The following is a 168,263-nucleotide window of genomic DNA, read 5'->3' on the forward strand; positions in this document are numbered from 1 at the left end:
ACCGGCGGGGTGTGGATCTCGCCGTCGAGGACGACGAAGACGTTGGACCCGGTGCCCTCGCAGAGCTGTCCGACGGTGTTGGCGAACAGGGCCTCGGAGGCACCGTGTTGGGTGGCGCGGGCCAGGGCGACGACGTTCTCGGCGTACGAGGTGGTCTTGAGGCCGGTGAGCGCGCCGCGCTCGTTACGGGTCCAGGGGACCGTGATCACGGCGGTGGAGTCGGCGCGGCGGCCGGTCTCGCCGAGGGCGACCACGAGGGTCGGGCCGTGGTCACCGCGGTCGGAGCCGAGAGGGCCGTGGCCGCCGGTGTAGGTGATGCGCAGCCGGCCCAACGGCATCGGGTTGGCGCCCAGGACCGCCTCACAGGCCCGGCGGACCTCGTCGTGGTCGGGGTCGGGCAGGCCGAGGCCCCGGGCCGAGCGGGTCAGCCGGTCCAGGTGGCGGGTGAGCGCGAAGAGCCGCCCGTCGGTCGCCTTCACCGTCTCGAAGATGCCGTCCCCCACGGTCAGCCCGTGGTCGAAGACGGAGACACGCGCGGACTCGACGTCCTGCAACCCGCCGTCCAGCCAGATCTTCACGCTCTCTACCTCACAAGTCAGTGCCGGACGCGTCGGCTGCGTCGGACCGGCCGTGCACGTCATACGTACCCGACGCTACCGCGAGCAGCCGGGCGGCCTTCAGCTCGGTCTCCCGCCATTCACCCTCCGGGTCGGAACCCCAGGTGATCCCGGCGCCGGTGCCGAACCGCAGCGCACCCGCGCCCCGGTCGATCCAGAAGGTACGGATGCCCACGGCCAGCTCGCCGACGCCCCGGTCCGCGTCCACCCAGCCGATGCCGCCGCAGTACGGGCCGCGCGGCGCGGTCTCCAGGGCCTCGATGATCCGCAGGGCGCTCGACTTCGGCGCGCCGGTGACCGAGCCGGGCGGGAAGGCGGCGGCGAGCAGCTCGGGCCAGCCGGCGTCCGGGCCCAGCTCGCCCCGGACCGTGGAGACGAGGTGGACCAGCCCCGGGTGCTTCTCCACGGCGCACAGGTCGGGAACGGTCACCGTGCCGGTGGCGCAGACCCGCCCGATGTCGTTGCGGACGAGGTCCACGATCATCACGTTCTCGGCGTAGTCCTTCTCCAGGAGGTCCGCCTCGGTGCGGCCGGTGCCCTTGATGGGTCCGCTCTCGACGGTCCGCCCCGTCCGGCGCAGGAAGAGTTCGGGCGAGGCGGTGGCTATCTCCACCCCGTGCTCCGGGAGGCGAAACGTTCCGGCGTACGGCGCCGGGTTGCCGCGGGCCAGCAGCGCGGTCAGGGCGTCCACGTCGGCGTCCGGGGCGACCGGCGCGGACAGCACGCGGCAGAGGTTGGCCTGGTACACCTCACCGGCCGCGATGTGCGTGCGGATCCGCCGCACCGCCGCCGTGTACGCGGCGCGGTCGAGGGACGACTTCCAGTCACCGACCGCCGGGCCGTGCCACGCCCCCGGCACCGGCGCGGGCACCGGTTCCTCCCGTACGTCGCCGAACCGGGCGCAGGTCAGCCGGCCCTCGAAATCCGCGCAGACGGCCCAGAAACCGGACGACTCAAGGGCCGCCGGATCGGTCGTGACGTCGATCAGACCGGTGGCGACGCGGTCGCCGAACCGGGCGAGAGGAGGGAGATGAGGAGGGAGATGGAGCACGTCGTCGAGTCTATGGCGGGTGTCATGGGGGTGACCCGGGCATGTCGTCAAGGGGGCCCTGACCACCTCATCCGTCGGGTGAGGCGCAGCACGCTGCGCAAACGCGTTTTTGTGCTGGCCCGGGAATCCGCTAGAGTTCAACACGTCGCCGGGACGCGAGAGCGGACCGAAACGACAGGCGGACGTAGCTCAGTTGGTAGAGCGCAACCTTGCCAAGGTTGAGGTCGCGAGTTCGAGCCTCGTCGTCCGCTCGAAGGAATGAGGGGTCTTCCCGATCCCCTACACTCCTGGTGGAGTGGCCGAGAGGCGAGGCAACGGCCTGCAAAGCCGTCTACACGGGTTCAAATCCCGTCTCCACCTCCAAGGACGATTAGCTCAGCGGGAGAGCGCTTCCCTGACACGGAAGAGGTCACTGGTTCAATCCCAGTATCGTCCACTGGATCCCGGCCGGAAGGCCATGGGTCTGCCCCGCGCGATTAGCTCAGCGGGAGAGCGCTTCCCTGACACGGAAGAGGTCACTGGTTCAATCCCAGTATCGCGCACGCAGTACACGTGATCTTCGGATCGCGGTCCCGAGGACGATTAGCTCAGCGGGAGAGCGCTTCCCTGACACGGAAGAGGTCACTGGTTCAATCCCAGTATCGTTCACACAGCAAAGAGCCCCGGCCGTCTCGAACGGCCGGGGCTTCTTCGTGCGGTCAGCTGGAGAAGAGCATGTGAGCCCAGCTCTTGTGGCCGTGGTGCCCGTGGCCGCCGTAGGGCTGCCCGTGGTGGCCGCCACCGTGGTGACCGCCACCGTGCGGGGCACCCCAGGCAGGCGCGGGCGGAGCCGGGTACGCCTGCGGAGCCGGCGGCGGGACCGGCTTGGACCACTGTGCCTCCAGCTGGGTCAGCGCCTCCAGCTCGCCGTAGTCGAGGAAGATGCCCCGGCAGCCGCTGCACTGCTCGATCTGGACGCCGTTGCGGTTGTAGGTGTGCATCGGCGCATGACACTTCGGACACTGCATGGTCGGCTCAACTCCTCGCCGGTAAAAACTGCTTCACGTTCTTCCAGGACAGACTCCGTCCGACCCTGGTCGGTTGCAGCCTACTTCGGGAAATCGCGCGTCAACCGGGCGGGGACCAAGGTCGTTCCGGAGTCACGCGGGGGAGCATTCCGGGACTATTCCGGAGCCATCCGGGCACACGCGTCGATCAGCGCCTGCTCCACCTCGTCGAGGGGCCGGTCCGCCAGGATCGCCTTGGCGAGGTAGCGCGCACCCGTCTGGACGGTGAGGGAGCGGGCCGGGACGTCCAGGGCGGGCCAGGGGTCGCCGTCCTCCGGTACGGCCGGACCGCCGGCCGCGCGGTAGGCGGTGAGGAAGCGGGTCCACTCGTCGGGCGGGAGGAGACCGCAGGCGTACCAGGACGCGGGGCGGGCGAGGTCCCAGGCGGGGACGCCGACGCCGAGATCGTCGACGTCGATCAGCCGCCACGGGCCGTCCGGCGCCGGGTGCCGGACCAGCTGGCCGAGGTGCAGGTCGCCGTGGCAGAGAGTACGGGGGCCGGGCATCGGGGCCTCGGCGCGGGCCCAGGCGGGCAGCGCGGCCCAGGCCCGGAGGACGGGCGGGGCGGCGGGGTGGGTGCCTGCGCCGGCGAGCGCCGCATGGAGCCGGGTCATCGCCTGGGCCGCCTTGGCGGGGCCGCGCATCGGGGGTGCGGCGGGGGTGGGCGGGGTGCGGTGCAGCAGGGCGAGGAGGGTGGCGGCGGCCTCCCAGGGGGCGGAGGCCGGGGCGTCGGGGTCCACGGGGGCGCCGTACGGCCACAGGGTGACCGGGCGGTCGTCGACGAAGGCGGCGGGGGCCGGGGCGAGCGGCGGGAGGAAGACGCCGGGGAGACGGGCGGCGGTGGCCAGCCGGAGGGTGAGGTCGATGGGGTCCGTGTCCGGGGCGTGGGCCTTGGCGACGGTTTCCGCGTGGCGAAGGACCGTGGTGTCGGGGCGGTGGGCGAGGGTGGTGGTACCGCAGGCGCAGTGGCAGGGGGCCGCGTCGGGGTGGGCGACGGCTCTGATCTCGGCGGTCAGCTGGGGCAGTACGTCTGCGGTCATGGGGTCCCCCGGGAGGTGGTGCGGCTGTGCTGCGGTGAGGGTACGTGGGTGCGGTGGGCCGGGGTGGGGGCTGGGGTACCGGGGTTTCGCTCGCCCGCGCTTGCGGGGTGCCGCCGCGCCCACCCGTGCCGCCCCAGCGGCACGATTGCCCGCGGCTATGTCTTTAGGGGCGCGGGGAACTGCGCGACCAGCCACGACGAAGCCGCAGACGAAAGGCGACCGCCGCCCGGGAAAAAGCAATGCCGGCGCAGCTCCCCAGCTGCGCCGGCATTTTGCCGTCCGCCGCACCCCCGTCCCCACGGGGTTTCATGGGTGGATGTCCCCGCCCGGACCGCTCTTCCGGGCCTGGGGTCGCCGCTCAGCGCCCCAGCATCACTCCCACGGACGACGCCTGTGTGGCCACTGTCTCCCAGCCGTCGAAGACGACGAGGAGCAGGACCGCCAGGGGAAGGGCCATCAGCGTCGCCACCAGCGGGTGGCGGCGGCCCTGCCGGCGGGGGCGGGTGGTGTGTGTCCGCTGTGCCGTAAGGGCCATGGTCCCTCTCCTGACCGTGCTCAGTTGTCGTTGGCAGCGGCGGGTGTCTGACCTCGGGGGACGAGTGCTGCACCCGCCGCTTGACCTCAAATCTAGGCGCGTGCCAGCTCGCGGACGTCATGCCCTCGTATCGAATCCCGGGCCTCCGAGAGGATGAGCCACGACCGGTGGTCTACTCCCCTGGGTGGAGACGGGTCCTAGGTCTTGTCCTACCCCTCGGGGTCTTCCCGGAGGGGGTGCCCGGTCCTTCCCGGTTTTTCCGAGCTGTCCTCGCGGGGCACCGGCTGCTCGACGAGAGCCAGGACCCGGGTCGCCATGAAGCGGGCGGTGCGGACGACGGAGCCGTTTCGCGTGACTTCGCTCACTTCCACCACCCCTCGTCGTACCGCTGTCTCCACCCGGCGGCCCGCCCTGCTCGCCACCACCTCGTAGGTGCGGGTCGTGTCGCCGGCGTCGACGACTATCTCCACGCGGTCACCCTTCACAGCATCAATCCCCCTTCTGTGACGGCTTGTTGGAGCAGACAAGTGCTCAAAGGAGCCGATAACGGCGCCTTCCTGACCACTCCTCAAGTCTCGCACCCGGCACTGACAATCCATCGGGCCGAGAGGGCGCGGCCTCTGCGCACGGGCGGCCCGGTAAACGTAAGCTGTGCCACGTCAAACGGACCGGGCAGCGGGGATGAACATGGCGATGATGCGCCTGAGGCGCGAGGACCCGCGCGTCGTCGGCTCGTTCAGGCTTCACAGAAGGCTCGGCGCCGGCGGAATGGGCGTGGTCTACCTCGGCTCCGACAAGAAGGGGCAGCGGGTCGCACTGAAGGTGATCCGGCCCGATCTGGCGGAGGACCAGGAGTTCCGGTCGCGGTTCGCCCGTGAGGTCTCGGCGGCCCGGCGGATCAGGGGCGGTTGCACGGCACGGCTGGTCGCGGCGGATCTGGACGCCGAGCGGCCGTGGTTCGCCACCCAGTACGTGCCCGGGCCCTCGCTGCACGACAAGGTCGCCGACGACGGCCCGCTGGGCGCGGCGGACGCGGCGGCGGTCGGCGCGGCGCTGTCCGAGGGCCTGGTCGCCGTGCACGAGGCCGGGGTCGTACACCGGGATCTCAAGCCGTCCAACATCCTGCTGTCCCCGAAGGGGCCGCGGATCATCGACTTCGGCATCGCCTGGGCCACCGGGGCCTCCACCCTCACCCACGTCGGTACGGCGGTCGGCTCCCCCGGGTTCCTCGCCCCCGAACAGGTGCGCGGGGCTGCCGTCACCCCGGCCACGGACGTCTTCTCGCTCGGTGCCACCCTCGCCTACGCCTCGACCGGTGACTCGCCCTTCGGGCACGGCAGTTCCGAGGTGATGCTCTACCGGGTCGTCCACGAGGAGCCGGCGCTGCACGGGGTGCCGGACGCGCTCGCTCCGCTGGTGCGGGCCTGCCTGGCCAAGGACCCCGAGGAACGGCCGAGCACGCTGCAGCTCTCGCTCCGGCTGAAGGAGATCGCGGCGCGCGAGGCGCACGGGCTGGCCGACGTACGGCCGCCCGTGCCGCGTGCCGCGGAGGCGGACCGGCCGACCGGGCGGCTCACCGAGACCTACCCGGAGCCGCAGCGCACCCAGCGCCGCCCGCAGTCCTCGTCGGGCACGCCGGTGCGGGGCAACGCCCCCTCGCGCGGCGGCAGCGGCCCGCGCCCGACCGGCGGTGTGCCGTCGCGGCCGAACGGTGCGCGCCCGACGCCCGCCCCGCGCGGCAACGGCACCCGGCCCGGAAACGGGACCGGGACCGGGAACCGGCCCGTGTCGCGCGGTGGCGCCGGGCGTCCGGGGCCGCGTCCCACGGGTACCGGACGGCGGCCGGCCAATCCGCGGCTGCTGCGGCAGCGGCTGTTCGTGTTCGTCGTGGTGACCCTGCTGGTGGCGCTCGGGATCGCGCTGGCGCAGGGCTGTTCCGGCCCGGCGCACGGGATGAGTGTGCCGGGCGGCGGTGTCGTACCCGCGAAGGCCATGGCCCTCAGGGAGTAGCCGGACCTACGGGTGGCGAGACCTACGGGTGGCCGGACCTACGCCTCGGGGCGGCCCGCTGTCACCGCGTAGAAGGCGACCGCGGCCGCCGCGCCCACGTTGAGGGAGTCGACGCCGTGGGACATCGGGATGCGCACCCATTCGTCGGCGGCGACCAGCGCCTGGGTGGAGAGGCCGTCACCCTCCGCGCCGAGCATGAGCGCGACCCTGTCCATCCGGTGCGGGGCGGCCTCGTCCAGGCTGCGGGCCTTCTCGTCCGGGGTGAGGGCGAGCAGCGTGAACCCGGCCTCGCGGACCGAGTCCAGCCCCTTGGGCCAGGTGTCGAGCCGGGCGTACGGCACGGAGAAGACCGCGCCCATGGAGACCTTCACGCTGCGGCGGTAGAGCGGGTCGGCGCAGTCCGGGGAGAGCAGCACCGCGTCCATGCCGAGGGCGGCCGCCGAGCGGAAGATCGCGCCGATGTTGGTGTGGTCGTTGACGGACTCCATGACGACGACCCGGCGGGTGGTGCGCAGCAGTTCGGTCGCCGTCGGCAGCGGTTTGCGCTGCATGGAGGCGAGCGCGCCGCGGTGCACGTGGTAGCCGGTGACCTTCTCGGCGAGCTCCGGGCTGACCGCGTAGACGGGGGCCGGGAGTTCGTCTATGACATCGCGCATGACGTCGACCCACTTGGCGGACAGCAGCATCGAACGCATCTCGTAGCCCGCGTCCTTCGCCCTGCGGATGACCTTCTCGCCCTCGGCGATGAACAGGCCCTCGGCCGGTTCGCGCTTGCGGCGCAACTCGACGTCGGTCAGGCCCGTGTAGTCACGGAGGCGCGGGTCGTCGGGATCCTCAACGGTGATGAGATCGGCCACAGGGTGATACTGCCTTGTCCTGGGTGGGGTGCCAATGGTCTGGGACGGGTTGTGTTACCGGGGGTTACGTCAGTGCCCGCGCGGGTGCCCTTTCAGGCCGCCGGGTGCGGTCCTACGTTCACGACCTCGCCGATCACGATGACCGCCGGGGGTTTCACTTCCTCCGTGCGGACGACCTCCGCGACCGTGGCGAGGGTCGCGTCGACCCGGCGTTGAGCGGCCGTCGTGCCTTCCTGGACCAGGGCCACAGGGGTTTCCGGGGACTTGCCGTGCGCGACCAGGGTCTCGGCGATCTTCCCGATCTTGTCGACGCCCATGAGGACGACGAGGGTCCCGGTCAGTTTCGCGAGGGACGGCCAGTCGGCCAGCGAGCGCTCGTCGTCCGGCGCGACGTGGCCGCTGACCACCGTGAACTCGTGTGCGACGCCCCGGTGGGTGACCGGGATGCCCGCGGCGGACGGTACGGAGATCGAGCTGGAGATGCCGGGTACGACCGTGCAGGGGATGCCGGCCTCGGCGAGCGCCTGGACCTCCTCCATGCCGCGGCCGAAGACGTAGGGGTCGCCGCCCTTGAGCCGGACGACCGACTTGCCCTGCTTGGCGTGTTCGATCAGGGCGTTGTTGATGGCCTCCTGGGCCATGTAGCGGCCGTACGGGATCTTCGCCGCGTCGATCACCTCTACGTGCGGCGGGAGTTCGGCGAGGAGGTCGCGGGGGCCGAGGCGGTCGGCGATGACGACGTCGGCGGCTGCCAGCAGGCGGCGGCCGCGGACCGTGATGAGGTCGGGGTCGCCGGGGCCGCCGCCGACCAGGGCGACGCCGGGAGTCCGGGTGCGGTGGTGGGGGGCGACGAGGGTGCCGTCGCGCAGGCCCTCGACGACCGCGTCCCGGATGGCGGCGGTGTGGCGGGGGTCGCGGCCGCGCGCGTCGGTGGTGAGGACGGCGACCGTGACGCCCTCGCTGTGGCCGGTGGCCGGGGTCCAGGCGGTGGCCTGGTCGGCGTCGTCGGACCGCACGCACCAGACGCGGTGGCGCTCGGCTTCCGCTGAGGCGGCGGAGTTGGCGGCGGCGTCACTGGTGGCGATCAGGGCGTACCAGGCGTCGGCGAGGTCGCCGTCCTGGTAGGGGCGCCTGGTCCAGGTGAGCTCGCCGGCGTCGGCCATCGCCTCGACGGAGGGGGTGGCTTCGGGCGATACGAGGGTGATGTCGGCGCCGGCCGCGATGAGGGCGGGGAGGCGGCGCTGGGCCACCTGGCCGCCACCGAGGACGACCACGCGGCGGCCGGAGAGGCGGAGGCCTACGGGGTAGGCGGGGTGTTCGGCCATGAGGTGCGGCTCCTCCGAGGCGTTGCTATTGCCCTGACGTGCAGATTTTACGGGGCGGGGGTTTTGGGCGGCTCAGGTGTCCGGGGGCTGGGCTGCGTGGCCGGGTGCGGGGCGGTGGGTGGTTGTGCCCACCCGTTCCGCCCTGCGGAACGCCTGCCCACAACCACCGGTCGGTCGGGGGGAACCCGGTGCTGCCGTCCCGCAGCCCGCAGCCATCGGCCATGGGTGGCGCTCGGCGCCCCTCCAGGGGCGCGGGGAACTGCGCGCTCGGCCCCCACGCACCCGGCCCACAGTCACAGCCACAGCCACAGCCACAGCCACAGCCACAGCCACAGCCACAGCCACAGCCACAGCCACAGCCACCAACGACCGGCCGGCCGCTGGAGGAACGCGGGACCGCAGTCTCCTCTACTTCTCCGTCACGCCCGCCGAGTCGAACGTCGCCACCTCGTGCATGGCCCTTGCCGTGCTCTGGACCAGCGGAAGCGCGAGCAGGGCGCCCGTGCCCTCCCCCAGGCGCAGATCGAGGTCGACCAGGGGGCGCAGGCCCAGCTTGTTCAGGGCTGCGACGTGGCCCGGTTCCGCGCTGCGGTGGCCCGCGATGCATGCGGCGAGGACCTCGGGGGCGATCGCGCGGGCCACCAGGGCGGCGGCACCGGCGCTGACGCCGTCCAGGATCACCGGCGTGCGCAGGGACGCGCCGCCCAGCAACAGGCCCACCATCGCCGCGTGTTCGAAGCCACCGATCGCGGCCAGGACGCCGATCGGGTCGGCCGGGTCCGGCTGGTGGAGTTCCAGGGCGCGGCGGACCACCTCGGTCTTGCGGGCGAGGGTCTCGTCGTTGATGCCGGTGCCGCGGCCGGTGACCTCGGCGGGGTCGGCGCCCGTGAAGACGGAGATCAGGGCCGCGGACGCGGTCGTGTTCGCGATGCCCATCTCGCCGGTGAGGAGCGCCTTGTTGCCCGCGGCCACCAGGTCCCTGGCCGTCTCGATGCCCACCTCGATGGCCTGCTTGGCCTCCTCGCGGGTCATCGCGGGGCCGGTCGTCATGTCGGACGTGCCGGCCCGGACCTTGCGCGGGAGGAGACCCGGCGTGGCGGGCAGCTCGGTCGCGACGCCGACGTCGACCACGCACACCTCTGCGCCCACCTGGCCGGCGAACGCGTTGCAGACCGCTCCCCCGCCGAGGAAGTTGGCCACCATCTGGGCGGTGACCTCCTGCGGCCACGGCGTGACGCCCTGGGCGTGCACCCCGTGGTCGCCGGCGAAGATCGCGACGGCCGCGGGCTCCGGGATCGGCGGCGGGCACTGCCGGGACAGGCCGGACAGCTGGGCGGAGATGATCTCCAGCATGCCGAGCGCACCGGCCGGCTTGGTCATCCGCTTCTGTCGCTCCCAGGCCTCGCCGAGCGCCTTGGCGTCCAGCGGGCGGACGCTGGCGACGGTCTCGGCGAGCAGGTCGTGCGGGTCCTCGCCGGGCAGCGCGCGGCGGCCGTACGTCTCCTCGTGGACCACCCAGGACAGCGGGCGGCGCTTGGACCAGCCGGCCTGCATCAGCTCGGGCTCGTCCGGGAACTCGTCGACGTAGCCGACGCACAGGTAGGCGATGACCTCCAGGTGCTCGGGCAGGCCGAGGGCGCGGACCATCTCGCGCTCGTCGAAGAAGCTGACCCAGCCGACGCCGAGGCCCTCGGCGCGGGCGGCGAGCCAGAGGTTCTCGACGGCGAGGGCGGCGGAGTAGGGCGCCATCTGCGGCTGGGTGTGCCGGCCGAGGGTGTGGCGGCCGCCGCGGGTCGGGTCGGCGGTGACGACGATGTTCACCGGGGTGTCGAGGATGGCCTCGATCTTCAGTTCCTTGAACTGCTTCGCGCGGCCCTTGGGGAGGGACTTGGCGTAGGCGTCGCGCTGGCGCATGGCCAGTTCGTGCATCGAGCGGCGGGTGTCGGCCGAGCGGATGACGACGAAGTCCCAGGGCTGGGAGTGGCCGACGGACGGCGCGGTGTGGGCGGCCTCCAGGACGCGCAGCAGCACCTCGTGCGGGATGGGGTCGCTGCGGAAGCCGTTGCGGATGTCACGGCGTTCGCGCATGACCTTGAGGACGGCCTCGCGCTCGGCGTCGTCGTAGGCGGGCGCGGCCGGGCCGGTGGACTGACGTGCTTCTGCCACGGGGGCCGTGCTCTCTTCCTGGTCGGCGACCCTGGTGTCCAGGTCCTCCGCTTGCTGTACGACATCGGGGTGCTCCGGCAGCGGAGCGGGTTCGGCCTCGCGGGGCGCGGGGACCGTCACGGCCTGCTCGGGCGGCGACTCGCCGCCCTGGTCCTGCGCGGGGAGGATCAGCGGGTGGGGCGGGGTGGGGGCGAGGTGCGGGGTGGTCGGCACCTGGCCGTCGACGGGGACGAACTCGCCCAGCGTCTGCTCCGGTGCCGGTTCCGCCGGGACCGCGGCGGCCAGGGGCTCCGGGGCCGCCGGGGTCTCCTCGGTGGCGGGCGCGGGGCCCTGGGTCTGCGGGCCGGCGAGGGGGATCCCGACCGGCTGGGCGGGCCGCGCCTCGGGGATCTCGGCCGACGGTACGACGGCGGCCACGGGGACCTCGGCCGGGGCCGACGGGGCGACCCGTCCGGCTTCCGGGGCGGCCGACGCGAGGGGCTCCGGCGTCCCGAGCGGCTGCGGGGCCTCGGCGACGACGGCGGCGGCGAGGGCGGATGCGGGGGCTGCCGGGGCGGGCTCCTCGACGGCAGCCTCCTCCGGCTCCACCGGCACGGACGGCGCGGCGGCCACCGGCTGGGCGGGCTCGGCCACGACCGCCTCCGGGGCCGGGACGGACTCGGGCACGACGGCTTCCAGTACGACGGCTTCCGGCGCGACGGCTTCCGGCGTCGGCCCGGGCTCGGGGGCCACGGTCTCCGTGACCTGCTCGGCCACGGCCGGTGCCACAGGCTGCTGCTCCGGCACCTCCGCCTGCACGGCCTGCTCCGGCTCGGTCACCACGGCCTCGGCGGGCATCTCCGTGACCGCCACCGGCTCCGCGAACTGCAGACCGGCCGCCTCCGGCGCAGGTGCGGTCTCGGGCCCGGCAGGCCCACCAGGTGCCGTGTCGGTACGGGGAGCCGGTACCGCCTCCGGAATCACCACGGCCGCCGGAACCGCCTGCATCGGCACCTCGTCCGGCCCCTGCGGAGTCTGTGACGCCTCCGGGAACTGCGGAGCCTGTGGTGCCTGCGGTGCCGGAGCGGCCTCCGGCACCTGCGCGACGTGCGGCGCCACCGGCTCGGATCCCAGGTGGCCCGCCGGTTCGGCCATCGGCACCGGAACGCCTCCGGCCGCCGGCTGGGCCGCGCCCTGCGGTCCGTACGCGTTCTCCGGCTGCACGCCGAGACCCATGGCCGTCGGCTGCGGATCGGTCGCGAGGCCCGTGGCCACCGCCGCCGTGGCGAGCCGGGCGACGGCCGCCTGGGCGGCCCCGGACGGATCGGGAGCGTGGAGCTCGTGGGCGACCGCGGACTGCTGCTCCGACACAGCGGCAGCGGCAGCGACGGCGGGAGCCGCAACGGCAACCGTCTCCGAAGCCGGAACAACCGTTTCGGCAGCCGGCCCCTGCGCGGCGACCTGGGCCACCGGAGACACCTGCGGCACGGGCTGCGGCACCGTCTGCGGCGCACCCCAGGGCGCGGCGGACTGCGGTACGGCCTCGCGCAGCGGCTGACCGTCGAGGTACTCGGGAGCGGCCGCCGGCAGGCCCGGCTGCCGTACCGGCGCGCCGGCCGGGCCGCGGTCGGCGAGGGAGCGGACCGGGCTGGTGGAGGCGTCGGGGATCGGCGGGCCGAGGTGCAGCGGGCGGCGCGGGGCCGGGGCGGCCGCCGGGTCGTGCGGCACGGAGAGGATCGGGGACGCCGGAACCGAGCTGGGCAGCCGGACGGCGGTGAGGTCGACCGAGCCGCTGTCCCGGCCGCCCGTCTCGTGCGGGCCGGGCTCGTGGACGGTCTCGACGACCGGCTCCGGGGCCGGCGGCGGCACCTCGTTGCCCCAGGCCCCCTGGGCGCCGGGGAGCAGCAGGTCTTCGTCCTCGGCAGGCGACTCGGAGAGGTAGGTGTACGCGCCGTGCGCGGGAACGCCCGGCTGTTCCACCATGCCTGCGCTCTCCGGCAGTCCCTCGCCCGGGACCTGGCCGGTGTCCGTCATGCGTACCCCTCGCCCATCGGTTAGTGCCTTCTACGACCAGCTCACCCGGGACGGCGCACCGACCGTCCCGCAGTGAAGAACGAGCGTGCGTGCCCAGCGGCACGAACGACCCGCCGGAAAAGGCGACAAAGCCATTCAGTGGCATTGTCCCGGCCGTTCGACCGTCGCGACAGCGTGATCCGCGACAGCCCGCTGTGGACTGCGCCACGTTGCGCGTCCCCGGTTCTGCCGTACCACACCCGCCCCAAAAGGGGCGCGTTTTCCGGACATTGACGAACGAACTTCCGGGCCACCGGTGCAGTGCAGCGATCGGCCAGCCTACCGCGCGCAGTATGACAACAGGATCACGGGGCGCGCGCGGGCAGAACACCGCTGAGCAGGAACGCGACGTTCCGTTCGGTCTCCGTCCAGGCCCTGGTGTCGAGTTCGACGGACTGCAGCAGGGCGCACTCGACCTGGTATCCGTGCTCGGTCAGGTCGCGGCCGACGAGTTCGGCGGCGTCCCGGGTGGCGGCGTGCGTGACGATGCGCTGCGGCCTGCGGTCGGCGACCGCGTTGACCACCGCCGCTCCGCCGCCTCCGACCCGGACCACGTCGGGCTCCGGCAGGTTCTCCAGCACGTGCGGGGCGCTGCCGTGCACGATCTGGAGCTGGACCCCGAACCGGCGGGCGGCCGCCTCGCTGCGGACGCAGGCCGCGAGGTCCCGGTCGACGGCGATGACGGCGGCGCCGGCGCGCCCGGCCTCGGTGGCGAACGCGCCGCTGCCGCAGCCGATGTCCCAGACCAGGTCGCCCACCCGGGGCCCCAGCCGGGCGAGTTGGGCGGCCCGCAGCAGCTCAGTCTCCCCTTCGCCGAGCGCGGCTCCCTCGCCGTACTCCGCGTCGGGCCGCACCCAGCCGCGCGGGCCGGCCGCCGGGTCCCGGCCGGCGATCCAGCCGCCGCCCTCCCCCACCGCAACCGGTCCGGCCGGTCCGCCGATGACGATGACGACGTTGGGGTCGCGCCAGGAGTGGTCGGCGGCCTTGTCGGAGGTGACGACGGAGACCTGCTCGCGTTCGGTGCCGAGCTCCTCGCAGATGACGAAGGTGCGGTGCACGCCCTCCATGAGCAGGCCGAGTTCGGCCGGTCCGGCGCCGGGTGAGGTGAGGACGGCCACCTTGGTGTGGGCGCGGCACACATTCACCGCGCGTCGCAGGGTGCGCCGGTGTGCCACGACCACCTGTGCGTCGTCCCAGGCCATGCCGGCGCGGGCGAAGGCGGCGGCCACCGAGGAGACGGCGGGGACGACCTCGACCTCCAGGCCGAACTCGGGTGCGCGCAGGGTCCGTACGACGCCGAAGAAGCCGGGGTCGCCGTCGGCGAGCACCACGGCGGTGCCGCGGTGGCCGGTGATGCGGCGGGCGGCGAGGGCGACGCTGCCGAGGCGGATGCGTTCGGCGCGGGGCGGCACCTCGGGGAGCGCCAGATGGTGGGCCGCGCCCGCGACGAGCGTGGCGGCGCCGAGCGCGCCGCGTGCCGCGGCGGTCAGGGGCGAGCCGTCCCAGCCGATCACCGTGACCCGGTCGGCCATCGTCGTCAGTCTCCAGAGTCTTCGCAGGTCGTCAGGGTCGGGGCCCAGGGGTCGGGCTCCGTGAGAGTACCTGGTGGAGTTGTCCGGCGGGTGCCGGGGCGAGCCCCGTCGCCGTCAGTTCCAGGAGGTGAAGCCGTCGCTTCCGGTGAGTTCCTCGCCCGCGCCCTCCAGGTCCTCCGGGAGCAGGCTCCACACGATGTAGTCGGTGCGCAGGTCCGCCCAGGTGCCGTCCTCGGTGCGGACGTGGACTATGCAGGCGTTGCGCAGCACGCCCTCGCTGATACAGCCGATCTTCTGGGCCACCTGCTGGGCGGCGGTGTTGTCGGCGGCGGTGCGCAGCTCGATGCGCTCGAACTTCTGGTCGCCGAACAGCCATTGGGCGGTGGCGAGCGCGGCCTCGGCGGCGTAGCCCTCGCCGCGCGCCCAGGGGGCGATGAGGTACGACAACTCGGCGGACCGGATGCGCCAGTCGGCCTTGGCGAGCCGGATGACGCCGACCAGGCGCTGGGTGAGGAACTCGGTGACCGCGAGGTCGAGGCCCCGGCCGGCGAGCCGCGCGGTCGGCGCGTACTCGGTGATCCAGCGCCGGGCGCTGTCCTCGCCGTACGGCTGGGGGACGCCGGTCCAGGCCCCCACCTGCTCGTCGTTCATCATCTCGGTCAGCGCGGGCACGTCGTCCTCGTCGAGGGGCCGCAGCACCAACCGCTCCGTGCTGATGGAGATGTTGGGGAAGGTGCTAGTCATGCGCCGCTCCGTAACCTTCGGAAACCTTCAGGGCCTGCGAACTGCCCAGCATGCAGCATGAAACCACCGAACCGCACGACGGGGTCCACCCGTGGTGAGCGAGTGGACCCCGTGCGTGGCGATACGCCGTATACGTGCCGCCGGAAGGGCGGGACGGCTCAGAAGGACGGAATGACCGAGCCCTGGTACTTGTCCTCGATGAACTTCTTGACCTCGGGCGAGGTGAGGAGCTTCGCGAGCTTCTTGACCCGCGGGTCCTTCTCGTTGCCCTTCTTCACCGCGAGGAAGTTGCCGTACGGGCTGTTCTTCGCGGACTCCAGGACGAGGGCGTCCTTGGCGGGCTTGATGCCGGCCGAGATGGCGTAGTTGCCGTTGATCACCGCGGCGTCCACGTCGTCCAGGGAGCGCGCGGTCTGGGCCGCCTCGACCTCCTTGAACTGGAGGTTCTTCGGGTTCTTCGCGATGTCCTGCGGGGTCGCCTCGCTGCCGGCGCCGTCCTTGAGGGTGATGAGCCCGTTGGCGGCGAGCAGCTTGAGGGCGCGGGCCTCGTTCACGGCGTCGTTGGGGACGGCGACGGTCGCGCCGCTCTTCAGCGCGTCGACGCTCTTGACCTTGTGGGAGTAGAGGCCGAGCGGCTCCAGGTGCACCGTGACGACGGGCACGATGTGGGTGCCGCGCTTCTTGTTGAAGTCGTCGAGGTACGGCTGGTTCTGGAAGTAGTTGGCGTCCACCGAGCCGTCCTCGGTCGCCGTGTTCGGCGTGATGTAGTCGGTGAACTCCTTGACCTGCAGGTCGAGTCCGGCCTTCTGCGCCAGGTTGTCCTTGATGTAGTCGAGGATCTCGGCGTGCGGGGTCGGGCTCGCGGCGACGACCAGCGGTCCGCTGTAGTCGGAGGAGCCGGAGGCGGAGTCCTTGTCCGAGCCGCAGGCGGTGAGCCCGAAGGTGAGGGCTCCGGCGGCGAGGACGGCGGCGGTGAGCTTTACGGTGTTACGCACGAAAAGTGCCTTTCCTTAAGGGTGGAGCAGCCCCGCGGTGGGTGGTGCGGGGAGTTCTGGGGAGGGTGGTTCAGACGGTCTCGCCGGTCGCGGCGGACGCTTTGAGCAGCCGCAGCTTCGGCACCGGTCCTGACCGGCCGCCGCGGCGGTGCAGCGAGCGGGCCGCGTAGTCGCCGGCGAACTGGATGACCGAGATGACGACGGCGAGGATCGCGACGGTGATCCACATCAGTTCGGTCTCGAACCGCTGGTAGCCGTAGCGGATGGCGATGTCGCCGAGGCCGCCGGCGCCGACCGTGCCGGCCATGGCGGAGTAGCCGATGAGGGCGACGATCGTGGTCGTGGTGGAGGAGATGAGCGAGGGCAGCGACTCCGGTACGAGGACCTTGCGGACCACGGTCCAGGTGTTGCCGCCCATCGACTGCACGGCCTCCACGAGCCCGCCGTCCACTTCGCGGACAGCCGTCTCGACGAGGCGGGCGAAGAAGGGGATGGCGCCGATCGCGAGCGGCACGATGGCGGCCTCGCGGCCGATGGTCGTGCCGGTGATCCAGCGGGTGAAGTTCATCAGCGCGACCATCAGGATGATGAACGGCATCGAGCGGGCGACGTTCACGACCTGCCCGATGACCTTGTTGGCCAGCACGTTCTGGAGCAGGCCGCCCCGGTCGGTGAGGACGAGCAGGACGCCGAGCGGAAGGCCGCCGACGACGGCGATCAGCGTGGACCAGCCGACCATGTAGAGCGTGTCCCAACACGCCTGGGACAGCAGCGGCTGCATCGCAGACCAATCAGTCCAGGTCACCGGGCACCGTCCTTCACCAGCAGGGCCTCCTGGCCCACTACGTCGATCTGCAGGCCCTGTTCGCGCAGGAAACCGATGGGCACCACGTTGTCCTCGTAACGGCCGGGCAGTTCGATGCGCATCCGGCCGACCTGGAGGCCGCCGACGGTGTCGATGGCGGCACCGAGGATCGAGATGTCGATGTTGTAGGTGCGCGACAGCTGGGAGATGACCGGCTGGGTCGCGGCCTCGCCGTGGAAGGTGACGTCGAGGACGGTGCGGTCGTCGCCGGAGGCCTCGCCGCCGACCGGGAAGAGCGCGGCGGCCAGTTCGGAGCCCGGGGTCGCGAGCAGCTCGCTGACGGTGCCGGACTCGACGATGCGGCCGTTCTCCATCAAAGCGGCCGAGTCGCAGATCGTCTTCACGACGTCCATCTCGTGCGTGATGAGCAGGACGGTCAGGCCCAGCTGCCGGTTCAGGTCGCGCAGCAGCTGGAGGATGGAGCGGGTGGTCTCCGGGTCGAGAGCGCTGGTGGCCTCGTCGGAGAGCAGCACCTTCGGGTCGCCGGCCAGGGCGCGGGCGATGCCGACGCGCTGCTTCTGACCGCCGGAGAGCTGGGCCGGGTAGGCCTTCGCCTTGTCGGCGAGCCCGACGAGGTCGAGCAGCTCAAGTGCCTTGCGGGAACGTTCCTTCCCCGACGTGCCGAGGATTTCCAGCGGCAGCTCGACGTTGTCCTGGACGGTCCGGGTGGACAGCAGGTTGAAGTGCTGGAAGACCATGCCGATACGGCTGCGCGCCTGCCGCAGCTCCTTGCAGGCCCGCGGTCCGCGCCCGGCGAAGGCGGTGAGGTCCCGGCCGTCGACGGTCACGGTGCCGGCGGTGGGGCGTTCGAGGAGGTTGACGCAGCGGATGAGCGAGGACTTGCCGGCGCCGGACTGGCCGATGACGCCGTACACCTCGCCTTCGCGGACGTGCAGATCGACGCCGTCCAGGGCGGTGACCTCGCGGCCGCGCGAGCGGTAGACCTTGGTGAGGCCCGTTGTGGTGATCACGTGGGTTTCCGTCACTGTCGAGTGCGCGGGCGTGGGTGTGCCCGGGCGCACGGGTGCGTTCGTTCAGGGACGCGGCACGGTTCTCGCAGAGGCGCTGAACCGGGGAGAACATGTGCGCGGGGGGGGCGGCTTGCGTCACGCACGCGCGTCGTCGCGTCGTACGGACATGCCACCTGTCTCGCTTCGGGGCGCGAGCTCGGGGGTGGTGCGGGGGCCCTCTAGAAGGCGCACATTCGACACATACAACGAGCACCGGGCGTCATGGTCGCCTCGGTCGCAGGGGTGCGGTCGCTCGTCGTGGTCATGCGAGCAGTAAACCAGACCTACGGTCCTGACAGACCGCCGCTGTCCGCATGCTGGACAGCGGCGGACACCTTTCAGCCGAGGGGCGATATCTCGATGCCGTGGTCCGTGACCAGTGCGGACAAGGCCGAGAGGTCCTTCACCACGAGGTCCGCGTCCAGCTCGTGGGCCTGGTGGGTTGTGGCCAACGCCACGGTGGTCATACCGGCCGCGCGGCCCGCCTGGAGTCCGGCGGGGGCGTCCTCGAAGACCACGCAGTGCGCCGGGTCGACGCCCAGTTGGCGGGCGGCGAGGAGGTAGGGCTCGGGATCGGGCTTGCCACGCGTGATGTCGTCGGCGCAGACCAGCGTCTTCGGCCGGATCCCGACCGCTTCCAGGCGGGCCTCGGCGAGGCGGCGGGTGGCGGAGGTGACAACGGCCCAGCGGTCGGCGGGGAGCGAGTCCAGGAAGGCGGCAGTGCCGGGGAGCAGGTGGACGCCGTCGTTGGGGACGTCCTCCACCTCCAGCTGCTCGACCCGGGCCACCGCCTCCGGCACGAGGGCGGGTGGGAGCAGGTCGGCGACGATGTCCGCGGCGGGCCGTCCGTGCAGTTCGACTCGGGCGAACTCCTCGGTGACGCCGTACTCCGCCGCCCATTGGGTCCAGCAGCGGTCGACGGATGCGAGGGAGGAGACCAGGGTGCCGTCGTTGTCGAACAGGAGGGCTTGTGCGTGGATCGTCTGGAACGTCATGGTCTAGACCCTACGGTGTACGGCAGGGGCGACGGCATCGGGCCGTTTCGGCCGTAATAAGGTCGCCGCATGCTCAATGCCCTGCTGCTGGTGACCGGAGTCGCCGCGCTGCTGCTCGCCGCGTGGTGCGGCTGGGCCGCGTACCGGGACCAGCCGACGAAGGACTGGCACTTCATCGGGATGGCCGTGGTGTCGGTGCTGGCGTTGATCCAGCTGATCGCCGGGATCGTGCTGCTGGCGCGGGGCGAGAAGCCGGACCAGGGGACGACGATCTTCGTCGCCTATCTGCTGGGCGCGTTCGCGTGCGTCCCGGCCGCGGGGTTCATGTCGCTCGCCGAGCGGACGCGGTGGGGTTCCGTGACGGTCGCCGCGGGCGGTGTGGTGCTGGCCGTGCTGGAGGTGCGGCTCTATGACATCTGGGGAGGGTGAGATGACGGCCGTGGAAGAGAGGCCGAAGCGGCTGACCAGTGGGCCGGGGACGCTGCTGGTGTGGTTCTACGGTGTGATGGTCGTCGGGGCCGTGTCGCGATCTGCTTACCAGATCGCGACCGAGTTCGACCGGGCGCCGCTCGCGTACTCGTTGTCCGCCGTTGCCGGGGTGGTGTACGCGTTCATCACGTACACGCTGGTACGGGGCGGCGAGACCGCGCGCAGGGTGGCGCAGGTGTGCTGCGCCGCCGAGCTGGCGGGGGTGTTGATCGTGGGTACGTGGACCCTTGTCGACTCTTCGGCGTTCCCGGACGCGACCGTGTGGTCGGACTACGGGATGGGGTACGTGTTCATTCCTGTGCTGTTGCCGATTTCCGCGTTGTACTGGTTGCGGAAGGGCGCCCAGGAGAGAGCGGCTTGAGGCACGTGCGCGACTGACGGCGCGTGGTGGCTGGTCGCGCCCGCGCGGCGGTAGCCGCAAATCGAACACAGCCCCGCGCCCCTGACGGGGCGCTTCACCCAAGGGGACTAGAAAGTCACGCCGTTGTCGCGTACGTGCTCGCCGGCTTCTCGAGGACGATCATCGGGACGCCGTCTGCGCCCTTTGAGGTGCCTACTGTCTCGTAGCCGACCCTCCTGTACAGCCTGAGGTTGCCCTCGCTGCGGTGGCCGGTGAAGAGGCGGAACTTCTTGGCGCCGCGCTCCTCGGCCAGGGCTCCTTCCGCCGCACGGAGCAGGCGGGCTCCGATGCCGTGGCCCTGGAGGCGGGGGTGGACGCAGAGCTTGCCGATGGCGGCGGCGCCGTCCTCGGTGACCGAGCCGCGGACCGAGCCGACGACCTCCTCGCCGAGGCGGGCGACGAAGACGCAGTCGGTGGCGAGCTCCTGGCGGACCGAGTCGAGGCTCTGGACGAGCGGGTCGATGCGGTAGTTGCCGTACAGCGCCGCCTCGCTCTGGAAGCACAGGTACTGGAGCCTGAAGATCTGCTCTGCATCCTGCTCGGTCGCCACCGAGATGGTCACGCTCATGCCCATGTGCGCACGCCTCCCGCTCACCTGATCGCCTGTCGTTCTCACTCCTATCCCCGCGCTTCGCGAGGCGCAACCTCCGGCGTCAACAATCGGCGCAGACATCCCAGACATCTGGAACGTTCCGGGCCGAGACTGCCCTGTGAGATACCCAACTCCCCCGCGATCTCCCGGTATGTGAGGTCCTTCGGGGAGAGCAGGGCCTGGAGGAGGCGGGGGCAGCGGCCGGGGAGACGGGCCACCGCCTCGCGCAGGGCTCGGTGGCGGGCGGTGGTGAGGACGCGCTGTTCGGGGGTGGGGGTGGAGAGGTCGGCGGGGTCGGTGGCGTAGGGGCGTTCCCGGCGGGCGGTACGGCGGGTGCGGCGGGACTCGGCGCGGACCGCCCGGCGCAGCCAGTCCTCGGGGGCCCGGGGTGGGCCGTGGGTTTCGAGGCGCTCCAGGAGGCGGAGCCAGACGGTCTGCTCCAGGTCGCGGGGGTCGCCTCCGGAGGCACATGCCTCTGCGGCGGCCTCGGCGGTGAGCAGCGGGTGCAGGGCGGCGACCAGGTCGTGCGTCATGTGCGGAACGACGCGGCCGCCCCGGGGCAGGTTGCCGGGGCGGCCGGGAGACACCCCGAACGGGGTGCGGGGGCTCAGCCGTTGACGAAGTCGGCGCGGGCCAGCAGGGCGGTGTCGGCGTTGTCGGTGAAGACGCCGTCGATGCCGGTCTCGAAGTACTTCTGGAAGACGGGGAAGACGTTGCCGTAGGCGTCGGCGGCCGTGCCGTTGCGGTAGGCCGGCGGCAGGAAGGGGTTCTCGTTGCGCATGGTGTAGGGGTGCAGGATCAGCCCCACCTTGTGCGCGTCCGCGACCAGCGTGCTCGGCGTGGTGAAGTTGCCGCCGGCGTCCTTCGGGATGATCAGGTCGACGGTCGGGCCGATGCCCTGCGCGTAACCGGCGATCTCCCGCAGGCCCTTCGGCGTGATCAGGTCGGCGACCGTGCGCGGGTCACCCGTCGCGACGAAGTCGTAGGGCTGCGTGCTCGCGGCGGAGAGCAGCACCACCAGCGGGTTGTCGATCAGCTTGTTGAGGCGCTGGATGCTGGTCGGCTCGAAGGACTGGACGATGACCGGCGAGTTCCGCTTGTCCTTGCCGTACTTGCGCAGCAGCTTGGCGATCCGCTCCTCGACGCCGAGGCCGAGCCTGCGGAAGTAGGTGGGGTGCTTGGCCTCCGGGTAGATCCAGACCTGCTTGCCGCGCTTGCGGGTCTGCTCGTCCTGCCACTTGAGGACTTCCTCGAAGGTGGGGATCTCCCAGCGGCCGTTGTAGATCGTGTTGTGCGGGCGGTTGGCCGGGATGCGCTCGATCGCGCGCAGCGTCTTCAGCTCGGCGAGCGTGAAGTCCTCGGTGAACCAGCCGGTAGTGGGCACGCCGTCCAGCGTCTTGGTGGTCTTGCGGTCGGCGAACTCGGGGTGGTCGGCGACGTTCGTGGTGCCGCCTATCTCCGGCTCGTGGCGGCAGACCAGGTGACCGTCCTTGGTGGGGACGAGGTCGCCGGCCTCGACGATGTCGGCGCCGAGGTCGAGGGCCAGGTTGTAGGAGCCGAAGGTGTGCTCGGGGCGGTAGCCGCTGGTGCCGCGGTGGCCGATGATCGCCGGCTTCGGCAGGCTGCTCAGGCCGCCGTGGCCGGACTGCCTGGCCTCGGCCGCTCTCGCCGCGCCGGGCAGTCCGAGGACCGCGCCGCCCGCGCCGAGCACCGCGGCGCCGAGCAGCGCCCGCCGTCCGGTCGTGCCGTTCGTCTGCGTTCGCTCGTTCGAGTCATGGGTGTTCATGAGCGCTCTCCTGCCTGACCTTCGCCCTTTGATGCCGGCTGATCGTAGGGCTGCGGACGTGACCGAAGGGAGACCGTCGGCCCAACGGCCGGGTGACGTCGTATGGCTGCTGGACGGCGAGTCATGACGGTCCGTCGGCGACTTCCGTCACATCGTCGCGAGCTCGTTACGGCCCGCCCCCGGAGTGTCACCGCAGGTAAACCAGCGTCAACAGTACGTAAGACCTCGGTGAACCGGCCGTACCCGATGTGCGCTTCCCCCGGAGCCGCGAGTAATCTCCTCACCTGCACAGACTCATGCCGCCCCTCGACATCGGAGGACCCGTTGTCCCGCTTCGCGCTCATCAAGGCAGTGCTCGGACCGATCATGCGCCTGATGTTCCGCCCCCAGGTGGAGGGCGTGGAGCACATCCCGGGGGACGGCCCGGTCATCCTCGCCGGCAACCACCTCACCTTCATCGACTCGATGATCCTGCCGCTGGTGAGCAAGCGGCAGGTGTTCTTCATCGGCAAGGACGAGTACGTCACCGGGAAGGGCTTCAAGGGCCGGCTGATGGCCTGGTTCTTCACCGGCGTCGGCATGATCCCGGTGGACCGCGACGGCGCCAGCGGCGGGGTCGCCGCGCTGATGACCGGCAAGCGGGTCCTGGACGAGGGCCGGGTCTTCGGGATCTACCCGGAGGGCACCCGCTCCCCCGACGGCCGGCTCTACCGGGGCCGTACCGGCATCGCGCGGCTGACGCTGATGACCGGCGCGCCGGTGGTGCCGTTCGCGATGATCGGCACGGACAAGCTGCAGCCGGGCGGCGCGGGCATCCCGCGGCCGGGCAAGGTCACCGTCCGGTTCGGCGAGGCCATGGAGTTCTCCCGGTACGAGGGGATGGACCGGGACCGCTACGTGCTGCGGGCCGTGACCGACTCGGTGATGGCCGAGGTGATGCGGCTGTCCGGGCAGGAGTACGTGGACATGTACGCCACGAAGGCGAAGGCCGCCTGACGACGAGCGCCGGCTCACGGTGAGGGCCGGCTGACACTCTTTCGGAGGAAGGGCACGGACCGTGGTCCGTGCCCTTCTGTCTGCCATCTGCCTGACATCCGTCCGGCGTCCGTCCGGCGTCCGCCTGCCGGTGGAATCTGCTCCGACACTTCGGTCATTCGTCCGCATTTACCGCCCATATGAGCACACAGCATGTCTTATTCAGACATGCAGAAACCTTCTCGGCGTACCCTGCTCCGTGCTCCGTTCGCTGCCGCCGGGGCGGGGCTCCTTGCGGCATGTTCCGACTCCGGCTCCGAACCCACTTCCGGCCCCCAGCACACGGCCGGCACCGCGGCGTTCGTCCCGCAGGGGCCCAGGGGGTATGTGAACCCGTCGGACCCAGAGGTGCTCGCGGCCGAGCGGAAGCGCGGGTCCGGCCCCGTCCGCATGATCAAGTTCACGGCTGCCAAGAGCATGCTGGACCTGGGTGGGCGGTCGGTCCACAGCTGGGCGTACAACGAGTCGGTGCCGGGGCCGCTGGTGCGCGTCACCGCCGGTGACGTCCTCAGTCTGACCCTCTCCAACCAGCTGCCCGAGAAGACCACGCTGCACGCCCACGGGGTGCGGCTGCGCTGCGACATGGACGGTGTTCCGGATCTTACCCAGCCTCCCATCGCGCCGGGCACGGACTTCATCTACCGGTTCGTCGCCTCCCACCCGGGCACGTATCTGCTCCACTCGCACGTCGGCATGCAGCCCGACCGGGCCCTCTACGCGCCGTTCGTCGTCGACGACCCGAAGGAGCCGCTCGCCTACGACCAGGAGTGGATCGTCGTCCTGGACGACTGGGTCGACGACATCAGCGGTTCCAACCCCGAGCAGGTGCTCGACCAGCTCAAGCCCGGCGGGTCCATGGGGATGGACATGGGTATGGGCATGGGCCCCGGCCGCGGCAGCCCGAGCCCGCACGGATCGGCGCACGCGCACGCATCGCCGTCCGCGTCACCGTCCAAGTCCAGGTCCAAGAAGCCGACGGGCCCCGACCGGGTGCTGCGCAACTCGCACAGCCAGATGCTGCACGGCGAGGGCGGCAACGTCGCCTACCCGCACTACCTGGCCAACGGGCGGCTGCGCACCGACCCCTCCGTCTTCCGCTGCCGCCCCGGCGACCGCGTCCGGATCCGCATCATCAACGCGGGCTCCGAGACGGCCTTCCGGGTCGCGCTCGGCGGCCACGCCATGACCGTCACCCACACCGACGGCTATCCCGTGCAGCACAAGAAGACCGACGCGCTGCTCGTCGGCATGGCCGAACGGTACGACGTCCTCGTCACCGCCAAGGACGGCGTCTTCCCGCTCGTCGCGCTCGCCGAGGGCAAGAAGGGCAAGGCGCTCGCGATCCTCCGCACCGACAAGGGGAGAAACCTTCCCGCGCCGGATGTCCGCCCTGCCGAACTGGACCGCGAGATCGTGCCCGCGCGGCGCCTGCTGCCGGCCGAGTCCGTCGCCATGGACGACCGGGTTCCCGACCGCGACCTGCGGATCAGGATCACGGGGACGATGCAGAAGTACGACTGGGGGTTCGACCACAAGACGTACGACGTGCGGGAACGGCATGCGGTGCGGGCCGGTGAGCGGGTGCGGCTGACGCTGATCAACGCGACCGACATGTGGCACCCGATGCATCTGCACGGGCACACCTTCTCGGTCGGCGGGATCAGCTCGGAGGGGGCGCGCAAGGACACGACGATCGTGCTGCCGCACCGCAAGCTGGTGCTCGACTTCGATGCCGACAATCCGGGGCTGTGGATGCTGCACTGTCACAACCAGTACCACTCGGAGAGCGGGATGATGACGGTGCTCGGTTATCAGAAGTGAGGAGTGGGGGCTTCGGTGGTTTTGGAGCGCGGGCGCGTCGTGGTTTCTCGCGCAGTTCCCCGCGCCCCTGGGAAGTTGCGCCTACCCGGCGTCTTCCAGCTTCTGGTTCTTGAGCAGGAACCACGCCGCCACCGCCGTCGCCAGCAGGACCGCGGCGCCTGCTCCCGAGGCCAGGTGGAGGCCCTGGGTGAAGGAGTCGCGGGCCGCTGTCAGCATCGCGGTCGCCGTGGGGGCCGGCAGGGTGGTCGATGCCTCGACCGCCGCGCCCAGCGATTCGCGGGCGGCGGCCGGGGTGCCCGGCGGGGCCGCGAAGCCCCGGTAGACGCCCGTCACGATCGAGCCGAGCAGAGCGATGCCGAGCGCCGCGCCCAGTTCGTACGCCGTCTCGGAGACCGCCGAGGCGGCACCCGCCTGGTCCTTGGGGACGCTGGAGAGGATGACGTCCGCCGTGACCGTGAAGGAGAAGCCCGCTCCGGCGCCGACCACCAGCAGGGCGGCGCCCAGGATCGGGTAGCCGGTGGACTGCGCGAGGGTGGTCAGGGCCGCGAGGGCCACGCCGACGGCCGCGAGACCGCCGGAGACCACCGCCCGTACCGAGTGGCGGCGGGCCGCCCGGCCGGCCACCAGGCCCGCCGCCACCGCGCCGACCGCGGCCGGGAGTTCGGCGAGGCCCGCCTCGAACGGGCGTCTGCCCTGGACCAGTTGCAGGTACTGGGAGAGGAAGAACACCAGGCCCGACATGCCGAGCACGGTCAGCAGGTCGGCCAGGACCGCGCCGCTGAAGCCGCGGTTGCGGAACAGCCGCATGTCCAGCAGGGGCTTGGGCATGGTGAGCTGACGGTGGACGAAGCCGTAGAGGGCCGCGGTGCCGAGCAGGGCGGTGGTCGCGGTCACTCCGGTGAGGCCATGGGTGGCGGCCTCCTTCACCGCGTACACGACAGCGATCATGCCGACCAGTGACAGGACGACGCTGATCAGGTCCCACGGGCCGGGAGCTGGGTTACGGGACTCGGGGAGCGTCCGGCTGCCGACGAGGACCAGGACCACCATCACCGGCAGGTTGATCAGGAAGACCGAGCCCCACCAGAAGTGCTCCAGCAGGAAGCCGCCCACGATCGGGCCGACGGCCGTGCCGGCCGAGGCCGCCGCGCCCCAGATGCCGACGGCGAGGCTGCGCTCGCGCGGGTCGTGGAAGAGGTTGCGGATCAGGGCGAGGGTGGCCGGCATCAGGGTCGCGCCCGCGACGCCCAGCAGGGCGCGGGCCGCGATCAGCATCCCGGGGGTCGTCGCGTACGCGTTCAGGACGGATATCGCGCCGAACGCCGTCGCGCCGACGAGCAGGATCCGCTTGCGGCCGATGCGGTCGCCGAGGCTGCCCATGGAGACCAGCAGGCCGGCGATGACGAACGAGTAGACGTCGCCGATCCAGAGCAGCTGGGTGCCGGAGGGGTTGAGGTCTTCGCTGATGTAGGGGGTCGCGAGACCGAGGACGGTCGCGTCGACGGCCACCAGCAGCACGGCGAGCACGAGGGCGGAGAGCGCGAGCCAGCGGCCCGGACGCCTCTCCTCCGCCTCCGCGACGCGCGCCGGCTGCAGGGTGCTGGTCATGATTCCTCTCTTCGTCGTGCGCCGCCGAGCAACAGCTCGACGATCATGTGGGTGAAGTCCTTGCGGGCGACGCGGCCTTCCGAGACCGCCCAGGCGGCGGAGGCCAGCAGGCCGTACAGCGCCTCGGTGAGCCAGGCGGGCGCGAGGTCGATACGGAACTCACCGGTCTGCTGACCGCGCCGGAAGAGGGCCGCGATGCGGTCGTCGATCCGGGTCCAGCCCTGGTTCTGGCCCTCGCCCTCGAACAGCTGGTTCTCTGTGTAGAGGAAGGCGAGCAGGCCGGCGGCCGGTTCGATCTCGCGGACCAGGCGGTGTACGGCGTCGGCCGCGGGGCCCTCGTCCAGGCGGGCCGCGTCCAGGGCCGCCTCGCACTCCTCGATGCCGAGCGCCTCCAGCGCACGGACCAGCGCGTCCCGCCCGGCGAAGTGCCGGTGCAGGGTGGCCCGGCTGATCCCGGCGGCCTTGGCGACCTCGTCCATGGTCGCGGTGGATTTGCGGGTCAGCAGGGCGGCTGCACTGCGCAGGACGTGGTCGCGATCGAGGGCCATGAGACAAGAGTAGCCCATGTGAGACATTGTTGTCTCATTATTGGCATGCGTGTATCGCAGTGGGACGGCTCAGAGGCCGGGTCAGTGCCAGGCCAGGCTGCCGCGCCGCTCCCAGTAGGTGCGCGGGTCCTCGGTCACGGCGGCGAGCCGGGTCAGCTGGTCCGCGTCGAGGTCGACCACGGCCGCGTGGAGGTTGGAGGCGAGCTGGGGGACCGTGGCCGCACCGGAGAGGACGACGCCGGCCCAGGGCTGCCGGAGTGCGACCGCGAGGGCGACGGCGTCGCAGCCCAGGCCGGTCTCCTCGGCCACGGCCCGCACGGCGTCGGGCGCGTGCGGAGCAGCCAGGCGGCCGTTGGCCATGCCCTCCTTCACGATCACCGTCAGCCCGGCGTCGTGGGCCTCGGCGAGAGCCGGTCCCGCCGAGGTCTCCAGAACGTTGTACGTCGACTGGACGGTACGGAAGAGGGGCTCGCCGTCGACCGTGACGGCCAAGGCCGCGCGGACGGCGTCCGCCTGGGCGGGGCCGCTGGTGGAGAAGCCGATGGTGAGGCCGGTGGCCGCGGCCTCGGCGAGGCGGGCGTGGAGTTCCTTGTCGGTGAGGGCGGGGCTGTCCGGGGTCACCGAGTGGATCTGGTAGAGGTCGAGGCGGTCGCCGAGGAGTTCGGCGGTCTCGGCGCGCTGACGGTCGTAGGTCTGGACGCTGTGGTCCTTGACCTCATGCGTCTCGGCGTCCGCCGACCAGCCGGCCGTGTACGTGTAGCCCCACTTGCTGCCGACGACGACGTCGGTGACGCCGGGCCGGGCGGTCAGCCAGTCGGCGAGGAACTCCTCGGAACGGCCGTAGGAGCGGGCCACGTCGAAGTAGCGGACGCCCTGGGCGTAGGCGGCGTCGAGGAGTTCGTGCGTGCGGGTGCGGAGGGCGTCGACGCTGCGGTCCTCGCCGAGGTCGGCCTCGCGGCCGAGGTTGATGTAGCCGGGGCGGCCGACCGCGGCGAGGCCGAGGCCGATGTGCGCGGTGGGCGTGGTCACGGTGGCCAGGCGGCTGAACGGCATGGGGGCTCCCGGCACGGTCGGCGAAGGGGATCCCACCCCAGGAGCGGGATCTCGCACCAATCTACCCAGCCCCGCGGGGTTCGGCCCCGCGCCGGGAGCCGCCGTCGCACGTCACGCCCGCACCGATTTCACTCCGGCGGTCCCGACTCGAAAGCGTTCACCATGGGGAGGCACTCACCATGTCTGTGATCTTCTTCGACATCGGCGAGACCCTTGCGGATCCCCAGGCGGACCCCGACGGCTCGCTGAGACTGCAACCTCTGCCCCGTGTCATCGCCGTGCTCGACGCCCTCGGCGAGGTACGCATGGGCATCATCTCCAACCCCGGTTCGGGCGACGGTGCCGTAGCGCGGGCAGCGGGCGCGTTGGCGCAGGCGTTCCCCGGCCGTTTCACGGACGAGGCCCTGGTGCACTGGGGCGTCAAGGACAGCCGGGAGATCTTCGACCGGGCGGTCGCGAGCACGGGGGGTGCGACAGCCGACGACTGTGTCTTCGTGGGCGAGAACGTCCGGGAGCGCGCGTTCGCCCGGGAGGCGGGGATGCGTACCGCGACGCACCCGGTGTTCACCGTGGCCGCGATGGAGAACCGTCCGGTGTTCCGGGTGCGGATCGAGTTGCCGGACGGCACGGACCAGTCGGCGCTGACCGCGGCCATGAGCAGCACCGAGGCCGTTCCCGTGCGGGTCGTCTCGCAGCGGATCGTGGTGGCCACGGCGACCACGCGGGGCACCGAAGCGCTCGAGCGCGCCGGTTTCACGGTGGACGTGCAGGGAGGGGTGGAGGAGCTGGCGGAGGCCGAGAAGTTCGCCGGCGACCTGCTGGCCCGCGGCGAGGCGGTCTTCGAGGGCGAGCAGCCGACACCCGGGACGACGCATGTGGTCACACGCGAGGACGACGGACGGCTCACCGTCCGTCGCCTGCGTTTTGTCCGGTGAACGCGGTCCGAGGACTCAGTCGAAGCACCGCCGGACCAGGGCCAGGCCCTCGCCGGTCGTGCTGCGCGTGATCTCGTGCGTCTTGAGCCGGGAGGGGCTGTCGTCGGCGAACGACGTGGCGGAGCGGTGGTCTTCGGGCACGTGGACCCGGCCGCGGCGGAAGAGGTCCTCGAGGTACGAGGTCGCGACGCGCTCGGGGTCGGAGGGCCGCACCGAGCCGCCGGCGGGGTCGGAGCCCGCGACACCGAAACGCCGCTCCTGCGCCGGGGCGGCGAGGGTGAGCGGCTGGGTGACGCCGTACGTCGCCCCCTGGACCGTGACGGGCGTCAGACCCTCGTCGTCTCCACCGCCCGGCGTCGCCTCGGCGATTCCGGCGCCTCGGCGTGCCACCTCCGGCTCGGTGACGGATGCGGCGGCCTCCAGGGAGAGGATGCCGTGCCGGATGAACGCCGAGCGCAGGGACTGGCCGTACAGGCCGCCGTTGCGGCGATGGTCCGCGGCGATCATGTGAGCCGCGACCTGCGCGTAGTAGGCGGACACCACGGGTGCGGCGACGACCGCGTCCACCAGCAGCTGTCCCGCGATCTCGGCCGCCCTGCCCAGACCGGCCTGGTCCTGCAGGTCCTGCTGCCGGAAGATTCCCGCAACGATCTTCAGGAACGCGCCGCTGAACACCCGGGAGAACGAGTGCGGCTCGCTGGAGAGCCTGCTCGCGGGTTCGCTGGGCGAGAGCAGCACCGGGTCGCGGTAGAAGAAGTTGTTCGCCAGGTTGCGCAGGCAGTCCGGGTCCACGGCGCTCGGGTGCCCCTGGCGAATCGCCCAGCCCAGCTGCTCGGCCGTCCTGGACACCCGCGAGGACAGTTCGAGGTCGCCCTGCGTCTCGGCGAGTACCGCGGTCCGCAGCGATTCCAGATGGAGAGAGCCCAGCAGGGCGCTGATGTCACCGAACGCCTCGTGCAGGGCGGCCGTCTCCGCGCTCGCCATGTTGAACAACTGGGGGCGCAGGGCGTCGAGGACGGCGTGCCCCTCCTCGTGCTGGACGACCTCGCTGCTCTCGCACGCGGCGACGTTGACGCCCGCCACCACCCGGCGGAAGAACCAGAGGCCCTTGCGGTCGTAGAAGGCGTTCAGGTCGTCGCCCGCGTCGAGGTGCGCCGTGAGAGCGCGTCCGACCTGCGGATGCCACTTCGTTCCGGTCGGCACCAGCGGACCCCAGGTCTGGCCGGCCCGGCTGAGCGAGTCCGCCGCGACCCAGTAGCGAAACGCCTCGGTGCCGGGCCCGGCACTGTCCGGCTGCGGCGCGGTCGCCGCGATCGCCGTCGGGAAGGGCTGGGTGTCCAGATGGGGGACGGGATGCGGTACGGGCATGTTGATGTGCAGGGGATCTCCACCGGGATCGCCCTCGAACACCAGGACCGTCGGCATGGTCGCTTGTTGTGGCTGCACCGTCATGGCGGCTCCATGGAGGGGTGGGATGGGGGGGTGACGGAGTACATCAAAGAGGCATATTTGCCCGCAAATGGCTCCTGACTCAGTACGAGGCCCTGATAGCCCGGTGTCAATTCGAACAGGTGGGGGGGAGATGCCCGGGAGGGGCATCGGCGGCGGTCGGGCCGGCCGTCCCTCCTGGCCCGCGCCCGGTACACACAGGCCGCCGATCCGGGCGAGGCCGGCGGCCAGACGGGGGACGGGGGCCCGGCTTCCGGGGCGCATGGGGGTTCTCTCGGTCCCGCCGGGTTCTCCGGGCCTCCGGGTTCTCCGGTCGGAGCCGGGTCTCTGTCACCGGACAGCGTGAAGGGCCCGGACAGACGACCTGTCCGGGCCCTTCACGATGCGCTGGGCTAGGCCGTCCTGGCCGCCGCCCAGGCGTGCTGTGCCGCCACGTCCGCCTTGACCTCCGCCAGCTGGACCGCCACCGCGCTCGGGGCCGTGCCGCCCCTGCCGTTGCGGGAGGCGAGGGCGCCCGGGACGTTGAGGACCGTCCGCACCTCGGGGGTCAGGTGGGCGGAGATCTTCGCGAACTGGTCGTCGGTCAGCTCGTCGAGTTCCTTGTTCTCGGCCTCCGCCGCCTTGACGCACTCGCCGGCCACCTCGTGGGCGACGCGGAACGGTACGCCCTGCTTGACCAGCCACTCGGCGATGTCGGTGGCGAGGGAGAAGCCGGCCGGGGCCAGTTCCTCCATGCGCTCGCGGTTGACGGTGAGGGTGGCCATCATGCCGGTGAAGGCGGGGAGCAGGACCTCCAGCTGGTCGCAGGAGTCGAAGACCGGCTCCTTGTCCTCCTGGAGGTCGCGGTTGTAGGCGAGCGGGAGGGCCTTGAGGGTGGCCATCAGACCCGTCAGGTTGCCGATCAGCCGGCCGGACTTGCCGCGGGCCAGCTCCGCGATGTCGGGGTTCTTCTTCTGGGGCATGATCGACGAGCCGGTGGAGAACGCGTCGTGCAGGGTCACGAAGGAGAACTCCTTCGTGTTCCAGATGATGACCTCCTCCGCGACCCGGGAGAGGTTGACGCCGATCATCGCGGTGATGAAGGCGAACTCCGCCACGAAGTCGCGGGAGGCCGTGCCGTCGATGGAGTTGGCGACGCTGCCGTGCTCGAAGCCGAGGTCGGCGGCGACCGCCTCCGGGTCCAGGCCGAGGGAGGAGCCGGCGAGAGCGCCGGAGCCGTACGGGGAGACGGCCGTGCGCTCGTCCCACTGGCGCAGCCGCTCGGCGTCCCGGGACAGGGACTGGACGTGGGCCAGCACGTGGTGGGCGAAGAGGACCGGCTGGGCGTGCTGGAGGTGGGTACGGCCGGGCATCGCCACGTCCGGGTGGGCCTCCGCGAGGCCGACGAAGGCGTCCTGGAGGTCGGCGATCAGGCCGCCGATGGTGCGGGCGTGGTCCCGGAGGTACATCCGGAAGAGGGTCGCCACCTGGTCGTTGCGGGAGCGGCCGGCGCGGAGCTTGCCGCCGAGGTCGGGACCGAGGCGTTCGAGGAGGCCGCGCTCCAGGGCGGTGTGGACGTCCTCGTCGGCGATCGTGCCGACGAGGGTGCCCGCGGCGACGTCGGCTTCGAGCTGGTCGAGGCCCTCGATCATGCGGGTCAGTTCGTCCTCGGTGAGCAGGCCCGCCTTGTGCAGCACGCGCGCGTGGGCACGCGAACCGGCGATGTCGTAGGGCGCGAGCCGCCAGTCGAAGTGGACGGACGCGGACAGCTTCGCCAGGGCCTCGGCGGGACCGTCGGCGAAACGGCCGCCCCAGAGCCGGACGTCACCGCTGTTGCTGCTCACTTGCGTTGCTCCTAGAGAGATACGGATGTGGCGCCGCCTCCCCGGCCATGAACGGGGAGGCGGTTGTCACGCTACTCGCCAAGCCAGGTCCCGTCGGGCTACGCCCGCAGTTGACGCTGCGCGGCGATCTTCGACGACAGGCTGTAGATGTCGATGAAGCCCTTGGCCGCGGCCTGGTCGAACGAGTCGCCGGTGTCGTAGGTGGCGAGGTTGAAGTCGTAGAGGGAGGAGTCGGAGCGGCGGCCGGTGACAACCGCCCGGCCGCCGTGCAGGGTCATGCGGATGTCTCCGGTGACGTGCTGGTTGGCCTCGTTGACGAAGCCGTCCAGGGCGCGCTTGAGGGGGGAGAACCACTGGCCGTCGTAGACGAGTTCGCCCCAGCGTTGCTCCACCTGCCGCTTGTAGCGGGCGAGTTCGCGTTCGACGGTGACGTTCTCCAGCTCCTGGTGGGCCGTGATGAGCGCGATCGCGCCCGGGGCCTCGTACACCTCGCGGGACTTGATGCCGACGAGGCGGTCCTCGACCATGTCGATGCGGCCGACGCCCTGGGCGCCCGCGCGCTCGTTGAGCTCCTGGATCGCCTGGAGGACGGTGACGGGCCTGCCGTCGATCGCGACCGGGGCGCCCGCCTCGAAGGTGATGATCACCTCGTCGGCCTCGCGCGGGGTGGCCGGGTTCTGCGTGTACTCGTAGATGTCCTCGATCGGGCCGTTCCAGATGTCTTCCAGGAAGCCGGTCTCGACGGCGCGGCCGAAGACGTTCTGGTCGATGGAGTACGGGGACTTCTTGGTGGTCGCGATCGGCAGGCGCTTCGCCTCGCAGAAGGCGATGGCCCTGTCGCGGGTCATCGCGTAGTCGCGGACCGGTGCGATGCAGGTCAGGTCGGGGGCGAGGGCGACGATGCCGGCCTCGAAGCGGACCTGGTCGTTGCCCTTGCCGGTGCAGCCGTGGGCGACCGTCGTGGCGCCGTGCTTGCGGGCGGCGGCCACCAGGTGCTTGACGATCGCCGGGCGGGAGAGGGCGGAGACCAGCGGGTAGCGGTCCATGTAGAGGGCGTTGGCCCTGATCGCCGGGAGGCAGTACTCGTCGGCGAACTCGTCCCTGGCGTCGGCGACCTCCGCCTCGACCGCACCGCAGGCCAGGGCGCGCTTGCGGATGACGTCCAGGTCCTCGCCGTCCTGGCCGACGTCCACCGCGACGGCGATGACCTCGGCGCCCGTCTCCTCGGCGATCCAGCCGATGGCGACGGAGGTGTCCAGCCCGCCGGAGTAGGCGAGTACGACGCGCTCGGTCATGGGTCCCTCCTCCCGTACATCCACTTGCTATGCATGAGTATGCAGAGCTCTGCATGATTCGTCAATCCGACGGGGTTCGTCGAACAGATGTGAAAAAGGTTTGAACAAACGAAACCGCTTTCTCGTACCCATGCCTGAACGCAGGCGCCGCGTTTGTAAACCCACCTCTGACCCGAGTGAGGCATCCGCATGTCCAGGGCTCTCCCGAAGTACAACAAGCGTCGCGTCGCGTTCATCGGCGGCGCCGCCGCCGTGGCGCTCTCCGGTGCGGTCATCGCTGGTTCGGCCCTCGCCGGTACGCCCGACCAGAGCAGTGGCACGAACAACGCGCGTACCCTCGCCGCCTCGCCCGGCACGATCACCTGCCCGGACGTCGCCTCGAAGCTGCCCGCGATCCCCGCCTCCGCGCAGGCCGAGGTCACCCGCAACCTCACCCTGCTCCAGACGCAGATCGCCGAGGCCAACAAGCGGCTGGTCGACACGGTGGGCCAGGGCGGCCCGAACTTCGTGAACAACGCGATCCTCGGCCCCCTCAAGGACAAGCGGGTGGCGACCATCAACCGGATCGCCACCGCGATCGGCCGTACGGCCGCCAAGCCGACCGGCCTGGACTCGCTGGCGCCGTGCACCCTGAACGCGAGCGGGACGAGCACGAACACGGGCAGCGGTACGGCGACGGGCACCGCCTCGGCCACGCCGACCACGGCCGCGACCCAGCAGCAGTCGACGGGCAGCACCGGCAGCACGAACACGAACACCAGCGCCGTCGGCACGATCACCTGCCCGGACGTCGCCTCGCAGCTGCCGGCCATCCCCGCGTCCGCGCAGGCAGAGGTCACCCGCAACCTCACCCTGCTCCAGACCCAGATCCAGGAGGCCAACACCCGGCTCCAGAACACGGTCGGCCAGGGTGGCCCGAACTTCGTGCAGAACGCGATCCTCGGCCCGCTGGCGGACAAGCGGAAGTCGACCATCGACCGGATCGCCATCGCGATCGGCCGGACCTCGACCAAGCCGACCGGCCTCGACTCCCTGGCCGCCTGCACGCTCGCCAAGTGACGTGACAGGCAGCTGTGGCCGCCCCGTGTACAGCGCCGGCCGGGGCGGCCACAGTGGGGCCTGTCCGGATCCCGGAATTCCTCAGCCGTGTGAAGTGACCGCGTCGATAATTTCCGGGTACTGGACTTCGTCGGCTCCAACGCCGAGACCATCGCCCATCTGCGGGCGCACGGCCTGCGCGCGATCATCGTCGTCCACGCCGAACTCATTCGCGACAGCTGTGGTTACGCGGTCCCCTGCATGGCGTACGAGGCCGACCGTGACCTGCACGGGAAGCGCTTCGCGCGTGAGGACGACGCCCCGCTGAGCGCGTACTTCGAGAAGAAGGACCACATCGCGGTGAGCCTGGACGGCCTACCCGGGCTGCCGTTGCCGCTGCCCCCGTCTACCGTCTGAGCCATGCGCCCAGGCTTCGTCGTCACCCTTGTCTCCGCGTCCCTGCTGCTGCTCGGCGCGGCACCGGGCGGCGGGGACACCGCTCCGCTGCCCGCCCGGATGGCCGACACGGGCGGTGGCAGCCAGCTGATCACCGCCGAGGCGTCGGCACTGAGCTCGACGTCGGGGACCCTGACCTGGTGGGAGCGCCGGGACGGGCAGTGGGAGCAGGTGGGGTCGGCCGCCGCGCGGTTCGGGGCGAAGGGGCTGGTCGAGGGGGCCAAGCGGCAGCAGGGCACGAACACGACACCGACCGGGCTGTACGACCTCCCGTTCGGGTTCGGTCTCCAGGCGGCGCCGACGGGGACCACCGTCGAGTACCGGCCGGTGACCGCGAATTCGTGGTGGTGCCAGGACAACGACTCCGCCTCCTACAACCGTTGGGTCGAGCCGCTGCCGTCCGACTGCCGGGCCGCCGAGTCGGAGAAGCTGTCGTCGTACACGACGCAGTACGGGTATGCGCTGGTGATCGGGTTCAACTATGCGCAGCCGGTGCGGGGGCGGGGGGCCGGGATCTTTCTGCATGTCAACGGGGCGGGGGCCACGGCGGGGTGTGTTTCGGTGCCGGAGGATTCGATGCAGCGGATTCTGCAGTGGGCGGATCCGAAGAAGGCGCCGCACATTGCGATGGGGACGGTGAGCGGGGATACGGCTCTTACCCGGTATTGAGGGTGCGCGGTTGCGCCGTGGGGGTGCGGGGGCGCTGGCGGGTGCCGGTTGTGTGTGGCTGGTCGCGCCCACGCGGCGGAGCCGCAAATTGATACAGCCCCGCGCCCCTAGGTGGGTGTCCCCAGCCGGAGCTGCACAGTGAACGTCGTTGCACCCGGGCGGCTCTCCAAGGTCACCGTTCCCCCGTGCGCCTCCACCACCGCTGCCACGATCGACAGGCCCAGGCCCGCTCCGCCGCCGGGGGCGTCCGGGCGGCGGCGGTGTTCGGCTCGGGTGAAGCGTTCGAAGACGCCGGGCTGGATGTCCGGCGGGATGCCGGGGCCGTCGTCTTGGACCTGGAGGGACGCGGCCGCGCCGGCCGTCTCCAGGGTCACCGTCACCTTCGTGCCGACGGGGGTGTGCAGACGTGCGTTGGCCAGCAGGTTGGCCAGCACCTGCTGGAGGCGGTGGGCGTCGCCCGTCACCGTCACCGGTTCTTCCGGGAGGTCGAGGGTCCAGCGGTGGTCGGGGCCGGTGGCGCGGGCGTCCGTGACCGCGTCCAGGACCAGGTGGGTGAGGTCGACCGGGTGGCTCTCCAGGGGGCGGCCGGCGTCCAGGCGGGCCAGCAGGAGGAGGTCGTCGACCATCTCGCCCATGCGGGAGGACTCGGCGGCGATGCGTTCCAGGGCCCGGGTGATCCCGGGAGGCAGCGGGCCCGGGTGGAGCAGTGCCAGTTCCGCGTGGCCGCGGACCGAGGCGACCGGGGTGCGCAGTTCGTGGCTGGCGTCGGCCGCGAAGGAGCGCAGGCGTTCCTCGCTGGCATGGCGTTTGGTCAGCGCGTCCTCGACGTGGCCCAGCATGCGGTTGAAGGCGGCGGCCACCCGGCCGACCTCGCTGCGGGGGTCGGATTCGGGGGCCCGGGGCGGCAGCGCCACCTCACCGCTGGCGAGCGGGAGTTCGCTGACCCGGGTGGCGGTGGCCGCGACGCGGCTCAGCGGGCGCAGGGACCAGCGGACCCAGAGGGCGCCGGCCACCCCGGCCGCGGCGAGGGCGAGGCCGAAGACACCGGCGGCGACCAGTTCCAGGCGGTGCACGGTGGCCCGTACCGGCTCCAGGGGCAGACCGGTGATCAGGACGTCGCCGTCGCGGCCCGTCCAGGCCAGGAGCCGGTAGTCGCCGATCGAGGAGAGCCGGACCGTGTGGCCGCGGCCGTCCACCGGCAGTGCGGCGAGGGTCGCGCGATCGTGGTCGGTGAGGGCGACGGTCAGGTCCGGGTCGGCGCCGGAGGGGATCAGGGCCGCGTTGGTGACCCGGCCCTTGAGCGTGCGGGCGCCGAAGGTGCCGGCGGCCTGGCGGCGGGTGTCCCCGTGCTCGTCGCCGTCCCGGTCGCTGGGCTTGAACTTCCCGTGTTCGAGGGACTGCGGGAAGCTCGGGCCGGTCTGCTGGAGCTGCTGGTCCAGGCGCCCGGTGAGGAAGCCGTTCAGCTCGACCACCGCCGCGACGCCGACGGCCGCGCAGCTCACCGCCAGCAGCACGACCAGGCCGGCGGTGAGGCGGGCACGGAGGGTGCGGGGGATACGGGGGCGGGGCAGGTGCCGCAGCAGCCGTCGTAGCCGTCGTAGGAGATTCACCTGGTCACCTGGTCACTCACCTGGCCGTCGGCTTGAGGACGTAGCCCGCGCCGCGGACCGTGTGGATCATGGGCTCGCGGCCCGCGTCCACCTTCTTGCGCAGGTAGGAGATGTACAGCTCCACGACATGGGCGCGGCCGCCGAAGTCGTAGGACCAGACGCGGTCGAGGATCTGCGCCTTGCTGAGGACGCGGCGCGGGTTGCGCATCATGAAGCGGAGGAGCTCGAACTCGGTCGGGGAGAGCTCGATCAGCTCGCCTGCCCGGGTCACCTCGCGGGCCTCCTCGTCCATGGTCAGGTCGCCGACGACCATCCGGGGGCCGTCCTCCTGCTGGCGGGCCATGCCGGCGCGGCGCAGCAGGCCGCGCAGCCGGGCGACCACCTCCTCCAGGCTGAACGGCTTGGTCACGTAGTCGTCGCCGCCCGCGGTGATGCCGGCGATGCGGTCCTCGACGGCGTCCCGGGCCGTGAGGAAGAGCACACAGACGTCCGGCTTGACCTGGTGCAGCGAGCGGAGCACGGCGAAGCCGTCGGTGTCCGGGAGCATCACGTCGAGGACCACCGCGTCCGGCAGCAGCTCCCGCGCCGTGGTCAGCGCGGCCGCGCCGTCGCCGGCCGCGCGGACCTCCCAGCCCTCGTAGCGCAGGGCGCCGGTGAGGACCTCCGCGAGGTCGGGGTCGTCGTCGACGACGAGGACGCGGAGCGGGGTGCCGTCGGGGCGGGTGAGGGCGGGGCGGCCGGAGCGGGTCGTGTTCATCGCGTCTACCAGCATCACCCCTGCGGGCGACGGGGAGGGACCCCGGGTGCTCTGAGTTTGCTCTGAGTGCGCTGAGCAGGGCGGGGACTGAGAGGTCGCTCAGAGGTTCGGGCTGCACAGTGGCGGGACCGAACGGAGAAAGGACCCCCTCATGACGACCGTGGACGATCGGCGTGCGGCGCCCGCCGTGCCCGGCGTGGCCACGCGCCGCTCCCCCGCCGCCGCCGTGCTCGCCGTGCTGTGGGCCGGGGCGGCGGCCGTGATCGTGCTGTGGTGGTCGGACACCGGCTCGGTCGTCGGAGCGGCGGGCTGGCTGACCGGGGCCGGGCGGATCGCCGGGCTGCTGTGCGGGTACGCGTGCGCGGTGCTCGTCGGCCTGATGGCCCGGGTGCCGCTGCTGGAGGTCCGGGTCGGCTCGGACCGGGTGGCGCGCTGGCATGCGATGGCCGGGCGGTACACGGTGTGCCTGCTGGTCGCGCACATCATGCTGATCCTCACCGGGTACGCGGCCCAGGACCATGCCTCCGTCGTCCACGAGACGCTGAACGTCGTCCTGGACTACCCCGACATGCTGAAGGCGACCGCCGGCACGGTGATCCTCTTCGCCGTCGGCATCACCTCGATGCGCGCGGCCCGCCGCCGTACCAGCTACGAGTTCTGGTACTACGTCCACCTGCTCACCTACGCGGCCGTCTTCCTCGCCTTCTTCCACCAGCTGACGCTGGGCAACGACTTCAACGGCAAGCCGGTCGCCACCGCCTTCTGGTACGCGCTGTACCTGGGGGTCGCGGCTCTGGTGGTGTGGTTCCGGGTGCTGGCGCCGGTGCGGCTCAACCTCCGGCACCGGCTGCGGGTGGAGTCCGTGCAGCAGGAGGCGCCCGGCGTGTACTCCGTCGTGGTGCGGGGCCGGCGGATCGGTGAACTCGGCGCGCAGGCGGGGCAGTTCTTCCGCTGGCGGTTCTTCGGCGGCGACGGCATGGGCTGGACGTCCACGCCGTACTCCCTGTCGGCGCCGCCGCGCGGCGACCTGCTGCGGATCACGGTCAAGGCGCTCGGCGACCACAGCACGGCCGTCGCGCTGCTGCGCCCCGGTACCCGGGTGTGGGCGGAGGGGCCGTACGGCTCCCTCACCGCCGACCGGGCGAGCGGGCACCGGTCCCTGCTGATCGCGGCCGGCGTCGGGGTCACCCCGCTGCGGGCGCTCTTCGAGACCCTGCCCGGCGAGGTCACGCTGCTCTACCGGGCGCGTACCGCCGATGACCTGGCGCTGGGCGGCGAGCTGGAGGCGATCGCGCGGTGGCGCGGGGCCCGGGTGCTCTACGCCCTCAACGGCCCGCACGGCGAACGTCCCGCCCTCACGCCGGACGCGCTGCGGGCGACCGTCCCCGGGCTCGCCGGGCACGACGTGTACATCTGCGGCCCGCACGGCTTCGCCCAGGAGCTGTACGGCGCGCTGCGGGCCGCCGGAGTGCCGGACCGCCGTATCCACCACGAGTCGTTCGAGCTGTGAGGCCCCTGTCGTGCACGCACTGAACAAGAACCGGCCGCTGCGCCGCGTCATGCTGGCGAGCGCCGCCACCGTCTCCGGGATAGTGATGCTGCTGGCGCTGAAGCCGCACACCGCCCCGACCGTGATCACCGACTCGGCGGCCGCCGCCCCGTCGGCCGGCGCGAGCGCCTCACCGGGCGCGAGCAGCGGCTCAAGCGGCTCGGGCTCCGGCTCGGGCAGTTCCGGCAAGTCCGGGAGCAGCAGCACCGGCACCAAGACCGTCACCGGGGACACCGTGCAGACCCGCTGGGGCCCCGTCCAGGTGAAGGTGACCATCAAGAACGGCAAGATCACCGACGTCACGGCCGTGCAGTACCCGTCGGACAACCCCCGGGACCAGCAGATCAACGACTACGCCCTCCCCCAGCTGCGCAGTGAGGCGCTGGCGGCGCAGAGCGCGAGCATCGACACGGTCTCCGGGGCCACCTACACCAGCCAGGGTTACCAGCAGTCACTCCAGTCGGCACTGGACTCCGCGGGTCTCTGAACACTCGGGCAGTACGGCACGTATCTGTGGGCCAAGGGTCAATTCCCTACGGAGGAACCGTGACCACCACGCTCGCAGGCGGACGTGCCGCCCGACGACAGACGATGCGCCGCATCCGCCCGCGCCGCTCCCCGGCAGTTCCGCTGCTGCTCGCCGTATGGGCGGGTGCGGCGGCCGTGCTGTGGCTGTGGTGGCACAACACCCCGTCCATCGCCGACCAGAACGGCAAGATCCTCAACGCGGGCCGGATCACCGGCCTGCTGGCGGGCTATCTGATGGCGCTGGTGGTGCTCCAGATGGCCCGGGTGCCCGCGCTGGAGCGGCGGGTCGGCTCCGACCGTGTCGCCCGCTGGCACGCGATGAGCGGCCGCTACACGCTCTGCCTGGTCTTCGCGCACGTGTTCCTCATCATGTGGGGCTATGCGCTGCAGGCCGGCAAGACGCTGAACGACATCGTGCAGCAGACCATCGACTCCGTGAACCAGCTCCCCGACATGGGCAAGGCCGCGATCGGCACCGGCCTGTTCGTCGTCATCGGCCTGACCTCGATCGGCCCGGTCCGGCGCCGGATCCCGTACGACACCTGGTACCACGTGCACCTGCTGACGTACGCGGCGGTGTTCCTGACCTTCTGGCACCAGATCACCACCGGCAACGACTTCGCCCTCACCCCGATGGCCAAGACCTTCTGGTACGGCCTGTACGGCGCGGTCACCGCGCTGGTGGTCTGGTACCGGATCCTCACCCCGATCCGGCTCAACCTGCGGCACCGGATGCGGGTCGAGGCGGTCATCGAGGAGACGCCCGGCATCGTGTCGGTGCTGATCGGCGGGCGCAAGCTGCACCGGATGGGCGCGGAGGCCGGCCAGTTCTTCCGCTGGCGGTTCCTGGCCCCCGGGATGCGGTTCAGCTCGCACCCGTACTCCCTGTCGGCGGCACCCCGCCCCGGCATGTTGCGGATCACCGTCAAGGCGATCGGCGACCACAGCGCGCGGCTGCGCGAACTACGGCCCGGGACCAAGGTGTGGGCCGAAGGGCCGTACGGGGCGATGACCGCGTCCCGGCGCAGCCGCGGCAAGGTCCTGCTGGTGGCGGGCGGCGTCGGGATCACGCCCATGCGGGCGCTGTTCGAGACGCTGCCCGGCGCCGCGGGCGACCTGACCCTGCTCTACCGGGCCAACACCACACAGGACCTGGCCCTGTGGGACGAGCTGGCCAAGATCGCCAAGGAGCGCGGGGCCCGGCTGATGTACGCGGTCAACAGCCCGGAGGGCGAGCGGCCGGACATCTCCGCGGAGAACCTCCAGCGGAAGATCCCGGACATCGACAACCACGACGTCTTCATGTGCGGCCCGCCCGGGTTCGCGCAGGGCGTGTACGAAGCACTGCGCGGCGCGGGGGTTCCCGCCCGCCGCATCCATCACGAGTCGTTCGAGATGTGAGCGACGGGACCACACGGGAATCCAGGGAATCGGGAGTTCGTAAGCGATGAGGAAGAGTCACCCCATCAGGCGTGTGGTGCTGGCCACCGCGGCGACCGTGTCCGGTGTCGTGCTGCTGCTGTCGCTGAAGCCGTCGTCGGACCCGACGTCCGCGGTCGCCGGCGGGTCCGCGTCGGCCGCGGCGGCGGGGCAGGAGTCGCCGCAGGGCGGCACCGGGGCCGCCGGGACCACGACGGTGGACGGGGACGCGACCCAGACGCAGTACGGCGTCGTGCAGGTCCGGCTGACCGTCGCCAACGGCAAGATCACCCAGGCGCAGGCGATCCAGGCGCCCAAGGGCGGCACCAGCGACCAGAAGACCGCGCTGTCGGTACCGACGCTGAACAAGGAGACGGTGGCGGCGCAGAGCGCGAACATCGACTCGGTCTCCGGGGCGACGTACACGAGCACCGGCTACAAGCAGTCGCTGCAGTCGGCGCTGGACAAGATGAAGGAGGCGGCCGCCTCCTCGTCGTCGGGCTCGTCCTCCTCGTCCGGGTCCGCGCAGGCGCAGGCCAAGACGGTGACCGGGCAGGTCGCGCAGACCCAGTACGGGCCGGTCCAGGTCCGGATCACGGTCTCCGGCGGGAAGATCACCAAGGCGGAGGCGGTGCAGGCGCCCAGCGGCGGCACCAGCGACCAGAAGACGGCGCTCTCCGTCCCCAAGCTCAACCAGGAGGCGGTGGCGGCCGGCAACGCCAACATCGACTCCGTCTCGGGGGCCACCTACACCAGCACCGGCTACAAGCAGTCCCTGCAGTCGGCGCTGGACCAGGCTGGTGGCTGAGGCCGTGGCGGAGTCCGCGGAAGCTCCCGCCGCGGTGCGTCATGCGGAGGAGGTCATGGGGACAGTCTTCTCCTTCGACGTCCGCGGCGGGGATCCGGAAGCCGTCCGGGCGGCCCTCGAAGAGGCGGTCGCCGGGCTGCACCGGGTCGACGAGGTGTTCAGCACCTACCGCGAGGACAGCCAGGTGTCCCGGCTGGCGCGGGAGGAGATCGGCGTCGCCGACTGCGATCCCGAGGTCGCCGAGGTGCTGGAGCTGGCGGCCGAGGCGGAGCGGGTGAGCGACGGCTGGTTCAGCACCCGCTACCGGGGCCGGCTCGACCCCACGGGGATCGTGAAGGGCTGGTCCGCCGAGCGGGCGGCCCGGCTGCTCCGGCAGGTGGCCGGGGTCAGCGGGGTGAGCGTGAACGGCGGCGGTGACGTCCAGATGTACGGCGCGCCCGAGCCGACGCGGGCGTGGCGGGTGGGGATCGCCGATCCACTGCGGCCGGGCGGGCTGGCGGCGGTGATCTCGGCGGCGGGGGTGGCGGAACTGGCGGTCGCCACGTCCGGTACGGCGGAGCGGGGCGCCCATATCGTCGATCCGCGGACGGGCAAGTCGGCGGTGACGGACCTGGTGGCGGTGACGGTGGTGGGACCGCGGCTGACGTGGGTGGACTGCTGGGCCACGGCGGCGTTCGCGATGGGGTCGCGGGCGGGGTTGGCGTGGCTGGAGTCGCTGCCGGACGTGGAGGGGCTGTTGATCACGGCCGGCGATGAAGTGCGGTGCACTGGGGGGCTGGCCGCGCGTCTGGGCTGAGGCCCGGGGGGGGGGAACACTTACCGGCGCTTGCAGGGTGCCGCCCGCGCCCACCCGTGCCGCCCTGCGGCACGCCTGCCCGCGGCTGATGAGCTGACACGAGCGCTCGCGGCTGGGAAGAAGCGGCGGCTGTAGCGCCCCTTTAGGGGCGCGGGGCTGCATTTGATTTGCGGCTGCCGCCGCGTGGGCGCGATCAGCCCCCACCGGCCCGCGGCCGGACATCGACCGCAATGTTTTTTGATTTCGTCCCGCAAAACGCCATCCCTCCCTCCCCTTCGGCCGTACCCCCTGTGAAGCAAGTTTCGGGAGGAACACCATGGCCGTCTTCAGCAACCTCATGCCGTTCAACCATCGGGACCGCGACCGCGATCGCAACGACCGTCACGGAGACCGGCACGGCCACGGCCACAACCACGGCCACGACCGTCATGGGCACCGGCACGACCACGGCGGCGACCGGCACGGCCACGGCCACGGCCACTACTGACCACCCCTGAAGGCTGAGCGGACCGGCACCGGGTCGGCCGGTCCGCTCGCCGGCGGTCTCCGAGGAACCCTGTCATGGCGCCCGACACCGTGGGCACGGCCGCTCCCCCGGTCTCCCCGCGCGAGGTCTTCCGGCGGTTCTGGCCGTACACCCGAGGCGGCCGCCGCTGGCTCGTGCCGCTCGTCCTGCTGGGCCTGACCGCCCCCGCGGTCGACGCCGCGGAACTGTGGCTCTTCAAGTTCGTCGTCGACGACGTGCTCGTCGCGCGGGAGCTGCGCCCCCTGCTGTGGATCGCACCGGCCTACCTCGGCCTCGTCCTCTGCTCCGGCGCCCTCGGCTCCGCCGACGACGTGACGTCCACCTGGGTCGGCGAACGCTTCCTGCTCACGCTGCGCTCCGAGGTGTTCCGGCATGTCCAGGGACTCTCGCTCGGCTTCTTCGAACGCCGCCGGCTCGGGGACGTGCTGTCCAGGGTCACCGGCGACGTCGACGCGGTGGAGGCGTTCCTGCTCTCGGGTGTCGCGGACGCCCTGTACTACCTGATCAGCCTGGGCGTCTACCTCGGCCTGCTGTTCTGCCTCCGCTGGGACCTGACCCTGCTCGCCCTCGTCGTCGTACCGCTGTTCTGGGGCGCGGCCCGGCACTTCTCGCGGCTGATCAGGGAGGCCTCCCGGGAGCGCAGGCGCCGTGGCGGGGCGCTCGGCGCGATCGCCGAGGAGTCCCTGGGCAACGTCGTCCTCGTGCAGGCGTACAACCGGCAGGCGTGGGAGGCGGGCCGGTTCGAGCGGGAGAACGCCGGGCGGTTCCGCGCGGCGATGGCCTCGGCACGGATCCATGCCGTGTACGAACCCGCCGTCGAGTTCGTGGAGGTGGCCGGCGGCCTCGCGGTGCTGGCCCTCGGCACCTGGGAACTGGCCCGGGGCCGGCTCACGCCCGGCGGACTGCTGGTGTTCCTCGCGCTGATCGGCAAGCTGTACAGCCCGGTCCACGGGCTGTCCGGGCTCGGCACCACCTTCTACACGGCCTCCGCCGCCGCGGAACGCATCATCGAACTGCTCGACGAGCGGCCCCAGGTGACCGAGGCGGCCGGGGCGCGCCGGATCCGCCGGGCGCGGGGTGCGGTGGAGTTCGACGGGGTGTGGTTCCGCTATCCCGGTACCGCGGCCTGGGCGCTGTCGGACGTGTCGTTCCGGGCGACTCCCGGGGAGACGCTGGCGCTGGTCGGGGCGAGCGGAGCGGGCAAGTCCACACTCGCGAAGCTGCAGTTGCGGTTCTACGACCCCGACCGGGGTGCGGTCCGTCTCGACGGCATCGATCTGCGCGACCTCAGTCTGACCGACGTCCGGGAGAACATCGCCGTGGTGCTGCAGGAGACGCTCGTCTTCCACGGCACCGTGCGGGAGAACATCGCCTACGGCCGGCCGGCGGCCACGGAGGCGGAGATCGTCGCGGCGGCGCGGGCCGCGGACGCGCACGAGTTCGTCGAGCGGCTCCCGGACGGCTACGACACGCTCGTCGGGCAGCGCGGCCGGACGCTCTCCGGCGGGCAGTGCCGGCGGCTGGCGATCGCCCGGGCGATGGTCCGGGACGCGCCGGTGCTCCTCCTGGACGAGCCGACCGCCGGGCTGGACGTCCGCTCGGCCCGGCGGGTCATGGAGCCGCTGCGCCGGCTCATGGCGGGGCGGACCACCGTGGTCGTCTCGCACCACCTGCCGGCCGTCCGCGACGCGACCCGGATCGTGGTGCTCGACCGCGGCCGGGTCGTCGAGGACGGCGCGCCCGCGGAACTGCTCGGGCGGGAGGGGCCGTACGCCCGGCTGCACCGGCTCGGCGCGGGAGCGGTGCTCTCCTGATCCCGCCGTCCCGATGCCGCTCTCCTGATCCCCCGGTCACGTCTCCGGGGTCACCACCTGGCCCTTCTGCAGCTGGGCGGTGGCGAGGACGGTGCCGGTGGGAGAGTCGAGGCGGGCGGCGGAGTACCTGGTGAGGTCGACGGGGACGGCGACGCCCCAGTTGCCGCGTCCGGCGCGCAGGGGGAAGTCGCCGACCCGTGTGGTCGTACCGTCGGCGCGGGCGAGGAGGCAGCTGACCTTGCCGTTGTAGGGGGTGCCGGGGAGGGCCACGGAGACGAAGATCCAGGCGGGACTGCCGGGGTGGGCGTAGACCTCGCCGACGGGCTCCCCGCCGCCGGCCGGGATCATGTCGCCGACCAGCACGGGCTCGGACTCGACCGCGGGCGCCGAGGCGGTGACGGCCCCCTCGACGGCGCTGCCGATCGCCCAGCCGGCGAAGCCGACGGCGACCGCGGCGGTGGCGGCGACGGCCGCGAGCCGCAGCCGGAGGCGCCGGACACGACTGCGCCGGCCCTGGGCGGCGGCGCGGGTGGGTCCGGCCCCCTCGGCCCCGGTGGCCTGCTCGGCCAGGCTGCGCGCCACCCGGGTCCCGAAGCCGGGCGGCGGGTCGCTCTCCGGCAGCAGGCCGATCAACCGGTCGCCGATCCCGGTGAGTTGGCGTACGTACTCCCGGCAGTCCGCGCATCCGTCCAGATGGGCGACCGCCTCGGCCCGCTCGCGGCCGGGCAGGACGCCCAGCGCCAGTTCGGCGCCGACCTCGCGCAGCTTCTCGCAGTGCGCGTCACCGGACATGGTCGCCTCCCTTCGGGGACGCGAGTGCGGTGCGGAGTTTCGCCATCGCGGCTCTGATCCGCGTCTTGGCCGTGCCCAGCGGGATCCGTTCCGCGTCGGCGATCTGCTGGGCCGTCATGCCGTAGACGCCGGCCATCATCAGGGCCCGGGCCTGGTCCCGCGGCAGCCGGGCCAGCGCGGCCCGGAGCTGGGTGGAGGCCTCGTCGGCCAGGGCCCACCGTTCGGGGGTCTCGGTGACGGCGTCGAGGAGGGGGTCGAGGTCCTCGGGTGCCATCGGTTCGGTCCGCCGGGCGCGGACGGCGTCGACGGCGAGGTTGTGCGCGATGGTGGTGAGCCAGGTCGTGACCGAGCCGCGGCGCGAGTCGTAGATCTGGGCGTGCCGCCAGGCGCGCTCGAACGTCTGCTGGGCGACGTCCTCGGCGAGCTGCTGGTCCCCGGTCACGGCCATCGCGACCCCGAAGACCCGGTGCTGGAACCGCCGTACGAAGAGTTCGGCGAGCTCCGGGTCTCCGGTGGCCAGCCCGGACAGCAGAGCCTCGTCCGGGAGGCGGCCGACGGGGAACCGGAATCCCGACACACCCCTGTATACGTTCGACGGCCGCCAGGGGATTGCCCGCCCGCCTGACCGCTCGCCGCGGAAGATCACACAGCCATTGTCCGTCGGCCGGCCGGGCCCCGCACGCGGGTCGCCGGCCGGTCGGCGGTCGGTCGACGGTGGGTCGGCGGCCGCCGGCAGTGGCGCTCAGTGGCTCTCAGTGGCCGTTCTGGGCCAGGCGCAGCAGGTGGTCCGCGAGGGCCTGGCCGCCGGTCGGATCACGGCTGATGAGCAGCAGGGTGTCGTCCCCGGCGATGGTCCCGAGGATGTCGTGCAGCTCCGCCTGGTCGATCGCCGAGGCGAGGAACTGGGCCGCGCCGGGCGGGGTGCGCAGGACGACCAGGTTCGCCGAGGCCTCCGCCGAGATCAGGAGTTCCTGGGAGAGGCGGCGCATCCGCTCCTCCTTGGCCGACTCCCCCAGCGGGGCGCGGGGGGTGCGGAAGCCGCCCTCGCTGGGCACCGCGTAGATCAGCTCGCCGTCGGTGTTGCGGATCTTCACCGCGTTCAGCTCGTCGAGGTCCCGGGAGAGCGTCGCCTGGGTGACCGTGAGGCCGTCGTCGGCGAGCAGCTTCGCGAGCTGGCTCTGCGAGCGCACCGGCTGCCGGTTGAGGATGTCCACGATCCGGCGGTGCCGGGCGGTCCGGGTCTGCGGTACCGCGGGCCCCGCCCCGCCCGACTGGTCGAACTCCTGCGCCTGGCTCATCGTCGTCTCATTCTCCGGATCGTCCGTCCCCGCTCGCTGCGTCGAGGATGCCGGGCAGGGCGCTCAGCAGCGCGTCCGCCTCGGCGTCGCGGAGGTTCAGCGGCGGCATCAGCCGTACGACGTCGGGAGCGGGCGCGTTCACCAGGAACCCGGCCTCCTGAGCCGCCTGCTGCACCTGCGCTGCCAGCGGCTCGGTGAGCACGATACCCAGGAGGAGACCCGCGCCCCGGACATAATCGATCAACCCGTGGCCGAGACCCTCGATTCCGTCCCGCAACCTCTCGCTCTGCCGCTTGACGTTCTCCAGCAACCCCTCGTTCTCGATGGTGTCGAGGACGGCCAGGCCGGCGGCGCAGGCGACCGGGTTGCCGCCGAAGGTGGTGCCGTGGTGGCCGGGCTGGAGCAGTTCGGCGGCGCGGCCGAAGGCCACGGTCGCGCCGAGCGGCAGCCCGCCGCCGAGCTGCTTGGCGAGGGTGACGACGTCGGGCAGCACGCCCTCGTGGGCCTGGTAGGCGAACCAGGTGCCGGTGCGGCCGGTGCCGGTCTGCACCTCGTCGAGGACGAGCAGGGCGCCGGTGGCGGCGGTGATCGCGCGGGCCGCCTTGAGGTAGCCCGGGGGCGGTACGACGACGCCGTTCTCGCCCTGGACCGGCTCGATGATCACCAGGGCGGTCTCCTCGGTGACCGCGGCGGCCAGGGCCTGTGCGTCGCCGTAGGGCACGTGGGTGACGTCGGCGGGCAGCGGGCGGAACGGGTCCTGCTTGGCGGGCTGTCCGGTGAGCGCGAGGGCGCCCATCGTCCGGCCGTGGAAGCCGCCGTCGGTGGCGACCATGTGGGTCCGCCCGGTCAGTCGGCCGATCTTGAAGGCGGCCTCGTTGGCCTCGGCACCTGAGTTGCAGAAGAAGACCCTGCCGTCCCGGCCGAAGAGCTGGACCAGCCGCTCGGCGAGGGCGACGGTGGGCTCGGCCATGAAGAAGTTGGAGATGTGGCCGAGGGACGCGATCTGCCTGCTGACGGCCTCGACGATCGCGGGGTGGGCGTGGCCGAGCGCGTTGGTGGCGATGCCGCCGACGAAGTCGAGGTACTCGGTGCCCTCGGCGTCCCAGACCTTGACGCCCTCGCCGCGGACGAGGGGCAGCCGCGGGGTGCCGTAGTTGTTCATGAGCGCGCCCTGCCAGCGCGTGGTCAGTTCCTGGTTGCTCATGACTCCCCCTCCGCGTCCGGCACGACCATGGTGCCGATGCCTTCGTCCGTGAAGATCTCCAGCAGGATCGAGTGCTGGACCCGGCCGTCGATGACCCGGGCGGTGGTGACGCCGTTGCGTACGGCGTGCAGGCAGCCCTCCATCTTCGGCACCATGCCGGAGCTCAGCTCCGGCAGCAGCTTCTCCAGTTGGGAAGCGGTGAGACGGCTGATCACCTCGTCGGAGTTCGGCCAGTCCTCGTAGAGGCCCTCGACGTCGGTGAGGACCATGAGGGTCTCGGCGCCCAGAGCAGCAGCGAGTGCCGCAGCCGCCGTATCAGCATTGACGTTGTAGACATGTCCGTCGTCCTCGGAGCGGGCGATGGAGGAGACGACCGGGATCCGGCCGTCGGCGAGCAGTGCCTCGATCGCGCCCGTGTCGATCGCGGTGATCTCGCCGACCCGCCCGATGTCGATCAACTCGCCGTCGATCTCGGGCCGGTGCTTGGTCGCGGTGATGGTGTGGGCGTCCTCGCCGGTCAGCCCGACGGCGAGCGGCCCGTGCTGGTTGAGCAGGTTGACCAGCTCTCGCTGGACCTGCCCGGCGAGCACCATCCGTACGACGTCCATGGCGTCCTCGGTGGTGACCCGGAGCCCGGCCTTGAACTCGCTGACGATGCCGTGCCTGTCCAGCGCGGCGCTGATCTGCGGGCCGCCGCCGTGCACGACGACCGGCTTGAGGCCGGCGTGGTGCAGGAAGACGACGTCCTGGGCGAAGGCGGCCTTGAGGTCCTCGTCGATCATGGCGTTGCCGCCGAACTTGATCACGACGGTCCTGCCGTTGTGACGGACCAGCCAGGGCAGCGCCTCGATGAGGATCTGCGCCTTGGGCAGCGCGGTGTGCTTACGCGTAGTACTCATGACGAATAAGCGCTGTTCTCGTGGACGTAGTCGGCGGTCAGGTCGTTGGTCCAGATGGTGGCGGTCTCGGAGCCGGCGGCGAGGTCGGCGACGATGTGCACCTCGCGGTAGCGCATGTCGACCTTCTCGCGGTCCTCGCCGACCCCGCCCTCCTTGCACACCCAGACGCCGTTGATGGCGACGTTGAGCCGGTCGGGCTCGAAGGCGGCCCCGGTGGTGCCGATGGCGGAGAGGACGCGGCCCCAGTTGGGGTCCTCGCCGTGGATGGCGCACTTGAGGAGGTTGTTGCGGGCGATGGAGCGGCCCACCTCGACGGCGTCGTCCTCGCTGGCCGCGTTCACGACCTCGACCTTGATGTCCTTGCTGGCGCCCTCGGCGTCCCGGATCAGCTGCTGACCGAGGTCGTCGCAGACGGCGCGGACGGCCTCGGCGAACTCCGCGTATTCCGGGGTGACTTCGGAGGCGCCGGAGGCGAGCAGCAGCACGGTGTCGTTGGTGGACATGCAGCCGTCGGAGTCGACGCGGTCGAAGGTGGTCCGGGTGGCGGCGCGCAGCGCCTTGTCGAGCGCCTCGCTCTCGACGACCGCGTCCGTGGTGAGGACCACCAGCATGGTGGCGAGGCCGGGGGCGAGCATGCCGGCGCCCTTGGCCATCCCGCCGACGGTCCAGCCTCCCCCAGACTCCGTCCGGGGGGACCCCCAGGTCACCACGGACGTCTTGTGCACGGTGTCGGTGGTCTTGATGGCGATGGCGGCCTTCTCGCCGCCGTGCTCGCTCAGGGAAGCGGCCGCGGTCTCGACGCCCGGCAGCAGCTTGTCCATGGGCAGGAGCACGCCGATCAGGCCGGTCGAGCAGACGGCCACCTCGATGGCGCCCCGGCCCAGCACCTCCGCGGCCTTCTCGGCGGTCGCGTGGGTGTCCTGGAAGCCCTTGGGGCCCGTACAGGCGTTGGCGCCGCCGGAGTTGAGGACCACGGCCGAGACCTGGCCGCTCTTGAGGACCTGCTCGGACCAGAGCACGGGGGCGGCCTTCACGCGGTTGGAGGTGAAGACGCCCGCGGCGGCACGGCGGGGCCCGTTGTTGACCACGAGGGCCAGGTCCGGGTTGCCGCTCTCCTTGATCCCGGCGGCGATGCCCGCGGCCGTGAATCCCTTCGCTGCCGTCACGCTCACGGCGCAACTCCGATCGTGGTCAGCCCGGTGGACTCGTCGAGTCCGAGGGCGATGTTCATGCTCTGCAGGGCGCCGCCGGCGGTGCCCTTGGTCAGGTTGTCGATGGCGCTGATCGCGATGATGCGGCCGACGGCCTCGTCGTATGCGACCTGCACCTGAACGGCGTTGGAACCGTGGACGGACGCCGTGGCGGGCCACTGGCCCTCCGGGAGCAGGTGGACGAAGGGCTCGTCGGCGTAGGCCTTCTCGTAGGCGGCGCGCACGGACTCCCCCGTCACCCCGGCCACGGCCTTGGCGCTGCACGTGGCGAGGATGCCCCGGGGCATCGGCGCGAGCGTCGGCGTGAAGGAGACGGCGACCCGCTCCCCCGCCACCGCGCTGAGGTTCTGGATCATCTCGGGGGTGTGCCGGTGGCCGCCGCCGACGCCGTACGGGGACATGGAGCCCATGACCTCGCTGCCGAGCAGGTGCGGCTTGGGCGCCTTGCCCGCGCCGGAGGTGCCGGACGCGGCGACGATCACCGCCTCGGGCTCGGCGATCCCGGCGGCGTAGGCCGGGTAGAGGGCGAGGGAGACGGCGGTGGGGTAGCAACCGGGTACCGCGATGCGCTTGGACCCCTCCAGCGCGGCGCGGGCACCCGGCAGTTCGGGGAGGCCGTAGGGCCAGGTGCCGGCGTGCGGGGAGCCGTAGAAGCGTTCCCAGTCGGCCGGGTCCCGGAGGCGGAAGTCGGCGCCCATGTCGACGACGAGGACGTCCGGGCCGAGCTGCTCGGCGACGGCGGCGGACTGCCCGTGCGGGAGCGCGAGGAAGACGACGTCGTGCCCGGCGAGGGCTTCGGGGGTCGTCTCCGCCAGCACGCGGTCGGCGAGCGGGAACAGGTGCGGCTGGAGCGCGCCCAGGCGCTGGCCCGCGTTGGAGTTGCCGGTCAGGGTGCCGATCTCGACCTCGGGGTGCGCGAGGAGCAGCCGCAGGACCTCTCCGCCCGCGTATCCGCTCGCTCCGGCAACCGCCGCACGTACCGCCATGTCCATCCTCCTCCAGATGGCATGACTATACGGTTCGCTGCACGTTTATGCAACGCACGTCATCGCCGCGCGCACGACCGCGGGCAGGCCGCACCCCGATCATGCCCAGTGGGCGGCAACAGGGAACGTCCTCCCCAGGCACCCTCTCTCGCGCCCCGCGGCCGTCCTCGATGACAGGATGTCCGGCGGGGAGCCGGCTTGCCGGGAGCACGGAGACGGGGAGTGGCGGACGTGGCGGACATGGCCGTGGGGGCGCCGGGCGACGCGCCGAGGGAGCGGCTGGAGTCCGCCTGCGGGGATCGCCTCACCGAGGAGATGCGACGCGCCCTCCTGCACCTGATGGACAGGGGCGGAGCCGCGACGGAGGCGGACTGCGACCCCCTGTACGAGCACATCGCGCCGCGCCACGGGCACCTGGACTCCGCCTCGACCGCCGCCCTGCCGTTCATCGTCGCTCTGGCCGGCGATCCCGGGATGGGCGCCCGGAACTGGCTCGTGCAGCTGCTGGTGAGCCTGTCCCGGGCGGCGGCCGCGCCCGAACCGGACCGGGTGGACCCGGGATGGCACGAGATGTGGCGGCACCAGCGACCGGCGTTGCGGAAACTGCTCGCGGACCCCGATCCCGTGGTGCGCAGGGAGGCACTGCCCTTCGCGGAGGGGGTCGAGGTCCTGCTGGAGCGGTGGAGCGCCGAGACGGACCTGACCGTGCGGCTGCCCTTGCTGCTCGCGCTGGGTACCGCCGCGGCGGACACCGCCGAGGCCGTGGGCCGGGTGCGCGCCGTGGTGCAGGAGGTCCTGCGGACCGGTCCCGCCGTCATGCGGGTCGCGGCCGTGCACGCCTGGGCCGAGTTCGACGCCCAGGCGCCGGTCCGGGAGCTGGACCTGCTGGTGGAGACGCTCTCCGATCCGACCGTGCGCCCCCGGTTCGAGGACATCTGGTACGTGCCGGACATCGACGACGCCTTCAGCCGTGCGGACGTGGTCTCCTGGACGGCCTTCCTGTTCGAGGACGCGCCGGCCGCCGCGCTCCGCTTCCTCGTCCGGCTCGTCGGCGTGGCGCGCCGTACGGGCGACGCGCCGCTGTGCGGAGCCGCGCTGGACGAGGCGTGGCGGCTGCTGGTGGTCCGGCCGTCCGCGGCAGCCGAGTTGCTGCCCCTCGCAGGGGAGCTGCTCGCCGACCCGGACGCCGGTGTGCGGTACCGGGCTGCCCAAAGGACGTACTTCTCCAGGACGGACAGGCTCGGCTCCGTCTCGCCCGTGAGCCGGTCGCCGACGGGGGCGACTCCTTCGTCGTCTTCCTCGATGCGCTGCGCGCCATCGCGCGGATCGGCGCGGTCTCTCCGGGCGTACGCGCCGTCCTGAGCACGGTACGGGGGTCGGACCGGCGGCTGTCGCCGTACCGGGACTACCGCGCGTTCCTGCAGGACGAGGAGATCCGGTCGGTGATCGACGAGGTGCTCGCCCTGGGAGAGGGCGCCACGCCTACGCCGCCTCCACCTTCGGCAGCATGACCCACCGGGACACCACGAAGGTGACCGGAATAGCCGCCGCCGATGCCATCAGCGGTGCGAACTTGCTCCCCACGTGCAGCATGTCGACGATCACGTACACCCCCACCGTGGTGATCACGAAATTCGTCGCATTGGTCAGCGGAAACAGCAGGAATTTCCGCCACGTCGGACGCGTCCGGTAAGTGAACCGCGCATTGAGAAAAAACGAGCCGATCATACTCAGCAAAAACGCGAGAACATGCGCGGCGAGGTACGGCAAATACATCAGAAAAAGCAGGTAAAGGCCGTAGTACGTGGCCGTGTTGACGACGCCCACCAGCGCGAAGGTGATGATCTGCCCGGATATCGGACGAGTGGGTCCGGTGGCGGTCGACAGGGTGGCGTTCGGCATCAGGGGATGAGGTCCTTCGTCGTGCCGCGGGTGCGGTCTTCCGTTCGGTCCACGTTCGTCGCCTTCACCAGGAAGTGGGGGCGCCCCTTGACCTCGTAGTAGATCCGGCCGGTGTACTCGCCGATGACCCCGAGCATGATCATCTGTACGCCGGCCAGGGCGGTGACGGCTGTAATGATGGTGACATAGCCGGGCGTCTGCACGCCGTTGATCATCGCCGCGCCCACGATCCAGGCCGTGTACGCGCCGGCCAGCGCCAGCAGGGTCATGCCGAGGTAGAGCGCGGCGCGCAGCGGGCGGTTGTTGAAGGAGAGCAGCCCGTCGAGGCCGTAGTTGAGCAGGCTGCGGAACGACCAGGAGCTGCTGCCGTGTTCGCGCACCGCGTTCTCGTACTCGAAGGTGGTGCTGGGGAATCCGACCCACGCGAACAGGCCCTTGGAGAACCGGTTGTACTCGGTCAGGCTCACGATCGCGTCCACCACCCGGCGCGACATCAGCCGGAAGTCACCGACGCCGTCGACGAGTTCGACGTCGACTATCCGGTTGATGAGCCGGTAGTAGAGGCGGGCGGTGAGGGTGCGGGTGACGCGGTCGCCCTGCCGGGTGCGCCGGGCGATGACCTGGTCGTAGCCCTCGCCGCGCAACTCGACCATTCGCTTGATGAGTTCGGGCGGATGCTGGAGGTCGGCGTCCATGACGATCACGGCGTCGCCGGTGGCGTGCCTCAGGCCGGCCAGCAGGGCCGACTCCTTGCCGAAGTTGCGGCTGAAGGAGACGTACCGGACGCGCGCGTCGCGCTCGGCGAGCCGGCTGAGGAGGGTCAGGGTGCGGTCGCGGCTGCCGTCGTCGACGTACACGAACTCCATGTCGTGGCCGAGCGGCAGGAGTTCGTTGGCGATCTTCTGGACCTGCTCGTGGAACCGTTCTATGACGTCTTCCTCGTTGTAACAGGGCGCGACGATCGATATCAGCATGGGTTCTTCCCCCTGGGGACGGGTCAGTGAGCGGTGGTCGTGCGCTCGCCGGAGCGGACGGCGGTTCTGCGGCGTACGGCCGAGACGGTGCCGATGAGGATCAGTGCCAGCAGCGAGGCGCCGCCGACGGCGGTGCCCAGACGCAGACCGGGCGGGTGGAAGGTGCAGGTGAGGCTGGTCGCGGAGGCGCCCAGCGGGACGGCGATCAGGCCGTGGAACTCGCTCGCCGCGACCTCGTCGCCGCCGTCGGCCGAGCAGCGCCAGCCGGCGATCCGGGGTGCCGCCACCACGGCGGTTCCCGTGCTCCCGGCGGGCAGTCGGGCGTGCAGGGTGCCGTCGGAGACGGTCACCTCGGTCGCGCCGGTGGCCTTCAGGTGCTGTACGGCGGTGCGCAGCCGCGCGGTGTCGAGGCAGCCGACCGCGCCCTGCGCCGGGACGCGGCCGAGCCGGTTGGGCTTCAGGTCGATCCGGACCTGTCCCGCGGCGCGCACCGTGCCGAGCGGCTGCATCGCGGCGATCTTCGTGTTCTCGGCGTCGGACCGGTACAGCTTCTGCTCGCCGCCACTGGCGAGTTGGGCGGTACCCGAGTAGTGCGGTGCCCAGAGGAAGACCGAACTCCCGGGCCGGCACCGGGCGGTGATCGTCTGCGCCCCGTCGACCAGCAGGCCGCGTGCCGCGTCGCCCTTGTTCGCACCGCTGAGGGTGGTGCGGGGCAGGGTGTACACGCGGGCGCCGAGCAGGAGTTCCTGGTTGCGGTACGGGGAGGGGCCGAACGCGGCCGGGGTGGAGTGCGCGGCGGTGGGCCGTACCGTCACCAGCGGCGGGACGTCCTCGCGGGTGACGGTGGAGGGGCCGCCGCCCTGGGGCAGCCACTGCTGGTGCGGGTCCGGCGGGTTGTGCACCCGGGCGCCGACCGCGAAGACGGCGTCGGTGACCGGGTTGTCGAGGCTCTGCAGGCTGCGGCCGCGGGAGGTCCAGCCGTCGCCGAGCGCGGTGAGGGTGCGGCTGAGGACGTCGGCGGTGAGGCTGCTGTAGTACTGGGAGCCCTGGCCGCCGACCATCATGGGGTCGTTGGCGACGGTCTGGTCGCGGCCGGGTTCGGTGCGGTACGCGGGCCAGTCTTCGGCGCTCGCGACCGCGTCCGCCTCCTGCTGCTGGCGGTCGCCCCAGGGCGCGTAGTCGTCCATCTGGCCGAGCCGCGTCCGGGTGGCCACCGCAGAGGTGGCGGCGGCCTCGCCGAACTGTGCGCCGATCAGCAGCGCCACGGCCAGCCCGGCCAGCAGCGGCCTGCCGCTGCGCACGCTGAGCAGCGCGAGCCCGCCGAGTGCGCCCGCGACCGCGAGCAGTACCACCGGCCAGGTGTGGTGGCTGTGCTGCTGGGTGAGGGTGCTGCGGCTCGCGGCGGCGGCGATCAGGACCAGCAGCACGGCGGCCGCGCCGAGTGCCCGCAGGTCCGGCAGCCCGTCGGCGACCGCGTGCCAGGCGGCGACGACCAGCAGGGCGCAGAGCACGAAGGCCTGCCGGTAGGAGCTGCCGTTCGGGGCGGCGAAGGCGTGCCAGGCCAGGCTGGTCGGCGCCCACTGCAGCGACAGGGCCACCGCGAGCACCAGCACCGTCCAGCCGGCCCGGACCCGGACCGGGACCTTCCGGTGGAAGGGCAGGGCGAGGGCGAGCACCAGCGCGGTGATGCCGACGTAGAGGGCCGGTGAGCTGTAGCTGTACGTGGTCGGCAGCAGCCGGGCCAGCAGGTCCTCGGTCCCGACCGGGGCGAAGTGGCCCTCGCGGCCCGGGTAGGCGTGCTTGGTGCCGGAGTACACGACGATCACCAGCGGCGCGGCCAGGCCGACGCCCAGGGCGACGGTCAGCGCGGCCCGGCCGACCACCGCCAGGGCGCGCCGCCACGGCAGTTCGGCGAGCACCAGCCGGAGCAGCAGCACCAGGGCGGCGCCGAGGGTGGCCATGTAGGCGGTGTAGAAGTTGGCGGTCCAGGCGAGCGCCACGATCAGCACACCGGCCAGTGGGCGCCGGCCGGCCATGGCCCACTCGCCGACCAGGCACAGCAGTGGCAGTGCGATCAGGCCGTCGAGCCACATCGGGTTGTAGGAGGCGAGGGCGATGCTCCAGCCGCACAGGGCGTAGGAGGCACCGAGGATGCCGGCCGCCCACCAGCGGCCGCGGCGCAGGCTGAGCAGCAGCCAGGCCATCGCGGCGCCGGCGGTGGCCGTCTTGAGCACGGTGATCGCGTACACCGCGAGGTCGATCTCGTCGCGCGGGAAGAGGGCGACGAGGAGTGCGAACGGACTGCTCACATAGGTGCCGAGGTCCGGCAGGAAGCTGGAGCCGTAGCCGGACTGCCAGTTGACGAGGAGGCCGCCGTCGGCCCTGCCGTGCAGCAGGTCCCAGAGGTGGGCGTGGAAGGGCACGTACTGGTTGCCGAGGTCGTTGACGCTGCGGGTGCGGGGCCCGAACGGGTAGCTGCGGGCGATCACGTCGGCGGCACAGAACGCCATGGTGGTGAGAAGTGCCGCGAGCAGCGCGGCGGTTGCTCTCGGATCGACGCGCCGCCATTTCACGGGGCCGGTTTCCCGTTCCTCTTCGCGCCCTGCCGGTTTCGCCCCCTGTTCGCGCCCGGTCAGGGTGGTGCGATTCATTGTGTGCGGCCCCCAGATAAAAAACGGGGTCGTCACTCCCCGCAGGTCGGTGTTTCGCCGACTTAGACGGGGTGAGGTTCCTGATGGTTGTGCCACGCCTGTGAAGTAATAAGTCGAATTCCGAATCCATGTGCGCTACCGGAAAGAATCCGCGACTTCAGAGGAAACGAAAGACAACCAGTAAATGATGCACAGGTTAACGAGCCTGTGGGGCCCCTGTACCGGCACGGTGTCGGACCGCGTCGCGTACCGTCGCCGGGGCGGGTCGGCGATGGGCGCGTTCGACGGCCTGGCCCCAGTACGTTCCGGCGACGATCAGCGCGGCCCCCAGGACGGAGAGCCCGGTGAACCGCTCGCCGCCGAGGACGGCGCCGACCAGCAGGGCCCACACCGGTTCGGTGCCCAGCAGGAGCCCGGCCCGGGTCGCCGAGGTGCGCTGGACCGCCCAGGTCTGGGCGAGGAAGGCGAACAGGCCGCAGAAGAGGGCCAGGTAGAGGAGCTGGACCCAGGTGACGGCACCGGTCCGGGCGAGCGCGGGCAGCCCGGGGGCAGCAGGCAGCAGGAACAGGACACTGCCGACGGCACACTGCACGGCGGTCAGCTGCAGCGGGCGCAGGGCCCGGCCCGCGGTGACCCGGCCGACCAGCACCACATGACCCGCGCGGACCACGGCCGCCGCCAGGATCAGCAGGTCACCGGCTCCGGGGGCGCGGAGCCCGTTGCCGGAGACGAGCAGTCCGACACCGGCCATGCACACCCCGGCGGCGAGGAAGAACCTGCCCGGCAGACCGACCCGGTCCAGCACGGGGGTGAGGACGAGGGTCAGGCTGATGATCAGGCCCGCGTTCCCGGCGCTGGTGTGGGCGACGCCGTACGTCTCCAGGACGAGGACGGCGGCCTGGGTGAGGCCGAGCAGGCCGCCGTAGCGCCTCTCGTCCCGGGTGAGGCCGCCGAACCGGCGCAGCACGAGCGCGCAGGCGAGCGCGGCGACGGCGTAGCGCACGAAGAGGACGGTCGGGACGGGGAGGGCGTCCGTGGCGGTCTTCGCCGTCAGGTAGCTGGAGCCCCAGACGACGGCGACGGCCAGGAGCACCAGGTCGATGCGGCGGGTGGTCGGCATGCCGTTCACGATCCACGAGCCGCACGTTGAAGTAAACGACGTCTTTCTCAACCAATCCTTTAGCGAAGCTACACTCAGCTGGTGGACGAACGGCAGCTGCGGGTCCTGCGGGAGCTGGGCGAACTGGGCAGTGTCACGGCGGTCGCCGAGGCACTGCGGGTGACGCCCTCGGCGATCTCGCAGCAGCTGCGCCTGCTCCAGCGCTCGATCCCGGTCCCGCTCACCGAGCGGGCCGGCCGCCGGCTGGTCCTCACTCCGGCCGGGCAGGCCCTGGCGGACGCGGCGATCGGCGTGGAGACGGCGCTGGCCCGGGCCCGCCACACCATCGACGCGTACGTCGACGAACCCGACGGGACGGTGTCGCTGGCGGCCTTCCACAGCGGGGCCGCCGCGTTCTTCCCCCTGCTGCTACGACGGCTGGGCGGGCCGGGGTCCCCGAGGCTCGCCCTCCACGACGAGGACGTGGCCCAGGCCGACTTCCCGCCGCTGACCCGTACCTACGACCTGGTCCTGGCCCACCGTCTGGACCACGCCCCGCCCTGGCCCCGGACCGCCACGGCCACCCCGCTGCTGCGCGAACCGCTCGACATCGCCCTGCCGACCGACCACCCGCTGGCCGGGCGGCCCGCCCTGACCGCCCACGACGTCGCCGGGCAGCCCTGGATCACCGTGCACGACGGCTTCCCGCTGCTGGCCACGGTCGAGGCCATCGCGGCGGCGGCCGGGCGGGGAGTCGACATCGTCCACCGCGTCAACGAGATCGCCGTGGTCGCCGAGGTGGTGGCCGCGGGCGGCGGAGTCGCCCTGATGCCCCGCTGGACGTCCCGCCCGCATCCGGGAGTCACCCTCAGACCGCTCAGCGGCATCGAGGCCCACCGCCACATCGACGTACTGCACCGCCCCGAGCGGACGGCCCGCAGGGCGGTGCGCACCGTTCTCGGCGAACTCGTCGAGGCCGCGGAGGTCATCCGGGGCCGAGGGCACCGCTGACCGGGATCCCATCTCTTCGGGATCCCATCTCTGTGGGATCCCCCGTATCTTCGGGAGCGCTCCCACCTCATCGCACCGCACCGCCGGACGAGAGCGAGTCGCCGCATGCAGAGCCTGACCAAGCGCCGGCTGTCCGCCGCCGGACTCGACGCCCTCCTCCGCGAGGCGACGGGCGTCGGATGCCGGCTGGAGGAAGAGCTGACCGACGGCTGGTTCAACACGGCCTACCGCGTCCGCCTCGACGACGGACGCGCGGCCGTGGTGAAGCTCGCGCCGCCCGCCGAGGCCCCCGTGCTCCGCTACGAGCGCGGGATCATGTCGACCGAGGCCCTGGTCTACCGGCGCCTGGCCGGCCTGGCCGACGGCACGGTGCCGACGCCCGAACTGCTGTACCGGGGCGACGACTTCCTCGCCGTCTCCGTGCTGGCGGGCACCCCCTGGGACAGGGCCGCCGAGCACCTCGCACCCGCCACGGACGCGGCGCTGCGCCGCGAGCTGGGCGCGATCACCGCCCGGCTGCACACCCTGACCGCCGAGGACGGACGCTACGGCTATCCCGCACCCGAGGCCGAACTGTCCGCCGCCGACTGGCGCACCGCCTTCACGGCGATGGTGGACGCGCTGCTGGCGGACGCGGTCCGCTGGAACACCGATCTCGGAGTGCCCGCCGCCGGGATACGGACCCTGGTGGCCGCGGGCGGCCGGGCGCTCGACCAGGTCACCGAGCCCAAGCTCGTCCACTTCGACCTCTGGCCGGGCAACATCTTCGTCGACGACCGGGCGGACGCGCCCCGGATCACCGGCCTCATCGACCACGAGCGGGCCTTCTGGGGCGACCCGGCCGCCGAACTGGTCTCCCTCGGGTTCGGCGGGGAAATCGGTCCGGACAGTGACCTGGTGGCCGGGTACCGTGCGGCGGGCGGCCGTCTCGACTTCTCCCCCGGCCTGCGCCGTCGCCTCGCCCTGTACGGCCTCTACCTGGGGCTGATCCTCGTCGTGGAGTGCGGCCCCCGCGGCTACGACGGGGACCGCGCCGACTGGGCCCGGCGCTACCTGGGCGACCGTGTCGCCGAACTGCGCGCGCTGGGCTGACCCCGGCGCCCGCTTGACCTTGAGCGCGCTCCAGCTCCTAGCGTTCTCCCCGTGACCGGTTCCGAGGAGAACGGAAGAGCTGACATGAGCGAGAACAGCACCCGCGAAGAGCGTTTCGCCCACGGCCTGGAGATCCTGAGGACGGTCGACGGCGAGGCCGGGCAACGGGTCATAGACTCGCTCTCCGACATCAGCCCCGAGCTGGGCCACCAGATCGTCGCGTGGGGCTTCGGCGAGATCTACAGCCGCCCCCAGCTGGTGCCCCGGGACCGGCAGTTGGTGACCCTGGGCATGCTGACGGCGCTGGGCGGCTGCGAGCCCCAGCTGGAGGTGCACGTCAACGCCGCCCTCAACATGGGCCTCACTCCGGAGCAGATCGTCGAGGCCCTGCTGCACTCGGCCGGGTACTGCGGCTTCCCGAAGGCGCTCAACGCGACCTTCGTCGCGAAGAAGGTCTTCGCCGAGCGCGGGCTGCTGCCGGTCGGACAGCAGCCCGCGCCGGACGCTACCTCTGCCTGATCCGCAGGAAGGTGACCGAGTTCGCCGGGAAGGTGTACGTGAACCGGTCGGCGACCCCGCTGAAGGTGGACGTGACCGGGGCGACCGCGGTGGACGTCTCGGTGTTCACCGCGTCGGGCCCCGCCGCGAGCGTGGTCACCCTGGCCTTCCTCGCGACCTCGGCGCCGCCGAGGTCGATCGCCGTACGGGCCGCCGCGGACTGGGCGTTGACGACCTTGACGATCAGGTCGCCGGTCTTCTCGTCCGCGGTGACGACCTGCCGGAACGGCTCGGCCGGCTTGTCGTCGGTGAAGCTGCCCCACTCCTGCCCGTCGAGGTACAGGGTCACCTGCCGGCCCCGCACCTTGATGTCGACGTCGTAGGCGCGGCCGGTGTCGACCGACCCGGGCTTGGCGATCAGCGTCGACTTGCCGCCGTCGACGGCCTGTTCGACCGCGGTCTGGGTGTTGTTCCAGCCGCCGATGTTCCACCAGTAGTAGGTGCCGGTGTCCTTGACGCCGAAGGCGACGAGGAAGCCCTCCTTGCCCGACTTCTTGGTGGCCTTCACGTGCAGGTCGTAGTCGTGCCAGGACGGGTCCCCGGCCTGGACCATGGTGTTCTCGGCGGTGTCGGAGGTCTCGACGTACTGCCCGTCCTGGACCGCCCAGCTGCCGCCGCCGGTGTGCGTCCACTGCGACGCGTCACCGGAGAAGTCGTCGGTGAGCAGCGTCTTCCCGTCGGCGTCGGTCAGCTTGACGTCGTCGTACGCGGCGCTGGTGTTCCAGGTGGACAGGCCGACGGCGCCGGTGATCGGGGCGAGCAGGGAGGGGGTGCCGGTGGCCGTGGACGGCACGACCCGGTCGCCGACGTTGTTCATGAACAGCTTCTGGACCTCGTAGTTCGCCGAGCCCCAGGAGGCGTGGTTGTTGAACCACACCAGGTCCGGGCGCCACTGGACGTAGTCCTCGTTGGCGAACAGCGGCGCGTAGGAGGCCAGTTTCACGACGTCCGCGTTGCGTTCCAGGCCGGTCATGTAGGCGGCCTCGGCGAGTCCGTTCTTGAAGGTGTTGCCGCCGGAGGCGTACTCGCCGACGAAGACCTTCGGCCCGCTGCGGTCGTAGGAGTCGTAGCGGTCGTTGTTCTGCAGGAACCACTGCGGGCTGTTGTAGTAGTGCTCGTCGACCATGTCGACCTCGGCGTCCTTGTTGAGCTGCCAGGCCGTGTCGAAGGTCGTACCGGAGTCGTCCGGGCCGGAGTTGGAGATCACCTGCATGTACGGGTACTCCGCCTGTATGGCCGCCCGGAACTGCGTGAAGCGGGCGAAGAAGGCGGCGGGCAGGTTCTCCTCGTTGCCGACCTCGATGTGGGTGAGGTGGAAGGGCTTGGGGTGGCCCATCTGCGCGCGCAGCTTGCCCCACTTGGAGCTCACCGGCCCGTTGGCGAACTCGATGAGGTCGAGGGTGTCCTGGATGTGCCGCTTGAGCAGCGCGTCGTCGTCGACGGCCTGGTTCTGGCCGCAGCCGGTGACCAGGGCCGGGACCACGGGCAGCGGCATGGCTCCGACGTCCTCGGCGAAGCGGAAGTACTCGTAGTAGCCGAGGCCGTAACTCTGGTTGTAGCCCCAGAAGTTGGCGTTGGTGGCGCGGGTCTGGACCGGGCCGACGGTGTCCTTCCACTGGTAGGACCGCTTGCGCTGGTAGCCGGAGGCCTCGCTGTAGTCCTGCATCGAGCCGGTGTTGACCAGGCAGCCGCCGGGGAAGCGGACGAAGCCCGGGTGCAGGGCGGCGATCTTCTCGGCGAGGTCCTTGCGCAGGCCGTTGGGCTCGTGCTTGTAGGTGTCTCGCGGGAAGAGGGAGACCATGTCGAGCGCGGCGGCGTCGGCCGTGGCCACGGTGAGGCGGCCGGCGGAGCTGGTCCGGGTGGCGGTGAAGGTCGCCTTGTACCGGGCCCAGCCGTTCTTCCTCACGGTCACCTGGCGGGCGGTGGCGAGGGCGCCGCCGGAGTCCTGCAACGACACGGTCAGTGCCGTACGGCCCGCGGCGCGGGCCCAGACCGAGAAGTCGTACTTCTTGCCGTCCTCGACGCGGATGCCGGTGTTGTAACCGGAGTTGGTGACGGCCGAACCGGCGGACAGGGACAGGTAGTCGCGGTTGCGGGCGTTCAGGCGACCGTCGTCGTTCACGACCTGGGCGCCGCCGGTGACCGTCCAGGCGGTGAGCGGGGTGTACGACTTGTTGTCGTCGGTCGTGTACTCGAAGGACCGGTTCTGGACCAGCTCCGCGTACAGACCGCCGTCGGCGGCGCGGTTGATGTCCTCGAAGAAGACGCCGTACATCGTCTTGTCGATCGCGGCGCCCTGGGCGGCCGGGTCGACGGTGATCGCGTAGTCGGTGACGTCCTCGGCGTGGGCGGGGGCCGGGAGGAGTCCGGCGGCGAGAAGGAAAGCGCTTGCCCCAAGGCCGAGTCTCAGCCGGGTGCGCGTGGTGCGTGACATGGATTCTCCGCGGCTCGTGAGGAGGATTACGTCATTCACGTCATTCAGGTCGTTCGCTATACCGAACGACGGTCAGCACTTCGAACGGCAAGATAGGGAGAGGGTCATGAGCGCGTCAATGGGGCGGGGTGGGCGGGCGCCTCGGCCGTGGGTCGGGGCGGCGTAGGGTTGTGGGCCGACGAAGGGACGACCGTGAGCGAGTTCTGGCCGGTGGCGGACGTGCTGGCCCATCTGGCCGGGCGCTGGCGGGTGGACCGGACCGTGCGGGACCTGGCGAGCGGGGACGAGGGCCGCTTCGAGGGGGCCACGGTGTTCCGTCCACTGGACGGCGGCGGCCTCCTGCACGAGGAGTCGGGGACGTTCACCTGGCAGGGCGTGGCCCGGCCCGCCGAACGCACCCTGCGCTTCCTGCCCGGCCCGCGCCCCGGCACGGCGGACGTGCGCTTCGCCGACGACCGCCCCTTCCACGACCTGGACCTGACATCGGGCCGGCACATCACCGACCACCCCTGCTCGGCCGACCTCTACCGGGGCGAGTTCACCGTCCAGGACGCCGACCACTGGCACACGGTGTGGCGGGTGGCGGGCCCGGCGAAGGACCTGGTGCTGACGACCGACTACGAGCGCGAGGAGCGCCCCAAAGGGGCGCGGGGCTGTATCTGATGTGCGGCTACCGCCGCATGGGCGCGACCAGCCACGACGGCGCCGCGGACGACCGACGACGCAACCCGGCCCGCCCAGCGCGGCGCCTACCTCCGCGAAGTCTGAGCCGCCGCCGTGTCGAAGCGCAGGTTCCAGCGGCCGCCGCGGCCCGTCACCGTGGTGGTCGAGAGCGGGCGGACATCGATGTTCCAGTAGGTCGAGGGCGGTGCCTTGAGCGCGTAGACCAGGGCGGCCCGGATCACCGAGGGCTCGGCGACGGCCACGATGCGGCCGCCGTCGTCCACGGGACGGGTGTCGAGCCAGTTGCCGACCCGGGAGATGAACGCCAGCAGTGACTCGCCGCCGTGCGGGGTGGCGCGCGGGTCGGTGAGCCAGGCGTCCACCTGGTCCGGTTCCCTGGCCATCGCCTCGCCCAGCGTCAGCCCGCGCCAGCGGCCCATGTCGCAGTCGCGCAGGGCGAGCTGGACCAGCGGGGCATAGCCCAGGGCGTCACCGGTCGCGCGGCTGCGCGGGGTGGGCGAGCAGTAGCGCAGCTCGGCCGCGGCCAGGGGCACCAGCTCGGCGGCAGCGTGCTGCACCTCGTCCCAGCCCGCCGTGTCCAGCGGGCGATCGTCCTCGAAGCGCTCCGCGAGCAGCGGTGAGCTGCGCGCGGCCGCGACGAACGTGACCCGAAGTGGCATGCGGCGATGGTGTGACGCGCATGTGCGCAGGTCAAGGGCGATCGGGCTGCGAGTTGTCGGACGTGGAGGAAATGTTACTCAAAGGTCAGGAGGTGTCCGACAAGTCGGCCGGAATGTCACTCGGGCGACGGGTAGTAGAGCGCCATCCACTGGTCCGGGCGTTCGAGCGGCGCAAATCCGAGCTTCGCGTAGACCCCGTGGGCGTCGTGGGTGGCGAGCAGCACGCGCCGCACGCCGGACGGCCGCAGGTGCTCGCGGACCGCGCCGACCATCGCCGTGCCCACGCCCTTGCCGCGCACCGACGGGTCGACGTACACGTCGCAGAGCCAGGCGAACAGCGCCTCGTCGGTCACCACGCGCGCGTACGCCACCTGCTCACCGGTGACGCCGTCGTAGACCCCGAAGTTGAGCGAGCCCGCCATCGCGCGCTCCTGCTGCTCCCGCGGGCGGCCGGTGGCCCAGTAGGCGTCGGTCGACAGCCAGCGGTGGACGCGCGGGACGTCCACGCGGTCGGCGTCGGCGGAGAACTCGTAGCCCTCGGGGAGGCCTGGTGCGTCGGTCATGCGGGGATCCTCGCCGGTCGGGGCCCCGGCGTCGATCGGATTTCAGGGTCTGGGACGCAGCACCTCGTCGCAGGCGGCCCGCAGCCGTCGTACCCCCTCCAGGATCTCCCCCGTCCCGGCGACCGCGGCGAAGCTCAGGCGGATGTGGGCGGCCGGGGGCTCGGCGCTGAAGTACGGGCGGCCGGGGGTGATGGCGACGCCCGCGCGGAGGGCGGCGGCGGTCAGGGTCGCGTCTCCCCCGGAGCCGAAGGCCTGGGAGGTGGCCCCGAAGCCCTCGGGGAGGCGCAGCCAGAGGTGATAGCCGCCGGAGGGGATGTGCGGCAGGGCGAGTTCGGGGACGTGGTGGGCGAGGGCGCCGGTGAGGGCGTCCCGGCGGGTCTTCAGCTCGGCCGCGAGGTTGCGCAGGTGACGGGGCCAGGCCGGGGAGCCGACGAGTTCCAGGGCGGCCTCCTGGAGCGGGCGGGGGACGAAGAAGGTGTCGACGATCTGGATGGCGCGCAGGCGTTCCAGGACGGGACCGCGGGCGGCCAGGGCGGCCACCCGGAAGCTCGGCGAGGTGGCCTTGGTGAGCGAGCCGACGTGGACGACGACTCCGTCGGGGTCGTCGGCGGCGAGGGGGCGGGGCAGCGGGCCCGCGTCCGCGTGCACGAGCCGTCGTACGAAGTCGTCCTCGATCACGAACGCGCCGGCCTCGCGGGCGATGCGCAGCACCTCGGCGCGGCGGTCGGCGGCGAGGACGGCGCCGGTCGGGTTCTGGAAGAGGGGCTGGCAGACGAAGACCCGGGCGCCGGTGGCCTTGAAGGCGTCGGCGAGGAGGGCGGGCTTCACGCCGTCGGGGTCGACCGGGACCGGGACCGGACGCAGGCCCGCGGCGCGGGCGATGGCGAGCATGCCGGGGTAGGTGGGCGACTCGACCAGGACCGGGGCGCCGGGCGGGGCGAGTGCGCGCAGGGCGGTGGCCAGGGCGGACTGGCCGCCGGACGCGATCAGCACCTCGGCGGCGGTGACGGCGCCGCCGATGTCCCGGGCGAACCACTCGCGCAGTTCGGGGAGCCCGTCGAGCGGCGGGCGGCCCCAGGCTCCGGGGCGGCGACCGGCCCGTGCCAGTGCCGCCGCCATGGCGCGCTCGGGTTCCAGGGAGGCGTGCAGGTAGCCGCCGCTGAGTTCCAGCACGCCGGGCGGCGGGGCGGCCAGGCACACCGTGACCCCGGAGGCGTCGACGGTGCGCGGGACCACGTCGAGGGCGCCGTCGGCGCTGAGCGCCACCTCCTGCCAGGAGGTGTCCCCGGTGGGCTCGGCCGCGGTGCGGGGCGGGGCCTTGAAGGCGCCGGCACCGGGCCGGGTGACGACCAGGCCCTCCGCGACCAGCTGGGCCAGTGCCCGGGAGACGGTCACCGGGCTCACCCGGAACCGCTCGACCAGTGCCCGGCTCGACGGGAGCTTTCCACCTGGCGAGTAGCGGTCGAGGTCCTGCCGCAGCCGTTCCGCCAGTTCCAGCACGCTGCTACGCTCTTGCATGAGAGCACAGAGTAGCGCTACCGGCCCAACTTCGATAGCGGTCAGCACACCCCCGGCGGACACCCCGGCCCCACCCGCGGCCGCTCCAGCGGCCGCCCCCGCAGTCGTCCGCTCCTCCCACCGGCGCGGCACCCTGCAGGCCGCGCTCGGTGTCGTCGCCTTCTCCCTCACCTTCCCGGCCACGGCCTGGGGCCTGGAGGGCTTCGGGCCGTGGGCGCTGGTGGCGGTGCGCAGCGTGCTCGCGGCGGCCATGGCGGGCAGTTGCCTGCTGTTCCTGCGGGTACGACTGCCCGAGCGCCGGCACTGGGCGGGGCTGGCGGTCGTCGCGGCCGGGGTCGTCCTCGGCTTCCCGATGCTCACGACGCTCGCCCTGGAGACCTCCACCACCTCGCACGCGGCCGTGGTGGTGGGCCTGCTCCCGCTGACCACCGCCCTCTTCTCGGCCCTGCGCATGGGGATCCGCCCCTCCCGCACCTTCTGGGCGGCGGCCCTCGCGGGCGCCGTGGCCGTGCTGACGTTCACGGTCGCCCAGAGCGGCGGGGCGTTCACGGCCGCCGACGGGTATCTCTTCGCGGCGCTGTTGGTGTGCGCGGCCGGTTACACCGAGGGCGGCCGGCTGGCCCGGATCATGCCGGGCTGGCAGGTCATCGGCTGGGCGCTGGTGCTCTGTCTGCCGCTGACCGTGCCGGCCGCGGTGGTCGCACTGTCGTACGAGCCGGTGGTCTGGAACGCGCACGGGGTGGCCGGGGTGCTGTGGGTGGCGGCGGGCTCGCAGTTCCTCGGCCTGGTGGTCTGGTACCGGGGCATGGCGGCCGTCGGCATTCCGAAGGCCAGCCAGTTGCAGTTGGCCCAGCCGCTGCTCACACTGGTGTGGTCGGTGCTGCTGCTGGGCGAGCACCTCACCGCGGCCGCTCCACTCACGGCCGCCGCCGTGCTCGTGTGCATCGCCGTCACCCAACGATCGCGATCGTGAGGAGGCCCTGGAGATGCGTGCATCCGAGGGCGACCAGCTTGTCCAGCACGGCAGGGTGGTCGGACAGCACGACCAGGTCTCGGAGATCGTCCAGGTACTCGGCCCCGAGGGCACCCCGCCCTACCGGGTCCGTTTCGAGGACGGCCACGAGGCCATCATGTCCCCCGGTCCGGACTGTCAGGTCAGGCATCGGGAGATCCACGAACAGCACTGAGCGCTCCGCTGGAGGGGCCGCGATGTGTCGTCGGTCGACTGCGGCGCCGTTGTGGCTGGTCGCGCAGTTCCCCGCGCCCCTTACGGGGCACAGTGGCGAACGCTCGCCGGTCAGCCAGGCGGCGTCGCCGGCTGCTGGTAGTGGTCGGCGACCACCCGGGACAGCGCCCCGATCGGATCGGTGGCCACCTCCTTCGCCGCGAAGTAGACATGCCCGCCGACCTGCGGGTACTGGTCGGCCAGCGTGAGGTGCCGGGACAGTTCGGCCGGGTCCTGCCAGGCCGAGGGGGCGTCCGCGGCCCCCGCCTGGTAGAGCGCCTCCCCGATGTACAGCGCGGTGCCCGACCCCTTGGCCACCGCCGCCCACCAGTCGACCACCTTGGCGTAGTCCGCGGCGGAGTTGCCGATCTGCCAGTACACCTGCGGGACGATGTAGTCGATCCAGTTCTTCTGCACCCACGTGCGGGTGTCCGCGTACAGGTCGTCGTACGTCTCCACGCCCGCCTTGGTGTCCGAACCCCGGGAGTCGGTGCTGGCGTTGCGCCACACCGCGAACGGGCTGATCCCGAAGCGGGTGCCGGGCCGCAGCTTCTTCACCCCGTCGGCGACCTCGGTCACCAGCTTGTCGATGTTGTCCCGCCGCCAGGCCGCCCGGGACGAGAAGTCGCCGCCGTGGGCGTCGTACGCGGCGTCGTCGTCGAAGGTCTGGCCGGCCACCGGGTACGGGTAGAAGTAGTCGTCGAAGTGGACCGCGTCCACCGGGTACTTGGCGACCGCGTCGAGGATCGCCTGCTCCACGAAGGTGCGGACGGCCGGGATGCCCGGGTTGTAGTAGAGCTTGCCGCCGTACGGCACCGCCCAGTCCGGGTTCTTGCGGGCCGGGTGCGAGGCGACCAGCTTGCCCGGGTCGGTGTGGTTGGCGATCCGGTAGGGGTTGAACCACGCGTGCAGTTTCAGGCCCCGGGCGTGCGCCTCCTCGACGGCGGTGCCCAGCGGGTCCCAGCCGGGGTCCTTGCCCTGGGTGCCGGTGAGGTACTCCGACCAGGGCTCGTGCGGCGAGGGCCAGAAGGCGTCGGCGGTGGGCCGCACCTGGAGCATCACGGTGTTGAGCCGGTGGTGGACCGCCTTGTCGAGGAAGGCGGTCAGCTCCTTGTGCTGGTCCGCGGCGGACAGCCCGGTACGGGAGGGCCAGTCCCGGTTGGAGACGGTCGCCAGCCACATGCCGCGCATCTCGGTGGCCGCCCGGCGGGGCCGTCCCGGCGGCCCTGCCCGGCCCGGGCTCGCCGACGCAGCCGGTGCCGCAGAGCCGCCCGGTGCCGCCGACACGCCCGGTGTAACCGAAGCCGCCAGGGACAGGGCCGCCAGCGCGAACGCCCTGCGAGACACTGGTGCCATCGTAAGACCCTCTCACTCTCCGGATCCGCCCGGTCACGGATCGCCTCCGCGGCCATGGATGCCCCCACCCGGACGATCGATCATCGATACTTACGGGTAACGTGCACGAACGGAGCAGGCACCGGATCCGGAGGTCCTGCCGGCCGCCCGTAGATCAGCGAAGGGGACGATGTGACCGACATCGAGAAGGTCGGAGTCGTGGGCTGCGGCCAGATGGGAGCGGGCATCGCCGAGGTCGTCGCCCGCGCCGGCCTGGACGTGCGGGTCGCCGAGACCACCGGCGAGGCCCTGGAGATCGGCCGCACCCGGCTGATCAACTCCCTGGCGAAGGCCGCCGAGCGCGGCAAGATCTCCGAGGAGGAGCGGGACGCCACGCTGGCGCGGCTGAGTTTCACCACGGACCTCGGCGAGTTCGCCGACCGCGACCTGGTGATCGAGGCGGTCGTCGAGAACGAGCAGGTGAAGACGGAGATCTTCCAGGTGCTCGACCAGGTGGTGACCCGCCCGGACGCGATCCTGGCCTCCAACACCTCGTCGATCCCGCTGGTGAAGCTGGCCGTGGCCACCTCCCGCCCCGACCACGTCGTCGGCATCCACTTCTTCAACCCGGCCCCGGTGCAGAAGCTGGTCGAGCTGATCCCCGCGCTCACCACCTCCGAGGGCACCCTCGGCCGCGCCCAGGTCTTCGCCGAGAAGCTGCTCGGCAAGCACGCGATCCGCGCCCAGGACCGCTCCGGCTTCGTGGTCAACGCGCTGCTGGTGCCGTACCTGCTCTCCGCCATCCGGATGTTCGAGTCCGGCATCGCCGGCCGCGAGGACATCGACAACGGCATGGAGCTGGGCTGCGCCCACCCGATGGGCCCGCTGAAGCTGTCCGACCTGATCGGCCTGGACACCATCGTCTCCATCGCGAACAGCATGTACGCCGAGTACAAGGAGCCGCTGTACGCCGCTCCCCCGCTGCTCCAGCGCATGGTCGAGGCGGGCCGGCTGGGCCGGAAGACCGGCTCGGGCTTCTACACGTACGACTGACCACGCCCCGCTGACTACAGGGAGCGATGCTCGACGGGCCCGGCACCTGCTTCGGTGCCGGGCCCGTGTGTTTCACACACCGTGTGCACTCCGGGCACGCATATGCCCTTCGCACACTCTCCCCACGCGCTCACCAGGCGAGTTCACTCTTCATGCGCATGTAAAGGGATGCGGAACAACACCCTCGATCACGCAAAGGAGTGGACCGTGACCGCCGAACCGGAGCATCCCGTGGTCCAAGGAGAACTCGCAGAGTTACGCCGTCGCCTCGATGTGGCCTACGCCCAGGTCGAGGGAGGGCTGAACCTGCTCAGCCACCGGACCAAGGAGACCGCCAAGGAACTGGACGAGCTCAACACCCGCCTGGCCTCGCTGGAACACGCCCGCTGGCCCCTGCCCTCCATCGCCGCGCTCACCGCACTGGGCGCCCTCGTCGTCACGGTCTGGCAGGCGCTGGCCCACTAGTCCTCAGTGAGCCTCATGTGATGCAACAGGAGTAGTGCGGCCGCCATGTTGGCGGCCGGGACCTCCCCGCGGGCGATCATGTCCGGGACGAGCTTGAGGGGGACCCACTCCCGGCGGTCCGATTCGAAGTCGTCCACGGGGTGCCCGACGTACTCGCCCTCGTCGGACCAGTAGATGTGGTGCCGGGCGTCGGTGAGGCCGTTGGACGGCTCCACCGTCATGAGATGGTGCAGGGTCCCCGGCCGCCAGCCGGTCTCCTCCTCCAGTTCCCTGGCGGCCGCGACGGCGATGTCCTCGCCGTCCTCGACGACTCCCGCCGCGAGTTCCCAGCCCCAGCTGTCGGTGATGAAACGGTGGCGCCACAGGAGGAGGACCTCGCCCGCGTCGTTGACCACCGTCGCCACGGCCACGGGCCGCAGCCGTATCAGGAAGTGGTCGAGGTGCCGGCCGTCCGGCAGCTCGACATCTGCGAGATTGACGCTGAACCAGCGGTTTTCATACACAGTTTGTTCGTTCTGTTTCGTCCACTGCACGGTTCTGCCACCTTCCGCCGAGTAAGTGGCAATATCGCAGCAGCGGCTCTGAAGGCCTACCGCGCCTAGAGCGGTACGCGCAGTGCGCCGTCGATCAGTTCGGCGGCCTCGGCGGTTCCGGAACCGCCGCTGCGCACGAGGTGCTCGCGTACCGCGCGGAGTCTGTCGCGCAGGCGCTGGGACTCCATTCCGCGGGCCTGTTCGGCCATCTGCACGGCCGTGGCCACCGCGTTGTCGGCGTTCCCCTGGCGCAGTTCGATGGTGCTCAGCATGGCGAGGCGGTGCACCCGCCCCCGGTCGTGGGCGGGGTTGTCGACGGCGGCCGCGGCATGCTCACGGGCGGCGGCGAGCTCGCCGAGGCTGAGCAGCGCCTCGGCCACCTGCACATTGACCAGGCCGGGCTGGACATAGCCGGTCTCGTCGGGTTCGACGCCCCGCCGGATGCGTTCGGCGGCCGTCTCGGCCCGCCGGATGCAGGACAGCGCGCTCGTGCCGTCGCCGAGGTGGGCGTACGCCTTGGCCTGCATCGCGTACAGGTCGGAGGCGAGGGCGGGGGTGATGTGCTTGCCGGCGGTGCGCAGCGCGGCCTCCGCGAAGGCGACGGCCTGCCGGAACTCCCGCATGAAGAGAGACTGGTTGACGAGCAGTGCGATGACGTAGGCACCGAGTCCCCGGTCCCCGCTGGCCTTGGCCAGCCGCAGCGCCTGGTGGAAGTAGCGCTGCGCGAGCCCGTGCGCGTCCGAGTCGTACGCGCAGATGCCGGCGATCGCCACCAGTCCGCCGGTCGCCCGGTGCAGTTGACGGCCCGTGGCATCCGTGTAGCTGCCGCGCAGCAGCGGGGCCGCCTCGGAGTTGAGAAAGCCGACGACCCGGGTGCGGGTGGCCATGCCGCCGGCCTTGCGGTACATCTGCTCGTAGTGGGCCCGGGCGGCGCGCAGCATCTCCAGGTCGGCCGGGGTGACCCGGTGCCGCCCGCCACGCGAGACGTCGACGTCCTCGGGCGGGTTCTCCCACTCCCACACCGGCATCACGGCGGGCGTGCCGGTGACGGCGGGGGCGCCGAGTATGTGCGGGCGCTGCTGTTCGTCGGAGCGCCACAGGGCGGTGGCCCGCTCCACGAAGCCGGAGAGCGAGGTGGCGTGCGGGACGCTGGGCTCGCCGGGGACGCCGAGGCCGATGTCGTCGAGGGTGACCTGGCGGTGCAGCCGGGCGGCGAGCACCTCGCAGATCAGGTCGGGCACCTGGCCGCGCGGCCGCTGGCCCTTCAACCACCGCGCGACGGCGGTGTGTTCGTAGCGCAACGAGAGTCCACGGGCCCGGCCCGCCTGGTTGACGTGGGCGGCGAGACCGGCGTGCGAGATCCCCGCCTCGTCCAGGATCGCGTCGAGCAGAGAGTTGGGCTGCATGGATGCCCCCCGAGTGGCCTGGTTCCGTCAGCGTAGTGCGGTTGCGTTCACACGGGGTGTGAACGAAGTGCGCGCATCCGTAGCGTGCGCGCACTGTCGCGGAGAGTGTCGGTCCGGTTGACTTAATTGCCTCGCAAGAGGCCGGCCGGGCCGCCGGCTCCCCCTCGTACAGTGCGGTGGCCTGGCCGTTGGCTTGGCCGACGGGACTGAAGGGGGCCGTCAGAGGTAATTCGTCGGCTGCGGGTGCGTGGGGGTTGCTCGCGCCCGCGCGGCGGAGCCGCTGATGTCCTCGCCCCGCGCCCCCAAGCAGGCGTGTTGGTGCGTGCGTTCGTTGCGTAGTACCAGGAGAGCGATGTCGTCGGTGGGGCGGCCCGCTGTGTGGTGGAGCAATGCGGTGAAGACCGTACGGAGGATGGTCTGAGGAGAGACCGGGTGGCTTTGCACCGCTTCCGCCAGAGCTTCCGGCAAGGAGAAGAAGCGGCCTCGGGCGTCTCTGGCGTCTTCGGCGCCGTCCGTGAAGAGGACGAGCGACTCGCCATCGAGCAACTGGCCGCAGTCGGTTGCGGCCAGGTCCGTCGGCAGGGGGAAGGGCCCGAGGGGCGGTAGCGGATCGGCCGTCGACAGGGGCTCCACGCGCGCATCGCTGATCAGGTACGGCCATGGATGACCGCAGTTGAGGGCGCTGAGCCCGCCGTCCGCCGCGATCTCCAGGAGCAGTAGCGTGACGAACTCCTCGGCCACCGGGCCGTCCGGGTCCTGGCCGCTCGACGGGTGCTCGGCCCTGGCTCGTTCTCGTAGGTGCCGGGCGAGGGCGCGGTCCAGACGGCCGAGCACCCTGCCCAGTTCGGGTTCGTCGTGGGCGGCCTCGCGGAAGCTGCCGAGGACGGCGGCGACGGTGCCGATGGCGGACAGTCCGTGCCCGCGTACGTCGCCCATCACGACCCGTACGCCGTGTTCGGTGGCGACTGCCTCGTAGAGGTCGCCGCCGATGCTCGCGCCCCGGTCGGCGGAGAGCTGGGCGGCGGCGACGTGCAGCCCGGCGAGCCGGGGCGGCAGCGGCCGCAGCAGCACGCTCTGGGCGGCGCCGGCGACCATACGGGCCTGCCGCAGCTCCCGGAGCAGGGCCCGGCGGACATGCAGTATCAGCCCGGTGCCGACCGCGAAGAACACGGCGCTGGTGACGATCCGCGCGCCGAGCCCGGTCTGCTCGGCCAGCGGGCATCCGAACTTGTAGCCGACCGCGACGGCGCCCCACACCGTGGGCAGCCCCAGGGCGAGAGCACGGCGCCCGGGCCGTGAATTCGTCCGGGGCCGCCTGCTGCGGGGAACCCCGGCTTTGATGCGGATCATGCCCATGGCCCCCATGTAGGCGCCTGAAGAACAGACGGACCGACCCCGAAAGGCCGGTCCGATTCTGTCGACGGCATGCCCCGAAAGGGCCATGTCCCGGATGGATCTCACCCAAATGAGTGACCACCCACCGGACACCCGCATTTATGCAGGTAGCAGTACATGTAAGCGCCCTCGCGGACACGCCCCTTCAGGGGCGCGGGGAACTGCGCGATCAGCCACGGCGAAACCCGCACCCGGCCGAGTCGCGCAGCCCCCACGGCGCCTAGCCGCGCAGCACCGCTCCCGTACGCTCCCCGGCAAGGGCGACCGCCGCGTCCCGCGCAGCCGACGCCTCGTCCACGGTCAGCGTGCGATCGGACGCCCGAAACCTGAGCGCATACGCCAGCGACTTCTTCCCGTCGCCGAGCTGCTCGTCGTTGACATACACGTCGAACAGCCGGATGGCCTCGAGGAGTTCACCGGCACCCTCACGCAGCGCCGCCTCGACCTCCGCCGTCGGCACCGGCTTGTCCACCACGAGGGCGACATCCTGCGTGGCCACCGGGAACGTCGAGATGCTCGGCGCCTGCGGGGTGCCGTCGCCGACCTGCTCCAGGGCGTCCAGGTCCAGCTCCATCGCGCAGGTGCGCGCGGGCAGCCCCAGGGCCTTGAGCACCCGCGGGTGCAGCTCACCGGCGTGGCCCACGACCCGCTCGGCGCCGTCGGCGACGACCAGCTCGGCGCACCGGCCGGGGTGCCACGGCCCGTACTGGCCCTTGCGGACGATCAGTTCGGCCCCGGCCTCACGTGCGACCGCGCGCCCCGCCTCGACCGCGTCGGCCCAGTCGGCCGGACGGCCCTTGCCCCACCAGCCGGCCTGCTCGCGGGCGCCCGCGAGGACGACGGCGACATGGCGCGGCTGCTCGGGCAGCACGGCGTTCAGCGCGGCGAGCTCCGCGTCGGTCGGACGGCGGTCGACCGGCAGGTGGCCGGCGACGCCCTGCTCCTCGCGCGGCAGGAAGACCAGGCCGGTCTCGAACAGCGCCAGGTCGTGCGTGCCCCGCCCGTCGTTGCGCCGCAGCGCACCGAGCAGGCCCGGCAGCAGCGAGGTGCGGAGCGCGGGCTCCTCGTCGTTGAGCGGGTTGGTGAGCCTGACGACGCGGCGGGCCGGGTCGTCGGCGGCCAGGCCGAGCTGGTCGAAGACGCCCTCGCCGATGAACGGGTAGTTCGGCGCCTCGACGTAGCCGGCCCCGGCCAGCGCGCGGCCCACCCGGCGGTGCAGCCGCTGCCGGTGGGTCAGGCCACGGCCGGACGGCGGCTTGGGCAGCGTGGAGGGCAGGTTCTCGTAGCCCTCCAGGCGGATGACCTCTTCGGCCAGGTCGTTCTGCTCAAGGAGGTCGGGCCGCCAGGACGGGACGGTGACAAGCAGCTCGTCCTGCCCGTAGACATCGCAGCCGACCTCCTGGAGGCGGCGGACGACGATCTCCCGGCCGTACTCGACGCCCGCGACCTTGTCGGGGTGGTTCGCCGGGACGGTGATGGTGTGCGGCGCGGACGGCGCGATGACCTCGGTGACCCCGGCCTCGGCGGTGCCGCCGGCGAGCAGCACCAGCAGGTCGACGGTGCGCTGCGCGGCGGCGGCCGCGGCCTGCGGGTCGACCCCGCGCTCGAAGCGGCGGGAGGCCTCGGAGGACAGCTTGTGCCGGCGGGCGGTGCGCGCGATCGCGACGGCGTCGAAGTGGGCCGCCTCGATGACCACGTCGGTCGTGGCGTCCGCCCCGTTCTCGGCGGCATCGTGGTCGGCGATCTCGGTGTTGGCGCCGCCCATGACGCCCGCGAGGCCGATCGGGCCGCGGTCGTCGGTGATGACCAGGTCCTCGGCGTGCAGCTTCCGCTCGGTGCCGTCGAGGGTGACGATCTTCTCGCCCTCGGCCGCGCGGCGGACCCCGATGGTGCCCTGGACCAGGGAGCGGTCGTAGGCGTGCAGCGGCTGGCCGAGCTCCATCATCACGTAGTTGGTGACGTCTACCGCGAGGGAGATCGGGCGCATGCCGACCTTCTGCAGGCGGCGCTGGAGCCAGATCGGGGAGCGGGCCTCGGGGCTCAGGCCGGTGACGGTGCGCGCGGTGAAGCGGTCGCAGCCGAGCGGGTCGGAGACCTGGACCGGGTAGCCGAAGGCGTTCGGTCCCGGCACGTCGAGAAGGGCCGGGTCGCTCAGCGGCAGGCCGTAGGCGATGGCGGTCTCGCGGGCCACGCCGCGGATGGACAGGCAGTCGCCGCGGTTGGCGGTGACGGCGATGTCCAGGACCTCGTCGACCAGCTCCAGGAGCTCGATGGCGTCCTTGCCGACCTCGGTCTCCGGCGGCAGCACGATGATGCCCTTGGTGCCGTCGTCGCCCATGCCCAGCTCGTCGCTGGAGCAGATCATGCCGTGGGAGGTCTTGCCGTACGTCTGGCGGGCGGCGATGGCGAACCCGCCGGGCAGCACCGCACCCGGGAGCACGACGACGACCTTGTCGCCGACGGCGAAGTTGCGGGCACCGCAGACGATCTCCTGGGGCTCACCGGTGCCGTTGGCGGTGCCGACGTCGACGGTGCAGAAGCGGATCGGCTTCTTGAAGCCGTCCAGCTCCTCGATGGTGAGCACCCGGCCGACGACCAGCGGGCCCTTGAGGCCGTCGCCGAGCTGCTCGACGGTCTCGACCTCCAGACCGGCCGAAATCAGCTTGGCCTGCACGTCGCGGCCGGTCTCGGTGGCCGGCAGGTCGACGTACTCCCGCAGCCAGGAAAGCGGGACCCGCATCAGATCTCCATCCCGAACGGCCGGGTGAACCGGACGTCACCCTCGACCATGTCTCGCATGTCCTCGACGTTGTGGCGGAACATCAGCATCCGCTCGATGCCGAACCCGAAGGCGAAGCCGCTGTACTTCTCCGGGTCGACACCGCAGGCGGTGAGCACCCGCGGGTTGACCATGCCGCAGCCGCCCAGCTCGATCCAGCCCTCGGAGGAGCAGGTACGGCAGGGGCGGTCGGGGTTGCCCACGGACTCGCCCTTGCACACGTAGCAGAGCATGTCCATCTCGGCGGACGGCTCGGTGAAGGGGAAGAAGTTCGGCCGCAGCCGGGTCTTCATGCCCTCGCCGAACAGCGACTGGACCATGTGGTCCAGGGTGCCCTTGAGGTCGGACATGGTCAGGCCCTCGTCGACGGCGAGCAGCTCGACCTGGTGGAACACCGGGGTGTGGGTGGCGTCCAGCTCGTCGGTGCGGTAGACGCGGCCCGGGCAGATCACGTAGACCGGCAGCTCACGGTCGAGCAGCGAGCGGATCTGGACCGGCGAGGTGTGGGTGCGCAGCACGACACCGGACTCGGTGCCGCCCTGGGGGCCCTGCACGAAGAAGGTGTCCGCCTCGCCGCGGGCCGGGTGGTCCGGGCCGATGTTGAGGGCGTCGAAGTTGAACCACTCGGCCTCGACCTGCGGACCCTCGGCGACCTCGTAGCCCATGGCCACGAAGATGTCCTCGATGCGGTCGGACAGGGTGGTCAGCGGGTGGCGGGCGCCGGCCGGGACGCGGTCGTACGGCAGCGTGAGGTCCACCGCCTCCTCGACCAGCACCCGGGCGTCGCGCTCGGCCTCCAGCTCCTCCTGACGGCCCGCGAGGGCCTTGTTCACGGCGCCGCGGGCCTGGCCGACCAGCTTTCCGGCGGCGGCCTTGGCGTGCGGGGGCAGGGCGCCGATCTCGCGGTTGGCGAGGGCCAGCGGGGAGGCGCCGCCGGTGTGGGCGACCTTGGCCTCCTGGAGCGCGTCGAGGGAGTCCGCGGCGGCGAAGGCGGCGAGCGCCTCGTCCCGCATGCGCTCGATCTCGTCCGGTTTCAACGCCTCGACCTCGACAGGGTCGTACGACTTATTGGGTGCCGACATCTCTTCCCGTGCTTCCGATTCGCTGGCGGATGGTCCCCGAGACCGTTGATGGGCCGTGAGAAGGACACAAAGGTGCCAAAGGCCGAGTCTAACGGGGTGGAGGTATACGAAGAGCCCGTGGGCCGTCAGGCGAGATACGCCGGGACGCTCACGGGCAACGTAAATCGGAACTCGGCGCCGCCGCCGGGGGCGCGTCCGACGGTGATGGTGCCGCCGTGGGCCTCGACGATGCCCTTGACGATGTACAGCCCGAGTCCGGTGCCGCCGCGCTTGCTGCCCCGCCAGAAGCGGGTGAAGACGCGGTTCATGGATTCCTCCGGGATGCCGGGCCCTTCGTCGCTCACCGTGACCGACGTGCCGGTGTCCTCGCCTTCGCGCGGGGACACCGTGGCCGTGATGTCGATGGTGACAGTTCCCTCGCCGTGCCGCACGGCGTTTTCGATGAGGTTGCTGAGGACCTGGTCGACCTTGTCCGGGTCGGCCCAGAGCGCGGGCAGCGGCTGCTCGACGCGGAGCAGGAACCGGTCGGCGGGCTGCCCGGCGGCGACGTACGCCTGGATGTGCCGTCCGACGGCGGCGCCTATGTCCACCGGCTGCCGACGCACTTCGAGCCGCCCGCTGTCGATCCTCGAGATGTCGAGCAGCTCGGCGATGAGCCGGGTGACCCGGTCGGCGTCCGCGTCGACCGTCTCCAGCATCAGCCGCTTCTGGTCGTCGGTGAACCGTTCCCACTTGGCGAGCAGGGTCGCCGTGAACCCTTTGACGGAGGTCAGCGGCGAGCGCAGCTCGTGCGCGACGGTGGCGATCAGCTCGGCGTGACTGCGTTCGGTACGGCGCCGGGCCTCGGTGTCCCGCAGCGACACGACGACCCGGCGCACGGGCCCGGTCGGCTCGGCCCGCACGTACCTGGCGGACACCAGCACCTCCCGGCCGCCGGGCAGCAGGAGGTTGCGCTCGGGCTGGCCGACCCGGATGGCGAGGCCTCCGTACGGATCGGTGAGCTGCCACCAGCGCCGCCCCTCCAGGTCCTCCAGGGGGAGGGCCTTCTCCAGGCGCCGGCCGAGGGCGTCGGCGGGGGCGGTGGCGGTGATGCGGGCGGCGGCGGCGTTGAAGCAGACGACGAGACCGTGCTCGTCGGCGATCACCAGGCCGTCGGGCAGTTCGTCGGGGTCGATGCACAGCCCGGTGAGGTCGCCGTGCCGGGGTGCGGGTACGCGGCCGGTGCCACGGCTGCCCGGCGTGTTGCTGGTGCCGACACTCATACCCCGTACTCCACCTCTCAGACGGCGCAGCAGGCCCCCGAGCTGGTCACCCTACTAGCTCAGGGTGACGGAACGGCACCCTCCGGAGGCGCGCTGTGCACGGGCCGATGCGTAGAGACATACGGCGGCGGCGGTGGCGAGGTTCAGGCTCTCGGCCTTCCCGTGGATCGGGACGCGCACGACGGCGTCCGCCAGCGCGCGGGTCTCCTCCGGGAGCCCCCAGGCCTCGTTCCCGAACACCCAGGCCGTGGGCCCGCCCATGGTGCCGTTGTCGAGCTCGTCGTCGAGGTCGTCGGTACCGGCCCCGTCGGCGGCGAGGATCCGCACGCCGACGCCCTTCAGCCCGGCCACGGCCTGCTCGACGGGCACGCCGACGGCGACGGGGAGGTGGAAGTGGGAGCCGACGGAGGCCCGGACCGCTTTCGGGTTGTACAGGTCGACGGACGCGTCGGTCAGGACGACCGCCTCTGCCCCCGCAGCATCGGCGCACCGCAGCACGGTGCCGGCGTTGCCGGGGTCGCGGACGTTGGCGAGGACGGCGACCAGCCGGGGGCGGGCGGCGAGGATCTCCTCGAACGGCGTGTCCAGGAACCGGCACACTCCGACGAGCCCCTGGGGCGTCACGGTGGTGGAGATGTCGGCGATGACGTCCTCGGAGGCCAGGTGGATCCGGGCACCGACCGCCCTCGCCTCCCCCACGATGTCGGCGTACCGCTCCGCGGCCTCGACTGTCGCGAACAGCTCGACGAGCGTCGGCTCGTCACCGACCCGGTGCCCGGCGGCCTCCCGTACGGCCTGCGGTCCCTCGGCGAGGAACAGCCGCTCCTTGCCCCGGAAGTTCCGCCGCTCCAGCCGCCGGGCGGCGGCGACACGGGCAGAGCGGGGGGAGATGAGCTCGGGGGTGGCGGGAGGCATCTGTGGTTCACCTTCACAACGGCGGTCGGTCACGGCGGGCGGCAGGTCCGCACCGCCGCCGTACCAGTCTCGCGCACCCGGGGCGGGCGGCGCGGCGGGGTCAGGGCTCGTCGAGCAGCCGGCGGGCCGTGCTGATGTCGGTGACCAGCGTGGTGATCCAGCGGCCCCGCACCGCGCCGCGCACCGCGCTGTACTTGCGGTCGCCGCCCGCGACGGCGATCCGGCGCGGGGCGCTGCGGAGCTGGTCCACGGAGACCCCGATGGTCCGCTCCCCGAGGCCCGCGTCGACGTGCACGCCGTCCTCGTCGAAGAAGCGCTGGCAGATGTCTCCCACCGCGCCGAGCCGGCGCAGCCGGGTGAGCTCCTCGTCGGCGACCGCGTTGCCGCTCAGCTGCAGCAGCGGGGAGGGCTGCAGGCTGCCGATGCCGACGAGGACGGCGGTCAGCCGGTCCCAGGCCTGGCCCACGTCCAGGACGGTCGCGTCGTGCAGCAGGGACAGCCGGGCCTGGGCGGACCCGACCAGCCCGGGGGCCCGGACGAACAGCGGTCCGGCGCCTATGAGTTCGGCAAGCCGCGCGGTGAGCCGGGTGGCCTGTACCTGGCCCTGCGGGTCGCCCATGCCGCCCATCAGCTGGACGACCTTCTCGACGCCCCGCACCCGGGCGGGCTGCATGACCTCGACGGCCGCGAGGAGGGTCTCGCTCCAGGTCGAGACGCCGATCACGTCCCCCGGCCGGAAGGCCGTCTCCAGGTAGGTGGCCGCCGCCGAGCCGAGCGCGCGCAGCAGGGTGCGCGGGTGGTCCGGCAGGTCGTCGCTCTCGACGATGACCACGTCGGTGAGGTCGTAGCGGTCGGCGAGCGCGTCCTCCAGTTCGCTGTGGATGCCGGGCGGCGACACCACGATCGTCCGCACGACACCGCGTTCGGCCGCCTGGCGCAGCAGCCTGGACACACCTGCCTGGGAGAGTCCGAGGGCCTTGGCGATCTCCGCCTGGCGCAGCCCCTGCTCGTGGTACATGCGCGCCACCCGGACGATCAGCCTGAGCTTGTCCGCGGATTCGTTGCTGCTGAGGTCGGCATGCTGGAACACAGGTCGCACCCTACTGGGCCCGGGGGCGGCGCTCGGAGTGTTCATGGTGTGCCGCGGTCCGCCGGATCCGCGGCGGCGGCAGCTCCGTGGGCTGCCGGATCCCCGGCGGCGCCACCACCGCGGGCCGCGGGATCACCGGCGACGGCACCACCGCGGGCCCGGGCGACCGCCTCGTGCCAGGACCGGATGCCGCGTTCCCGATCCGCCTCCGGCAACTGCGGGCGGTACACCTCCTCGGCGCGGGCCTGGCCGGCGAGTCCGTTCCTGGTGAACATCCCCAGTGCGCAGCCGGCCAGCCGGGCCGCGCCGAGGGCGGACAGGTCGCGGTCCCGGGGGCGGCGCACGATCCGCCCGAGATGTCCGCCTGGAGCTGCATCAGGGCCGCGTTGTCGGTGGCGCCGCCGTCGGCGAGCAGCGCGGTGACGCGTCCGCTCGCGGTGTCGAGGCCCGCGACCACGTCCTCGATCTGGTAGGCGACGGACTCCAGGGCGGCGCGGGCCAGCTGGGGCAGGCCGGTGCCGAAGGTGAGTCCGCTGAGCAGACCGGTGGCGTCGTTGTCCCACCAGGGTGCGGCGAGGCCCCCGAACGCCGGGACGAGGTGCACGCCCGCGGCGTCGGGTGCCGCGAGCCCGGCCAGCTCGGCCTCGCCGACGCCGAACAGTCCGGCGAGCCAGCGCAGGGTGGCGCCGGAGGAGCGGATGTTGCCCTCCAGGGCGTACGCGGGGATGCCGTCGTCCCAGGCGATGGTCAGGCAGAGCGGTGAGTCCTCGGCGCGGTCGGGTCCGGAGACCAGGCCCATGACCGAGGAGCCGGTGCCGTAGGTGACCTTGACGCTGCCGGGGAGGAAGACGCCGTGCCCGAACAGCGCGGCGTGGGAGTCGCCGAGCACCGAGAGCACGGGGGTGCCGTCGGCGAGCGGCGGCAGGCCGCGGACGGCGGGGAAGGGCCCGGTCGACGCGGTGATCCGGGGCAGTGCCTGCCGGGGGACGTCGAAGACGTCGAGGAGTCGCTCGTCCCAGTCCCGGCGGCGGACGTCGAGCAGTTGGGTGCGGGCCGCGTTGCCCAGTTCGACGAGGTGGTCCCCGCCGCCGCCCAGGCGCCACAGCAGCCAGGAGTCGACCGTGCCGAGGCACAGCTCGCCGCGCCGGGCCCGGGTGCGGTCCGGGTCGTGGGTGTCGAGCAGCCACTGGGCCTTGAGCGCGCTGAACATCGGGTCCAGGGGAAGCCCGGTGACCGCGCGGACGTGCTCGCCGAGGCCGTCGGCGAGCAGGGTGGCGCACCGGTCGGCGGTGCGCCGGTCCTGCCAGCCGATCACGGGGCCGAGCGGGCGTCCGGTGGCGCGCTCCCACAGCAGACACGACTCCCGCTGGTTGGTCAGCCCGACGCCGGCCACGAGGCCCGGATCGTGTCCGGCCAGGCATGTCGCCACGGCGGTCAGGACGCTGTCCCAGATGTCCTCGGGCGACTGCTCCGCCCAGCCCGGCCGGGGATGGCCGATGGCCAGCGGGGCGGACGCCGAGGCGACGACCGCGCCGTCGGCGCGCACCAGGAGCGCCTTGGTCGCGGAGGTGCCCTGGTCGACGGCGAGCAGCAGCGACTGGTTCATGACGCCGAGGATGTCAGGCCGAGGACCTCGCGGGCGGCGCGGTGGACGCCGTCCGCGGTGAGCCCGAAGTGTTCCAGGAGCTCTTCGGGGCTGCCGGTCGGGGCGAACCCGGTGACGCCGAGGAGTCTGAGCGGGACCGGGTGGTGCTGGCCGGTGAGCGAGGCGACGGCGGCGCCCAGGCCGCCGCTGAGGGTGGCCTCCTCCGCCACCACCAGGCCCCGGGTCTCCACCGCGGCCCGCAGGATCGCGGCCCGGTCGAGCGGGTCGACGAAGGGCACGTTGAGGACGCGTGCGGAGATCCCCTCGGCGGCCAGCCGGTCCGCGGCGGTCAGGGCGCGGGAGACCAGGGTGCCGATGGCGACGAGGGTGACGTCGCCGCCGTCGCGCAGCACCTGGGCGCGCCCGTGCTCGAAGGGGGCGTCGGGCGAGGTGACGTCGGGGACCTTGAAGCGTGGGACGCGCAGGTAGCTGGGGCCGTCGTGGGTGTACGCCCAGCGCAGGGCGGCCCGGGTCTGGGCGCGGTCGGCCGGGACGACCACGGTGAGGTCGGCCACGGCACGCAGCCAGGACAGGTCCTCGACGGAGTGGTGGGTGGGGCCGAGCTCGCCGTAGGCCATGCCGGGGCTCTGGCCGCACAGGATCACCCGGAACCCGCTGTAGGCGCAGTCGGCCTTGATCTGTTCCAGGGCGCGTCCGGTCAGGAAGGGCCCGGCGGCGGAGACGAAGGGGACGAAGCCGGCGTTGGCGAGGCCGGCGCCCACGCCGACCATGTTCTGTTCGGCGATGCCGACGTTGACGAGCCGGTCGGGAAACTCCTCGCGGAAGGCGACGAGGTTGCTGGAGCCGACGGAGTCGTTGCAGACGACGACCACGCGTTCGTCCTGGCGGGCGAGGGCGGCCAGTTCCTCGGCGAAGACCGTGCGGCAGTCGTACACGGGCGCGTCGGTGGGGGTGGGAGCGGCAGCGGGGGCGTGTGGGGTGTGGGTCTCGGTCACCGGGTCAGCTCCTCGACGGCGGCGTGCACCTGTTCCTTGGTGGGCACCTTGTGGTGCCATTCGGCGCGGTCCTCGATGAACGACACGCCCTTGCCCTTGACGGTGTGGGCGACGACGGCAACGGGCCGACCGGTGCTGGAGGGGGCGAAGGCGGCGCGCAGCGCGCCGTGGTCGTGGCCGTCCGTCTCCCGGACCTCCCAGCCGAAGGCGGCGAACTTCTCGGCCAGCGGATCGAGTGCGACCGTGTCCTCGGTACGGGCGCCCTGCTGGAGCCGGTTGCGGTCCACGACGGCGCAGAGCGCGGCGAGCCGCTGATGGCCCGCGGTCATCGCGGCCTCCCAGTTGCTGCCTTCCTGGAGTTCGCCGTCACCGAGCACGACGACCGTGCGCGCGCCGTCGCCGCGCAGCCGGGCGCCGAGCGCGCAGCCGACGGCGACCGGGAAGCCGTGTCCCAGGGGGCCGGTGTTGGTCTCGACGCCGGGGACCTTGCGGCGGTTGGGGTGGCCGTTGAGCGGCGAGTACGGGGCCATGTAGCCGGTCAGCTCGCTCTTCGGGAAGTAGCCGCAGCGCGCGAGGGTGGCGTACAGGGCGGCGGCGCAGTGCCCCTTGCTGAGGATGAGCCGGTCCCGGCCCAGGGCCTGCGGCCGTTCGGGGTCGACGTCGAGGACGGCGCCGAAGAGGGTCACGAGGATGTCGGTCACGGAGAGGTCGCCGCCGATGTGTCCCATCCGAGCCCTGTCGATCATGTCGAGGACCGTCAGCCGGACGTCGGTGGCCAGGGACCGCAGCAGGCGCACGGCGTCCGGGGGGTCCGCGGCACGGACGGCCTGCCGGAGTGCGCGGTAGTCCGCCGCGGCGGAGTGATCAACAGCGAGCACCTGAATATCCATTCAGCCATGTGATTTCTAAGCAGTCGGATCATGCGCCGCGCCACACCGCACCGTCAACCCCTCGAAACAGGGCCCGAAAATCCACAGTTGCGCCACTCTTGACGCGCACCCTCGCCGGAATCTACGGTCCCGGCCACCGAAGACAGCACATCGAGAATAAATATTCAGAAGGAGTTGTCGTGGCCCCGCACCCGGTCCCCCGCACCTTCACCGGTGGCATGTGGACGTTCGGCCGCATCATCGACCGCTACGCGACGGACGGCTACGGCCCCGTCGTCCCGACCCTGGACACCATCGAACTGGCCGCGGAATCAGGCGACCTGGTCGGTCTGGATCTCAACTACCCCTTCGACAAGGGCGTGACGGTCGAGGACGTCGGCAAGTCCCTCACCGCACACGGTCTTTCCGCGGTCTGCGTCACGCCCGTCATCTACGACCGCGGCTTCCGCACCGGCTCGTTCACCGCGCCCGACCCGGCCACCCGGGCCCGCGCCCTGGACCTGGCGCACGAGTCGGTCGACGTGGCCCGCCGGCTGGGCGCGGGCTACGTGAAGTTCTGGCCCGGACAGGACGGGTACGACTACCCGTTCCAGGTGGACTACGCCACCCTGCGCAGGCACGCCGTCGAGGGCATCCGGGACGTCGCCCGCGCCTTCCCCGACGTCACCTTCGCCATCGAGTACAAGCTCAAGGAGCCCCGCAACCGGCTGTTCTGGTCCACGGCCGCCGCCACGCTGCTCGCGATCGAGCAGATGGGCGTGGACAACGTCGGGCTGGTCGTCGACTTCGGCCACTCGCTGTTCGCCAAGGAGAACCCGGCCGAGGTGCTCACCCTCGCCCACTCCATGGGCCGGCTCGTCGACATCGAGCTGGACGACAACTACCGCGAGTGGGACGACGACCTCACCGCGGGCGCCCTGCATCTCGTGGAGACGCTCGAATTCCTGCACGTGGTGCGCGAGATCGGCTGGGACAAGCCGCTCAAGCTGGACCTCTTCCCCTACCGGGAGCACCCCGGCGACGCGGTCCGCGAGTCGGTCGCCACGCTGCGCGCGCTGGAGGCCAAGGCCGCCGCGCTCCCCCTCGACGCACTGCGGGCCGCCCAGGCCGCGCACGACGCGATGGCCGTCCAGCGGATCGTCCGCACCGCACTGCTCGGCTGAGCCGGCCGGCGTCCGCGGCAGCCGCACCGCGACGCCGGCCGCCCGGCCCACCCTCAGGAGCCGCCATGTCCCACCCCTGCAACCTCCCGTGCGGGAGCCCGTGATGCCCTACGGTCCCGCGTCGATCCTCGGAGACGTCCTGCGCAACAAGCGGGCCGAGGCGGTGGTGCGCAAGCACCTCACCGGAATCGTCAACGCGCCGCTGGAGATCCAGCTCAGGTACGCGCCGCTGGAGCGGGTCGTCGGCTTCCTGCGACGGATCCTGGAGGAGGCACCGGGGAACGGCATCGATCCGCTGCCCTCCGACTGGGACGTCCCGACCGGCGGCGTCGAAGGCCGCTACCACCTCACCTACTTCGGCTTCGGCCAGCCGCGCCGCCGTACGTTCGCGATGGCCCCCGGCATCCGCTACGAGGCCGAGGTCATCGACACCTGGAACATGACCGTCACCCGGCTCCCGGGCACGTACGAGGGCGTCTTCACCCTGCCGCTGCCCGCCCTCCCCTACATCGCGGTCCGGCTCAGGGCGTACGAGGACACCCCGACGCCCGCGACGACAGCCGGCTGAGTCCGCACCGCACCTCACCTTCCCCACACCTGCCCATCAGAACCGCGGGCGGCCCTGCCATGCCGCCCGCCACGAACGTGGAGTTACCCATGCGACGCATCATGCTGACGGCCGTTGCGGTCGTCGTGACCCTGGCCGCGACGGCGTGCGGATCCGGATCCGGCGACAGCGGCGGAACCGGCGCCTCGGGGGGCACCCTCACCCTGGCGCCCCTGGTCCAGGCCCAGCCGTGAGACCTGGCCGACGCCGGACTCGGCAACAACACCCAGTACTACCAGCCCGTGTACGACTCCCTGCTGCGGCTCTCGCCCAGCTCCGAGGTCAAGGCCAACCTGGCCACCAAGTGGTCGTACAACGCCGACCGGACCGTCCTCACCCTCACCCTGCGCACCGGCATCAAGTTCACCGACGGCACCGCCCTGGACGCCGCCGTGAAGACGAACCTCCTGCACACCAAGGAAGGCACCAACGAGGCCGCAGGCCAACTCAAGGGCATCAGCGGGGTGGACGTGGTGAACGCCACCACCGTCGCGGTGAAGCTCTCGGTGCCCGACCCCTCGCTGCTGGCCAACCTCGGCAACGTGGCCGGCATGGTCGCCAGCCCCAAGGCGATCAGCTCCGGCGCTCTCAAGTCCGGCCCCGTCGGCTCCGGGCCGTACACCCTGGACAAGTCCGCGACCACGGCGGGCAGCACCTACACCTTCGTCCGCAACCCCGGGTACTGGAACAAGTCGGCCTTCCCCTTCGACAAGATCGTCCTCAAGCCGATGACCGACCCGACGGCCACACTGAACGCACTGCGCTCGGGCCAGCTCAGCGGCGCCCTGCTGACCAGCGCCAAGAACATCGCACCGGCCCAGAGCAGCGGACTCAAGATCACCAAGTACACCTCGGGCGACGTCGAAGGCGTCTACATCTGGGACCGCGAGGGCAAGCAGGTCAAGGCGCTCGGTGACGTCCGGGTCCGGCAGGCCCTCAACTACGCCTTCGACCGGTCCGCCATCGTCAAGACCGCCAAGCAGGGGATGGGGCAGTCCACCACCCAGGTCTTCAACCCGGCCGGCCCGGCCTTCGACGGCTCGCTGGACACGAAGTACACGTACGACCCGGCCAAGGCCAAGAAGCTGCTGGCGGAGGCGGGTTACCCCAACGGGTTCTCGGTCACCATGCCCGACTTCTCCACCTTCTTCCCCGACCAGCAGGCGGCCATGACCCAGCAGCTGGAGGACATCGGGATCAAGGTCAAGATCGACAAGATCCCCACCAGCCAGGTGCTCACCGCCCTGCTCTCGGGCAAGTACCCGCTCTCCTACATGACGTTGGCCTCCTTCCGCCCCTGGGACACCATCCGGCTCGAAGTGGCCTCGGACGCCCTGTGGAACCCGCTGCACACCTCCGACCCCAAGGTCACCGCCCTGATCGCCAAGGCACAGACGGCGACCGGCAGCGCCCAGGACGCCCTGTTCAAGGAGATCAACACCTACCTCGTGGACCAGGCCTGGAACGCCCCCTGGGACTCGGTGCAGAACGCCTACGCGACCAACAAGAACGTCACCTTCACCCCGCAGACCTACTCCGCCGTACCGCCCATCTACAACTTCAAGCCCGCCGGCTGACCGGGCCCCCGGTGCACGCCCGTCAGGGACGAGGAAGACAAGGAAGGAGGAGAGACCAGTGATCGTTTTCCTGGCCCGGCGCGTCGCCGCCGGACTGGTGCTGGTCGTGGTGATCGCGACCACGACCTTCGCGCTGATGGGCCTGACCGGCTCCGACCCGGCGCGGCAGATCGTCGGGCAGACCGCCACCCAGCAGCAGGTGGCGGCCAAGTCCCGTGAACTGGGGCTCGACCAGCCGATGGCCGAGCGCTACTGGCACTGGCTGACGGACGCGGTGCAGGGCAACCTCGGCACCTCGTGGTTCAGCGGCGAGTCCGTGACGGACTCGCTCACCAACCGGCTGCCGGTCACCCTGTCGATCGTGCTGGCCGCCCTGCTGGTGTCCGCGGTGCTCAGCACGGTGCTGGGAGTCGCCGCGGCGGTCCGCCGCGGCGCGCTGGACCAGCTCGTGCAACTGCTCGCCGTGGTGGGCTTCGCGGTACCCAGCTTCCTGGTCGCGCTGGTGCTCGCCGTGGTGGTCGGCGTCGACCTGGGCTGGCTGCCCGCGACCGGCTACGTCCCGCTGGCGACCTCGGCGAGCGGCTGGCTGAAGTCGATCACCCTGCCCGCGCTGTCGCTCGCCGTCGGCGCGGTCGCCGCCACCGCCCAGCAGGTCCGCGGCTCCATGGTGGACGTACTGCGCGCCGACTACGTCCGCACCCTGCGCGCCCGTGGCATCAGCGAGCGCAGCCTGCTGTTCAGGCACGCCCTGCGCAACGCCGCCCCCGCCGCCCTGACCGTGCTCGCCCTGCAGTTCATCGGCCTGGTCGGCGGTGCCGTGGTGGTGGAGAAGGTGTTCGGGCTCAACGGGATCGGCTCGCAGGCGACCGGCGCCGGGGCACAGGGCGACACCCCCGTCGTCACGGGCGTCGTCGTGGTCATGGTCGCCATCGTCGTGATCGTCAACATCGCGCTCGACGTGGCGTACGGCTGGCTCAACCCGAAGGTGCGTGTCGGATGACCCTCCCCCAGTCCGAAGCCCTCACCCCCGGCGGCGCGGCCGCACCGGCCCCGGTACGCGCGGGCCTCGTGCGGCGGCTGCTGCGCAACCCGGTGGCCGTCGGCTGTCTCGCCGTCCTCGCGCTCATCGCGCTGGCGAGCCTGTTCGCTCCGCTGCTGACCGACCAGGACCCGGCGCACTCCTCCCTCACCGAGACCCTCGCCCCGGCCGGCGGAGCGCATCCGCTGGGCGGCGACGGCGTCGGCCGCGACGTGCTGGCCCGGCTGCTCTACGGCGGTCGCACCAGCCTGCTCGGCGCCCTGATCGCCGTGTCCGTCGCGCTGGTGATCGGCGTTCCCTCCGGCCTGCTGGCCGGCTACTACCGCAAGTGGTTCGACGCCGTGAGCAGTTGGCTCGCCAACATCCTGATGGCGGTACCGGCCATCGTCGTGCTGCTGGTCGTGATGTCCGCGGTGGGCCAGAACACCTACGTCGCCATGGCCGTCTTCGGCGTGCTGATGTCGCCGGGCGTGTTCCGGCTGATCCGTGCCTCGGCGATCTCCGTGCGCGAGGAGCTGTACGTGGACGCGGCCCGGGTCTCCGGACTGACCGACGGCAGGATCGTCTGCCGGCACATCCTGCCCGTGGTGCAGGCGCCGACCATCATCCAGGCCGCCCAGATGCTCGGGCTGGCCATCGTCATCCAGTCCGGCCTGGAGTTCCTGGGGCTGGGTTCGGCGACTCAGGCCAGCTGGGGCTCGATGCTCAACGACGCGTTCGCCAACATCTACACCAAGCCGGTCCTGATGCTGTGGCCCGGAGGCGCGCTCGCGCTCACCGTCGCCGCGTTCGGTCTGCTGGGCAACGCGCTGCGCGACGCGCTGGACGCGAGCGCGGGAAGCGGGCGCGGGCGACGGACGCGCAGGGCCGTCAGGAACGCCACGAGGGCCAGGAAGGCGGAGCAGACGGAGAAGTCCTTGACGGCCGTGAAGGCCGTGAAGGCTCCGGACTCCGCGCCCGCCGAGGGCATCGGCGCCGACCCGAGCACCACGGCCGCAGCCGTGGCGGAGGCGGAGGCGGAAGTCGAGAGCCCCGAGAGCCCCGAATTCACGAGGAGTTCCGCGGATGTCGGCGGCGCGCGGCGGCCGAAGCCGGCGGTCGCCTCCGCGCAGGACGACGACGCCCCCTTGCTCGTCCTGGACGGTCTGCACGTCTCCTACCCGGCCGAGCACGGGGAGAAGGCCGTCGTCGACGGAGTGTCCCTGACCGTCCGCAAGGGCGAGGTGCTCGGGCTGGTCGGCGAGTCCGGGTCGGGCAAGAGCCAGACCGCGTTCGCCGTGCTCGGCCTGCTGCCGCCGGAGGCGCTGGTCTCCGCCGACCGCCTCGTGTTCGACGGGGCGGAACTCGGCCGGCTCAGCCGTACGGAGATGAACCGGCTCCGCGGCCGGCGGATCGCGTACGTGCCGCAGGAGCCGATGTCCAACCTGGATCCGTCCTTCCGGATCGGCGCCCAGCTGGTCGAGCCGGTCCGCCGGCATCTGCGACTCTCGGCGTCGGAGGCGCGGACGAAGACCCTGGGCCTGCTGGAACGGGTGGGCATCGCCGACCCCGAGCGGGTGTTCGCCTCCTACCCGCACCAGATCTCCGGCGGCATGGCCCAGCGCGTCCTCATCGCCGGGGCGGTGTCCTGCGATCCCGACCTGCTGATCGCCGACGAGCCCACCACGGCGCTGGACGTGACCGTGCAGGCCGAGGTGCTGGACCTGATGCGGTCGCTGCAGCGCGAACGGAACATGGGCATGGTCCTGGTGACCCACGACTTCGGTGTGGTGGCCGACATCTGCGACCGCGTCACGGTGATGCAGACCGGCCAGGTGGTGGAATCCGCCCCCGCGCGTGAGCTGTTCGCCGCACCCCGGCACCCGTACACCCGCATGCTCCTGGCGTCGACGCTGGAGGACGCCGAGCCGCGCGCCGCGCTCGGCCGCGCCACCACGAAGGTGGCCGCCGGGACCATGCACACCGCACGTCAGGAGGGCCGGGCATGACCGGGACACTGGACAAGGACCGCCCGGCACCGGCCCCCGCGCCGGCCTCGGCGGAGCCGCTGCTGGTCGCCGACGAGGTGGTCGTGGAGTACCCGGCGAAGGGCTGGCGCAAGCCGCCGTTCCGGGTCCTGAAGGGGGTGTCGCTCACCATCGGCGCGGGCGAAACCCTCGGTCTGGTCGGCGAGTCGGGGTCCGGGAAGACGACCCTGGGCCGCGCCATCCTCGGCCTCGCCCCGGTCACCTCCGGCAGCGTCCGCTACGACGGCCGGGTCATCTCCGGCCTGGGCCGCAGGGAGCGCCGGGCGCTGAGCAGCGAGATCCAGGTGGTGTTCCAGGATCCGTACACCTCGCTGAACCCGGCGATGACGGTGAACGACATCCTCAGCGAGCCTCTGACCGTCGCGGGGACCTCGCGCGCCGAGGCCGAACGGCGGGTGAAGGACCTGCTGGACCAGGTGCGGCTGCCCGCCGACGCCGGACAGCGGCTGCCCCGGGAGTTCTCCGGCGGCCAGCGGCAGCGCGTCGCCATCGCCCGGGCGCTGTCCCGGGACCCGCGGATCGTGGTCTGCGACGAGCCGGTCAGCGCGCTGGACCTGTCGACCCAGGCGCGGGTCCTCGACCTGTTCGTGGAGATCCAGGAACGCACCGGCGTCGCCTATCTCTTCATCACCCACGACCTCTCCGTGGTGCGGCACATCAGCCACCGGGTGGCGGTCATGTACCGCGGCGAGATCGTCGAGTCCGGGGACGCGGCGAAGGTCACCGCCACGCCCGAACACCCCTACACCCAGCGGCTGTTGCTGGCGGCTCCGGTGCCCGACCCCGAACGGCAGGCGCAGCGCCGGGCCGAGCGGCGGCGGCTGGCGGCCACCGGTGCCCCGACGGCAGCCACCACGGCACCCATGACGGCAGCCACGTCGGCAGCCACGACAGGAGACACGGAATGACCCCGCCGCCGCCCGCATCCACGAACCCGGCCGCTGCCGCTGCCAACCCCCTCGTCCCCGGATTCCACCCCGACCCCAGCGTCACCCGGGTCGGCGACGACTACTACCTCGCCTGCTCCAGCTTCGAGTACTTCCCCGGTATCCCGCTCTTCCACAGCCGCGACCTGGTGAACTGGCGGCAGATCGGCAACGCGGTGACCCGGCCGGGGCAGCTCGCGCTGGAGAAGACACCGCTGCTCGGCGGTGCCTGGGCGCCCACCATCCGCTACCACGACGGCCGCTTCTGGCTGGTCGTCACCGACGCGATGGGGCGCGGCAGTCTGATCCTCACCGCCGACCGGGCCGAGGGCCCCTGGTCCGACGGCCTCGTCATGCAGGGCGTGTCCGGCATCGACCCGGACATCGCCTGGGACGCCGACGGCACCTGCTTCGTCACGTACTCGGGCCTGCGCCTGGACGGCGACCGGGCCGGCGAGCACCTGGGCATCCAGCAGGTCCGCATGGACCCCGGGACCGGCCGGGCCCTGGAAGAACCCCGGTCGCTGTGGTCGGGGACCGGGCTGATGTTCCCCGAGGCCCCGCACCTCTACGAGATCGACGGCGTCTGGTACCTGATGATCGCCGAGGGCGGCACCGAGCGCGGCCACGCCGTGAGCATCGCCCGCTCCGACCGGCCCGACGGGCCCTTCGAGGGCTGCCCGGCCAACCCCGTGCTCAGCGCCCGCAGCACCGACCGGCCGGTGCAGAACACCGGCCACGCCGACCTCGTACGCACCCCCGACGGCGGCTGGGCGCTCGTCATGCTGGGCATGCGACCGCGCGGACTGACCCGCGCCTTCTCCCCCATGGGCCGGGAGACGTTCGGCACCGCCCTGGAGTGGGCCGACGGCTGGCCCGTGGTACGGCCGGTCGAGCCGGGCCCGGCCCCCGAACCGGTCGCGTACGAGGACGACTTCACCGGTGCCGAGCTCGGCCCGCAGTGGATCTCGGTGCGCACCCCGGCCGCCGACTGATCCTCGCTGACCGAACGGCCCGGCCGGCTCGTGGTGCACGCCGACGGTTCCACTATGGACGACCCCCGGCCGCGCTTCGTCGGACGCCGACAGCAGCACCAGGCGGCCGAGTTCTCGGTGCGGATGGACTGCTCCGGCGGCACCGGAGGGCTGAGCCTGCGCATCGACGAACACCACCACTACGACATCGAGGCGGGCGCCGGCACGGTCCGGGCCCGGGCCCGGGTGGGCGGCCTCCGGCAGGTCTGGGAACAGCCGCTGCCGGGTCCGGCGGACGAGGTGACCGTACGCATCGTGGTCGAGCCGACCGCGGGGGCGGGCTCCGACGCGCTCGGCCCGGACCTGGTCCGGCTGTCCGTCGGGACCCCGGACGGCCCGGTGGAACTGGCCGCGCTCGACGGCCGCTACGTGTCCGCCGAGACCGCTGCCGCGTTCACCGGCCGGGTCGTCGGCGTGTACGCCGCCGAGGGCGTCGTCGCCTTCGACCGGTTCCGCTACCGGGGCCAGGACCCGGCGGCCCCGGCCCCGCAGCCCTGACGCCCGCCCGATCCTCCTCCCCCCTCGCTTCCCCCCCTTGCTCCCCTCCCCCTGCTCCGAGGAGAACTCCGTGACCCGGCAGTCCGCCAACCCCACCCCCGACACCGACACCGAAGCCGAGTTGGGGCGGCGCGTCGCCGCACTCACCCTGGAGCAGAAGGTACGGCTGCTCACCGGCGGGGACTTCTGGTCCCTGCTTCCGGAGCCCGACGCCGGTCTGCGCAGGCTGGTGGTCTCGGACGGCCCCGCCGGAGTGCGGGGCGAACTCTGGGACGAGCGCACGCCGTCCGCGAACGTCCCGTCGCCCACCGCTCTCGCCGCCACCTGGGACGAGTCGCGCGTCGAGCGGCTGGGCGGACTGCTCGCCCACGAGGCGCGCGCCAAGGGCGTGGACGTCCTGCTCGCCCCCACCGTGAACCTGCACCGCACCCCCTACGGCGGCCGGCACTTCGAGTGCTTCAGCGAGGACCCGCTGCTCACCGGCCGGATCGGGGCGGCCTACGTGCGCGGCGTGCAGCGCGGCGGCGTGGCCGCGACCGTGAAGCACTTCGTCGGCAACGACTCCGAGACCCAGCGGATGACCGTCGACGCGCGGATCGACGAGCGCGTCCTTCGGGAGCTGTATCTCGCGCCGTTCGAGGTGATCGTCCGCGAGGCCCGGGTCTGGGCGGTGATGGCCGCGTACAACGGCGTCAACGGGCACTCGATGACCGAGAGCCCGCTGATGCGCGAGGTGCTGCACGAGGAGTGGGGCTTCGACGGGGTGGTGATGTCGGACTGGTTCGCCACCCGCACCACCGAGCCGTCCGCGCGCGCCGCCCTCGACCTGGTGATGCCGGGCCCGCTGGGGCCGTGGGGCGCCGCGCTGGTCACCGCCGTGCAGGAGGGCAAGGTGGACGAGGCGCTGGTGGACGACAAGGTGCTGCGCATACTGCGGCTGGCCGCCCGGGTCGGCGCGCTGGACGCCCTGCCCGTCGCCACTGAGCCGCCGGCGTACGACGCGGCGTCGGTGGCGGGTCTGCTGCGGGAGACGGCCGCCGCCGGTTTCGTCCTCGCGCGCAACGAGGACGCCGTGCTGCCGCTGGACCGGGCCGCGCTGCGCCGGGTGGCCGTGCTGGGCCCGAACGCGGCGGTGGCGCGGACCCTCGGCGGCGGCAGCGCCACCGTCTTCCCGCCGTACACCGTCTCGCCGCTCGCCGGTCTGCGGGCCGCGCTCGGGGACTCGGTCGAGGTCACGCACGGCGTCGGGGTCACCCCGCAGACCCGCACACCGGTGGCGGACCTGCCGTTCCTGGGCCGGCCCGACGGTACCGGCGACGGCGTGGAGGTGCGTTACCTGGCCGCCGACGGAACCGTGCTGGGCGCCGAGCCGCGCGCCGCGGCGGCGTACACCTGGATGGGGTCGTACGGACCCGGGATCGCGTCCGGTGCGATCGCCCGGATCGAGGTGCGCACGGTGCTGCGCGCGGCGGCGGGGGCCGGCCGGTACGGGATCGGCGCTTCGGGCCTGGGGCGCTTCCGGATGTCCGTGGCCGGGACGGAGGTGTTCGACGTCATGCTGGCGCTGGCGCCGGGTGCCGACCTGGTGGAGGGGCTGCTCAGCCCGCCGCAGCACCTGCACGAGGTCGAACTGGCCGAGGGCGAGGAGACCGAGATCGTCCTCGTGCACGACGCGCCCGCCGCCGACGAGGGCATAGCGGCGGGGGTCACCTCTCTCCAGCTCAACCTCATGCCGCCGCGGGGCAGCGACGACGAGGAGATCGAGCGGGCCGTGGCGCTCGCCCGCGCCGCCGACGTCGCCGTGGTCGTGGTCGGCACCACCGAGGAGGTCGAGAGCGAGGGCTTCGACCGTACCGGCCTTGCCCTGCCCGGCCGCCAGGACGAGCTGGTCCGCCGGGTCGCCGCGGCCAACCCGCGCACGGTCGTGGTGGTCAACTCCGGTGCCCCGGTGCTGCTTCCGTGGGCCGACGAGGTGGCGGCGGTGCTGCTGGCCTGGTTCCCCGGGCAGGAGTTCGGCGACGCGCTCGCCGACGTCCTGCTGGGCGCGGCGGAACCGGGCGGACGGCTGCCCACCGAGTGGCCCGCCGCCGAGGAGGGGCTGCCGTCCACCCAGCCGGTCGACGGTGTGCTCCGCTACGACGAGGGGCTGTTCGTCGGCCACCGGGGGCTGGGCCGCCCGGACCGGACGCCGCCGCGCTACGGCTTCGGACACGGTCTGGGCTACACCAGCTGGGAGTACGTCTCGGTCGAGGCGCCCGGCGCGGTGCCGGCCGGCGAGGGCGGCACCGTGACGGTGCGGGTCCGCAACACCGGGGCCCGGCGCGGCAAGGAGGTCGTGCAGGTGTACGCGGAGCGGCCGGACGGGACCGTGGAGCGCCCGGCGCGCTGGCTGGTCGGGTTCGCCGTGGTCGAGGCGGCGGCCGGCGAGGAGGCGATGGCGACGGTGACCGTGGACGCACGGGCCTTCCGGCACTGGGACACCGCGGCTCACACGTGGGCGTACGAACCCGGTGACTTCACGCTGCGGGTGGGTCCGTCGTCGCTGCGGCTGCCGCTGGCCACCCGGGTCACGGTGGCGGGAGGCGACGATGAGCGCTGACCGGGCCGCGGAGATCACCGCCTGGCGGCAGACCGAGATCGTGCTGACCGGCACGCGCGGCCACGCCAACCCGTACACCGACGTGGACGTGTGGGCCGAGTTCACCCACGAGTCCGGCCGGGTGCTGCGCCGCCCGGCCTTCTGGGACGGCGACCGCACCTGGCGGATCCGCTTCGCCTCCCCGGAACCGGCCGGCCGCTGGACCTGGCGCTCCGTCGCCTCGGACGGGGACCCCGGACTCGACGGGCGGACGGGCACGTTGAGGGTCCGCCCGGCCGCCACCGACACCGACACCAACCCCTTCCACCGGCACGGCTTCTGGCAGATCTCCCCCGGCGGGCGCAGCCTCGTGCACGCCGACGGGACGCCCGCGCTGCTGGTCGGCGACACCGCCTGGGCGTTGCCCTGGCGGGCCACCGAAGAACAGGCCGCGCACTATGCCGCCGACCGGCGGGCCAAGGGCTTCAACGCGGCCCTGCTGATGAGCGTCCAGCCCGACATGGACGCGCGCGGGCCCCGCGACCGCACCGCCGACGAGGGGTTCGACGTCGGCTTCGAGGACCTTCCCACCGGGCACGTCAACGTGCTGAACCCGGCGTACTTCCGGTACCTCGACCGGCTGACCGGCATCCTGCGCGACCACGGGATCGTGCCCGTGCTCCAGCCGCTGTTCCACGGCTTCGGCTGGAAGGGCCTGCGGACGGCCGGCCCGGTCGTCCCGCCGCAGGAGTACGCACGCTACTGCCGCTACCTGGTCGCCCGTTACGGTGCCGCCCCGGTGGTCTACCTGGTGGGCGCCGACGGCGAGGGCGGCGAGCCGCAGATCGCGGCGGGCGGCGCCGAGGTGGGGCGGTGGGACGCCTACGGCCAGCCCTGCGGCATCCACTACCGTCCGCACTCCGCCAACCGCGCCCACCAGGGCGAGCCGTGGCTGCACTTCCAGTGGTGCCAGACCGGGCACATGGGCGGGCACGTCCAGGAGCGGGTCGCCGACATGTGGCGCAACACTCCGCCCAAGGCGGTCGCCAACGGCGAGCCGACCTACGAGGATCCCGGCGCCGGCCGGGCCACCGGCTGGTGGCAGGGGCACGAGGCGTGGAGCAACCTCTGCGCGGGCGGCACGATGGGCGTCGTCTACGGCGCGGCGAGCCTGTGGCAGTGGCGGCTGCACCCGGCCGAACCCGGGCACACGGAGTTCTTCCTGGCGAAGGACGCGGGCTGGCGGGAGGCGCTGGACTTCGAGGGATCGCGGTACGTCGGCCTGGTCGGCCGGATCCTCGACGGCCTCCCCCTCACCGACATGCGCCCGGACTGGTGCGCCAGCCTGGCGCCGCGCGGCCTGTCCGTCCCCGGTGTGCTGTACGTCTGTTACGCGGAGGAGGGCGGTCCGCTGCGGGGCATCGCCCCCGACGTGCCCCTGCCCTATCGCGTGGTCGACCCGCGTACCGGCGAGACGGTCCGCGAGGGCGTGCGGGCCGACGCCGCCGACTGGGTGCCCGACGAGGGCGGAGCCCCCCGCGTGTACATCTGCCATGACCCGGATCGGAGTTGAGCCCGTGCGGAGCACTGTCGGCACCCCCGTCTTCGAGCACCATCGCGAGCCCCTGGGCATCGGCGAGCCCACGCCCCGGCTGAGCTGGCGGACGGAGACGGATGCCCCGGACTGGCGGCAGAGCGCCCATCAGGTGCAGATCACCGATGCCGGCGGCGCCGTCACCGCGGACACCGGGCGCGTCGAGTCCGCCGAATCCGTCCTGGTCCCCTGGCCCGGCGCGCGGCTCGGCTCGCGCGAGCGGGTAGGCGTACGGGTCCGGGTGTGGGGCGAAGGGGAGAAGGACCCCTCGCCCTGGTCGCCGGTCGGGTACGCGGAGACCGGCCTGCTGGAGCCCGCCGACTGGACGGCCCGGCCCGTCACCCCCGACTCCGGGACCCCCGACGGGCCCCTGCCCACGGCCCTGCTGCGGCATGACTTCGGCCTGACCGGTCCCATCGCCTCGGCCCGGCTGTACAGCACCGCCTGCGGTGTCTACACGGCCGAGATCAACGGCACGCCGGTCGGCGACCACGTCCTGTCCCCCGGCTGGACCTCCTACCGGCACCGGCTGCGCTACCAGACCTTCGACGTGACCGCCCTGCTGCGCCCCGGCCGCAACACCCTCGGCGCGCTGCTCGGCGAGGGCTGGTACACCGGGCGCCTCGGCTTCGGCGGCGGCAGCCGGCACCTCTACGGTGAACAGCGGGCGCTCCTGGCCCAGTTGGAGATCGAGTACGCCGACGGCACGACGGCGGTCGTCGGCACCGACGGGCGGTGGCGCACGGCGACCGGCGCCGTGCTGCGCTCGGAGATCTACGACGGCGAGGCCTACGACGCCCGGCTGGAGCAACCGGGCTGGTCCACGCCGGAGTTCGACGCGTCCGACTGGCGGCCTGTCACCGAACTCGCCGCGCCCACCGCCGAACTGGTGGCCCCGACCGGCCCACCGGTCCGGCGCATCGAGACCCTGCGCCCGGCCGAGGTGCTCACCACGCCCTCCGGGCGGACCGTCCTGGACTTCGGCCAGAACCTGGTCGGGCGGCTGCGGATCCGGGTGTCGGGTCCGGCCGGCCACGAGGTGACCCTGCGCCACGCCGAGGTGCTGGAGGACGGCGAGCTGAGCGTCCGCCCGCTGCGGCACGCCCGCGCCACGGACACCTATGTGCTGCGCGGCGAGGGGGTGGAGACCTACGAGCCGCACTTCACGTTCCACGGCTTCCGCTACGCCGAGGTGGGCGGCTGGCCGGGCGCGCTCGACCCCGCCGACTTCGAGGCGGTGGTCCTGCACACGGACCTGGAGCGCAGCGGCTGGTTCGAGTGCTCCGACCCGCTGGTGAACCGGCTGCACGAGAACGTCGTGTGGGGCATGCGCGGCAACTTCCTGGACGTCCCCACGGACTGCCCGCAGCGTGACGAACGCATGGGCTGGACCGGCGACCTCCAGGTCTTCGCCCCCACCGCGTCCTTCCTCCACGACTGCTCCGGCATGCTGGCCGGCTGGCTGCGCGACCTGGCCGCCGAACAGCTGGCCCGGCCGGACGGGGTGCCGCCGCTGGTCGTGCCCGACGTGCTGCCGGACATCTTCCCGCCGACCGCGCAGGCGGTGTGGGGCGATGTCGCGGTGCTGCTGCCGTGGACGCTGTACCAGCGGTTCGGGGACCTGGGGGTGCTGCGCGACCAGTACCCGAGCATGCTGGCCTGGGGCGAGGCCACGATCCGGCTGGTCGCGGAGGGCGGCGGCCTGTGGCGGCAGGAGTTCCAGCTCGGGGACTGGCTGGACCCGGCGGCCCCGCCGGACCGGCCCGGCGACGCCCGCACCGACGGGGACCTGGTGGCGAACGCCTATGTCGTCCGCTCGGCCGAGGTGCTGGCCGACACCGCCGCGCTGCTCGGCCACGAGGACGACGCGGCCCGCTTCCGGGAGCACGCACGGGCGGTGCGGGAGCGGTTCACCGACCGTTTCGTCACCCCGGACGGCCTGCTCTCCTCCGACGCGCAGACGGCGTACGCGCTGGCCCTGAACTTCGCGCTGCTGCCGACGCAGCGGCAGCGGCGGGGCGCGGCGCAGCGGCTGGCCGACATCGTGCGGCGCGCCTCCTTCCGGATCGCCACCGGCTTCGCGGGTACGCCGCTGATCTGCGACGCCCTGTGCGCGGCGGGCGAGCCGCAGCTGGCCTACCGGATGCTGCTGGAGAAGGACTGCCCGTCGTGGCTGTATCCGGTGACCATGGGCGCCACCACGGTCTGGGAGCGCTGGGACTCGATGCTGCCCGACGGCAGCGTCAATCCGGGTGAGATGACCTCGTTCAACCACTACGCGCTGGGCGCGGTCGCCGACTGGCTGCACCGCACGGTGGCGGGTCTGGCGGCCGCCGGACCGGGCTGGCGGCGCCTGCGCATCGCACCGGTGCCGGGCGGGGACCTGACCTGGGCGAAGGCGGCACACCTCACCCCGTACGGCAGGGCGGAGGCGGGCTGGCGCATCGAGGAGACACCCGAGGGGCCCGTGCTGGTGGTCGAGGCCCTCATCCCGCCGAGCACCCGCGCCGAGGTCCACCTCCCGGGTGCCGAAGCCCCGCAGGAGATCAGCCCGGGCCACCACACGTTCCGCCGCGACTGGACAACACCGGTGACGGCGACCCCCTAGGGGCGCGGGGAACTGCGCGACCAGCCCCCCACCGGCCCGCAGCCGAACAAGAAACCCCCGGGCCTCAACAACAGGACCCGCAGGCCTAAGGCCTGCGGGTCCTCACGTCACGTCGGCCGAAGCCAGCGCAGCGTCACGCCGCCTTGGGGGCGTTCACGTCCGACGGCAGCGCCTTCTGGGCCACCTCGACGAGCGCGGCGAAGGCGTTGGCGTCGTTGACGGCCAGCTCCGCGAGGATCTTGCGGTCGACCTCGACGTTCGCGGCCTTCAGGCCCTGGATGAAGCGGTTGTAGGTGATGCCGTTGGCGCGGGCAGCGGCGTTGATGCGCTGGATCCACAGCTGACGGAAGTCGCCCTTGCGCTTCTTGCGGTCGTTGTAGTTGTAGACCAGCGAGTGGGTGACCTGCTCCTTGGCCTTGCGGTACAGGCGCGAGCGCTGACCGCGGTAGCCGGAGGCCGCCTCGAGGATCGCCCGGCGCTTCTTGTGGGCGTTGACTGCCCGCTTGACGCGTGCCACTTTTTACTCCTTGTAGCGGGGCCGCGGTTGGACTCACGCGGCCCGGAAACGACTGGGTCCCGGTTGTGCTGACTCAGGGCGCCGTGCGGGCGCCCGCGTGTCACTTGCCGAGAAGCTTCTTGATCTTCGCGGTGTCACCCGGGGCCATCTCGGCGTTGCCGGTGAGGCGGCGCGTCACACGGGACGACTTGTGCTCGAGCAGGTGGCGCTTGCCGGCGCGCTCACGCAGGACCTTGCCGGAACCGGTGACCTTGAAGCGCTTGCTGGCACCGCTGTGCGTCTTGTTCTTCGGCATAGCGCCGTTATCTCCTCGTCGGTGGCGCTCCGGTGCCCGGTCGTGAAACCGGGCACGGTGGAACGTCGCTCTTGTATCGGTTACAACCTGGGGCTCGCGCCCCTGGTGCTGACCTGGGGCGTCACCCCCGGGATCACGCCTCGGCGTGCTCCTCGGCAGGCGCCTCGGCCTCGACCTCGGCAGCGTCGACCTCGGCGGCGTCGAGTTCCGCGGCGTTCTGCGAGCGGCCGGGATTGGCCTTCGCATCCGCCTTGCGGGCTTCCTGCGCCTGCCGGGCCTCGGCCATGGCCTCGGTCTTCTTCTTGTGCGGACCGAGCACCATGATCATGTTCCGGCCGTCCTGCTTCGGGTTCGACTCCACGAAACCGAGGTCCTGGACGTCCTCCGCGAGCCGCTGCAGCAGTCGGTAGCCCAGTTCGGGCCGGGACTGCTCGCGACCACGGAACATGATCGTGATCTTGACCTTGTCGCCCTGCTTGAGGAACCGGACGACGTGACCCTTCTTGGTGTCATAGTCGTGCGGGTCGATCTTCGGCCGGAGCTTCATTTCCTTGATGACCGTGTGCGCCTGGTTCTTGCGCGCCTCACGGGCCTTCATGGCCGACTCGTACTTGAACTTCCCGTAGTCCATGAGCTTGCAGACCGGCGGACGCGCACTCGCCGCCACCTCGACCAGGTCGAGGTCGTACTCCTGCGCAAGCTCCAGCGCCTTGGCAAGCGGAACAATCCCGACCTGCTCGCCGCTGGGACCGACAAGTCGCACCTCGGGTACGCGAATCCGGTCGTTGATGCGGGGCTCGGTGCTGATGGATCCTCCTCGGTAGCACCACGCGGCGGCCTGGCGGGCAACCGCGTAACGTCTGTTTCCGTAAGACCTAACCGCACCGAAGCAGAAAAAATGCCCCGGACGATCACAGGCGGGGCTCCTCGAACTACCGGAGCACCGCCGCGGGGATCGCGGGGCGCACTATCGGACGGAACGCCGTCGCCATAGCAGCGAAGCGACCGTCTGACCGGTGACCCGCCGCCGAGAGGGCGGTCGGGTGGGAGTTCGGAGCCTCCACTTGTGGGCCGGTTCAGCTAGCGGTGAGGCATACCTGTCCGGCCGGTCGTCACACAAGGCTAGCAGCAAAGCCGAGACAGGGCTAATTGAGACGACCTGGGGCTAAGTAAGAGCCCCGTTCCCCCTGCGCCTATCGTGTGGGGCATGAGTGAGACGCCCCTTCCCGGCCCCGGTGACGCCGAGCAGCCCGACTTCGACGAGATGACCCGCGACATCGCCGAGGTCCCCGCGGTCGAGGTGATCGTGACGGTCGCCGTCAACCTGATGAGCGCCGCGGCCGTGAAGCTCGGTCTGACCGAGGAGGGCGACAAGTACAAGGACCTGGACGAGGCCCGCAAGCTGGTCACCGCCCTCGCCGGGCTGCTCGACGCGTCCGCGACCGAGATCAGCTCCTTCCACGCGGCCCCGCTGCGGGACGGCCTGAAGTCGCTGCAGCTGGCCTTCCGCGAGGCCTCGATCGTCCCCGACGAGCCCGGCCAGGGCCCCGGCGAGAAGTACACCGGCCCGGTCTACGGCTAGTGGCCGGTTTGGCGTTCAGTCCCTGACGTACAAGGGCTCGCCCGGAGGCGTGGTCCCGGCCGGCAGCAGTGCCAGGTCGAGGCCGTGCACCAGGCGGGCCCTCAGTGTCCCGTCGGCGGCGAGCCGCTCGGCGACGGCCCGGGCGGCCTCGGCGGGCGGTGCGGCGGCGGGGTCGAGGACCAGCGCCAGCGTGCCGTCGGCCGACCCGGGCCCGAGGTGGGCGCGGAGCACGGCCGGTTCGGCGGCCACCGCGGCCCGGACGGCGCCGACCACGGCCGGGTCGGTGAGCGGATCGGTGGTCGTACGTCCCTCCGCGAGGGCGAGCAGCGCGGAGCCGGTCAGTTCGAACGGCACCGGCCCCGACAGGTCCAGCACCACCGTGTCGGCGTTCTCGTGCGCGGCGGCCTGGAGCGCCTGGTGCAGGGGTACGGCGACGGGCCGGGCCGCCGGGTCCCAGCGGGCCAGCGACTCGGTGGAGGTGAAGGCCGGCAGCGCGGTGCGGTGGCCCGCCTTCAGGGTGGGGACGGCCATGTCGCTGGTCTTCTCGCGGCGCAGCCCGTTCTCGTCCTCCTCGGCCTCGCCGAGCACGGCGACCACCGGGACCAGCAGCCGGGCGCCCTTCAGCGCCTCCAGGACCGGTCCGACGGCGCTGCGGTCCCCGGCCCAGGCGGCCAGCGCGGCGGCCAGCCGGGAGTCGGCGGAGCCGTCGTCGTCGGAGTAGCCGGAGTCGGGAATGTTCTTGTTCGCCACGGTCCCCGACCCTATCGGTGGGATGCTGCTGCGGTTGTGCGGCCCCCGAAACCGCCTCGACACGGGTTTCACGGGAATCTCAGATTTCCCTGACCTGGTTCTAACTTCCAGCAAACGGCTCACACAGTCCCCGCCCCCAGCATCGCGGGCATGGAGTCCCCCAGAGCCACCTCAGGATCCCGTCGGGCCCGCCGCCGCGCCCGACCCCGGCGCCGGGCCCTTCTCTACGTCTCCCTCGCCACGGTCGCCGTCGTCGGCGTCACCGCGGCCGGGACCGTGTACGTGAAGGCGCACGCGCGCGGCAACGCCGTATCCTCGGCGACGTCGCCGGCGCCGTCCTCCTCGGCCTCGGCTTCGGCGAGTGGGGAGGCATCGGTGGAACCCGTGACGGAGCCGGCGGTGGACCGGGACGCGCTGCTGCGTTCGGCGATGGGGAAGGTGACCGTGCCGTCCGGGGCGAAGGTCTCCGCGGCGGTCCTCGACCTCGACTCCGGCGACAGCGCGGCCTACGGCGACTCGGCCTTCGACACCGCGAGCATCGTCAAGGTCGACATCCTCGCGACGCTGCTGCTGCAGGCGCAGGACGCCGGCCGGCATCTGACGGCGACGGAGAAGGCGTACGCCACGAAGATGATCGAGAACAGCGACAACACGTCGGCGTCCCAGCTGTGGGACGTCATCGGCAAGGCGACGGGGCTGGACGCCGCGAACAAGCGGTTCGGGCTGACGTCGACCGAAGGCGGCGACGGGGCGCTGTGGGGGCTCACACAGACCACCGCCGCCGATCAACTCACGCTGCTCCAGCAGGTGTTCGGAGACGACTCGAAGCTGAGCAATGCCTCGCGGGAGTACATCCAGGGGCTGATGAAGACGGTCGAGTCGGACCAGCGGTGGGGCGTCTCGGCCGCCGCCGACGGTTCGGCGTTCGAGCTGAAGAACGGGTGGCTGGCGCGGAGCACGACGGGCCTGTGGGACGTCAACAGCATCGGGCGGGTGACGGTGGACGGGACGGACTACCTGGTCGCCGTGCTGTCGAAGGGGACCGTGAGCCAGGCGAGGGGGATCTCCTTGGTGGAGGCGGCTGCGAAGGCGGCGGTGGGGTCGTTCACGAACGCTGACTCGTCTGCTTCGGCTTCGGCTTCGGCTTCGCAGTAACGGGGAGGGTTCGACGGTTCGCGGGCAGGTGCGGGCCGGTGGGGGCTGGTCGCGCCCACGCGGCGGAGCCGCATGTCGATACAGCCCCGCGCCCCTTTCGGGGCGCTGCATCTCCGGGCGCTACAAGAGCCAGGGCTCTTCAGACGGATCTACGGCGGCCTCGCCACATGACCACCGCCGCCACCACCAGCACCCCGCCCGTGCCGCCGGCCAGCGGAGCGGCCCAGTCCGTCGCGCTGGTCGTCTTCTCCTCCGGGTCCGGGCCGGAGCCGAAGTACTTCTTGCTGTACGAGGCGGACGTCAGGTTCTGCGTCTTCAGCCGGGCCGCGGACTTGATCGCCGCCGCCGGGTCGATCATGCCGAAGCCCCGGGAGTCGTCGCGGCCGCCGGCCGGGGCGTCGCGGGCGGTGTCCTCCAGGAGTTTCTTGATCTGGGCCGGAGTGAGGCCGGGGTGGGCCGCCTTGACCAGGGCCACGGCGCCGGAGACGAAGGCGGAGGCGGCGCTGGTCCCCCAGCCCTCGTAGTACTTGTGGTCCGGGTCGGCGATGACGATGTCGACGCCGGGTGCGCTGACCGTGGCGTACCAGCGGCGGGTGGAGAAGTCGGCGCGGGTGCCGAACTTGTCCACCGCGGTGGCGGCGATGACGCCCGGGTAGGCCGCCGGGTAGGAGATGTGGTCGCCCTTGTCGCCGCCGTTGCCCGCCGAGGCGACGACCACGACGTCCTTCTTCAGGGCGTACTGGATCGCCTCGTCCTCGCTGGGCTCGGGGTGCGCGGAGTCGGAGTCGTCGCCGAGGGAGAGGTTGATGACGTCGGCGCCGTGGTCGGCGGCCCACCGGATGCCCTCGGCGAGGGCGTTGCCCCGGGTGGAGCGGGCCTTGCCGCGGGCGCTGTCGCCGTCTTCGAGGATGACCCGGACGGGGAGGATCTTCGCCTCGGGCGCGACCCCCATCACGCCGTCGCCGTTGCCGACGCCATGGCCGTGACCGGCGATGATGCCGGCCATGGCGGTGCCGTGCCGGGCCCAGTCCCGGTCGCCCGGACCGGCGCCGAACCCGATCATGTCCTTGGCGGTCAGGACGTTGCCGGCGAGGTCCGGGTGGTCGGCCTCGACGCCGGTGTCCAGGACGGCGACGGTGATGCCCTTGCCCTTGGTGGTCTGCCAGGCCTCGTCCAGGTGCAGGGCGGACAGGCCCCACTGCTGGGCGCGGATGCTGTCCGCGTACGCGGTGGTGGACGGCAGCAGGGCGAGCGAACCGGCGAGCAGCAGGCTCACCGCGGCCCCGGTGGCGCGGCGCTTCATGAGGGCTTCTCCGTTGCCGGGCCGACGATGTTCTGACGCAGTCGCCGTTCGATGCGGTCGGCCAGGCCCTGCGCCTCGTTGCCGAGGCCGGCCTGGGCCGCGGCCGTGGTGGCACCGGAGGTCTCGGCGTCGGCGGCGGGCTGCGGGGCGTCGACGGTCCGGCCGTCGGCCCAGCCGGAGACGGCGTAGGCGACGACCGGGGCGTCGGCGAGCACGGAGATCGTCCAGGAGGCGCGCTGGTGCGGCCCGAACCGCTCGGCGGCGGTGTTCTTCGCCGCGTACGGGCGGGGCAGCAGGTCGGTGCGGCGGTCCAGCCGTTCGTCGGTGAACCGCTTGGCGAGGGCGGTCATCCCGGCCGGGTCGGCCTTCGTGAACAGCAGGCCGACGGTCGTCACATAGCTCTGGGTGGCGTCGGTGTAGGTGGCGCGGATCAGGCGCTGGCAGCCGACGGGGGCGAGCACCTTGCGCAGCAGCGGGTCGAAGGCGTCGGCGCAGCCGTCGGCCGGGGCGACGGCGATCCGCGTCCAGGTGCGGTCCGCGCCGCCGGGGCCGGCGCCGGTGCCCTGCACGGTGGGCGGGAACAGTTCGTCGACCGGCACGTTGTGCCACAGGCCGGAGGCGGTGCTGAAGCTGGTCGCCGCGGCCGTGTCACCGCCGTCGTCGACGATCCAGCCCCCGGTGACCGCGCCGCCGATGAGTCCGAGGCCGAGCACCATGCAGGCGGCGGCAGCGGCGGTACGAGGCGCCACGCGACCGACCAACGACAGCCCCCGCCCACGCTCGTCGTACCCCTCGGGCTCACCGAACGTCACAACGGGCCGCTCCCGGCCGGGAGTTCCCGCGGAGGCGCTCCAGGACATCGAGGGGTCCGGGGCGGGGCCGAAGGTGTGCGCCGGCGGGGCGGCGTCGCGGTAGGAAGGGTAGGGAGGAGTAGCTGCCGGGGCGGGACGCGGTACGGCGCCCGAGTCCGGACGGACCGGAGCAGCCGATGCGGGTGCGGGTGTCGGTGCCGTCGGCTGTGCCGGGGCGGCCGGGGGCCGCGGCGGCGCTTCCGCCGCCGAGCGCTCGGGACCGTCGACGTCGGGGAACGCCGTACCGGCCGCCGCCGAAGCCGCGGAACGCAGCGGGACCTCGCTGTCCGCAAGCCCCGTCGGACGCGGCGGACCGGAGGGCGCCTGAGCACCGGGCCGGTGCGGAGCGTCGGCCCCGGGGGTCTTGCCGGACGGCACCGGAGGCGCCGTCGGACGCGGCGGAGCAACGGGCGGCGGGGCGCTCACCGGACGCGAGGGCATCCCGGTCGCCGCGGGCTCCGCCGAGCGCGGCGCGGCACCGGACGCCGGAGGACCGGCGGCCGGACGGCGCGGTGTGCCGGATGCCGGGGGGCCCGCCGGACGCGAGGGATCGCCGGTCGCCGCGGGCTCCGTCGGACGCTGCGCGGCACCCGCCGCCGAAGGGTCCGCGGGACGCGGCGGTGCACCCGTCACCGGAGGGCCGGAAGGACGCGGCGGCGTGCCGGACACCGGGGCCTCGGACGGACGCGGCGGCGTGCCGGACACCGGGGGCCGGGGCGGGCGGGGCGGCGGTGGGGTGACCTTCGGGGGCGTCGTGGGGCGCGGCGGGGCCGTCGGCACCGGGAACGTCCGCATGTGCGGGCTCCACGCGCTGCCCGAGTCGGGTGTGCCGAGGCCGGTGGCCGGGAAGTCACCGCGAGGCCGTTCGAACCGTCTGGGCCCGGTCGCGCCCGACGTGCCCCCGGCCGGGTCGCCCGACGGAGCGGTCGGAGTGGTCGGCGATCCCGCGGTGCCACGCCGCTCGTCCGCCGACGGCTCCGTCTCCTCCGCCGCGCGGAGGGGGCGTAGTGAGGTGGTCGGTTCCGAGCCGGGCTGCGTGCGCCGTGGCGAGGGGCCCGGACCGTACGACAGCCGGAACGGCGCCGTGCGCCCGGTCTCCCGCCCGGTGGACGCGGGCGGCACTGGCCGGCCGGACTCCCGGTCGGAAGGCACCGGGGGCAGGTCCGGGAAACGGGCCGAGGCCGGTGGCGGCGGCGGAGACGCGGTGGTCGCGCCCTGCGGCGGACGGAAGTGGGGATAGCGGGGCCGGACGATGCGCTCGGCGGACGTCGAGCGGCCTGCGGCCCTGTCCCCCGCATCCTGTTCGCCCTGCCCCACCGCACCGCCCCGACTCGTCCGGTCATCACGACTCTGCTGCCCGCCGGGCCGTCCCGGCAGCTGCTCCTGCCCGGTGCTCCTGGCCCCACCGGTGGATACGTCCGGCCGCTGCGACCGGTTCAGCCGGTTCGGCCGGTCGAAGAACCCCGGCCGCTCCACGCGGCCGGACACATCGGCCGGACCGGCCGATGTGTCCGGGTACGGGGCATCGCCTCGGCCGGTCCGGCCGGTCCCCGGCCGGGTTCCGTCGGCCGTCGGCGCGGGCTCCCCCGGGGAATCCGTCGGGGCGGGGTCGGACGAAGGGCGTCGCGGGATCGGGGCGTGCCGCGCTTCACTGCTCATGCGCCCCCCGTTTCCTCGTGCCCGGGCCAACTCCTCGTACGGGCCGTCGTGCTCCCCGGCGCGGAGACGTCCGCCCCGGGCACGCATACCCGCACGTGCGGTCCCGCATCCCGGCGCGGGTCAGGCGCCCGGGGTCGGTCCGCCGTACGTTCGCGTCACTCTACGGGTTGTGCGACGGCAAACGGGAACCAGTCGGCGGGCCCGGGGCATCTGCCCGGATCGTCCCCCTACCCTGCGGTAATCCTGTCTGGCAGGCTTCGTTCATGACTGCGCGCGCCGCCGACCGGGCCCGTTACGAACGGGCCACCGCCCATCTGGACGCCCCCCTCGCGATCGTGGATCTGGAGGCCTTCGACGCCAACGCGGACGATCTCGTGCGCCGGGCCGGCGGCAAGCCGATCCGGGTCGCCAGCAAGTCCGTCCGCTGCCGCCACCTGCTGGAACGCGTCCTCGCGAAGGACGGCTTCGCCGGGATCATGTCCTTCACGCTCGCGGAGTCGCTGTGGCTCGCGCGTTCGGGCTTCGACGACATCCTGCTGGCCTATCCGTCCGCCGACCGGAGCGCCTTCGCGGAGCTGGCCGCCGATCCCAAGCTCGCCGCGGCCGTGACCGTGATGATCGACGACCCGGCGCATCTCGACCTGATCGACGCCGCCCGGGACGGCGGGACCGAAGTGGTCCGGGTCTGCCTGGAGTTGGACACCTCGCTGAAGCTGCTCGGGGGCCGGGTGCGGGTCGGGGCCCGGCGCTCGCCGCTGTACTCCCCCGCCCAGCTCGCCGACCTGGCGCGGACCGTGGCCCGGCGGCCGGGCTTCAAGCTGGTCGGGATCATGGGGTACGAGGGGCACATCGCCGGGGTCGGGGACGACATCGCCGGCCGGCCGCTGCGTTCCCGCGCGGTGCGGCTGATGCAGGCCACCGCCCGCCGTGAGCTGTCCGAGCGGCGCGCCGCGGTGGTGCGGGCGGTCCGGGCGGTGGCGCCGGACCTGGAGTTCGTCAACGGCGGCGGCACGGGCAGTGTGCAGACCACGGCCGCGGAGGACGCGGTCACCGAGATAGCGGCCGGTTCGGGCCTGTACGTACCGCGCCTCTTCGACAACTACACGTCGTTCACCGGCCGTCCGGCCGCGCTGTTCGCCATGCCCGTCGTGCGGCGGCCCGGTGTCGGGGTCGTGACCGTCCTCGGCGGCGGCTACCCGGCCTCGGGCGCCGCGGGCCCCGACCGGCTGCCGGTGCCGTACCTGCCGGAGGGCCTGTCGTACGACGCGCAGGAGGGCCCCGGCGAGGTGCAGACCCCGCTGCTCGGCTCCGTCGCGGACGACCTGCTGATCGGCGACAAGGTGTGGTTCCGGCACGCCAAGGCGGGCGAGCTGTGCGAGCGGTTCGCCGAGCTGCAGCTGGTCGAGGGCGACCGGGTGACGGCGACCGTACCGACGTACCGGGGCGAGGGCCACACGTTCCTGTAGGCGTCCAGGGCCCGTGCGCCAGACGTCCAGGGCCGGTCCGCCGGATGTCCGAGGCCGGTCCGCCGGACGTCTAGGGCCGGTCCGCCGGGCGGATGCCCTTGGTGATCGCGTCCATGTCGGACAGCGGCGGCCCGTCCGGGCCCGCGTCGAAGACGAACCGGACGACGACCGGGGCCGGGATGCCGCTGTCGGAGGGGAAGGCCAGGGACTGGACGTAGCCGCCCGGTCCGTCGGCCGTGCGGACCCGCCAGCGCACCAGGTAGCCGTCGCGGCCCGCCACCGCGACCCGCCCCGCCTTGACCACCTGGTGGGACCGGATGCCCCCGTACGGCCGTCGGCCGCCGGGATCATGGCCGTACGCCGCCTCGGCCGCGTCGGGCACGTCGCGTTCGGCGACGGTGCGCGGCGAGGCGCCGTCGGCGCTGCCCGCGGTACGGCTGATGACCTGGCCGTGGCGGCACCGGCCGGTGTCGGCGGGGCAGGCGTAGGTGCCGTCGGTGGTCATCACGACGTCGTCCTGGGCGAGGTACGAGGAGCCGGTCCAGCCGGCCGGCACCGGCAGGGTGATGCCGTTGAGCTGGTCGACCACGAGGGACGGGGGCACCGCCGCGCTGGGGGCGGCGCGGACCGTCGTGTCGGCGCGGCCGTTCGCCTCGTCGGTGCGGAGCACGGTCGCGCCGGAGACGATCGCCGTCGCCAGCACGGCCGCGGCGGATATCAGCGCGACCGCCCTGGCCCGTCCGGACGCCCCGGCCGCCGGGGTGGGCGGCGCGGGGAGGCCGGACGGGGTGCGCCGGTGCTCGGTCCAGGCCCGTCCGTCCCACCAGCACTCCAGGTGCGGGGCCTCGGGGTCGGCGTACCAGCCGGGCGGCGGCGTCATGCTCACTCCCGCACTGTAGGACGGGGGCCGGGGTCCGTACACGGACTCCTAGAGGGGCGTGACGTACGCCCCAGAGATCCCGCCGTCCACCAGGAAGTCGCTGGCGTTGACGAAGGAGGAGTCGTCGCTGGCCAGGAAGGCGACGGCGGCGGCGATCTCCTCGGCCTCGGCGAACCGGCCGAGCGGGATGTGCACCAGGCGGCGGGCGGCCCGCTCCGGGTCCTTGGCGAACAGCTCCTGCAGGAGCGGGGTGTTGACCGGTCCCGGGCAGAGGGCGTTGACGCGGATGCCCTCCCGGGCGAACTGCACGCCCAGTTCACGGGACATGGCCAGAACGCCGCCCTTGGACGCGGTGTAGGAGATCTGCGAGGTGGCCGCGCCCATCCGGGCCACGAAGGACGCCGTGTTGATGATGGAGCCCTTGCCCTGCTGCCGCATGTAGGGGATGGCGGCCTTGCAGCACAGGTAGACGGAGGTGAGGTTGACCTCCTGCACCCGCTTCCAGGCCTCCAGGCCCGTCTCCAGGATGGAGTCGTCGTCGGGCGGCGAGATACCGGCGTTGTTGAAGGCGATGTCGACGCTGCCGTAGGTGTCGAAGGCGGTCCTGAAAAGCGCCTCGACCTGTTCGGCGTCGGTGACGTCGACCTTGACGAAGATCCCGCCGACCTCCTCGGCGGCGGCCTTGCCGCGGGCCTCGTCGACGTCGCCGCAGACGACATGGGCGCCCTCGGAGGCCAGCCGCCGCGCGGTGGCGAGGCCGATGCCGCTGCCGGCTCCGGTGATGACGGCGGTACGGCCGACGAGCCGGCGGCAGACGATGTCGGAGGTCTCAGGGATCTCGGAGGTCTCAGAGGTCTCAGCGGTCACTGTGCGGGGCCTTCCGTGCTGATGAAGACGTTCTTGGTTTCGGTGAAGGCGGTGAGCGCGTCCGGGCCGAGTTCCCGGCCGATCCCCGACTGCTTGAAGCCGCCGAAGGGGGTCCAGTAGCGGACGCTGGAGTGGGAGTTGACGGAGAGGTTGCCCGCCTTGACGGCCTGGGAGACGCGCAGGGCGCGGCCCACGTCGCGCGTCCAGATCGAGCCGGAGAGGCCGTAGTCGGTGTCGTTGGCGAGCCGGATCGCGTCGGCCTCGTCCTCGAACGGGATGACCACGGCGACCGGTCCGAAGACCTCCTCCACGGCCACGCGCGCCTGCGGCTCGACGCCGGTGAGGACGGTGGGCGGGAACCAGAAGCCGGGGCCCTCGGGGGCCTTGCCGCGGATGCCGGGCGCGTCGGCGTCGACGTACGAACGGACCCGCTCCAGCTGGGCCTTGGAGATCAGCGGGCCCATGTCGGTCGTCTCGTCGGCCGGGTCGCCGACGGTGACGGACTCGATGGCGGGGGCGAGGAGCTCCAGGAAGCGGTCGTAGACGGGGCGTTGGACGAGGATGCGGGTGCGGGCGCAGCAGTCCTGGCCGGAGTTGTCCAGGAAGGACATGGGGGCGGCGGCCGCGGCGGCCTCGATGTCGGCGTCGGCGAAGACGAGGTTGGGGCTCTTGCCGCCGAGTTCGAGGGTCACGCGCTTCACCTGGTCGGCGCAGAGCGCCATGATGCGCTTGCCGGTCCGGGTGGAGCCGGTGAACACGATCTTGGCGACGCCCGCGTGTTTCACGAGCGCCTCGCCGGCGATGTCGCCGCGGCCGGGCAGCACCTGGAAGAGATGCTCGGGGAGGCCTGCCGTCAGGGCGAGTTCGGCGAGCCGGAGGGCGGTGAGCGGGGTCGTCTCGGCGGGCTTGAGGATCACCGCGTTGCCGGCGGCGAGGGCGGGGGCGGTGCCCCAGGCCGCGATGGGCAGGGGGAAGTTCCAGGGGGCGATGATCCCGACGACCCCGAGGGGTTCGAGGAGGGTGACGTCGAGGCCGCCGGGGACCGGGATCTGACGGCCGACGAGCCGTTCCACTCCCCCGGCCGCGTAGTCGAGCAGGTCCCGGACGTTGCCGGTCTCCCAGCGGGCGTTGCCGAGGGTGTGCCCGGCCTCCCGGACCTCCAACTGCGCCAGTTCCTCGCGATGTTCGTCGACGACGACGGCGAACCGGCGCAGCAGCCGGGCCCGTTCGCCGGGCGCGAGCGCGGCCCACCGCTCCTGGGCGAGCGCGGCCCGCCGTACCGCGGTGTCGACGTCCGCCTCCACGGCCCCCGGGACGGTCGCGATCACCTCTTCCGTGGCTGGGTTGAGGACGTCCAGTTCGTACTCGTGCTGTTGCGACAAGGCGTGCCTCACATGCGTTCGAAGGAGCGGCGCAGCTCCCAGTCGGTCACCGCGGCGTCGAAGGCCTCCAGTTCGACGCGGGCCATGTTGCGGTAGTGCGCGACGACCTCGTCACCGAAGGCGGCCTTGGCGACGGGGCTGTTCTCCCAGAGCTCGGCGGCCTCGCGGAGGGTGGTCGGGACGTGCGCGAAGTCGGCGGTGTAGGCGTTGCCGGCGCAGGCCTCGGGCAGTTCCAGCTTCTGCTCGATGCCGTAGAGGCCGGCCGCGACCAGGCCGGCGACGGCGAGGTGCGGGTTGACGTCGCCGCCGGGCAGCCGGTTCTCGAAGCGCAGCGAACGGCCGTGGCCGACGACGCGCAGGGCGCAGGTGCGGTTGTCCTGGCCCCAGGCGACGGCGGTGGGGGCGAAGGAGCCCGGCTGGAACCGCTTGTAGCTGTTGATGTTGGGCGCGTAGAGCAGCGAGAAGTCACGGAGAGCCGCCAACTGCCCCGCGAGGAAGTGCCGCATCACGTCCGACATGCCGTGCCCGTCGGGGGCGGCGAAGACGTTGCGGCCGTCCGCGTCCGTCAGCGACAGGTGGATGTGGCAGGAGTTGCCCTCGCGCTCGTTGTACTTGGCCATGAAGGTGAGGGAGACGCCCTCCTGGGCGGCGATCTCCTTGGCACCGGTCTTGTAGATGGCGTGCTGGTCGCAGGTGACGAGGGCCTCGTCGTAGCGGAAGGCGATCTCGTGCTGCCCGGGGTTGCACTCGCCCTTGGCGGACTCGACGGTCAGCCCGGCGCCCGCCATCTCGTTGCGGATCCGGCGCAGCAGCGGCTCGATCCGCCCGGTCCCCAGCACCGAGTAGTCGATGTTGTACTGGTTGACCGGGGTCAGCCCGCGGTAGTTCGCGTCCCAGGCCGCCTCGTAGGTGTCCTTGAACACGATGAACTCCAGCTCCGTACCGACCTGTGCGGTGTAGCCGAGTTCGGCGAGGCGCTCCAGCTGGCGGCGGAGGATCTGCCGGGGCGCGGCGACGACCGGGGAGCCGTCGTTCCACGCGAGGTCGGCGATCAGCATCGCCGTGCCCGCGTTCCAGGGCACGCGGCGGAGGGTGGAGAGGTCGGGGTGCATGGCGAAGTCGCCGTAGCCGCGGTCCCAGGAGGACATGGCGTAGCCGTCGACGGTGTTCATCTCGGTGTCGACGGCGAGGAGGTAGTTGCAGCCCTCGGTGCCGTTCCGCAGGACCTCGTCGAGGAAGAAACGGGCGGCGAACCGCTTGCCCTGCAACCGCCCTTGCATGTCGGGGAAGGCCAGGACGACAGTGTCGATCTCACCGCCCGCGACGAGGGTGTGCAGCTCCTCGACGCTCAGCGGGGGTGTGCGGTCTGCCACGGGAGCTCCTTCGGCTTCTTTCACGCAGCGCTTCTGGGGCCGGTCGGGGAGCTCTAAGGTATTGAAGAGAACCATTGCTTGGGAAGGGGGTACGGCCATATGTCGTTGGACGCGGACGGCGCCCTCGACGACCCGTTGACTCCGGTGCTGCGGCCGGTGCGGGCGGGCAACGGCTTCGAGGAGGCGCTGGAGCAGATCCTGCAGGTCGTCCGGCTGGGCCTGGTGCCGGGCGGCGAGCGGCTGCCCGCCGAACGGGAGCTGGCGGAGCGGCTCGGGATCAGCCGGGTGACGCTGCGCGAGGTGCTGAAGGTGCTCCAGGACCAGGGCCTGGTGGAGTCCAGGCGCGGCCGGTACGGGGGCACGTTCGTGCTGCCGCGCACGGACGCGGGCGGCGAGGACGAGCTGCGGCGCCGGATCGCCGAGGTCGACATCGAGGACGTGCTGCGCTTCCGGGAGGTCCTGGAGGTCGGCGCGGCGGGCCTGTGCGCGGCGCACGGCCTGACCGGCGAGCAGGCGCTCCGCCTGCGCGAGGCGCTGGCCCGCACCCACGAGGCACCGCTCGCGGACTACCGCCGCCTGGACACCCTGCTCCACCTGACGATCGCCGAGCTGTGCGGCTCCCCCTCCCTCACCGCCCAGTACGCGGCGGTGCGGGCGACGGTCAACGACCTCCTCGACTGCATCCCGCTCCTGGTCCGCAACCTGGAGCACTCGCAGCGCCAGCACATCGCCCTGGTGGAGGCGGTACTGGACGGGGACGCGGACGGCGCCCGGGAGATGATGCGGGAGCACTGCTCGGGGACGGCGGCGCTACTGAGGGGCTTCCTGGCCTGACGCCCGACCGGCTGGTCACAAAGGTGTGCGATAAAGGTGTGGAAGCACACCTTTATGACAGGGGAGGGCCCATGTCCGGACGGCCGCTGATCGGCGTGAGCACATACCTGGAGGCCGGGGCGCGCTGGGGTGTGTGGGAGCTGGAGGCGGCCCTGCTGCCGGCCGGCTACCCGCGCCTCGTCCAGCGGGCCGGCGGCCTGGCCGCGATGCTGCCGCCGGACGCCCCGGAGCACGCGGCGGCGACGGTGGCCCGCCTGGACGGCCTGGTGATCGCGGGCGGCCCGGACGTGGAGCCGGTCCGCTACGGCGCCGAACCCGACCCCCGCACCGGCCGCCCCGCCCGCGCCCGGGACGCCTGGGAACTGGCCCTCGCCGACGCGGCGCTGGCCGCGGGCATACCGCTGCTCGGCATCTGCCGGGGCATGCAGCTCCTGAACGTCGCCCTCGGCGGCACCCTCGTCCAGCACATCGACGGCCACGCGGAGGTGCCCGGCGTCTTCGGCCGCCACGAGGTGAAGCCGGTCCCCGGGACGCGGTACGCCGAGACGGTCCCGGAGGAGACCTCGGTCCCGACCTTCCACCACCAGGCGGTCGACCGGCTCGGGGCGGGGCTGCTGGTCTCTGCCCACGCGGCCGACGGCACGGTCGAGGCGATCGAACTGCCCGCCGAGCGCGGCTGGGTCCTCGGGGTGCAGTGGCATCCGGAGATGGGCGAGGACCTGCGGGTGATGCGCGCGCTGGTCACCGCCGCGTCCGCAGCCGCGACCTGAGCCAGGCCAGGGCCGCGTCGCCCTGTGCCCGCTGGAACGGGCGCAGGGTGGGCAGGCCGGGCGGCGCGGGCCGCACCGAGTGCTCCAGGAAGAAGCCGGTGAGCGCGGCGAGCACGGCGGTGACGGCGCCCGGGTCGGCGCCCCTGCCGAGCGGATGCGCGGCGAAGATGCCCTCCGGGTCCGGGCCGCCCTGGGCCACGACGCAGGGCAGCATGACGAGCAGGTCGAACCAGGGGGCGGCCCGGACGGCGTGCGGCCAGTCCACGAAGACCACCCCTCCGTCGTCCGTCAGCAGCATGTTGTCGGCGCGCAGGTCGGCGTGGGCGAGGGTGTCGCCGGCGGCGGACTCGGGCCAGGGGGCGGCGAGTTCGGCCAGTTCGGCGAGGTGGGAGACGGTCCGGTCGTCGAGGCGTCCGGTGGCCGCGCCGGGGTTCTCGGCCAGCCTGCGCCAGCCGTCGAAGGCGTCGGCGAGACGCTCGGCCGCGGGCGGGGCGTCGAGCGGAGACGGGGTGAGGGTACGGCCGAGGGTGGCGACCGCGTCCAGGACGCGGCGGAGTTCGTCCGGGCGCCAGGGGACGTGCGGCTGACGGCCCTTCACCTCCTCGAAGACGAGGGCCACCCAGGTGCCGTCGTCGTAGCTGCCGAGGAGGCGGGGTGCGGGGACGGTGGCGGGGAGCGCGGCGGTGTTGCGGGCCTCCGCGCGGTGCAGGGCGGGGCTGTCGGGGTTGGCGTCGGCGCTGACCGCCTTGACGAAGGCGGTGCGGTGGGCGGCGGTGCGGATCCTGGCGGCGACGCCCGGGGAGAAGCCGCCGGGCTGGGTGACGGCGTGGGTGACGGGGGCGCCGCCGAGGAGGTCGGTGACGGCGGTGCGGACGGAGGTGGGGAGGGCTTCCCAGGGGGTGCGGGTGCCTTCGGCGGGTGGGGTGGGGGTGGGCATGGGGGGATGGTGAAGGCTGCGAGCCGTCCCCCGCCAGGGATTTTCGCCCCGCTTCGGCCTGAACGGCCTCGCCCTCAAACGCCGGACGGGCTGATGGGTGGGGGCGCGGACCGGCTCTCAGACCGCTCCTCTTCAAGTGACCGAGTCGGGTGGTGGGTGGGCGACAGGTTGTTCAACCCCGGGTCAGGGAAAGCAGTTCGCGGGCCGGGCCCGTCGGGCGGTGGCCTGTCGGCCAGACCGCTCGTAGGTCGCGGCGGAGGGTGACGCCCTCCAGCGGGATGCTGACCAGGCGTCGTATCGCCAGCTCCTCCCCCACCGCCAGTTCGCTGAGGACCGCAGGCCCCGCGCCGCCGACCGCCGACGCCTTCACCGCCGTGGTCGACGACAGTTCGATCAGCGGCCGGGCCAGACCGCCCAGTGCCGCGTCGAGGACCTGCCGGGTGCCGGAGCCGCGTTCCCGGAGGATCAGCGGGGTCGCCGCCAACTCCTCCGCGGCGAGCGGGCGCCGGCGGCGGGCCCAGGGGTGGGCAGGGGCCACGACCACGATCAGGCGGTCGTGGGCTATCACCGCCGAGTCGAGACCGTGCGGGACCGTCAGTCCCTCCACGAAGCCCAGGTCCGCCTCGTCAGCGAGCAGCCGTTCCGCCACCGCCGCCGAGTTGCCGGCGAGCAGGGACACCGCCGTGTCGGGGCGCTGGGCGCGCAGCGCGAGCAGCCAGCCGGGGAGCAGGTACTCGGCGATGGTCATGCTCGCCGCGACCCGAAGTCGCGAGTCCCGCCGGTCCCGGAGCGCCTGGGCACCCGCGTCGAAGGCCTCCGCCGCCTCCACCACCCGCCGCGCCCAGTCGGTCACCAGCGCCCCCGCGTCCGTGAGCCGCGAGCCGCGCGGTGAGCGGTCGACCAGGGCCACGCCCAGCTGCCGTTCCATGGAGCGGATCCGGCTGCTGGCCGCCGGCTGGGTGATGCCGACCTCCCGCGCCGCCGCCCCGAGGCTGCCCAGCCGCGCCACCGCCAGCAACAGCTCCAGCGCGCCGAGGTCCGGCACCCGGTGCGCCAGCGGGCCGCCGCCCGGCCGCTCCTCCGTCTCGCTCATAAGACCAGCTTATGCCCCCATAGAGCGGGACTCCCTGGTCGCGGGGCCAGGGTGGCGGAACCGTGGACTCATGGTCACCGCAGTCCGGAATCTCGGCCCCAACTGGTACGCGTCCGTCATGGGCACCGCGGCCCTCGCCCTCGGCGGCGCCGCGCTCGGCGCCGACGGCCCGCGCGAGCTCTTCGTCGGCGTCTGGGCACTGTCCCTGCTGCAACTCCTGGTCCTGCTCGTCGCCCGTGCCCTGCACTGGGCCTACCACCGCGACCAGGCCCTCGCCCACCTCCGCGACCCCGCGGTCGCCCCCTTCTACGGTTGCCTCTCCATGGCCCTGCTCGCCGTCGGCGGCGGTGCCCTCGCCCTCGGGCGGGACTGGATCGGCGAGCCGGCCGCCGTCGCGCTCGATTCCGTGCTGTTCGTCGCCGGTACCGCCGTGGGACTCGTGGCCGCCGTCGCCGTGCCGTACCTGCTGGCCGTACGCCACCGGGTGGAGCCAGGCCAGGCCTCCCCGGTGTGGCTGCTGCCGCTGGTCGCGCCCATGGTGTCGGCCGCGCTCGGGCCGCAGCTCGTCCCGCATCTGCCGCCCGGGCAGCCGCGCGCGGCCCTGCTCTACGGCTGCTTCGCGCTCTTCGGGCTGAGCCTGCTGACCACGCTGCTGATGCTCACGCTCGTCTTCGCCCGGCTGGTCACCGGCGGTCCGCTGCCGCTCGCGCTGACCCCCACGATCTTCCTGGTACTGGGCCCGCTCGGACAGTCGACGACGGCGGTGGGCGCCTTCGCGGACCTCGCCCCCGGCGTCGTACCGCCGCCGTACGCCACCGGTTTCGGCCTCCTCGCCGTGCTGTACGGCGTTCCCGTCATGGGGTTCGCGCTGCTGTGGCTGGCGCTGGCGGCGGCGCACGTGGTGCGGGCGTGGCGGGACGGGATGCGGTTCGCGATGACGTGGTGGGCCTTCACCTTCCCCGTGGGGACGTGTGTCACGGGCGCGGCCGCGCTGGGTCGGCACACCGGGCTCGCCGGGTACCACTGGCTGGCGGTGGGTCTGTACGCCGTCCTCGTCGCCGGCTGGCTCGCGGCCGCCTCCGGGACCGTACGCGGCCTGCTCAGCGGTGAGCTGCTCGCAGGGCCTCGGCCAGCACCCGTGGCGCCTCGGCCAGTGACGGTCCGTACCACGTCAGGTGCCGTCCGCTGACCAGTGCGCAGGGCAGCCCGGGGAACGCCTCGGGGCCGTCGGCGGCGGTGAAGCGGTAGGGCTCGTCCGGGAGGACGACCAGGTCGGGGGCCGCGTCGAGCAGTTCCCCGGCCGGGATGCGGGGGTAGCGCTCGGGGTGGCCCTCGAAGAGGTTCGCTACGCCGAGCCGCGCCAGGACGTCCCCGGCGAACGTGTCCCGGCCCAGGACCATCCACGGCCGCCGCCAGACCGGTACGACCGCCGTCGTGCGGGGGCCGGCCGGTACTGGTGCGGACCAGGCCCGCTCGGCCTCGTCCAGCCAGCGGGGGCGGGTGCGCGCGCCGCACGCGGTGAGGACCCTGTCCAGCTCGTCGAAGGCCTGCGGGACGCTGCGTACCTCGGTGACCAGGACCGCCAGGCCGGCGGTGCGCAGGGCGTCGAGGTCGGGGGCGCGGTTCTCCTCCTCGTTGGCGATCACCAGGTCGGGGGCGAGGGCGAGGATGCGGTCGAGGTCGGGGTTCTTGGTGCCGCCGACGCGGGGGATGTCGAGGTCGGCCGGATGGGTGCACCAGTTGGTGGCGCCGACGAGGACTTCGGGGAGCGTTTCTGCGATGGCCTCGGTGAGGGAGGGGACAAGGGAGACTACGCGCCGAGGTCTGGTGCAGGTGCGTGGGGGCTGGTCGCGCCCACGCGGCGTCAGCCGCATATCAGATACAGTCCCGCGCCCCTTTCGGGGCGCTCCAGCTCGGGGCGTCTCAGTTCGGGGCATCTCAGGGGTCAGCGGGGGCGGTCCTGGACCGCCTCGATGTGTTCGGCCACCGCGACCACGATGACGCGGGTGTCCGGGACCGTCGCGCGCCAGCGGTGGCGGACTCCGCCGGTGAGGTAGAGGGTGTCGCCGCGGCCGAGGCGGTGGGCGCGGCCCTCGGCCTCGATCTCCACGGCGCCGTCGGCGACGTACATCAACTCGTCGTTGCGGTGCTGGAATTCGCGGCCGGCGTCGTGGTCGCCGGTGAACTCCGAGGCGTGCAGCTGGTGGTGACCCCGGACCAGGGAACGCACCTTGGGCGCGAAGTCCGGCTCGGTGGCGTCGTCGGCCCGTACGACGTCGACGCTGCACGCCGGATCGGCGGCGGCGAGGAGTTCGACGGCCGTCGTGCGCAGGGCGTCGGCGAGCTTCTCCAGGGAGGTGCGGCTGGGGCGGGCCCTGTCGTTCTCGATCTGGCTCAGGAAGGGCACCGACAGGCCGCTGCGCTCGGCCACGGCGGCGAGGGTGAGCTCCAGCGCACGGCGGCGCCGCCGGACTGCCGCGCCCACCCGCACGGGCTGCTGGTCTTTGTGGTCGCCCATCGCTCCGGCTCCCTCCTTCGCTCGTCGATCCGTCCTTCGGGCGCCCCGCTGCGACCGGGCCCCTCCTGATGGGTTCTCTGCACCCTACGCATGTTCGGCAAACCGTTTCAGGCGGCCGTCACATCCCTGTCACGTCCGGTGAGCGCCACCCTCACAGTTCGCGCCAGTGCACGAGCTCGCCGGACTCACCGGGCGCGTGCGGCTCCTTCAGGCCGGGCGGACTCGTCCTTCGCGATGAACACGCTGACCAGGAGGGCCGGACGGCCGTCCGGTCGGTCGGCGGTGACGCCTGCGGACCGGCGACGGCGCGGCTGCGGCCGGGGTGCGCCGGCTCGGCCGCCCGGCCCGACCGGAGGTGGGGGCGCGAGGGTGCGCTGACCGGCTCCCCGGCCGTTGCGCGGGCGCGCCCCCTCGATCAGGGCGAGGGGGCACCCCACGGGTTCGAGGCGCGGGCGGTCGCCGATGTTCCCGGCATCGCCCCGGGCACGGAGCGGCTGGTCGAGGCGCTGATCCGGACGGGCCCGCCGGACCGTGAAACCCCGCGGGGTGCGCCGGAGTTGACGGTGGGTGGCGCGGTCGGCGCGGTGGTCGCCGGCCGGTTCCACGGTGTCGCCGCGGACCGGGGTGACGTCGGGGGTGCCCTCGGTGCGGCGGGGCAGGGTGCGAGGCGCGTCGAACGCCTGGTCGGCCGTTCCGGCCTGCGGGGCGGCAAGGCTTGGGCAACGCCGTAGCGCTACGTGGTTGGCCGGATCCTTTTCGTAGGCGGGGAAACCCGGCCGCCGGCGCCGCCGAGGCGAGTCGAGGTGATCGGCACCCGGTCGGCGTCAGTGCCGTACGGCATGATGCGTGGCGTGACCGCACGACTGATGCTTCTCGACACCGCCTCGCTGTACTTCCGCGCCTACTTCGGCGTCCCGGACTCCGTGAAGGCGCCGGACGGCACGCCGGTGAACGCGGTGCGCGGGCTGCTGGACTTCATCGACCGGCTGGTCAAGGACCACCGCCCGGACCTGCTGGTGGCCTGTATGGACGCCGACTGGCGGCCGCAGTGGCGGGTCGATCTCATCCCCTCCTACAAGGCGCACCGGGTCGCCGAGGAGCGCGAGACGGGACCGGACCGGGAGGAGGTGCCGGACACCCTCTCCCCGCAGGTGCCGGTCATCGAGGAGGTGCTGGACGCGCTCGGCATCGCCCGGGTCGGCGTGGCGGGCTATGAGGCGGACGACGTGATCGGCACCTTCACGGCGCGGGCCGGCGGCCCGGTGGACATCGTCACCGGGGACCGCGACCTCTATCAGCTGGTGGACGACGCGCGCGGGGTGCGGGTGCTGTACCCGCTGAAGGGTGTCGGGACGCTGCAGACGACCGACGAGGCGTGGCTGCGCGAGAAGTACGGGGTGGACGGCCCCGGGTACGCGGACCTGGCGCTGCTGCGCGGGGACCCGAGCGACGGGCTGCCGGGCGTGCCGGGCATCGGTGAGAAGACCGCCGCGAAGCTCCTCGCCGAGTTCGGCGACCTGGCCGGGATCATGGCCGCGGTCGACGACCCGAAGGCGAAGCTCACGCCGTCGCAGCGCAAGCGGCTGGACGAGGCCCGGCCGTATGTCGCCGTGGCGCCGAAGGTGGTCAGGGTCGCCGGTGACGTGCCGCTGCCGGACGTCGACACCGCACTGCCGAAGGCCCCCCGCGACCCGGCGCGGCTGGACGCCCTCGCCGCCCGCTGGGGGCTGGGCGGCTCGCTGAACCGCCTGCTCGTGACGCTGGAAGCCTGATCCCGAAGGAATTGTTTGCGCAAAACACGCTCATCAAGTGCTCATGGAGGAGGTGTTAACTGGGCGGAGATGCTAACTTAGGTAAACCTAACCAATGGAGCAGGGAGGCCGCCATGGCAGAGCGCCCGGGACGTAAGCCGCGCAAGCCCCATTCCGCTCAGGTGGTGCGCACCGAACGGTTGAGCCCCCACATGCAGCGCGTGGTTCTCGGCGGTGACGGACTGGCCGGCTTCGCCGCGGACACCTGCACCGATCATTACGTGAAACTCCTCTTCGGGCCGGCGGGGGTCACCTATCCGGAGCCCTTCGACCTGGAGCGGATCCGCGCCGAGTTCCCCCGCGAGCACTGGCCGGTGACCCGGACCTACACCGTGCGCTCCTGGAACGCCGAACACCGGGAGCTGACCCTGGACTTCGTGGTCCACGGCGACGAGGGCCTGGCCGGGCCGTGGGCCTGCCGGGTCCAGCCGGGTGAGACCGTGCGCTTCATGGGTCCCGGCGGCGCCTACGCCCCGGACACGGACGCCGACTGGCACCTGCTCGCCGGTGACGAGAGCGCGCTGCCCGCGATCGCCCGCGCCCTGGAGTCCCTGCCGGCCGGGGCGAAGGCGTTCGCCTTCGTCGAGGTCTCCGGCCCCGAGGAGGAGCAGAAGGTCGACTCCGACGTGGAGGTCGTCTGGCTGCACCGGGGCGAGCGGCCGGTCGGCGAGGCCCTGGTAGCGGCCGTCCGGGCGCTGGAGTTCCCCGAGGGCCGGGTGCACGCCTTCGTGCACGGCGAGGCGAGTTTCGTGAAGGAGCTGCGGGCGCTGCTGCGCGTCGAGCACCAAATCCCGCGCGAAGGTCTGTCGATCTCCGGCTACTGGCGCCTGGGTCACAACGAGGACGGCTGGCAGGCCTCCAAGCGCGACTGGAACGCCCGGATCGAGGCGGAGCAGGAGGGCGGCGCGGCCGCGGCCTGAACGGACCGGCGGCACCTCACGAGAAGGTGCCGCCGCCCCGAGGTCACACCGACCGCTGATACGACCGGAACGTCCTGATCGACAGCCACACGGCCGCGACCGCCAGCGCGAGCAGCGCCCCGCCATGGCCGAGCACCGCACCCCAGTCGGGGTCCGCCGACATCGCCGAACGGCCCGCCACCATCGCCCAGTCGAGCGGGTTGTAGTCGGCGATGTGCCGTATCCAGCCGGGCATCTGGGACGGCGCCATGAAGGCGCTGGACAGGAACGTCAGCGGCAGCAGCAGGAAGGTGTTGATCCCGATGATCGACTCCCGCTCCCGCACCAGCATGCCGAGCGCGTTGGACAGCGCGCCGAAGATGGTGCCGAGCAGCACGGCGGCCACCACCAGGACCGCGATGCCGCCGGTCCCGCCCGGATAGTCGGCGCCGCCCAGCAGGCCGAGCAGCACGATGATCAGCGACTGGCCCGCGGTGACCAGGCCGTTGTTCACCACGTTGCCGTTCATCAGCGCGGCCCTGCTGACCGGTGTGGTCAGGAAGCGGTTGAGGGTGCCGCGCTGGATCTCCTCCAACGTGCCCATGCCCGCCCACATGTTGGAGCTGAGGGCGCTCATCACCACCACGCCCGGCACCAGGTAGTCGAGGTAGGAGGTGGTGCCGAAGCCGCCCAGCTCGACGACCTTCTTGAAGAGGCTGCCGAAGAGGAACAGCCAGATCACCGGCTGGATGAGGGTGATCACGGCGAACGCGGGCTGGCGGGCGAACACCAGCAGCTGACGCTGGGTCATGTACCAGGTCTGGGACATCGCGTTGCTCATCGGGCACCTCCGGCCAGGGCGAGGGAGTCGGAGTCGGTGCTGTCGGCCTCCGCGTAACGGCGGCCCGCGTAGCGCAGGTAGACGTCGTCGAGGGAGGGCCGGGCGACGGTCGCGGCCGTCACGGTCACCCCGGCCCGTTCCAGGGCGGCGAGCAGCGCCGGCATCGCGGCGGCCCCGTCGTCGGCACGGGCGCTGATCCGGCGCCCGTCGAACAGTACCTCGTGCACGCCCGGCAGCCCGGTCAGGGCGCCGGTGAGCAGGGTGCGGCCGGCTTCCCCGGGTGCTTCGCGCAGCTCGATGTGGACGGCGTCGCCGCGCAGTTCGCCCTTGAGGGAGTCCGGGGTGCCCTCGACCACGACCCGGCCGCGGTCGACGATCGCGACCCGCTCGGCGAGCCGGTCGGCCTCCTCCAGGTAGTGCGTGGTGAGCAGGATGGTCAGGCCCTCCTCGCCGGCCAGCCGCCCGATCTCGTCCCACATCGCGGTGCGGGCCTCGGGGTCGAGGCCGGTGGTGGGCTCGTCGAGGAAGAGCACCTCGGGGCGGTGGACCAGGCCGAGTGCCACGTCGAGGCGGCGCCGCATACCGCCGGAGTACCCCTTCACCGGACGGCCGGCGGCCTCGGTGAGGGTGAACCGGTCCAGCAGCTCGTCGACCCTGCGGTCCAGCCCGGCCCCGCGCAGGCCGTAGAGCCTGCCCTGGAGCCGGAGGTTCTCCCGGCCGGTGGCGACGGGGTCGGCGCCGGAGTTCTGGGCGACGACGCCGATCGCGCGGCGCACCCGGTCCGGGTGGCGCAGCACGTCGTGGCCGGCCACGGTGGCGCTGCCCGAGTCGGGGCGCGCGAGGGTGGTGAGGATCTTGACGGTGGTGGACTTGCCGGCGCCGTTGGGCCCGAGGAGCCCGAAGACGGTGCCGGGTTCGACGGTGACGTCCATGCCGTTCAGCGCGGTGACGTCACCGGGATAGGCCTTGATCAGCTGGCGCGCCTGCACTGCGGGCGCACGGGTGTTCATGACAGGGCTCTCCTGAATGAGCGGATGACAGTTGACAGGGGATGACAGCTGATCCGCTTGAGGAGCACCGGGCTATCCTGGGTGTGCCGCACCTCGATCGCCCGGATCTGCCTCACGGCGGATTCAGCTCGGGGTTCGAGACCCCGGTGGAACTGGTGCAACAGCTCTGCCGGGGTCTGTTTCTCTCACAACTCGCTCTCCTGCTGGTCCACCTCCGTGAACTCCGGCGGCAGTTCGCCGGTCTCGTGGAACCGGCGCCAGCCCTCGACGCCCGGCAGCGAGCCGTCCTGCAGCTCCCGCACGAAGCCGCGGACCCATGCGGTCTGCGCCTCCAGCATGTGCAGGTGGTACTCGACCTCGACGACGAAGAGCCGGGGCAGCGTCTCGTGCAGCTTCTCCAGCACGGCCCTGCCGCCGGCGACCTCCACCTCCAGGGAGCTCAGCCGCTCCGCCAGCAGGCGCTCGACCTCGTCCGGCGGCAGGGCGCCCATCAGCGAGAGCGCCGTCTCGAAGATCGGGTACTCCTTCACCGGGACGGCCATCAGATCGGACAGCCAGTGGACCATCTCCTCGCGCCCGGCAGGGGTGATGCCGTAGACCGTGCGCTCCGGGCGGTTGCCCTGCCGCTCCACGTCGGCCACCTCGACGAAGCCGTGCTTCTCCAGGTTCTGCATGACCGTGTAGAGCGAGCCGTAGTTGATCCGGGTGCTGGTGTCCTTGCCCTGACGGCGCATGGTCTGGGCGATCTCGTACGGATGCATCGGCTTCTGCCAGAGGGTCGTCAGCACGACGAGTGCCAGCGGATTGCCGAGCTTGCGCCGCTTGACCGCCACACCGACCACCTCGCTTCCGAATATCCGTGGCCGAACATATCGCGACTCGACGGGGCCGTCAATACACACGATGTATCGCGTCTAAGCGGACTCCGCAAGAGCGTGAGGACTTGGGCCCGCCCCGGACACGCCCGCGTGACGCGTCCGAAACAGCGCATCCCTAATTTCTGTCGCCCGACAGGAAATCCGCGATTTCCGTCCTCGACAGGAAGTCCGCCTGACAGGCAGGTGCCGCCGTGACGACACTCCACGACCGCTCCGTGGAACCCGACGACCACTCCCTGGAGGAGTTCGGCTACCGCCAGGAGCTGCACCGCAGCCTCGGCCGGTACGCCTCGTTCGCCGCCGGGTTCTCCTTCATCTCCGTACTGACGACCGTCTTCCAGTTCTTCGCCTTCGGGTACGCGTTCGGCGGCCCGGTCTTCTTCTGGGCCTGGCCGGCCGTCCTGATCGGCCAGTTGCTGGTGGCCGCGTGCTTCGCCGAACTGGCCGGCCGCTACCCGATCTCCGGCGCCATCTACCAGTGGTCCTCACGCCTGTCGAACCCGACCTTCGGCTGGTTCGCCGGCTGGACCATGGTGATCGGGCAGATCGTGGTGGTCGCGGCGGCCGCGCTCGCACTGCAGATGGTGCTGCCCGCGCTGTGGTCCGGCTTCCAGCTGATCGGCACGGACACCGCGGTGACCTCGGCCGACGGAGCCGCCAACGCCGCCGTGCTGGGCGTCGTCCTGCTGGTGCTCACCACCCTCGTGAACGTCCTGGACAACCGGGTGATGTCCGTGATCAACCGGGTCGGGGTGACCGCCGAGATCATCGGCGCGGTACTGATCATCGTGCTGCTGCTCACCCACTCCAAGCGCTCCCCGGGCATCACGTTCCACACCGGTACGGCCGCCGAGGGCGGTCTGCTGGGCGCCCTGCTGGTCGGTTCGTTCACGGCCGCCTACGTGATGATCGGCTTCGACAGCGCGGGCGAGATGAGCGAGGAGACGCACCAGCCGCGGCGGACGGCCCCGCGCACGATCCTCACGGCACTGTCCGCCGCGGGCCTGCTCGGCGGCCTGGTCATCCTGGGCGGCCTGCTGGCCGCGCCCAGCCTGACCGACGGGCACCTGGGGGTCGACGGGCTGAGCTACGTCCTGACCAGCAGCCTCGGGGACGGCGTGGGCCGGGTGCTGCTCGCCGACGTGGTGGTGGCGATCGCGGTGGCGACGCTGGCGATCCAGACCGCGGCCTCGCGGATGCTGTTCTCCATGGCGCGGGACGGGCAGCTGCCGTTCGCCGACCGGCTGGCGCGGGTGAATCCGCGTACCGGCATGCCGGGAGCGCCGGCCGTGGTCGTGGGGGTGCTGGCCGCCGTACTGCTGCTGCTCAACTTCGCCTCGCCGGACGCGTTCCTGGCGATCGGGACCACGTGCATCGTGATGCTGTACCTCGCCTACGCGATGGTGACCGGGCCGCTGCTGGTGCGGCGGCTGCGGGGCGGGTTCCGGGTCGAGGGCACGGACGAGACCGGGGCGCCGCTGTTCTCGCTGGGGCGGTGGGGGGTGCCGGTCAACGTGGTCGCGCTGCTGTACGGGCTGGTGATGACCGTGAACCTGGCGTGGCCTCGGGGGGCGGTGTACGACCCCAGTGGGGGCCACTGGTACTTCCGGTGGTTCACGGTGTTGTTCCTGGTCGGAACGTTGGTGGTGGGCGGCGTTTGGAGGCTCACCCGGGCGGAGTCCAGGAGTGCGGTCGCTTTGCCGGAACCTGTGGCGTAGTGGGTCGGGTGCGGGTGGAGTGTGGCTGGTCGCGCAGTTCCCCGCGCCCCCAAAGGCAGGGCGTTTACGCTTGGCGGTGATGAGACGCAAGACCTCTGTTCCGCCCTCTCCCCTCCCCCAGCGCCAAGGGGTGGACCCCGTGCGGGTGCGGTTGCCGTTCTCCGGGGAGTGGGGCACCGTCGGCGAATACCTGGTGGCCCGGCTCTCCGGAGCCGGGCCCGGTGTTGTCGAGGAGATGCTGGACTCGGGGGTCGTCGTGGACGCCGACGGACACCCCGTCGCCGCCCACACGCCCTACTCCCCCGGCCGCTACCTCTTCTTCCACCGCGACCTGCCCCCCGAGGTCCCCGTCCCCTTCCCCCTCGAAGTCGTCCACCGGGACGCCCACCTCGTCGTCGCCGACAAGCCGCACTTCCTCGCCACCACCCCGCGCGGCAGCCATGTCATCGAGACCGCCCTGGCCCGGCTGCGGCGCGAGCTGGACCTCCCCGAACTGGGGGCCGCGCACCGGCTGGACCGGCTCACGGCCGGGCTCGTGCTGTTCGTCGTGCGGCCCGCGGAGCGGGGGGCCTACCAGACGCTGTTCAGCGAGCGGAAGGTGCGCAAGGAGTACGAGGCGATCGCGCCGTACGATCCCTCGCTCGCCGTTCCCCGGACCGTGCGCAGCCGGATCCTGAAGGAGCGCGGGGTGCCGGCGGCTCGGGAGATCGACGGGGAGCCCAATGCGGAGACCGTCGTCGAAGTGGTCGAGCGCAAGGGTGACCTGGGGCGCTACCGGCTCACTCCACACACCGGGCAGACGCATCAACTGCGGGTTCACATGAGCGCGTTGGGGGTGCCGATTCTCGGCGACCCGCTGTATCCGGTCGTGACCGGCCCCGTGCCGGACGGTGACTTCCGGCGTCCGCTGCAACTGCTGGCGCGGAGGCTGGAGTTCACCGATCCGGTCACGGGGGTGGAGCACCGGCTGCGCAGCGAACGGACGCTGCGGGCCTGGGAGTCGTACCAGGACTGGGCCGGTCGGCGAGACGGCTAGGGCCTGATCCGCCGGACAGGGCCTAGCGGCCGAGCCACCAGCGGCGCAGCCTCGGCCAGACACCGCGCGGCTTCGCCGGTTCGGGGGCGGCGGCCGCCGGGGGTGCCATGGGCTGGGGCTGGGGCTGCGCATCGGGCGCGGGTGCCGGTGCCGGTGCCGGTGTCGCCGGGCGGCCCGTGCCGACCTGCCAGTCGGTGCGCTGCGGGGGAACGAGGGCCGGGCTCGGCATCAGGGTGACGTCCTGCTTCGGCTTGGGGTCGAAGCGCACCGGGAGGTCCACCAGGTGCCGGGAGGCGATGGAGGCGCGCCAGTGCAGCTCCTCCTCGTCGCAGTCCAGCTGGATGTCGGAGAGCCGGGTGAGCAGCTGGTCGACACCGACATCCGCGATGGCACGGCCGATGTCCTGGCCGGGGCACTCGTGCGGGCCGCCGCCGAAGGCGAGGTGGGAGCGGTTGCCCTGCATGTTGGCGCTGAGGTCGGGGCGTACGCGCGGGTCGACGTTGCCCGGCGCGGGCGCGTAGAGCAGTCCGTCGCCCTTGCGGATGCGCTGGCCGCCGAGTTCCGTGTCCTGCTTGGCGAAGTAGGCGAAGACGGTACTGAACGGCGGCTCGTCCCACAGGGACTGCTCGATCGCCTCGGGCACGGTCATCTGGCCGCCGTTGAGCTGGGCGCGGAAGCCGGGCTCGGTGAGGACCATGCGCAGGGCGTTGGCGAGCAGGTTGGCGGTGGTCTCGTAGGCGGCGTAGAGCACGACCCGCAGGTGCTGGGCGACCTCGTCGTCGTTGAGCCCGGCCGGGTGGTTGACGAGGTGGCTGGTGAAGTCGTCCTCGGGGCGGGCCCGGCGGCGGGCGGTGAGCCGGGTCAGGCAGCCCATGACGTACTCGTTGCTGGCGATCGCGGTCTCGGTGCCCTTGAGCGCGTCCCGGGCGGCCTCCACGATCCGGTCGTTGTACTCCTCGGGCATGCCGAGGAGTTCGCACATGACGGCCATCGGCAGGTGCTCGGAGTACTGGGTGACCAGTTCGGCGTGGCCCTTCTCGCAGAACTCGTTGACGAGCAGCTGGGTGTAACGGCCGATGAGACGGCGGATGCTGCGGTGGTCGATGGTGGTCATGGCGCCCTGGACCGCCGCGCGCAGCCGCAGGTGCTCGTCGCCCTCGGCGTGCGAGCAGATGGGCTGCCAGGCGATGTGCGGCATGAGGGGGTGGTCGGGCTTGACCATGCCCTCGCGCAGCGGGGTCCAGATGCGGCTGTCCCGGGTGAAGACGGCGGGGGTGCGGACCATCTGGAGGTTCTCGGTGAGCCCGAGGACCACCCAGATCGGCACGTCGTCGTGGAGCAGGACGGGCGCCACGGAGCCGTGTTCCTCGCGCAGTTTCTCGTACAGCTCGCCCAGGTGGTCCGCGTCGGCGCCGTAGAGCCGGTGGAGTCCGCCGGGGCCGCGGTCGTGCGCCGGACAGCCGGGCGGCGGAACGGGGTCGGTGCCGGTGCCGGCCGGGAAGGGGGATTCAGGCGTCACAGTGATCGCTCCGAAGAGATCCGAAGGACAGGAAGAAAAGAGGTGTCAGGTAAGGGCGCCGGACATGGCGAGCGAGTGCAGGAAACGCATCAGGGTCATCAGGACGTCACGGCTGGAGGCCCGGCGGCGGGCGTCGCACTCGATGATGGGGATCTCGGGCGCCAGGTCCAGCGCGGTGCGCAGTTCCCCGATGGGGTAACGGGGCGCGTCCGGGAAGGAGTTGACGGCGACGACGAACGGCACCCCGCGCTCCTCCAGACGTCCCATGACATCGAAGCTGACCTCCAGGCGCCGGGTGTCGATGAGGACGACCGCACCGAGGGCGCCTTCGAACAGGCCGTTCCACAGGAACCAGAACCGTTCCTGGCCGGGGGTGCCGAAGAGGTAGAGGACCAGCTGGTCGGTGATGCTGATGCGGCCGAAGTCCATGGCCACGGTGGTGGCGGTCTTCGATTCGGAGCCGTAGTTGTCGTCGACCCCGATGCCGGCCTGGGTCATGGTCTCCTCGGTGGTCAGCGGCCTGATCTCGCTGACGGAACCGACCATGGTGGTCTTGCCGACCCCGAAGCCGCCGACGATCACGATCTTCACCGCGGCCTGGGCGGTGTGCGGCAGATGGTCCTCGGTGCGGGGGCCGGGGATCGTCTCAGAGCTTTTGAAGTCCATGCATCACCGCTTCGAGAAGTGAACGGTCGGGGAGCGCCTCGCGGACGATCGGGGCGCGCGCCGTGACCAGTTCGGCCGTGATCAGCTCGGTGATCAGCGCCGTCATCGCGCTGAACGGCAGGTTGAGGTAGGCCGAGAGCTCGGCCACCGACAGCGGGGCGAGACAGAGCCGGAGCAGCGCCGCCTGCTCCGGGGTGACGGAGGGCGGTGGAGCGGCGCGCGCCACGATTAAGGTGACCAGGTCGAGTTCGGCCCGGGCGCCGTCGGCACCGCTGATGACGTAGAGCCGTTCGGGGTTCTTGTTGTCGCCGTCCTCGCCGCCGTTCTCGGGGGTCGGCGGCGCGGACGGGAGCGGGGGCGGAACGAGTTCCGGCCTGGGTTGGCGCCGTTTGCGTTGCGGAGGAGTCATACGGTCTGCCCGTTCCGCCGGGGCGGACTGGTGAGATGGGCGCCGATGCGGACGACGAGGTCGCGCATCATCTCGCTCATCCGGCCCGGTTCGCAGGTGACGTCGGCGAGCACGGCGAGGTAGGCGTTGGCACCGGCGGACATGAGGTAGAAGTAGCCTCTGTCGATCTCGATCAGGACGAGGTTCATGTCGCCGTTGCTGATGGGGAGTTCCTGGGCGACGGCGCCGGCCAGGCTCTGCACGCCCGCGCAGGCCGCGGCGAGCCGGTCGGCGGCGTCGGGGTCGCCGCCGTGCCGGGCGATGCGCAGTCCGTCGGCGGAGAGCACGACGATCATCTCGACGCCCGGTACTCCGTCGGCGAGTTGCTTGAGCATCCAGTCGAAGTTGCCTCGCTGCTGGATCACTTGAGGTCCCCCTCGTCATCGGCCTCGGGGCCGGCCGGATCGTTGATCAGATGCAGGTACTTGGTGGGGTTCCGGGTGAAGTCGGTGGGGTGGACACCCGGGTTGTTCTTCTTGAGCCCCTCCCAGAACGCCTCGACCCAGAGGCCGGGCTCGCGGCGCTCCGGCTCCGGCTGCTCGGGCTCGGGCTCCTTGTGCTGCGACCAGATGGTCGGGTTGCCCTCGCGTTCGGCGCGCTCGATGGCGGCCTGCTCGGCGATCCGCTGGCTGAGCGGCGTCTTCATCCGGCTGCGCCGCTGCGGCAGCCCGCCGGCCGTCCATTCGGTGACCTCGGGGACGTCGTCCTCCATGGAGATACCGGCGGGGATACGGGGGCTGGTGGGCCGGCGCTTCTTGGGCGGGCGCTTGGGGCCTTCGAGGGCGCCGAGTTCGGGCTTCGGGATGCCGGTGGCGCCGATGCCGTGCGCGATGCCGGGGGCTGGGTCGGTCGTCATCATGTCGCTGGGCACGATGAGGACGGCCCGGACGCCGCCGTACGCGGAGGCGCGCAGCGAGACGTCCATGTTGTACGTCTTGCACAGGCGGCCCACGACCGAGAGGCCGAGGCGCGGGTTCTCCCCGAGGACCTGGATGTCCTTGCCCTGCTTGGCCTTCTCCAGCAGGCCCTCCAGACGGCCGCGGGCCTCCTCGTTGAGGGTGACGCCGGCGTCCTCGATCTCGATGCACACGCCGGCCTGCACCTCGACGGCGGTGACGTGCACCTTGGTGGAGGGCGGCGAGTAGCGGGTGGCGTTGTCGAGGAGCTCGGCGGCCGCGTGGATGACCGGCTCGACGGAGGTGCCCTTGATGTTGACCTGGCAGATGGAGTGCAGCTCGATGCGCCGGTACTCCAGGATCCGGGACATGCCGCCGCGCAGCACGCTGTAGAGGGCGACGGGGTTGGGCCACTGGCGGCCCGGGCGGCCGCCGCCGAGCACGGAGACCGAGTCGGCGAGGCGTCCGATCAGCGCGGTGCCGTGGTCGATGCGCAGCAGGTCGTCGAAGACCTCGGGGTTGCGGCCGTGGTCCTCCTCCATCTCCCGCAGTTCGTGGGCCTGCTGGTGGACGATGGCCTGGACGCGGCGGGCGACGCTGACGAACGAGCGCTCCAGGGAGTCGCGCTGGAGGTCCTCCTCGTCGACGATGTCGAGCATGATGCGGATCAGGCGCCGTTGCGACTCGGGGGCGTGGCGCATGCGCGGGTCGACGTCGAAGACCTGGCGCACCACCTCTTTGGGTGACTCGCCGGCCTTCAGCCGGTAGAGCGCGGTCGGGAAGACCTCCCGGCCGAGGCGGTCGATCTCCTCGTCGCTCGTGGTGAGGCGTTGTTCCAGATACGCACGGTGACGGCCGTGCTCGGCCCGGGCGTCCCGGAGCCTACGGCCGCGGCGCACCGCTTCCGCCGCCGTCGCGAGCACCAGCAGCATGCCGACGGCCCCGCACCCGCCGACGGCGAGCCGGGCGGATCCCGCCACCAGGACGACGGCGGCGGCAGTCGCCGCGGCCATCAGTATGGCGGGCAGCAACAGCACGCGCGCCAGGGAAAGTTCACGGCCATCGGGAGGCGATTGCACACTCACCATGTATGCCTTCTGAGACGAATCGGCTGGGTGTCGGGGAAGCTCGTGGGGGGAAGGTTCATGGAGCAGTCTGGATCTTCCGTATGTTTGGGAACAGGCGCACGAATTCACCTCAACTCGGTGCGCCGCGGGCGAGCTTAGTCCGACCGGATCAACGCCGTGTCATATTCGGCAAGCGCCTGAAATCACCCAAAGGACTGGAGTACCCTCGGTCATTTTGCACGGAGAGCATTCATTCGAACACGGCCCGTTACGACGCACGCCTGTGCGGAGTCACTCACCGTGACGGGTGAAAGGAGTCTCCGGAGCGGACCTCAGACCCCGACGATCCGCAGCGCGGCCTCGGCCGTGGCGCGGGCGAACTCGGCGGCGGGGCGCTCCGGTTCGGAGCGGTGGACGAGGATGACGCCCTCGATGAGCCCGAAGACGAGATCGGTCCGCAGTTCCAGCTCCCCCTTGGCCAGCGCCCCGCCGGCCGCCGTGGCGGCGATCAGCTGCCGGTAGGCGTCCTTGAGTTCGGCGCGTACGGCATGGAAGCCGGCGAACCGCTCGGCGTGCACCTCGGGCAGCAGGTAGAGCGCGCCGAGATTGTGCGGCCCGGCGCACAGCAGCTCCACGTCGGCCCGGCACAGGACCCGCAGCCGCTCCTCGGCCGGGGTCACGTCGTCGGCGAGCAGTTCGCGCGCGCAGGCCAGCGACGGCGTGACGGTGGACTCCAGCAGCTCGGCGAGCAGTTCCTCCTTGCCGGAGACGTAGTGGTACATCGACGCCTGCCGCATGCCCGCGCGCTCGGCGACGGCCCGGGTGGTGGTGGCCGCGTAGCCGTGGGTGGTGAACAACTCGGCCGCGGCCGCGAGCAGTTCGGCCCGCGGCTCCAGGCCGCTGTCCGGTCGCTGCGCGGCCCGCGGCCGGCCGACCCGGCGGCCACTGCTCGTCCCCATGCGTTCGATCCTCGCACACGACGCCGTACGGCGATCACGCCGACGCCCCCCGGTGAGCCCACCGGTGAGCCCTCGGTAACCGGCCCGGAACGCCACGGCAACGCCGCCGACCCGCCCCTCTCCTAATTTCTGTCGGGCGACAGAAATATCCCCGGGGCCCGTCCGAGCCCCACCCCAGACCAAGGAGCCGGAGGTCAGCGATGGCGACAGCGACCACGTACGGAGCCCGGGCACACGCCCGCGCCCAGGAGGGCACCCGTGCCGAGGCCATGCCCGTGGTGCCGGCCGCCGACTGGCCCGACCCGCCCTGCGAGGCCGGCCACCTGGTGTGGGCCGAGACGGTGGCGGGCGGCAACTACGCGCACCGCGTCCTGGCCCGCGGCACCGAGCTGCGCCTGACCGACCTGGCCGGCGACGCCTGCGCCCACCTCCTGCTGTACGCCGACGGCCGCCCCTGGGAGCGGCTGAACGTCGCCGACACGGTGAAGGTCCAGTGGAACGCCTACCTCGGCGAGGGCGTACTGCTCCTCTCCGACCAGGGCCGGGTCCTCGCCTCCGTGGTCGCCGACACCTCCGGCCGGCACGACGCGCTGTGCGGCACCTCCACCCTGGTCCGCAACACCGAGCGGTACGGCGACGGCACGCCGCAGTCGTCCTCCCCCGCCGGCCGCGAGCTGTTCAAGCTGGCGGCGGCCAAGAACGGCCTGGAACCGCGCGACCTGCCGCCGTCCCTGTCGTTCTTCCAGGGCGTGGAGGTGCGCGAGGACGGCACGCTGGACTTCACCGGCTCCGTCGGCCCCGGCAGCAGCGTCACACTCCGCGCCGAGCAGGACGTGACCGTACTGATCGCGAACGTCCCGCACCCGGCCGACCCCCGCCCCGACTACGTCAGCACCCCCCTGGAGGTGCTGGCCTGGCGCGCCGCGCCCACCCCGCCCGGCGACCCGCTCTGGGACGCCACCCCCGAGGGCCGCCGCGCCTTCCTCAACACCGCCGAATTCCTCGCCGCGAGGGGGCTCGCATGAGCACGAGCACGCAGACCGCCGTCGTCCCGGCCCGCGCCGCCTGGTCCGCCGTGATCCGCGAGGGCGACACGCTCACCATCACCGACCTGCACGGCAACCAGGCCGTCGACTTCCTCGTCTACGACGCCCACGACACGTCGGTCCGCTACAGCGCCCCCGACACCATCCACGCCCAGGGCTCCCTCTTCCTCACCACCGGCAGCGTGCTCCTCTCCAACGAGCACACCCCGCTGATGACCGTGACCGAGGACGAGGTCGGCCGGCACGACACGGTCGGCGGCGCCTGCTCCAAGGAGTCCAACACCCTGCGCTACGGCCACCACACCTGGTCCCAGCACGCCTGCGTGGACAACTTCCTCGCGGAGGGCGCCAGACACGGCCTCGGCAAGCGCGACCTGGTCTCCAACATCAACTGGTACATGAACGTGCCCGTCGAGAAGGACGGCACCCTCGGCATCGTCGACGGCCTCTCGGCCCCGGGCCGGAAACTCGCCCTGCGCGCCGACCGCGACGTCCTCGTCCTGGTCTCCAACTGCCCGCAGATCAACAACCCCTGCAACGGCTTCGACCCGACGGCCGTGCAGATGACGATCACCGCGGCCGCGGAATGCACCGGGGCCGCGGAATGACCTCCTTCGAGAAGCTCCTGGTCGCCAACCGCGGCGAGATCGCCGTCCGCATCATCCGCACCGCCCGCGAACTGGGCCTGCGCACGGTCGCCGTCTACTCCGACCCCGACCGCTCGGCCCCGCACGTGCGCCTGGCCGACGAGGCGGTCCGGCTCGGCCCGGCGCCCGCGAAGGAGTCGTACCTCGACGCCGACCTGGTCCTGAAGGCCGCCAAGGACACCGGCGCGGGCGCGATCCACCCCGGCTACGGCTTCCTGTCCGAGGACGCCGCCTTCGCCCGGCGCTGCGAGGAGGCCGGGATCGTCTTCGTCGGCCCGACCCCGGAGCAGCTGGAGCTGTTCGGCGCCAAGCACACCGCACGGGCGGCGGCCGAGGCGGCCGGGGTGCCGCTGGCACCGGGCACCGGGCTGCTGGCCGACCTGGCCGAGGCCCTCCGCGAGGCGTCCGCGATCGGCTACCCCGTCATGCTCAAGGCGACCGGCGGTGGCGGCGGTATCGGCATGTCGGCATGTCGATCGGCCGACGAACTGACCGACGCCTGGGACCGCGTCCACCGCGTCGCCGCCGCCTCCTTCTCCTCCGCCGGGGTCTTCCTGGAGCGCCTGGTCGAACACGCCCGCCATGTCGAGGTCCAGGTCTTCGGCGACGGCGCCGGCCGGGTCGTCACCTTCGGCGACCGGGACTGCTCCCTGCAGCGCCGCAACCAGAAGGTGGTCGAGGAGGCCCCGGCCCCCGGCCTCCCCCCGCACGTCCGCGCCCGACTCGCCACCGCCGCCCGCGACCTGTGCGCCTCGGTCGGCTACCGCTCCGCCGGGACCGTCGAGTTCGTGTACGACGCGGCCCGCGAGGAGGCCTACTTCCTGGAGGTCAACACCCGCCTCCAGGTGGAGCATCCGGTCACCGAGGAGATCTACGACGTCGACCTGGTCGCCTGGATGCTGCGCCTCGCCCGCGGCGAGACCGACACCGTCCGCGAACCGGGCGCACCGCGCGGCCACGCCGTCGAGGCCCGCGTCTACGCCGAGGACCCGACCCGCGAGCACCGGCCCAGCGCGGGCCTGCTGACCCGGGTCGAGTTCCCGGAGGGCGTACGCGTCGACGGCTGGGTGGAGACCGGTACCGAAGTGACGACGTCGTACGACCCGATGCTCGCGAAGGTCGTCGCGTACGGCCCCGACCGCGCCGAGGCGCTGCGCCGCCTGGACGAGGCACTGGCCCGAACCCGTGTCGACGGCATCGAGACCAACCTCGGCCTGGTCCGCACGGCCCTCGCCGACCGTGACTTCCGCTCGGCCGCCCACTCCACGGCCACCCTCGCCGCGGTCACCGACCCCACCCCCCGGATCGAGGTCGCCGCCGCCGGCACCCTCACCACGGTCCAGGACTGGCCGGGCCGCACCGGCTACTGGCAGGTCGGCGTCCCCCCGAGCGGCCCGATGGACGACCGCTCCTTCCGCCTCGGCAACCTCGCCCTGGGCAACCCGGAGGGCGCGCCCGGCCTCGAATGCACCCTCCAGGGCCCGTCCCTGCGCGTCACCCACCCCACCACCGTCTGCGTGACCGGCGCCCCGGCCCCGGTGACCGTCGACGGCACCCCGGTGGCCCAGTGGGAGCCGGTGACGGTCCCGGCCGACGGCCTGCTGGAGATCGGTGCCCCGGCCGAGCACGGCCTGCGCACCTACGTCCTGTTCGCCGGCGGCGGCCTGGACGTCCCCGCCTTCCTCGGCAGCGCGAGCACCTTCACCCTGGGCCGGTTCGGCGGCCACGGCGGACGGGCCCTGCGCACGGGTGACGTGCTGCACGGCGGGGCGGTGACGGACGGCGAGCCGGTCGCCGACCGCCCGCGCCTCACCACCGACTGGCAGCTCGCGGCCGTCGAAGGACCGCATGCCGCCCCGGAGTTCTTCACCGAGGACGACATCCGCGACTTCTACGCGGCCGAGTGGAAGGTGCACTTCAACTCGGCGCGCACCGGCGTCCGCCTGGTCGGCCCCAAGCCGCGCTGGGCCCGCACCGACGGCGGCGAGGCCGGCCTGCACCCCTCCAACATCCACGACACCCCGTACTCGGTCGGCGCCGTCGACTACACCGGCGACATGCCGGTCCTGCTCGGCCCCGACGGCCCCTCCCTGGGCGGCTTCGTCTGCCCCGCGACGGTCCTGAGCGGCGAACGCTGGAAGCTCGGCCAGCTCCGGCCCGGCGACACAGTCCGCTTCACCCCGGTCGACGTGACCGGCGCGCCCCGCCCCGAGATCGTCGACGGCGGAATCCTCGCCCGGGACGGCGACGTGACCTACCGGCGCAGCGGCGACGACAACCTTCTCGTCGAGTTCGGCCCCATGCAGCTGGACCTCGCCCTGCGGATGCGCGTCCACGCCCTGATGGAGGCGGTGACGGCGGCGGACCTGCCCGGGGTCACCGACCTCACGCCGGGCATCCGCTCACTCCAGATCCAGACCGACCCGCGCCGCCTTGCCCAGGCCGAACTCCTGCGCGCGGTACGGGAGATCGTGCCGGCCCTGCCACCCACCGACGAACTGGTGGTCCCCTCCCGCACGGTCCACCTGCCCCTCTCCTGGGACGACCCGGCGACCCGCGAGGCGATCGCCCGTTACATGGCGGGCGTCCGCGACGACGCCCCCTGGTGCCCCTGGAACATCGAGTTCATCCGCAGGATCAACGGCCTGGACTCGGTGGACGACGTCTACCGCACGGTCTTCGACGCGGAGTACCTGGTCCTCGGCCTCGGCGACGTCTACCTGGGCGCCCCGGTCGCCACCCCGCTCGACCCCCGCCACCGCCTGGTCACCACCAAGTACAACCCGGCCCGCACCTGGACCGCCGAGAACTCCGTGGGCATCGGCGGCGCCTATCTCTGCATCTACGGCATGGAGGGGCCCGGCGGCTACCAGTTCGTGGGCCGGACGACCCAGGTGTGGTCGGGCTGGCAGCAGCGCGGCGCGTTCGAGCCGGGCATGCCGTGGCTGCTGCGCTTCTTCGACCGCATCAAGTGGTATCCGGTCTCCGCCGGGGAGCTCCTCGACCTGCGCGCCGACATCACCTCCGGCCGCTTCGTCCCGCGCATCGAGGAGGGGACCTTCTCACTGGCCGAGTACGAGGGCTTCCTGACCGAACACGCGGAATCCGTCGCGGAGTTCCGGTCACTCCAGCAGACCGCCTTCACGGCGGAACGCGACGCGTGGGAAGCCGCGGGCGAGTTCGCGAGGGCGGAGGCCTCGGCCGCACCGCCCGCCGCCCCGGCCGAGGTGTCCGTGCCGCCGGGCGGGCGTCTGATAGAGGCCGAGTTCGCGGCCTCCGTGTGGCAGTTGAACGTGCAGCCGGGCGACGAGGTGACGGCGGGCCAGCCGCTCCTCGCCCTGGAGGCGATGAAGATGGAGTCCAGGGTGCACGCGCCGATGCCCGGTGTGGTGGCGGAGATCCTGGCCCGGCCCGGCGACCAGGTGGAGGCGGGGACGGCACTGCTCGTTCTCGCACCGGCCGCGAACTGAGCGACAGGAGCAAGCCCATGTCCAGCACCGTCTCCCGTGTCCGTGCCGCCTACGCGCGCATCGAGGCGGTCGACCGCCCCGAGATCTGGATCGACCTGCGCCCGCGGGAGGATGTCGAGGCGGAGGCCCGCGCGATCGACGAGCGGGTGGCCGCGGGAGAACACCTCCCCCTCGCGGGCCGGCTGTTCGCCGCCAAGGGCAACATCGACGTCCACGGCCTGCCCACGACCGCGGGCTGCCCGGCGTACGCCTACGAACCGGAGGCCGACGCCCCGGTGGTGGCCCGGCTGCGCGCGGCCGGCGCCCTGGTCCTGGGCACGACCAACCTCGACCAGTTCGCGACCGGCCTGGTCGGCACCCGCTCCCCGCACGGCGCGGTCCGCAACGCGATCGACCCCGGCCGGATCAGCGGCGGCTCCAGCTCCGGCTCGGCCGTCGCCGTGGCCCTCGGCATCGTCGACCTCGCCCTGGGCACGGACACCGCGGGCTCGGGCCGGGTCCCGGCCGCCTTCAACGGCATCGTCGGCCTGAAGCCGACCCGCGGCCTGGTCCCGACGGCCGGTGTCGTCCCGGCCTGTGCGTCCATCGACTGCGTGACGGTGTTCGCCCGCACCCTCCCGGAGGCGGAGCAGGCACTGTCGTACCTGGCGGCCCCACCGGACCGCACGCTCCCGCCGCTCCCCCAGCGGGACCCGGGCCCCTGGCGGATCGCGGTCCCGCCGCTCGCGCAGCTCGGCGAGCTGGACGAGGGCTGGGCGGCGGCCTACGAGAAGGCGGTGGAGCGCCTGAGAGCCGCGGGCGCCTCGATCCGCCCCATCGACCTGGCCCCCTTCACGGAGGCCGCCGCGATGCTCTACGAGGGCGCGTTCGTGGCCGAGCGCTACACGGCGGTGGGTCCCTTTGTGGACAAGTTGATCTCATCCGGCGGTGAGGGCCTGGACCCCACCGTCGCCGGCATCATCACCCGGGCCCGCGACATCCCGGCCCACCGGCTCTTCACCGACCAGGAGCGCCTGGCGGACCTGCGCACCCGCGCCCTGGCCGAGCTCGCCGACGCGGACGCCCTGCTGCTCCCCACCACCCCCGGCCACCCCACCCTCGCCGAGGTGGCGGCCGATCCGCTGGGCGCCAACGCCCGCCTGGGCCGCTTCACCAACTCCACGAACCTCTTCGACCTGGCGGCCGTGGCGATTCCGGCGGGCGAGGTGAAGGGTCTGCCGTTCGGCGTGATGCTGATCGGCCCGGCGTTCACGGACGACCGCCTCGCCACGATCGCCCGTGCCCTGGAGCCGAGGGTGAGCCTGGCGGTGGTCGGCGCCCACCTGACAGGGCAGCCGCTCAACCCCCAGCTCCTGGCCCTGGGCGGGGTACTGGACCGCACGACGACCACGGCTCCGGTGTACCGCCTCCACGCCCTCCCGACGACTCCGCCCAAGCCGGGCCTGGTGAACGTGGGAGCGGGCGGGGCGGCGATCGAGACGGAGGTGTGGAGCCTGCCGGCCGAAGGCCTGGGCCGGCTGCTGGCCGCGCTGCCCCGTCCCATGGCGCTGGGCAGCGTGGAACTGGCCGACGGCAGCAGTGTCCCCGGCTTCCTGTGTGAGCCGGGCGCGCTGGCGGACGCCGAGGACATCACGCACCACGGAGGCTGGCGAGCCTTCCTGGCGAAGGGCTGACAGCCGCTCCGGGCCTGCGGAAAACCGGTGGAGCGGCGCCGCTGTGCGCCGCTACCGTGCTGCCGGACCCAGTCGCCCGACCAAGGACGTGCCGTTGTACACCGTGTGAGACCTCCCGAGCGCTGATCGGTCGCGCGTCGCGCCTGTGCTGTGCGCCGCGCCTCTTCCTGCTGCGGATTTCTCACACTGAAACCGGTGTACTTCTGTGCTCACCACCTGGGTGGTCATGCCCACCTGCCTGCCGCTCGTCCTGCGCCGTTGCCACACGTGCGCGTCGGAACGCTTCCGGGCGAGCGGCAAGTTCCGCGTCAACGCCCACCACAAGCTCATCGACGCCTGGCTCCTCGTGCTCTGCACGGGATGCGGGGAGACGGCGAAGCTCACGCTCCTGGAGCGGGCGAACGTGCGCTCCGTACGACCCGACCTGCTCGACCGGTTGCATGCGAACGACCCCGGCCTGACGGCCGAGCTGCTCCAGGACCCGGTCGTGCGGCACCGCAACCGCATCGCCCTGGACTGGGGAGGTGCCTGGCGGCTCGACACCGGCGGATCGGATCACCTGGACCGCGAGGTGATCGACGTCTCGGTGCGCTTCGCGGCGCGGATCCCGGTCCGTCCGGTGCGGCTGATCGCCGAGGGCTGCGGTCTTCCGCGGGCCGAGGTCGAGCGGCTGGTCACGGAGGGGAAGGTGGTGTCGGCGGTCCGGCTGAACAGCAGGCTCTCCGGCGACTTCACCTTCACGCTCAAACGCTGAGCCCGTACCGGGAGCAGGGGGCCGGTCCGGCGGATCGGATCCGCCGGACCGGCCCCCGCACGCTCACCCCGGTCATCCCACCGACGAGTAGGCGACGACTCCCCGCAGTACCAGGTCGACCGCCTTGCGGGCGGTCTTCGCCACGTCCGACCCCGCCACCGGGGCCGCGGCCGAGATCTGGCCCAGCACGTCGATGACCTGCTTGCACCAGCGGACGAAGTCCCCGGCGGGCATCTCCGCCTCCCGCAGCACCTCGTCCAGGCCCATCCCGGTGGCCCACATGTACGCGGCCCAGGCGAACCCGAGGTCCGGTTCCCGCTGGCCGACGCCCTCGGTCTGGGTGATCCGGAACTCCTCCTCCAGGGCGTCCAGCCGCCCCCAGATCCGCACCATCTCGCCGAGTGCGGCCTTGGCCTTGCCGGAGGGCAGCTTCGGCGCCATCGCGTCGTCGCCGACCCGGGCCTCGTAGACCAGCGCCGAGACGCACGCGGCGAGTTCGGCGGGGCCGAGCCCCTCCCAGACGCCCTCGCGCAGGCACTCGCTGGCGAGCAGGTCGAGTTCGCCGTACAGCCGCGCCAGCCGCTTGCCGTGTTCGGTGACCTCGTCGCCGCGCAGGTAGTCCAGTTCGGTGAGCAGGGCCACGATCCGGTCGAAGGTCCGGGCGATGGTGTTGGTCCGCCCCTCGATCCGCCGCTCCAGCTGTGAGGTGTCGCGGATCAGCCGGTGGTAGCGCTCGGCCCAACGGGCGTGGTCCTCGCGGTCGTTGCAGCCGTGGCAGGGGTGCGCCCGGATCGCGGTCCGCAGCCGTGCGATCTCACGGTCGTCGGCCGCCTGCGACCGCTTCTTGCGGGCCCGCTCCGGCGGGATGTGCCCGGCCTTGGTGCGCAGCGCGGAGGCGAGGTCACGACGGGACTGCGGGGAGCGGGGGTTGAACGACTTGGGGATCCGCATCCGCTCCAGCGCCTCGACCGGCACCGGGAAGTCGATGGAGGCGAGCCGCTTGACCTGCCGCTCGGCCGTCAGCACCAACGGGCGGGGCCCGTCGTGCTGTTCGAAGCCGCGGTGGCCGTTGGACCGCCCGGCGGGCAGCCCGGGGTCAAGGACCAGCGCGAGCCCCGCGTACTTCCCGGTCGGGACATGGATGACGTCGCCGGGCTTGAGCTTCTCCAGCGCCACGGCCGCCTCGGCGCGCCGCTCGGACATGCCCTGCCGCGCGAGTTCGGTCTCGCGGTCCTTCAACTCCCGCCGCAGCCGGGCGTACTCCTCGAAGTCGCCGAGGTGGCAGGTCATGGACTCCTTGTAGCCGGCGAGCCCCTCCTCGTTGCGCTGCACCTGGCGGGAGATACCGACGACCGACTTGTCGGCCTGGAACTGCGCGAACGACGTCTCCAGCAGCTCGCGCGAACGGTGCCGCCCGAACTGGTCGACCAGGTTGACCGCCATGTTGTACGACGGCTTGAAGCTGGACCGCAGCGGATAGGTGCGGGTGCCGGCGAGTCCGGCGAGGTGCTCGGGGCTGATCCCGCGCTGCCACAGCACCACCGCGTGGCCCTCGACGTCGATGCCGCGCCGGCCCGCACGGCCGGTCAGCTGGGTGTACTCGCCCGGGGTGATGTCGGCGTGCTGCTCGCCGTTCCACTTGACGAGCTTCTCCAACACGACCGAGCGGGCGGGCATGTTGATGCCGAGCGCGAGAGTCTCGGTGGCGAACACGGCCTTCACCAGCCCGCGTACGAACAGCTCCTCGACGACCTCCTTGAAGGTCGGGAGCATGCCGGCGTGGTGGGCGGCGATGCCGCGCTCCAGGCCCTCCAGCCACTCGTAGTAGCCGAGGACGTGCAGGTCCTCCGGCGGGATCGACGAGGTGCGCTCCTCGACGAGGGCGCGCACCTTCTCCCGTGCCTCGTCGTCGTTGAGCCTCAGTCCCGCGTACAGGCACTGCTGGACGGCGGCCTCGCAGGCGGCGCGGCTGAAGATGAAGGTGATCGCGGGCAGCAGGCCCTCGGCGTCGAGCCGCTCGATGACCTCGGGGCGGCCGGGTGTCCAGATCCGGGACCGCTGCCGGCGCTCCCGCTCCCGGTCGGCCTCGCGCATGGCGCGACCGCGTCTGCGGTCCTGGAACGACGGGCGCTGCGCCTCCATCCGGGCCAGCCGGGCGAGGTCGGGGTTGACGGCCTTCTTGTGGCCCTCGCCCTCCTCGAACAGGTCGTACATCCGGCGCCCGGCGAGCACGTGCTGGAACAGCGGGACGGGCCGGTGCTCGGAGACGATGACCTCGGTGTCGCCGCGGACGGTGTCGAGCCAGTCGCCGAACTCCTCGGCGTTGGAGACGGTCGCCGACAGGGAGACCAGGGTCACGGACTCGGGGAGGTGGATGATCACCTCTTCCCAGACGGCGCCGCGGAAGCGGTCGGAGAGGTAGTGGACCTCGTCCATGACCACGTAGCCGAGGCCGATGAGGGTCTGGGAGCCCGCGTACAGCATGTTCCGCAGGACCTCGGTGGTCATGACGACCACGGCGGCGTCCGGGTTGATGCTGTTGTCACCGGTGAGCAGGCCGACCATGCCGTCGCCGTAGCGGCGGCAGAGGTCGGCGTACTTCTGGTTCGACAGTGCCTTGATGGGTGTCGTGTAGAAGCACTTCTTGCCCTGCATGAGGGCGAGGTGGACGGCGAACTCGCCCACGATCGTCTTGCCGGAGCCGGTGGGGGCGGCCACCAGTACGCCCTTTCCGGCTTCGAGCGCCTGGCAGGCCTCGATCTGGAAGGGGTCGAGGCCGAAGTCGTACATCTCGCGGAAGGACGCGAGCGCGGTGGCCTGCTCGGCGGCGCGCCTGCGGGCCGCCGCATACCGCTCGGCCGGTGAGAGGTCCTCTGTCATCGTGCTTTCGAGCGTACCGGTCCCCACTGACAACAGGACGATCATTATCCGGAACATGGGACAACGGACAACGAAGAGGTGCCCGCGTCCGGGGACGCGGGCACCTCTGTGTGTCTGGGGTCGCCCTGTCAGGTCACGTCGTCGTAGCCGTTGACCCGGTCCGGGCCCTCGGGCAGCGCGCGGCTGGCGGAGACGGTCTCGATCTCGCCGATGTCGTCGGGCGTGAGGTCGAGGTCGGAGGCCTCGTCGTCGTCCGGTTCGTCGGCCTGACGGCGGCGCTTGCGCCGGTCGTTGAGGAGGGAGAACGCGACCGCGCCGAAGTACAGCACCCAGATCGGTCCGGCGAGCGCCAGCATGGAGAGCGGGTCGGTGCTCGGGGTGGCGACGGCCGCGAAGACCGTGATGCCGAGGATCATGGCCCGCCACCAGCCGAGCATCCGCCGGCCGGTGATGATTCCGGTGAGATTGAGCATCACCAGCAGCAGCGGCAGCTCGAAGGAGAGCCCGAAGACGATCACCATGCGGGTGACCAGCTGGAGCAGATCGTCCAGCGGCAGCAGGTTGGCGATGCTGCCGCTCGGAGTGAAGTCGATCAGCACCTTTGCGGTGGTGGGCAGCACCTCGTACGCGAAGTACGCGCCGCCGAGGAAGAGCGGGGCGCCGGTGAAGACGAACGCGTAGGCGTACTTCTTCTCGTTCCTGTGCAGACCCGGGGCGACGAAGGCCCACAGCTGGTACAGCCAGATCGGCGACGCGAACACCACGCCCGCCGTCAGGGAGACCTGGAGGGCGAGGGTGAAGGGGGCGAGCAGGCCGTCGATGGTGATCGTGGCGCACTTCTCACTGCCACCCTGGCTGTTGATCTCCGAGAAGGTCTGGTGACAACCGATCGAGTCGAGGATCGGTTTGGTCAGGAAGTTGATGATGTCGTTGTAGAAGAAGGCGGCGACCACCGTCACGATGACGATGGCCAGCATGGCCTTCGCGAGCCGGTTGCGGAGCTCACGAAGGTGATCCGCGAGAGGCATCCGCCCCTCGGGATCCTTCTCCTCTTTGCGGGCAGACTTGGGCAACCCACGTCCTCATCTCGTGCGGCAGGCCGGGGGCTACCGGCCTTGCGTCAGCGCTGGGTGGTGTCCGACGGCTCGTTGACCGGGCGGGAGCTGGTCACGTCGCCGGGGGCCGCCTGGATGGTGCGCTGGGCCTGGGCCTGCTCGCCGGAGGCGGGCGCCTGGGCGGAGGTCGTGGTGTTGCCGTCTTCCTTCATCGCCTTGGCCTCGCTCTTGAGGATGCGAGCGGACTTGCCGAGCGAGCGCGCCATGTCCGGAAGCTTCTTCGCGCCGAACAGCAGGATGACGACGACAAGGATGAGAATGATCTCGGGGGCTCCGAGCCTTCCGAACATAAGTCTTTACCTTCTCACCGAGGCGGCTGGGTTGGGGTGCTGTCCGATCCGTCGGACATGCGTCCGAGTGATCGTGCTGTCAGCGATCGTAACGCTCAGGGGTAAACGTGAGGCAATCCCCGTGCGTACTCCCGGTCCGCGGAACGGGCCTCGTTCTCCGTGCCGCGTGCAGCAGCGTACCTTTCCCTGCGGGCGCCGTGACAGGGCGAAGTGACGCAAACCGCTTGTGGCCCACTACTCACACCCCTTGCACAGCGGGGGTCACAGTGTGTCCACAGTACGGGCCGCGCCGGCGGCCGCCCGCTCCAGGTCCTCGGCGGCCCGGTTGATCCGCCGTGCCGAGTCCGCGACCTGCGCTCCCAGCCGGCGCGCCTCCAGGAAGACCCGGACGGCGAGCACGCCGAGCACGGCGAGCCCCACGAAACCCACAGCTACCGCGACCATCGCCCAGAACATGGGGCCGAGCCTAGACGGTGGGGTTCAGCCGCAGTGTCCTGACCCCGCCGCCGGTGAGCAGTTCGACGATCCGCTCGCCGGCGGGCTTGCGGACGGCGGACCCGCAGTCGGGGCAGGTGAAGGAGTAGAACGTCGTCTTGCTGGTGGCTCCGATGGCGAGGCGCAGGGCGCTCGCGGTGAGCTCGAAACTGCCGTGGCAGTGCGGGCAGCCGGCTCTGAACAACACGGGGACCACGCGTCTCATCCCGGCGAAGGCGGCCGCGACCGTCATCTCCCGCGCAGCCGCGCCGCCGGAACCGGAAGACTCGTTCAGAACCCCGGAAGACTCGTTCAAAGCCCCTGCCCTTCCATGTCGCCGTGCCCAACCTGGTCGTACGCCGCCAGTGCCTCGCGGGCCGCCCGGCGGGCCGCGTCGGCCAGCTCGGGCGGTGACACGATCCGGCCGTCGCCGCCGAGCCTGAGCGCCAGCCTGCGCAGGGAGGCCGGATCGGGGGTGCGCAGAGTAATACGCAGTCCGCCGTCGGGAAGCTCATCCGCGCTGTCGTGCGGGTAGTACTCGGCGACCCAGCGGCCGGCCGGGCCGACCTCGACGACCACCTCGGGGTCCTCGGCGGCCGGCTGCACCAGGGCCTCGGACAGGTCGCGCAGCTCGATCTCGGGGGGTGCGGACGGCTCGTCGAGGATCTTGATCTCGGCGACCCGGTCGAGCCGGAAGGTGCGCCGGGCCTCGGAGCGACGGCACCAGGCCTCGACGTAGGTGTGGCCGACGCTGACCAGGCGGATGGGGTCGATCTCGCGCTCGGTGACCTCGTCGCGGGCCGGTGAGTAGTAGCGGATCCACAGCCGGCGGCGCTCGGCGATCGCCCGGTCGACGTCGGCGAAGACGCCGCCCTCGGACTCGAACGTCACCGACAGCCGGGCGCTGGCGTCGCCCGCCTCGCCGGCCGCGGTCTCCACCTTGGCGGTGGCCCGCAGCAGCGCCTGCCGGTCGCCCTCGCGCAGCCCGGGCAGGGTGGCCACCGCGCGGGCGGCGACCAGGAGCGCGGTCGCCTCGTCGGCGGCGAGCCTGAGTGGTTCGGCGGCCTCCTCGCCGAGCGCGGCCGCGTTGTGCCACCAGATCCGCTCGCCGTCGGTGTCGATGTCCAGCAGGTCGCCGCCCCGGAAGCTGGTGCCGCACATGGGCAGCACGTCCAGGTCGGAGACCAGCTCGTCCTCGGTGATGCCGAAGGCGCGCGCGACGTCCGCGATCCGGGCGCCGGGGCGCTCGCGCAGGTAGGTCACCAGGGAGAGCATCCGCCGGGTCTGGTCGATGGCGTTCACGGGCCTGACCGGTTTGCCTGCCACTGCCTTGCTCCGCTCCCCCATCAGTCCTTGGCCACCGCACGCAGCCGGTCCACGACGTCCGCCCGCAGCTCGGCCGGTTCCAGGACCACCACGTCCGGCCCGAACTCCACCAGCCAGGCGTCCAGTCCGTGGCCGTACGGAATCTCCAACTCGTCCCAGCCCTCTCCGAGTTCCCGCACCGCGGTGGCCTTCGCCCGGAGGGGGTACCCGGCGCCCGAGCGCAGCCGGATCAGCGCGGAGCGGTCGGCGACCTCCCCGGCCCAGCTCGCCACGGTCTCGCGGACGGTGACGACGTCCGGGACCGGCGCGGTGAAGGGCGTACCCCGGGAGCGGACCTTCCCGGTGATCCGGGACAGCCGGAACACCCGCTCGGCGCCCCGGTCGCGGTCCCAGCCGGCCAGGTACCAGTGGCCGCGCCAGCACTCCAGGGCCCAGGGCTCGACGTTCCGGGTCCCGGGGTGGGCGGCGGTGGCCTTGCGGTAGTCGAAGACGACCGGGCGGCGGTCCCGGCAGGCCAGCATCAGCGGTTCGAACGCGGCCTCGTGCACGGGGATCCGCGGCTCCAGTGCGCCGTGGGCCTCGTACGGGTCGACGTCCTCGGGGAGGCCGGCGGCGCGCAGCTTCTGCAGGGCACCGCTGGCGGCGCCGGCGAGCCGGGCCTGCTGCCAGACCTTGGCGGCGAGTCCGAGGGCGGCGGCCTCCTCGGCGTCCAGGGTGATGGGCGGCAGGCGGTTGCTGTCGCGGCGGGCGAGATAGCCGACCTCGCCGTCCAGGTTCTCGACGGTCTCGATCACCAGTCCGAGTTCGCGGAGATCGTCCTTGTCCCGCTCGAACATCCGGCTGAAGGAGTCGTCGCTGCCGGCTTCCAGGTAGGCCTCAATGGATTCCCGCAGCTCGCGCTTGCTGAGCGGCCGCCGCGTCCCCAGCAGGCACAGCGCCAGGTTCATCAGCCGCTCGGCCTTGGCAATGGCCATCGACGCCCTTCGCCTTCCCTATGGTGCTTCTGACCGATGACCGTACCGCTCCGGAGCGTCACGGCAAAAGTCAGTACAAACAACGAGGACCCGAACGGACACGACACGACAAACACCGAGGGCCCGCGCGCATGGCACGGGCCCTCGGCCAGCCGGTTTCCGACCAGGACCGGTCAGCGCCCGAGGGCGCCGGCCGGGTACCGGGATCAGACCGCGATCAGGTCCACGACGAAGATCAGCGTCTCGCCGGGCTTGATCGCCGGCGTCGGGCTCTGGTCGCCGTAGGCGAGGTGGGCCGGAATGGTCAGCTGACGACGGCCGCCGACCTTCATGCCCTGCACGCCCTGGTCCCAGCCCTTGATGACCCGGCCGCCGCCCAGCGGGAAGCGGAACGGCGCGCCACGGTTCCAGCTGGCGTCGAACTCCTCGCCGGTGCTGAACGCGACACCCACGTAGTGCACGGTGACGGTCTGGCCGGCCTGGGCCACCTCGCCGTCGCCCTCCCAGATGTCCTTGATCTCCAGGTCGGCCGGGGCCTCGCCCTCGGGGAAGTCGATCTCGGGCTTGTCGATGCTCACGTCTTCGGCTCCTGCTTGTGTACGACACGGAACCCGGACAGTCTTTCATCCCCGTCCCCGTGCCGCCCGCGCGACTACATCGCCGCAAGAATGTCCACCGTGAACACCAGCGTCGAACCCTTCTTCACCACACCACCGCTCGGCGGGTTGTTCCCGTAGGCCAGGTCCGGCGGGGTGACGACCATGATCCGGCTGCCCACCTTCTTGCCGGTGATCCCCTGCGCCAGCCCCTTGACGACGCCCTGCATCTGCTCGATCGAGAACTGGGCGAGCCGCCCACTCTCGTACGTCTGCTCGAAGACCTTGCCGCTGTCCCAGACCTCGCCCTTGAACTGGCACAGGACGGTCTGCGCCGACTCCACCGCCGCGCCGTCGCCCTCCAGCACGTAGTTCGAGACCAGCTTCGTCGGCGGGTCGACCTTGGGAATGTCGATCGACGGAGCCTTGCCGTCCGTGTTCGTGCCGATCTTGGGCAGCGCGGCGTCGCTCTGCGCGACCTCCTTGCCCGTGCTGGAACTCTTGGAGTTGAACGAGTTCAGCACGTCGACCACGAACACCAGCGTGTCCGTGCCCTTGATCCCCGCCTGCGCGTTGCCCGAGGTGCCGTACCCCCAGGTCGGCGGCACGGCCATCAGCACCCGGCTGCCGACCTTCTTCCCGGCCAGCCCGTACAGCCAGCCGTCGATGATGCTGCCCGAGGCGAGCTGCATGAGCAGCGGCGTACGGTCGTACGACTGGTCGAAGACCTTTGCCGTGGACCAGATCTGCCCCAGGTAGTTGGCCTGGATGAAGTCGTTCTCCGCGACCGTCTTCCCGCTGCCCGCGATCACCGTCTTGACCGCCAGGTTCTTCGACGGGTCCCCGCTGCCCTTGGCGACCGTCGGCTTCTCGTCGAACTTCGTGCCCGCCGTGATCGCCGGCAGCGGCCCGTCCACGATCTTCGGCGGCGGCACCGACGCGGAGGCCGACGGCGAGGCACTGGCCTTGCTGGAGGAGGACGACTTGTCGTCACCACACCCGGCGAGCGTGACCAGTCCTGCGGGAACTGCAGCAAGGAGAAGAGAGCGTCGGCGCACGGAAGAGCCTCGTAATCGGTCGATCTTGCGGATGGCGTGCGCGCAACTCTACGACGTGAGAAGGGCGCCGTACGGAAAACGTACGGCGCCCGTGTGGCGTTCTGTGCCGATCTCTCACATACCGGCGATGAGCTTCTCCACCCGGTCGTCGACCGAACGGAACGGGTCCTTGCACAACACCGTGCGCTGCGCCTGGTCGTTGAGCTTCAGGTGCACCCAGTCGACCGTGAAGTCCCGTCGCTGCTCCTGGGCCCGCCGGATGAAGTCACCGCGCAGGCGCGCCCGAGTCGTCTGCGGCGGCACCGACTTGCCCTCGAAGATCTTCAAGTCATTGCAGATCCGCGCGGCTTGCCCCTTCTTCTCCAGCAGGTAATACAGACCACGACGACGGTGAATGTCGTGATAAGCGAGGTCTATCTGCGCCACGCGCGGATGAGACATGGTCATGTTGTGCTTGGCCCGGTACCGCTCGATGAGCTGGTACTTCATCACCCAGTCGATCTCGGTGCCGATCCGGTCCAGGTCCTCGGCCTCGATGGCGTCCAGGGTGCGGCCCCACAGCTCCAGCACCTGCTCGACCGTGCCGGTGCGGATACCGCGGCGCTCGCAGAAGTCCACGGCCTTCTCGTAGTACTCCCGCTGCACCTCGAGGGCGGAGGCCTCCCGGCCGCTGGCCAGGCGCACCTTGCGCCGGCCCGTGATGTCGTGGCTGACCTCGCGGATCGCCCGGATCGGGTTCTCCAGGGTCAGGTCCCGCATCACCGTGCCCGCCTCGATCATGCGCAGCACCAGGTCGGTGGCACCGACCTTCAGCAGCATCGTCGTCTCGGACATGTTCGAGTCGCCGACGATGACGTGCAGCCGACGGTAGCGCTCGGCGTCCGCGTGCGGCTCGTCGCGCGTGTTGATGATCGGCCGGGAACGTGTCGTCGCCGAGGAGACACCCTCCCAGATGTGCTCCGCCCGCTGGCTGACGCAGTACACCGCACCGCGCGGCGTCTGCAGCACCTTCCCGGCGCCGCACAGCAGCTGCCGGGTCACCAGGAACGGAATGAGAATGTCCGCGAGCCGGGAGAACTCCCCGTGCCTCGCCACCAGATAGTTCTCGTGGCAACCGTAGGAGTTGCCCGCCGAGTCCGTGTTGTTCTTGAAAAGGTAGACGTCGCCCGCGATTCCTTCCTCATGCAGGCGTCGTTCGGCGTCCACCAACAGCCCTTCGAGAATGCGCTCGCCGGCCTTGTCGTGGGTGACCAGTTCGGTCACATTGTCACACTCGGGTGTCGCGTATTCCGGATGTGAGCCCACGTCGAGATAGAGCCGGGCGCCGTTCCGCAGAAAGACATTGCTGCTACGGCCCCATGACACGACACGGCGGAAGAGGTACCGCGCCACCTCGTCAGGCGACAGGCGGCGCTGTCCCCTGAACGTGCACGTGACGCCGTACTCGTTCTCCAGCCCGAAAATGCGGCGGTCCATGACTGAACATTACGCCCGATCCCCTGAGCTGAAACGGGGTTCGGCAGCACGATTTGGATCATTTTCCGAACCGGCCGCAACCACCGCACCCCCACCGGGAGCTGCGAGGACCCGCCCGGTGACCGCCAGGACCAGCAAGGACACGCCCCCTGCCGCACCCGGCACGGCGAACCCCCACAGGGCCCCGCCCGCCTCGACCACCGGGCCCGCCAGGCCCGTTCCCACCGACGCCCCCACTGTGAACGTCGTCACAAGCCAGGAGAACGCCTCGGTGACCGTGCCCCTCGGCGCATGCCGGTCCACCAGCACGAACGCACACGCGATCGCCGGCGCCAGGAACACCCCGGCCAGCACCGTGAGCAACACCATGGCCACTGCTCCCGGCATCAGCATCAGCGGCAGGTAACACACCGCCAGAAGGGCCACCAGCACCCGCAGTCGCCGCGCCGGCTCCCCGGCCCACCGCCGTGCCCCGTAGACGGTGCCCCCCAGCAGCGCGCCGATCCCCAGCGCGGCCATCAGCCAGCCGTACACCGTGTCACCGCCGTGGTCGTCCGCGTACGGCACCGACGCGACCGTGATGGAACCCAGCGCCATCCCGACGAACAGGAACGCGGCCAGCAGGGCCAGCAGCCCGGACGAGCGCAGCGCGCCCAGCCAGTGCGCCTCGCGCGGCGCCGAACGCCACGCGCGCGAGGGTGGCGAGACCACGACCGAGAGCGCCCCGAGGACGCCCACCGCGTTCACGACGAGCAGCGCCGCCTGCGCCGACCACAGCGACACGCACAGCGTGACCAGCAACGGCCCCACGGTGAACATGACTTCCTGCGCCACCGCGTCCATCGCGTACGCCGTGTGCACCTGGTCGTCCTTCCCGAGGACACTCGGCCACAGGGCGCGCAGACCGCCCTCCAGCGGCGGCGCGAAGAGTCCGGCCGCCGCCACGGTTCCGTAGGCGAGCGGCAGCGGGTCGGTGCCCGTGAAGGCGAAGCCGGCCATCGCGAGGGCCGACGCGAGCGCCGCGGGCAGCTGGACCCGGGGCTGCCCGCACAGGTCGACCAGCCGCCCGAGCACCGGCTGGCCCACGGCGTTGGCCACGCCGTACACCGCCGCGAGCGCGCCCGCGAGGCTGTACGTGCCGCCCTGCGCGCGCACGAACAGCACGATCGCGATGGCCGCGGTCGCGTTCGGCAGCCGGCCCACCAGCGTCCCCGTCAGCAGCCGGGCCGCGTGCCTCGCCCTGAGGATCTCCAGGTACCCCGCGGCCATGTCCCACCTCCACGTTTTACGTATAACCCCGCCTCCCATACGTACCATGTGCGCTGTTCACACGTCCAGACGAAGGAGCCCACCCCCGGTGCCACGCAGCAGCACACGCCCGACGAGCCGCGACGTCGCCCAGGCCGCCGGCGTCTCCCAGGCGGCCGTGTCGCTGGTGCTGGGCGACAAGTGGCGCGGCCGGGTGTCCGAGGCCACCGCCGAACGCGTCCGGGAGGCCGCCCGCGACCTCGGCTACCGGCCGAACCTCGCCGCCCGCAACCTCCGCCTCGGCCGTACCCGCACCGTCCTCCTGGTCGTCCCCGCGCTGACCACCGAGTTCTTCGCGGGCGTCTACACCGGCGCCGCCCGCGTCGCCTCCGCGCACGGCTTCGGCATGGTCCTCTACCCCTCCCCCGAGGGGATCGGCCCGGCCCGCGACCCCTTCGCCTCCGCGCAGGCCGCCCTCGACGGCGTGATCGCCTCCTCCATGGCCGCCGACGCCCTCACCGCCATCCGCGGCGACCAGCTCCCCCTCGTCATGCTCGACAGCGACCCGGACGGCAGCCTGGGCGCCGCCACCGTCAACCTGGACATCGCCGACGGCGTGCGCCAGGTCGCCGACCACCTGCTCGGCCTCGGCCACCGCCGCTTCCTGCACCTGGCCGCGGACATCGCGTCCTGGACCTTCGAGGTACGCGCGCGCGAGCTGGCGGCCCGCACGGCGGGCGTGCCGGGCGCCTCGGTACGCACGGTCCGTGCCCCGATCTCGATCGAGGGCGCCCGCACCGCCACCGAAGCCGCCCTCGCCGCCCCCGGGCCCCGGCCCACCGCCCTCGTCTGCGACGACGACAAACTCGCCGCCGGCGCCTACAAGGCCCTGCGCCGCCGGGGTCTGCGCGTCCCCGACGACATCTCCGTCACCGGCCTCGACGACCTCGCCCTGGCCACCGCCATCGACCCCGAGCTGACGACCGTGCGGCTGGACGCGGAACTCTTCGGCGCACGCGGCATGCAGGCCCTCCTCGCCGTCCTGGAAGGCCGGGAGCCGGAGCGCGGGGACATCCCCGTCGAACTGGTCGTACGGGGCTCCACGGCGCCGCCACGGGCTCCATAGCCTCCACAGGCCGCGCAGACGCCAGCGCCCCGCCCGGTGGGATCACCGGACGGGGCGCACGGAGCGGGGCCGACGGGGCGCAGGGCTGCCGCCGGGCGTTACTCGACGTCTCCGCCGGACTCCTCGGCCTCGGCCTCGGCGGCCGTGGCCGCACCGTCCGACTCCAGCAGCCGACCCAGCTGCGGGCCGACGATCCGCTTGAACTTGCGCTGCTGGGGCCGCGCACGGTCCAGCACCGCGACTTCCAGGCGCTCGGCGGGAATCTCCCGCTGCGTGCCGTTCGACTCCCGCGACAGAGCCGTCACCGCCAGCTTCAGGGCCTCCGCGAGCGTCATGCCCTCCCGGTGCTCACGGTCGAGGTAGGTGCTGATCTGTTCCGCGTTGCCGCCGACCGCGACCGAACCGTGCTCGTCCACGATCGAACCGTCGTGGGGCAACCGGTAGATCTGGTCGCCCTCGGGGGTCTCCCCCACCTCGGCGACGACCAGCTCCACCTCGTACGGCTTCTCCGCGGCCGACGAGAAGATCGTGCCCAGCGTCTGCGCGTACACGTTGGCAAGGCCGCGCGCGGTCACGTCGTCGCGGTCATAGGTGTAACCACGCAGGTCGGCGTAGCGCACGCCGCCGATCCGCAGGTTCTCGTACTCGTTGTACTTGCCGGCGGCGGCGAAACCGATCCGGTCGTAGATCTCGCTGAACTTGTGCAGCGCGCGGGACGGGTTCTCACCGACGAACACGATGCCGTCGGCGTACTGGAGCACGACCAGGCTGCGGCCGCGCGCGATGCCCTTGCGGGCGTACTCGGCACGGTCCGCCATGGCCTGCTGGGGTGAGACATAGAACGGCGTCGACACCGGTATCCGTCCCCTTCCTTAGGGTTCCGTCGAAGTCACTGGGATCACCTTCATAAGAACGCCGACGCGCTAGAGCAGCGCCGCGCGCGGGCCGTCGGGCTCCTCCAGGCGGCGCGCCAGCACCGCACGGGCGAGTTCGGAGGACTCGTCCTCGGTGAGCCGGCGGAACCCGTTCTCGGTGATCACGGTGATGATCGGGTAGATCCGGCGGGCGACATCGGGGCCACCCGTCGCCGAGTCGTCGTCGGCCGCGTCGTACAGGGCCTGCACCACCAGTGTGGTCGCCTGCTCCTCGGTCAGGTCGTCGCGGAACAGCTTCTTCATCGCACCGCGCGCGAAGATCGAGCCGGACCCGGTGGCGGAGAAGTTGTGGTCCTCGGAACGGCCGCCGGTGACGTCGTACGAGAAGATGCGCCCCTTGGCCCGGTCCACGTCGAACCCGGCGAACAGCGGCACGACGGCCAGCCCCTGCATCGCCATGCCGAGGTTGGAGCGGATCATCGTCGACAGCCGGTTCGCCTTGCCCTCCAGGGACAGCTGGGCGCCCTCGACCTTCTCGAAGTGCTCCAGCTCCAGCTGGAAGAGCTTCACCATCTCCACGGCGAGACCGGCGGTGCCGGCGATACCGACGGCCGAGTACTCGTCCGCCGGGAACACCTTCTCGATGTCCCGCTGAGCGATCACATTGCCCATCGTGGCCCGACGGTCACCGGCGAGCACCACGCCCCCGGGGAAGGTCACCGCCACGATCGTCGTCCCGTGCGGCGCCTCGATCACCCCCTGCGTGGGCGGCAACTGCCGCCTGCCGGGCAGCAACTCCGGCTGGTGCTCACCGAGAAAGTCCATGAACGAAGAGGACCCAGGCGTCAGGAAGGCAGCTGGTAGACGCCCGGTGCTACGAGTGTTGGCTTCCACAAGTTTCCTTCCAGATAAGCAGCGGCTCGGCGCGCGGCGTCAGGATCATCCCTCAATTTGCCGATGGCCGAATTGCAGTTGAAGCACAGTACGCCTCGGACCCTACCCGTCTTGTGGCAATGATCCACATGCACGGGCGGGGCAGATAGACAGATCGCACAGATCCCGTACTGGGAGGCGACCATCGCATCGCGCTCGGCTTCGGTGAGGCCGTAGTTGCGCTTCAGATGGTCCGCCCGTCCCTTCGTCGCCCGGCAAGCCTTGCAACTCGTAGACAGGCCGTCCGAAGCCGTGGCATTGCGGTGCCACTCGGTGTGCGGCTTCACCGCACCGCAGGTCCGGCAGAGCTTGTGCCCCTCTGGTACGTCGACCTTTTCGCGGACCGTCTTCTCCTCGGCCTCCCGGCGGCGCCGGTAGTGCGCAGCACCGTACTCCGCCACGCACTCCCGACACCACGCCTGAAGGCCGTCAGGTCGCTTCCCGTTGCGAGCGAACGCCGCGAGAGGCAGATCCCGTCTGCACTTCCTGCAGACCCTGGCGTTGAGCTCGTCAGCCACCCCAACCCCCCGCACCCTTCACTTCTAAGGCGAAGGTATCGGATGACCTTTACTCTCCACCCTTCTGCACGAAGGAGCGCACGAAATCCTCGGCATTCTCTTCGAGCACATCATCGATTTCGTCGAGGACGGAGTCCACGTCGTCCGACAACTTCTCGTGCCGTTCCTTGAGGTCTTCGGAGCCCTGCGACTCTGCCGCCTGCTCCTCGACCTCCTCGGTGGAGTGCGTCGCCTTCTGCTGTCCGCCGCCGGTGTCCTTGGTTGCCATGACACTCACCCCGCTCAGTTCGCCCGACATGGTCGACAGGTCGGCATTCCTGCCGATCGGTGATGATCAGACCCTACAAGCCGGGTCCGACATCGGCCCCGCAGTTTCTCCAACGTACGGGGGCCACCTCGATGATTCCCGGACGCCGGGGTTTTGACCCCGGTCGCCCGGTGTGCTCCGGATACCCGCTCAGCCCCCGGAAAGGACCCTGACCAGGTCTTCCGCGGTGCGACAGCGGTCCAGGAGCTCCTTGACGTGATTTCGCGTTCCGCGTAGCGGTTCCAGGGTTGGGACGCGCTGGAGGCTGTCGCGGCCCGGAAGGTCGAAGATGACCGAGTCCCAGCTCGCCGCGGCGACGTCGTCGGCGTACTGCTCCAGGCAGCGGCCGCGGAAGTAGGCCCGGGTGTCCTCGGGCGGGCTGGTGCGGGCGCGCTCGACGTCGGCCTCGTCCAGGAGCCGCTTGATGCGTCCCCGGGCCGCTAGGCGGTTGTAGAGGCCCTTCTCGGCCCTTACGTCGGCGTACTGGAGGTCGAGGAGGTGCAGCTTGGCGGCGTCCCAGTCGAGGCCGTCGCGGCGGCGGTAGCCCTCCATGAGTTCCAGCTTGGCGACCCAGTCGAGTTCTCCGGAGAGGCTCATGGGTTCGTGTTCGAGGCGGTTGAGGGTGTCTTCCCAGCGGGCGAGGACGTCCTTGGTCTGGTCGTCGGCGTCGGCTCCGTAGCGTTCCTCGACGTATTTGCGCGAGAGCTCGTAGTACTCCATCTGAAGCTGGACGGCGGTGAGTGTGCGCCCGCTGCGGAGGGTGACGAGGCGCTTGAGGGTGGGGTCGTGGGAGACCTGGTGGAGGGTGCGTACGGGCTGGTCGACGGCGAGGTCGACGGCGATGAAGCCGTCTTCGATCATGGAGAGGACCAGCGCCGTCGTCCCCAGTTTCAGGTAGGTCGAGATCTCCGACAGGTTCGCGTCGCCGATGATCACGTGGAGGCGGCGGTACTTCTCGGCGTCGGCGTGGGGTTCGTCGCGGGTGTTGATGATGGGCCGCTTGAGGGTCGTCTCCAGACCGACCTCGACCTCGAAGTAGTCCGCGCGCTGGCTGAGCTGGAAGCCGTGTTCGTGGCCGTCCTGGCCGATGCCGACGCGGCCGGCGCCCGTGACCACCTGACGGGAGACGAAGAAGGGCGTGAGGTGGCGCACGATGTCCGAGAAGGGGGTCTCCCGCTTCATCAGGTAGTTCTCGTGCGTGCCGTAGGAGGCGCCCTTGTTGTCGGTGTTGTTCTTGTAGAGGTGGATGGGCTGGGCACCGGGGAGCTGGGCGGCCCGTTCGGCGGCCTCGGCCATGATGCGTTCGCCGGCCTTGTCCCAGAGGACGGCGTCGCGGGGGTTGGTGACCTCGGGAGCGCTGTATTCGGGGTGCGCGTGGTCGACGTAGAGGCGTGCGCCGTTCGTGAGGATCACGTTGGCGAGGCCGATGTCCTCGTCGGTGAGCTGGCTGGCGTCGGCGGCCTCGCGTGCGAGGTCGAAGCCCCGGGCGTCCCGCAGCGGGTTCTCCTCCTCGAAGTCCCAGCGGGCCCGGCGGGCCCGGTGCATCGCCGCCGCGTAGGCGTTGACGATCTGGGACGAGGTGAGCATGGCATTGGCGTTGGGGTGGCCGGGGACGGAGATCCCGTACTCCGTCTCGATGCCCATTACTCGCCGTACGGTCATGCGGCCCTCCTTGCCCGGCGGAGCCCTCGGTCGTGGGCTCCGCTCGCGTACCGCTGGCGCTCCGGTGCGTGTGCGGTGCCCGTCCCCGCACTGCGCGACTCGGCGGTAGGAAAGAGCCTAGAACGCCTCTGCGCTGGTGGGGAGATCATTTGCGTCATTGCCTTGCTCGCCTCGGTTCCGGTTCTGGCCGGAAAAACAGTCGGCTGCGGGTACCCGGTGAGGGCACCCGCAGCCGCCCTGTGTTTTACAGGTACTGTCCGGTGTTCGCCACCGTGTCGATGGAGCGTCCGGTGTCCGCGCCCTGCTTTCCGGTGATGAGGGTACGGATGTACACGATCCGTTCGCCCTTCTTTCCGGAGATCCGGGCCCAGTCGTCGGGGTTGGTGGTGTTGGGCAGGTCCTCGTTCTCCTTGAACTCGTCCACGCAGGCCTGGAGCAGGTGGGAGACGCGGAGACCCTTCGAGTTGTGGTCGAGGAAGTCCTTGATCGCCATTTTCTTGGCACGGCCGACGATGTTCTCGATCATCGCGCCGGAGTTGAAGTCCTTGAAGTAGAGGACTTCCTTGTCGCCGTTGGCGTAGGTGACTTCCAGGAAGCGGTTTTCCTCGGATTCGGCGTACATGTGTTCCACGGCCGTCTGGATCATGCTTTCGACCGTGACCGACTTGCTGCCGCCGTGCTCACCGAGGTCGTCGGCGTGCAGCGGAAGGCGTTCGGTGAGGTACTTGCCGAAGATGTCCTTGGCCGCCTCGGCGTCCGGACGCTCGATCTTGATCTTCACGTCGAGCCGGCCGGGGCGCAGGATGGCGGGGTCGATCATGTCCTCGCGGTTGGAGGCGCCGATGACGACCACGTTCTGCAGGCCCTCGACACCGTCGATCTCGGCGAGCAGCTGGGGGACGATGGTGTTCTCCACGTCCGAGCTGACACCGGAGCCACGGGTCCGGAACAGGGACTCCATCTCGTCGAAGAAGACGATGACGGGGGTGCCCTCGCTGGCCTTCTCCCTCGCACGCTGGAAGACCAGACGGATCTGCCGCTCGGTCTCGCCGACGTACTTGTTCAGGAGCTCGGGGCCCTTGATGTTGAGGAAGAAGCTCTTGCCCTGGGCCTGGCCGGTGACCTCGGCGACCTTCTTGGCCAGCGAGTTGGCGACGGCCTTGGCGATGAGCGTCTTGCCGCATCCGGGGGGTCCGTAGAGCAGGACACCCTTGGGCGGGCGCAGTTCGTGCTCCTTGAACAGGTCCGGGTAGAGGTACGGCAGCTCGACCGCGTCGCGGATGGCCTCGATCTGGCCGCCGAGACCACCGATCTGCTCGTAGCCGATGTCGGGGACCTCTTCGAGGACGAGCTCCTCGACCTCGCTCTTCGGGACGATCTCGTAGACATAGCCGGAACGGGGTTCGAGCAGCAGGGCGTCACCGGGCCGGATGTTCACGTCCAGCAGCGGCTCGGCGAGCCGTACCACGCGCTCCTCGTCGGTGTGGCCCAGCACGAGGGCCCGCTCGCCGTCCTCGAGGATCTCCTTGAGGGTGACGATGTCACCGACGCGCTCGTACTCCATGGCCTCGACCACGTTGAGCGCTTCGTTGAGCATGACTTCCTGGCCGCGCCTGAGGTCGTCCAGGTCGACGCTTGGGCTGACGTTCACCCGCAGTTTGCGGCCGCCGGTGAAGATGTCGGCGGTGCCGTCCTCGTTCGCCGTGAGGAAGACACCGAAGCCGGCCGGCGGCTGTGCGAGCCGGTCGACCTCCTCCTTGAGGGCCACGATCTGGTCGCGGGCCTCGCGCAGGGTGTTCGCGAGTCGCTCGTTCTGGGCGGACACGCCGGCCAGGTTCGTCTGCAGCTCGACGATCCGCTCTTCGAGAATCCTCGTGTGTCGCGGAGAGTCGGCGAGCTTGCGTCGCAGGACGGCGATCTCCTGCTCAAGATAGGCGATCTGCTCGGACGGGTCGTCGGACCCTCGTCCCGGGCGGATGCCGCGGTTCATGTCGTCGTCGTGGGCTGCCACGGTCCTCACCTCCTCCAAGGGGAGCTGGACGCTTCCAGACCCTACCTGGGTGGGTGTCGATTGAAACCCCTAGATCACAAAGACTGTCAAGGTGTGTCGTCGGTCACCCATTGCGTTCTCCCTCGTGCCGGGTGGATACCCACTCAACGCGATTCAGAAGCGGCGTGTTCCAGGTCTGGAGTGGTCAAAACCCGTCGTTACTGACCGGAGTTGTCCGCTCCAGTGCCGGTTCAGGGGTTGTGCCCCGGTGGCGGATTTCTTACACAGAGCAACCGCTCGGATGTGGCGCGTGATGATCGGAGTGGGTCGCGGGTTGGCTCAAGTCGATCGATCAGGTGGCCGGGCGCCGCCGTCCCGCACGGCGGAAGGCGCCGTGCGCGCGGGCCGGGGGCGCGTCGGGAGGGCGCAGGAGGAGGGTGCGCGAGGAGGATGCGCGGGCCGTTGCGGGCCGGAGGTAGGGTCGAAGGCGTTCAACACCCGCCGGGGCGGGACCGGGTGACCCCCGGTCCGGCCGTCCGGCGCTTTCGACGGCAGGAGAGATGACCGTGCAGCAGGAGGCCCTGGCCGGCGACGAGGCGCTCGAGGTCTGGATCGACCAGGATCTGTGTACCGGGGACGGGATCTGCGCCCAGTACGCCCCGGAGGTGTTCGAGCTGGACATCGACGGCCTGGCCTATGTGAAGGGCTCGGACGACGAGCTGCTGCAGGCGAAGGGGGCGACCGTACCGGTGCCGTTGCCGCTGCTCACCGATGTGGTGGACTCGGCGCGGGAGTGTCCCGGCGAGTGCATCCACGTGCGCCGGGTCGCGGACCGTGTCGAGGTGTACGGGCCGGACGCGGAGTGACTTTCCGGCCACCCCGCGTGGCGTCGGCGCCGGGCCCTTCGGGCCTGCGCGGCCGTCAGACGCTGTGGGCGGCCGCCGGGGTGGAGCGGACGAACGCGTGGCCGTTCCACTGCCACTTGGCACTGGACTTCAGGTCCGGGCAGCAACTGGGCACATTGTCCGAGGAATAGCCGAGCAGGGTGGCGGTGACCGCTTTGCCGGAGACGGCGAAGTCGGTCACGGTGTACCGGTCCTTGGGGTCGACCAGGGTGGCGACGACGCGGGGGGTCGTGGCGCCGGCGGCCTGGGTGAGGACGTAGACGGCGTCGGGCGGGGTGCCCATGGCCGAGTCGCAGTGGACCACCGCCACGGTCTCCGGCCTGCCGTCGCCGTCGAGGTCCCCGGTGGCCTTCTTGACGACCAGTTCCTTCACGGGGCCGCAGTCGAGGGGGAAGTCCACGCCGGTGGTGCTGGGCGGCGCGGCGGCCGCGGGGGCGGGCTTCGTGCCTGCCGAGGCGGCGGGCTGCGCGGCCTTGGCCGAGCCCGGCTGGAAGAGGGACGACAGAGCGACGACGCCGGCCACGGCGGCGGCGGTGGCCAGCCAGTGCATGGGGCGGGTGTCGGTGTGAGCGAGCTCCGGGACCACGGATTGCTGCACTAGGAGTGTCTCCTGTGAGGCCTGTGCCGGTGGGGGTGGCCTGCATCGTGCCACACGTCACAGCGGGGTGGGAACGGCGGGGTGGGCTTTCGCGGATGGCGGGGATCCGCGGTCCTGTGGTGCCGTCGACGGGCCGGCTGTGGTGGCGTCAACGGGTGAGCGCCGCGGCCGAGTTCCGGTGGGGTCCGGGGAACTCGGCCGCGGCGCTCGTACGTTGTCGCGGCAGCGGGGACGGGCTCAGCGGCCGGCGCCGCCGTCGGCGTTGGGGCCGTCGTAGTCCTCGCCGTAGGCGCCCTTGGCGGGGCGTCGGCGGCGCATGGGCGGCTCGACGCCGTCGGCGAGGCGGCGGGCGGTGAGCAGGAAGCCGGTGTGGCCGATCATCCGGTGGTCCGGGCGGACGGCGAGGCCCTCCACGTGCCAGTTGCGGATCATCGTCTCCCAGGAGGTCGGCTCGTTGAAGCAGCCGATCTCGCGGATGGACTCGACGGTCCGGGCGAGCTGGGTGGTGGTGGCGACGTAGCAGCACAGGATGCCGCCGGGGACGAGCGCCTTGGAGACGGCCTCCAGGCACTCCCAGGGGGCCAGCATGTCGAGGATGACCCGGTCGACGTCGGTGTCCGAGAGGTTGTCCTGCAGGTCGCCCACGGTGAGCTGCCACGCGGGGTGCGGGCCGCCGAAGTAGCGCTCGACGTTCTGCTGGGCGATCTCGGCGAAGTCCGCGCGGCGCTCGTAGCTGTGCAGCATGCCCTGGTCGCCGATGGCGCGCAGCAGGAAGCTGCTGAGCGAGCCGGAGCCGACGCCGGCCTCGACGACGCGGGCGCCGGGGAAGATGTCGGCGAAGGACAGGATCTGCCCCGCGTCCTTGGGGTAGACGACTGCTGCCCCGCGGGGCATGGACAGGACGTAGTCGGGGAGCAGGGGGCGCAGCGCGAGGTAGGCGACGTTGCCGGTGGTGCGGACAACGCTGCCCTCGGGAGCGCCGATCAGTTCGTCGTGCGGGAAGGAGCCCTTGTGGGTGTGGAAGTTCTTCCCGGCTTCGAGCGTGAACGTGTAGTGGCGGCCCTTGGGGTCGGTCAGCTGTACCTGGTCCCCGACCTTGAAGGGCCCGCGCCTGCGGGCGGCACCGGTCGGTTCGGACATGTGAACAGCCTACCGGGGTTTGCGGAGGGCACCGACCACGGTGGAAGCGGCCCGGCTCGCGGCTGGGGCGGGGGTCCGGAACCGTCTCGCGCGGTCGCGGCGTCCATGCCGGTTGACGCCTGACGGGCCGGCGGACGGGAGGGGCGGTCATGGCGGACGGGGGCGGGGACGGACCGGGCAGAGGCCGGTCACAGGCCTCGGGCGGTGCGCTGCTGGTCGGGGCGGCGGTGGCGGCGTTCGCCTGCTGCTACCTGTTCACGGTGATGCTGCCCACCACCGTGCGGGAGTACCGCGCGTACCGGGCGGCCGAGGTCTGTGCGGACTCCGTGCCGGCCGGACCCGCGGAGGACTGCCTGCGCACCGTCACCTTCACGGTGCGGGACACGGTGGTCGACGGGCACGGGGGCTTCGCCCCGCGACGGCACATGCGCTTCGAGGCGACCCTGTCCGGCACCCGGTACTGGAACGGCGTGGTCGCGTTCGGCGACCCGGGACCGGTGCTGCGGCAGCTGCGGACCGGGGACCGGGTCGACGCCGTGGTCTGGCGCGGCACGGTGATGCGGCTCCTCCGGTACGACGACGAGCAGGCCACCACCGACGAGCCGCGCGACGAGCCGCAGATGTTCGCCGGGCTCGGCGTGACGGCGGCCCTCCTGGCGGCGCTGGCCGCGTGGTTCGGCCTGGTGCGGCTGGTCCGGCCGGACGACCCGGATCCCTGGACCTGGCGCCCGCTGGGGCGCTGGCTGCTGGGCATCGTGCTGGTCGCCGGACTCGGCTGTGCCTACGGCGCGCTCCTGCTCCATGTTCCGTGGCAGGCCGTGACACCGGTCGCCGTGGCGCTCACCGCGGTCATGTCGGCGGTGCTGATCGCCGTCCGGCGGCGGCAGCGGCGGGCAGCGGCCGTGACCGGGAGCGGCTGAGCCCCGCTTCAGGACGGCGGCGCTGGGCCGGGCCATGGCCCTGACGAATCTCAGCTGGGCCGGGCCATGGCCCTGACGAAGGCCCGTTCGACGTCCGCCGCCGACAGGACGCCGTAGATCTCGCCGGTCTCCTCGACCACCAGGTACTCGGTGGCGGGGGTGGCGCGCAGGACGTCGAGGAGGTCCTCGCCCGCGAGCTCCGCGGAGACGCGCATGCCGTCGGTGAGGTCCTGGGCGAGGCCGCTGACGGCGACCCAGGGGCGGCGGTGTTCGGGGACGCCGACGATCGCGGCCTCGCGGACGAGGGAGAGCGGGTTGCCGTCGGCGTCGACGACGACCAGGGCGCGGGCGCCGGCGGCGTTGGCGCGGCGCAGGGCCTCGGAGAGCGGGGTGTCGTTCTCGACCGGGACGGCCCGGCGGGTCAGGGTGCGGGCGCGCAGTTCCGGGAGGTGTTCGCGGAGCCGGGCCATGCGCAGGCTGTTGCCGGCGCCGGTCCAGATGATCGCGGCGAGGATGGCGGCGAGCAGGGCGTCGGTGACGGCGTCCATGCCGCTGCTGTCGTCGGCGCCGCCGCCGAAGGCGCCCCAGTGGTTGAGCAGCGGGAGGCCGATGAGGACGGAGACGGCGAGGGCGCGGCCGACCCAGGCGGCGGCGACGGTGCCGCTCATGGGCCTGCCGGTGATCTTCCAGACGACGGCGCGGAGCATCCGGCCGCCGTCGAGGGGCAGGCCGGGCAGGAGGTTGAAGGCGGCGACGATGAGGTTGGAGACCATCAGGCCGGCCAGCAGGACGCCGGCGACGGTGCCGGGCTCGACGGGCTGCATGGCGAGGTAGAAGAGGCCGGACAGGACGAGGGAGAGCAGCGGGCCGACGAAGGCCAGCACGAACTCCCGGCCGGGGGTCTCGGCCTCCTTCTCGATCTCGGAGACGCCGCCGAAGAACTGGAGCTGGATGCGGCGGACGGGGAGATCGAAGCGGATCGCGGCGACCGTGTGGGCGAGTTCGTGGACCAGGACGGAGGCGTAGAAGGCGATGGCGAAGAAGAGGGACACGAGGTAGCGGGCGGCGCCGAGTTCGGGCAGCACGCGGTCGAGCTGGCCGCCGAAGACCCAGGTGATCAGCGCGGCGACGACGAACCAGCTGGGGGCGACGTACACGGGGACGCCGAAGGGCCGTCCCATGAGCAGCCCGCCGCCGGGTTCCTTGGGCCGTTGCTGCGGCGGCTGTCCCTTGGCGATACCGGTGGTGGCGATACCGGTGGACTGCGCGGGGCCCGGCACGTGGTCCTGCCCGTCGCCTTCGCCGGGGGCGCCGGGAGCCGCGGCGGGTGGCTCCGCCTCGGGAGGTTCCGGGGCCGCGTCGGTGCGTGGCGCGGGCGCCGGCTCCGGCGTTTCCGGCTGCTCGGGTGACTCCGGCGCTTCCGGCCGCTCCGGCGTCTCCGACGGTTCCTGCGGCTCCGGTGATTCCTGAGCCACCGGCTGCTCGTCGGGGGTCCGCTGTGTCGGTTCGGCGTTGTCCGACCGGGGCTGCCCGCTGCCGCCGCTCACGTCCACGGTGTCCCCTCGTTAGATACGTCTTCTCTGGTCGATGGTATGCGGCCGTCGTGGCGTGTTTCGCCCCGGCACCCCCTGTGTTGGCCGGGCCGTCGCGCGGGTTGGGTGACTGTCAGTGGCGGGCCGTATGGTCTGTGGTCATGGACAGCAGCATCGGGGACGCCGCGCAGGATCGGGGCGCGGTCGTCGCGCAGGGAGAAGGGCCGGTCACGGCGGTGGCGGGGAGGGCGCCCGCGCCGCCGGCCTCGCTGTCGCCCTCGCGGGCCAGTGACTTCATGCAGTGTCCGCTGCTGTACCGGTTCCGGGTGATCGACCGGCTGCCGGAGAAGCCGAGCGAGGCGGCGACGCGCGGGACCCTGGTGCACGCGGTCCTCGAGCGGCTCTTCGACGCGCCCGCGGCGGAGCGGACGGCGCCGCGGGCCAAGTCGCTGATCCCGGGGCAGTGGGACCGGCTGCGGGAGTCCAGGCCGGAGCTCGGGGAGCTGTTCGCGGAGGATCCGGAGGGCGCGCGGCTGGCGCGCTGGCTGGGTGAGGCGGAGCGGCTGGTCGAGCGCTGGTTCACGCTGGAGGACCCGGTCCGGCTCGAGCCCGTGGAGCGGGAGCTGTTCGTGGAGACCGAGCTGGAGTCGGGGCTGCGGCTGCGCGGGATCATCGACCGGGTCGACGTGGCGCCCACGGGCGAGGTGCGGATCGTCGACTACAAGACGGGCAAGGCGCCGCGGCCGGAGTACGCCGAGGGCGCGCTGTTCCAGATGAAGTTCTACGCCCTGGTGGTGTGGCGGCTGAAGAACGTGGTGCCGAGGCGGCTGCAGCTGGTCTATCTCGGCAGCGGTGACGTGCTGACGTACGACCCGGTCCCCGCGGATCTGCAGCGGGTGGAGCGCAAGCTGCTCGCGCTGTGGGAGGCGATCCGGGAGGCGACGGAGTCGGGCGAGTGGCGGCCGCGGCCGACGAAGCTGTGCGGGTGGTGCGACCACCAGGCGCACTGCCCGGAGTTCGGCGGCACTCCCCCGCCGTACCCGCTGCCGGTGAGGTCGGCGGAGTCCGCGGACCCCGTGCAGGGCAGAATGGGCGCGGACTAGCAGAAGGAGACTCACCGTGGCCATCCGCGTCCTACTGGTCGACGACCAGCCGCTGCTGCGTACCGGGTTCCGGATGATTCTGGAGGCCGAGCAGGACATCGCGGTCGTGGGCGAGGCCGGAGACGGCCTTCAGGCCCTCGACCAGGTGCGCGCCCTCCAGCCCGATGTCGTGCTGATGGACATCCGGATGCCGCGGATGGACGGCGTGGAGGCGACCCGGCAGATCACCGGTCCCGGCCGGGACGGCCCGGCGAAGGTGCTGGTGCTGACCACGTTCGATCTCGACGAGTACGTGGTGGAGGCGCTGCGCGCGGGTGCCAGCGGCTTCCTGCTGAAGGACGCCCCGGCCAACGAACTGGTGCAGGCGATCCGGGTGGTGGCGAACGGCGAGGCGATGCTGGCCCCTAGCATCACGCGTCGCCTGCTGGACAAGTACGCGACGCATCTGCCGTCCGGCGAGGAGCCGGTGCCGGACACCCTGCACACCCTCACCGACCGCGAGGTCGAGGTGCTGAAGCTGGTCGCGCGCGGGCTGTCGAACGCGGAGATCGCCGCCGACCTGTTCGTCAGCGAGACGACCGTGAAGACCCATGTGGGGCATGTGCTGACCAAGCTGGGACTGCGGGACCGGGTGCAGGCGGCGGTGTACGCGTACGAGAGCGGCCTGGTGCGCCCCGGCGCGCAGTAGGAACGCGGGTACGGCGTACGACAGGGAAGGGCGCCCCTCTCCGTGGAGAGGGGCGCCCAAAACATAGGGAGGTACCGACCGAAGATGGTGGTGGAGCG

151 protein-coding genes, 5 tRNA genes and 2 pseudogenes (1 of these 158 running past the window's edge) are annotated in these 168,263 nt (G+C 72.0%); 61 read left to right on the forward strand and 97 right to left on the reverse strand.

Annotated features, from left to right (window positions below; all coding sequences use genetic code 11):
• Together ABZ887_RS20290 and ABZ887_RS20295 are read right to left on the reverse strand one after the other, a co-directional pair.
• Positions 1-578, reverse strand: the 5' portion of a protein-coding gene (locus tag ABZ887_RS20290) for an aminodeoxychorismate lyase (RefSeq protein ID WP_361291206.1). It extends 244 nt beyond the left edge of the window; 578 of the gene's 822 nt are visible here — the first part of the coding sequence; it begins with the start codon at positions 576-578; its stop codon lies beyond the left edge, outside the window.
• 10 nt (positions 579-588) lie between these two features.
• Positions 589-1,668 (reverse strand): chorismate-binding protein, encoded by a 1,080-nt coding sequence (locus tag ABZ887_RS20295; RefSeq protein WP_361291209.1) that lies wholly within the window; start codon positions 1,666-1,668, stop codon positions 589-591.
• Between the two features lie 178 nt (positions 1,669-1,846).
• On the opposite strand from ABZ887_RS20295, the gene ABZ887_RS20300 reads away from it, so the two are divergent.
• From ABZ887_RS20300 to ABZ887_RS20320, 5 genes are all read left to right on the forward strand, one after another.
• Positions 1,847-1,919 (forward strand) — tRNA-Gly (locus tag ABZ887_RS20300).
• Between the two features lie 38 nt (positions 1,920-1,957).
• Positions 1,958-2,031: transfer RNA gene (locus ABZ887_RS20305), tRNA-Cys, on the forward strand.
• A 1-nt stretch (position 2,032) separates the two neighbouring features.
• A tRNA-Val gene (locus ABZ887_RS20310) sits at positions 2,033-2,104 on the forward strand.
• Between the two features lie 34 nt (positions 2,105-2,138).
• Positions 2,139-2,210 (forward strand) — tRNA-Val (locus tag ABZ887_RS20315).
• 34 nt (positions 2,211-2,244) lie between these two features.
• Positions 2,245-2,316 (forward strand) — tRNA-Val (locus tag ABZ887_RS20320).
• Positions 2,317-2,366: 50 nt separating this feature from the next.
• Here ABZ887_RS20320 and ABZ887_RS20325 read toward each other — a convergent pair.
• The 4 genes from ABZ887_RS20325 to ABZ887_RS20340 form a co-directional block, all read right to left on the reverse strand.
• Positions 2,367-2,675 carry a zf-TFIIB domain-containing protein gene (locus tag ABZ887_RS20325; RefSeq protein ID WP_361291212.1) on the reverse strand — a complete coding sequence of 103 codons (309 nt, stop codon included), beginning with the start codon at positions 2,673-2,675 and terminating at the stop codon, positions 2,367-2,369.
• 155 nt (positions 2,676-2,830) lie between these two features.
• Entirely contained in the window at positions 2,831-3,754 is a 924-nt protein-coding gene (locus ABZ887_RS20330) for an aminoglycoside phosphotransferase family protein (protein WP_361291215.1), read from the reverse strand.
• Positions 3,755-4,112: 358 nt separating this feature from the next.
• Positions 4,113-4,289 (reverse strand): hypothetical protein, encoded by a 177-nt coding sequence (locus tag ABZ887_RS20335; RefSeq protein WP_123978469.1) that lies wholly within the window; start codon positions 4,287-4,289, stop codon positions 4,113-4,115.
• Positions 4,290-4,498: 209 nt separating this feature from the next.
• Complete coding sequence (locus tag ABZ887_RS20340) at positions 4,499-4,774, reverse strand: hypothetical protein (RefSeq protein WP_189264682.1); 276 nt, start codon at positions 4,772-4,774, stop codon at positions 4,499-4,501.
• Between the two features lie 196 nt (positions 4,775-4,970).
• On the opposite strand from ABZ887_RS20340, the gene ABZ887_RS20345 reads away from it, so the two are divergent.
• Positions 4,971-6,299: a protein kinase gene (locus ABZ887_RS20345; RefSeq protein ID WP_361291569.1), complete on the forward strand. Its 1,329-nt coding sequence runs from the start codon at positions 4,971-4,973 to the stop codon at positions 6,297-6,299.
• A gap of 38 nt (positions 6,300-6,337) precedes the next feature.
• Here the strand turns inward: ABZ887_RS20345 and ABZ887_RS20350 are convergent, their stop codons facing one another.
• From ABZ887_RS20350 to ABZ887_RS20390, 9 genes are all read right to left on the reverse strand, one after another.
• Positions 6,338-7,156, reverse strand: coding sequence for an RNA methyltransferase (locus ABZ887_RS20350; protein ID WP_093505269.1), 819 nt, complete (start codon positions 7,154-7,156; stop codon positions 6,338-6,340).
• Positions 7,157-7,248: 92 nt separating this feature from the next.
• Positions 7,249-8,481 (reverse strand): uroporphyrinogen-III C-methyltransferase, encoded by a 1,233-nt coding sequence (gene cobA, locus ABZ887_RS20355; RefSeq protein ID WP_361291220.1) that lies wholly within the window; start codon positions 8,479-8,481, stop codon positions 7,249-7,251.
• Between the two features lie 408 nt (positions 8,482-8,889).
• Positions 8,890-12,660 carry a nicotinate-nucleotide--dimethylbenzimidazole phosphoribosyltransferase gene (gene cobT, locus ABZ887_RS20360; RefSeq protein ID WP_361291223.1) on the reverse strand — a complete coding sequence of 1,257 codons (3,771 nt, stop codon included), beginning with the start codon at positions 12,658-12,660 and terminating at the stop codon, positions 8,890-8,892.
• A gap of 344 nt (positions 12,661-13,004) precedes the next feature.
• Positions 13,005-14,231: a precorrin-6y C5,15-methyltransferase (decarboxylating) subunit CbiE gene (gene cbiE, locus ABZ887_RS20365; RefSeq protein WP_361291226.1), complete on the reverse strand. Its 1,227-nt coding sequence runs from the start codon at positions 14,229-14,231 to the stop codon at positions 13,005-13,007.
• A 114-nt stretch (positions 14,232-14,345) separates the two neighbouring features.
• Positions 14,346-14,975 (reverse strand): GNAT family N-acetyltransferase, encoded by a 630-nt coding sequence (locus ABZ887_RS20370; protein ID WP_361291229.1) that lies wholly within the window; start codon positions 14,973-14,975, stop codon positions 14,346-14,348.
• 158 nt (positions 14,976-15,133) lie between these two features.
• Complete coding sequence (locus ABZ887_RS20375) at positions 15,134-15,970, reverse strand: MetQ/NlpA family ABC transporter substrate-binding protein (RefSeq protein WP_361291232.1); 837 nt, start codon at positions 15,968-15,970, stop codon at positions 15,134-15,136.
• A gap of 70 nt (positions 15,971-16,040) precedes the next feature.
• Positions 16,041-16,751: a methionine ABC transporter permease gene (locus tag ABZ887_RS20380; RefSeq protein WP_361291571.1), complete on the reverse strand. Its 711-nt coding sequence runs from the start codon at positions 16,749-16,751 to the stop codon at positions 16,041-16,043.
• A 20-nt stretch (positions 16,752-16,771) separates the two neighbouring features.
• The gene (locus ABZ887_RS20385; RefSeq protein WP_361291235.1) at positions 16,772-17,806 is read right to left on the reverse strand and encodes an ATP-binding cassette domain-containing protein; all 1,035 of its coding nucleotides are present in this window, start codon (positions 17,804-17,806) and stop codon (positions 16,772-16,774) included.
• A 377-nt stretch (positions 17,807-18,183) separates the two neighbouring features.
• Positions 18,184-18,840, reverse strand: coding sequence for an HAD family hydrolase (locus ABZ887_RS20390; protein ID WP_361291238.1), 657 nt, complete (start codon positions 18,838-18,840; stop codon positions 18,184-18,186).
• 69 nt (positions 18,841-18,909) lie between these two features.
• On the opposite strand from ABZ887_RS20390, the gene ABZ887_RS20395 reads away from it, so the two are divergent.
• Complete coding sequence (locus ABZ887_RS20395) at positions 18,910-19,269, forward strand: hypothetical protein (protein ID WP_189264692.1); 360 nt, start codon at positions 18,910-18,912, stop codon at positions 19,267-19,269.
• A gap of 1 nt (position 19,270) precedes the next feature.
• The gene (locus ABZ887_RS20400; protein ID WP_361291242.1) at positions 19,271-19,690 is read left to right on the forward strand and encodes a hypothetical protein; all 420 of its coding nucleotides are present in this window, start codon (positions 19,271-19,273) and stop codon (positions 19,688-19,690) included.
• Positions 19,691-19,805: 115 nt separating this feature from the next.
• Here the strand turns inward: ABZ887_RS20400 and ABZ887_RS20405 are convergent, their stop codons facing one another.
• The 3 genes from ABZ887_RS20405 to ABZ887_RS20415 form a co-directional block, all read right to left on the reverse strand.
• Positions 19,806-20,303: a GNAT family N-acetyltransferase gene (locus tag ABZ887_RS20405; RefSeq protein ID WP_361291245.1), complete on the reverse strand. Its 498-nt coding sequence runs from the start codon at positions 20,301-20,303 to the stop codon at positions 19,806-19,808.
• A gap of 44 nt (positions 20,304-20,347) precedes the next feature.
• Positions 20,348-20,854, reverse strand: a complete 507-nt coding sequence (locus tag ABZ887_RS20410; protein ID WP_361291248.1) for a sigma-70 family RNA polymerase sigma factor — start codon at positions 20,852-20,854, stop codon at positions 20,348-20,350.
• A 74-nt stretch (positions 20,855-20,928) separates the two neighbouring features.
• Positions 20,929-22,107 (reverse strand): glycerophosphodiester phosphodiesterase, encoded by a 1,179-nt coding sequence (locus tag ABZ887_RS20415; RefSeq protein WP_361291251.1) that lies wholly within the window; start codon positions 22,105-22,107, stop codon positions 20,929-20,931.
• 324 nt (positions 22,108-22,431) lie between these two features.
• On the opposite strand from ABZ887_RS20415, the gene ABZ887_RS20420 reads away from it, so the two are divergent.
• Complete coding sequence (locus ABZ887_RS20420) at positions 22,432-23,103, forward strand: lysophospholipid acyltransferase family protein (protein ID WP_189264697.1); 672 nt, start codon at positions 22,432-22,434, stop codon at positions 23,101-23,103.
• 207 nt (positions 23,104-23,310) lie between these two features.
• Positions 23,311-24,963, forward strand: a complete 1,653-nt coding sequence (locus tag ABZ887_RS20425) for a multicopper oxidase family protein (RefSeq protein ID WP_361291254.1) — start codon at positions 23,311-23,313, stop codon at positions 24,961-24,963.
• Positions 24,964-25,044: 81 nt separating this feature from the next.
• On the opposite strand, the gene ABZ887_RS20430 is transcribed toward ABZ887_RS20425, so the two are convergent.
• The 3 genes from ABZ887_RS20430 to ABZ887_RS20440 all read right to left on the reverse strand — a co-directional run bounded on the left by ABZ887_RS20430 (position 25,045) and on the right by ABZ887_RS20440 (position 28,172).
• Positions 25,045-26,571: an MFS transporter gene (locus ABZ887_RS20430; RefSeq protein WP_361291257.1), complete on the reverse strand. Its 1,527-nt coding sequence runs from the start codon at positions 26,569-26,571 to the stop codon at positions 25,045-25,047.
• Positions 26,568-27,119 carry a helix-turn-helix domain-containing protein gene (locus ABZ887_RS20435; protein WP_361291260.1) on the reverse strand — a complete coding sequence of 184 codons (552 nt, stop codon included), beginning with the start codon at positions 27,117-27,119 and terminating at the stop codon, positions 26,568-26,570. Before ABZ887_RS20435 ends, ABZ887_RS20430 begins: the two co-directional genes overlap by 4 nt.
• 81 nt (positions 27,120-27,200) lie before the next feature.
• Positions 27,201-28,172, reverse strand: coding sequence for an aldo/keto reductase (locus ABZ887_RS20440; RefSeq protein WP_361291263.1), 972 nt, complete (start codon positions 28,170-28,172; stop codon positions 27,201-27,203).
• A 179-nt stretch (positions 28,173-28,351) separates the two neighbouring features.
• Here ABZ887_RS20440 and ABZ887_RS20445 point away from each other — a divergent pair, with 179 nt between their 5' ends.
• On the forward strand, positions 28,352-29,107 hold the full coding sequence (locus tag ABZ887_RS20445; protein ID WP_361291266.1) for an HAD family hydrolase: 756 nt from the start codon (positions 28,352-28,354) through the stop codon (positions 29,105-29,107).
• A 15-nt stretch (positions 29,108-29,122) separates the two neighbouring features.
• On the opposite strand, the gene ABZ887_RS20450 is transcribed toward ABZ887_RS20445, so the two are convergent.
• The 3 genes from ABZ887_RS20450 to ABZ887_RS20460 form a co-directional block, all read right to left on the reverse strand.
• Entirely contained in the window at positions 29,123-30,559 is a 1,437-nt protein-coding gene (locus ABZ887_RS20450) for a hypothetical protein (RefSeq protein WP_361291269.1), read from the reverse strand.
• A gap of 389 nt (positions 30,560-30,948) precedes the next feature.
• The gene (gene argH, locus ABZ887_RS20455; RefSeq protein WP_361291272.1) at positions 30,949-32,379 is read right to left on the reverse strand and encodes an argininosuccinate lyase; all 1,431 of its coding nucleotides are present in this window, start codon (positions 32,377-32,379) and stop codon (positions 30,949-30,951) included.
• Between the two features lie 98 nt (positions 32,380-32,477).
• Positions 32,478-33,674 carry an argininosuccinate synthase gene (locus tag ABZ887_RS20460; RefSeq protein WP_361291275.1) on the reverse strand — a complete coding sequence of 399 codons (1,197 nt, stop codon included), beginning with the start codon at positions 33,672-33,674 and terminating at the stop codon, positions 32,478-32,480.
• Positions 33,675-33,863: 189 nt separating this feature from the next.
• Between ABZ887_RS20460 and ABZ887_RS20465 the strand changes: the two genes are divergently transcribed.
• The 3 genes and pseudogenes from ABZ887_RS20465 (at position 33,864) to ABZ887_RS20475 (ending at position 35,837) form a co-directional block, all read left to right on the forward strand.
• On the forward strand, positions 33,864-34,733 hold the full coding sequence (locus ABZ887_RS20465; RefSeq protein ID WP_361291278.1) for a hypothetical protein: 870 nt from the start codon (positions 33,864-33,866) through the stop codon (positions 34,731-34,733).
• 120 nt (positions 34,734-34,853) lie between these two features.
• A pseudogene (locus ABZ887_RS20470) lies at positions 34,854-35,129 on the forward strand (pyridoxamine 5'-phosphate oxidase family protein); the annotation flags it as partial.
• Positions 35,130-35,132: 3 nt separating this feature from the next.
• Complete coding sequence (locus ABZ887_RS20475; protein ID WP_361291281.1) at positions 35,133-35,837, forward strand: L,D-transpeptidase family protein; 705 nt, start codon at positions 35,133-35,135, stop codon at positions 35,835-35,837.
• A gap of 107 nt (positions 35,838-35,944) precedes the next feature.
• Here ABZ887_RS20475 and ABZ887_RS20480 read toward each other — a convergent pair whose 3' ends face one another.
• Positions 35,945-37,447, reverse strand: a complete 1,503-nt coding sequence (locus ABZ887_RS20480) for a HAMP domain-containing sensor histidine kinase (RefSeq protein ID WP_361291285.1) — start codon at positions 37,445-37,447, stop codon at positions 35,945-35,947.
• Positions 37,448-37,463: 16 nt separating this feature from the next.
• Positions 37,464-38,204 (reverse strand): response regulator transcription factor, encoded by a 741-nt coding sequence (locus ABZ887_RS20485; protein WP_361291288.1) that lies wholly within the window; start codon positions 38,202-38,204, stop codon positions 37,464-37,466.
• A 151-nt stretch (positions 38,205-38,355) separates the two neighbouring features.
• Here ABZ887_RS20485 and ABZ887_RS20490 point away from each other — a divergent pair, with 151 nt between their 5' ends.
• From ABZ887_RS20490 to ABZ887_RS20520, 7 genes are all read left to right on the forward strand, one after another.
• A complete protein-coding gene (locus tag ABZ887_RS20490; protein ID WP_361291291.1) occupies positions 38,356-39,714 on the forward strand; it encodes a ferredoxin reductase family protein in 1,359 nt (452 codons plus the stop codon).
• A 10-nt stretch (positions 39,715-39,724) separates the two neighbouring features.
• On the forward strand, positions 39,725-40,240 hold the full coding sequence (locus tag ABZ887_RS20495) for an FMN-binding protein (RefSeq protein ID WP_361291294.1): 516 nt from the start codon (positions 39,725-39,727) through the stop codon (positions 40,238-40,240).
• A 59-nt stretch (positions 40,241-40,299) separates the two neighbouring features.
• Positions 40,300-41,682 carry a ferredoxin reductase family protein gene (locus tag ABZ887_RS20500; RefSeq protein ID WP_361291297.1) on the forward strand — a complete coding sequence of 461 codons (1,383 nt, stop codon included), beginning with the start codon at positions 40,300-40,302 and terminating at the stop codon, positions 41,680-41,682.
• Positions 41,683-41,728: 46 nt separating this feature from the next.
• A complete protein-coding gene (locus ABZ887_RS20505) occupies positions 41,729-42,508 on the forward strand; it encodes an FMN-binding protein (RefSeq protein WP_361291300.1) in 780 nt (259 codons plus the stop codon).
• A gap of 55 nt (positions 42,509-42,563) precedes the next feature.
• Positions 42,564-43,304, forward strand: coding sequence for an FAD:protein FMN transferase (locus tag ABZ887_RS20510; RefSeq protein ID WP_361291303.1), 741 nt, complete (start codon positions 42,564-42,566; stop codon positions 43,302-43,304).
• A gap of 316 nt (positions 43,305-43,620) precedes the next feature.
• Positions 43,621-43,791, forward strand: a complete 171-nt coding sequence (locus ABZ887_RS20515) for a hypothetical protein (protein WP_361291306.1) — start codon at positions 43,621-43,623, stop codon at positions 43,789-43,791.
• Positions 43,792-43,865: 74 nt separating this feature from the next.
• Positions 43,866-45,644, forward strand: a complete 1,779-nt coding sequence (locus ABZ887_RS20520; protein ID WP_361291309.1) for an ABC transporter ATP-binding protein — start codon at positions 43,866-43,868, stop codon at positions 45,642-45,644.
• A gap of 36 nt (positions 45,645-45,680) precedes the next feature.
• Here ABZ887_RS20520 and ABZ887_RS20525 read toward each other — a convergent pair whose 3' ends face one another.
• From ABZ887_RS20525 to argC, 7 genes are all read right to left on the reverse strand, one after another.
• Complete coding sequence (locus ABZ887_RS20525; RefSeq protein ID WP_361291312.1) at positions 45,681-46,436, reverse strand: zf-HC2 domain-containing protein; 756 nt, start codon at positions 46,434-46,436, stop codon at positions 45,681-45,683.
• Positions 46,426-47,013: a sigma-70 family RNA polymerase sigma factor gene (locus tag ABZ887_RS20530; RefSeq protein ID WP_361291315.1), complete on the reverse strand. Its 588-nt coding sequence runs from the start codon at positions 47,011-47,013 to the stop codon at positions 46,426-46,428. Before ABZ887_RS20530 ends, ABZ887_RS20525 begins: the two co-directional genes overlap by 11 nt.
• 175 nt (positions 47,014-47,188) lie before the next feature.
• Positions 47,189-47,734, reverse strand: a complete 546-nt coding sequence (locus tag ABZ887_RS20535; RefSeq protein ID WP_361291319.1) for an arginine repressor — start codon at positions 47,732-47,734, stop codon at positions 47,189-47,191.
• 7 nt (positions 47,735-47,741) lie between these two features.
• Positions 47,742-48,938 (reverse strand): acetylornithine transaminase, encoded by a 1,197-nt coding sequence (locus ABZ887_RS20540; RefSeq protein WP_361291322.1) that lies wholly within the window; start codon positions 48,936-48,938, stop codon positions 47,742-47,744.
• Positions 48,935-49,837, reverse strand: a complete 903-nt coding sequence (argB, locus tag ABZ887_RS20545; RefSeq protein WP_361291325.1) for an acetylglutamate kinase — start codon at positions 49,835-49,837, stop codon at positions 48,935-48,937. Before argB ends, ABZ887_RS20540 begins: the two co-directional genes overlap by 4 nt.
• The gene (argJ, locus tag ABZ887_RS20550; RefSeq protein ID WP_361291328.1) at positions 49,834-51,009 is read right to left on the reverse strand and encodes a bifunctional glutamate N-acetyltransferase/amino-acid acetyltransferase ArgJ; all 1,176 of its coding nucleotides are present in this window, start codon (positions 51,007-51,009) and stop codon (positions 49,834-49,836) included. The genes argB and argJ overlap by 4 nt, the downstream gene beginning before the upstream one ends.
• Positions 51,006-52,034: an N-acetyl-gamma-glutamyl-phosphate reductase gene (gene argC / locus ABZ887_RS20555; protein ID WP_361291331.1), complete on the reverse strand. Its 1,029-nt coding sequence runs from the start codon at positions 52,032-52,034 to the stop codon at positions 51,006-51,008. Before argC ends, argJ begins: the two co-directional genes overlap by 4 nt.
• 222 nt (positions 52,035-52,256) lie before the next feature.
• Between argC and ABZ887_RS20560 the strand changes: the two genes are divergently transcribed.
• Positions 52,257-53,396 (forward strand): hypothetical protein, encoded by a 1,140-nt coding sequence (locus ABZ887_RS20560; protein WP_361291334.1) that lies wholly within the window; start codon positions 52,257-52,259, stop codon positions 53,394-53,396.
• A 120-nt stretch (positions 53,397-53,516) separates the two neighbouring features.
• On the opposite strand, the gene ABZ887_RS20565 is transcribed toward ABZ887_RS20560, so the two are convergent.
• The 4 genes from ABZ887_RS20565 to ABZ887_RS20580 form a co-directional block, all read right to left on the reverse strand.
• A complete protein-coding gene (locus ABZ887_RS20565; RefSeq protein WP_361291337.1) occupies positions 53,517-53,936 on the reverse strand; it encodes a GtrA family protein in 420 nt (139 codons plus the stop codon).
• Positions 53,936-54,910 (reverse strand): glycosyltransferase family 2 protein, encoded by a 975-nt coding sequence (locus ABZ887_RS20570; RefSeq protein WP_361291340.1) that lies wholly within the window; start codon positions 54,908-54,910, stop codon positions 53,936-53,938. The genes ABZ887_RS20565 and ABZ887_RS20570 overlap by 1 nt, the downstream gene beginning before the upstream one ends.
• A 23-nt stretch (positions 54,911-54,933) precedes the next feature.
• Positions 54,934-57,420, reverse strand: a complete 2,487-nt coding sequence (locus ABZ887_RS20575) for a YfhO family protein (protein WP_361291573.1) — start codon at positions 57,418-57,420, stop codon at positions 54,934-54,936.
• 337 nt (positions 57,421-57,757) lie between these two features.
• Positions 57,758-58,681 carry a DMT family transporter gene (locus tag ABZ887_RS20580; RefSeq protein ID WP_361291343.1) on the reverse strand — a complete coding sequence of 308 codons (924 nt, stop codon included), beginning with the start codon at positions 58,679-58,681 and terminating at the stop codon, positions 57,758-57,760.
• 81 nt (positions 58,682-58,762) lie between these two features.
• Here ABZ887_RS20580 and ABZ887_RS20585 point away from each other — a divergent pair, with 81 nt between their 5' ends.
• The 3 genes from ABZ887_RS20585 to ABZ887_RS20595 all read left to right on the forward strand — a co-directional run bounded on the left by ABZ887_RS20585 (position 58,763) and on the right by ABZ887_RS20595 (position 61,282).
• Positions 58,763-59,671, forward strand: a complete 909-nt coding sequence (locus tag ABZ887_RS20585; protein ID WP_361291346.1) for a LysR family transcriptional regulator — start codon at positions 58,763-58,765, stop codon at positions 59,669-59,671.
• 105 nt (positions 59,672-59,776) lie between these two features.
• Complete coding sequence (locus tag ABZ887_RS20590) at positions 59,777-60,763, forward strand: aminoglycoside phosphotransferase family protein (protein WP_361291349.1); 987 nt, start codon at positions 59,777-59,779, stop codon at positions 60,761-60,763.
• Positions 60,764-60,847: 84 nt separating this feature from the next.
• Positions 60,848-61,282: a carboxymuconolactone decarboxylase family protein gene (locus ABZ887_RS20595; protein ID WP_361291352.1), complete on the forward strand. Its 435-nt coding sequence runs from the start codon at positions 60,848-60,850 to the stop codon at positions 61,280-61,282.
• Here ABZ887_RS20595 and ABZ887_RS20600 read toward each other — a convergent pair.
• A complete protein-coding gene (locus tag ABZ887_RS20600) occupies positions 61,269-63,755 on the reverse strand; it encodes an alpha-L-arabinofuranosidase C-terminal domain-containing protein (RefSeq protein WP_361291355.1) in 2,487 nt (828 codons plus the stop codon). The two genes, ABZ887_RS20595 and ABZ887_RS20600, sit on opposite strands and share 14 nt — an antisense overlap.
• Before the next feature lie 192 nt (positions 63,756-63,947).
• Here ABZ887_RS20600 and ABZ887_RS20605 point away from each other — a divergent pair, with 192 nt between their 5' ends.
• Entirely contained in the window at positions 63,948-64,418 is a 471-nt protein-coding gene (locus ABZ887_RS20605) for a DUF6314 family protein (protein WP_361291358.1), read from the forward strand.
• Between the two features lie 86 nt (positions 64,419-64,504).
• On the opposite strand, the gene ABZ887_RS20610 is transcribed toward ABZ887_RS20605, so the two are convergent.
• The 3 genes from ABZ887_RS20610 to ABZ887_RS20620 all read right to left on the reverse strand — a co-directional run bounded on the left by ABZ887_RS20610 (position 64,505) and on the right by ABZ887_RS20620 (position 67,179).
• Positions 64,505-65,098, reverse strand: a complete 594-nt coding sequence (locus tag ABZ887_RS20610; RefSeq protein ID WP_361291361.1) for a histidine phosphatase family protein — start codon at positions 65,096-65,098, stop codon at positions 64,505-64,507.
• 116 nt (positions 65,099-65,214) lie between these two features.
• The gene (locus tag ABZ887_RS20615) at positions 65,215-65,661 is read right to left on the reverse strand and encodes a GNAT family N-acetyltransferase (protein ID WP_361291364.1); all 447 of its coding nucleotides are present in this window, start codon (positions 65,659-65,661) and stop codon (positions 65,215-65,217) included.
• A 42-nt stretch (positions 65,662-65,703) separates the two neighbouring features.
• Complete coding sequence (locus tag ABZ887_RS20620; protein WP_361291367.1) at positions 65,704-67,179, reverse strand: PLP-dependent aminotransferase family protein; 1,476 nt, start codon at positions 67,177-67,179, stop codon at positions 65,704-65,706.
• On the opposite strand from ABZ887_RS20620, the gene ABZ887_RS20625 reads away from it, so the two are divergent.
• Together ABZ887_RS20625 and ABZ887_RS20630 are read left to right on the forward strand one after the other, a co-directional pair.
• Positions 67,178-68,152 (forward strand): DMT family transporter, encoded by a 975-nt coding sequence (locus ABZ887_RS20625; protein WP_361291369.1) that lies wholly within the window; start codon positions 67,178-67,180, stop codon positions 68,150-68,152. The two genes, ABZ887_RS20620 and ABZ887_RS20625, sit on opposite strands and share 2 nt — an antisense overlap.
• 13 nt (positions 68,153-68,165) lie before the next feature.
• Positions 68,166-68,366 carry a DUF1918 domain-containing protein gene (locus tag ABZ887_RS20630; protein WP_361291372.1) on the forward strand — a complete coding sequence of 67 codons (201 nt, stop codon included), beginning with the start codon at positions 68,166-68,168 and terminating at the stop codon, positions 68,364-68,366.
• A gap of 110 nt (positions 68,367-68,476) precedes the next feature.
• Here ABZ887_RS20630 and ABZ887_RS20635 read toward each other — a convergent pair whose 3' ends face one another.
• Complete coding sequence (locus tag ABZ887_RS20635) at positions 68,477-69,760, reverse strand: family 10 glycosylhydrolase (RefSeq protein WP_361291375.1); 1,284 nt, start codon at positions 69,758-69,760, stop codon at positions 68,477-68,479.
• A gap of 171 nt (positions 69,761-69,931) precedes the next feature.
• Here ABZ887_RS20635 and ABZ887_RS20640 point away from each other — a divergent pair, with 171 nt between their 5' ends.
• On the forward strand, positions 69,932-70,792 hold the full coding sequence (locus tag ABZ887_RS20640) for a 3-hydroxybutyryl-CoA dehydrogenase (RefSeq protein ID WP_361291378.1): 861 nt from the start codon (positions 69,932-69,934) through the stop codon (positions 70,790-70,792).
• A 207-nt stretch (positions 70,793-70,999) separates the two neighbouring features.
• A complete protein-coding gene (locus ABZ887_RS20645; protein WP_189264734.1) occupies positions 71,000-71,257 on the forward strand; it encodes a hypothetical protein in 258 nt (85 codons plus the stop codon).
• Here ABZ887_RS20645 and ABZ887_RS20650 read toward each other — a convergent pair.
• The 11 genes from ABZ887_RS20650 to ABZ887_RS20700 form a co-directional block, all read right to left on the reverse strand.
• Positions 71,254-71,790 (reverse strand): NUDIX hydrolase, encoded by a 537-nt coding sequence (locus ABZ887_RS20650; protein ID WP_361291381.1) that lies wholly within the window; start codon positions 71,788-71,790, stop codon positions 71,254-71,256. The genes ABZ887_RS20645 and ABZ887_RS20650 overlap by 4 nt on opposite strands.
• Positions 71,791-71,855: 65 nt before the next feature.
• Positions 71,856-73,196 carry a transcriptional regulator gene (locus tag ABZ887_RS20655; RefSeq protein ID WP_361291384.1) on the reverse strand — a complete coding sequence of 447 codons (1,341 nt, stop codon included), beginning with the start codon at positions 73,194-73,196 and terminating at the stop codon, positions 71,856-71,858.
• A 219-nt stretch (positions 73,197-73,415) separates the two neighbouring features.
• On the reverse strand, positions 73,416-74,546 hold the full coding sequence (locus ABZ887_RS20660) for a PP2C family protein-serine/threonine phosphatase (protein WP_361291387.1): 1,131 nt from the start codon (positions 74,544-74,546) through the stop codon (positions 73,416-73,418).
• A 265-nt stretch (positions 74,547-74,811) separates the two neighbouring features.
• Complete coding sequence (gene pheT / locus ABZ887_RS20665) at positions 74,812-77,331, reverse strand: phenylalanine--tRNA ligase subunit beta (RefSeq protein ID WP_361291390.1); 2,520 nt, start codon at positions 77,329-77,331, stop codon at positions 74,812-74,814.
• Entirely contained in the window at positions 77,331-78,452 is a 1,122-nt protein-coding gene (gene pheS, locus ABZ887_RS20670) for a phenylalanine--tRNA ligase subunit alpha (RefSeq protein ID WP_361291393.1), read from the reverse strand. Before pheS ends, pheT begins: the two co-directional genes overlap by 1 nt.
• A gap of 125 nt (positions 78,453-78,577) precedes the next feature.
• The gene (locus tag ABZ887_RS20675) at positions 78,578-79,714 is read right to left on the reverse strand and encodes an ATP-binding protein (RefSeq protein WP_361291396.1); all 1,137 of its coding nucleotides are present in this window, start codon (positions 79,712-79,714) and stop codon (positions 78,578-78,580) included.
• A 54-nt stretch (positions 79,715-79,768) separates the two neighbouring features.
• Complete coding sequence (locus ABZ887_RS20680; RefSeq protein ID WP_361291399.1) at positions 79,769-80,629, reverse strand: RNA methyltransferase; 861 nt, start codon at positions 80,627-80,629, stop codon at positions 79,769-79,771.
• 100 nt (positions 80,630-80,729) lie between these two features.
• Complete coding sequence (locus tag ABZ887_RS20685; protein WP_361291402.1) at positions 80,730-81,719, reverse strand: sugar-binding transcriptional regulator; 990 nt, start codon at positions 81,717-81,719, stop codon at positions 80,730-80,732.
• 10 nt (positions 81,720-81,729) lie between these two features.
• Positions 81,730-83,325 (reverse strand): FGGY family carbohydrate kinase, encoded by a 1,596-nt coding sequence (locus tag ABZ887_RS20690; RefSeq protein WP_361291405.1) that lies wholly within the window; start codon positions 83,323-83,325, stop codon positions 81,730-81,732.
• Positions 83,322-84,320, reverse strand: a complete 999-nt coding sequence (locus ABZ887_RS20695; RefSeq protein WP_361291408.1) for a transketolase C-terminal domain-containing protein — start codon at positions 84,318-84,320, stop codon at positions 83,322-83,324. The genes ABZ887_RS20690 and ABZ887_RS20695 overlap by 4 nt, the downstream gene beginning before the upstream one ends.
• Entirely contained in the window at positions 84,317-85,210 is an 894-nt protein-coding gene (locus ABZ887_RS20700) for a transketolase (protein ID WP_361291411.1), read from the reverse strand. The genes ABZ887_RS20695 and ABZ887_RS20700 overlap by 4 nt, the downstream gene beginning before the upstream one ends.
• Before the next feature lie 179 nt (positions 85,211-85,389).
• Here ABZ887_RS20700 and ABZ887_RS20705 point away from each other — a divergent pair, with 179 nt between their 5' ends.
• The 11 genes and pseudogenes from ABZ887_RS20705 (at position 85,390) to ABZ887_RS20755 (ending at position 100,861) form a co-directional block, all read left to right on the forward strand.
• Positions 85,390-86,373 (forward strand): sugar phosphate isomerase/epimerase family protein, encoded by a 984-nt coding sequence (locus ABZ887_RS20705; RefSeq protein WP_361291414.1) that lies wholly within the window; start codon positions 85,390-85,392, stop codon positions 86,371-86,373.
• 103 nt (positions 86,374-86,476) lie between these two features.
• Positions 86,477-86,941: a DUF5605 domain-containing protein gene (locus ABZ887_RS20710; protein ID WP_361291417.1), complete on the forward strand. Its 465-nt coding sequence runs from the start codon at positions 86,477-86,479 to the stop codon at positions 86,939-86,941.
• Between the two features lie 89 nt (positions 86,942-87,030).
• Positions 87,031-87,174, forward strand: a complete 144-nt coding sequence (locus ABZ887_RS20715) for a hypothetical protein (RefSeq protein ID WP_361291420.1) — start codon at positions 87,031-87,033, stop codon at positions 87,172-87,174.
• Positions 87,175-87,222: 48 nt separating this feature from the next.
• A complete protein-coding gene (locus ABZ887_RS20720) occupies positions 87,223-88,557 on the forward strand; it encodes an ABC transporter substrate-binding protein (protein ID WP_361291423.1) in 1,335 nt (444 codons plus the stop codon).
• A 58-nt stretch (positions 88,558-88,615) separates the two neighbouring features.
• Complete coding sequence (locus tag ABZ887_RS20725; protein ID WP_361291426.1) at positions 88,616-89,557, forward strand: ABC transporter permease; 942 nt, start codon at positions 88,616-88,618, stop codon at positions 89,555-89,557.
• Positions 89,554-91,584, forward strand: coding sequence for a dipeptide/oligopeptide/nickel ABC transporter permease/ATP-binding protein (locus ABZ887_RS20730; protein WP_361291429.1), 2,031 nt, complete (start codon positions 89,554-89,556; stop codon positions 91,582-91,584). The genes ABZ887_RS20725 and ABZ887_RS20730 overlap by 4 nt, the downstream gene beginning before the upstream one ends.
• On the forward strand, positions 91,581-92,531 hold the full coding sequence (locus ABZ887_RS20735; protein ID WP_361291432.1) for an ATP-binding cassette domain-containing protein: 951 nt from the start codon (positions 91,581-91,583) through the stop codon (positions 92,529-92,531). Before ABZ887_RS20730 ends, ABZ887_RS20735 begins: the two co-directional genes overlap by 4 nt.
• Positions 92,528-94,081, forward strand: a pseudogene (locus ABZ887_RS20740) (glycoside hydrolase family 43 protein). The gene ABZ887_RS20735 and the pseudogene ABZ887_RS20740 overlap by 4 nt, the downstream one beginning before the upstream one ends.
• 70 nt (positions 94,082-94,151) lie before the next feature.
• Complete coding sequence (locus ABZ887_RS20745) at positions 94,152-96,680, forward strand: glycoside hydrolase family 3 C-terminal domain-containing protein (RefSeq protein WP_361291435.1); 2,529 nt, start codon at positions 94,152-94,154, stop codon at positions 96,678-96,680.
• Positions 96,670-98,232, forward strand: a complete 1,563-nt coding sequence (locus ABZ887_RS20750) for a DUF4038 domain-containing protein (protein WP_361291438.1) — start codon at positions 96,670-96,672, stop codon at positions 98,230-98,232. Before ABZ887_RS20745 ends, ABZ887_RS20750 begins: the two co-directional genes overlap by 11 nt.
• A 4-nt stretch (positions 98,233-98,236) precedes the next feature.
• Positions 98,237-100,861 (forward strand): family 78 glycoside hydrolase catalytic domain, encoded by a 2,625-nt coding sequence (locus ABZ887_RS20755; RefSeq protein WP_361291441.1) that lies wholly within the window; start codon positions 98,237-98,239, stop codon positions 100,859-100,861.
• 133 nt (positions 100,862-100,994) lie between these two features.
• On the opposite strand, the gene rplT is transcribed toward ABZ887_RS20755, so the two are convergent.
• The 3 genes from rplT to infC all read right to left on the reverse strand — a co-directional run bounded on the left by rplT (position 100,995) and on the right by infC (position 102,481).
• Complete coding sequence (gene rplT / locus ABZ887_RS20760) at positions 100,995-101,378, reverse strand: 50S ribosomal protein L20 (protein WP_020938960.1); 384 nt, start codon at positions 101,376-101,378, stop codon at positions 100,995-100,997.
• A gap of 100 nt (positions 101,379-101,478) precedes the next feature.
• Positions 101,479-101,673, reverse strand: coding sequence for a 50S ribosomal protein L35 (gene rpmI, locus ABZ887_RS20765; RefSeq protein WP_046726698.1), 195 nt, complete (start codon positions 101,671-101,673; stop codon positions 101,479-101,481).
• 133 nt (positions 101,674-101,806) lie between these two features.
• On the reverse strand, positions 101,807-102,481 hold the full coding sequence (gene infC / locus ABZ887_RS20770) for a translation initiation factor IF-3 (RefSeq protein ID WP_361291575.1): 675 nt from the start codon (positions 102,479-102,481) through the stop codon (positions 101,807-101,809).
• Positions 102,482-102,880: 399 nt separating this feature from the next.
• Between infC and ABZ887_RS20775 the strand changes: the two genes are divergently transcribed.
• Positions 102,881-103,255 carry a DUF1844 domain-containing protein gene (locus ABZ887_RS20775; RefSeq protein ID WP_361291445.1) on the forward strand — a complete coding sequence of 125 codons (375 nt, stop codon included), beginning with the start codon at positions 102,881-102,883 and terminating at the stop codon, positions 103,253-103,255.
• Positions 103,256-103,270: 15 nt separating this feature from the next.
• Here ABZ887_RS20775 and ABZ887_RS20780 read toward each other — a convergent pair whose 3' ends face one another.
• Positions 103,271-104,005, reverse strand: coding sequence for an SseB family protein (locus ABZ887_RS20780; RefSeq protein WP_361291448.1), 735 nt, complete (start codon positions 104,003-104,005; stop codon positions 103,271-103,273).
• Between the two features lie 150 nt (positions 104,006-104,155).
• Here ABZ887_RS20780 and ABZ887_RS20785 point away from each other — a divergent pair, with 150 nt between their 5' ends.
• Positions 104,156-105,160, forward strand: coding sequence for a serine hydrolase (locus ABZ887_RS20785; RefSeq protein WP_361291451.1), 1,005 nt, complete (start codon positions 104,156-104,158; stop codon positions 105,158-105,160).
• 139 nt (positions 105,161-105,299) lie between these two features.
• On the opposite strand, the gene mycP is transcribed toward ABZ887_RS20785, so the two are convergent.
• Together mycP and ABZ887_RS20795 are read right to left on the reverse strand one after the other, a co-directional pair.
• Positions 105,300-106,463 carry a type VII secretion-associated serine protease mycosin gene (mycP, locus tag ABZ887_RS20790; RefSeq protein ID WP_361291454.1) on the reverse strand — a complete coding sequence of 388 codons (1,164 nt, stop codon included), beginning with the start codon at positions 106,461-106,463 and terminating at the stop codon, positions 105,300-105,302.
• Positions 106,460-107,275, reverse strand: coding sequence for a hypothetical protein (locus ABZ887_RS20795; protein WP_361291457.1), 816 nt, complete (start codon positions 107,273-107,275; stop codon positions 106,460-106,462). The genes mycP and ABZ887_RS20795 overlap by 4 nt, the downstream gene beginning before the upstream one ends.
• Positions 107,276-109,236: 1,961 nt before the next feature.
• On the opposite strand from ABZ887_RS20795, the gene ABZ887_RS20800 reads away from it, so the two are divergent.
• The gene (locus tag ABZ887_RS20800) at positions 109,237-110,439 is read left to right on the forward strand and encodes an amino acid deaminase/aldolase (protein ID WP_361291460.1); all 1,203 of its coding nucleotides are present in this window, start codon (positions 109,237-109,239) and stop codon (positions 110,437-110,439) included.
• Between the two features lie 70 nt (positions 110,440-110,509).
• Here the strand turns inward: ABZ887_RS20800 and ABZ887_RS20805 are convergent, their stop codons facing one another.
• The 4 genes from ABZ887_RS20805 to ABZ887_RS20820 are packed head-to-tail and all read right to left on the reverse strand — an operon-like array spanning position 110,510 to position 114,941.
• Positions 110,510-111,319, reverse strand: coding sequence for a DUF2510 domain-containing protein (locus ABZ887_RS20805; RefSeq protein ID WP_361291577.1), 810 nt, complete (start codon positions 111,317-111,319; stop codon positions 110,510-110,512).
• 48 nt (positions 111,320-111,367) lie between these two features.
• Positions 111,368-112,156, reverse strand: coding sequence for a 3-oxoacyl-ACP reductase (locus ABZ887_RS20810; protein ID WP_361291579.1), 789 nt, complete (start codon positions 112,154-112,156; stop codon positions 111,368-111,370).
• A gap of 26 nt (positions 112,157-112,182) precedes the next feature.
• Complete coding sequence (locus tag ABZ887_RS20815) at positions 112,183-113,568, reverse strand: aldehyde dehydrogenase family protein (protein WP_361291463.1); 1,386 nt, start codon at positions 113,566-113,568, stop codon at positions 112,183-112,185.
• Positions 113,569-113,576: 8 nt separating this feature from the next.
• On the reverse strand, positions 113,577-114,941 hold the full coding sequence (locus ABZ887_RS20820; protein WP_361291466.1) for a glutamine synthetase family protein: 1,365 nt from the start codon (positions 114,939-114,941) through the stop codon (positions 113,577-113,579).
• 99 nt (positions 114,942-115,040) lie between these two features.
• On the opposite strand from ABZ887_RS20820, the gene ABZ887_RS20825 reads away from it, so the two are divergent.
• Both ABZ887_RS20825 and ABZ887_RS20830 read left to right on the forward strand, forming a co-directional pair.
• Complete coding sequence (locus ABZ887_RS20825; protein WP_361291469.1) at positions 115,041-115,775, forward strand: FCD domain-containing protein; 735 nt, start codon at positions 115,041-115,043, stop codon at positions 115,773-115,775.
• A 71-nt stretch (positions 115,776-115,846) separates the two neighbouring features.
• Positions 115,847-116,545, forward strand: coding sequence for a gamma-glutamyl-gamma-aminobutyrate hydrolase family protein (locus ABZ887_RS20830; RefSeq protein ID WP_361291472.1), 699 nt, complete (start codon positions 115,847-115,849; stop codon positions 116,543-116,545).
• On the opposite strand, the gene ABZ887_RS20835 is transcribed toward ABZ887_RS20830, so the two are convergent.
• Both ABZ887_RS20835 and ABZ887_RS20840 read right to left on the reverse strand, forming a co-directional pair.
• Positions 116,517-117,482 (reverse strand): aminoglycoside phosphotransferase family protein, encoded by a 966-nt coding sequence (locus tag ABZ887_RS20835; protein ID WP_361291475.1) that lies wholly within the window; start codon positions 117,480-117,482, stop codon positions 116,517-116,519. The genes ABZ887_RS20830 and ABZ887_RS20835 overlap by 29 nt on opposite strands.
• Before the next feature lie 172 nt (positions 117,483-117,654).
• Entirely contained in the window at positions 117,655-118,575 is a 921-nt protein-coding gene (locus ABZ887_RS20840; protein ID WP_361291478.1) for a LysR family transcriptional regulator, read from the reverse strand.
• Positions 118,576-118,645: 70 nt separating this feature from the next.
• Here ABZ887_RS20840 and ABZ887_RS20845 point away from each other — a divergent pair, with 70 nt between their 5' ends.
• Positions 118,646-119,764, forward strand: a complete 1,119-nt coding sequence (locus ABZ887_RS20845; RefSeq protein WP_361291481.1) for a TDT family transporter — start codon at positions 118,646-118,648, stop codon at positions 119,762-119,764.
• On the opposite strand, the gene ABZ887_RS20850 is transcribed toward ABZ887_RS20845, so the two are convergent.
• The 3 genes from ABZ887_RS20850 to ABZ887_RS20860 form a co-directional block, all read right to left on the reverse strand.
• A complete protein-coding gene (locus ABZ887_RS20850; RefSeq protein ID WP_361291484.1) occupies positions 119,676-120,449 on the reverse strand; it encodes a helical backbone metal receptor in 774 nt (257 codons plus the stop codon). The two genes, ABZ887_RS20845 and ABZ887_RS20850, sit on opposite strands and share 89 nt — an antisense overlap.
• A 71-nt stretch (positions 120,450-120,520) precedes the next feature.
• Complete coding sequence (locus ABZ887_RS20855; RefSeq protein ID WP_361291487.1) at positions 120,521-121,093, reverse strand: XRE family transcriptional regulator; 573 nt, start codon at positions 121,091-121,093, stop codon at positions 120,521-120,523.
• 185 nt (positions 121,094-121,278) lie between these two features.
• Entirely contained in the window at positions 121,279-121,698 is a 420-nt protein-coding gene (locus ABZ887_RS20860) for a hypothetical protein (protein ID WP_361291490.1), read from the reverse strand.
• Positions 121,699-121,935: 237 nt separating this feature from the next.
• Between ABZ887_RS20860 and ABZ887_RS20865 the strand changes: the two genes are divergently transcribed.
• Positions 121,936-122,865, forward strand: a complete 930-nt coding sequence (locus tag ABZ887_RS20865) for a 5'-3' exonuclease (RefSeq protein ID WP_361291581.1) — start codon at positions 121,936-121,938, stop codon at positions 122,863-122,865.
• A gap of 113 nt (positions 122,866-122,978) precedes the next feature.
• Positions 122,979-123,824, forward strand: coding sequence for a siderophore-interacting protein (locus ABZ887_RS20870; protein ID WP_361291493.1), 846 nt, complete (start codon positions 122,979-122,981; stop codon positions 123,822-123,824).
• 43 nt (positions 123,825-123,867) lie between these two features.
• Here the strand turns inward: ABZ887_RS20870 and ABZ887_RS20875 are convergent, their stop codons facing one another.
• The 3 genes from ABZ887_RS20875 to ABZ887_RS20885 form a co-directional block, all read right to left on the reverse strand.
• The gene (locus tag ABZ887_RS20875) at positions 123,868-124,644 is read right to left on the reverse strand and encodes an ABC transporter permease (RefSeq protein WP_361291495.1); all 777 of its coding nucleotides are present in this window, start codon (positions 124,642-124,644) and stop codon (positions 123,868-123,870) included.
• Entirely contained in the window at positions 124,641-125,654 is a 1,014-nt protein-coding gene (locus ABZ887_RS20880) for an ATP-binding cassette domain-containing protein (RefSeq protein ID WP_361291497.1), read from the reverse strand. Before ABZ887_RS20880 ends, ABZ887_RS20875 begins: the two co-directional genes overlap by 4 nt.
• A gap of 185 nt (positions 125,655-125,839) precedes the next feature.
• On the reverse strand, positions 125,840-126,487 hold the full coding sequence (locus ABZ887_RS20885) for a PadR family transcriptional regulator (RefSeq protein WP_361291499.1): 648 nt from the start codon (positions 126,485-126,487) through the stop codon (positions 125,840-125,842).
• Between the two features lie 236 nt (positions 126,488-126,723).
• On the opposite strand from ABZ887_RS20885, the gene ABZ887_RS20890 reads away from it, so the two are divergent.
• Both ABZ887_RS20890 and ABZ887_RS20895 read left to right on the forward strand, forming a co-directional pair.
• Positions 126,724-128,250: an amino acid permease gene (locus ABZ887_RS20890; protein WP_361291501.1), complete on the forward strand. Its 1,527-nt coding sequence runs from the start codon at positions 126,724-126,726 to the stop codon at positions 128,248-128,250.
• A gap of 79 nt (positions 128,251-128,329) precedes the next feature.
• Positions 128,330-129,286: an RluA family pseudouridine synthase gene (locus tag ABZ887_RS20895; RefSeq protein ID WP_361291503.1), complete on the forward strand. Its 957-nt coding sequence runs from the start codon at positions 128,330-128,332 to the stop codon at positions 129,284-129,286.
• Positions 129,287-129,308: 22 nt separating this feature from the next.
• Here the strand turns inward: ABZ887_RS20895 and ABZ887_RS20900 are convergent, their stop codons facing one another.
• From ABZ887_RS20900 to ABZ887_RS20925, 6 genes are all read right to left on the reverse strand, one after another.
• Positions 129,309-130,805, reverse strand: a complete 1,497-nt coding sequence (locus ABZ887_RS20900) for a cytochrome P450 (RefSeq protein ID WP_361291505.1) — start codon at positions 130,803-130,805, stop codon at positions 129,309-129,311.
• A gap of 45 nt (positions 130,806-130,850) precedes the next feature.
• Positions 130,851-131,471: an ATP/GTP-binding protein gene (locus ABZ887_RS20905; protein WP_361291507.1), complete on the reverse strand. Its 621-nt coding sequence runs from the start codon at positions 131,469-131,471 to the stop codon at positions 130,851-130,853.
• A complete protein-coding gene (locus ABZ887_RS20910) occupies positions 131,452-131,880 on the reverse strand; it encodes a DUF742 domain-containing protein (RefSeq protein WP_361291509.1) in 429 nt (142 codons plus the stop codon). The genes ABZ887_RS20905 and ABZ887_RS20910 overlap by 20 nt, the downstream gene beginning before the upstream one ends.
• Positions 131,877-132,284 (reverse strand): roadblock/LC7 domain-containing protein, encoded by a 408-nt coding sequence (locus ABZ887_RS20915; RefSeq protein WP_046726726.1) that lies wholly within the window; start codon positions 132,282-132,284, stop codon positions 131,877-131,879. The genes ABZ887_RS20910 and ABZ887_RS20915 overlap by 4 nt, the downstream gene beginning before the upstream one ends.
• Positions 132,281-133,903, reverse strand: a complete 1,623-nt coding sequence (locus ABZ887_RS20920) for an ATP-binding protein (RefSeq protein ID WP_361291512.1) — start codon at positions 133,901-133,903, stop codon at positions 132,281-132,283. Before ABZ887_RS20920 ends, ABZ887_RS20915 begins: the two co-directional genes overlap by 4 nt.
• A 311-nt stretch (positions 133,904-134,214) precedes the next feature.
• Entirely contained in the window at positions 134,215-134,841 is a 627-nt protein-coding gene (locus ABZ887_RS20925) for a helix-turn-helix domain-containing protein (RefSeq protein ID WP_361291514.1), read from the reverse strand.
• Positions 134,842-135,041: 200 nt separating this feature from the next.
• On the opposite strand from ABZ887_RS20925, the gene ABZ887_RS20930 reads away from it, so the two are divergent.
• The 5 genes from ABZ887_RS20930 (at position 135,042) to ABZ887_RS20950 (ending at position 142,431) form a co-directional block, all read left to right on the forward strand.
• Complete coding sequence (locus tag ABZ887_RS20930) at positions 135,042-135,866, forward strand: urea amidolyase associated protein UAAP1 (RefSeq protein WP_361291516.1); 825 nt, start codon at positions 135,042-135,044, stop codon at positions 135,864-135,866.
• The gene (locus ABZ887_RS20935; protein WP_361291518.1) at positions 135,863-136,495 is read left to right on the forward strand and encodes an urea amidolyase associated protein UAAP2; all 633 of its coding nucleotides are present in this window, start codon (positions 135,863-135,865) and stop codon (positions 136,493-136,495) included. The genes ABZ887_RS20930 and ABZ887_RS20935 overlap by 4 nt, the downstream gene beginning before the upstream one ends.
• Positions 136,492-140,004 carry a 5-oxoprolinase/urea amidolyase family protein gene (locus ABZ887_RS20940; RefSeq protein WP_361291520.1) on the forward strand — a complete coding sequence of 1,171 codons (3,513 nt, stop codon included), beginning with the start codon at positions 136,492-136,494 and terminating at the stop codon, positions 140,002-140,004. Before ABZ887_RS20935 ends, ABZ887_RS20940 begins: the two co-directional genes overlap by 4 nt.
• 17 nt (positions 140,005-140,021) lie before the next feature.
• On the forward strand, positions 140,022-141,677 hold the full coding sequence (gene atzF, locus ABZ887_RS20945) for an allophanate hydrolase (protein WP_361291522.1): 1,656 nt from the start codon (positions 140,022-140,024) through the stop codon (positions 141,675-141,677).
• Between the two features lie 205 nt (positions 141,678-141,882).
• The gene (locus tag ABZ887_RS20950; RefSeq protein WP_361291524.1) at positions 141,883-142,431 is read left to right on the forward strand and encodes a DUF1062 domain-containing protein; all 549 of its coding nucleotides are present in this window, start codon (positions 141,883-141,885) and stop codon (positions 142,429-142,431) included.
• A gap of 72 nt (positions 142,432-142,503) precedes the next feature.
• On the opposite strand, the gene ABZ887_RS20955 is transcribed toward ABZ887_RS20950, so the two are convergent.
• The 11 genes from ABZ887_RS20955 to ABZ887_RS21005 all read right to left on the reverse strand — a co-directional run bounded on the left by ABZ887_RS20955 (position 142,504) and on the right by ABZ887_RS21005 (position 153,889).
• On the reverse strand, positions 142,504-145,356 hold the full coding sequence (locus ABZ887_RS20955; protein ID WP_361291526.1) for a DEAD/DEAH box helicase: 2,853 nt from the start codon (positions 145,354-145,356) through the stop codon (positions 142,504-142,506).
• A gap of 83 nt (positions 145,357-145,439) precedes the next feature.
• Positions 145,440-146,384 (reverse strand): twin-arginine translocase subunit TatC, encoded by a 945-nt coding sequence (gene tatC, locus ABZ887_RS20960; protein ID WP_361291528.1) that lies wholly within the window; start codon positions 146,382-146,384, stop codon positions 145,440-145,442.
• Between the two features lie 47 nt (positions 146,385-146,431).
• Positions 146,432-146,716 (reverse strand): Sec-independent protein translocase subunit TatA, encoded by a 285-nt coding sequence (gene tatA, locus ABZ887_RS20965; RefSeq protein ID WP_361291530.1) that lies wholly within the window; start codon positions 146,714-146,716, stop codon positions 146,432-146,434.
• Between the two features lie 261 nt (positions 146,717-146,977).
• A complete protein-coding gene (locus ABZ887_RS20970; protein WP_361291532.1) occupies positions 146,978-147,172 on the reverse strand; it encodes a hypothetical protein in 195 nt (64 codons plus the stop codon).
• A 10-nt stretch (positions 147,173-147,182) separates the two neighbouring features.
• On the reverse strand, positions 147,183-147,443 hold the full coding sequence (locus ABZ887_RS20975; protein ID WP_361291534.1) for a hypothetical protein: 261 nt from the start codon (positions 147,441-147,443) through the stop codon (positions 147,183-147,185).
• A 59-nt stretch (positions 147,444-147,502) separates the two neighbouring features.
• The gene (locus ABZ887_RS20980; RefSeq protein ID WP_361291536.1) at positions 147,503-148,516 is read right to left on the reverse strand and encodes a WYL domain-containing protein; all 1,014 of its coding nucleotides are present in this window, start codon (positions 148,514-148,516) and stop codon (positions 147,503-147,505) included.
• Between the two features lie 20 nt (positions 148,517-148,536).
• Positions 148,537-149,490 (reverse strand): WYL domain-containing protein, encoded by a 954-nt coding sequence (locus tag ABZ887_RS20985; protein ID WP_361291538.1) that lies wholly within the window; start codon positions 149,488-149,490, stop codon positions 148,537-148,539.
• Positions 149,491-149,696: 206 nt separating this feature from the next.
• On the reverse strand, positions 149,697-150,068 hold the full coding sequence (locus tag ABZ887_RS20990) for an FKBP-type peptidyl-prolyl cis-trans isomerase (protein WP_351490214.1): 372 nt from the start codon (positions 150,066-150,068) through the stop codon (positions 149,697-149,699).
• A 74-nt stretch (positions 150,069-150,142) separates the two neighbouring features.
• Positions 150,143-151,144: an FKBP-type peptidyl-prolyl cis-trans isomerase gene (locus ABZ887_RS20995; protein WP_361291540.1), complete on the reverse strand. Its 1,002-nt coding sequence runs from the start codon at positions 151,142-151,144 to the stop codon at positions 150,143-150,145.
• Between the two features lie 114 nt (positions 151,145-151,258).
• The gene (gene pafA, locus ABZ887_RS21000) at positions 151,259-152,620 is read right to left on the reverse strand and encodes a Pup--protein ligase (protein ID WP_067429457.1); all 1,362 of its coding nucleotides are present in this window, start codon (positions 152,618-152,620) and stop codon (positions 151,259-151,261) included.
• 9 nt (positions 152,621-152,629) lie between these two features.
• A complete protein-coding gene (locus tag ABZ887_RS21005; RefSeq protein ID WP_361291543.1) occupies positions 152,630-153,889 on the reverse strand; it encodes an MFS transporter in 1,260 nt (419 codons plus the stop codon).
• Between the two features lie 88 nt (positions 153,890-153,977).
• Here ABZ887_RS21005 and ABZ887_RS21010 point away from each other — a divergent pair, with 88 nt between their 5' ends.
• A complete protein-coding gene (locus ABZ887_RS21010; protein ID WP_361291545.1) occupies positions 153,978-154,994 on the forward strand; it encodes a LacI family DNA-binding transcriptional regulator in 1,017 nt (338 codons plus the stop codon).
• A gap of 98 nt (positions 154,995-155,092) precedes the next feature.
• Here the strand turns inward: ABZ887_RS21010 and prcA are convergent, their stop codons facing one another.
• The 6 genes from prcA to arc all read right to left on the reverse strand — a co-directional run bounded on the left by prcA (position 155,093) and on the right by arc (position 161,300).
• Positions 155,093-155,848, reverse strand: coding sequence for a proteasome subunit alpha (gene prcA, locus ABZ887_RS21015; RefSeq protein ID WP_361291547.1), 756 nt, complete (start codon positions 155,846-155,848; stop codon positions 155,093-155,095).
• A 69-nt stretch (positions 155,849-155,917) separates the two neighbouring features.
• The gene (gene prcB, locus ABZ887_RS21020; protein WP_361291549.1) at positions 155,918-156,763 is read right to left on the reverse strand and encodes a proteasome subunit beta; all 846 of its coding nucleotides are present in this window, start codon (positions 156,761-156,763) and stop codon (positions 155,918-155,920) included.
• Positions 156,715-157,320, reverse strand: coding sequence for an endonuclease VII domain-containing protein (locus ABZ887_RS21025; RefSeq protein WP_361291551.1), 606 nt, complete (start codon positions 157,318-157,320; stop codon positions 156,715-156,717). Before ABZ887_RS21025 ends, prcB begins: the two co-directional genes overlap by 49 nt.
• 49 nt (positions 157,321-157,369) lie before the next feature.
• Positions 157,370-157,588, reverse strand: a complete 219-nt coding sequence (locus ABZ887_RS21030; protein WP_234531430.1) for a ubiquitin-like protein Pup — start codon at positions 157,586-157,588, stop codon at positions 157,370-157,372.
• A gap of 189 nt (positions 157,589-157,777) precedes the next feature.
• Positions 157,778-159,289 (reverse strand): depupylase/deamidase Dop, encoded by a 1,512-nt coding sequence (dop, locus tag ABZ887_RS21035; RefSeq protein ID WP_361291553.1) that lies wholly within the window; start codon positions 159,287-159,289, stop codon positions 157,778-157,780.
• A 244-nt stretch (positions 159,290-159,533) separates the two neighbouring features.
• A complete protein-coding gene (gene arc, locus ABZ887_RS21040) occupies positions 159,534-161,300 on the reverse strand; it encodes a proteasome ATPase (RefSeq protein ID WP_361291555.1) in 1,767 nt (588 codons plus the stop codon).
• Positions 161,301-161,839: 539 nt separating this feature from the next.
• Between arc and ABZ887_RS21045 the strand changes: the two genes are divergently transcribed.
• Positions 161,840-162,145 carry a ferredoxin gene (locus ABZ887_RS21045; RefSeq protein ID WP_361291557.1) on the forward strand — a complete coding sequence of 102 codons (306 nt, stop codon included), beginning with the start codon at positions 161,840-161,842 and terminating at the stop codon, positions 162,143-162,145.
• A gap of 55 nt (positions 162,146-162,200) precedes the next feature.
• On the opposite strand, the gene ABZ887_RS21050 is transcribed toward ABZ887_RS21045, so the two are convergent.
• Together ABZ887_RS21050 and ABZ887_RS21055 are read right to left on the reverse strand one after the other, a co-directional pair.
• Positions 162,201-162,782: a hypothetical protein gene (locus ABZ887_RS21050; RefSeq protein ID WP_361291559.1), complete on the reverse strand. Its 582-nt coding sequence runs from the start codon at positions 162,780-162,782 to the stop codon at positions 162,201-162,203.
• A 237-nt stretch (positions 162,783-163,019) separates the two neighbouring features.
• Positions 163,020-163,922, reverse strand: coding sequence for a tRNA (adenine-N1)-methyltransferase (locus tag ABZ887_RS21055; RefSeq protein WP_089103073.1), 903 nt, complete (start codon positions 163,920-163,922; stop codon positions 163,020-163,022).
• A gap of 149 nt (positions 163,923-164,071) precedes the next feature.
• On the opposite strand from ABZ887_RS21055, the gene ABZ887_RS21060 reads away from it, so the two are divergent.
• Positions 164,072-164,842: a hypothetical protein gene (locus ABZ887_RS21060; protein ID WP_361291561.1), complete on the forward strand. Its 771-nt coding sequence runs from the start codon at positions 164,072-164,074 to the stop codon at positions 164,840-164,842.
• Between the two features lie 50 nt (positions 164,843-164,892).
• On the opposite strand, the gene ABZ887_RS21065 is transcribed toward ABZ887_RS21060, so the two are convergent.
• Positions 164,893-166,395: a site-2 protease family protein gene (locus ABZ887_RS21065; protein ID WP_361291563.1), complete on the reverse strand. Its 1,503-nt coding sequence runs from the start codon at positions 166,393-166,395 to the stop codon at positions 164,893-164,895.
• Positions 166,396-166,535: 140 nt separating this feature from the next.
• On the opposite strand from ABZ887_RS21065, the gene ABZ887_RS21070 reads away from it, so the two are divergent.
• Positions 166,536-167,477: a RecB family exonuclease gene (locus ABZ887_RS21070; RefSeq protein WP_361291565.1), complete on the forward strand. Its 942-nt coding sequence runs from the start codon at positions 166,536-166,538 to the stop codon at positions 167,475-167,477.
• A 16-nt stretch (positions 167,478-167,493) separates the two neighbouring features.
• Complete coding sequence (locus ABZ887_RS21075) at positions 167,494-168,165, forward strand: response regulator transcription factor (protein ID WP_030608351.1); 672 nt, start codon at positions 167,494-167,496, stop codon at positions 168,163-168,165.
• Positions 168,166-168,263 lie beyond the last annotated feature (98 nt).

Origin of the sequence: Streptomyces sp. NPDC047061 (assembly GCF_040643955.1) — a bacterium.
Lineage (GTDB): Bacteria > Actinomycetota > Actinomycetes > Streptomycetales > Streptomycetaceae > Streptomyces.

Excerpts from the sequence above, each read along its gene's own strand:
- tatA (WP_361291530.1), bottom strand. The coding sequence starts at position 146,716 with ATGTTCGGAAGGCTCGGAGCCCCCGAGATCATTCTCATCCTTGTCGTC.
- pafA (WP_067429457.1), bottom strand. The coding sequence starts at position 152,620 with ATGGACCGCCGCATTTTCGGGCTGGAGAACGAGTACGGCGTCACGTGC.
- ABZ887_RS20465 (WP_361291278.1), top strand. The coding sequence starts at position 33,864 with ATGTCCAGGGCTCTCCCGAAGTACAACAAGCGTCGCGTCGCGTTCATC.
- ABZ887_RS20750 (WP_361291438.1), top strand. The coding sequence starts at position 96,670 with ATGAGCGCTGACCGGGCCGCGGAGATCACCGCCTGGCGGCAGACCGAG.
- ABZ887_RS21030 (WP_234531430.1), bottom strand. The coding sequence starts at position 157,588 with ATGGCAACCAAGGACACCGGCGGCGGACAGCAGAAGGCGACGCACTCC.
- ABZ887_RS20400 (WP_361291242.1), top strand. The coding sequence starts at position 19,271 with ATGACGGCCGTGGAAGAGAGGCCGAAGCGGCTGACCAGTGGGCCGGGG.
- ABZ887_RS20625 (WP_361291369.1), top strand. The coding sequence starts at position 67,178 with ATGAGAGCACAGAGTAGCGCTACCGGCCCAACTTCGATAGCGGTCAGC.
- ABZ887_RS20335 (WP_123978469.1), bottom strand. The coding sequence starts at position 4,289 with ATGGCCCTTACGGCACAGCGGACACACACCACCCGCCCCCGCCGGCAG.
- ABZ887_RS20730 (WP_361291429.1), top strand. The coding sequence starts at position 89,554 with ATGACCCTCCCCCAGTCCGAAGCCCTCACCCCCGGCGGCGCGGCCGCA.
- cobT (WP_361291223.1), bottom strand. The coding sequence starts at position 12,660 with ATGACGGACACCGGCCAGGTCCCGGGCGAGGGACTGCCGGAGAGCGCA.
- ABZ887_RS20440 (WP_361291263.1), bottom strand. The coding sequence starts at position 28,172 with ATGCCGTTCAGCCGCCTGGCCACCGTGACCACGCCCACCGCGCACATC.
- ABZ887_RS20735 (WP_361291432.1), top strand. The coding sequence starts at position 91,581 with ATGACCGGGACACTGGACAAGGACCGCCCGGCACCGGCCCCCGCGCCG.
- ABZ887_RS20715 (WP_361291420.1), top strand. The coding sequence starts at position 87,031 with ATGCGACGCATCATGCTGACGGCCGTTGCGGTCGTCGTGACCCTGGCC.
- ABZ887_RS20540 (WP_361291322.1), bottom strand. The coding sequence starts at position 48,938 with ATGAGCAACCAGGAACTGACCACGCGCTGGCAGGGCGCGCTCATGAAC.
- ABZ887_RS20490 (WP_361291291.1), top strand. The coding sequence starts at position 38,356 with ATGACGACCGTGGACGATCGGCGTGCGGCGCCCGCCGTGCCCGGCGTG.
- pheT (WP_361291390.1), bottom strand. The coding sequence starts at position 77,331 with ATGCGGGTCCCGCTTTCCTGGCTGCGGGAGTACGTCGACCTGCCGGCC.
- ABZ887_RS20850 (WP_361291484.1), bottom strand. The coding sequence starts at position 120,449 with ATGCGGCTGACGCCGCGTGGGCGCGACCAGCCCCCACGCACCTGCACC.
- atzF (WP_361291522.1), top strand. The coding sequence starts at position 140,022 with ATGTCCAGCACCGTCTCCCGTGTCCGTGCCGCCTACGCGCGCATCGAG.
- cobA (WP_361291220.1), bottom strand. The coding sequence starts at position 8,481 with ATGGCCGAACACCCCGCCTACCCCGTAGGCCTCCGCCTCTCCGGCCGC.
- ABZ887_RS20805 (WP_361291577.1), bottom strand. The coding sequence starts at position 111,319 with ATGACGCCGCCGCCCGGCTGGTACGCCGACCCCGAGGCCCCGCACCTG.
- ABZ887_RS20675 (WP_361291396.1), bottom strand. The coding sequence starts at position 79,714 with ATGAGTGTCGGCACCAGCAACACGCCGGGCAGCCGTGGCACCGGCCGC.
- ABZ887_RS20390 (WP_361291238.1), bottom strand. The coding sequence starts at position 18,840 with ATGACGTTCCAGACGATCCACGCACAAGCCCTCCTGTTCGACAACGAC.
- ABZ887_RS20505 (WP_361291300.1), top strand. The coding sequence starts at position 41,729 with ATGAGGAAGAGTCACCCCATCAGGCGTGTGGTGCTGGCCACCGCGGCG.
- ABZ887_RS20955 (WP_361291526.1), bottom strand. The coding sequence starts at position 145,356 with ATGATCGTCCTGTTGTCAGTGGGGACCGGTACGCTCGAAAGCACGATG.
- ABZ887_RS20580 (WP_361291343.1), bottom strand. The coding sequence starts at position 58,681 with ATGCCGACCACCCGCCGCATCGACCTGGTGCTCCTGGCCGTCGCCGTC.
- argB (WP_361291325.1), bottom strand. The coding sequence starts at position 49,837 with ATGAGTACTACGCGTAAGCACACCGCGCTGCCCAAGGCGCAGATCCTC.
- ABZ887_RS20660 (WP_361291387.1), bottom strand. The coding sequence starts at position 74,546 with ATGATCCGCATCAAAGCCGGGGTTCCCCGCAGCAGGCGGCCCCGGACG.
- ABZ887_RS20785 (WP_361291451.1), top strand. The coding sequence starts at position 104,156 with ATGGAGTCCCCCAGAGCCACCTCAGGATCCCGTCGGGCCCGCCGCCGC.
- ABZ887_RS21060 (WP_361291561.1), top strand. The coding sequence starts at position 164,072 with ATGGCGGACGGGGGCGGGGACGGACCGGGCAGAGGCCGGTCACAGGCC.
- ABZ887_RS20800 (WP_361291460.1), top strand. The coding sequence starts at position 109,237 with ATGACTGCGCGCGCCGCCGACCGGGCCCGTTACGAACGGGCCACCGCC.
- ABZ887_RS20520 (WP_361291309.1), top strand. The coding sequence starts at position 43,866 with ATGGCGCCCGACACCGTGGGCACGGCCGCTCCCCCGGTCTCCCCGCGC.
- ABZ887_RS20610 (WP_361291361.1), bottom strand. The coding sequence starts at position 65,098 with ATGCCACTTCGGGTCACGTTCGTCGCGGCCGCGCGCAGCTCACCGCTG.
- ABZ887_RS20630 (WP_361291372.1), top strand. The coding sequence starts at position 68,166 with ATGCGTGCATCCGAGGGCGACCAGCTTGTCCAGCACGGCAGGGTGGTC.
- ABZ887_RS20535 (WP_361291319.1), bottom strand. The coding sequence starts at position 47,734 with ATGAGCCAGGCGCAGGAGTTCGACCAGTCGGGCGGGGCGGGGCCCGCG.
- ABZ887_RS20445 (WP_361291266.1), top strand. The coding sequence starts at position 28,352 with ATGTCTGTGATCTTCTTCGACATCGGCGAGACCCTTGCGGATCCCCAG.
- ABZ887_RS20410 (WP_361291248.1), bottom strand. The coding sequence starts at position 20,854 with ATGACGCACGACCTGGTCGCCGCCCTGCACCCGCTGCTCACCGCCGAG.
- ABZ887_RS20515 (WP_361291306.1), top strand. The coding sequence starts at position 43,621 with ATGGCCGTCTTCAGCAACCTCATGCCGTTCAACCATCGGGACCGCGAC.
- ABZ887_RS20415 (WP_361291251.1), bottom strand. The coding sequence starts at position 22,107 with ATGAACACCCATGACTCGAACGAGCGAACGCAGACGAACGGCACGACC.
- ABZ887_RS20845 (WP_361291481.1), top strand. The coding sequence starts at position 118,646 with ATGGTCACCGCAGTCCGGAATCTCGGCCCCAACTGGTACGCGTCCGTC.
- ABZ887_RS21045 (WP_361291557.1), top strand. The coding sequence starts at position 161,840 with ATGACCGTGCAGCAGGAGGCCCTGGCCGGCGACGAGGCGCTCGAGGTC.
- ABZ887_RS20775 (WP_361291445.1), top strand. The coding sequence starts at position 102,881 with ATGAGTGAGACGCCCCTTCCCGGCCCCGGTGACGCCGAGCAGCCCGAC.
- ABZ887_RS20840 (WP_361291478.1), bottom strand. The coding sequence starts at position 118,575 with ATGAGCGAGACGGAGGAGCGGCCGGGCGGCGGCCCGCTGGCGCACCGG.
- argC (WP_361291331.1), bottom strand. The coding sequence starts at position 52,034 with ATGGCGGTACGTGCGGCGGTTGCCGGAGCGAGCGGATACGCGGGCGGA.
- ABZ887_RS20485 (WP_361291288.1), bottom strand. The coding sequence starts at position 38,204 with ATGAACACGACCCGCTCCGGCCGCCCCGCCCTCACCCGCCCCGACGGC.
- ABZ887_RS20940 (WP_361291520.1), top strand. The coding sequence starts at position 136,492 with ATGACCTCCTTCGAGAAGCTCCTGGTCGCCAACCGCGGCGAGATCGCC.
- ABZ887_RS20975 (WP_361291534.1), bottom strand. The coding sequence starts at position 147,443 with ATGACGGTCGCGGCCGCCTTCGCCGGGATGAGACGCGTGGTCCCCGTG.
- ABZ887_RS20475 (WP_361291281.1), top strand. The coding sequence starts at position 35,133 with ATGCGCCCAGGCTTCGTCGTCACCCTTGTCTCCGCGTCCCTGCTGCTG.
- ABZ887_RS20330 (WP_361291215.1), bottom strand. The coding sequence starts at position 3,754 with ATGACCGCAGACGTACTGCCCCAGCTGACCGCCGAGATCAGAGCCGTC.
- ABZ887_RS20910 (WP_361291509.1), bottom strand. The coding sequence starts at position 131,880 with ATGACTCCTCCGCAACGCAAACGGCGCCAACCCAGGCCGGAACTCGTT.
- pheS (WP_361291393.1), bottom strand. The coding sequence starts at position 78,452 with ATGTCGGCACCCAATAAGTCGTACGACCCTGTCGAGGTCGAGGCGTTG.
- ABZ887_RS20985 (WP_361291538.1), bottom strand. The coding sequence starts at position 149,490 with ATGGCCATTGCCAAGGCCGAGCGGCTGATGAACCTGGCGCTGTGCCTG.
- ABZ887_RS20690 (WP_361291405.1), bottom strand. The coding sequence starts at position 83,325 with ATGAACCAGTCGCTGCTGCTCGCCGTCGACCAGGGCACCTCCGCGACC.
- ABZ887_RS20825 (WP_361291469.1), top strand. The coding sequence starts at position 115,041 with ATGTCGTTGGACGCGGACGGCGCCCTCGACGACCCGTTGACTCCGGTG.
- ABZ887_RS20870 (WP_361291493.1), top strand. The coding sequence starts at position 122,979 with ATGGCAGAGCGCCCGGGACGTAAGCCGCGCAAGCCCCATTCCGCTCAG.
- ABZ887_RS20525 (WP_361291312.1), bottom strand. The coding sequence starts at position 46,436 with ATGTCCGGTGACGCGCACTGCGAGAAGCTGCGCGAGGTCGGCGCCGAA.
- ABZ887_RS20700 (WP_361291411.1), bottom strand. The coding sequence starts at position 85,210 with ATGGATATTCAGGTGCTCGCTGTTGATCACTCCGCCGCGGCGGACTAC.
- ABZ887_RS20875 (WP_361291495.1), bottom strand. The coding sequence starts at position 124,644 with ATGAGCAACGCGATGTCCCAGACCTGGTACATGACCCAGCGTCAGCTG.
- ABZ887_RS20425 (WP_361291254.1), top strand. The coding sequence starts at position 23,311 with ATGCAGAAACCTTCTCGGCGTACCCTGCTCCGTGCTCCGTTCGCTGCC.
- ABZ887_RS20835 (WP_361291475.1), bottom strand. The coding sequence starts at position 117,482 with ATGCCCACCCCCACCCCACCCGCCGAAGGCACCCGCACCCCCTGGGAA.
- ABZ887_RS20565 (WP_361291337.1), bottom strand. The coding sequence starts at position 53,936 with ATGCCGAACGCCACCCTGTCGACCGCCACCGGACCCACTCGTCCGATA.
- ABZ887_RS20970 (WP_361291532.1), bottom strand. The coding sequence starts at position 147,172 with ATGTTCTGGGCGATGGTCGCGGTAGCTGTGGGTTTCGTGGGGCTCGCC.
- ABZ887_RS20595 (WP_361291352.1), top strand. The coding sequence starts at position 60,848 with ATGAGCGAGAACAGCACCCGCGAAGAGCGTTTCGCCCACGGCCTGGAG.
- ABZ887_RS20450 (WP_361291269.1), bottom strand. The coding sequence starts at position 30,559 with ATGACGGTGCAGCCACAACAAGCGACCATGCCGACGGTCCTGGTGTTC.
- ABZ887_RS20865 (WP_361291581.1), top strand. The coding sequence starts at position 121,936 with ATGCGTGGCGTGACCGCACGACTGATGCTTCTCGACACCGCCTCGCTG.
- ABZ887_RS20880 (WP_361291497.1), bottom strand. The coding sequence starts at position 125,654 with ATGAACACCCGTGCGCCCGCAGTGCAGGCGCGCCAGCTGATCAAGGCC.
- cbiE (WP_361291226.1), bottom strand. The coding sequence starts at position 14,231 with ATGGCCGACCGGGTCACGGTGATCGGCTGGGACGGCTCGCCCCTGACC.
- rpmI (WP_046726698.1), bottom strand. The coding sequence starts at position 101,673 with ATGCCGAAGAACAAGACGCACAGCGGTGCCAGCAAGCGCTTCAAGGTC.
- ABZ887_RS20600 (WP_361291355.1), bottom strand. The coding sequence starts at position 63,755 with ATGTCACGCACCACGCGCACCCGGCTGAGACTCGGCCTTGGGGCAAGC.
- ABZ887_RS20710 (WP_361291417.1), top strand. The coding sequence starts at position 86,477 with ATGCCCTACGGTCCCGCGTCGATCCTCGGAGACGTCCTGCGCAACAAG.
- ABZ887_RS20430 (WP_361291257.1), bottom strand. The coding sequence starts at position 26,571 with ATGACCAGCACCCTGCAGCCGGCGCGCGTCGCGGAGGCGGAGGAGAGG.
- ABZ887_RS20575 (WP_361291573.1), bottom strand. The coding sequence starts at position 57,420 with ATGGCGTTCTGTGCCGCCGACGTGATCGCCCGCAGCTACCCGTTCGGG.
- ABZ887_RS20395 (WP_189264692.1), top strand. The coding sequence starts at position 18,910 with ATGCTCAATGCCCTGCTGCTGGTGACCGGAGTCGCCGCGCTGCTGCTC.
- ABZ887_RS20925 (WP_361291514.1), bottom strand. The coding sequence starts at position 134,841 with ATGGGGACGAGCAGTGGCCGCCGGGTCGGCCGGCCGCGGGCCGCGCAG.
- ABZ887_RS20510 (WP_361291303.1), top strand. The coding sequence starts at position 42,564 with ATGGGGACAGTCTTCTCCTTCGACGTCCGCGGCGGGGATCCGGAAGCC.
- ABZ887_RS20680 (WP_361291399.1), bottom strand. The coding sequence starts at position 80,629 with ATGCCTCCCGCCACCCCCGAGCTCATCTCCCCCCGCTCTGCCCGTGTC.
- ABZ887_RS20855 (WP_361291487.1), bottom strand. The coding sequence starts at position 121,093 with ATGGGCGACCACAAAGACCAGCAGCCCGTGCGGGTGGGCGCGGCAGTC.
- ABZ887_RS21005 (WP_361291543.1), bottom strand. The coding sequence starts at position 153,889 with ATGGCCGCGGGGTACCTGGAGATCCTCAGGGCGAGGCACGCGGCCCGG.
- mycP (WP_361291454.1), bottom strand. The coding sequence starts at position 106,463 with ATGAAGCGCCGCGCCACCGGGGCCGCGGTGAGCCTGCTGCTCGCCGGT.
- ABZ887_RS20635 (WP_361291375.1), bottom strand. The coding sequence starts at position 69,760 with ATGGCACCAGTGTCTCGCAGGGCGTTCGCGCTGGCGGCCCTGTCCCTG.
- ABZ887_RS20460 (WP_361291275.1), bottom strand. The coding sequence starts at position 33,674 with ATGACCGAGCGCGTCGTACTCGCCTACTCCGGCGGGCTGGACACCTCC.
- ABZ887_RS20590 (WP_361291349.1), top strand. The coding sequence starts at position 59,777 with ATGCAGAGCCTGACCAAGCGCCGGCTGTCCGCCGCCGGACTCGACGCC.
- dop (WP_361291553.1), bottom strand. The coding sequence starts at position 159,289 with ATGACCGTACGGCGAGTAATGGGCATCGAGACGGAGTACGGGATCTCC.
- ABZ887_RS20615 (WP_361291364.1), bottom strand. The coding sequence starts at position 65,661 with ATGACCGACGCACCAGGCCTCCCCGAGGGCTACGAGTTCTCCGCCGAC.
- ABZ887_RS20930 (WP_361291516.1), top strand. The coding sequence starts at position 135,042 with ATGGCGACAGCGACCACGTACGGAGCCCGGGCACACGCCCGCGCCCAG.
- ABZ887_RS21055 (WP_089103073.1), bottom strand. The coding sequence starts at position 163,922 with ATGTCCGAACCGACCGGTGCCGCCCGCAGGCGCGGGCCCTTCAAGGTC.
- ABZ887_RS20345 (WP_361291569.1), top strand. The coding sequence starts at position 4,971 with ATGAACATGGCGATGATGCGCCTGAGGCGCGAGGACCCGCGCGTCGTC.
- ABZ887_RS20370 (WP_361291229.1), bottom strand. The coding sequence starts at position 14,975 with ATGACTAGCACCTTCCCCAACATCTCCATCAGCACGGAGCGGTTGGTG.
- ABZ887_RS20620 (WP_361291367.1), bottom strand. The coding sequence starts at position 67,179 with ATGCAAGAGCGTAGCAGCGTGCTGGAACTGGCGGAACGGCTGCGGCAG.
- ABZ887_RS20905 (WP_361291507.1), bottom strand. The coding sequence starts at position 131,471 with ATGGACTTCAAAAGCTCTGAGACGATCCCCGGCCCCCGCACCGAGGAC.
- ABZ887_RS20325 (WP_361291212.1), bottom strand. The coding sequence starts at position 2,675 with ATGCAGTGTCCGAAGTGTCATGCGCCGATGCACACCTACAACCGCAAC.
- ABZ887_RS20570 (WP_361291340.1), bottom strand. The coding sequence starts at position 54,910 with ATGCTGATATCGATCGTCGCGCCCTGTTACAACGAGGAAGACGTCATA.
- ABZ887_RS20380 (WP_361291571.1), bottom strand. The coding sequence starts at position 16,751 with ATGCAGCCGCTGCTGTCCCAGGCGTGTTGGGACACGCTCTACATGGTC.
- ABZ887_RS20655 (WP_361291384.1), bottom strand. The coding sequence starts at position 73,196 with ATGCAGCCCAACTCTCTGCTCGACGCGATCCTGGACGAGGCGGGGATC.
- ABZ887_RS20830 (WP_361291472.1), top strand. The coding sequence starts at position 115,847 with ATGTCCGGACGGCCGCTGATCGGCGTGAGCACATACCTGGAGGCCGGG.
- ABZ887_RS20895 (WP_361291503.1), top strand. The coding sequence starts at position 128,330 with ATGAGACGCAAGACCTCTGTTCCGCCCTCTCCCCTCCCCCAGCGCCAA.
- ABZ887_RS20920 (WP_361291512.1), bottom strand. The coding sequence starts at position 133,903 with ATGGTGAGTGTGCAATCGCCTCCCGATGGCCGTGAACTTTCCCTGGCG.
- ABZ887_RS20935 (WP_361291518.1), top strand. The coding sequence starts at position 135,863 with ATGAGCACGAGCACGCAGACCGCCGTCGTCCCGGCCCGCGCCGCCTGG.
- ABZ887_RS20435 (WP_361291260.1), bottom strand. The coding sequence starts at position 27,119 with ATGGCCCTCGATCGCGACCACGTCCTGCGCAGTGCAGCCGCCCTGCTG.
- ABZ887_RS21070 (WP_361291565.1), top strand. The coding sequence starts at position 166,536 with ATGGACAGCAGCATCGGGGACGCCGCGCAGGATCGGGGCGCGGTCGTC.
- ABZ887_RS20405 (WP_361291245.1), bottom strand. The coding sequence starts at position 20,303 with ATGGGCATGAGCGTGACCATCTCGGTGGCGACCGAGCAGGATGCAGAG.